Annotated in this window: 219 protein-coding genes and 4 tRNA genes (1 of these 223 only partly in view); 97 read left to right on the forward strand and 126 right to left on the reverse strand. The window is 64.4% G+C overall.

The genetic code is table 11. The features are described 5' to 3' along the window. Positions 1-484: 484 nt before the first annotated feature. On the reverse strand, positions 485-1,222 hold the full coding sequence (pssA, locus tag P0X85_RS02205; RefSeq protein ID WP_275807762.1) for a CDP-diacylglycerol--serine O-phosphatidyltransferase: 738 nt from the start codon (positions 1,220-1,222) through the stop codon (positions 485-487). A gap of 10 nt (positions 1,223-1,232) precedes the next feature. Beyond that, positions 1,233-1,931, reverse strand: a complete 699-nt coding sequence (locus P0X85_RS02210) for a phosphatidylserine decarboxylase (RefSeq protein WP_275807765.1) — start codon at positions 1,929-1,931, stop codon at positions 1,233-1,235. A gap of 254 nt (positions 1,932-2,185) precedes the next feature. Between P0X85_RS02210 and P0X85_RS02215 the strand changes: the two genes are divergently transcribed. Further along, positions 2,186-2,629 (forward strand): hypothetical protein, encoded by a 444-nt coding sequence (locus tag P0X85_RS02215; RefSeq protein ID WP_275807767.1) that lies wholly within the window; start codon positions 2,186-2,188, stop codon positions 2,627-2,629. Positions 2,630-2,749: 120 nt separating this feature from the next. Here P0X85_RS02215 and rpsI read toward each other — a convergent pair whose 3' ends face one another. Together rpsI and rplM are read right to left on the reverse strand one after the other, a co-directional pair. Further along, positions 2,750-3,241, reverse strand: a complete 492-nt coding sequence (rpsI, locus tag P0X85_RS02220; protein WP_275807770.1) for a 30S ribosomal protein S9 — start codon at positions 3,239-3,241, stop codon at positions 2,750-2,752. Between the two features lie 2 nt (positions 3,242-3,243). After that, positions 3,244-3,705, reverse strand: coding sequence for a 50S ribosomal protein L13 (gene rplM / locus P0X85_RS02225; protein WP_275807773.1), 462 nt, complete (start codon positions 3,703-3,705; stop codon positions 3,244-3,246). 233 nt (positions 3,706-3,938) lie between these two features. On the opposite strand from rplM, the gene P0X85_RS02230 reads away from it, so the two are divergent. Then, a complete protein-coding gene (locus P0X85_RS02230) occupies positions 3,939-4,436 on the forward strand; it encodes a hypothetical protein (protein ID WP_275807776.1) in 498 nt (165 codons plus the stop codon). A gap of 51 nt (positions 4,437-4,487) precedes the next feature. Here the strand turns inward: P0X85_RS02230 and P0X85_RS02235 are convergent, their stop codons facing one another. Both P0X85_RS02235 and P0X85_RS02240 read right to left on the reverse strand, forming a co-directional pair. Then, a complete protein-coding gene (locus P0X85_RS02235) occupies positions 4,488-4,994 on the reverse strand; it encodes a hypothetical protein (protein ID WP_275807779.1) in 507 nt (168 codons plus the stop codon). 78 nt (positions 4,995-5,072) lie between these two features. Then, a complete protein-coding gene (locus P0X85_RS02240) occupies positions 5,073-5,504 on the reverse strand; it encodes a PaaI family thioesterase (protein ID WP_275807781.1) in 432 nt (143 codons plus the stop codon). A gap of 55 nt (positions 5,505-5,559) precedes the next feature. Between P0X85_RS02240 and P0X85_RS02245 the strand changes: the two genes are divergently transcribed. Continuing rightward, on the forward strand, positions 5,560-6,348 hold the full coding sequence (locus tag P0X85_RS02245) for an enoyl-CoA hydratase (RefSeq protein WP_275807784.1): 789 nt from the start codon (positions 5,560-5,562) through the stop codon (positions 6,346-6,348). A gap of 144 nt (positions 6,349-6,492) precedes the next feature. On the opposite strand, the gene P0X85_RS02250 is transcribed toward P0X85_RS02245, so the two are convergent. Further along, positions 6,493-7,245: a cytochrome c biogenesis CcdA family protein gene (locus P0X85_RS02250; protein WP_275807787.1), complete on the reverse strand. Its 753-nt coding sequence runs from the start codon at positions 7,243-7,245 to the stop codon at positions 6,493-6,495. A gap of 93 nt (positions 7,246-7,338) precedes the next feature. Between P0X85_RS02250 and P0X85_RS02255 the strand changes: the two genes are divergently transcribed. Continuing rightward, a complete protein-coding gene (locus P0X85_RS02255; protein WP_275807790.1) occupies positions 7,339-7,581 on the forward strand; it encodes a sulfurtransferase TusA family protein in 243 nt (80 codons plus the stop codon). Between the two features lie 67 nt (positions 7,582-7,648). On the opposite strand, the gene P0X85_RS02260 is transcribed toward P0X85_RS02255, so the two are convergent. The 6 genes from P0X85_RS02260 to purC form a co-directional block, all read right to left on the reverse strand. After that, positions 7,649-10,474: an Rne/Rng family ribonuclease gene (locus P0X85_RS02260; RefSeq protein WP_275807793.1), complete on the reverse strand. Its 2,826-nt coding sequence runs from the start codon at positions 10,472-10,474 to the stop codon at positions 7,649-7,651. A 609-nt stretch (positions 10,475-11,083) separates the two neighbouring features. Then, the gene (locus tag P0X85_RS02265; protein WP_275807797.1) at positions 11,084-12,415 is read right to left on the reverse strand and encodes a sigma-54-dependent transcriptional regulator; all 1,332 of its coding nucleotides are present in this window, start codon (positions 12,413-12,415) and stop codon (positions 11,084-11,086) included. Between the two features lie 3 nt (positions 12,416-12,418). Further along, a complete protein-coding gene (locus P0X85_RS02270) occupies positions 12,419-14,221 on the reverse strand; it encodes a sensor histidine kinase (protein ID WP_420851765.1) in 1,803 nt (600 codons plus the stop codon). 45 nt (positions 14,222-14,266) lie between these two features. After that, positions 14,267-14,935 (reverse strand): phosphoribosylformylglycinamidine synthase subunit PurQ, encoded by a 669-nt coding sequence (purQ, locus tag P0X85_RS02275; protein WP_275807800.1) that lies wholly within the window; start codon positions 14,933-14,935, stop codon positions 14,267-14,269. A 68-nt stretch (positions 14,936-15,003) separates the two neighbouring features. Continuing rightward, a complete protein-coding gene (gene purS / locus P0X85_RS02280) occupies positions 15,004-15,243 on the reverse strand; it encodes a phosphoribosylformylglycinamidine synthase subunit PurS (protein ID WP_275807802.1) in 240 nt (79 codons plus the stop codon). Between the two features lie 13 nt (positions 15,244-15,256). After that, positions 15,257-16,018: a phosphoribosylaminoimidazolesuccinocarboxamide synthase gene (gene purC / locus P0X85_RS02285; protein WP_275807806.1), complete on the reverse strand. Its 762-nt coding sequence runs from the start codon at positions 16,016-16,018 to the stop codon at positions 15,257-15,259. 293 nt (positions 16,019-16,311) lie between these two features. Here purC and P0X85_RS02290 point away from each other — a divergent pair, with 293 nt between their 5' ends. The 3 genes from P0X85_RS02290 to bmt all read left to right on the forward strand — a co-directional run bounded on the left by P0X85_RS02290 (position 16,312) and on the right by bmt (position 19,967). After that, positions 16,312-16,623, forward strand: coding sequence for a DUF1476 domain-containing protein (locus P0X85_RS02290; RefSeq protein WP_275807809.1), 312 nt, complete (start codon positions 16,312-16,314; stop codon positions 16,621-16,623). A gap of 210 nt (positions 16,624-16,833) precedes the next feature. After that, complete coding sequence (locus tag P0X85_RS02295) at positions 16,834-18,846, forward strand: phosphatidylglycerol lysyltransferase domain-containing protein (RefSeq protein ID WP_275808784.1); 2,013 nt, start codon at positions 16,834-16,836, stop codon at positions 18,844-18,846. 104 nt (positions 18,847-18,950) lie between these two features. After that, entirely contained in the window at positions 18,951-19,967 is a 1,017-nt protein-coding gene (gene bmt / locus P0X85_RS02300) for a betaine--homocysteine S-methyltransferase (protein ID WP_275807812.1), read from the forward strand. Positions 19,968-19,992: 25 nt separating this feature from the next. Here bmt and P0X85_RS02305 read toward each other — a convergent pair whose 3' ends face one another. After that, positions 19,993-21,099: a PA0069 family radical SAM protein gene (locus tag P0X85_RS02305; protein WP_275807815.1), complete on the reverse strand. Its 1,107-nt coding sequence runs from the start codon at positions 21,097-21,099 to the stop codon at positions 19,993-19,995. 166 nt (positions 21,100-21,265) lie between these two features. On the opposite strand from P0X85_RS02305, the gene P0X85_RS02310 reads away from it, so the two are divergent. The 3 genes from P0X85_RS02310 to P0X85_RS02320 all read left to right on the forward strand — a co-directional run bounded on the left by P0X85_RS02310 (position 21,266) and on the right by P0X85_RS02320 (position 22,864). After that, entirely contained in the window at positions 21,266-21,961 is a 696-nt protein-coding gene (locus P0X85_RS02310) for a corrinoid protein (RefSeq protein WP_275807818.1), read from the forward strand. Positions 21,962-22,064: 103 nt separating this feature from the next. Then, positions 22,065-22,223, forward strand: a complete 159-nt coding sequence (locus P0X85_RS02315) for a hypothetical protein (RefSeq protein WP_275807821.1) — start codon at positions 22,065-22,067, stop codon at positions 22,221-22,223. Then, on the forward strand, positions 22,220-22,864 hold the full coding sequence (locus tag P0X85_RS02320) for a DUF1638 domain-containing protein (RefSeq protein ID WP_275807824.1): 645 nt from the start codon (positions 22,220-22,222) through the stop codon (positions 22,862-22,864). Before P0X85_RS02315 ends, P0X85_RS02320 begins: the two co-directional genes overlap by 4 nt. A 4-nt stretch (positions 22,865-22,868) precedes the next feature. Here the strand turns inward: P0X85_RS02320 and P0X85_RS02325 are convergent, their stop codons facing one another. From P0X85_RS02325 to P0X85_RS02335, 3 genes are all read right to left on the reverse strand, one after another. Then, positions 22,869-23,468, reverse strand: a complete 600-nt coding sequence (locus P0X85_RS02325) for an HNH endonuclease (protein ID WP_275807827.1) — start codon at positions 23,466-23,468, stop codon at positions 22,869-22,871. 208 nt (positions 23,469-23,676) lie between these two features. Further along, complete coding sequence (locus tag P0X85_RS02330; RefSeq protein ID WP_275807830.1) at positions 23,677-24,339, reverse strand: alpha/beta hydrolase; 663 nt, start codon at positions 24,337-24,339, stop codon at positions 23,677-23,679. Then, positions 24,336-24,968 (reverse strand): DNA-3-methyladenine glycosylase family protein, encoded by a 633-nt coding sequence (locus tag P0X85_RS02335; protein ID WP_275807834.1) that lies wholly within the window; start codon positions 24,966-24,968, stop codon positions 24,336-24,338. The genes P0X85_RS02330 and P0X85_RS02335 overlap by 4 nt, the downstream gene beginning before the upstream one ends. A gap of 65 nt (positions 24,969-25,033) precedes the next feature. Between P0X85_RS02335 and P0X85_RS02340 the strand changes: the two genes are divergently transcribed. Then, a complete protein-coding gene (locus P0X85_RS02340) occupies positions 25,034-26,266 on the forward strand; it encodes an MFS transporter (protein ID WP_275807838.1) in 1,233 nt (410 codons plus the stop codon). A 135-nt stretch (positions 26,267-26,401) separates the two neighbouring features. On the opposite strand, the gene pgi is transcribed toward P0X85_RS02340, so the two are convergent. From pgi to P0X85_RS02375, 7 genes are all read right to left on the reverse strand, one after another. Then, on the reverse strand, positions 26,402-28,015 hold the full coding sequence (gene pgi, locus P0X85_RS02345) for a glucose-6-phosphate isomerase (RefSeq protein WP_420851780.1): 1,614 nt from the start codon (positions 28,013-28,015) through the stop codon (positions 26,402-26,404). Continuing rightward, positions 28,012-28,683 (reverse strand): 6-phosphogluconolactonase, encoded by a 672-nt coding sequence (gene pgl / locus P0X85_RS02350; protein WP_275807844.1) that lies wholly within the window; start codon positions 28,681-28,683, stop codon positions 28,012-28,014. Before pgl ends, pgi begins: the two co-directional genes overlap by 4 nt. Continuing rightward, a complete protein-coding gene (gene zwf, locus P0X85_RS02355; protein ID WP_275807847.1) occupies positions 28,683-30,155 on the reverse strand; it encodes a glucose-6-phosphate dehydrogenase in 1,473 nt (490 codons plus the stop codon). Before zwf ends, pgl begins: the two co-directional genes overlap by 1 nt. 104 nt (positions 30,156-30,259) lie before the next feature. Further along, positions 30,260-30,769 (reverse strand): DUF2478 domain-containing protein, encoded by a 510-nt coding sequence (locus P0X85_RS02360; RefSeq protein WP_275807850.1) that lies wholly within the window; start codon positions 30,767-30,769, stop codon positions 30,260-30,262. A gap of 43 nt (positions 30,770-30,812) precedes the next feature. Continuing rightward, a complete protein-coding gene (locus P0X85_RS02365) occupies positions 30,813-31,355 on the reverse strand; it encodes an RSP_2648 family PIN domain-containing protein (protein ID WP_275807853.1) in 543 nt (180 codons plus the stop codon). After that, positions 31,355-32,557, reverse strand: a complete 1,203-nt coding sequence (locus P0X85_RS02370) for an RSP_2647 family RNA methyltransferase (protein ID WP_275807856.1) — start codon at positions 32,555-32,557, stop codon at positions 31,355-31,357. The genes P0X85_RS02365 and P0X85_RS02370 overlap by 1 nt, the downstream gene beginning before the upstream one ends. Before the next feature lie 66 nt (positions 32,558-32,623). Then, positions 32,624-33,295, reverse strand: a complete 672-nt coding sequence (locus P0X85_RS02375) for a DUF6778 family protein (RefSeq protein WP_275807859.1) — start codon at positions 33,293-33,295, stop codon at positions 32,624-32,626. A gap of 250 nt (positions 33,296-33,545) precedes the next feature. On the opposite strand from P0X85_RS02375, the gene edd reads away from it, so the two are divergent. Both edd and eda read left to right on the forward strand, forming a co-directional pair. Then, entirely contained in the window at positions 33,546-35,360 is a 1,815-nt protein-coding gene (gene edd / locus P0X85_RS02380) for a phosphogluconate dehydratase (protein WP_275807862.1), read from the forward strand. A gap of 89 nt (positions 35,361-35,449) precedes the next feature. Next, a complete protein-coding gene (eda, locus tag P0X85_RS02385) occupies positions 35,450-36,103 on the forward strand; it encodes a bifunctional 4-hydroxy-2-oxoglutarate aldolase/2-dehydro-3-deoxy-phosphogluconate aldolase (protein WP_275807865.1) in 654 nt (217 codons plus the stop codon). Between the two features lie 15 nt (positions 36,104-36,118). Here the strand turns inward: eda and P0X85_RS02390 are convergent, their stop codons facing one another. The 3 genes from P0X85_RS02390 to P0X85_RS02400 are packed head-to-tail and all read right to left on the reverse strand — an operon-like array spanning position 36,119 to position 39,918. Further along, on the reverse strand, positions 36,119-36,889 hold the full coding sequence (locus P0X85_RS02390) for a hypothetical protein (protein ID WP_275807868.1): 771 nt from the start codon (positions 36,887-36,889) through the stop codon (positions 36,119-36,121). Then, complete coding sequence (locus P0X85_RS02395; RefSeq protein ID WP_420851766.1) at positions 36,858-37,130, reverse strand: hypothetical protein; 273 nt, start codon at positions 37,128-37,130, stop codon at positions 36,858-36,860. Before P0X85_RS02395 ends, P0X85_RS02390 begins: the two co-directional genes overlap by 32 nt. 1 nt (position 37,131) lies before the next feature. Next, on the reverse strand, positions 37,132-39,918 hold the full coding sequence (locus P0X85_RS02400; protein WP_275807871.1) for a [protein-PII] uridylyltransferase family protein: 2,787 nt from the start codon (positions 39,916-39,918) through the stop codon (positions 37,132-37,134). 140 nt (positions 39,919-40,058) lie between these two features. Here P0X85_RS02400 and P0X85_RS02405 point away from each other — a divergent pair, with 140 nt between their 5' ends. From P0X85_RS02405 to P0X85_RS02425, 5 genes are all read left to right on the forward strand, one after another. Next, complete coding sequence (locus P0X85_RS02405) at positions 40,059-40,526, forward strand: YbaK/EbsC family protein (RefSeq protein ID WP_275807874.1); 468 nt, start codon at positions 40,059-40,061, stop codon at positions 40,524-40,526. A gap of 128 nt (positions 40,527-40,654) precedes the next feature. Then, positions 40,655-41,125 (forward strand): DUF2852 domain-containing protein, encoded by a 471-nt coding sequence (locus tag P0X85_RS02410; RefSeq protein WP_275807877.1) that lies wholly within the window; start codon positions 40,655-40,657, stop codon positions 41,123-41,125. 146 nt (positions 41,126-41,271) lie between these two features. After that, the gene (locus P0X85_RS02415) at positions 41,272-42,102 is read left to right on the forward strand and encodes an arginyltransferase (RefSeq protein WP_275807880.1); all 831 of its coding nucleotides are present in this window, start codon (positions 41,272-41,274) and stop codon (positions 42,100-42,102) included. Positions 42,103-42,317: 215 nt separating this feature from the next. Next, positions 42,318-43,421: a TRAP transporter substrate-binding protein gene (locus P0X85_RS02420; protein WP_275807883.1), complete on the forward strand. Its 1,104-nt coding sequence runs from the start codon at positions 42,318-42,320 to the stop codon at positions 43,419-43,421. Positions 43,422-43,787: 366 nt separating this feature from the next. Continuing rightward, positions 43,788-44,420: an imm11 family protein gene (locus tag P0X85_RS02425; RefSeq protein ID WP_275807886.1), complete on the forward strand. Its 633-nt coding sequence runs from the start codon at positions 43,788-43,790 to the stop codon at positions 44,418-44,420. 161 nt (positions 44,421-44,581) lie between these two features. Here P0X85_RS02425 and P0X85_RS02430 read toward each other — a convergent pair whose 3' ends face one another. Together P0X85_RS02430 and P0X85_RS02435 are read right to left on the reverse strand one after the other, a co-directional pair. Beyond that, complete coding sequence (locus P0X85_RS02430) at positions 44,582-46,330, reverse strand: TRAP transporter large permease (RefSeq protein WP_275807889.1); 1,749 nt, start codon at positions 46,328-46,330, stop codon at positions 44,582-44,584. Further along, a complete protein-coding gene (locus P0X85_RS02435) occupies positions 46,330-46,902 on the reverse strand; it encodes a TRAP transporter small permease subunit (protein ID WP_275807893.1) in 573 nt (190 codons plus the stop codon). Before P0X85_RS02435 ends, P0X85_RS02430 begins: the two co-directional genes overlap by 1 nt. 614 nt (positions 46,903-47,516) lie before the next feature. On the opposite strand from P0X85_RS02435, the gene P0X85_RS02440 reads away from it, so the two are divergent. Continuing rightward, positions 47,517-49,262, forward strand: a complete 1,746-nt coding sequence (locus P0X85_RS02440; RefSeq protein ID WP_275807896.1) for an acetolactate synthase 3 large subunit — start codon at positions 47,517-47,519, stop codon at positions 49,260-49,262. 70 nt (positions 49,263-49,332) lie between these two features. Further along, on the forward strand, positions 49,333-49,893 hold the full coding sequence (gene ilvN, locus P0X85_RS02445) for an acetolactate synthase small subunit (protein ID WP_275807901.1): 561 nt from the start codon (positions 49,333-49,335) through the stop codon (positions 49,891-49,893). 222 nt (positions 49,894-50,115) lie between these two features. Here the strand turns inward: ilvN and P0X85_RS02450 are convergent, their stop codons facing one another. From P0X85_RS02450 to pdxH, 5 genes are all read right to left on the reverse strand, one after another. Continuing rightward, a complete protein-coding gene (locus P0X85_RS02450) occupies positions 50,116-53,808 on the reverse strand; it encodes a vitamin B12-dependent ribonucleotide reductase (RefSeq protein ID WP_275807904.1) in 3,693 nt (1,230 codons plus the stop codon). A gap of 638 nt (positions 53,809-54,446) precedes the next feature. Beyond that, positions 54,447-54,523 (reverse strand) — tRNA-Pro (locus P0X85_RS02455). A gap of 48 nt (positions 54,524-54,571) precedes the next feature. Further along, on the reverse strand, positions 54,572-55,063 hold the full coding sequence (locus tag P0X85_RS02460; RefSeq protein ID WP_275807907.1) for a DUF192 domain-containing protein: 492 nt from the start codon (positions 55,061-55,063) through the stop codon (positions 54,572-54,574). Then, positions 55,036-55,566: a cold-shock protein gene (locus P0X85_RS02465; RefSeq protein ID WP_275807910.1), complete on the reverse strand. Its 531-nt coding sequence runs from the start codon at positions 55,564-55,566 to the stop codon at positions 55,036-55,038. The genes P0X85_RS02460 and P0X85_RS02465 overlap by 28 nt, the downstream gene beginning before the upstream one ends. Positions 55,567-55,706: 140 nt before the next feature. Further along, positions 55,707-56,330 (reverse strand): pyridoxamine 5'-phosphate oxidase, encoded by a 624-nt coding sequence (gene pdxH / locus P0X85_RS02470; protein ID WP_275807913.1) that lies wholly within the window; start codon positions 56,328-56,330, stop codon positions 55,707-55,709. Between the two features lie 166 nt (positions 56,331-56,496). On the opposite strand from pdxH, the gene fabI reads away from it, so the two are divergent. From fabI to trpE, 6 genes are all read left to right on the forward strand, one after another. Next, positions 56,497-57,315, forward strand: a complete 819-nt coding sequence (fabI, locus tag P0X85_RS02475; RefSeq protein ID WP_275807917.1) for an enoyl-ACP reductase FabI — start codon at positions 56,497-56,499, stop codon at positions 57,313-57,315. Between the two features lie 15 nt (positions 57,316-57,330). Next, positions 57,331-57,951: a LysE family translocator gene (locus P0X85_RS02480; protein ID WP_275807920.1), complete on the forward strand. Its 621-nt coding sequence runs from the start codon at positions 57,331-57,333 to the stop codon at positions 57,949-57,951. Positions 57,952-57,961: 10 nt separating this feature from the next. Beyond that, on the forward strand, positions 57,962-58,465 hold the full coding sequence (gpt, locus tag P0X85_RS02485) for a xanthine phosphoribosyltransferase (RefSeq protein WP_275807923.1): 504 nt from the start codon (positions 57,962-57,964) through the stop codon (positions 58,463-58,465). A gap of 119 nt (positions 58,466-58,584) precedes the next feature. Beyond that, positions 58,585-59,763 (forward strand): aminotransferase, encoded by a 1,179-nt coding sequence (locus P0X85_RS02490; protein WP_275807927.1) that lies wholly within the window; start codon positions 58,585-58,587, stop codon positions 59,761-59,763. A gap of 68 nt (positions 59,764-59,831) precedes the next feature. Next, positions 59,832-61,682, forward strand: coding sequence for a peptidyl-prolyl cis-trans isomerase (locus tag P0X85_RS02495; RefSeq protein ID WP_275807929.1), 1,851 nt, complete (start codon positions 59,832-59,834; stop codon positions 61,680-61,682). Positions 61,683-61,693: 11 nt separating this feature from the next. Next, positions 61,694-63,202, forward strand: coding sequence for an anthranilate synthase component I (trpE, locus tag P0X85_RS02500; RefSeq protein ID WP_275807932.1), 1,509 nt, complete (start codon positions 61,694-61,696; stop codon positions 63,200-63,202). A gap of 76 nt (positions 63,203-63,278) precedes the next feature. Here trpE and P0X85_RS02505 read toward each other — a convergent pair whose 3' ends face one another. After that, positions 63,279-64,847 carry a divergent polysaccharide deacetylase family protein gene (locus P0X85_RS02505; protein ID WP_275807935.1) on the reverse strand — a complete coding sequence of 523 codons (1,569 nt, stop codon included), beginning with the start codon at positions 64,845-64,847 and terminating at the stop codon, positions 63,279-63,281. Between the two features lie 172 nt (positions 64,848-65,019). Between P0X85_RS02505 and P0X85_RS02510 the strand changes: the two genes are divergently transcribed. The 6 genes from P0X85_RS02510 (at position 65,020) to lexA (ending at position 69,873) form a co-directional block, all read left to right on the forward strand. Next, positions 65,020-65,607 carry an anthranilate synthase component II gene (locus tag P0X85_RS02510; RefSeq protein ID WP_275807938.1) on the forward strand — a complete coding sequence of 196 codons (588 nt, stop codon included), beginning with the start codon at positions 65,020-65,022 and terminating at the stop codon, positions 65,605-65,607. Beyond that, entirely contained in the window at positions 65,604-66,626 is a 1,023-nt protein-coding gene (gene trpD / locus P0X85_RS02515; RefSeq protein WP_275807941.1) for an anthranilate phosphoribosyltransferase, read from the forward strand. The genes P0X85_RS02510 and trpD overlap by 4 nt, the downstream gene beginning before the upstream one ends. Next, positions 66,623-67,417 (forward strand): indole-3-glycerol phosphate synthase TrpC, encoded by a 795-nt coding sequence (trpC, locus tag P0X85_RS02520; protein WP_275807944.1) that lies wholly within the window; start codon positions 66,623-66,625, stop codon positions 67,415-67,417. The genes trpD and trpC overlap by 4 nt, the downstream gene beginning before the upstream one ends. After that, complete coding sequence (gene moaC / locus P0X85_RS02525) at positions 67,414-67,884, forward strand: cyclic pyranopterin monophosphate synthase MoaC (protein ID WP_275807947.1); 471 nt, start codon at positions 67,414-67,416, stop codon at positions 67,882-67,884. The genes trpC and moaC overlap by 4 nt, the downstream gene beginning before the upstream one ends. 18 nt (positions 67,885-67,902) lie before the next feature. After that, positions 67,903-69,090: a molybdopterin molybdotransferase MoeA gene (locus P0X85_RS02530; protein WP_275807950.1), complete on the forward strand. Its 1,188-nt coding sequence runs from the start codon at positions 67,903-67,905 to the stop codon at positions 69,088-69,090. Positions 69,091-69,183: 93 nt separating this feature from the next. Further along, complete coding sequence (gene lexA, locus P0X85_RS02535; RefSeq protein ID WP_275807953.1) at positions 69,184-69,873, forward strand: transcriptional repressor LexA; 690 nt, start codon at positions 69,184-69,186, stop codon at positions 69,871-69,873. A 58-nt stretch (positions 69,874-69,931) separates the two neighbouring features. Here the strand turns inward: lexA and P0X85_RS02540 are convergent, their stop codons facing one another. After that, the gene (locus P0X85_RS02540) at positions 69,932-72,046 is read right to left on the reverse strand and encodes a ComEC/Rec2 family competence protein (protein ID WP_275807956.1); all 2,115 of its coding nucleotides are present in this window, start codon (positions 72,044-72,046) and stop codon (positions 69,932-69,934) included. A 110-nt stretch (positions 72,047-72,156) separates the two neighbouring features. Between P0X85_RS02540 and gltX the strand changes: the two genes are divergently transcribed. From gltX to P0X85_RS02555, 3 genes are all read left to right on the forward strand, one after another. Next, positions 72,157-73,557, forward strand: a complete 1,401-nt coding sequence (gene gltX, locus P0X85_RS02545; protein WP_275807959.1) for a glutamate--tRNA ligase — start codon at positions 72,157-72,159, stop codon at positions 73,555-73,557. 80 nt (positions 73,558-73,637) lie between these two features. After that, the gene (gene gltA / locus P0X85_RS02550) at positions 73,638-74,933 is read left to right on the forward strand and encodes a citrate synthase (protein WP_275807962.1); all 1,296 of its coding nucleotides are present in this window, start codon (positions 73,638-73,640) and stop codon (positions 74,931-74,933) included. A gap of 122 nt (positions 74,934-75,055) precedes the next feature. Beyond that, a complete protein-coding gene (locus P0X85_RS02555) occupies positions 75,056-75,511 on the forward strand; it encodes a DUF1284 domain-containing protein (RefSeq protein WP_275807965.1) in 456 nt (151 codons plus the stop codon). An 18-nt stretch (positions 75,512-75,529) separates the two neighbouring features. Here P0X85_RS02555 and P0X85_RS02560 read toward each other — a convergent pair whose 3' ends face one another. Continuing rightward, entirely contained in the window at positions 75,530-76,081 is a 552-nt protein-coding gene (locus P0X85_RS02560) for a biotin transporter BioY (RefSeq protein ID WP_275807968.1), read from the reverse strand. A 235-nt stretch (positions 76,082-76,316) separates the two neighbouring features. Between P0X85_RS02560 and P0X85_RS02565 the strand changes: the two genes are divergently transcribed. From P0X85_RS02565 to P0X85_RS02580, 4 genes are all read left to right on the forward strand, one after another. Then, a complete protein-coding gene (locus P0X85_RS02565; RefSeq protein ID WP_275807971.1) occupies positions 76,317-76,961 on the forward strand; it encodes an SDR family NAD(P)-dependent oxidoreductase in 645 nt (214 codons plus the stop codon). A gap of 120 nt (positions 76,962-77,081) precedes the next feature. Next, the gene (gene surE / locus P0X85_RS02570; protein ID WP_275807974.1) at positions 77,082-77,867 is read left to right on the forward strand and encodes a 5'/3'-nucleotidase SurE; all 786 of its coding nucleotides are present in this window, start codon (positions 77,082-77,084) and stop codon (positions 77,865-77,867) included. 17 nt (positions 77,868-77,884) lie between these two features. After that, positions 77,885-78,544: a protein-L-isoaspartate(D-aspartate) O-methyltransferase gene (locus P0X85_RS02575; protein WP_275808791.1), complete on the forward strand. Its 660-nt coding sequence runs from the start codon at positions 77,885-77,887 to the stop codon at positions 78,542-78,544. A 54-nt stretch (positions 78,545-78,598) separates the two neighbouring features. Continuing rightward, positions 78,599-79,780 (forward strand): peptidoglycan DD-metalloendopeptidase family protein, encoded by a 1,182-nt coding sequence (locus tag P0X85_RS02580; RefSeq protein WP_275807977.1) that lies wholly within the window; start codon positions 78,599-78,601, stop codon positions 79,778-79,780. Positions 79,781-79,849: 69 nt separating this feature from the next. On the opposite strand, the gene P0X85_RS02585 is transcribed toward P0X85_RS02580, so the two are convergent. From P0X85_RS02585 to tatA, 4 genes are all read right to left on the reverse strand, one after another. Next, a complete protein-coding gene (locus tag P0X85_RS02585) occupies positions 79,850-80,692 on the reverse strand; it encodes an ATP-binding protein (protein ID WP_275807984.1) in 843 nt (280 codons plus the stop codon). Then, positions 80,689-81,564, reverse strand: a complete 876-nt coding sequence (gene tatC / locus P0X85_RS02590; RefSeq protein WP_275807987.1) for a twin-arginine translocase subunit TatC — start codon at positions 81,562-81,564, stop codon at positions 80,689-80,691. The genes P0X85_RS02585 and tatC overlap by 4 nt, the downstream gene beginning before the upstream one ends. Then, entirely contained in the window at positions 81,561-82,121 is a 561-nt protein-coding gene (tatB, locus tag P0X85_RS02595; RefSeq protein ID WP_275807990.1) for a Sec-independent protein translocase protein TatB, read from the reverse strand. The genes tatC and tatB overlap by 4 nt, the downstream gene beginning before the upstream one ends. Positions 82,122-82,206: 85 nt before the next feature. Next, a complete protein-coding gene (gene tatA, locus P0X85_RS02600; protein WP_275807993.1) occupies positions 82,207-82,422 on the reverse strand; it encodes a twin-arginine translocase TatA/TatE family subunit in 216 nt (71 codons plus the stop codon). Positions 82,423-82,602: 180 nt separating this feature from the next. Between tatA and P0X85_RS02605 the strand changes: the two genes are divergently transcribed. The 3 genes from P0X85_RS02605 to P0X85_RS02615 are packed head-to-tail and all read left to right on the forward strand — an operon-like array spanning position 82,603 to position 84,244. Beyond that, positions 82,603-82,953, forward strand: a complete 351-nt coding sequence (locus P0X85_RS02605) for a helix-turn-helix transcriptional regulator (protein WP_275807996.1) — start codon at positions 82,603-82,605, stop codon at positions 82,951-82,953. A 53-nt stretch (positions 82,954-83,006) separates the two neighbouring features. After that, the gene (locus P0X85_RS02610) at positions 83,007-83,627 is read left to right on the forward strand and encodes a MarC family protein (protein WP_275807999.1); all 621 of its coding nucleotides are present in this window, start codon (positions 83,007-83,009) and stop codon (positions 83,625-83,627) included. Positions 83,628-83,665: 38 nt separating this feature from the next. Next, positions 83,666-84,244, forward strand: coding sequence for a retropepsin-like aspartic protease family protein (locus P0X85_RS02615; protein WP_275808003.1), 579 nt, complete (start codon positions 83,666-83,668; stop codon positions 84,242-84,244). A 229-nt stretch (positions 84,245-84,473) separates the two neighbouring features. Here the strand turns inward: P0X85_RS02615 and P0X85_RS02620 are convergent, their stop codons facing one another. From P0X85_RS02620 to P0X85_RS02665, 10 genes are all read right to left on the reverse strand, one after another. Next, the gene (locus tag P0X85_RS02620; protein WP_275808006.1) at positions 84,474-85,724 is read right to left on the reverse strand and encodes a glycerate kinase type-2 family protein; all 1,251 of its coding nucleotides are present in this window, start codon (positions 85,722-85,724) and stop codon (positions 84,474-84,476) included. Between the two features lie 196 nt (positions 85,725-85,920). Beyond that, complete coding sequence (locus tag P0X85_RS02625; protein ID WP_275808009.1) at positions 85,921-86,994, reverse strand: c-type cytochrome; 1,074 nt, start codon at positions 86,992-86,994, stop codon at positions 85,921-85,923. Continuing rightward, positions 86,978-88,276 carry a sulfite dehydrogenase gene (gene soxC / locus P0X85_RS02630; RefSeq protein WP_275808013.1) on the reverse strand — a complete coding sequence of 433 codons (1,299 nt, stop codon included), beginning with the start codon at positions 88,274-88,276 and terminating at the stop codon, positions 86,978-86,980. The genes P0X85_RS02625 and soxC overlap by 17 nt, the downstream gene beginning before the upstream one ends. A gap of 55 nt (positions 88,277-88,331) precedes the next feature. After that, positions 88,332-90,023 (reverse strand): thiosulfohydrolase SoxB, encoded by a 1,692-nt coding sequence (soxB, locus tag P0X85_RS02635; RefSeq protein ID WP_275808016.1) that lies wholly within the window; start codon positions 90,021-90,023, stop codon positions 88,332-88,334. Positions 90,024-90,163: 140 nt separating this feature from the next. Then, complete coding sequence (soxA, locus tag P0X85_RS02640) at positions 90,164-91,024, reverse strand: sulfur oxidation c-type cytochrome SoxA (protein WP_275808019.1); 861 nt, start codon at positions 91,022-91,024, stop codon at positions 90,164-90,166. 107 nt (positions 91,025-91,131) lie between these two features. Continuing rightward, positions 91,132-91,461: a thiosulfate oxidation carrier complex protein SoxZ gene (gene soxZ / locus P0X85_RS02645; RefSeq protein ID WP_275808023.1), complete on the reverse strand. Its 330-nt coding sequence runs from the start codon at positions 91,459-91,461 to the stop codon at positions 91,132-91,134. Positions 91,462-91,485: 24 nt separating this feature from the next. Further along, positions 91,486-91,905, reverse strand: a complete 420-nt coding sequence (gene soxY / locus P0X85_RS02650) for a thiosulfate oxidation carrier protein SoxY (RefSeq protein ID WP_275808026.1) — start codon at positions 91,903-91,905, stop codon at positions 91,486-91,488. A gap of 33 nt (positions 91,906-91,938) precedes the next feature. Next, positions 91,939-92,406, reverse strand: a complete 468-nt coding sequence (gene soxX / locus P0X85_RS02655; protein WP_275808029.1) for a sulfur oxidation c-type cytochrome SoxX — start codon at positions 92,404-92,406, stop codon at positions 91,939-91,941. A 112-nt stretch (positions 92,407-92,518) separates the two neighbouring features. Next, positions 92,519-93,076 carry a thioredoxin family protein gene (locus P0X85_RS02660; protein WP_275808032.1) on the reverse strand — a complete coding sequence of 186 codons (558 nt, stop codon included), beginning with the start codon at positions 93,074-93,076 and terminating at the stop codon, positions 92,519-92,521. A gap of 28 nt (positions 93,077-93,104) precedes the next feature. Next, on the reverse strand, positions 93,105-93,845 hold the full coding sequence (locus tag P0X85_RS02665; protein ID WP_420851767.1) for a cytochrome c biogenesis CcdA family protein: 741 nt from the start codon (positions 93,843-93,845) through the stop codon (positions 93,105-93,107). A 93-nt stretch (positions 93,846-93,938) separates the two neighbouring features. Between P0X85_RS02665 and P0X85_RS02670 the strand changes: the two genes are divergently transcribed. The 3 genes from P0X85_RS02670 to P0X85_RS02680 all read left to right on the forward strand — a co-directional run bounded on the left by P0X85_RS02670 (position 93,939) and on the right by P0X85_RS02680 (position 95,967). Beyond that, positions 93,939-94,367 carry a thioredoxin family protein gene (locus P0X85_RS02670; protein WP_275808036.1) on the forward strand — a complete coding sequence of 143 codons (429 nt, stop codon included), beginning with the start codon at positions 93,939-93,941 and terminating at the stop codon, positions 94,365-94,367. A 174-nt stretch (positions 94,368-94,541) separates the two neighbouring features. Further along, positions 94,542-94,841 carry an ArsR/SmtB family transcription factor gene (locus tag P0X85_RS02675; RefSeq protein ID WP_275808798.1) on the forward strand — a complete coding sequence of 100 codons (300 nt, stop codon included), beginning with the start codon at positions 94,542-94,544 and terminating at the stop codon, positions 94,839-94,841. 79 nt (positions 94,842-94,920) lie between these two features. Further along, complete coding sequence (locus P0X85_RS02680; RefSeq protein WP_275808038.1) at positions 94,921-95,967, forward strand: YeeE/YedE family protein; 1,047 nt, start codon at positions 94,921-94,923, stop codon at positions 95,965-95,967. Positions 95,968-96,051: 84 nt separating this feature from the next. Here P0X85_RS02680 and P0X85_RS02685 read toward each other — a convergent pair whose 3' ends face one another. The 3 genes from P0X85_RS02685 to P0X85_RS02695 all read right to left on the reverse strand — a co-directional run bounded on the left by P0X85_RS02685 (position 96,052) and on the right by P0X85_RS02695 (position 101,742). After that, positions 96,052-97,353: a calcium-binding protein gene (locus P0X85_RS02685; protein ID WP_275808041.1), complete on the reverse strand. Its 1,302-nt coding sequence runs from the start codon at positions 97,351-97,353 to the stop codon at positions 96,052-96,054. A 191-nt stretch (positions 97,354-97,544) separates the two neighbouring features. Next, entirely contained in the window at positions 97,545-100,772 is a 3,228-nt protein-coding gene (locus P0X85_RS02690; RefSeq protein ID WP_275808044.1) for an efflux RND transporter permease subunit, read from the reverse strand. Next, positions 100,762-101,742 (reverse strand): efflux RND transporter periplasmic adaptor subunit, encoded by a 981-nt coding sequence (locus P0X85_RS02695; protein ID WP_275808048.1) that lies wholly within the window; start codon positions 101,740-101,742, stop codon positions 100,762-100,764. The genes P0X85_RS02690 and P0X85_RS02695 overlap by 11 nt, the downstream gene beginning before the upstream one ends. Positions 101,743-101,925: 183 nt before the next feature. Here P0X85_RS02695 and serS point away from each other — a divergent pair, with 183 nt between their 5' ends. From serS to P0X85_RS02710, 3 genes are all read left to right on the forward strand, one after another. After that, entirely contained in the window at positions 101,926-103,215 is a 1,290-nt protein-coding gene (gene serS, locus P0X85_RS02700) for a serine--tRNA ligase (RefSeq protein ID WP_275808050.1), read from the forward strand. A gap of 116 nt (positions 103,216-103,331) precedes the next feature. After that, positions 103,332-103,538 (forward strand): hypothetical protein, encoded by a 207-nt coding sequence (locus tag P0X85_RS02705; RefSeq protein ID WP_275808053.1) that lies wholly within the window; start codon positions 103,332-103,334, stop codon positions 103,536-103,538. A gap of 69 nt (positions 103,539-103,607) precedes the next feature. Next, positions 103,608-104,312, forward strand: coding sequence for a TspO/MBR family protein (locus P0X85_RS02710; RefSeq protein WP_275808056.1), 705 nt, complete (start codon positions 103,608-103,610; stop codon positions 104,310-104,312). A 68-nt stretch (positions 104,313-104,380) separates the two neighbouring features. Here the strand turns inward: P0X85_RS02710 and der are convergent, their stop codons facing one another. The 3 genes from der to P0X85_RS02725 all read right to left on the reverse strand — a co-directional run bounded on the left by der (position 104,381) and on the right by P0X85_RS02725 (position 107,993). Then, on the reverse strand, positions 104,381-105,895 hold the full coding sequence (der, locus tag P0X85_RS02715) for a ribosome biogenesis GTPase Der (RefSeq protein ID WP_275808059.1): 1,515 nt from the start codon (positions 105,893-105,895) through the stop codon (positions 104,381-104,383). Between the two features lie 58 nt (positions 105,896-105,953). Beyond that, positions 105,954-107,270, reverse strand: a complete 1,317-nt coding sequence (locus tag P0X85_RS02720; RefSeq protein WP_275808062.1) for an outer membrane protein assembly factor BamB family protein — start codon at positions 107,268-107,270, stop codon at positions 105,954-105,956. A 72-nt stretch (positions 107,271-107,342) separates the two neighbouring features. After that, on the reverse strand, positions 107,343-107,993 hold the full coding sequence (locus P0X85_RS02725) for a tetratricopeptide repeat protein (protein ID WP_275808065.1): 651 nt from the start codon (positions 107,991-107,993) through the stop codon (positions 107,343-107,345). Between the two features lie 230 nt (positions 107,994-108,223). On the opposite strand from P0X85_RS02725, the gene P0X85_RS02730 reads away from it, so the two are divergent. Both P0X85_RS02730 and P0X85_RS02735 read left to right on the forward strand, forming a co-directional pair. Then, entirely contained in the window at positions 108,224-109,330 is a 1,107-nt protein-coding gene (locus tag P0X85_RS02730; RefSeq protein WP_275808068.1) for an efflux RND transporter periplasmic adaptor subunit, read from the forward strand. Then, complete coding sequence (locus P0X85_RS02735; RefSeq protein ID WP_275808071.1) at positions 109,327-112,869, forward strand: efflux RND transporter permease subunit; 3,543 nt, start codon at positions 109,327-109,329, stop codon at positions 112,867-112,869. The genes P0X85_RS02730 and P0X85_RS02735 overlap by 4 nt, the downstream gene beginning before the upstream one ends. A gap of 3 nt (positions 112,870-112,872) precedes the next feature. Here P0X85_RS02735 and P0X85_RS02740 read toward each other — a convergent pair whose 3' ends face one another. Both P0X85_RS02740 and P0X85_RS02745 read right to left on the reverse strand, forming a co-directional pair. Then, entirely contained in the window at positions 112,873-114,714 is a 1,842-nt protein-coding gene (locus P0X85_RS02740; RefSeq protein ID WP_275808074.1) for an ABCB family ABC transporter ATP-binding protein/permease, read from the reverse strand. A gap of 90 nt (positions 114,715-114,804) precedes the next feature. Then, positions 114,805-116,025, reverse strand: a complete 1,221-nt coding sequence (locus P0X85_RS02745) for a LysM peptidoglycan-binding domain-containing protein (protein WP_275808077.1) — start codon at positions 116,023-116,025, stop codon at positions 114,805-114,807. Positions 116,026-116,127: 102 nt separating this feature from the next. Between P0X85_RS02745 and P0X85_RS02750 the strand changes: the two genes are divergently transcribed. Continuing rightward, entirely contained in the window at positions 116,128-116,685 is a 558-nt protein-coding gene (locus P0X85_RS02750) for an LOG family protein (RefSeq protein WP_275808080.1), read from the forward strand. On the opposite strand, the gene rarD is transcribed toward P0X85_RS02750, so the two are convergent. From rarD to P0X85_RS02785, 7 genes are all read right to left on the reverse strand, one after another. Then, the gene (gene rarD, locus P0X85_RS02755) at positions 116,649-117,578 is read right to left on the reverse strand and encodes an EamA family transporter RarD (RefSeq protein WP_275808082.1); all 930 of its coding nucleotides are present in this window, start codon (positions 117,576-117,578) and stop codon (positions 116,649-116,651) included. The two genes, P0X85_RS02750 and rarD, sit on opposite strands and share 37 nt — an antisense overlap. 63 nt (positions 117,579-117,641) lie before the next feature. Then, entirely contained in the window at positions 117,642-118,085 is a 444-nt protein-coding gene (locus tag P0X85_RS02760; protein WP_275808085.1) for a host attachment family protein, read from the reverse strand. A gap of 143 nt (positions 118,086-118,228) precedes the next feature. Further along, positions 118,229-118,828 carry a superoxide dismutase gene (locus P0X85_RS02765; RefSeq protein WP_275808088.1) on the reverse strand — a complete coding sequence of 200 codons (600 nt, stop codon included), beginning with the start codon at positions 118,826-118,828 and terminating at the stop codon, positions 118,229-118,231. A gap of 249 nt (positions 118,829-119,077) precedes the next feature. Next, positions 119,078-119,629: a sarcosine oxidase subunit gamma gene (locus tag P0X85_RS02770; RefSeq protein ID WP_275808093.1), complete on the reverse strand. Its 552-nt coding sequence runs from the start codon at positions 119,627-119,629 to the stop codon at positions 119,078-119,080. After that, positions 119,622-122,576, reverse strand: a complete 2,955-nt coding sequence (locus tag P0X85_RS02775) for a sarcosine oxidase subunit alpha family protein (protein ID WP_275808096.1) — start codon at positions 122,574-122,576, stop codon at positions 119,622-119,624. Before P0X85_RS02775 ends, P0X85_RS02770 begins: the two co-directional genes overlap by 8 nt. Beyond that, positions 122,573-122,896, reverse strand: a complete 324-nt coding sequence (locus tag P0X85_RS02780) for a sarcosine oxidase subunit delta (RefSeq protein ID WP_275808099.1) — start codon at positions 122,894-122,896, stop codon at positions 122,573-122,575. Before P0X85_RS02780 ends, P0X85_RS02775 begins: the two co-directional genes overlap by 4 nt. A gap of 127 nt (positions 122,897-123,023) precedes the next feature. Beyond that, positions 123,024-124,271 carry a sarcosine oxidase subunit beta family protein gene (locus tag P0X85_RS02785; protein WP_275808102.1) on the reverse strand — a complete coding sequence of 416 codons (1,248 nt, stop codon included), beginning with the start codon at positions 124,269-124,271 and terminating at the stop codon, positions 123,024-123,026. Between the two features lie 203 nt (positions 124,272-124,474). On the opposite strand from P0X85_RS02785, the gene ccmI reads away from it, so the two are divergent. From ccmI to P0X85_RS02800, 3 genes are read left to right on the forward strand one after another with little or no spacing between them, the layout of a single operon-like run. Then, positions 124,475-126,013 carry a c-type cytochrome biogenesis protein CcmI gene (gene ccmI / locus P0X85_RS02790; protein ID WP_275808105.1) on the forward strand — a complete coding sequence of 513 codons (1,539 nt, stop codon included), beginning with the start codon at positions 124,475-124,477 and terminating at the stop codon, positions 126,011-126,013. Beyond that, a complete protein-coding gene (ruvX, locus tag P0X85_RS02795) occupies positions 126,010-126,483 on the forward strand; it encodes a Holliday junction resolvase RuvX (protein WP_275808108.1) in 474 nt (157 codons plus the stop codon). Before ccmI ends, ruvX begins: the two co-directional genes overlap by 4 nt. After that, positions 126,480-126,710, forward strand: coding sequence for a DUF1289 domain-containing protein (locus tag P0X85_RS02800; RefSeq protein WP_275808111.1), 231 nt, complete (start codon positions 126,480-126,482; stop codon positions 126,708-126,710). The genes ruvX and P0X85_RS02800 overlap by 4 nt, the downstream gene beginning before the upstream one ends. Positions 126,711-126,716: 6 nt before the next feature. Here P0X85_RS02800 and P0X85_RS02805 read toward each other — a convergent pair whose 3' ends face one another. Beyond that, positions 126,717-127,739, reverse strand: a complete 1,023-nt coding sequence (locus P0X85_RS02805) for an ABC transporter ATP-binding protein (RefSeq protein WP_275808801.1) — start codon at positions 127,737-127,739, stop codon at positions 126,717-126,719. Between the two features lie 162 nt (positions 127,740-127,901). Further along, positions 127,902-128,681, reverse strand: a complete 780-nt coding sequence (locus tag P0X85_RS02810) for an SDR family oxidoreductase (protein ID WP_275808804.1) — start codon at positions 128,679-128,681, stop codon at positions 127,902-127,904. Positions 128,682-128,841: 160 nt separating this feature from the next. On the opposite strand from P0X85_RS02810, the gene P0X85_RS02815 reads away from it, so the two are divergent. Next, a complete protein-coding gene (locus P0X85_RS02815; RefSeq protein ID WP_275808114.1) occupies positions 128,842-129,843 on the forward strand; it encodes a Hint domain-containing protein in 1,002 nt (333 codons plus the stop codon). A 12-nt stretch (positions 129,844-129,855) separates the two neighbouring features. Here the strand turns inward: P0X85_RS02815 and xth are convergent, their stop codons facing one another. Both xth and P0X85_RS02825 read right to left on the reverse strand, forming a co-directional pair. Then, complete coding sequence (gene xth / locus P0X85_RS02820) at positions 129,856-130,635, reverse strand: exodeoxyribonuclease III (protein ID WP_275808117.1); 780 nt, start codon at positions 130,633-130,635, stop codon at positions 129,856-129,858. 139 nt (positions 130,636-130,774) lie between these two features. Continuing rightward, positions 130,775-131,110, reverse strand: a complete 336-nt coding sequence (locus P0X85_RS02825; protein ID WP_275808120.1) for a HesB/IscA family protein — start codon at positions 131,108-131,110, stop codon at positions 130,775-130,777. A gap of 89 nt (positions 131,111-131,199) precedes the next feature. Here P0X85_RS02825 and P0X85_RS02830 point away from each other — a divergent pair, with 89 nt between their 5' ends. Beyond that, on the forward strand, positions 131,200-132,375 hold the full coding sequence (locus tag P0X85_RS02830; protein WP_275808123.1) for a deoxyguanosinetriphosphate triphosphohydrolase: 1,176 nt from the start codon (positions 131,200-131,202) through the stop codon (positions 132,373-132,375). 73 nt (positions 132,376-132,448) lie between these two features. Here P0X85_RS02830 and P0X85_RS02835 read toward each other — a convergent pair whose 3' ends face one another. Beyond that, positions 132,449-133,255 (reverse strand): hypothetical protein, encoded by an 807-nt coding sequence (locus P0X85_RS02835; RefSeq protein WP_275808128.1) that lies wholly within the window; start codon positions 133,253-133,255, stop codon positions 132,449-132,451. Positions 133,256-133,418: 163 nt separating this feature from the next. Here P0X85_RS02835 and P0X85_RS02840 point away from each other — a divergent pair, with 163 nt between their 5' ends. Next, complete coding sequence (locus P0X85_RS02840) at positions 133,419-133,841, forward strand: OsmC family peroxiredoxin (protein ID WP_275808131.1); 423 nt, start codon at positions 133,419-133,421, stop codon at positions 133,839-133,841. Positions 133,842-133,844: 3 nt separating this feature from the next. Here the strand turns inward: P0X85_RS02840 and P0X85_RS02845 are convergent, their stop codons facing one another. The 3 genes from P0X85_RS02845 to P0X85_RS02855 all read right to left on the reverse strand — a co-directional run bounded on the left by P0X85_RS02845 (position 133,845) and on the right by P0X85_RS02855 (position 136,872). Next, entirely contained in the window at positions 133,845-134,312 is a 468-nt protein-coding gene (locus P0X85_RS02845) for a DUF6869 domain-containing protein (protein ID WP_275808134.1), read from the reverse strand. Further along, positions 134,309-135,904, reverse strand: a complete 1,596-nt coding sequence (locus tag P0X85_RS02850) for a peptide chain release factor 3 (protein WP_275808137.1) — start codon at positions 135,902-135,904, stop codon at positions 134,309-134,311. Before P0X85_RS02850 ends, P0X85_RS02845 begins: the two co-directional genes overlap by 4 nt. A gap of 125 nt (positions 135,905-136,029) precedes the next feature. Beyond that, positions 136,030-136,872 (reverse strand): AAA family ATPase, encoded by an 843-nt coding sequence (locus tag P0X85_RS02855; RefSeq protein ID WP_275808141.1) that lies wholly within the window; start codon positions 136,870-136,872, stop codon positions 136,030-136,032. Between the two features lie 222 nt (positions 136,873-137,094). Between P0X85_RS02855 and dksA the strand changes: the two genes are divergently transcribed. The 4 genes from dksA to P0X85_RS02875 all read left to right on the forward strand — a co-directional run bounded on the left by dksA (position 137,095) and on the right by P0X85_RS02875 (position 141,128). After that, on the forward strand, positions 137,095-137,517 hold the full coding sequence (gene dksA / locus P0X85_RS02860) for an RNA polymerase-binding protein DksA (RefSeq protein WP_275808144.1): 423 nt from the start codon (positions 137,095-137,097) through the stop codon (positions 137,515-137,517). Between the two features lie 100 nt (positions 137,518-137,617). Next, a complete protein-coding gene (locus P0X85_RS02865; RefSeq protein ID WP_275808146.1) occupies positions 137,618-138,793 on the forward strand; it encodes an FAD-dependent monooxygenase in 1,176 nt (391 codons plus the stop codon). 179 nt (positions 138,794-138,972) lie between these two features. Further along, positions 138,973-140,991: an ASKHA domain-containing protein gene (locus P0X85_RS02870; RefSeq protein WP_275808149.1), complete on the forward strand. Its 2,019-nt coding sequence runs from the start codon at positions 138,973-138,975 to the stop codon at positions 140,989-140,991. A 63-nt stretch (positions 140,992-141,054) separates the two neighbouring features. Next, positions 141,055-141,128 (forward strand) — tRNA-Gly (locus P0X85_RS02875). A 38-nt stretch (positions 141,129-141,166) separates the two neighbouring features. On the opposite strand, the gene P0X85_RS02880 is transcribed toward P0X85_RS02875, so the two are convergent. Together P0X85_RS02880 and P0X85_RS02885 are read right to left on the reverse strand one after the other, a co-directional pair. Further along, positions 141,167-142,261, reverse strand: a complete 1,095-nt coding sequence (locus tag P0X85_RS02880; protein ID WP_275808153.1) for a PQQ-dependent sugar dehydrogenase — start codon at positions 142,259-142,261, stop codon at positions 141,167-141,169. Between the two features lie 126 nt (positions 142,262-142,387). Further along, complete coding sequence (locus P0X85_RS02885) at positions 142,388-142,816, reverse strand: SufE family protein (RefSeq protein ID WP_275808156.1); 429 nt, start codon at positions 142,814-142,816, stop codon at positions 142,388-142,390. Positions 142,817-142,969: 153 nt separating this feature from the next. Here P0X85_RS02885 and P0X85_RS02890 point away from each other — a divergent pair, with 153 nt between their 5' ends. Then, positions 142,970-143,452, forward strand: a complete 483-nt coding sequence (locus P0X85_RS02890; protein WP_275808159.1) for a hypothetical protein — start codon at positions 142,970-142,972, stop codon at positions 143,450-143,452. A 77-nt stretch (positions 143,453-143,529) separates the two neighbouring features. Here the strand turns inward: P0X85_RS02890 and rnd are convergent, their stop codons facing one another. From rnd to purM, 3 genes are all read right to left on the reverse strand, one after another. Further along, positions 143,530-144,693, reverse strand: a complete 1,164-nt coding sequence (rnd, locus tag P0X85_RS02895) for a ribonuclease D (protein WP_275808162.1) — start codon at positions 144,691-144,693, stop codon at positions 143,530-143,532. A gap of 85 nt (positions 144,694-144,778) precedes the next feature. Continuing rightward, entirely contained in the window at positions 144,779-145,372 is a 594-nt protein-coding gene (purN, locus tag P0X85_RS02900) for a phosphoribosylglycinamide formyltransferase (protein ID WP_275808165.1), read from the reverse strand. Then, positions 145,369-146,415 carry a phosphoribosylformylglycinamidine cyclo-ligase gene (purM, locus tag P0X85_RS02905; RefSeq protein ID WP_275808168.1) on the reverse strand — a complete coding sequence of 349 codons (1,047 nt, stop codon included), beginning with the start codon at positions 146,413-146,415 and terminating at the stop codon, positions 145,369-145,371. The genes purN and purM overlap by 4 nt, the downstream gene beginning before the upstream one ends. Positions 146,416-146,557: 142 nt before the next feature. Between purM and P0X85_RS02910 the strand changes: the two genes are divergently transcribed. Then, a tRNA-Ile gene (locus tag P0X85_RS02910) sits at positions 146,558-146,634 on the forward strand. A 90-nt stretch (positions 146,635-146,724) separates the two neighbouring features. Here the strand turns inward: P0X85_RS02910 and P0X85_RS02915 are convergent. The 5 genes from P0X85_RS02915 to P0X85_RS02935 form a co-directional block, all read right to left on the reverse strand. After that, on the reverse strand, positions 146,725-148,017 hold the full coding sequence (locus P0X85_RS02915; RefSeq protein ID WP_275808171.1) for a DUF3422 family protein: 1,293 nt from the start codon (positions 148,015-148,017) through the stop codon (positions 146,725-146,727). Positions 148,018-148,199: 182 nt separating this feature from the next. Further along, positions 148,200-149,636: an NAD(P)(+) transhydrogenase (Re/Si-specific) subunit beta gene (locus P0X85_RS02920; protein WP_275808174.1), complete on the reverse strand. Its 1,437-nt coding sequence runs from the start codon at positions 149,634-149,636 to the stop codon at positions 148,200-148,202. Positions 149,637-149,651: 15 nt separating this feature from the next. Further along, complete coding sequence (locus tag P0X85_RS02925) at positions 149,652-151,226, reverse strand: Re/Si-specific NAD(P)(+) transhydrogenase subunit alpha (RefSeq protein ID WP_275808177.1); 1,575 nt, start codon at positions 151,224-151,226, stop codon at positions 149,652-149,654. Between the two features lie 300 nt (positions 151,227-151,526). Then, the gene (locus P0X85_RS02930; protein ID WP_420851771.1) at positions 151,527-151,958 is read right to left on the reverse strand and encodes a methyltransferase family protein; all 432 of its coding nucleotides are present in this window, start codon (positions 151,956-151,958) and stop codon (positions 151,527-151,529) included. Between the two features lie 19 nt (positions 151,959-151,977). After that, complete coding sequence (locus P0X85_RS02935; protein ID WP_275808180.1) at positions 151,978-152,454, reverse strand: D-galactarate dehydratase; 477 nt, start codon at positions 152,452-152,454, stop codon at positions 151,978-151,980. Between the two features lie 139 nt (positions 152,455-152,593). On the opposite strand from P0X85_RS02935, the gene moaA reads away from it, so the two are divergent. The 3 genes from moaA to P0X85_RS02950 all read left to right on the forward strand — a co-directional run bounded on the left by moaA (position 152,594) and on the right by P0X85_RS02950 (position 154,534). Further along, complete coding sequence (gene moaA, locus P0X85_RS02940) at positions 152,594-153,604, forward strand: GTP 3',8-cyclase MoaA (protein ID WP_275808184.1); 1,011 nt, start codon at positions 152,594-152,596, stop codon at positions 153,602-153,604. Between the two features lie 3 nt (positions 153,605-153,607). Then, positions 153,608-154,060 carry a hypothetical protein gene (locus tag P0X85_RS02945; RefSeq protein ID WP_275808187.1) on the forward strand — a complete coding sequence of 151 codons (453 nt, stop codon included), beginning with the start codon at positions 153,608-153,610 and terminating at the stop codon, positions 154,058-154,060. A 66-nt stretch (positions 154,061-154,126) separates the two neighbouring features. Then, positions 154,127-154,534 carry a universal stress protein gene (locus tag P0X85_RS02950; protein ID WP_275808191.1) on the forward strand — a complete coding sequence of 136 codons (408 nt, stop codon included), beginning with the start codon at positions 154,127-154,129 and terminating at the stop codon, positions 154,532-154,534. A gap of 31 nt (positions 154,535-154,565) precedes the next feature. On the opposite strand, the gene P0X85_RS02955 is transcribed toward P0X85_RS02950, so the two are convergent. Next, positions 154,566-155,738 (reverse strand): M20 aminoacylase family protein, encoded by a 1,173-nt coding sequence (locus P0X85_RS02955; protein WP_275808810.1) that lies wholly within the window; start codon positions 155,736-155,738, stop codon positions 154,566-154,568. A gap of 144 nt (positions 155,739-155,882) precedes the next feature. Here P0X85_RS02955 and P0X85_RS02960 point away from each other — a divergent pair, with 144 nt between their 5' ends. The 3 genes from P0X85_RS02960 to P0X85_RS02970 are packed head-to-tail and all read left to right on the forward strand — an operon-like array spanning position 155,883 to position 160,179. After that, complete coding sequence (locus tag P0X85_RS02960; protein WP_275808193.1) at positions 155,883-156,596, forward strand: ABC transporter ATP-binding protein; 714 nt, start codon at positions 155,883-155,885, stop codon at positions 156,594-156,596. After that, positions 156,590-158,956 (forward strand): ABC transporter permease, encoded by a 2,367-nt coding sequence (locus P0X85_RS02965; RefSeq protein WP_275808197.1) that lies wholly within the window; start codon positions 156,590-156,592, stop codon positions 158,954-158,956. The genes P0X85_RS02960 and P0X85_RS02965 overlap by 7 nt, the downstream gene beginning before the upstream one ends. An 11-nt stretch (positions 158,957-158,967) precedes the next feature. Further along, entirely contained in the window at positions 158,968-160,179 is a 1,212-nt protein-coding gene (locus P0X85_RS02970) for an efflux RND transporter periplasmic adaptor subunit (RefSeq protein ID WP_275808200.1), read from the forward strand. Here P0X85_RS02970 and P0X85_RS02975 read toward each other — a convergent pair. The 6 genes from P0X85_RS02975 to P0X85_RS03000 all read right to left on the reverse strand — a co-directional run bounded on the left by P0X85_RS02975 (position 160,176) and on the right by P0X85_RS03000 (position 164,295). Beyond that, a complete protein-coding gene (locus P0X85_RS02975) occupies positions 160,176-160,997 on the reverse strand; it encodes a TonB family protein (protein ID WP_275808203.1) in 822 nt (273 codons plus the stop codon). The two genes, P0X85_RS02970 and P0X85_RS02975, sit on opposite strands and share 4 nt — an antisense overlap. Beyond that, positions 160,994-161,395 (reverse strand): ExbD/TolR family protein, encoded by a 402-nt coding sequence (locus P0X85_RS02980; RefSeq protein WP_275808207.1) that lies wholly within the window; start codon positions 161,393-161,395, stop codon positions 160,994-160,996. Before P0X85_RS02980 ends, P0X85_RS02975 begins: the two co-directional genes overlap by 4 nt. Continuing rightward, the gene (locus tag P0X85_RS02985; protein WP_275808210.1) at positions 161,385-161,780 is read right to left on the reverse strand and encodes an ExbD/TolR family protein; all 396 of its coding nucleotides are present in this window, start codon (positions 161,778-161,780) and stop codon (positions 161,385-161,387) included. Before P0X85_RS02985 ends, P0X85_RS02980 begins: the two co-directional genes overlap by 11 nt. Further along, complete coding sequence (locus P0X85_RS02990; protein ID WP_275808213.1) at positions 161,780-162,454, reverse strand: MotA/TolQ/ExbB proton channel family protein; 675 nt, start codon at positions 162,452-162,454, stop codon at positions 161,780-161,782. The genes P0X85_RS02985 and P0X85_RS02990 overlap by 1 nt, the downstream gene beginning before the upstream one ends. 34 nt (positions 162,455-162,488) lie before the next feature. Beyond that, positions 162,489-162,564 (reverse strand) — tRNA-Thr (locus P0X85_RS02995). A gap of 48 nt (positions 162,565-162,612) precedes the next feature. Next, the gene (locus tag P0X85_RS03000) at positions 162,613-164,295 is read right to left on the reverse strand and encodes an ABC transporter permease (RefSeq protein ID WP_275808216.1); all 1,683 of its coding nucleotides are present in this window, start codon (positions 164,293-164,295) and stop codon (positions 162,613-162,615) included. A gap of 109 nt (positions 164,296-164,404) precedes the next feature. On the opposite strand from P0X85_RS03000, the gene P0X85_RS03005 reads away from it, so the two are divergent. After that, positions 164,405-165,280 carry a hypothetical protein gene (locus P0X85_RS03005; protein ID WP_275808220.1) on the forward strand — a complete coding sequence of 292 codons (876 nt, stop codon included), beginning with the start codon at positions 164,405-164,407 and terminating at the stop codon, positions 165,278-165,280. A gap of 87 nt (positions 165,281-165,367) precedes the next feature. Here P0X85_RS03005 and P0X85_RS03010 read toward each other — a convergent pair whose 3' ends face one another. Beyond that, on the reverse strand, positions 165,368-165,619 hold the full coding sequence (locus tag P0X85_RS03010; RefSeq protein WP_275808223.1) for a DUF2312 domain-containing protein: 252 nt from the start codon (positions 165,617-165,619) through the stop codon (positions 165,368-165,370). A gap of 174 nt (positions 165,620-165,793) precedes the next feature. On the opposite strand from P0X85_RS03010, the gene P0X85_RS03015 reads away from it, so the two are divergent. Next, a complete protein-coding gene (locus P0X85_RS03015; protein WP_275808225.1) occupies positions 165,794-166,009 on the forward strand; it encodes a hypothetical protein in 216 nt (71 codons plus the stop codon). A gap of 29 nt (positions 166,010-166,038) precedes the next feature. On the opposite strand, the gene P0X85_RS03020 is transcribed toward P0X85_RS03015, so the two are convergent. After that, positions 166,039-168,054, reverse strand: coding sequence for an enoyl-CoA hydratase-related protein (locus tag P0X85_RS03020; protein ID WP_275808228.1), 2,016 nt, complete (start codon positions 168,052-168,054; stop codon positions 166,039-166,041). Positions 168,055-168,152: 98 nt separating this feature from the next. Then, complete coding sequence (locus P0X85_RS03025) at positions 168,153-168,476, reverse strand: TraR/DksA family transcriptional regulator (RefSeq protein WP_275808231.1); 324 nt, start codon at positions 168,474-168,476, stop codon at positions 168,153-168,155. Positions 168,477-168,631: 155 nt separating this feature from the next. On the opposite strand from P0X85_RS03025, the gene P0X85_RS03030 reads away from it, so the two are divergent. Together P0X85_RS03030 and P0X85_RS03035 are read left to right on the forward strand one after the other, a co-directional pair. Beyond that, positions 168,632-169,057 (forward strand): YeeE/YedE family protein, encoded by a 426-nt coding sequence (locus tag P0X85_RS03030; RefSeq protein ID WP_275808234.1) that lies wholly within the window; start codon positions 168,632-168,634, stop codon positions 169,055-169,057. Beyond that, entirely contained in the window at positions 169,057-169,500 is a 444-nt protein-coding gene (locus P0X85_RS03035; RefSeq protein ID WP_275808237.1) for a DUF6691 family protein, read from the forward strand. The genes P0X85_RS03030 and P0X85_RS03035 overlap by 1 nt, the downstream gene beginning before the upstream one ends. Before the next feature lie 12 nt (positions 169,501-169,512). Here P0X85_RS03035 and P0X85_RS03040 read toward each other — a convergent pair whose 3' ends face one another. The 14 genes from P0X85_RS03040 to P0X85_RS03105 all read right to left on the reverse strand — a co-directional run bounded on the left by P0X85_RS03040 (position 169,513) and on the right by P0X85_RS03105 (position 183,397). Next, positions 169,513-170,772 carry a FliM/FliN family flagellar motor switch protein gene (locus P0X85_RS03040; RefSeq protein ID WP_275808240.1) on the reverse strand — a complete coding sequence of 420 codons (1,260 nt, stop codon included), beginning with the start codon at positions 170,770-170,772 and terminating at the stop codon, positions 169,513-169,515. Positions 170,773-170,845: 73 nt separating this feature from the next. Next, positions 170,846-173,545, reverse strand: coding sequence for an ATP-binding protein (locus tag P0X85_RS03045; RefSeq protein ID WP_275808243.1), 2,700 nt, complete (start codon positions 173,543-173,545; stop codon positions 170,846-170,848). A gap of 4 nt (positions 173,546-173,549) precedes the next feature. Continuing rightward, positions 173,550-173,882: a hypothetical protein gene (locus tag P0X85_RS03050; RefSeq protein WP_275808246.1), complete on the reverse strand. Its 333-nt coding sequence runs from the start codon at positions 173,880-173,882 to the stop codon at positions 173,550-173,552. Beyond that, positions 173,875-174,264, reverse strand: a complete 390-nt coding sequence (locus P0X85_RS03055) for a response regulator transcription factor (protein WP_275808249.1) — start codon at positions 174,262-174,264, stop codon at positions 173,875-173,877. Before P0X85_RS03055 ends, P0X85_RS03050 begins: the two co-directional genes overlap by 8 nt. Positions 174,265-174,332: 68 nt before the next feature. After that, the gene (locus P0X85_RS03060) at positions 174,333-175,664 is read right to left on the reverse strand and encodes a helix-turn-helix transcriptional regulator (protein WP_275808252.1); all 1,332 of its coding nucleotides are present in this window, start codon (positions 175,662-175,664) and stop codon (positions 174,333-174,335) included. A gap of 142 nt (positions 175,665-175,806) precedes the next feature. Continuing rightward, on the reverse strand, positions 175,807-175,959 hold the full coding sequence (locus P0X85_RS03065; RefSeq protein WP_275808255.1) for a hypothetical protein: 153 nt from the start codon (positions 175,957-175,959) through the stop codon (positions 175,807-175,809). A gap of 140 nt (positions 175,960-176,099) precedes the next feature. Beyond that, a complete protein-coding gene (locus P0X85_RS03070; protein ID WP_275808258.1) occupies positions 176,100-176,531 on the reverse strand; it encodes a hypothetical protein in 432 nt (143 codons plus the stop codon). Positions 176,532-176,649: 118 nt separating this feature from the next. Beyond that, positions 176,650-177,630, reverse strand: coding sequence for an ABC transporter substrate-binding protein (locus P0X85_RS03075; RefSeq protein ID WP_275808261.1), 981 nt, complete (start codon positions 177,628-177,630; stop codon positions 176,650-176,652). 48 nt (positions 177,631-177,678) lie between these two features. Then, entirely contained in the window at positions 177,679-178,530 is an 852-nt protein-coding gene (locus tag P0X85_RS03080; protein WP_275808264.1) for an ABC transporter permease, read from the reverse strand. Further along, a complete protein-coding gene (locus P0X85_RS03085) occupies positions 178,527-179,393 on the reverse strand; it encodes an ABC transporter permease (RefSeq protein WP_275808267.1) in 867 nt (288 codons plus the stop codon). The genes P0X85_RS03080 and P0X85_RS03085 overlap by 4 nt, the downstream gene beginning before the upstream one ends. 9 nt (positions 179,394-179,402) lie before the next feature. Further along, a complete protein-coding gene (locus P0X85_RS03090) occupies positions 179,403-180,188 on the reverse strand; it encodes an ABC transporter ATP-binding protein (RefSeq protein WP_275808270.1) in 786 nt (261 codons plus the stop codon). After that, positions 180,185-180,610 (reverse strand): VOC family protein, encoded by a 426-nt coding sequence (locus P0X85_RS03095; RefSeq protein WP_275808273.1) that lies wholly within the window; start codon positions 180,608-180,610, stop codon positions 180,185-180,187. The genes P0X85_RS03090 and P0X85_RS03095 overlap by 4 nt, the downstream gene beginning before the upstream one ends. A gap of 6 nt (positions 180,611-180,616) precedes the next feature. Beyond that, a complete protein-coding gene (gene hydA, locus P0X85_RS03100) occupies positions 180,617-182,068 on the reverse strand; it encodes a dihydropyrimidinase (protein ID WP_275808276.1) in 1,452 nt (483 codons plus the stop codon). 78 nt (positions 182,069-182,146) lie between these two features. Next, positions 182,147-183,397, reverse strand: a complete 1,251-nt coding sequence (locus P0X85_RS03105; protein WP_275808279.1) for a Zn-dependent hydrolase — start codon at positions 183,395-183,397, stop codon at positions 182,147-182,149. Positions 183,398-183,526: 129 nt separating this feature from the next. On the opposite strand from P0X85_RS03105, the gene P0X85_RS03110 reads away from it, so the two are divergent. Then, on the forward strand, positions 183,527-184,186 hold the full coding sequence (locus P0X85_RS03110) for a TetR/AcrR family transcriptional regulator (RefSeq protein WP_275808282.1): 660 nt from the start codon (positions 183,527-183,529) through the stop codon (positions 184,184-184,186). Positions 184,187-184,239: 53 nt separating this feature from the next. Here P0X85_RS03110 and aptA read toward each other — a convergent pair whose 3' ends face one another. Continuing rightward, complete coding sequence (gene aptA, locus P0X85_RS03115) at positions 184,240-185,565, reverse strand: omega-aminotransferase AptA (RefSeq protein WP_275808285.1); 1,326 nt, start codon at positions 185,563-185,565, stop codon at positions 184,240-184,242. Between the two features lie 194 nt (positions 185,566-185,759). Between aptA and P0X85_RS03120 the strand changes: the two genes are divergently transcribed. Next, positions 185,760-186,404, forward strand: coding sequence for a TetR family transcriptional regulator C-terminal domain-containing protein (locus P0X85_RS03120; RefSeq protein WP_275808288.1), 645 nt, complete (start codon positions 185,760-185,762; stop codon positions 186,402-186,404). Between the two features lie 105 nt (positions 186,405-186,509). Continuing rightward, on the forward strand, positions 186,510-187,043 hold the full coding sequence (locus P0X85_RS03125; RefSeq protein ID WP_275808291.1) for a hypothetical protein: 534 nt from the start codon (positions 186,510-186,512) through the stop codon (positions 187,041-187,043). Positions 187,044-187,058: 15 nt separating this feature from the next. On the opposite strand, the gene preA is transcribed toward P0X85_RS03125, so the two are convergent. Further along, positions 187,059-188,357 (reverse strand): NAD-dependent dihydropyrimidine dehydrogenase subunit PreA, encoded by a 1,299-nt coding sequence (gene preA / locus P0X85_RS03130; protein WP_275808294.1) that lies wholly within the window; start codon positions 188,355-188,357, stop codon positions 187,059-187,061. Positions 188,358-188,360: 3 nt separating this feature from the next. After that, entirely contained in the window at positions 188,361-189,704 is a 1,344-nt protein-coding gene (locus P0X85_RS03135; RefSeq protein WP_275808297.1) for an NAD(P)-dependent oxidoreductase, read from the reverse strand. 293 nt (positions 189,705-189,997) lie between these two features. Here P0X85_RS03135 and accB point away from each other — a divergent pair, with 293 nt between their 5' ends. Both accB and accC read left to right on the forward strand, forming a co-directional pair. Beyond that, positions 189,998-190,498, forward strand: a complete 501-nt coding sequence (gene accB, locus P0X85_RS03140) for an acetyl-CoA carboxylase biotin carboxyl carrier protein (protein WP_275808300.1) — start codon at positions 189,998-190,000, stop codon at positions 190,496-190,498. Positions 190,499-190,508: 10 nt separating this feature from the next. Continuing rightward, the gene (accC, locus tag P0X85_RS03145) at positions 190,509-191,855 is read left to right on the forward strand and encodes an acetyl-CoA carboxylase biotin carboxylase subunit (RefSeq protein WP_275808303.1); all 1,347 of its coding nucleotides are present in this window, start codon (positions 190,509-190,511) and stop codon (positions 191,853-191,855) included. A 40-nt stretch (positions 191,856-191,895) separates the two neighbouring features. On the opposite strand, the gene P0X85_RS03150 is transcribed toward accC, so the two are convergent. After that, entirely contained in the window at positions 191,896-192,600 is a 705-nt protein-coding gene (locus P0X85_RS03150; RefSeq protein WP_275808306.1) for a class I SAM-dependent methyltransferase, read from the reverse strand. A 66-nt stretch (positions 192,601-192,666) separates the two neighbouring features. Here P0X85_RS03150 and aat point away from each other — a divergent pair, with 66 nt between their 5' ends. Then, positions 192,667-193,305, forward strand: a complete 639-nt coding sequence (gene aat / locus P0X85_RS03155; RefSeq protein ID WP_275808310.1) for a leucyl/phenylalanyl-tRNA--protein transferase — start codon at positions 192,667-192,669, stop codon at positions 193,303-193,305. On the opposite strand, the gene P0X85_RS03160 is transcribed toward aat, so the two are convergent. The 5 genes from P0X85_RS03160 to P0X85_RS03180 all read right to left on the reverse strand — a co-directional run bounded on the left by P0X85_RS03160 (position 193,269) and on the right by P0X85_RS03180 (position 196,675). Further along, on the reverse strand, positions 193,269-193,637 hold the full coding sequence (locus P0X85_RS03160; protein ID WP_338030511.1) for a DUF2155 domain-containing protein: 369 nt from the start codon (positions 193,635-193,637) through the stop codon (positions 193,269-193,271). The genes aat and P0X85_RS03160 overlap by 37 nt on opposite strands. Then, positions 193,634-194,092, reverse strand: a complete 459-nt coding sequence (gene mlaD / locus P0X85_RS03165) for an outer membrane lipid asymmetry maintenance protein MlaD (RefSeq protein ID WP_275808313.1) — start codon at positions 194,090-194,092, stop codon at positions 193,634-193,636. The genes P0X85_RS03160 and mlaD overlap by 4 nt, the downstream gene beginning before the upstream one ends. A 24-nt stretch (positions 194,093-194,116) precedes the next feature. Then, positions 194,117-194,491, reverse strand: coding sequence for an NADH:ubiquinone oxidoreductase subunit NDUFA12 (locus P0X85_RS03170; protein ID WP_275808317.1), 375 nt, complete (start codon positions 194,489-194,491; stop codon positions 194,117-194,119). A gap of 171 nt (positions 194,492-194,662) precedes the next feature. After that, positions 194,663-195,928 carry an ATP-dependent Clp protease ATP-binding subunit ClpX gene (clpX, locus tag P0X85_RS03175; protein WP_275808319.1) on the reverse strand — a complete coding sequence of 422 codons (1,266 nt, stop codon included), beginning with the start codon at positions 195,926-195,928 and terminating at the stop codon, positions 194,663-194,665. Between the two features lie 123 nt (positions 195,929-196,051). Further along, on the reverse strand, positions 196,052-196,675 hold the full coding sequence (locus P0X85_RS03180) for an ATP-dependent Clp protease proteolytic subunit (protein WP_275808321.1): 624 nt from the start codon (positions 196,673-196,675) through the stop codon (positions 196,052-196,054). A gap of 199 nt (positions 196,676-196,874) precedes the next feature. On the opposite strand from P0X85_RS03180, the gene P0X85_RS03185 reads away from it, so the two are divergent. From P0X85_RS03185 to P0X85_RS03195, 3 genes are all read left to right on the forward strand, one after another. After that, positions 196,875-197,444: a hypothetical protein gene (locus P0X85_RS03185; RefSeq protein ID WP_275808324.1), complete on the forward strand. Its 570-nt coding sequence runs from the start codon at positions 196,875-196,877 to the stop codon at positions 197,442-197,444. 16 nt (positions 197,445-197,460) lie between these two features. Continuing rightward, positions 197,461-200,073 carry a methyl-accepting chemotaxis protein gene (locus tag P0X85_RS03190; RefSeq protein ID WP_275808327.1) on the forward strand — a complete coding sequence of 871 codons (2,613 nt, stop codon included), beginning with the start codon at positions 197,461-197,463 and terminating at the stop codon, positions 200,071-200,073. Positions 200,074-200,240: 167 nt separating this feature from the next. Beyond that, entirely contained in the window at positions 200,241-201,251 is a 1,011-nt protein-coding gene (locus P0X85_RS03195) for an NAD-dependent epimerase/dehydratase family protein (protein WP_275808330.1), read from the forward strand. A gap of 18 nt (positions 201,252-201,269) precedes the next feature. On the opposite strand, the gene P0X85_RS03200 is transcribed toward P0X85_RS03195, so the two are convergent. The 5 genes from P0X85_RS03200 to P0X85_RS03220 all read right to left on the reverse strand — a co-directional run bounded on the left by P0X85_RS03200 (position 201,270) and on the right by P0X85_RS03220 (position 207,875). Further along, complete coding sequence (locus P0X85_RS03200) at positions 201,270-202,583, reverse strand: sigma-54-dependent transcriptional regulator (protein ID WP_275808333.1); 1,314 nt, start codon at positions 202,581-202,583, stop codon at positions 201,270-201,272. Beyond that, entirely contained in the window at positions 202,580-204,370 is a 1,791-nt protein-coding gene (locus P0X85_RS03205) for an ATP-binding protein (protein WP_275808336.1), read from the reverse strand. Before P0X85_RS03205 ends, P0X85_RS03200 begins: the two co-directional genes overlap by 4 nt. 8 nt (positions 204,371-204,378) lie before the next feature. Beyond that, positions 204,379-204,759 carry a DUF1850 domain-containing protein gene (locus tag P0X85_RS03210; RefSeq protein WP_275808339.1) on the reverse strand — a complete coding sequence of 127 codons (381 nt, stop codon included), beginning with the start codon at positions 204,757-204,759 and terminating at the stop codon, positions 204,379-204,381. Continuing rightward, positions 204,756-206,849, reverse strand: a complete 2,094-nt coding sequence (locus P0X85_RS03215; RefSeq protein ID WP_275808342.1) for a TRAP transporter permease — start codon at positions 206,847-206,849, stop codon at positions 204,756-204,758. The genes P0X85_RS03210 and P0X85_RS03215 overlap by 4 nt, the downstream gene beginning before the upstream one ends. Before the next feature lie 78 nt (positions 206,850-206,927). Next, positions 206,928-207,875 (reverse strand): TAXI family TRAP transporter solute-binding subunit, encoded by a 948-nt coding sequence (locus tag P0X85_RS03220; protein ID WP_275808345.1) that lies wholly within the window; start codon positions 207,873-207,875, stop codon positions 206,928-206,930. 251 nt (positions 207,876-208,126) lie between these two features. Between P0X85_RS03220 and P0X85_RS03225 the strand changes: the two genes are divergently transcribed. Next, entirely contained in the window at positions 208,127-208,912 is a 786-nt protein-coding gene (locus P0X85_RS03225; RefSeq protein ID WP_275808348.1) for an SDR family oxidoreductase, read from the forward strand. Between the two features lie 47 nt (positions 208,913-208,959). Then, positions 208,960-209,691, forward strand: coding sequence for an NAD(P)-binding domain-containing protein (locus P0X85_RS03230; protein ID WP_275808352.1), 732 nt, complete (start codon positions 208,960-208,962; stop codon positions 209,689-209,691). Here the strand turns inward: P0X85_RS03230 and P0X85_RS03235 are convergent. Then, the gene (locus tag P0X85_RS03235; protein ID WP_275808355.1) at positions 209,688-210,317 is read right to left on the reverse strand and encodes a TetR/AcrR family transcriptional regulator; all 630 of its coding nucleotides are present in this window, start codon (positions 210,315-210,317) and stop codon (positions 209,688-209,690) included. The two genes, P0X85_RS03230 and P0X85_RS03235, sit on opposite strands and share 4 nt — an antisense overlap. A gap of 113 nt (positions 210,318-210,430) precedes the next feature. On the opposite strand from P0X85_RS03235, the gene hpbA reads away from it, so the two are divergent. The 5 genes from hpbA to P0X85_RS03260 all read left to right on the forward strand — a co-directional run bounded on the left by hpbA (position 210,431) and on the right by P0X85_RS03260 (position 216,327). After that, a complete protein-coding gene (gene hpbA / locus P0X85_RS03240) occupies positions 210,431-212,467 on the forward strand; it encodes an N-methyl-L-proline N-demethylase HpbA (RefSeq protein WP_275808358.1) in 2,037 nt (678 codons plus the stop codon). A gap of 161 nt (positions 212,468-212,628) precedes the next feature. Beyond that, the gene (locus P0X85_RS03245) at positions 212,629-213,567 is read left to right on the forward strand and encodes a LysR family transcriptional regulator (RefSeq protein ID WP_275808361.1); all 939 of its coding nucleotides are present in this window, start codon (positions 212,629-212,631) and stop codon (positions 213,565-213,567) included. Between the two features lie 112 nt (positions 213,568-213,679). After that, the gene (locus P0X85_RS03250) at positions 213,680-214,519 is read left to right on the forward strand and encodes a DUF481 domain-containing protein (protein WP_275808364.1); all 840 of its coding nucleotides are present in this window, start codon (positions 213,680-213,682) and stop codon (positions 214,517-214,519) included. Positions 214,520-214,607: 88 nt separating this feature from the next. Next, positions 214,608-214,973, forward strand: coding sequence for a hypothetical protein (locus P0X85_RS03255; protein ID WP_275808368.1), 366 nt, complete (start codon positions 214,608-214,610; stop codon positions 214,971-214,973). Between the two features lie 25 nt (positions 214,974-214,998). Then, positions 214,999-216,327 carry a mechanosensitive ion channel family protein gene (locus tag P0X85_RS03260; RefSeq protein ID WP_275808371.1) on the forward strand — a complete coding sequence of 443 codons (1,329 nt, stop codon included), beginning with the start codon at positions 214,999-215,001 and terminating at the stop codon, positions 216,325-216,327. A 27-nt stretch (positions 216,328-216,354) separates the two neighbouring features. Here P0X85_RS03260 and P0X85_RS03265 read toward each other — a convergent pair whose 3' ends face one another. Further along, entirely contained in the window at positions 216,355-217,284 is a 930-nt protein-coding gene (locus tag P0X85_RS03265; protein ID WP_275808374.1) for a LysR family transcriptional regulator, read from the reverse strand. Between the two features lie 109 nt (positions 217,285-217,393). On the opposite strand from P0X85_RS03265, the gene P0X85_RS03270 reads away from it, so the two are divergent. From P0X85_RS03270 to P0X85_RS03300, 7 genes are read left to right on the forward strand one after another with little or no spacing between them, the layout of a single operon-like run. Then, the gene (locus P0X85_RS03270; RefSeq protein WP_275808377.1) at positions 217,394-217,864 is read left to right on the forward strand and encodes a TRAP transporter small permease; all 471 of its coding nucleotides are present in this window, start codon (positions 217,394-217,396) and stop codon (positions 217,862-217,864) included. Continuing rightward, positions 217,861-219,171 carry a TRAP transporter large permease gene (locus P0X85_RS03275; RefSeq protein WP_275808380.1) on the forward strand — a complete coding sequence of 437 codons (1,311 nt, stop codon included), beginning with the start codon at positions 217,861-217,863 and terminating at the stop codon, positions 219,169-219,171. The genes P0X85_RS03270 and P0X85_RS03275 overlap by 4 nt, the downstream gene beginning before the upstream one ends. 38 nt (positions 219,172-219,209) lie before the next feature. Then, positions 219,210-220,208 carry a TRAP transporter substrate-binding protein DctP gene (gene dctP, locus P0X85_RS03280; RefSeq protein ID WP_275808383.1) on the forward strand — a complete coding sequence of 333 codons (999 nt, stop codon included), beginning with the start codon at positions 219,210-219,212 and terminating at the stop codon, positions 220,206-220,208. A gap of 60 nt (positions 220,209-220,268) precedes the next feature. Next, complete coding sequence (locus tag P0X85_RS03285) at positions 220,269-221,369, forward strand: NAD(P)/FAD-dependent oxidoreductase (RefSeq protein ID WP_275808386.1); 1,101 nt, start codon at positions 220,269-220,271, stop codon at positions 221,367-221,369. Then, positions 221,344-221,646, forward strand: a complete 303-nt coding sequence (locus tag P0X85_RS03290) for a 2Fe-2S iron-sulfur cluster-binding protein (protein ID WP_275808389.1) — start codon at positions 221,344-221,346, stop codon at positions 221,644-221,646. The genes P0X85_RS03285 and P0X85_RS03290 overlap by 26 nt, the downstream gene beginning before the upstream one ends. Further along, positions 221,633-223,027: an FAD/NAD(P)-dependent oxidoreductase gene (locus P0X85_RS03295; protein ID WP_275808392.1), complete on the forward strand. Its 1,395-nt coding sequence runs from the start codon at positions 221,633-221,635 to the stop codon at positions 223,025-223,027. The genes P0X85_RS03290 and P0X85_RS03295 overlap by 14 nt, the downstream gene beginning before the upstream one ends. Before the next feature lie 9 nt (positions 223,028-223,036). Further along, the gene (locus P0X85_RS03300) at positions 223,037-223,375 is read left to right on the forward strand and encodes a RidA family protein (protein WP_275808395.1); all 339 of its coding nucleotides are present in this window, start codon (positions 223,037-223,039) and stop codon (positions 223,373-223,375) included. A 206-nt stretch (positions 223,376-223,581) separates the two neighbouring features. Here the strand turns inward: P0X85_RS03300 and P0X85_RS03305 are convergent, their stop codons facing one another. Further along, a complete protein-coding gene (locus tag P0X85_RS03305; RefSeq protein WP_275808399.1) occupies positions 223,582-224,553 on the reverse strand; it encodes a sodium-dependent bicarbonate transport family permease in 972 nt (323 codons plus the stop codon). 93 nt (positions 224,554-224,646) lie between these two features. On the opposite strand from P0X85_RS03305, the gene P0X85_RS03310 reads away from it, so the two are divergent. Beyond that, positions 224,647-225,567 carry a hydrogen peroxide-inducible genes activator gene (locus P0X85_RS03310; RefSeq protein ID WP_275808402.1) on the forward strand — a complete coding sequence of 307 codons (921 nt, stop codon included), beginning with the start codon at positions 224,647-224,649 and terminating at the stop codon, positions 225,565-225,567. 18 nt (positions 225,568-225,585) lie between these two features. On the opposite strand, the gene pdxR is transcribed toward P0X85_RS03310, so the two are convergent. Beyond that, positions 225,586-225,843 carry the 3' portion of a MocR-like pyridoxine biosynthesis transcription factor PdxR gene (pdxR, locus tag P0X85_RS03315; RefSeq protein WP_275808405.1) on the reverse strand. Its footprint extends 1,239 nt past the window's final position, so the window shows 258 of its 1,497 coding nt (coding positions 1,240-1,497); the start codon falls outside the window, past its right edge; its stop codon occupies positions 225,586-225,588.

Consider the following 225,843-nt stretch of genomic DNA (forward strand, 5'->3'; position numbering starts at 1 on the left):
GATATGCGCTTGCTCGATCATCGAAACGACCAAACCGCCCACATATCTCTTCAGTAAATTATCAATGTCAAAGAGCGAGAGGCAAAAACAAACCGGAAGCGCTTAACTTAAGCGCGACCCGCCCGTTCAACCTCTGATATTCGTTACCGTCCGCTTAAGTCGTTTCCGTCTGGCCCGTCCGGCGCCCCGCTGCGGTGTGTGCCGCTTCGGTGAGGGGCGTTTTACGGATACTGACTGACCTCCGCAAGAGGATTTTTCGCAAAACCGTCACTTTTTTTGCGCGGGCCTGTAAATGCTGGGGAAATGGCCGGCAAAGCGTGGTTGGCCTCCCCTTCCCTGGCGGGTCTGAGACGCGAATCCGGGCGGAACTGAATCGCTTGGCTCACTGAATCGCCCCCAGCGCCCCAAAAGATCGCCCGAGTCGAACGCAAATCGGGCCCCGAAGGGCCCGACTCAATCCGTCTTTGTCATCTGAATCGCGCTTTCAGCGGAGGATTCGTCCGCGCACCCGCCAAATGGCCGGAATCAGCGTCATCGCGTAGATCAGATCGAGCAGCACCATCAGCGCCCAGACGCGCGTGAACATCAGACCCATACCGATCACGGTCGCCATCAGGAGCGGGCCGACCACCTTGCGCGGCACCCGGACGGCCTTGGGCGAAAAGGTGGGAATCCGCGAAATCATCAGAAGTCCCACGAGGCCGAGCCAGATCGCCACGAGGACCGGAACGTCACGCGTCTCCCAGAGTCCCGCGAAGGACAAGAACAGCGGCAAAAGCGCCAGCATCGCGCCCGCCGGCGCAGGCACGCCAGTGAAATGCCGCTTCGAGGCGCCATCATCGGCGCGCATCACGTTGAAGCGCGCAAGCCGAAGACAGCTCGAGGCCGCGAACATCAGCACGAAAATCCAGCCAAGCGAATTGGTCTCGCCGAGAGCGAACTGATAGACGATCACCCCCGGCGCCACGCCGAAGCACAGAAAGTCCGACAGGCTGTCGAGTTCCGCGCCGAATTCTGACGTCGCGTTGAGCCGGCGCGCCAGAAGCCCGTCCAGCCCGTCGATCAGCGCCGCCAGGATCAGCAGGATCACTGCAAGCTCGAACCGCCCCCCCATCGCGAACCGGATCGCGGTCAGCCCAAGGCACATCCCCGCAATCGTCACCAGATTCGGCAGCAACTGGAGAAAGGGCATCTGTTCCTGTTGATGCGGCTCTTGCGCCATCCTGGCCTCCTCAGCGAACGCCGCCGGTGCGGGCGGCCTCGGTGCCGGTCAGATCGGCCAGCACGGTTTCACCCGCGAGCATGGTCTGACCGATGCATACGAGCGGCTCCACGCCCTCGGGAAGATAGATATCCAGACGCGATCCGAACCGGATCAGCCCGAAACGCTCGCCGGTCTGCATCTGCTGGCCTTCCTTGGCCCAGCACAGGATGCGCCGCGCAACGAGGCCCGCGATCTGCACCACGCCATATTGGCGCCCGTCGGCCAGTTCCACCGCCATGCCGTTGCGCTCGTTGTCCGAGCTCGCCTTGTCGAGCGAGGCGTTCAGGAACTTGCCGGGGCGATAGGCGACCTTGGTGATGCGCCCCTCGCAGGGCAGACGGTTTACGTGGCAGTTGAACACCGACATGAACACCGAGATCCGCGTCATCGGCCGGTCGCCCAGGCCAAGCTCCGCGGGCGGCACAGCGGGTTCAAGCAGCGACACGACCCCATCGGCGGGCGAGATCATCAGCCCCGGACGCACCGGCGTCACGCGGATCGGGTCACGAAAGAAATAATAACACCAAACCGTCAGACCAACGCCGATCCAGCCGAGCGGGTCCCAGATCAGGAACAGAACCAAAGTCACCGCCGCGAAGATGGCGACGAATTTGCGCCCTTCGGGATGCATCGGCTTCACGAAGGTGGAGAGCATGGAAACGGACATCAGACGCCTTTTGCTTGTTTGGCCCCTTCTACTGCAAAGCCCGCCCCATGCAAACAGCCGTGCGTAGCGCCGCGTCACCAAATCGCCGTAATCCCCGACCACAATTTGGGAAGTGATTCATTGCAACTATTTGCCCGATGCCCCACCACCATATCCGCAAAGACGGCCCCCGCCTGATCCTGCGCTCGGGCAACCTGCCCCGCCCGGTCGGATGGGCCACCCTGATCTTCGCGCTCGCGCTTTTGATATGGGTCTTGGCCCAGCTGGCCCAGCTGATCGTCACCGGCCCCGGCCTCCGGGCCGTGATGCCCCTTGGCATTGCGACACTGCCCCTCGGCACCGTGGCAGCGGCCTTCGCATATCTTCCGCTCTGGGCAGAGCTGACCCTCGACCCAATGGAAAACCGCGCAGATCTGCGGAAGTGGGGCCTCATTCGACATCGGCGGGAAAGTTGGCCCCTCGCCACCCTTTCGGCGCCGCAGATCTCCTACGACAAAGGCTCAACCGACAGCCTGCCGTGCTGGAAGTTGCAGATCCCTCTGCCCGGCCCCCGCCCCAAAGCATTCGTGATGTCCTTCCATTTCAACGGCCAACCCTCGGTCGCGGCCCATCTTGCCCGCGAGAAGGCAACCGCCGAGGCCCTGCAAACACAGATCACCGCCCTGATCGCCGCGTCCCGGGCCCACCAGAAGAATTGAGTATTTGGACCCCCGAAGCCCATCCCGCTTTTTCTTGGCAGATATAAGCACAGCACCGCCGCACCAAAGGAAAAACGCGGCCCCGAAGGACCGCGTTTTCCAAAAGCAATATTGCGAAACTTAGCGCTTCGAGAACTGGAACGAACGGCGGGCTTTGGCCTTACCGTATTTCTTGCGCTCGACGACGCGCGAGTCGCGGGTCAGGAAGCCAGCGGCTTTGAGCGCGGGACGCAGCGAGGGGTCGAACAGTTGCAGCGCTTTCGAGATGCCGTGCTTGACCGCACCGGCCTGACCCGAGAGACCGCCACCGGTCACGGTCGCCATCACGTCGAATTGGCCTTCGACATTGGCGATCTGGAACGGCTGGTTCACGATCAGCTGGAGCACCGGGCGGGCGAAGTAGACGTTCATCTCTTTGCCGTTGACGGTGACCTTGCCCGAGCCGGGCTTGACCCAAACGCGGGCGACCGCGTCTTTACGCTTGCCGGTCGCGTAGGAACGGCCCAGCGAGTCACGCTGCGGTTCGCGCGAAACGGTTGCAGCAGCGGCAGGCGCTTCGGTGCCCGACACGGCCGACTTCAGATCGTCGAGGGATTTGAGTTCTTCGGCCATGATTAGCTCCGGGTGTTTTTCTTGTTCATCGACTTGACGTCGAGAACTTCGGGCTGCTGGGCTTCATGCGGATGCTCGGCGCCGGCGTAAACGCGCAGGTTCGACATCTGCTGACGGCCAAGGCGGTTGCGCGAGATCATGCGCTCGACGGCCTTGATGACCACACGCTCGGGGTGGTTGCCCTCGAGGATCTGGCGCGCCGTGCGCGACTTGATGCCGCCCGGGTGGTTGGTGTGCCAGTAATAGGTCTTGTCGTCACGCTTCGCGCCGGTCATCTGCACCTTGTCGGCGTTGATGACGATGACGTTGTCACCCATGTCCATGTGGGGGGTGAAGGTCGGCTTGTGCTTGCCACGCAGGCGCATGGCAACGATCGTGGCGAGGCGGCCCAGAACAACGCCCTCGGCGTCGATCAGGATCCACTTCTTTTCGATCTCCGCCGGTTTTGCGGTATAGGTTTTCATCTCAGATCGCCCTTTGAAGGGTTGTGGAATTCAGATTGCGGGCTTTTCCACGATCTGAAGGTGAAAAGCAACCGCCTTGATCAATATTTTACCAAGCAAAATCAATATCTTAAAAATTAGGTATTAAAATACCCCAATCTCGTCGATCCGCTGGGCTAGCGCTTGCGGCGATGATGGCCCGTTTTCTATTGCGGGCGAGATTCGCATCTCCGAATGTTTTTTACAGGTTCCCCATGAACATCAAACCCGTTCTCGTTCTCGCCGCGCTCTCCACCCTTGGCGCCTGCGCCAGCTATACCGAGATTACTACCCCGCCCGTCACTCCGAAGATCAAGCATGCCAGCGTCAATGAGCGCGTGCTCGGCTTCAGCGACTTCGATCTGCGCACGGTCGATGCGAAAGACAGCCAGAAGGAAATCGTCGGCGCGACCTGCACCCTCGACAGCGCAGAGCTGAGCGCGCGCGTGACCACGCCGGCGCGTATTCACATGCCACAACTCAAGGGCAAACCGACCGCGCTCAAGATCGCCTGCACCGCCGGCACCTCCAAAGGCGCGCTCTCGCTTGAACCGCATCTGACCGGCACCGCCGTGGGTGGCCCCTCCGCCGCCGGTCTCGTCGCCGCCATCGTCACCAGCGCCATCGTCGCCTCGCAGGATAAATGGTCCTATGGCGGGGGCGCAGGTATCCCCGCACTCGTGAAAATGACGGGTCCCGAAGCCGCGAAATAACCGCCTCGGCACATCACACGGATCAGGCCCGCCCTCCGGCGGGCCTTTTTATCAGCGCCCAGAACACCATGACCAGACAGCCAGCCCCAGCATCCCGCCAATCGCAGCCCCGATCCCGGCTTGAAGGATGAGGCTTGGAACCGTGATCGGCGCAAGGAAGAGCACCATACTCACGGCCTCGGCGAAGCCACCGGGCCCGCTATAGGTGAACAAACCGCCCAGAACGATCCCCATCAGCACACAGACGCCAAGCCACGAACCGGCAAGTATCGCGCGGGCCTTGGCCACCTCTTCGCGGTTCGCAGGGTCTATCTTTCGAAACCGCCAGCGCCCCAGCACCAGCAGCGCCAGATAGGGCGTCTCGGCCCAAAGCGCGATCGGGATGATCAACTGTATACCGCGCGCCCAAGGCACGGTCGGCACGCCCGCCGCCTCAAGTGAAACCTTGGCATAGACCCCGGCCACCCCTGTAATCACGAAGCCAGAAACCCAGATCGCGTGGGCCAACCACCCGATCCGGGCGCCCTTAGCCGGTTTTGGATTGGATGTGTCCGTCATGGCACCCCTCCCCTCCGGGCGATGCGGCCCGGCACGTGGAATGATGACACAATCGGCCAATGGAGCCCTTGATATGTATCAGACGCCTGCCCCGGCGCTTGGCGGGATCGAGTAGGTCATGCTCGAGCGCGCCACCGGACGCTCGTCACCCTCCGAAAAGATCAGCGCATCCCCCACGGCCAGCACCCGGCCTAGCTTTAAAATCCTTACCCGCGCGATCAGGTCGCGCCCGGCCTCAGGCTTGCGCATGAAGTCGATACTCGCATTCGTCGTGACCGCCAGCGCGACAGGTCCGATCCGCGCGAGGATCGCGAGATAGATCCCGACATCCGCCAGCGCGAACATATTCGGTCCGGACACGGTCCCACCCGGACGCAGATGCCGCTCCGCCACCTTGAGCCGCACGACAAGCTCCTCACCGACTGCCTCCACGGCGAAGTCCTCCTTCACCTGCGGAAAGGCTTCGGCGATGAATGCCTCAAGTGACGTGGCGTCCATTTTCAGTTGCATCTTGGCTCCCTTATCTCCCCTCCCCTAAGCTGCCCGGGAAATGGGAGGCTTTGCAATGACCGATCTCGTCGAACTCGAGCGCCGCGGCGCCGTCACTCACCTGACCATGAACGCGCCGGGATCGCTCAACGCGCTCTCGGACGCGATGCTCGCCGCGTTGAAGGCACGCTTCACGGACCTGGCGCGCGACAGCGCCACCAAGGTCGTCGTGCTGAAAGGCGCGGGCAAGGCCTTCTGTGCCGGGCATGATCTCAAGGAAATGCAGGCCGGGCGTCAGGCCGAAGATAAGGGCCGCGCTTATTTCGCCGACCTCTTCGCGCGCTGCGCGGAAGTGATGCAGATGATCCCCGCCCTGCCCCAGCCCGTGATCGCCGAAGCCCATGGCATCGCCACCGCCGCCGGCTGCCAGCTCGTCGCCTCTTGCGACATGGCGATCGCCGCCGAAGGCACGCGCTTTGGCGTGAACGGGGTGAATATCGGGCTGTTCTGCTCAACCCCGATGGTCGCACTCAGCCGCAACGTCCCGCGTAAAGTCGCCTTTGAAATGCTGACAACGGGTGAATTTATCGACGCCGCCCGCGCGCGCGAGGTGGGCCTTGTCAATCGCGTCGTGCCACACGACCAGCTCGATGCCGAAACCGCGCGGCTGGCCGATACGGTCGCAGGCAAACTCGGCGCCGCCGTGAAGATCGGCAAGCGTGCCTTCTATGACCAGATCACGCTCGAGCTCGCGTCCGCCTATGAACACACCGCAGCCGTGATGGTCGAAAACATGCTCTGGCGCGACACCGAAGAAGGGCTGCAGGCGTTCATCGAAAAGCGCAAACCCGATTGGGCCGAATGACGGGGCGCCGTCCCCTCCGGGCTACGCCCATTTCCCCCGGAATATTTCGGGCTTGAGATAAGGGCCGCCTTCTCAGTCTGCCCCAAATATCCTCGGGGGTGAATTTCCGAAGGAAAGAGGGGGCCGACGGCCCCCTGCCCCGGATCAGCCAAGCGTGGCGAGCGCCGGGAATGTCTCGAGCAGCCAGAAGCTGAAGGCCGAGAACTGGCCGGTCAGCATCATCAACCCGACCGTCCACAAGAGCAGGCCGGAGATTTTCTCGATCCGCCCCATGTTTCGCTTCATCCATGCCATGACACCGCCAAGGCGCGGAAAGAACGCCGCCACCAGCAGGAAGGGCACGCCAAGGCCGAAGGCGTAAGCGGCGAGCAACGCCGTGCCGCGTGCGGTATCGCCACCGCTCGCCGCGAGGCCCAGGATCGCGCCGAGCACCGGACCAAGGCAGGGCGTCCAGCCAAAGGCGAAAGCGAGGCCAAGCAGATATGCCCCAAAGACCGAACCGCCCGCATCACCCGCATCGATCCGCGCCTCACGATCCATGAAGCCGATCCGGTAAATGCCGATGAAATGCGCGCCGAAGACCATGATCAGAAGCGCCGCGCCCTTGGTCAGGTAGTCCTGATAAGCCAAAAGTGCCCTCCCCGCTGCCGAGGCCCCAAAGCCCAGCAACAGGAACACGGTCGAAAGGCCCAGCACGAAAAACAGGGCCGCCTGCAACACACGGCGCCGCGCCGAAGCCTGCGCCGAGAGGTCCGAGACCGACACGCCCCCCATATAGGCCAGATAGGGCGGCACGATGGGCAGCACGCAGGGACTCAGAAAGGACAAGAGCCCCGCCAAAAGCGCAATCAGCGCGGAGGGCAGGAAGGCGGCGTCTATGAGATCGATTCCGAACATCGTTCTCGCATAGCGCATCACACGCGCGCCGTCATCCGTTCTGCTCTCACAAGAGCGTGGACATATCCGCGCGGGCGGGCTAGCCCGTGGGACATGGAACCCGATACCGAGATCGACGCGCGCGGGCTTCTCTGCCCGCTACCGGTGCTGCGCCTGCGCAAGGTGCTCGATGCCCTGCCCCCCGGCGCGGTGGTGCGCCTGCATGCGACCGATGGGGCGAGCTGGGTAGATGTGCCGCATTTCTGCGCGCAGACCGGGCATGAGCTGATCTCTGCCGAGGATTGGGAAGGCGAGAAAGTCTATCAGGTCCGGCGCAGGTCGGAGGATCACGCCTAGACCGAGTTGAGCGAAAAAGGCCGGGCGTTGCGCCCGGCCTTTTCTATTGCATGCGGCGAAATGAGGCTTAGCGCCCCACCGACCACCAACCACGACGCCGGGGCTTGGACGCATCCTCCGCCGCCTCGGCCACGGTTTCAGCCAAGGTTTCGGTCGCCAACCCGGCATCCTGCTGCGGAAGTTCCTGCGGCACATCGACCGGAGCTTCGACGGGCGCTTCGACCGGGCTTTCCACCGGAGCCTCGACCGGGGTCTCGGCGGGCGGAGCGGTCGGCGCTTCGACCGGCGCCTCGGCGGGCAACTCCTCGGGGGTTTCGGGCGTGCCCTCGTCCACCGTCTCGACCTTCTTCTTGCGCGAGCGGGTCGTGCGTTTCTTGGGCGCGGCCTCTTCGGCGGCTTTCGGCTCTGCCCCCTCCGCCGGCGCATCGGTCTTCTTCCGACGCAACCGGGTCGAAGGTTTCTTGGCCGGAGCGTCCTCCGCCTCCGCTGTTTCGGGCGTAGCCCCTTCGGCCTCTCCCGCAGCCGCCTCGGCCTCGGGCGCCTCTGCGCTCACCGTGTCGGTTTTCTTCTTGCGCGAGCGGCTCGTGCGCTTCTTCTTGGGCGCCTCTTCGGCCGCGATATCGGCTTCGACGACCCGCGCCGCCTCAGCCGCAGCCTCTTCCTCGGCGCTTTCCTGTTCGGTGTCGTCACCCTCGGCCAGATCGTCCTCGGACCCGTCCTGCCCCTCGTCATCGCGCGGGCCGGATTTCCGACGGCGGCGGCGACGGCGCTTCTTCTTCTTGGGCTGATCGTCCTCCGAAGCGTCGGGCGCCTCCGCGACCTCTGCCTCTTCGATCTCCTCGACCTCGTCCTCTTCGTCGATCTCGGCCATCAGCGAGGCGCTGACCGAGACAACGGGGCTCTGCACCTCCGGCACGACACGGGTCGCGGTCTTGAACTTCTCAATCGAGAAATCCGGGCTGACCAGCGTCGGATCGGCCTCGATCCGAACCGACATACCGTAGCGCGCCTCGATCATCGCGACATGCTCGCGTTTGGCGTTCATCAGGTAGTTGGCAACCGCCACCGGGCATTTGACCAGCACCTCGCGCGAGCGTTTGCGCGTGCCCTCTTCCTCGATCGCGCGCAGCACTTGCAGCGCGAGGCTGTCATCCGAACGGATCAACCCGGTGCCGTGGCAATGCGGACAGGGCTGCGTGGTCGACTCGAGCATGCCCGGACGCAGACGCTGACGCGACATTTCCAAAAGCCCGAAGCCCGAGATGCGCCCAACCTGAATACGGGCGCGGTCGGTCTTGAGCTTGTCTTTCAGCTTCTTCTCGACGGCGGCGTTGTTCTTGCGCTCTTCCATGTCGATGAAGTCGATGACGATCAGACCGGCAAGGTCTCGCAGACGGAGTTGGCGGGCGACCTCTTCGGCGGCCTCGAGGTTCGTCTTGAGCGCGGTTTCCTCGATCGAGCCCTCCTTGGTGGCCCGGCCCGAGTTCACGTCGATCGCAACCAGCGCCTCGGTCACGCCGATAACGATGTAACCGCCCGACTTGAGCTGCACGGTCGGGTTGAACATCTGGCCCAGATAGCTCTCCACCTGGAAGCGCGCGAACAGCGGCAGCGCCTCGGCGTAATGCTTCACGTTCTTGGCGTGGGACGGCATGATCATCTTCATGAAGTCCTTGGCCGCGCGATACCCACGTTCGCCCTCGACCAGAACCTCATCGATATCGCGCGAATACAGATCGCGGATCGAGCGCTTGATCAGGTCACCCTCTTCATAGATCGGCGCAGGCGCGACGGATTCCATGGTGAGGTCGCGGATCTGCTCCCACAGGCGCATGAGATACTCGTAATCGCGCTTGATCTCGGTCTTGGTGCGCTGCGCGCCGGCGGTGCGGATAATCAGACCTGCGCCTTGCGGCACTTCCATCTCGCCCGCGATTTCCTTCAGTTTCTTACGATCAGCCGCGTTGGTGATCTTGCGGCTGATGCCGCCGCCCCGCGCGGTGTTGGGCATGAGCACGCAGTAGCGCCCAGCCAGCGACAGATAGGTGGTCAGCGCCGCGCCCTTGTTGCCGCGCTCTTCCTTGACGACCTGCACCAGCATGATCTGGCGCACCTTGATCACTTCCTGGATCTTGTAGCGACGCGGACGCGGCTTGCGCGGTGCGCGGATTTCCTCGGCCACATCCTCATCGGCCACCGACTCGATGCTGTCATCGGTCGGATGCGCGTGATGGTCGTGATCGTGGTTCTCTTCGTCCGCTTCGACCTCTTCGGTGACCTCAGCCACCTCGGACTCCGCCGCGAGTTCTGCAACCGCCGCATCTTCCGAACCCGTTTCAGCTTCGACCGTCAGATCTTCTTCAGCGATCTCCGCAGACGCTTCGACCGCACTACCCTCGGCAGGCATCAGCGCCGGGTCGGCCTCGACCGCCGCGGCACCTTCGATCGCCCCATCCTGATCCGCGTCGAGCACTTCCATGCCCGGAATTTCGTCGGACTTCACGACCGCATCGGTATCGGCTGCCTTCTCGGCCTTGGAGCCCCCGCGCGAACGGCGGCGACGCGAGCGCGTCGGCTTCTCGGCCTCACGCTCCTCGGCCTCAGCCAGCGCGCGCTCTTCCTCGAGCAGGGCCTGACGATCCGCAACCGGGATCTGATAATAATCCGGATGGATTTCCGCGAAAGCGAGGAAGCCGTGGCGGTTACCGCCGTAATCGACAAAAGCGGCCTGGAGCGAAGGCTCCACCCGCGTCACTTTTGCCAGATAGATATTGCCGGCGAGCTGCCGCTTGTTGATGGTCTCGAAATCAAATTCTTCGACCTTGTTCCCGTCCACCACGACAACGCGGGTCTCTTCCGCGTGCGTGGCATCGATAAGCATCTTCTTTGCCATTGATCCAATTTCTACACGCCAAACGCCGCCCACCCCCTGGGGGCCTGACGACAAGGACGTGGTTTTGTGTTGAGGCGAAGGCGGACGTGCTGCTGCGAGTGGCGGCGGCCAATGGCCCGCCCGACATCACCCATGCAATCGCGTCACGCGTCATCGCGGTTCTTCCCAAGCGCCCACAAAATCAAGGCAGGCGCCCATCTGATGACCTCTTTCCCCTTGGGGCCAGAGGCAAACTAACGGTCTTGCGACCAATCGGTTGACCCGGAACCAGCCCCTCCATCGCGCCATGACAGCTTCGGGAAACGACAGGTTCGGAAATCAGCGAATTCCGTGGGCAAGGCGCAATGCTGCACTTTGCCGACATGTTTGCGACAATAGCGGGAGTGCCGGACCAAATACAATCGGTTTTTCGTCACCCATTGGTTAACACGCCTGAAGGCACACATAGGGGGCGTTGCGCCCGACCGGCTGCGCCCATTCCCCACCGGAGGATTTCAGGTTTGATGAAAGCGGCTGAACTTCCAATCGCTTCAAATATCCTCGGGGGTGAATTTGCCAAAGGCAAAGAGGGGGCAGACAGCCCCCTGCCCGCTTTGTGTCATGCCACAGTCAGAGATAGTCGCCGCGGCTCAAACCGTATTTCGCCATCTTCTCGTTGAGCGTGCGGCGCGGCAGGCAAAGTTCTTCCATCACCGCCGAAATCGCGCCCTTGTGGCGGCGCATCGTGTTGTCGATCAGCATCTTCTCGAAGCTCTCGACATATTCCTTGAGCGGTTTGCCCTCGGTGGTGATCGCGGGGCCGGCCTCTTCGTTGTCGGCCATCAGCAGCGAGGCGATGGACCCCGTGCCGCGCCGCGCCTGAAGCACCGCGCGCTCGGCCACGTTGATCAGCTGACGCACATTGCCCGGCCAAGGCGCCTGCAAGAGCTGCGCGGCCTCCTGTGCGGTTACCTCGGGCACCTCACAGCCATATTCCTCAGCGAATTGCTCGGACATGCGGTTGAACAGGGTCAGAATATCCTCGCCCCGCGTGCGCAAGGGCGGCAGCGTGATCTTGAGCGCGGCGAGCCGGAAATAGAGATCCGGGCGCAGCGCGTCCTCGACGGTCCGGCCCTCGCCATGGGTGTTGCAGATCGCGACAATGCGCGTTTCGGCGGGCGTCCCCTGATCGTTGATGAATTGCAAAAGCCGCGCCTGAAGACCGGATGAAAGCGCCTCGACATCCTCGAGGCAGAGCGTGCCGCCCCGCGCTTCCTCGACGAGCGGAAGGGTGCCGCCCTCGTCAATCGGCCCAAACAGCTTGGCCGCAAGCGCCTCTTCCGTGAAGGCCGCACACGAGACGACCACAAATTTGCGCCCGGCGCGCGGCCCTGTCGCATGCAGCGCATGCGCGACCAGCGTCTTGCCCGTGCCCGTCTCGCCGTCGATCAGCACATGACCATCGGCCTGGCTCAGATCGAGAATATCCTCGCGCAGCCGCTCCATCGGAGCCGAAGTCCCGATCAGCTTGCCCATGACCTGCTCGCCCTCGGCCAGATCGCGGCGCAGCGCGCGGTTGTCGAGCGTGGTGCGCCGCGCCTGCGTCGCACGCTTGGCCAGTTCCGTCATACGGTCCGGATCGAAGGGCTTTTCCATGAAATCCATCGCGCCCAGCCGCATCGCCTCGACCGCCATCGGCACATCGCCATGCCCCGTGATCATGATGACCGGCAGCCCGCTATCGAAGCCCATCAGCCGCTTGAGAAACTGCATCCCGTCCATGCCGGGCATCCGGATGTCCGAAATCACGACCCCCGGCCAATCCGGCCCGATCGCCTTGAGCGCATCCTCCGCGGAGGCGAAAGTCTCGGTGTCAAAACCCGATAGCGCAAGCCACTGGCTCACGGATTGGCGCATATCTTCCTCGTCATCGACGATTGCAACCTTGATCATGCGTCCCATGTATTACTCCGCAGCTCTGTAGCCACCCTTGGGCGGCGCATTCATTCCTTCCGAGATCAAGGGCAGCTGTACTTCGAACACGGCGCCCCCACCTTCGGCATTATGCGCGGTCAGACGACCGCCAAAATCGCTCACGATCGAGGAGGAGATCGCAAGGCCGAGCCCCGTCCCCTCCCCCGGCTTCTTCGTGGTCCAAAACGGCTCGAAGAGCTTTTCCAGATCCGAGATGCCCGGCCCGTTGTCCCGCACCGACAAAACCGCAGTCTCCCCCGCCGTCAGCAAAAGCTCGATCTGCGGTTCGGCAGCGGGTTTGGTCGCATCGAGCGCGTTGCGCAACAGGTTGATGATCACTTGTTCGAGACGAATCCGGTCCGCCATCACCATCACCGGCGCGCGCGGCAGCGTCCGCGTGATCCGCACTGTGCGCGCCTTGAGCTGCGGCTCCATCATCGCCAGCGCCGAGCTGATCGCGGCGCGCAGGTCGACCGGCTCGAACGCCTCGCCGCCCTTGCGCGCATAGGATTTGAGTTGCCGCGTGATCGCCCCCATCCGCTCGATCAGATCGTCGATCCGCTGGAAGGAGGACAGCGCCTCCTCCCCCCGCGCACGCTGCAACAAAAGCCGCGCGCCGGCGAGATAGGTCTTCATCGCGGCCAGCGGCTGGTTCAACTCGTGGCTGACGGCGGCCGACATTTCGCCGAGTGCCGCCAGTTTCGAGCTTTGCGCCAGCGTCTGCTCGGCCACCGCAAGGTCTTTCTGGACCCGCTCACGCTCGGCGATCTCGCGCGAGAGGCGCGCGTTGAGCGCGCGCAACTCCGCCGACTCGCGCCGATAGGCAGCAGTCTGGACCCGCGCCCGGCGCGACAGAAGATAAAACGCCATCGCAAGAAAGATCGCGAAGCCCATGATTTCCAAAGCTAAAACCGCATTCACCTTCTCGCGCACGGAATCGTAGGAGGTGAACGCGATCATCCGCCAGCCCCGGAACGGGACCCGGCTTTCGGTGCGCATCACGGCCTTGCCCTGTAGGTAGGCATCAGGGGGTTCATTCGCCCAATCCGCCGTTGCCTGAAGCGCCCGCTGGATCGCTGTCGGGGCCGAGCGCGCCGCCAGAGCCTCCTTCATCGTCAGCCCGCGCCAGCGCGGCTCGGTGGTCAGAATGATGCGCCCTTCGGAGTCGACAACCGCAACCGCGTCGGAAATCCCGGCCCAAGAACGCTCGAATTTCGACAGTTCCGCCTCGACCACGATCACGCCGACCACGCGGCCATCCACCAGCATCGCGCGGGAATAGTTGAACCCGGTGCCCCCTGTCTCGGTTGGGGCGGCGGTGAAGATCGTCTCGCGCGAGCGCAGCGCATCGACGAAAAACGGCGCGGTGGAATAGTTGGTCCCCAGCAGATTGCGATTGGTCGCCGCCACCACACGCCCGCCGGTATCCAGCATCCGGATCGACGCCGCCGCGATCTCTTTGCGCGCCGAGATCAGCCGGGCCGAGGCCCCCGAGAAATCGCCCGTCTCCAGCGCCCGCGTCAGTTCCGGATCACGCGCCAGAAGCAGCGGCACCACGCTTGTGCGCTGCAGTTCTGAAATCACGTTCCCGGTATACAGCGCGAGGCGCAATTCGGTGCGCACCCGCGTTGTCTCGGTGAACCGTTCGGTCATCCACAGGTTGGTGACCCACATCGCCGCCACGGCCAGCACCAGGATACTGAGCACCGCCACACGCATGACGAAACGCCCCCGTGTGGGGGCGCGACCCGCCGGGCGGGCGCTTTCGTCACTGTGCAATTCCGTCTCCGGCATGGCCCAAATCTAGGCCAAGCGCCTCAGCCCAACAAGCGAAAGCGCTCAGGCCTCCACGCCCAGGGCCGCCAACGCGCGGAAAAGCGCCGCCCCATCGGCACCGCCCTGCGCATCCTCGATGGCGCGCTCCGGGTGGGGCATCATCCCCAGCACCCGACGATTGGCCGAAAGCACGCCCGCGATGTCATCGACCGAGCCGTTCGGGTTCTGTGCATAGCGGAACGCCACGCGATCTTCGCCCTGAAGCGCCTTCAACCCTTCGGGATCAATCGTGTAATTGCCGTCGTGGTGGGCAATCGGGAACACAACCTCGGCTCCCTTGCCATAAGGCGCGGTAAAGACCGAGTCCGAGGTCGCCACCTTGAGCGTCACCGGCTTGCAGATGTATTTCAGCGAGGCATTGCGCATCAGAGCGCCCGGCAGCAGCCCCATCTCGGTGAGGATCTGAAAGCCGTTGCAGATGCCGATCGCATAGCCGCCCCGGCCCGCGAAATCCGCAATCGCCTGCCCGATCGGCGAGCGCGACGCGATCGCCCCGCAGCGCAGGTAATCGCCATAGGAGAACCCGCCCGGCACGCCGACGATATCGACGCCCTTGGGCAGCTCCGTGTCCTTGTGCCAGACGCGGATGACCTCTGCCCCGGCTTTCTCGAAGCCCACGGCCAGATCACGGTCGCAATTCGATCCCGGGAAGGTGATAACGGCGGCCTTCATGACGGAACTCCTGCTTTCATCAAGCGTCAAATACTCTGGGGTCCGAGGGTGCCCCCCCGGTTTTTGGCTCAGGCGATCTCGATCGTGTATTTCTCGATCACGGTATTGGCGAGAAGCTTCTCGCACATGGCCACCACTTCCTTCTCGGCCGCAGCCTTGTCGGTCGCCGCCAGATCCAGCTCGATCACCTTGCCCTGACGCACGGCCTCGACGCCGCCAAAGCCCAGATGCCCCAGCGCGTGGCGCACGGCTTCGCCCTGCGGGTCCAGAACGCCATCCTTCAACATCACATGAACGCGGGCTTTCATCTCTCGGGGCTCCTCAGTTGATCAGGGTCGGCTTCACGGTGCCGGTATTGGCGGGCAGAACGCCCAGGCGTTTCGCAACTTCCGTATAGGCGTCGGTCAGGCTGCCGAGGTCACGACGGAACACGTCCTTGTCGAGCTTCTGGCCGGTTTTCACGTCCCACAGGCGGCAGCTGTCGGGGCTGATCTCGTCGGCCACGATCAGGCGCATGAAATCGCCATCCCAAACGCGGCCAATCTCGATCTTGAAATCGACCAGCTTGATCCCGACACCAAAGAAGATGCCCGACAGGAAGTCGTTCACCCGCAGCGCGAGGCTCACGATATCGTCGAGGTCCTGCTGGCTCGCCCAGCCGAACGCGATGATATATTCCTCGGGGACCAGCGGGTCGCCCAGCTCGTCGTTCTTGTAGCTGTATTCCACGATCGGGCGCGGCAGCGGCGTGCCCTCTTCGAGGCCCAGACGTTTGGCGATGGACCCGGCGGCGAAGTTGCGCACGATCACTTCGAGCGGCACGACCTCGACCTGACGGATCAACTGCTCACGCATGTTGAGGCGGCGGATGAAGTGGTTCGGCACACCGATATTGGTGAGGCCCGTCATGAAAAACTCGGACAGGCGGTTGTTCAGAACCCCCTTGCCCTCGATCGTCGCCTTCTTCTGCGCGTTGAAAGCGGTCGCATCATCCTTGAAATACTGCACAAGCGTGCCCGGCTCCGGGCCTTCATACAGGATTTTCGCCTTGCCTTCGTAGACTTTCTTGCGCCGAGGTGCCATGGGCCGCTCCGTTCGGATTATTGGACGCGCCCGTGCGGGCGATCCGGACAGCCGCGCCCGCCCCGGCCAGCCGAAACCGGACCATGCGCGCGCGTTTTCCGCCCCTATAGGGCAAGCGTATCCGCGCCGCAAGGCAAAGGGCAAGGCATGGCTCCGATTCAGCGCTTTGCGGCGCGCGTCCGCACGAGAATCGTATCCGCGCCCGCGTTTTCGGCGCTAACGGCCCTTGCCCCCGACCGCCGGGGCGGGCATATGGAACTTAAGAGTGAGGAAACCATTTAGGGGGGCCACCCATGACCACCTTCGACGACCGCGAAAGCGCCTTCGAGAACAAATTCGCCCATGATGCCGAGATGCAATTCAAGGCCGATGCCCGCGCCAACAAGCTGCTGGGGCAATGGGCGGCCGGGCTGCTGGGCAAAACCGGCGCCGAGGCAGAAGCCTATGTCAAGGAAGTCGTGACCTCGGATTTCGAGGAAGCCGGCCACGAAGACGTGTTCCGCAAGGTCTCGGGCGATCTGGGCGACAAGGCTGACGAGGCGACGATCCGCGCGAAAATGGCCGAATGTTCCGCCGAGGCCAAGCGCCAGCTTCTCGAAGAATAAGCGGCCGCGCCCCGCGGCGCGCCTTCTGATCCGATCCGAACCCCGCCGGGCCCGCATGGTCTGGCGGGGTTTTTGATGCGCTTCGAGCCCAATTCGGGGCCGGTATTAAGGGATGCTTAGCCACCCAGGCAGGAATCCGGCCGCAGTTAAGCCCCTGTGAACCGGTTTGCGTGACACTCCCCTCCAGATGGAGGAGAGCCGGGTTTGAACGTGTCGACGAAGAACAGCACATCAACCGCCCTCGCGGTGTCAGAGGGCTGGCCCACGGGTGCCCCGCATCGCAACCGCGCCCCAAGCTGGGCGCGCGCGCTGCGCCGACAGGGCAGCTTGCTCGCGCTTCTGGCGGGATTTGCCTGGCTTTTGCGCGATCGTCTCGCACATCTTGATATCGGGGCGATTCTGTCCGCCTTTGCACAGGTGACGCCCAGCCAATGGGTACTGGCGGCGCTGGCGACGATCCTGTCCTTCGCCGCGCTTGCCCGCTATGACGCGCTGCTCCATCGCACGCTGCGCACCGGCGCAGCCGAGCGAGAGGCGCGCCGCGCCGGCTGGGTCGCCATTGCGATCTCGCAGGTCGTGGGCTTCGGGCTGGTGTCCGGGGCGCTGATCCGCTGGCGGATGCTGCCCGGCCAAAGCCTGTTCGACACGTCGCGCCTGACGGCTGCGGTCGCGGCAAGCTTTCTGGCGGGCTGGGCGATGGTGCTTTCAGCGGCGCTCGTTTTCCTCCCTTACGAGATGCCCGGCCATGTCGGGCCGGGGCTGCGGGGCCTTGGCGCGGCGGGGCTGCTGACCGGCGGGGCGCTTACGGTGCTTGCCTTGCGCGGCCCGGCCTTGCGGATTGGACGGCGCAGCCTGCATTTACCCGCCCCGCCCGTGATGGGGCGCATTGTCCTGCTTGCGTTCCTGGATACGGCTGCGGCGGCATCTGCGCTCTGGGTTCTGTTGCCGCAAGGTGCAGCGATCGGCCCGCTCGATCTCTACCCCGCCTTCCTGATCGCCTTCGGGATTGGCATGACCTCTGGGACGCCGGCGGGTCTGGGCCCGTTCGAGGTGACGATTCTTCTCCTGCTGCCGCATGAAGACCCCGCCCCGCTTCTTGGGGCGATCCTCGCCTGGCGCACCGTCTATTATGGCCTGCCCGCCCTTGCGGCGATGGCCGTCTTGCTGCGCAGCCAGACGCGCAAGACCGCGCACACTGGACGGGTCACACCCGCCTCAGCCGCAACGGTCCCCGATTTCGACGCGCTGATCGCGCAGGCACCACAGGCCGAGTTCGGGCTGCTGCATCAGGGCGAGCACAGGGTGTTGACCTGCGCCACGGGCAAATCGGGCTGGCTGCTGGCGCGGACCGCGCATGCGCAGGTGGCGCTGCTCGACCCGTTCGGCCCCACCCCACGCTCCGAGCTTTTGCACCGGCTGCGCAGCACGGCGCGGGCGGATCGCCGGGTCAGCTGTCTCTACAAGATCAGCCCGCGGATCGCCGTCGATGCGCGCCGACAGGGATGGCACGTCGCACCGATCGCGCGGGAATGCGTGCTGGACCCGACCCGCTTCACCCTGGACACGCCGACCCGGGCCGGGCTGCGCCGCAAGTTGCGCAAGGCACTCAAAGCGGGTGTAACCTGTCGCAAGGCGCCCGACGAATTGCCAATAGCGGAACTCTCGCGTTTGGCGCAGGCGTGGCGTGCCGCGCGCGGGGGCGAGCGTGGATTTTCGATGGGGCGTTTCTGTCCGCGCTATCTGGCACGTCAACAGATCGTTTTGGCCCATGTCGAAGGCCAGCTCGTCGGCTTTGCCAGCTTTCACGCCAATGGGCGTGAATGGGTGCTCGACCTGATGCGGCCAGCCTGCGACGCACCCGATGGAACCATGCAGGCGCTGATCCTGTGCGCCCTCGAGACGGCCCGCGCGGCGGGCATCACGCGCCTCTCTCTGGCCGCGCTCCCCCCAGAGGCCCGCGAGATAGACGGACCCGCGCGGCTGATCTGGTCCCATACCGAGCGCGCCGCCGGGGTGGCGGGATTGCGGCAATTCAAGATGGGCTTCGCGCCCAGGCTGGAACCGCGCTACATCGCTGCCCCCTCGCGTGCCGCACTTGCGCTCGCCGCAGCCGATATCGCCCGCGCGATCTATGCCCCGCCCCCTCTCTCTGCGGTGGCAAGCCCGCCCCGTCAAACGACCCTAGCCGCCCCCAGAGTTGCGCGCGCTTCAAGATCATCTTGAACAGAAGGAATTTGCCAAAGCCGGGCAGCCGTGGCAGGAGAGGCGAACCTGTGCCCCACGCGTCCCGCGTGCGGCCTGCCCTGCTGTCAGACAAAGGCCCGACCATGACCAACGCCCTCAGCCGCCTCCTTGAAACCCGCGACTGGCTTCTGGCCGATGGCGCGACCGGGACCAACCTGTTCAACATGGGGCTTAGCTCGGGCGACGCGCCGGAACTCTGGAACGCGGACGAGCCGCAAAACATCAAGAAGCTCTATTCGCTCGCGGTTGGAGCCGGGTCTGACCTGTTCCTGACGAACTCCTTTGGCGGCAACGCCTCGCGCCTCAAACTGCACAATGCTGAAAAGCGCGTGCGTGAACTGAACCGCCTCGCAGCAGAAATCGGTCGTGACGTGGCCGATGCGGCGGGCCGCCCCGTGATTGTCGCGGGCTCGATAGGTCCGACCGGCGAGATCTTTGCGCCGATGGGCACCATGACGCATGAAATCGCGGTCGAGATGTTCCACGAACAGGCCGAGGGCCTGAAAGAAGGCGGCGCGGATGTACTTTGGGTCGAAACCATTTCGGCCCCTGAAGAATTCAAAGCCGCCGCCGAAGGTGCACGCCTCGCCGGCATGGCCTGGTGCGGCACGATGAGCTTTGACACCGCGGGACGCACCATGATGGGCGTCACCTCGGCGCAGCTCGCAGCACTCGTCGAAAAACTGCCGAACCCGCCGATCGCCTTTGGCGCGAATTGCGGCGTCGGCGCGTCGGATTTGATGCGCACCATCCTTGGCTTCGTCGCCTCCGGCACCGAACGCCCGATCATCGCCAAGGGCAATGCCGGCATTCCGAAATATGTCGATGGCCATATCCATTACGACGGCACGCCCGAACTGATGGGCGATTACGCCTGCCTTGCACGCGACGCGGGCGCGACGATCATCGGTGGCTGCTGCGGCACGATGCCCGAACACCTCAAGGCGATGCGCGCGGCACTGGAAAGCCGTCCTCGCGGCCCCCGCCCCACGCTCGAAGACATCTCGGCCAAGCTCGGCGGCTTCTCCTCGGCCTCGGACGGCACCGGCGACGATGACGCCGCGCCCACCCGTGAGCGCCGGGGCCGCCGCCGCGGCTGATCCCGACGGCCCCGCCATGACGCGCCTAGAACAAACTGAGTTGATCGCCCGGGCGCGGCGGAGCGCGAAAGCGCGACAGATCGAGCGCGGGCAGGCTCTGCCCGAGCTGGCAGCGCCGCAGCGCGAGGTGAAAGCGCCGACGCAACAGATCGGCCCAGAATCCTTCGCCTGTCATCCGCGTCCCAAAGCGCGGGTCGTTGAGCTGCCCGCCGCGCATCTCGCGCAGGCGCCCGAGCACCTTGTCGGCCCGGCCCGGCTCTTCGCGGCGCAGCCAGTCCTCGAACAGGGGCGCGACCTCGTGGGGCAGCCGCAAGAGCAGCATCGAGGCGGCCCGCGCCCCCGCCCCGGCACCCGCCTGCAAAATCGCGTCAAGCTCGTGATCCGTCAGGCCGGGGATCATCGGCGCGGCCATCACCCGCACGGGAACCCCTGCCTCGCTGAGCGCCCGGATCACCCGCAGTCGGGTCGCGGGCACGGGCGCGCGCGGCTCCATCCGGCGGGCCAGCCCCGCGTCGAGGGTCGTCACGCTGACCCCCACATGCACCAGCCCCCGCGCTGCCATCGGCCCCAAAATGTCCAGGTCTCGGGTGATGCCCGCCCCGCGCGTCACGATCCCTACCGGGTGATCGAAGGCCGCCAGCACTTCGAGCACACGCCGCATCACACCCATGCTCGCCTCAAGCGGCTGATAGGGGTCGGTATTGGTGCCGATCGCGATGACCTGCGGACGGTAACCCGGGCTTCGCAATTCACGTTCGAGCACCTCCGGCATCTCCGGGCGCGCAATCAGCTTGGTCTCAAAATCGAGCCCGGCCGAGAGCCCCAGATAGCCGTGAGACGGTCGCGCAAAGCAGTAGATGCAACCATGCTCGCAGCCCCGATAGGGGTTGATCGACTGGGCGAACGGCACATCGGGGGAGTCGTTGCGCGTAATCGCGCGGCGCGGGCGCTCGATCGCGACCTCGGTGCGCAAAGGACGGGTTTCCTCGGGGATGTCCCAGCCATCGTGCTCATGCGCCCGCGTATAGGGCTCAAACCGCCCCACGGGTGCCGAAAGAGTGCCGCGCGCCCGGATACGCAGCGCAGGGTCGGCAGGGGGCAAATCGGGATGGGCAGCCTTGATGCGATCCATCGGATCAATTTAGAACGAACTAAGAACATTTGCAATCCGGCGCGGTTTTTTCACCCTCCTCGCACATGCAGGTCGGGGAATGCGTCGCGCATGTCGCAAATCGCCAATCCAATCGGGGCGTCCTGCCCCATCACCTGTTAAAACGGCTTTCTGGAGACTGACGCACATGGCCGACGAAGACGATATCATCCTCTCGGAACTAAACGACGAGGAACTGGTCCAGCAGATGATGGACGACCTCTATGACGGTCTCAAGGAAGAGATCGAAGAGGCGGTCGAAATCCTGCTGGAGCGCGGCTGGACCCCCTACGACATCCTGACCAAGGCGCTCGTCGCCGGGATGACCATCGTCGGCGCCGACTTCCGCGATGGCATCCTGTTCGTGCCCGAAGTGCTTCTCGCGGCCAACGCGATGAAGGGCGGCATGGCGATCCTCAAGCCGCTGCTGGTCGAGACCGGCGCACCGCGCATGGGTAAAATGGTCATCGGCACCGTTAAGGGTGACATCCACGACATCGGCAAGAACCTCGTCGCGATGATGATGGAAGGCGCGGGCTTCGAAGTGGTCGACCTCGGCATCAACAACGCCGTCGAAGCCTATATGGAAGCGCTTGAAACCGAGCAGCCGGACATCCTCGGCATGTCGGCCCTGCTGACCACCACCATGCCCTACATGAAGACGGTGATCGACGCGCTCATCGAACAGGGCAAGCGCGATGACTACATCGTTCTGGTGGGCGGCGCGCCGCTGAACGAAGAATTCGGCAAGGCCATTGGCGCAGACGCCTATTGCCGCGACGCAGCCGTGGCGGTCGAAACCGCGAAAACCATGGTCGCGCGCAAGCACAACCAGATGGGCTAACGTCCCTCTCGACGATATGTGATGGGCCCCGGGCGGTAAATTCCGCACCGGGGCCTTTTCATTCGTGAGAAAGCGCCCATACTTAGCACAGGGGAGTTGAGAAATGACGCTGCCACAATTCTTGCTGTTGATCTGCGCCGTCGTGCTCGCGGGCGGGCTCACGATGTGGGCCGCGACGAGTGCTGGCGTGCCGCTGGCCGCGATCGGTCTGAGCGCGTTGATCGGCGCTGGCGTCCTCAGCCTCATGGCCCGCGTCGAATGATTTCCGATCAAAGCCTGTCTGAAACCGGTCTGAGCGCGTCGGGTGCTGGACGCGTGCTTGTGATCGCTTGCGGGGCGCTCGCGCGCGAGATTCTCGCGCTGAAGGCCGCCAATCGCTGGGATCATATCGACCTGACCTGCCTGCCCGCAAAGCTGCACCTCTACCCCGAGAAAATCTCGGATGCGGTGCGCGACGCGGTGGCCGAGCATCGCGACGCCTATGCTCAGATCCTGATCGCCTATGCCGATTGCGGCACGGGTGGCGGGCTGGAAGCGACCTGCAAGGAGTTGGGCGTGGAGATGATCGCCGGCCCCCATTGCTACGCGTTCTTCGATGGGAACGAGGCCTTCGCGGCCCGCGCCGAGACCGAGATCACCGCTTTCTATCTTACCGATTTTCTGGTCCGGCAGTTCGATGCCTTCGTCTGGCGCCCGATGGGCTTCGACCGTTACCCCGAGCTGATCCAGACCATGTTCGGCAATTACGACCGCCTGATTTATCTCGCGCAAACCGACGATGCGGCGCTGGATGCCAAGGCCGAAGACGCTGCCCGCCGTCTTGGCCTGCGCTATGAGCGCCGTGCCACGGGTTATGGCGATCTGGCGTCCGCGCTACGCGATTTCGCGACGCAAACCGCCTGAGGCCTCAAGCCTCCAGTTCCGCATCCCAATAGAGAAAATCCATCCAGCTTTCATGCAGGTGGCCGGGCGGGAAGCGCCGTCCGAGCGCGTGCATTTCCTCGGGCGAAGGCTGACGCGCGGGCTTACGCAACCGCAGCCCCGAGCGGTCCAGCTGCTTGTTCGCCTTGCGCAGGTTGCACGGCGCGCAGGCCGCGACCACGTTCTCCCAGCTTGTGATACCGCCCCGCGAGCGCGGGATCACATGGTCGAAGGTCAGATCTCCCTTCGAGCCGCAATACTGGCATTTGAATTCGTCCCGCAGAAAAAGATTGAAGCGCGTGAAGGCCACGCGCTTCTGGGGTCGGATGAATTCTTTGAGGACGACGACCGAGGGGATTTTGATGGCTTCCCGCTGGGAGCGCACCACCTCGTCATACTCGGCGAGGATCGTCACCCGGTCGAGGAAGACCGCCTTGATCGCCTCCTGCCAGGGCCAAAGCGACAAGGGGTAATAACTTAGTGGCCGGAAATCCGCGTTCAGCACCAACGCCGGGAAGCGTCTGAGCGCTGCCGGGTCGCGCACGAAATGCGTTCGGAAATCCGTCGTCTCATGGTGGTCCAGCATGCGTGACTCCGTCCTCACCCTCAGCCCGATCCGTGGGCCAGGGGCGGGGGAACCGCCCCTGCCATAGGTTAACTATATATGGCGTTTGCGCTCTGACAAGCCCCCCGATCTGGGAAATGCCGCCATGCAGCATATCTCGCACCGGCCCGCGACAGAGGCACGACCGGGACATGACGGTTCTGTGACGGATTTGACGCGCGGTGACGCCTTAGCCCGGCAGGCGTTCCTTGAGGAATTGCAGCGCCACTGAGAGCCCATCGGGCGCGATGCCATGGCCCGTGCCTTGCATGACATGGCCATAGGTTTCGAACCCTGCCGCGACCAGCGTATCACCCGCAAGCCCCATATCCGCGAAAGGCACGACCGGGTCGGCGTCGCCATGAACCAGCAGCACAGGGGGCTTCGAGACCGCCTCGGCAGCCAGCGCCTCGGGCCGCAGAAGCCGCCCGGAGAACGCCACCACGCCCGCCACCGGCTCAGCCCGGCGCGGGAGCACCTCAAGCGCCATCATCGTGCCTTGCGAGAAGCCGATCACCGCAAGCTGCGCGGGCGTCAGACCGTTATCGGCCAGCACCTCGTCAAGAAATGCATTGAGATCCACTGCCGCGCGCGCCATCCCTTCAGCCGCCGCCTCTTCGCTCGACCCGTCGAGCCACGGGATCGGGAACCACTGCCGCCCGAACGGGTTGCCCGCACAAGGCTCGGGCGCATCCGGCGCAAGAAAAAGCGTATCGGGCAGATGCGGGGCCAGCGGGTCGGCCAGCCCCAGAAGATCGGCCCCGTCCGCGCCATAGCCATGCAGGAACACAACCGCCGATTTCAGGTTTCCCGATTTCGGGCCCTTTTGCCCGGCCTCCAGCTTGCGTGTCATGGCGCGACCCCTTCCCTGTTTTTCCGATAGGCGTAATAGGCCCAAAGCCCGCGCGCCGCAACCGCCCGCCAAGGCGACCAGCTTGCGGACAAGGCGTTGAATTCCTTGCGTTTGGGGCGTTCTGGCAGGTCAAAAAGCATCCGCGCGCCCTCGGCCAGAGCGAGGTCATCGACCGCGAAGACGTCCGCGCGCCCCAGAGCGAAGATAAGATACATCTCGACCGTCCAGCGACCGATGCCGGGGATCGGCAGCAATTGCGCGATCACCTCTTCATCGGGCAGAGCGCGCAGCCCCTCGAAATCGACGCCCGAGACAGAGAGCGCCTGCAAGTAACGAATCTTCTGGCGCGACAGGCCGCAGGCCCGCAATGCCTCTTCCGGGGCGGCAGCAATCGGCTCCGGCCCTGCAAAGCCCGCCGCCAGCACCCGCCCCCGGATCGCATTGGCCGAGGCAACCGAGACCTGCTGGCCAATGATTGCATCCCGCAGCGCCGCGAATCCATCCTCGCGCCGGCGCAAAGGCCAAGGCCCGGTGCAGACGAGCGCCTCGGCAAAGCGCGGCTCTGCCCGTGCCAGCCAGTCGGCCCCTTCGGCGATATCCGCCTCACATGCGATGATCCGTCCCACCATTCGGCCACCCTGCCCCAATCGCGAGACGCTTGCCAGCCCCCGCGCGCGCGGTTAGGGGTTTGCCCATGAGTGAAACCATCGACCTCCCGCAAGAGCGCCCGCAATCGCCTTGGCGCAACGTGATCGTTCTCGTGCTGGCACAGGCGGTGCTGGGCGCACAGATGTCGATGATTTTCACCGTGGGCGGGCTGGCCGGCCAGTCGCTGGCCTCGAACCCGTGCTTCTCGACCCTGCCCTTGTCGCTCATCGTGCTGGGCTCGGTGCTCTCGGCACAGCCGCTCTCCGAATTCATGTCGGCTTATGGTCGGCGTGCGGGCTTCATTCTCGCCGTGGCGGCCGGGGCGATCGGCGCGGGCATCGCGGCGCGCGCGCTCTATGTCGGCTCTTTCGGGATGTTCATGGTGGGTTCGTTCCTGACCGGCATCTACATGTCTGCGCAAGGCTTCTACCGCTTCGCCGCGACCGACGGGGTCGCGCCAGAGTTCCAGCCAAAGGCGATCTCCTACGTCATGGCGGGCGGGCTCGCGGCGGCCATTATCGGCCCGCAACTGGTGAAACTCACCTCGCAGGCGATGGTCGTACCCTTCATGGCGACCTATCTGGCGATCATCGGGCTGAACCTGCTCGGCCCGATCCTGTTCGCTTTCCTGAAAATCCCGGCCCCCGGCCGCCGCGCCAAGGGCACTGCTCATCCGGGCCGCACCCGGCGTGAGCTCCTCAAAGACCCGGTGATCGCGGTGGCGATGATCTGCGGGATGGTGTCCTACGCGCTGATGAACCTCGTGATGACCTCGACGCCGCTTGCCGTCGTCGGATGCGGCTTCGACGAGGGCGACGCGGCCAATATCGTCTCGGCCCATGTGCTGGCGATGTATCTGCCCAGCTTCTTCACCGGCCACCTGATCGCGCGCTTCGGGCGTGAAGTCATCGTGGGCGTGGGCCTTGTGATCCTCGCGGCCTCTGGCGCGGTGGCGCTGACCGGGGTCGATCTCGAGCAATTCTACGTCGCGCTGATCTTGTTGGGTGTCGGCTGGAACTTCGGATTTATCGGCTCGACCGCGATGCTCGCCTCGGCCCATAGCCCGGACGAGCGCGGCCATGTGCAAGGCATGAACGACTTCGTGGTGTTCGGCGGCGTTTTCCTCGCATCGCTCTCTTCGGGCGGGTTGATGAACTGCTCCTCGGCAGGCACCGCCGAAGCTGGCTGGCAGGCGGTCAACCTCGCCATGCTGCCCTTCCTCGTGCTCGCGGGCGGCGCGCTGATCTGGCTGGTGATGCGACCGCGTGAGACCCGCTGAGGGGACGCCCCCCGCATTGATGCGCGCGCGCCGGAGTATTTCCGGTTCGGTGGAAAGTCAGGTTTTCATAAAACCCAAATACTCCAAGGGTGAAGTGTCGGCACGCAACGAGGGGGTAGCGCCCCCTGCCCGCCGTCACCCCCCTTGCGCGGCACGGAACCGCGCGGCCAGCCGCAGCGTGGACCCATCCTTGCCCGCACCATCCGAGCTTCCGTCGAGCACCGGCGCCAGCGCGAGCGCGAGTTCCTTGCCCAGTTCCACGCCCCACTGGTCGAAGCTGTTGATCCCAAGGATCACACCTTCGACAAAGACCCGGTGCTCGTAGAGCGCGACGATGGCCCCGAAGGTTTCGGGCGTCAGTTTGGGATAGAGGAGCGTGGTCGAAGGGCGCGAGCCGGGGAAGACCCGGTGACGCGCCTGACGTTCGAGCTCGGCGCCTTCGAGCCCCTTGGCACGCATGATCTCGCGCGCCTCATCGAGCGAACGGCCCCGCATCAGCGCCTCGGACTGCGCGAGGCAATTGGCGACGAGCAGCAGGTGCTGATGCGCCAGATCGGGCTCGTGCCCTTCGGCGCCGACCATGAATTCGCACGGGATCACCCGCGTCCCCTGATGGATCAACTGATAAAAGGCGTGCTGGCCATTCGTGCCGGGCTCTCCCCAGACAACCGGCCCGGAATGGTAGGACAGATCTGCGCCATCCATCGAGACCCGCTTGCCGTTCGATTCCATCTCGAGCTGTTGCAAATAGGCGGGGAGCCGTGCGAGGCGCTGCTCATAGGGCAGCACGGCGCGGGTCGCATAGCCGCAGAACTGATTGTGCCAGATGCCGACGAGCGCCAGCAGAACGGGCAGGTTCTGCGCGAAGGGGGCCGTGCGGAAATGGCGGTCCATCGCCGCGGCCCCGGCCAACATCCGGTCGAACGTCTCGGGACCCACCGCCAGCATCAGAGAGAGCCCGATCGGCCCCCACATCGAGTAGCGCCCGCCAACCCAATCCTCGAAACCGAAGACGCGCGAGGGGTCGATGCCAAAGGCCGCAGTCTTGTCGCCCGCCGTCGAAAGCGCCGCGAACTGCGCCGCCGGGTCGGAGACTTTCGTCGCCATCCAGCGCCGCGCGGTTTCCGCGTTGGTCATGGTCTCGATCGTGGTGAAGGTCTTGGACGCCACGATCACCAGCGTGGTCGCGGGGTTCAACCCGGCCAGAATGTCATGGATATGCGCCCCGTCCACATTCGAGACGAAATGGCAGCGCGGCCCGTCGTGATAGGGCGCGAGCGCAAGAACCGCCATCGCCGGGCCGAGATCGGAACCGCCGATGCCGATATTGACCACATCGGTAATCGCGCCGCCCTGCCCCGTGAAACGCCCAGCGCGCAGATCATGGGCGAAGGCCACCATCCGGGCGTGCGTCTCGCGCACCGCAGGCATCACATCTGCCCCGTCGACCAGCACCGAGCCGTCGAGATTGCGCAGCGCCGTATGCAAGACCGCGCGCCCCTCGGTCTCGTTGATCTTCGCGCCCGTGAACATCGCCTCGCGCCTGGCGGCAACACCGCGCTCTTCGGCCAGCGCGATCAGCAGATCTCGGGTTTCCGCATCGATATTGGTCTTCGAGTAGTCAAACAGCAGCCCCCCGGCCTCGGCGCTGAAGGACCCCGCCCGGGCTTCGATTTCAAAAAGCTCCAGCAGCGGGCGATTACGCACCGCCTCGGCCTGCGCCGACAGCTTGTTCCAGATCGTCATCAGTCAGCCCAGTGAATCGTTGCGGATTTGAGGAGCGCACGCACCGGCGCTTCGGTCTCGGGGAGGTGTTCGGCGCGTTCGAGTGCGGCGCGTTTTTCGCTTCCGGTAATCAGGATGTGAATGTTCATCGCATCGCGCAGGATCGGAGCCGAAAGCGTGATACGCGGCTCGCCCGCGGCCTCGGCCCGCATTGGCAACAGGATCGGGGCGTCGTCGGACAGGGCCTCTTCCAGCCGGTCGGCGCCGGGAAAGAGCGAGGCCGTGTGCATATCCGCGCCCATCCCCAGAAGCAGCACGTCGATCGGCAGATGCGGCGTGATGCCCTCGGCCAGCGCATCCATGCGATCCTCGGGGCGCGGCGCATCGGCGTAAAGTGGCACAAGGGTCGCCGCCGCCGCCTTGTCGCGCAGCAGCCGCTCACGCAGAAGGCGCGTGTTCGAACGCGGGCTGTCCTCGGGCACCCAGCGCTCGTCATTCAGCATGACCGCGACATTCGCCCAATCCAGATCAAGCCCCGAGAGAATATCGAAGATCGGCCCCGGCGTGGTTCCCCCCGGCACCGACAGCGTCGCCCGCCCGTTCTGCGCCAAAGCCGCGCGCAGCTCCGATGCGATCCGATCCGCCAGATCGATCATCAGCATCTCGCGGTCGGGATAGGTGCGAAACTCCATCAACGGATCTCCCGCCAGCGCCGCCCGTCCCGATGCATGAGCATCAGCGCGTCCTCCGGCCCCGAGGAGCCGCTGTCATAGCTCGCAGGCTTGTCGCCCCGCGCTTCCCAGCCCGCGATGATCGGATCGGTCCAGGCCCAGGCGGCCTCGACCTCGTCGCCACGCATGAAGAGCGTCTGGTTGCCCCGGATCACATCCATGATGAGCCGCTCGTAAGCGTCCGGAATATCGGCCCCATCCTCGCCCAGCGCTTCCGCGAAGGACATGTCGAGCGGCACCTGCACAAGGCGCATACCGCCCGGCCCCGGCTCCTTGATCATCACCTTGAGGTTCATCCCCTCATTCGGTTGCAGCCGGATCACCAGCACGTTCTCACGCCATTCGGACTCGTTCTCGTCAAAGATCGAATGCGGGGGCTGCTTGAAGGTTATCGCGATTTCCGAGGTCCGCGCGCGCAGCCGCTTGCCGGTGCGCAAATAGAACGGCGTCCCCTGCCAGCGCCAGTTGGCGACATGGGCCTTGAGCGCGATATAGCTCTCGGTTTTGGACTGCGGGTTCTCGGAATCCTCGATATAGCCGGGCAGCGGGGTATCGCAGTCACCGCGCGCTTGCGCCAGATATTGCCCGCGCACGATATCCGAGCTGTTCACCGGCTGGAGCGCGCGGATCACCTTGAGCTTTTCATCGCGCACCGCATCCGGGTCGAAGTGATAGGGCGGCTCCATCGCGATCAGGCAGAGAAGCTGCATCAGGTGGTTCTGGACCATGTCGCGCATCGCGCCCGACTTGTCATAATAGGACCCGCGACCGCCCACGCCCACCGTTTCAGCCACTGTGATTTGCACATGGTCGATATACTGGCTGTTCCAGAGCGGTTCGAACAGGATGTTGGCGAAACGCACCGCCATCAGGTTCTGGACCGTCTCCTTGCCCAGATAATGGTCGATCCGGTAAATCTGATGCTCGTCGAAATGCTCGGCCAGCGTCGCGTTGAGCGCCCGCGCCGAAGCCAAGTCGCGCCCAAACGGTTTCTCGACGACGATACGCGCCTCGGGCCCCGCCATCTTGTAGCTGTGCAGCCGCTCGGCCAAAGCCCCGAACAGCGAGGGCGCCACCGAGAAATAGAACGCATGCACGCGCCCATCGCGGAGCTTCTGCGCAAGCGCGGCCCAACCGTCATCGCCCATCGCATCCACAGCGACATAATCGACGATACTCAGGAACGCCTCGATCTGCGCGGGATCGCGCTTTGCCGCCCCCACGAACTCTTCGATCGCGGCACGGACCTGCGCGCGAAACGCATCGCTATCTTGCGCGGTGCGGGCCGCACCCACGATTTTCGAGCCTTCCGGGATTTGCCCCGCGAAGAACCGGCGATAGAGACCGGGCAGGATCTTGCGGGTCGCAAGATCACCGGTGGCTCCGAAAATCACCAGATCGAAAGGGTCAACGGGAATGACGCGCGAGACCATGGGATGCTCCGTTGTTAGCGCTAACGCTCAGCTTGACCGCCTTCTAGCCGCGCGCGGAACTAAAGTCTAGCATTCGATTGTGACAGGGCAAAGAGTGCGGGCGGTTATCCGACCGACACCGTCGCTTGCGTGGCAAAGGCGCGCAAAGTCCCGGCATCTGCGCGCAGTTCCTCGGCCATCTCGCCAGCAAAGGCGAGAAAATCGGCGCGCGTCTCGGGCGGCGCCGAGAGGACGACCCGCATCCCCGCCTCCAGTCCCTGCCCGATCAGCCCGCGAACGCCACGCCCGGCGGCTTCTTGCTTGCCGAACTTGTTGAGGATCAGAACGGCGCCCTCCGGGGCCTCCGAGATACGGGCCTCCGTCGCGGCCACGGCCATTTCCAGCGCGCCAGCATCAAGCGTGCAGGCGTCCGCGCCTGCGCCCAGCTCTTGCGAGATCGTGACCACCCGGTCGTCGGGCAAAAGGCGCAAATGCATCTCGCATTCAAACCGCGCGGGCACGTCGGCGCGCACCAGCGCCACGACCGGGCACCCATCGGCGCGCAGGGTTTCGGCCAGATCGGCCAAGAGCCGGTCCGCCACACCTTTCTCGCTGCACGTGATGAAGCCGATCATGCTACCCTCCGGATCGGAGCTATGGCGCGCCCGGCGCCCCGGGTCAACCGGCCAGCGCCTTGCCCAGCCGCGGCAGGCGGGCGCGTTTGAGAAGCGCGCGCATGGGCTGGGGCTGCCCGGAGAGCGCCTCGGCCTTGGCCCGCACCGCCTCGACCACCGGCGCGATGCGCTGGGGGTCGTCCGACCAGAGCTGCCACAGAAACCCGTCCGGGTCGCGCCGCTCCAGCCCCTCACCCGCGAGCACCCCGCGCGGGAAATCGGCGGCGTTCATCGTCACGATCGCATCCGCACCGCCCGCGATCGCCGCCGCGAGCACATGAATATCGTTCTCGTCGGGCAGGTGCAGCCGCGCCTCGAGCCCCGGACGCGGGGCCACGCTGGCCTTGGGGAATTCGGCCTGCAATAGCGCGATCTCCCCGCGCGCGATGGCCTCATCCGGGGGCGAGAGCCGTGCCGCCGCCCGCGCCCATTCTTCGAGGATGCGCTCGGACCAAAGCGGCGTGTAAGCCCCCGCGCGGGCCGCACCGATCAGGATCTCACGCAGCACGGTGGGATAGAGCACGCAGGCGTCGAGCAGAACCTTCATCAATCGAGCCGGAAGAAGAGCGACTTGAGATAGCCCGACTCGGCCAGTTGCGGCAGCGTCGGATGATCCGGCCCCGCATAGCCCGTGTGCAAAAGCTGCGAACGCCGCCCGCCACGCCCGATCCCGCGCGCCGAGGCATTGCGGAATTGCGTCAGGTCCGCCGCATGGCTGCATGAGCACAGAACCAGATACCCGCCGGGCGCGACCAGAGGGGCAGCGAGCCGCGCGACGCGCTCATAGGCACGCAGACCGGCCTGAAGCGCAGGCTTGGCGGGCGCGAAAGCGGGCGGATCGCAGATCACCAGATCGAACTGCGCGCCCTCCGCGCCCAGCGCCTCAAGCGTGGCAAAGGCATCGCCCTGCCGGGTCGAGAACCGCGCACCCGCGCCCATCGCCTCGGCCCCTTGGATCGCCAGATCGAGGGCCGCCGCCGACGCATCGACCGAAAGCGCGGTCTCCGCGCCCCCGGCCAGAGCGGCCAGCGCAAAGCCCCCGACATGCGAGAACACATCCAGCACCCGCGCACCCTTGGCCAGTCGCGCGGCAAAGGCGTGGTTCGGACGCTGATCGAAGAAGAGCCCGGTCTTCTGCCCGCCCAACACGTCCGCCATATACGTCGCGCCGTTCATCGGAACCGGGATCGGTCCATCGACCGCGCCTTGCATCAGCACAGTCTCTTCGGGCAGCCCCTCAAGACCTCGCGCCCGGCCAGAGCCGTTCTTGATGACGGTACCCACACCCGTCACGGCCACAAGCGCTGCCGCAAGGTCGTCGATCATCGCCTCGGCCCAAGCCGCGTTGGGCTGAATCACCGCCACATCGCCGAACCGGTCGATGATGACGCCGGGCAGCCCGTCGGCTTCGGCATGAACAAGACGATAGAACGGTTGATCAAAGAGACGTGCGCGCAGCTCCAGCGCACGGGCCAACCGGCATTCGAGCCAGTCACGGGTGATCTCGGCTTCGGGATTGCGGTCCAGAACGCGCGCGATGATCTTGGAATTCGAATTGACCGTGACCGTGGCCAGCGGACGACGCTCGCCATCCTCGAGCGTTGCAATCGCACCCGGCGCCATCCCTTTCGTGCGCCGGTCTGTCACCAGTTCATCGGCAAACACCCACGGAAACCCGTGACGGATCGCACGGGCCTCGGCCTTGGGGCGCAGTCGCACGACGGGGCGGCTCGAAAGAGGTTCAGACATCGGTTTTCCATGAAAAAAGGAGGCGTTACCGCCTCCTCTATCGTGATTTTCACTGGCGCGAAAGGCTCAGCGCACGACCGGCTTTTCTGGCTGAGCCTCTGCACCAACCATGACGGGCCGCACCAACTCGTCGCGCAAGAGCTGAAATGCCGCCTCGGTGACGGCCTTCTTCTCGGTGTAGCCCTTGGCCTCTTCCTCAATCGCATGTTTGCCCGTCGAGGCCGCCACGTCGCGGGCAATCTCGCGCGGGCCGTCAATCAGCGCCCCGGTCTTGGCATCACGCAGCGTGACAATCAGCCCGATCTCGAACTCGCCTCCGAACGGCAGCACATAGCGCGCCTTTTCGGTGAGCGCATGGAAGCGCGTAACCTCGAGGTCGAGCAAAGCCGCACGGCCTTTCCCCATGCGCGCCGTCGCCTGCCCGGCTGCGTCCGCAATGATCGCCTCGACCTGCGTGTAACGGTCGCCCTTGGGATCGCCACGCCAGACGATATCGGCCACCGGCTTGATGAGATTAGCCTCGGAGACTCTGAGCGTGCGCGGCGCAACCACCGAGATCGCCTTGATATTGTAGCGCGGAACAATCTTCACAGTCTCGACGCCGGGCGTCGCCTGTTCGGCATTTAACGCGCCCAGAGGCGCCTCGGGCGTCGCCGAACGCGAGGCCGGCATCGTGTCCGCACAACCGGCCAGCAGCACGGAGATTGCTGCAACAGCGATAAGGCGCAGGTATGTCATGGTAACACTCCAAATCCTTGGACGTGATGAATTTCGCGTTAAAATATCGTCGGCAATTGTGGCGAAAGCTGGTTAATCAATGTGCATTTTGAAGGAAATTGCCTTGCCGTACCATCTGCTTGAGGCGCAGTATTCATGTAAAAACCGCATACTGGCAGGATCGGAAGGCCTGTTGCATTGTTAGCGCTAACGCTCTATAGAACGCGCAAATCCGCATTGTCGCGCGCCGCGACGATCCGAAGGGGCCAAGATGACCGACCAACCGCTTCACGACACAATCGCCCGCGTGACCGAGCGTATCCGCACCCGGTCCAAGGGGCGCCGCGACGACTATCTCGCGCGGATGCGCGCCGCCGCTGACGCTGGCCCGGCCCGCGCGCATCTGTCTTGCGGAAACCAAGCCCACGCCTATGCCGCGATGGGCGCGGACAAGGCCAGCCTCGCAGAAGGGCGCGCGCCCAATATCGGGATCGTGACCGCCTATAACGACATGCTCTCTGCGCACCAGCCCTACGAGACCTACCCCCAGCAGATCAAGGCCGCGCTGCGCGATATCGGCGCCACGGCGCAGGTTGCGGGCGGGGTGCCTGCCATGTGCGATGGCGTGACCCAAGGCCAGGCCGGAATGGAACTGTCGCTCTTCTCGCGCGATGTGATCGCGCTGGCCGCCGGCGTCGCCATGAGTCACAACACCTTTGACGGCGCGCTTTATCTGGGCGTGTGCGACAAGATCGTGCCGGGGCTGATCATGGCGGCGGCGACCTTTGGCCATGTGCCCGCGATCTTCGTGCCCGCAGGGCCAATGACCTCGGGCCTGCCGAACGACGAGAAAGCCAAAGTGCGCCAGCAATTCGCCACCGGCGAGGTCGGGCGCGACAAGCTGATGGAGGCCGAGATGGCCTCTTATCACGGGCCGGGCACCTGCACCTTCTACGGCACGGCCAATACCAACCAGATGCTGATGGAGTTCATGGGTCTTCACCTTCCGGGGGCGAGCTTTGTCAATCCGGGCAGCGCGTTGCGCGATGCGCTCACTGTGCGCGCCGCAAAACGAGCCGCCGAGATCACCGCGCTTGGCAATGATTACCGCCCCGCGGGCGAGATCCTCGACGAGCGGGCCTTTGTGAACGGGCTTGTGGGCCTGATGGCGACCGGTGGCTCGACCAACCTCGTGCTGCACCTGCCCGCGATGGCCCGCGCGGCGGGGATCGAACTGGACCTCGCCGATTTCGACGAGATTTCTTCGGTCGTGCCGCTCATGGCAAAGGTCTATCCGAACGGTCTGGCCGATGTGAACCATTTCCACGCCGCAGGCGGGCTGCAATTCATGATCCGCCACCTGCTGCGCGCGGGGCTGCTTCATGCGGACGCCAAGACCGTGATGGGCGACGGTCTGACCGCCTATGCGCAGGAGCCGAAACTGATCGAGGGCGCGCTGACCTGGGTCGATGGACCGGAAGAGAGCCTCAACGACCGTATCCTGCGCCCCTGCACCGATGCCTTTGCACCGACCGGCGGGCTCAAGCAGCTCGACGGCTCGCTCGGGCGCGGCGTGATCAAGGTCTCGGCGGTCGCCCCCGAGCGCCATGTGATCGAGGCCCCGGCCCGCATCTTCCACGATCAGTCCGAGGTCAAGGCGGCCTTCCAGCGCGGCGAGTTCACCTCGGACACGGTGGTGATCGTGCGCTTCCAGGGACCCAAGGCGAACGGGATGCCGGAACTGCATTCGCTGACCCCCACCCTTTCGGTGCTGCAAGATCGCGGCCTCAAGGTCGCGCTGGTCACCGACGGGCGCATGTCCGGGGCGAGCGGCAAGGTGCCCGCCGCGATCCATGTCTGCCCCGAAGCCGCCGATGGCGGCCCGCTCGCGCTTCTGCAAGACGGCGACATCGTGCGGCTCGACGCCGTCAAGGGCACGCTCGACTGCCTGACGCCGGGCTTTGCGGAACGCACCCCGGTGACCGCCGATCTGAGCGCCAATAGTCACGGGATCGGGCGCGAGCTGTTCGAGACCTTCCGGCGCACGGTCGGCCCGGCGACCGAAGGGGCCTCGGTCGTGAATTGAGAAACTTGCCTCCGGCGGGGATATTTGGGGCAGACTGACAGGGCCAAGGCCCCGCCCCCCTCCGCGGCAGGCTATTCAGGAGAGAGCCAGTGACCCCCGCAGAACAATCCGCCGCCGCGCGTCAGATTTGCCAGCTCGCACCGGTCGTGCCGGTGATCGTCGTTAAGGATATCGCCCATGCGCGCCCGCTGGCCGAGGCGCTGGTGGCCGGGGGCCTGCCCGCGCTGGAGGTTACCCTGCGCAGCGACTGCGCGCTCGATGCGATCCGCGTCATGGCCGAGGTCGAGGGTGGCGTGGTCGGTGCTGGCACGCTTCTGACCCCCGAGGACGTCAAGGCGGCCAAGGCGGCGGGTGCGAAATTCGGCGTCTCGCCGGGCGCGACCCCGCGCCTGCTCGAAGCCTGCGCCGAAGCCGGGCTGCCCCTTCTGCCGGGGGCCGCGACGGCCTCCGAGGTGATGGCGCTCCTCGAACGCGGCTACACAGTGCAAAAGTTCTTCCCGGCAGAAACGAATGGCGGCGCGCCTGCGCTCAAATCGCTTGGAGGCCCGTTGCCGCAAGTCAGCTTTTGCCCCACCGGCGGGGTGAGCCTGAAGAACGCCCCCGATTACCTGAAGCTCGCCAATACGCTGTGCGTCGGCGGCTCGTGGGTCGCGCCAGATGCGATGGTCCAATCAGGCGACTGGGCGGGCATCACCCAACTGGCGCGCGAGGCGGTCGAGGCGCTGTCGGGCTTCAAGGGCTGAGGCGCGGCGCCAGTCTCAGAGTTGAAAATGAATGTGGTCGTCGTGCCGCGCGGCGCGGCATCCCTGAAACCGCAGCTTCGGGTCCGCAAGGCCGAGGCGCTCTTGCAGATGCGGCTCCAGAAAGACCTTGCCGACGCGCGGATCGTCCAGAAGCCATGCCACCTGCGCCGCGCTGCGCGGGGCATCGAGGACAAGATCACGCCAGAGCGGTTGCAGCCAGTCCAGATCCCAGCGCATGGTAAGCTGTCGAGGCGGGCAGTCGCTTGGTCCCGGTTCGAAAGCGAAATAGCCAAGCGGCGCGCGGGTCGCGCCGGGTAAAGCTGTCCCCGCCCTGTCGGCATAGGCCAGCGCAAGATCCGCCTTTTCGCCATCGTCATGCGACAGATGCGGCAGCAATGGAAACCCATCAAGAAACGGGAAGCCCGCGTCGAGCAAGACGATCCGGTCGCCCTCGGCCGCGCGGGCTTGGGCGAGATCCGCCAGCACCGAGGCCAGCACGGGCGTGCCGTAGCTTCGGTTGAGCGCGCAGAGCGTCGCCCGCGTCTCGATCAGGCTGCCGGGCCAGCACCCGATCATCTGACGCCCCCAGTGCGGCGCGACGACAACGGCGAGGCCCCCAAGCAGAGTATAAAAAACCATGAAGGCCAGTAAGCGCCGACGAAAGCGGAGTGCGGCCAGCCACGCGATCCCGCCAAGCTGCGTGAGCGCCGTCAGTGCGAGCACCAGCAGCCCGTGCCACAGGACCCGCAACCGGTTACGGCCCCAGTCGCGCGGCACGCCCGCCACGGCGGCTTGCGCCAGCGGCGCGGCGCGTCAGCCCTTCGGTCAGGATCACGCTCATCGGATGGGCCTCGTCCGTGCCATACTGCGCCAGCACCACGCGCATCGCCTCATGCGGGTCCGCGCCTGCGGGCAGGCTCAGCGCCCAATCCATGAAGATCGAACGGCATTCCGCCGGGGTGATCCCCTCGATCCGATAGCTCTCGCGGATGAGCCCTTTCGGGTCCGCCACGGTCAAATCCATCATCCTACGCCCCATCCCGAGCCTCCAGAGCCCGATCAACGATTTCGGCCACGTCCTGCGTAACCGCGGCCAGACGCGCCGCCAGAGCATCGAGATCAGGCGCATCGGCTTCACGCAAGAGGAAACTGCGCCCCCCCTCGCCGATCGCGTCCATATCCAGCGGTTTTTCCGTCAGGAGCCTGCCGCCCGCCTGCAAGCGCCACAGGAACCGGTAGGCCGAGGCCAAGCGCTCACCCTCGTCTTTCGTGATGAAACCGGCCTTTGGACCAAGGCGCAGTTGCGCCTCGACACGACGCGGCGGCTCTCCGGCGCGCAGCGCGAAACTCTGGGCAAGAAGCTCGATATCCTGAAGCCGACCGGGGCCGATCTTGGCCTCCCATGCCCCGTCGGGGGCCTTGGCGGCGAAGATGCGCGCGCGCATATCGGCAAGGTCCGGCATCACCTGCGCCGCCGCCCCCTTGGCACGCAACACATCAAGTCGCACGACCTCGACATCGGCGGCCAGATCGGGCGCCCCTGCCACCGCCCGCGCCCGCGTCAGCGCGAGATGCTCCCAGGTCCAGGCCTCCTCCATCTGATAGTTGCGGAAACTTTCGAGCGAAGTCGCAACCGGACCCTGACGCCCCGAGGGCCGCAGCCGCATATCGACCTCGTAAAGCCGCCCCTCGGGCATCTGTGCCGTCAGCGCCGTGATGAGCGCCTGCGTCAGCCGCGCGTAATAGGGCCGCGTGGCGAGCGGGCGACGCCCTTCCGAGGTCTCGATGCCTTGCGCGTCATAGATCACGATCAGATCGAGATCGGATGCAGCATTGAGCCGTTCGGCCCCAAGTGACCCCATCCCGAGCACCACGGCCCCGCGTCCGGGCGGCGCGCCATGCTTGGCTGCGAATTCCTCGACGACGACGGGCCAAAGCTCGGCCACCGCCGCCCCGGCGATATCGGCATAGTTTTTGGCCGCCTCCGATGCGTCGATCAGCCCACGGAGATGGTGGACACCCACACGGAACTTGAACTCTTTCGCCCAACGCCTTGCCGTTTCAAGCTTTTTCTCATAATCGCCCGCAGCCTCTAGCGCCTTTCGCAGACCGGCGGCAAGCACGTCTTTGCCCGGCCATGGCTCGAAGAACGACCCACCCAGAACCGCATCCAGAACGCCCGCATTGCGCGACAGATAGGCCGAGAGGCCGGGCGCGGTGGCGCAGATATCGACGATCAGGTCGATCAGCGTCGGGTTCGCCTCAAACAGCGAGAAAAGCTGCACGCCGGCGGGCAGGCGCTTGAGGAAGGCGTCGAAGTTCAGCAGCGCCTCATCGAAATTCGAGGCCCGGTGCAGCCGCCCGAGGATCTCGGGCTCCACACGGCGAAAGATCGTTTGCGCACGCTCCGAACGCAGCGCCGGATAGCTGCGCCAGCCATCGACGGTCGCCTGCGCGGTGTCGCTGAGGTCGGGGCGCTCGGCCGTTTCACCGGGGGCGAAGAAGGCGCCCGTCAGGTCTTCTACCCGCTCCAACCGCTCGCGCAACCGCCCGCGCCATGCAGCCACATCGCTCTCGCCCATCATCGCGGCGATCCGTGCGATCCCCTCGTCAGTATTGGGCAACAGATGCGTCTGCGCGTCATTCACCATCTGAATCCGGTGCTCGATGTCGCGGTGCTCGCGGTAATGATCGGTCAGCTCACGCGCCACATCTTTATCGACCCAGCCCTTCAGCGCGAGCTTGGCGAGCCCCCCAACCGTCGTTCGATCGCGCAGATCGGGATCGCGCCCGCCCGCGATGAGTTGCCGGGTCTGGGTGAAAAACTCGATCTCGCGGATCCCGCCCTGCCCCAGTTTCATATTATGGCCCGGCAGGCTGATCGGACCGTGCAACCCCTTATGCTCTCGGATACGCAGCCGCATGTCATGGGCATCCTGAATGGCGGCGAAATCGAGATGCTTGCGCCAGACGAAGGGGCGCAGCGTTTCGAGGAAACGGTCCCCGGCGGCAAGGTCGCCGGCGCACGGCCGCGCCTTGATATAGGCGGCGCGCTCCCAGGTGCGCCCCTCGGCCTCGTAATAAAGCTCGGCGGAGGCCATCGAGATACAGACCGGCGTCACGCTCGCATCAGGGCGCAGCCGCAGATCGGTGCGGAACACATAGCCCTCGGCGGTCAGGTCCGAAAGCATCGCCGCCATCTTACGGGTCACGCGAATAAAGGCCGTGCGCGCCTCCATCCGGTCATCCGGATCGAAGCGCGTCTCGTCGAACAGCACGATCAGGTCGATATCGGAGGAGTAGTTCAACTCTCCCGCGCCCATCTTGCCCATGGCAAGCGCCACCAGTCCGGCGGCGGTTTCGGCGTCATCGGGCGTGGCGCCGGGCAGCTTGTTGCGACGGATTTCTTCGGCCACGAGCCGCTTGAACGCGAGATCGACCGCAACATCGCCCAGGCGCGTGAGCGCGCCGGTCACCTGTTCAAGCGGCCAGACGCCCCCCAGATCGGCCAACGCGGCCAGCAATGCGACCCGGCGCTTGGCCACACGCAACTGATCCGGCAAAGCGTCGAGGTCAAGCGTTTGAAGGCGGCTGAATTCGGCTTCCAGCGCGGTCTCTGGCACCGATTGAAGGGCTGCCCGAATCCATTCGGCCTCTCGCGTGAGCAGCCCGGAAAGAAACGGGCTGCATCCGGCGGTCCCCTCGATCAACGCCCGCAGCTCGGGGGCGAGATCATCGAAATCGCGGACGATATCCGCGCCACGGTCAGCGTCGAAAGCGATGGGAGAGCGGGTCAGGCGTGATGCGAAATTCATGCGCGCAGACTATCGGGCAAAGCGTCCCCGTCAATGATGCAAATCACGCGATTGCGCCCGCATGTCCGGCCATGTTCTAAACATCGCGCGGGCCGGAGAGCACGACGCCTCCGGCGGGCGTATTTGGAGTTTGATGAAAGATGAGCAAATCCCTCAAACGCGTGCGCGCCGCCTTGGAGGCTGCGGGGCTGGAACCGGAGATCCGCGAAGTAGGTGAGGCGCGCACCGCACAGATGGCGGCGGAGGCAGCCGGGTGCGCGTTGGACCAGATCGCGAAATCCATCATCTTTCGGGGCGAGCAGAGCGGCCATGTCGTACTTTTCGTGACCGCAGGCGGGAACCGGGTTTGCGCCGAAAAGGCGAGCGCGGTGGCGGGGCAGCCGTTGGGCAAGGCGGATGCCGCGCTGATCCGCTCTGAGACCGGCTTTGCGATCGGGGGTGTGGCACCGCTCGGCCATCTGGGGCCGGTCGAGACCTATCTCGATCCAAGATTGCTCGACTTCGGGACAGTTTGGGCGGCAGCGGGCACACCGCGCCATATCTTCGCCATTGCCCCCGAAGCGCTGCACCGGATCACCGGGGCGCAGCTTGCGGATTTCACGCTGTGACGCGCGGACGCGAAGGCCTTGGACGGGCACGAATGTAAAAAAGTTTCACATCCGCCCTTGAACGCGACGGAACCGTCCCCATCTTGCGTTATGTGAAAACAATTCACATTCAGCTTTCGGAGGTTTCCATGTCTGCCTACGCCCCTTCCAGTTCCACCCCCGCACTCGGCGCGCCGGGTGTCGTGCGCCGGGCCCTCGACTGGCTCGACCAGCGCGGCCCGATGTCCTGGATCATCGTGATGATCGGCTCCTTTGTCTTCGGCGGGCCGCTTGGCCTTCTGGTGCTCGGCTTCATCCTGATGACCGGTCGCTTCTCGGGCGCGTGCCGCCGCAACAGCGAGCGGGCCTCGATGCGGTGCGGCATGCGGATGCATGTCTCGCGCCCGACCGGAAACATGGCCTTTGACAGCTACAAGGCAGACATGCTCGCCCGTCTTGAACGTGAGCAGGCCGAGTTCGAGGCGTTCCTTGGCCGCCTGCGTGAAGCCCGCGACAAGGCAGAGTTCGACCAATATATGGACGAGCGCGCGAAGGATGCCGCCCATCCGGCAAAGGATGAGACCGATGCGCCGGCCGAAGGGAAACCCGGCGCCTACTGATCCGGCACCGCACGATCAAAAGGTTCACGCCTCCCCGCCCCCGTCGCGCCTGTCGCGGCGGGGGTTTGCCATATCCGCAAGGAAAGGCTTGGCGGGCGCGACCGATCTTGCTAGCCTCTTGCCGGAAACACGCCCGAAACGAACCCATGCGCCATTCACTTCCGCTTGCTCCGCAGTTCTACGTGACCGCGCCGCAGCCCTGCCCCTATCTCGATGGGCGGGCCGAACGGAAATTGTTTACCGCGCTTCAGGGTGAGGGCGCTGACAAGCTTAACAATGCGTTGTCGCGCCAGGGATTTCGACGCTCGCAGAATGTGCTCTACCGCCCCTCTTGTGCGGATTGCTCGGCCTGTCTGTCTGCGCGCATCCGGGTTGCCGATTTCACCCCGTCCCGCAGTCAGAAACGCGTGCTGAGCCGGAACAGCGATCTGATGCGCACCGCGACAAGCCCTTGGGCGACCGAAGAACAATTCGCGCTGTTCCGGCGCTATCTCGACCACCGCCACGCGGATGGCGGGATGGCGGATATGGATATTTTCGAATTCGCCGCGATGATCGAAGAAACCCCGGTCAAGACCCGCGTCGTTGAATACCGCGAGACCGCCGCCAGCCCGAACTCGGTGCGCGCGCTGACCGCCGTGTGCCTCACCGATGTGCTCGATGACGGGCTGTCGATGGTCTATTCGTTTTATGATCCCGACCGGATCAAGGGCAGCCTCGGCACCTATCTGATCCTTGACCATATCGAGATCGCCCGGCGCGCGGGTCTGCCCTATGTCTATCTGGGCTATTGGGTGCCCGGCTCGCGCAAGATGGGCTACAAGGCGAATTTCTCCGCACTCGAGATTTTCAAGGGCGGTGAGTGGATCGACATCGGCAATCCCGACGACCACAAGGCCGAGACCCACCCGCTTTCCGTCGCCCCCATTGCCGAGCAAGTTGCGCGGATTCAGCTCCCTGACACGCGCGGCGGTTGAGCCGGGCCGCCCGCACGGCAGGCATTTGCCCAGCTCTTGGGCAGAGCTCCGGCCTGACCTTGCGGAACGACAAAAAAACGTCTTCCCGCGACAGAATCAGCCACACGAAACGGTAGACAGGCGAAACTGGACAGTTAAAGTGACCACAAGCCCCGGTAAGGCGCAGGAGGACTCTGCGCGACGCCGGGACTTGTAATATCAATGGGAGGAAATCCATGGATCGTCGTTCATTCATCCGCAAGGGTGCACTTGGTGGTGCCGCAGCAGCCGCCACCAGCCTCGCCGCGCCCGCCATCGCTCAGGAAGCGCCCAAGATCACCTGGCGCCTGACCTCGTCCTTCCCGAAATCGCTCGACACGATTTACGGGGCTGCCGAAACCATGGCGAACTACGTCAACGGTATGACCGATGGCAAATTCACCATTCAGGTCTTTGCCGGTGGCGAGATCGTTCCCGGCCTGCAAGCGATGGACGCCGTGTCGAACGGCACCGTCGAAGCGTGCCACACCGCGTCCTACTACTACTGGGGCAAGGACCCGACCTTCGCCTTCGCAACCGCTGTGCCCTTCGGCCTCAACATGCGGATGCAGAACGCCTGGTTCTACTATGGCGGCGGCAACGATCTGATGAACGAGTTCTACGCGACCCATGGCATCACGGCGTTCCCGTGCGGCAATACCGGCGCGCAGATGGGTGGCTGGTTCCGCAAGGAAATCAACACCGTCGAGGACATGAAGGGCGTGAAAATGCGCATCGGCGGCTTCGGTGGCAAGGTGGCAGAGCGTCTGGGCGTCGTCCCGCAGCAGATCGCTGGCGGCGATATCTACGCAGCGCTTGAAAAAGGCACCATCGACGCGACCGAATGGGTCGGCCCCTACGATGACGAGAAGCTCGGCTTCTACAAAGTGGCGCCCTACTACTACTATCCGGGCTGGTGGGAAGGCGGCGCATGCCTGCACGCCATGTTCAACAAGACCGCCTATGACGGCCTGCCCGAGGCCTACAAGGTCGCGCTGCAAGCCGCGACCCAAGCGGCGAACTCGGACATGATGGCGTCCTACGACTACAAGAACCCGCAGGCGCTCAAGTCGCTGCTGGCCAATGGCGCGCAACTGCGCCCGTTCAGCCCCGAGGTTCTGCAGGCCTGCTTCAACGCGGCCAACGAAGTCTATGCCGAGATGAACGCCTCGAACGAGTGGTTCAAGAAGGTCTATGATAGCCAGATGGCCTTCCGGAAGGACGCCTATGGCTGGGCACAGATCTCGGAGTTCAACTTCGACTACTTCATGATGAGCCAACAGGCCCAAGGCAAACTCTGATCCCCTCAGGATCAACCGCGAAGGCCCCGGATATCTCCGGGGCCTTTTGCGTTGGGGGGGGGCGAGAGGGGTGTGGCCGCTTTGCGGGACGGAGCTGCCGCTGTCTCCAAGTGATTCAAGGTCCGTTGTGGCGAGTTTTGCCGATTGTGTCGTCTTCTCATAAATCGTTCGCTGTTGCAGCCGATCAGCACATCGAAGTCAGCGTCCTGGCTTGTTTTTCGCTGAGCCTGGCGCGCGTGGCCATTGGTCTGCTCCCGGTTGGGGACAGTATAGAACTTGACCAGCGGACGAGTTCTCAAGACTCTGAGATCACGCCGTTCCCCAGTTGGGGAATGTCAGGAAAGTTTTGCAGGAGGTGCATTCGGCATGCGTTATTTCGCCATTCGCCCAGATTACGAGGATGACCGGGGTCTTCGCCCGAACCTGTCTGCCTCGGAAACAGAGATGACGGACTGGGACTCGAAGCAGTGGTCGCTGTTTCGGGACATCAAAACCGGGTTCACCGGCAAGCTGAAATCCTCTTCTGTCGAACTGCTTCAGTCGCAGACGGTTCATGTCAACAACGTCAAGAACAGGCCGCTGACAGTACTTGGCGCGCACGGCATGGCACCGGACGATATCGTCCTGATATCGGGCGCGATCAAATCCGTGATCGAAGAGCTGGACCCAAAGGCGTTCGAATTCGTACGTATGCCCAAGCTGATGGATCACGCAAATGGCCAGTTCACGGCCGATGCAGATCTGTATTTCGCGAGGGCGCTGCACGAGGTTAAGGCGGTCGATACGTCCGAGGCGCCGTTGAAAGAGTTGAAGGCCGTTTCACCCGGTTGGCGCAAATCGAAGTTCCGCGGGAAATACGCGCTCTTGCGCCATATGCTGCCCAAGGCGGAATATTTCCGCGAAGCCAAGACCGGAATCGGTTTCTGTACTGAAACCCTCAAGACACGACTCGAAGCAGCCGGGGCCACCGGTTGGGTATTCTTTAACTGCGAAGTCTAAGGCCGATAACGTGGTGTTTGTTCAATCTAGGTATAATTTCCGAAACCCGTAATTCGTCACATCGCGGAGATATGGTGAATGTGGACTCAAAGCAGCCCCTCATCCCCCCAACGAAAAACGGCGGCCCTTGGGCCGCCGTTTGTCTCTCCATCAGGCTGCGATCAGTTGCCTGCTCCGAAATTCGGAAGCGGCAGGCCGCCCGGCGCGGCGGGTGCTCCACCCGGTGCAGGGCCGCCCGGCGCGGCACCTCCGCCGAAGTTCGGCAAGGGCAGGCCACCAGCACCACTGCCACCAAGCCCCGGCATCTGCGGCAGCTTGATCTCGACGGTATCCGGATCGATCACCGGCCCGCGATAATGCAGCACGAGCTGCGGGAACAGCACGACGATGGCGATCATCACCGATTGCAGCACAATGAACGGGATTGCCCCCTTGTAGATGTCGCTCGTCTTGATGCCCTCGATATTGCGGCCGGTGATCCGGTCCAGATAGGGCACCCGCGCCGCCACGGATCGCAAGTAGAACAGTGCGAAGCCGAAGGGCGGCGTCAGGAACGAGGTCTGCATGTTCATGCCGATAATCACCCCAAGCCAGATCAGGTCGATGCCCAGAGTCTGCGCGGGCTGCGCGATCAGCGGGATCAGGATGAAGGCGATCTCGAAGAAATCGAGGAAGAAGCCCAGCACGAAGATGATCAGGTTGACCACCAGCAGGAAGCCGTATTCCCCACCCGGCACCGAAAGCAGCAGATGCTCGACCCAGATATGACCGTTCACACCGTAGAAGGTCAGCGCAAAGACGCGGGCACCGATCAGGATGAACAGCACGAAGGAGGACAACCGCGTCGTGGTTGCCAGCGCGTCGCTCACCACGCGGAAGTTGAGGCGCTTCTTGGAGCCGGCCAGGATCATCGCCCCCGCGGCCCCCATCGCACCGCCCTCGGTCGGGGTGGCAAGGCCGATGAAGATTGTCCCGAGCACAAGGAAGATCAGCGCCAGCGGCGGGATCAGCACCATGATCACCTGCTGCGCCAACCGCGAGAGCGTATTGATGCCCAGCACACGGTCGAGCAGCGCATAGGCATAGACCGCCGAGACACCGACCACCGCGCCCAGCACATCGGCATTCGCCCCCCAAGCGTCATAGGCCCAGACATGCACGCCATAGCCGAAGGCCACGGCCGCCGCGATCGCCACCAGAAGCGAGGTGACACCCCCCCCCAGCGTGCGCGCCTCGGGCGGCAATGCGGGCACCAGCTTGGGCCGGAAAATCGCCAGCATCGTGATATAGCCGAGATAGACTCCGGTCAGGATCAGGCCGGGGATCAGCGCCCCGCGATACATATCGCCCACCGAGCGACCAAGCTGGTCGGCCAGAATGATCAGCACGAGCGAAGGCGGAATGATCTGTGCCAATGTCCCCGACGCCGCAATGGCACCCGAGGCGACACGACGGTCATACCCGTAGCGCAGCATGATCGGCAGCGAGATGAGCCCCATGGCGATCACCGAGGCCGCCACCACACCCGTGGTCGCCGCGAGCAGCGCCCCCACCAGCACGACCGCATAGGCCAGACCCCCACGCACCGGGCCGAAAAGCTGACCCACCGTGTCCAGAAGATCCTCGGCCATGCCCGATTTCTCAAGCACGATCCCCATGAATGTGAAGAATGGAATGGCGAGCAATGTCTCGTTACTCAGGATGCCCCACAAGCGGTCCGGCATCGCGCCCAAAAGGGCCCAGTCGAGAAAGATCGTGCCATTCGACAAGGGTGCCAGCTCGACACCGATCACGAAAAAGATCAACCCGTTGGCAGCCAGCGAAAACGCCACCGGATAGCCAAGCAGCAGAAAGATGACGACCGAAACGAACATGATCGGCGCCATGTTCTGCGCGATCAACTCCAACATCAGCGGACCTCCCCTTCACCGAGAAGGTCGGCGGCATGTTCATGCCCGCCCTCGGCATGCGGATCGGGTAACTGCCCGCGCATCACGCCGATCTTCTTGATGATCTCGGACACGCCTTGGGTGAACAGAAGCACAAAACCTACCAGCAAGAGCGCCTTTGCAGGCCAGAGGATCAAGCCACCCGCATTGGTGGACATCTCACCCTGACGGAAGGACAGCTCGACATAGGGCACGAGGAAATAGATGGTCAGGATCACGAAGGGCATCAGGAACAGCAGATGCCCCAGCAGGTCGATCCAATGCTGCACCCGACGCGGCAAGGCACCGTAGAGAATGTCGATGCGGATATGCTCGTTCTTCTGGAGCGTATAGGCCGCTGCCCCAAGGAAAGCCGCGCCGAACAGATACCATTGCAGTTCGAGCCACGCATTCGACGATGTGTTGAAAACCTTGCGGATGGTCGCGTTAGTCGCACTGACCAGAACCGACACGAGGATCAGCCAGGACACCGCCTTGCCGATGGTCTCGTTCACCCGGTCGATCAGCCGCGACAGGGTTAGCAAACCTCCCATGTCCGTCCTCCCTTCCCCAGTTTTTGCCCGCATTTGCGGGGGATTTATTGTGATTGGCCGAGGCTGGCCCCAAGGTCAAGTAAATCTCACATTTTGGTCGTTTTTTCTGACCAGAATGCACAGGTTGTGCAACAAGACCACCCAAACCTCCGGGCCTCCGTCCCGGTTGGTGGCGCGAGATTAGGGCCTTGACCGCGCGAAAGAAAGCGAAAGCGCGCGCCAATTGACGCCATGTCACCGCTGATTTCGTGGTGATTTCAGGCCCGCTCGGCGGCTTGTCTGGAGCCCGCCCCCGTCACGGCGGCCTCAATTTTTGGAAAGTTGCGCACCAAATCCCGCCTCGCGCAATTTTCGGCAAGAAAAATCCACCCCCTGCGACATAAAATACAGCCATTTGCCGTTGACGCCCCCCTCTTGCCCCCATAATGTCCGCGCCAACGCAATGGAAAGGGACCGCAATGGATGCGATTCTTGTCGTCGTAGGGAGTTCGCGCATGGGCCGGTAACGGTTGACCATGATGGTTCCCATGCGCCCCCGCCAAAACGGGGGCTTTTTGTTGCGAAACGGTAAGTTGCGGGCCCGAAAGGTTCCGACCAAGTCGATGGAGAAAGACATGTCACGGCAGATGACCGGCGCGAAAATGGTGGTGCAGGCGCTCAAGGATCACGGGGTCGATACGATCTTCGGCTATCCGGGCGGCGCGGTTCTTCCGATCTATGACGAGATTTTCCAGCAAAACGACGTCAAGCACATCCTCGTGCGCCACGAACAGGCGGCGGTCCACATGGCCGAGGGCTATGCCCGTTCGACCGGCAAGCCGGGCTGCGTGCTCGTGACGTCTGGCCCCGGCGCGACCAACGCGGTGACCGGCCTGACCGATGCGCTGCTCGACTCGATCCCGCTGGTGGTGTTCTCGGGTCAGGTGCCGACCTTCATGATCGGCACGGACGGTTTCCAGGAGGCCGACACGATCGGCATCACCCGCCCCTGCACCAAGCATAACTGGCTGGTGAAGGACACCGAGAAGCTTGCCGAGACCATCCATCAGGCCTTCCACGTCGCCACCACCGGCCGCCCCGGCCCGGTGCTGATCGACCTGCCCAAGGACGTGCAATTCGCAACCGGCACCTATACCGAGCCGAAAACCGCGCGCGTGGACCACTACCAGCCCCGCGTGAAAGCCTCGATCGAGCAGATCAACGATCTGGTCGCGCTGATCGAGAAGGCCGAGCGCCCGATCTTCTATACGGGGGGCGGCGTGATCAATTCGGGCCCTGGGGCGAGCCAGCTCCTGCGCGAGCTGGTGGACGCGACCGGCTTCCCGATCACCTCGACGCTGATGGGCCTTGGTGCCTATCCGGCGAGCGGCAAGAACTGGCTCGGCATGCTGGGGATGCATGGTCTCTATGAGGCCAATCTCGCGATGCATGGCTGTGACCTGATGATCAACCTCGGCGCACGCTTCGACGACCGCATCACCGGGCGCATCTCGGACTTCTCGCCGGACTCGTTCAAGGTTCATGTCGATATCGACGCCTCCTCGATCAACAAGGTGATCACCGTCAACCTGCCGATCGTGGGCGATGTCGGCCATGTGCTCGAAGACGTGCTCAAGGTCTGGAAAGCGCGCGGGCGCAAGGTGAACAAGGAAGGTCTGGCCAAATGGTGGAAGCAGATCGCCGAATGGCAGGCCGTGAACTGCCTCGCCTATGAGCAGAAAGGCAAGTCGATCAAGCCGCAATATGCGCTGCAACGGCTCGAGGCGCTGACCAAGGGAATGGATCGCTACATCACCACCGAGGTGGGTCAGCACCAGATGTGGGCGGCGCAGTTCCTTGGCTTCGAAGCCCCGAACCGCTGGATGACGAGCGGTGGCCTCGGCACGATGGGCTATGGCTTCCCGGCCTCGATCGGCGTGCAGATGGCGCACCCGGACGCGCTTGTGATCAACGTCGCGGGCGAGGCCTCGTGGCTGATGAACATGCAGGAAATGGGCACTGCGACCCAGTTCCGCGCCCCGGTCAAACAGTTCATCCTGAACAACGAACGCCTCGGCATGGTTCGCCAGTGGCAGGAACTGCTCCATGGCGAGCGCTACTCGCATAGCTGGTCGGAAAGCCTGCCCGATTTCGTCAAACTCGCAGAAAGCTTTGGCTGGAAGGGTATTCGCTGCGAGAACCCCGATGACCTCGATGAGGCGATCAAGGAAATGCTCGCCTATGACGGCCCGGTTCTGTTCGACTGCCTCGTCGAGAAGCATGAGAACTGCTTCCCGATGATCCCGTCGGGCAAGCCGCACAATGAGATGCTGCTCGCGGCGGATGCAGAGGCCTTCAAGGAAGGCGCGACGCTGGTGTAACCGCCCGGACCGGGGGCTCTGCCCCCGGACCCCCGGGATATTTGATGCAGAATGAAAGAGGAGAGAGGCAATGGCCGCTCTGAACATCAAGCAAGGCTCTTCGAGCCATTCCGCCTACGACCTGCGCGATTTCCATTCCGAGGTCGAAAGCTCGCATACGCTGGCGGTGATCGTGGATAACGAGGCGGGCGTGCTGGCCCGTGTGATCGGCCTCTTTTCGGGGCGCGGCTATAACATCGACAGCCTCACCGTGGCCGAGATTGATCACAAGGGGCACCGCTCGCGCATTACCATCGTGACGCGCGGCACCATGGCGGTGATCGACCAGATCAAGGCGCAACTGGGGCGGATCGTGCCAGTCCATGAGGTGATCGACCTGACCATCGAATCGCAGCCGGTGGAGCGGGAACTCGCGCTGTTCAAGGTCGCCGGCACGGGTGACAAGCGTATCGAGGCGCTGCGTCTGGCCGAGATTTTCCGCGCCAATGTGGTCGACTCGACGCTGGAGAGCTTTGTCTTCGAGATGACCGGGACCTCCGAGAAGATCGACGCCTTTGCCGAGCTGATGCGCCCGCTGGGCCTCATCGATGTGGCGCGCACCGGCGTGGCGGCCCTGCCCCGCGGCCTCTGAACGACACGTGAACGGATGAATGAGGCCGGGCCGCGCGCCCGGCCTTTTGCATATCGGCGCGGCACAGAAAAAGGGGGGCCGAAGCCCCCCAGTTTCGCCAATCAGGCTCATCGTTCCACCGCCCGAGCTGGTTTGTTCTGCCTGGGCCTTCTTGGCGTCTGGGGCGAGCGCACCCGCCCCGGATGAAAAGGCCCCGCGCGGGTCGCGCAGGGCCGGTTTGTCTTAGCTGCACCCGCTCGTTGCGCCGCAGGTGTTGCACTTCATGCAGGTACCGTTGCGCACCAGCGTGTAGTTGCCGCAATCACCGCAGGCCTCGCCCTCGTAGCCCTGCATCTTGGCCTTGGTGCGCGCATCCATCGACACCGAGCCGGAGGCGAGCGCCGTCGTCGCCCCACCAGAAGCCGCGAGTTTAGAGGTCTCGGGCACCAGCGTGTTCAGCGCCGCGACCGGGTCCATCGCACCGGCGAGCGCGGTGGCGCCCATGCCGCCCTGAAGCACGACCAGCTCTTGCGGCAGACGCTTGCGCAGATAGCCGGTCGAGGAGATCTGACGCAGCACTTCGAGCGATTTCGACGCGGCCGCCTCGGAGGGCTCTTCGATATTCTGCTTGCCCTCGTCCTTGCCACCGCCGAGATCGTCGAACGACGCCCCTTGCGGTTTTACATGGGCCAGATCGGTGCGGTCGAGATAGGACACGGCCAGTTCGCGGAACACGTAGTCGAGGATCGAGGTCGCATTCTTGATCGAGTCGTTGCCCTGCACCATGCCGGCGGGTTCGAACTTGGTGAAGGTGAAGGCGTCCACGAACTCTTCGAGCGGCACACCGTATTGCAGGCCGACCGAGACCGCGATGGCGAAGTTGTTCATCATCGCCCGGAAGCCAGCGCCCTCCTTGTGCATGTCGATGAAGATCTCGCCCAGCGCACCGTCATCATATTCGCCGGTGCGCAGGTAGACCTTGTGGCCACCGACCACGGCTTTCTGGGTGTAGCCCTTGCGACGCGACGGCAGTTTCTCGCGGTGCGAGCGGACCACTTCCTTGACGACCACCTTCTCGACGATCTTCTCGGCCAGCACGCGGGCTTTTTCCTGCGCGGAACCGGAGGCGAGGATTTCCTCGGCCTCTTCGTCATCCTCGACCAGCGCGGCCGCCAGCGGCTGCGACAGTTTCGAGCCGTCACGATAGAGCGCGTTCGCCTTGATGCCGAGCGACCAGCTAAGTTCATAAGCCGCCAGCGTCTCCTCGATCGAGGCCGAGTTCGGCATGTTGATCGTTTTCGAAATCGCGCCCGAGATGAAGCTCTGCGCCGCCGCCATCATGGTGATGTGGCTGTTGACCGAGAGGTAGCGCTTGCCCTTCTTGCCACAGGGGTTGGCGCAATCGAAGACCGAGAGATGCTCGTCCTTCAGATGCGGCGCGCCCTCAAGGGTCATGGTCCCGCACACGTGGTCGTTCGCGGCGTCGATCTGCGTCTTGGTGAAGCCGAGGTGACGCAGCATGTCGAAGGTCGGATCGTTCAGCTTCTCAGCCGGGATGCCCAGCGTCTTGGTGCAGAACTCCTCGCCCAGCGTCCACTGGTTGAACACGAAGCGGATGTCGAAGGCGGTCGGCAGCGCGGCCTCGATCTTTTCAAGCTCACGCGCGCCAAAGCCGTGGCCGATCAGCGCGGTCGTGTTGATGTCGGGGCAGTTGCCAAGCGAGGCATGGCCCACCGCATAGGCGATGATTTCCTCGATCTCCGCCGAGCCATAGCCCAGCGTTTCCAGCGCCGCGGGCACCGAGCGGTTGATGATCTTAAAATAGCCGCCGCCTGCGAGCTTCTTGAACTTCACCAGCGCGAAGTCGGGCTCGATCCCGGTCGTGTCGCAGTCCATGACAAGGCCAATCGTGCCGGTCGGTGCGATCACCGAGACCTGCGCGTTGCGGTAGCCGTGCTGCTCACCCAGCGCCAGCGCCTCGTCCCACGACTGCTTGGCCAGATCGACCAGCGACGCATCCGGGCAATTGCCGTGGTCGAGCGCGACCGGCTTCACTTCCAGCGCCTCGTAGCCCTCGGTCTTGCCATAGGCCGCGTTACGGTGGTTGCGGATCACGCGGAGCATGTGCTTGGCGTTCTTGGCATAGCCCGGGAAGGCGCCCAGCTCACCGGCCATCTCGGCCGAGGTCGCATAGGACACACCGGTCATGATCGCGGTCAGCGCACCGCACAGCGCGCGGCCCTCGTCGCTGTCATAGCCATAGCCCATGTTCATCAGCAGGCCGCCGATATTGGCATAGCCAAGACCCAGCGTGCGGAAGTCATAAGAGCGCTGCGCGATCTCTTGCGACGGGAATTGCGCCATCAGCACCGAGATTTCCAGCGTCACGGTCCACAGGCGGGTGGCATGCATATAGGCTTCGGCGTCGAACTTGCCTTCCTTGTAGAAGGTCAGCAGGTTCATCGAGGCGAGGTTGCACGCCGTATCGTCGAGGAACATGTATTCCGAGCACGGGTTCGAGCCGCGGATCTGCCCGTCTTCGGGGCAGGTGTGCCACTCGTTCACGGTGTCATGGAACTGGATGCCCGGGTCCGCACAGGCCCAAGCCGCATGGCCCACCTGATCCCAGAGGTCGCGCGCCTTGACGGTCTTGGCGACCTTGCCGTCGGTGCGGCGGATCAGTTCCCAATCGGCATCGTCCTTGACCGCCTTCAGGAAGGCGTTGGTCACGCGCACAGAGTTGTTCGAGTTCTGGCCCGAGACCGAAACATAGGCCTCGCTGTCCCAGTCGGTGTCATAGGTCGGGAATTCGATGCTCGAATAGCCCTGCCGCGCATATTGCAGCACGCGGTTGATATAGGTTTCCGGGATCATCACGCGCTTGGCGGATTTGATCGCCTCTTTCAGGCTCTCGTTCTTGGCCGGATCAACCGAGTCCTCGCTGGAGCCATCCCAAAGACGGATCGCCTCGAAGATCTTGTTGAGTTCGCGCTCATGCAGCTTGGAGCCGGCGACGAGCGAGGCCACCTTCTGCTCCTCGATCACCTTCCAGTTGACGAATTCCTCGATGTCCGGGTGATCCATGTCGCAGATCACCATCTTGGCCGCGCGGCGCGTGGTGCCGCCCGACTTGATCGCGCCCGCCGCGCGATCGCCGATCTTGAGGAAGCCCATCAGGCCCGAGGATTTGCCGCCACCCGAGAGAGGCTCGTTTGCCGCGCGCAGCGACGAGAAGTTGGTGCCGGTGCCGGAGCCGTATTTGAACAGGCGTGCCTCGCGGACCCAGAGGTCCATGATCCCGCCGTCACCCACCAGATCGTCGCGCACCGACTGGATGAAGCAGGCATGCGGCTGCGGATGCTCATAGGCCGAGGCCGATTTGGTCAGCTTGCCGGTCTTGAAGTCGACATAGTAGTGGCCCTGGCTCGGACCGTCGATGCCATATGCCCAATGCAGGCCGGTGTTGAACCATTGCGGGCTGTTGGGCGCGGCCATCTGCTCGGCCAGCATGAAGCGCATCTCGTCATAATAGGCTTGGGCATCGGCCTCGGTGGTGAAATAGCCACCCTTCCAGCCCCAATAGCACCAAGCGCCCGCGAGACGATCAAACACCTGCTTGGCCGAAGACTCCCCGCCAAAGCGCGCCTCTTCGGGCAGCTGCGCAAGCGCCTCTTCGTCGGGCACCGAACGCCACAGGAATTCCGGAACGCCTTTTTCCTTCACCTTCTTCACAGCCGAGGGCACGCCGGCCTTGCGGAAGTATTTCTGCGCGAGAACGTCGGACGCCACCTGGCTCCAGCCCTCGGGGACTTCGACCGCCTCGTTGCGGAACACGATCTTGCCGTCGGGGTTGCGAATTTCGGACGCCGTGGTGGTGAAAGCGATATCGCCGTAAGCGCCGGATTTCTCGGTGGTGAACTTGCGTTCGATCTTCATCTGCCCTGTCCCATACCCTAATTTTTCAAAACGCGAAGCCGTTGGAACAGGGCAAGACGATTTCGGCCCCGCAACTGTCATGCGAGGTGGCCGTGTAACCACGTTCGGCCGATTGAGATTTGTCCCGCGCCCGCCCCGACCACTATATATGGTGGCTTACCGGCTGACAGGACACAAACTGGCGTAGCTCCGCCTTATGGTCAACAAAACTTTCACGGCTTTGCGAGCAAAATTCGGGTTGACTGGCGCAGGGCTCGAACCGGGCATGAACACCCGTTGATTCATCCACAATCCGTCTCCCCTCCGCAGGTGCCAGTCCGGACGCAGATTTTCCCTTGTTTTCAAGAATTTTATGACAGGAAGCTGACAATCTGGATGAATTTCATCCACAGACCACAATATCTTGTGGATATTAAGGTTATCACCTTGCGACAGCTTGTCCTCCAATGACAGCTATTCTGACCAAATTCGCCTAAATTCTGTGCAAAACAACCAAGACCTCCCCGCAGCCGCACCTCTTGCAGGGATGGCAAGCCTTGTTTTCAAGGGATTTCATTCAGATCGCCACCATGCCGGACCTGCGACTCGGGCGAGTGCCCGGCGCATTCACGATGACCACAATATCTAGGGGAGGCGGATGGTCGGGGCGGCGAGATTCGAACTCACGACCTTCTGTACCCAAAACAGACGCGCTACCAGGCTGCGCTACGCCCCGACGCGCCCTTCCTAGCCGCAGCCGCGAGAAAGGAAAAGAGCCAATGACTCACTCGCAGGGCAAACGCGCAAGCGAGGGCTCGACCGCCGGATGCGCCAACAGCGTCCCCGGCGCGATGCCGAGCTTCTGCGACAGCCCGCCATTGATTTCGAGAACGAAGCGCACAGGCCCACCCGAGTCGATCGGGGTGAGATCATGCGGGCGCGCATTGGCATGCACCGAAATCACCGCGCCGGACTCGTCGATGAAGATCATATCGAGCGGAATCAGCGTATTCTTCATCCAGAAACCGACCTCGACCGGCTCCTCATAGACGAACAGCATCCCGGCACTCCGCGCGAGGCTCTCGCGGTTCATGAGGCCCTGCGAACGCTCCGCTCCATCATCCGCAATCTCGACGTGGAATTGCACCCGCCCCTGCGGGGTCTCCAGAAGCGCAAGATCGGGGGAACAGACTGTGTCCGCCAGCGCGCCCGGCGCCATCAGCGTCAGCGCGGCAAACGCGGTCGCGCTCAGCCTTTGCGCAGCGCCGCGTCCCAAGACAACACCTGCGCCGCCATCCGACCGCGCTTGCCCTCGACCACTCGCAAACAAATCGCCTCTCCCGGCGCAAGATCCGCGAAACCGGACCGGCGCAGCACTTCCATGTGAATGAACACATCATCACCGCGCGCGAACACATTTGCAAAGCCAAAACCCTTGGCTTTCTCGAACCATTTCACGCGGGCCGGCTCCAGCGGGAGAGCCATGATCTCTTCCGGGTCGGTCTCGGCCAACGTGTCGATGGGTGCGATCTGATCGTGCTCTGGCAGTGTGATCGACAGCACTTCGATCGCCTGAACGCCGCGGGCGGTCGTCTGGGCCATCACTTCGATCTCGGCATTGTCAGCCACCGAGCTTTGACCGAAATTCCGAAGCACATTGGCATGCAAGAGAATATCGGACCCGCCCTCGGGATCGACGATGAAGCCGAATCCTTTGACCGGATCAAACCACTTGACCTTACCGGAGACCTTGCGGGCATCCATTTGTTTATCCTGCATTTCACTATCCGTCCTGAACGCCACCGGTGCCGCCCTCACCGGTCGCGCTTACGCCCCTCCCATCTGTCACAGCAATTCGACAAGGTTCAAGGGCAAAAAGTAAGGTTTTCCTTACCCTCTCAATTCACGAAGCGCGAAATTCAGGGGTTGAGCCGCTGAATTTGCCAGTCCGACTGCGCGCTTAGCCTGCGCCAGACAAAGCGATCATGCAGGCGGAACGCCCCATCCGCCCAGAACTCGATCTCCAGCGGGGTGATGCGAATACCACCCCAGAACGGGGGACGTTTGGGGCTCGGGCCATGCTGGGCCGTTACCTTCGCCACCTCGGCCATGAGCGCCCCGCGCGAAGAGAGCGGCTGGCTTTGATGCGAGGCCCAGGCCCCCAGCCGCGACTTGAGCGAGCGCGAGGCGAAATAGGCGTCGGCCTGCGGACCCTCGACACGTTCGCACAGCCCACGCACCCGGACCTGACGGCGCAGCGACTTCCAATGCATCACGAAAGCAGCCTTGCCCGCCAGCGCAATCTCTTGTCCCTTGGTCGAACCGTAATTCGTGTAGAACACAAACGCCCCATCGGCGGGCGTCGCCCCCTGCTCGATCTCCTTGAGCAACACCATGCGCACATTCGGCAAGCCATCGGCATCCACGCTCGCCAGTGCAATCGCGTTGGGATCGTTGATCTCCGTCTCGGTCGCGTCATCGAGCCATGTCTGAGCGATGACAAAGGGATTATCGCCTGCAAAAATACCGCTGCGGTCGCTCATGGCGCTCTCCTTGGGTTCCGCGTCAAGATAGGCGCTATCCGCGCGCGCTTCCAGTGCCATATCTGCCCCGTGCACAACAGCGCGGCTTGTTCACATGACCTTGAAGCGGCATTCTTTCTTCTCTAATGCTGTCGCACTTACCAAAGGGAAATGGGGAAGACCTGCGATGTCGAACAACCTGATGGCGGGAAAACGCGGCCTCATCATGGGGCTGGCCAATGACAAGTCGATTGCCTGGGGCATTGCGCAGCAACTCGCGGATGCGGGGGCGGAACTTGCCTTTTCGTATCAGGGCGATGCGCTGAAAAAACGCGTGGAGCCGCTAGCCGCGAGCGTTGGCTCGGATTTCCTCGTGGAATGCGATGTCTCGGATGGCGACTCGATCGACACGCTCTTCGCCGAGATCGAAAAGCGCTGGGGCAAGCTCGATTTCCTCGTCCATGCCATCGGCTTCTCGGACAAGGCCGAACTGCGCGGGCGCTATGTCGACACCTCCGCCGAGAACTTCCGCATGACGATGGATATCTCGGTCTATTCCTTTACCGCCGTGTGCCAGCGCGCGTCGAAAATGATGCCCGATGGCGGCTCGCTGCTGACGCTCACCTATTACGGCGCCGAGCAGGTGATGCCGCATTATAACGTGATGGGCGTCGCCAAGGCCGCGCTTGAAGCTTCGGTGAAATACATCGCCGAGGATCTGGGCAAGGTCGGCATCCGCTGCAACGCGATCTCGGCCGGCCCGATCAAGACGCTCGCCGCCAGCGGCATCGGGGATTTCCGCTACATCATGAAGTGGAACGAGCTGAACTCGCCGCTGCGCCGCAACGTCACGCAGGAAGAGGTCGGCAAGGCCGCGCTCTATCTGCTATCGGATCTGGGCACCGGCACCACGGGCGAAAACCTGCACGTGGACGCGGGCTACCACGTTGTCGGCATGAAGGCCGTCGATGCCCCCGATATCGACGCGGTCACGGGCCGCAAATAAGAAAGGAACCGGGCGATGAGCCTCGCCGCGTTTGTTGCGATCTATTTCGTGCATCTGGCGGCGGCAATCTCGCCCGGCCCCGCCGTTCTGCTGGCCGCCCGCACCAGCCTGCGCGAGGGCATGGCGCGCGGCGTCTGGCTTTCCGTCGGGATCGGGCTGGGGGCCTGCATCTGGGCGGTGGCCGCCCTCTTTGGCCTTGCGGTTCTGTTCAAGATCGCGCCCGCGCTGCTGACCGGCCTGAAATTCGTGGGCGCGGCTTACCTGATCTATCTGGCCTTCAAGATGTGGCGCCATGCGCCCGAACCGCTCGACACCGAGATCCCCGCCCTGCCCAAAGGTCAGCGCAGCAATCTCGGGATGGTGTGGCTCGGCATCCTGACTCAGCTTGCCAACCCTAAGCCGGCGGTGTTCTTCGGCACGATCTTCCTGACCTTCGTGCCGCCCGCCGCACCGCTCTGGGCCTATGCTGCGATCCTCGGGATCATCTTTTTCAACGATGCCGGCTGGAACGTGATCGTCAGCCGCATCTTTTCGCTCGAACGCACGCGGCGCGGCTATCTGAACCTGAAAACCGTGATCGACCGCATTTTCGGTGGGCTGCTGGCCACGCTTGGCCTCAAGCTCGCCCTGACCTGAGGAGTCCGCCATGACCGACCGTCTGCCCCATGAAAAAGGTTTCCATGTCAGCTGGGATCAGCTGCACCGCGACGCCCGCGCGCTGGCGTGGCGGCTCGACGGCAAGGGCCCGGACGATGGCGCATGGCGCGCGGTGGTCGGCATCACCCGTGGCGGCCTCGTGCCCGCGATGATCGTCTCGCGCGAGTTGGACATTCGCGTGGTGGACACGATCTCGGTCAAGTCCTACTCGCATCAGGACCAGCGCGAGGCCAAGGTCACGAAATTCCCGCAGGCCGAGCTGATGGGCGATGGCGAGGGCATCCTGATCGTCGACGATCTGGTCGATACCGGCAAGACGCTAGAGCTTGTGCGGCAAATGTATCCCAAGGCGCATTTTGCAACCGTCTATGCCAAGCCCAAAGGAAATCCGCTCGTCGACACCTACATCACCGAGGTGAGCCAGGACACCTGGATCTTCTTCCCGTGGGACATGGCGCTGCAATACGTCCAGCCCTATCGCGGGACCGACTAAGCCCGGAACGGCCGCAGGATGCCGCCCGGCTCGTCGGATGCCTCCGGCGGGCGTATTTCGGGCTTGATGAAAGCGCGGGCCAATGTCCTTATCGGGGCCTCACCAGATAGGGACACGCGATGCCATCTCCGCTCAATCCGAACCTTGCCGCCACCTTCGCCCCTCCGGTGATGGAGGCACGGCGCTGGCTTGACGGTGTCCAGTTCCCGCCGGAGCGCCCGCTCATCAATGTGAGCCAGGCGGCGCCCGTGGACCCGCCGCCAGAGGCCTTGCGTCAGGCCATTGCCGAAGCCGCGCTGAACGACCCGCAGGCGCATCTTTATGGCCCTGTTCTCGGTCTGCCTGCGCTGCGCGCAGAAATCGCGCAGCAATGGTCGGCGGATTACGGCGGCAGGATCCGCGATTCGCAGGTGGCGATCACGCAGGGCTGCAATCAGGCATTTTGCGCGGTACTGGCGACGCTGGCGGGGCCGGGGGACGCGGTGATCCTGCCGACACCTTGGTATTTCAATCACAAGATGTGGCTCGATATGGCTGGCGTGCGCACGGTACCGCTTTCGACCGGGGCGGGACTTCTGCCGGACCCCGAGGCCGCCGAGGCGCTGATTTCGCCCGCGACCCGCGCCATCGTTTTGGTTAGCCCGAATAATCCGGGCGGCGCGGAATATCCGGCGGACCTCGTGCGCGCGTTCTACGACCTCGCGCAGCGTCACAAGATCGCGCTCATCGTCGACGAAACGTACCGGGATTTCGATGCCCGCGAGGGCGCGCCGCATGATCTGTTCACAGACCCGGATTGGGCGGATACCTTCATCCATCTCTACAGTTTTTCAAAGGCTTACCGCCTGACCGGACACCGCGTCGGCGCGATCGTGGCAAGCGAAACCCGCTTGGCCGAGGTCGAGAAGTTCCTCGACACGGTCGCGATCTGCCCCGGTCAGCTCGGCCAGATCGCAGCACTTTGGGGGATGCGGAACCTCCGCCAATGGGTGGCAGGCGAGCGCGCCGAGATCCTCGCACGCCGCGCGGCGATGGTCGCGGGGTTGGGCGCGCTGGAGGGCTGGGAGACGCTCGGCTGCGGCGCCTATTTCGCCTATGTCGCCCACCCCGACCCGCGCCCGAGCCCCGACTTCGCCCGCGCGCTGGTGCGCGAGGCAGGTGTGCTCTTGCTGCCCGGCACCATGTTCATGCCCAAAGACGACCCCGCCGGTCAGCGCCAGTTGCGCATCGCTTTCGCCAATATCGACGCGGGCGGCATCGCAGAATTGATGCAACGTCTGGCAGGCTTGGCCCGCTGAGCCTTGCGGCCCCTAGATCAAAGCCCTAAACACCCCAAAACGGCCTGATAATTCCGGGAGGAACCCGCATGTCCAACAAGCTGCGCAGCCATGGCAAGAGCATGGTCGTCTGGGTGCTGCTCGCCCTGCTGATCCTCGGCCTTGGCGGCTTCGGGATGACGAACTTCTCGGGCCAGATCGACAGCATCGGCGCAGTGGGCGAAACCGAGATCCCGGTCAACGATTATGCCCGCGCGCTTCAGGATGAGATGAACCGCGCGACGCAGCAGATCGGGCGCCCCTTCACGCTCGCAGAGGCACGCACGATGGGTCTCGACAGCCAGGTGCAGGCCGTGCTCTTCGGGCGCGCGGCGCTGCGCGAAGCGGCACGGGAGATCGGTATTTCGGCGGGCGACGCGGCGCTGCACGAACAGATCACGCAGTCACCCGGCTTTCAGGGCATGGACGGCAAGTTTGACCGCGAAGCCTATCGTCTGACGCTGCGCCAACAGGGCCAGACCGAGGCAGAGTTTGAAACCCGTCTGCGCGCCGATCTGGGCAGCTCGATCCTGCAAACCGCTGTGGCGACGGGCATTCCGGCCTCCGAGGCCGCGATCGACGCCTATACCGCCTTCATCACCGAGACCCGCACGATCAGCTGGGCCGAGGTGACCGAGGCCGATCTGACCGAAGCCGTGGGCACCCCCGACGATGCCGCGCTGCAAGCCTATTACGAGGCCAATCCCGACCGTTTCACCCGCCCCGCCACGCGCGAGATTTCCTATGTCTGGCTGACCCCGGACATGCTGCGCGACAAGGTGGAGCTTGACGAAGAGATGATGCGCGCGGCTTATGAGGCCCGCATCGACGAATTCGTGCAGCCCGAGCGCCGCATGGTCGAGCGTTTGGTCTACCCCTCGCTTGAAGAGGCCGAGGCCGCCAAGGCCCGTTTCGATGCCGGTGAGGCAAGCTTTGCCGATCTCGCCGCGGAGCGCGGCCTGACGCTGGAGGATGCCGATCTGGGCGAGCCTTCGCAAGAAGATCTGGGCGCCGCGGGCGAGGCCGTCTTTGCGCTTGACGCGCCGGGCGTTGTCGGTCCGGTCGAGACCGATCTGGGCCCGGCCCTTTTCTCGATGAACGCGATCATCCTCGCGCAGGAAACCACCTTCGAAGAGGCCCGCGAGGAGCTGAGTGCCGAAGCCGCGCTTGACCGCGCCCGCCGTATGATCGGCGACATGACCACCGATCTGGAGGATCGTCTGGCCGGTGGCGCGACGCTCGAAGATATGGCCAATGAAACCGATATGGTGCTGGGCACGGTCTCGGTGGGTGGTGAGGCCGAGGACGATATCCTGGGCTACGAAGGCTTCCGTGAAGCGGCCAGCAAGGTCACCGCCGAAGACTTCCCGGAGCTTGCCAATCTCGAAGATGGCGGCGTGTTTGCGCTGCGCCTCGACGGTGAGACCCCGGCTTCGGTGATCCCCTTCGAGGAGGCGCGCGCCGATGTCGAAACCGCATGGCGTGCCGATGAGCTGCAACGGCTCAAACGCGTCCGCGCCGAGGAAATCGTCGCCACTGTCGATGCCGGAGCCGATCTGGCTGCCTCGGGCCTGATCGTGACCACCCAGCCGGATCTGCCCCGTCGCGGCTTCGTCGAGGGTGCGCCGCAGGGCTTTGCCGATGCGGCCTTCGAGGCGGAAAACGGCAAGGCCGCACTGGTCGAAGGGCCGGGTCAGGTGCTCGTGCTGCGCGTCGAAAGCATCAATGCCGCCGACACCGAGAGCGAAGCCGTTCAGCAGATGCGCGACACGGTCAAACGTCAGCTTTCGCAAACGCTCGCCAATGATGTTCTGAACTTCTACGCACGCGCTGCGCAGGACGAGGCCGGGCTGACCGTCGACAGCGCCGCGATCGCCGCGGTGCAGGCGCAAATGCAATAACGGAGGGCATCGTGGTCGCACTCTCTCCCAGTTTCGAGCAGTTCGAGCAGGCATGGACCAAGGGCCAGAACCAGCTCGTCTATGCCCGCATCGCCGCCGATCTGGACACCCCGGTGTCCCTGATGATGAAGCTCGCGGATGCCCAGAAGAACTCGTTCATGCTCGAATCCGTGACCGGTGGCGAGGTGCGCGGGCGCTACTCGATCATCGGGATGAAACCGGACGTGATCTGGGAATGCCGCGGTGAGGCCGCGCGGATCAACCGCAATGCGCGCTTCGATGAAACCTACGAGGATCTGCCCGGCCACCCGTTCGAGAGCCTGCGCGCGCTGATCGCCGAAAGCCGCATCGACATGCCCGAGGGGCTGCCCTCGGCCGCTGCGGGTCTCTTCGGTTATCTCGGTTACGACATGATCCGTCTGGTCGAGCACCTGCCTGATGTGAACCCCGATCCGATCGGCGTGCCTGACGCGGTGCTGATGCGCCCTTCGGTCGTCGCGGTGCTCGACGGCGTCAAGGGCGATGTGATCCTGTGCGCGCCCGCATGGGCGAGCTCGGGTCTCTCGGCGCGTGCCGCCTATGCGCAGGCCGCAGAGCGGGTGATGGATGCGCTGCGCGATCTCGACCGCGCACCCGCGCAAAGCCGCGATTTCGGCGAAGCCGCCAAGGTCGGGCCGCTCCGCTCCAACTTCACCAAAGAGGGCTATATGGCCGCGGTGGAGAAGGCCAAGGACTATATCCGTGCGGGCGATATCTTTCAGGTCGTGCCCGCCCAACGCTGGGCCGCGGATTTCCCGGTGCCGCCCTTCGCGCTCTATCGCTCGCTGCGGCGCACCAACCCCTCGCCCTTCATGTTTTTCCTTAATTTCGGCGGCTTCCAGATCGTCGGTGCCAGCCCCGAGATCCTCGTGCGGCTGCGCGAGAACGCGGTGACGATCCGTCCGATCGCCGGCACCCGTCCGCGTGGGGCGACGCCCGCTGAGGACAAAGCACTCGAAGAGGACCTGCTGGCCGACCGGAAAGAGTTGGCCGAGCACCTGATGCTGCTCGATCTTGGCCGCAACGATGTGGGCCGCGTGGCAAAGGTGGGCACGGTCCGCCCGACCGAGAAGTTCATCATCGAGCGCTACAGCCACGTGATGCATATCGTCTCGAACGTCGTGGGCGACTTGCGCGGGGACGAAGACGCCCTCTCGGCGCTGCTTGCCGGGCTTCCGGCGGGGACGGTGTCGGGTGCGCCCAAGGTCCGCGCGATGGAGATCATCGACGAGCTGGAACCCGAGAAGCGCGGCATTTATGGCGGCGGCATCGGCTATTTCGCGGCCAATGGCGAGATGGATATGTGTATCGCGCTGCGCACCGCTGTTGTGAAAGATGAGACGCTTTACATTCAGGCCGGGGGCGGCGTGGTCTATGACAGCGACCCGGAGGCCGAATTCCAGGAAACCGTCAACAAATCCAATGCGTTGCGTAAAGCCGCCGAGGATGCCGGCCTGTTCGCGGGCCATGGTAACAGCTAACGCCACGCAAGCGCAGACATGAGAACGGGCCGGAATTCCGGCCCGTTTTTAAATGCGACAGGCAAGCTGAGCCCGCCTACTCGACCGAGACCCCCTCGGCCCGCAGCGCCACAGCCGAGGCCGGAGCCAAGGCCACGGATTTCTCTGCAACCGGCACCCAGCCGCTCAGGCCCGCGATCGATTCCGGCCACGCGCTCAGCATGACCGTGACCGCCCCACCCTTTTGCGCCTCGAACGCCGCGCGCGACAGCATCCGCTCGATCACCGGGCCGCGCTCGCGCCCCTGATCAATGACGCGCCAGACCGCGCTCCGCGGCAGCTTGGCGCTTGCGGCAAGCTGATCGGCGGCGTTGAGGCCCTGATTCTGCGTGATGACACCCAGCCCTTCGCGGGCGAGAATGTCGATCATCGGCTGCACGAGGGCGCGCTTGTTCTGGAAAACGGGCTGCGGGGCTTCGACGACGGCCACCGCCTCGGGGATGGCCGCGCGCCAAGCCTCGACCGCCACTTCGATATCGGTCGCGCTGGCCTGTTCGGGGATCGCGCTGGCGAGGATCGCCACCTCGAACCCGTCCGCACGGAACGCCTCTGCCGCGGCGCGGGCATCGGGGCGCGTGGGGTCAATGGCAATGGTCATCGGAATGCCAAGCGCCTTGATCGTGTCGCGGTCGAGCCCCCCGGCTGCCACGCCGGGGTCGATCAGAACCACCGAATAAAGCGGCACATTTTCGGGGGCGGCAAAACTCTGGGCGAAGCGCCGGATCGGCGGCGCGTCAAGGTCGGGCGCAGCTGCCTCCTCGTCATCGGCGGCCGCCTCGGCCTCCTCCGCGCGACCTTTGCCGATGGTCGGCAAGCGACCCGTTGTCACCCCTTCGGCGTTGCGAAAGCCGGTCGCCGGCGTGCCGGGGGCCGCGCTCGGCTTGTTCAGGGTGATGACGCGCGGCTTGGCGGGGGCTTCGACGCTATCCGGCATGGCCTCCTCGGCGGGCAGAATGGGAACGGCATCCGCGCCAGCACCCGGCGGCTCGGGGCTGGGTTGCTCTGCCGGGGCATCCGGCGCAACGGCCAACGGAGGCTCTGGCTGCGGCACGGGTGGCGTCGCCTCCACCGGGGCGAGCGCAGGCGTCGTCACCTCGCCGGGCGGCGGCACCGGCACCGGGCTTTCGCCGCTCGGATAAGAGGACAGCGCATTCTCTGCGGGCGCTGGCACCAATTGCGGCTCGGGCGGCGCGTCGATTGCCTCCGGGCGGGCCGCGGGTTCGGTTCCGGCCAAGGCAAGCTGATCGGTGTCGGCCTCGGGTGCGGGCACGGCGGGGGCCTCGGCGGCGGGCAGCCCCGGCGTCTGGGCAGGGTCCGGTCGCTGTGGCAGGACATCCGAGGGGCCACGCGCGAATTCCGATTCCGCGGGAACCTCGATGACGGGCGGCGGCTCTGCCGCAGGGGCCGCCGCCGGTTTCTGGGCCGCCGCTTCGGGCACCTCCGGCGTCGGATCAAGGGCGGGCGTCGGCGTGGGGAGAGAAGCGAGCGCCGTATTGAGGTTGGCGCCGGGCGCGGCGGGCAAAGGCGTCACCAGCGATGTGACGCCAAGGCCCAACACCGCCACCAGTGCCCCAGACCCGATGCCCGCCATCATACCACGCGCCATACGCTCTGCCCTCTCGACCTTTTCTCATGCCCCGCGGCGGCGATTCTCGCCCTCGGGCCTTGACCCCGGCGCGGCGCTTTGAGCATGTATAGCGCGACGAATTCTCCGGTTCACCCCTGAATTCCGGAGCAAGCGGGAAATCCCGCAAAACCGCCGACAGAAAGCCGCCACCATGCTTTTGCTCATCGATAATTACGACAGTTTCACCTACAACCTCGTCCATTATTTCGGCGAGCTTGGCGCGGATGTGAAGGTCGTGCGCAATGATGCGCTGAATGTTCAGGACGCGATGGGCATGGGGGCCGAGGCCATCGTGCTCTCGCCCGGCCCCTGCGACCCGGCGCAGGCGGGCATCTGCCTGCCGCTGACGCTGGCCGCGGCCGAGGCTAAGCTGCCGCTCTTGGGCGTGTGTCTGGGCCATCAGACCATCGGAGAGGCCTTCGGTGGCAAGGTCGTGCGCGCGGGCGAGATCGTGCACGGCAAGATGGGCACGATCCATCACGCCGGCAAAGGCGTGTTCCGCGGCCTGCCCTCGCCCTTCGAGGCCACCCGCTACCACTCGCTCATCGTCGAGCGCGAGACCCTGCCCGATTGCCTTGAGGTCACTGCATGGCTCGAAGGCGGCATGATCATGGGGCTGCGACACCGTGAGCTGCTGATCGAGGGCGTGCAATTCCACCCCGAGTCCATCGCCTCCGAGCACGGCCACCAACTGATCCGCAACTTCCTCGACGAGGCCAAGGTGAAGGTGGCGGCATGAGCGACGCGATGAAACCGCTGATCTTCGCGGCCTCCGAAGGGCCGCTGAGCCGCGCACAGGCCGAGGCCGCGTTCGAAATCCTGTTCAACGGCGAGGCGACGCCCGCGCAAATCGGCGGGCTGCTGATGGCGCTGCGCGCACGCGGTGAATCGGTCGCGGAATATGCCGCCGCCGCCGCCGCGATGCGCGCAAAATGCGTCCCCGTCACCGCCCCTGAAGGCGCAATGGATATCGTCGGCACCGGTGGCGACGGGATGCACACGCTCAATATCTCTACCGCCACGGCCTTTGTCGTCGCGGGCGCGGGCGTCCCGGTCGCCAAGCACGGCAACCGCGCGGCAAGCTCGAAATCGGGCACGGCGGATGTGCAGACCGAACTGGGCGTCGATGTGATGGCGGGCCCCGCCGCGACAGAGCGCGGCCTGCGCGAGGCGGGTATCGGCTTCATGATGGCGCAAATTCACCACCCGGCGATGAAACATGTCATGCCGGTGCGGCTTGAGCTGGGCTGCAAGACGATTTTCAACATCCTTGGGCCGCTGACCAACCCGGCGGGCGTCAAGCGGCAACTGACCGGGGCCTTCGCGCCCGATCTGATCTTCCCGATGGCGGAAACGCTCGGGATGCTCGGCTCCGAAAAGGCATGGCTCGTACACGGGTCGGACGGCACCGACGAGATCACCATCACCGGCACGACCGAAGTCGCGGCGCTGGAGAACGGCAAGGTCAAGGGCCTCACGATCCACCCCGAGGATGCGGGCCTGCCGGTCCATCCGTTCAAGGATATCGTGGGCGGCACGCCCGCCGAGAATGCCGCCGCCATCCGCGCCCTCTTCGCAGGCGAGAAATCGGCCTATCGCGATGCCGTTTTGCTCAACGCAGCCGCCGCTCTGGTCGTCGCCGACAAGGCCTCTGACCTGAAATCGGGCGTTGAGATCGCCGCTCAGGCCATCGACAGCGGGGCCGCGCAGCGTGCGCTGGAAACGCTGGCCCGGATCACGCAAGAGGCGAGCGCATGAACATTCTCGACAAGATCAAAGCCTACAAGCTTGAGGAAGTCGCTGCTGCGAAAGCAGCCCGCCCGCTTGCAGAGGTAGAGGCGGCCGCGCGCGCGCAAGCCCCCACCCGTGGTTTCGCCAAGTCCCTGACCGCAAAGACGGAAACCGGATACGGGTTGATTGCCGAGATCAAGAAAGCCTCGCCATCGAAGGGCCTCATTCGCCCCGATTTCGACCCGCCCGCGCTCGCCCGCGCCTATGAGGCCGGGGGCGCTGCCTGCCTGTCGGTGCTCACCGATACGCCCTCGTTCCAGGGCGCGCCCGAGTTCCTGACCGCCGCGCGCGATGCGTGTTCGTTGCCGGCGCTGCGCAAGGATTTCCTCTATGACATCTATCAGGTGGCCGAGGCCCGCGCCTGGGGGGCTGATTGCATCCTGATCATCATGGCCTCGGTCGAGGACGCGCTCGCCGCCGAACTGGAGGCCGCCGCCTTCGACTGGGGCATGGATGTGCTGGTCGAGGTTCATGACGCCGAAGAACTCGACCGCGCGCTGAAAGTCACGCGCTCGCCGCTCTTGGGCGTGAACAACCGCAACCTCAAGACCTTTGAGGTAACGCTCGACGTGACCCGCCAGCTTGCGCCGACGATCCTTGGCGAAGGCCGCGATCTGGTCTGCGAGAGCGGCCTTTTCACCCCCGCCGATCTGGCCGATATGGCCGCCATCGGCGCGCGGCGCTTCCTGATCGGTGAAAGCCTGATGCGACAGGACGATGTCGCCGCCGCTACGAAAACGCTTCTGGAGGTCGCATGAGTCTCAGCCATTTCGACAAGGACGGCCAAGCCCATATGGTCGATGTCTCGGAGAAGGCCGTGACCGACCGTATCGCGGTGGCCGAAGGTGCGGTGCGCATGCGGCCCGAGACGCTGGACTATGTCCTCAAGGGGACCGCGAAGAAGGGCGATGTGCTGGGGATCGCGCGGATTGCCGGGATCATGGCGGCCAAGAAAACCGCCGATCTGATCCCGCTTTGCCACCCGCTGCCGATCACCAAGGTGACGCTCGATCTGACGCCCGACACCGATCTTCCGGGGGTTCGGATTTCGGCCACGGTCAAGACCTCGGGCCAGACCGGCGTCGAGATGGAGGCGCTGACGGCGGTCTCGGTCGCGGGGCTCACCGTCTATGACATGCTCAAGGCGGTCGAGAAATCCATGGTCATCGAAGTTATCCGCGTTACCCTAAAAGATGGCGGAAAATCAGGTCGTTACGAGGCTTAATTAAAGTAGGACGTGAAGATGATCCCGGTTCAGGATGCCCTGGAGAAAGTGCTGGCGCTGGTGGCGCCGCTCGAGGCCGAAACCGTGGCCCTGCGCGACGCGCTTGGGCGAGTCATGGCGGCACCCGCCATTGCGGGGCTGAACCAACCGCCCTTTTCGGCCTCTGCGATGGATGGCTATTGGCTGGCCGAAGCCGACCATCAGCCCGGCGCCCGGTTGAAGGTGGTCGAGGGTGAGGCCGCCGCCGGTCGCAGCTTTGGCGGCACGCTGGCTCGGGGTCAGGCGGTTCGCATCTTCACCGGCGCCCCCGTGCCCGCCGATACCGGCGTGGTCGTGCTACAGGAGAATGTCACGCGCAGCGGCGACACCATCACGCTGCCCGAAACGCTGGAAAGCAATCACAATATTCGTCCGCTTGGACAGGATTTCACCAAGGGTGAGTCCTTCCACCCCAAGCGGCGGCTGAGCGCCCGCGATCTCGGCTTGCTGGCGGCGATGAACGTGCCCGAGGTTGCCGTGCACCGCCGTCCGGTCGTGGCGATCATCGCCACCGGCGACGAGCTGGTCATGCCCGGCGAAAGCCCCGGCCCCGATCAGATCCTGTGTTCGAACAACTTCCTCATCGGCGCGATGGCCGAAGCCGCCGGGGCAGAGGTGCGGATGCTGCCGATCGCGCGCGACGATGCCGAAAGCCTGCGGACGGTCTTTGCGCTCGCCCAAGGGGCCGATCTTGTGGTGACCTCGGGCGGCGCCTCGGTGGGCGAGCATGATCTGGTCGGCACGGTCGCGGCAGAGCTTGGTCTGGAGCGCGCCTTCTGGAAGATCGCAATGCGTCCGGGTAAGCCCCTGATGGCCGGGCGTCTGGGCGATGCGGCAATGCTCGGTTTGCCCGGCAATCCGGTCTCCGCGACGGTCTGCGGGCACCTGTTCCTGCTGCCGATGCTGGAGCGGATGCAGGGGCTCGAGGCGGGGCACCGGCTGCAACAGGCCGTGCTGACCGATCCTGTCGGCCCCACCGGCCCGCGCACCCATTACATGCGTGCGAAACTGACCCCACAAGACGGCGCCCTGCCCGCGATCACGGCCTTCTCCAACCAGGATTCCGCGCTCTTGGGCGTGCTCTCCGAGGCAGACGCCCTGCTTGTGCGGCCCTTGGGGGACGGCCCGCGAGCCGCGGGTGACATCGTCGGGTATCTGCCGCTGTGATCCAGGGATCGGCGCGGCGGCGTTGACACGAAAGCCGAACAAGATTAGAACTTAAGGCGAACTCTGGGTGCTGTCTGTCACGAAGGGAAGCCGATGCTGACGCGCAAACAACTGGAATTGTTGGAATTTATCCAAAAACGGATGGCCCGCGATGGCGTTCCGCCTTCGTTCGACGAGATGAAAGACGCGCTCGATCTGCGCTCCAAATCGGGGATTCACCGGCTGATTACGGCGCTTGAGGAGCGCGGCTTCATTCGCCGCCTCGCCCATCGGGCGCGTGCCATCGAGATCGTGAAACTGCCCGACACGCTGGAGAAAAAGGGCGGGTTCTCGCCGCGTGTGATCGAGGGCGACAAGACCGATCCGCCCGCCGGCGCGATGCCGATCGACACCGTTCATGCGCTGGAGCTTCCGGTGATGGGCCGGATCGCCGCAGGTGTGCCGATCGAGGCGATTTCCGAGGTCTCGCACCATGTTGCGGTGCCCGGCTCGATGATCGGTGGGCGCGGCGAGCATTACGCTCTGGAGGTCAAAGGCGACTCGATGATCGAGGCCGGGATCAATGATGGCGACATCGTCGTGATCCGCGAACAGACCACCGCCGAGAATGGCGATATCGTGGTCGCGCTGGTCGAGGATCACGAGGCGACGCTCAAGCGCTTTTATCGCCGCAACGGGATGATCGCGCTCGAAGCGGCAAACCCCGCCTATGAAACACGGCTCCTGCGCGACGATCAGATCAAGGTGCAAGGCCGTCTGGTTGGGCTGATCCGCAGCTACTGAAGTTGATGTGACGGCATAAACGGCGCCCTCTCGGGGGCGCCTTCGTCACATCTGGTCGTTATTTGCGCGTCCAAAGCCGCGCACCGATATGGGCGAACGTCGTCGTCAATCGGCCCTCGGTATCGAACGAGACAGCGCCAGTTTCTGTCAGACGTGTCTGATCCCAAAGATCACACTCACGCCAATCGCCCTCGGGCGCGCGTGCGGCAAGCACCACCAGAGCGCCATCCCGACACAGCCGGGGCAATGCGTCCAATGCGCCCTTGCCCGTCAGGTGGATCAGCGGACGCCCCTGATACTCCGCAACGCGCGCGCCTTTTGGACCGCCGAACCCCGCACGCGATGCCGCCGCCTCCGGGGCCGCGTCATCCCCATCCGCCTCCAGCCAGCGAGAGGCGACGAATCCCGCACCCGATTTCGACAGCACACGCCCGGCGGGTGTCAGCAGGCCCAGCAACTCTCCCTCGGGCGCGATGAGCAAAGCCGGGCGAGGGGCTGTCGCCCAAAGCGCGATCGAAGCGATGCAGGCGATGCCGCCGAGGCTGCGCAACGCGCCCCGCCCGATCCCAAGCGCCACGGCCCCAGCCGCCATCAAGGGCAGCACGGCCCCGGGAGGATTGGCGACCGCAAATGTCGCGCCCTCGAGGCCAGAGACAAACTCCGCGACCCAGAGCATCCAGCGTGTCCCCTGCTCCATCACCCAAAGCGCCGGCGCCGCGAGACCGAGCGGTGCAAGAAGCGCGGCGATCACCCCGGCGGGCATCACGAACGTCCCCATCACCGGCACTGCCAGCAGGTTCGCCAGAAGCCCGTATTCCGACATCCGGTGGAAATGCGCCGCCGTGATCGGGGCCGTCGCAGCCCCCGCCACCGCCGAGGTCAGCACCAGCATCGCCACCGGACGCAAAAGCCGTGGGATATGCGGGCTGACCCGTCCCCATGGGCCAAAGGCGAGGATCAGCGCCACCGTCGCCGCAAAGGACATCTGAAAGCCCGGCTCGGTGAGGCTCTCGGGTTCCCACAGCAAAAGCAGCGTCGCCGCGAGCGCCACTGTCCGCAGGCTCAACGCACGCCGGTCCAGCATCACCGCGATCAGCATCACCGCCGCCATGATCCAGGCGCGCTGTGTGGCGATTTGCGGCCCGGCGACCCACAGGTAAAGCGTGGCGGCCATCAGCGCGACAAAGGCCGCAATCTTCTTGGCCGGCCAGCGTAACGCCGGACCGCCCAGCCCAGCAAAGCCGTAGCGCAGCGCGGCAAAGACGAAGCCAGCCACCATCCCCATATGCAGCCCCGAAATCGAGATGATATGATAGAGGTTCGAAGCGCGCATCGCCTCGTTCGTGGCAACTGAGATGCCCGAGCGGTCGCCGGTCAGCAGCGCCGCTGCGACCGCGCCCGCCTGGCCCTCGATCCGCCCCTGAATCGCTTGCGACAACCGCATCCGCAGCCTGTGCCCCGCAAGCGCGCGGTCATCGGGTTCGGGCGCGGAGACGACCATGACAGGCGCGCGAACGTAGCCAACGGCACCCAGCCCCTGAAACCACGCGTTGCGGCGGAAATCATAGGCTTCGGGCGCGGCGGGCGGCGATGGCGGCTGGAGATGCCCGGTGAGCATGACGCGCAGTCCCGGCACGGCATCGAGATGGTTTTGGTCGCCATGGAGCGACAGGCGGACGCGTGCTGGCGTGCGCTCGGGGGGTATGCGTTCGAGCACGACCTGATCAAGCAACAGGCGAATCCGATCCGTGCCGGAGCGGTCAACCTGCACGATGCGCCCCTCTACGGGACCGTAATAACGAAAGCCCAGAACCGGTGCAGAAACCTGATGCGCGCGCACGCCCGCCATAATGAAACCCAGAAGGACGAGGGTGATGCAGGCCGCGGGGAAGCGCAGGGCCTCTGCACCACGCACCCACAGAGTCAGGGCCGCCAACGCCACGACACCTGCGATCAGGAAATGCGACAGGCGCGGCTCGAAACTGAGCGCGAAATAGGCCCCGATCCCGCATGACAGCGCCACCGGCATCCACAGCACCAGATCCACCCGCGCGCGCGCCATCGCCCCCCAGGGATCACCGATCCCCGCCCAGAGCGCGCGCAGCCATGGCCAGCGCCGCCAGTCCGGCGATGCCGCGCCCTCTTCGATCCCGCGCTCGAACCCCGATCCCACGCTTGTTTCTCCGCCCAAGGCTGCTTATGCATCCGGTCGAGAAAGCCTAACGGCTTTATGGTTTCCGAAAGGTTAACGCGGCCCCGACCCGCGCGCAGAAAGGCTGATCCATGAGCGACCAGATCGTCACCCGCTTCGCCCCCTCCCCGACCGGCTATCTGCATATCGGCGGCGCACGCACGGCGCTGTTTAACTGGCTCTATGCGCGCGGACGGGGCGGCAAGTTCCTGCTACGGATCGAGGATACCGACCGGGCGCGCTCGACGCCCGAGGCAACGGCGGCGATCCTGAAGGGTCTGGAATGGCTCGGCCTCGACTACGACGGCGAGCCGATGAGCCAGTTCGCCCGCGCCGACCGCCATGCCGAGGTGGCCCATGAAATGCTCGCGCGTGGCGCGGCGTATAAGTGTTTCTCGACGCAGGATGAGATCGAGGCTTTCCGCGAAGCCGCGCGTGCCGAAGGCCGCTCGACCCTCTTCCAAAGCCCCTGGCGCGACGCAGACCCCTCCACGCATCCCGACACCCCCTATGTCGTGCGCGTGAAAGCGCCCCGCGAGGGCGCGACCGTGATCCGCGATGAGGTGCAGGGCGAGGTGACCATCCGCAACGATCAGCTCGATGACATGGTTTGTTTACGCTCCGATGGTACCCCGACCTACATGCTGGCCGTTGTCGTCGATGACCATGATATGGGCGTGACCCATGTGATCCGGGGGGATGACCACCTCACCAATGCCGCGCGGCAGGTGCAGGTCTACAATGCGATGGGCTGGGACGTGCCGGTCTTCGCGCATATCCCGCTGATCCATGGCCCGGACGGCAAGAAACTGTCGAAACGCCACGGCGCGGTCGGGCTCGAGGAATATCAGGTCATGGGCTACCCGGCGGCGGGCATGCGCAACTACCTGTGCCGCCTTGGCTGGAGCCACGGCGATGACGAGTTCTTCACCGATGCGCAGGCGCTGGAATGGTTCGACCTGAAGGGAATCGGGCGCTCTCCGGCGCGGCTGGATTTCAAGAAACTCGCCAATATTTGCGGCCAGCATATCGCCGCTGCCGAGGACGCCGCGCTGCTGCCCGAAATTGAGGCGTTTTTGGAAGCTTCGGGCCGCCCTGCGCTGACGCAGAACCAGCGTGCGCTGATGGAGGCAGGGCTTTTCTGCCTCAAGGATCGCGCGAAGACATTCCCGGAACTCCTTGAAAAGGCAGAGTTCATTCTGGCCTCCCGACCGATCGACATCGAAGAGAAAGCGGCGAAGGCACTCGACCCTGTATCCCGTGGTATACTGAATGAATTGACGGCAAAGCTGCAAAGTGCTAGCTGGACGCGTGACGAACTGGAAGCGGTCGCCACAAGCGTTGCCGAAGCCCATGAGATCGGGTTCGGCAAGCTCGCAGGTCCGCTGCGTGCGGCGCTCGCTGGGCGCGCGGCGACCCCCAGTGTCTTCGATATGATGCTTGTACTGGGCCGGGAGGAATCCCTGGCCCGAATCCAAGATCAAGCGGCCTGAGGCCTGGCCGCTTTCCCCCGGGGTGAACCCGGACGGACAATCCCGGCGCGGCCCCGCCGGACCACGAGAGAGGGACTGCCATGGCTGAATCCAAAACCGCGACGCTCACCTTTGAAGGGAAGACGATCGAGCTTCCGATCCTGTCGCCGACCGTCGGGCCCGACGTTATCGATATCCGCAAGCTCTATGCGCAAGGTGACGTGTTCACCTACGATCCGGGCTTCACCTCGACGGCCGCCTGCGATTCGTCGATCACCTATATCGATGGCGACAAGGGTGAGCTGCTGTATCGCGGTTATTCGATCGACGAACTGGCCGAGAAATCGCACTATCTCGAAGTGTGCTACCTGCTGCTGAACGGGGAACTCCCGAACCGCGAGCAAATGGAAGATTTCGAGTATCGCATCACCCGTCACACGATGCTGCACGAGCAGATCCACAATTTCTTCCGTGGGTTCCGCCGCGACAGCCACCCGATGGCGACCATGGTGGGCGTGGTCGGCGCGATGTCGGCCTTCTATCACGACAGCCTCGACATCAATGATCCGTGGCAGCGCGAAGTGGCCTCGATGCGCCTGATCGCGAAACTGCCGACGATCGCCGCGATGGCCTATAAATATTCGATCGGTCAGCCCTTCGTTTATCCGCGCAACGATCTCGATTACGCGTCGAACTTCCTGCACATGTGCTTCTCGGTGCCGGCAGAGCCCTACAAGGTCGAGCCCGCACTGGCCAAAGCCATGGACCGCATCTTCACGCTGCATGCCGATCACGAGCAGAACGCCTCGACCTCGACCGTGCGTCTGGCCGGTTCGTCGGGCGCGAACCCGTTTGCCTGTATCGCAGCCGGTATCGCCTGCCTCTGGGGCCCGGCACACGGTGGTGCGAACCAAGCTTGCCTCGAGATGCTACGTGAAATCGGTTCGGTGGATCGTATTCCGGAATTCGTGGCACGCGCCAAGGACAAGAACGATCCGTTCCGCCTGATGGGCTTTGGCCACCGCGTCTACAAGAACTTCGACCCGCGCGCGAAGGTCATGAAGGAGTCGGCAGACGAAGTGCTCGACCTGCTCGGCATCCACGACAACGAGACGCTTCAGGTCGCCAAGGAACTCGAGAAGATCGCGCTCGAAGATCCCTATTTCGTCGAGAAGAAACTCTACCCGAACGTGGACTTCTACTCGGGCATCATCCTCGAGGCGATGGGCTTCCCGACCTCGATGTTCACGCCCATCTTCGCGCTGTCGCGCACCGTGGGCTGGATCTCGCAGTGGAAAGAAATGATCGGCGACCCGCAAGGCAAGATCGGCCGCCCGCGTCAGCTCTACACCGGCTCGCCGCTGCGCTCCTATGTGGATGTGGACGACCGCGCATAAGTGCTGCGCAACGCTTGCGAAAGGCCGGGAGAAATCCCGGCCTTTTTTCATGCGTGTTCGGGAACAGGGGCGCTGGCCCTCCTGGCCTTGCGGCCAATTCGCCCCGGAGTATCTTGGGTTTGATGAAACACAGCTTGCCGCTTCGATATCGCCCCCATCATTTCCTTTGCTCGCTTGGCTTCGAGGGCAAGGGATATTCCACCGAGTTCACCGCGAACATGGCTGGGATCGTGGAGGGGCGTTTGCGGGCGCCCAACGGCCCGGACACGCTGATCGGCGTTACCTTTCAAGCCGATAGCATCTGCGCCCCCTGCCCGTCTCGGCGCGGGACGGGTTGTGAGAGTGCCGACAAGATCGCCGCGCTCGATCACGCCCATGCAGAGGCTTTGGGTCTGGCGGAGGGGGATGTCCTGCAATGGGGGGAGGCACTGGAGCGGATGCGGGCCTTGCCCACGGGCATCCTGAGCGAGATTTGCGCGCCCTGTCAGTGGCTCGCGCTTGGCATGTGCGAAGCCGCCCTGGCACGTTTGCAATCGGACGCTCCAAATGAAAACGCCGCCCCGAAGGACGGCGTTTGAAGTCGAGATCAGGTTCTCTTAGCGCTTGGCGAATGCTGCCCAGCCGCCCGACACGATCAGCGCGGCGAGGATCGCCTTGACCGCATCACCGATCAGGAAGGGCGCCATCCAGCCGGAGACCAGCTCGGGCATGGATTTGCCCATCACGGCGGCCGGATAGGCGAGACCCGGGATGTAGAGCACGACCGAAGCGATCAGCGCCACTACGGCGAGGCCGAGGAAGGATTTGATCCCGCGATCAGCGGCGTAGCCCGCGATGCCCGCCATGATGACGAAGCCAAACAGGAAACCCGCGGTCGGCCCGAAGAACGACGCGGTGGACCCGCCATTGGCCAGAACCGGCAGGCCCGCAAACGCTTCGCCGAGCCATGCGAGAACGGTCAGAACACCCATACGCAGGCCGAAGGTCATGCCGATAGCGAGCACCGCCAGCGTTTGCAGCGTCATCGGCACCGGGAACATCGGAACCGAGATTTGCGATGCCGCCGCCAGAAGAGCAGTACCGCCAAGCACCATCGCGGCGCGGGTTGCGAAGGAGGTGGAGGGCACGAGGGCCTTCGAAAGAGTCATGTGTCAGACCTGTAGTTTGGTGAATCCCTTGGCGCCATTTGCGCCGCCTGAGCGCACTATGTCAACGATGCGTGACGCTGTCACCCGCAATGTTGCAAAGTAACGCAGGGTTCCGATGGGGCAGTTTGCAAAGTTTTTTGGTCCGGATCGTCGCACGTCCCGGGTTTCACTTGCGCGATGCGGTCGGCTCTGCCAAAGACCCGCCATCAGCAACACAAGCCCGAGCACCGAGCCCATGCAGAAGAACCTCGCCCTGATCACCGGCGCCTCGCGCGGCCTTGGTGCCGCTTTGGCCGAAGAACTGGCCGCCGCTGGCTGGCATGTGATGGCCGTGGCGCGTACGCAAGGCGCGCTGGAGGAGCTGGACGACCGTATTCAGGCCGCCGGCGGCAGCGCGACGCTTGCACCGCTCGACGTGACCGATCCCGACCAGATGAAGCATCTGGCCGAGTCCGTGGCCGGGCGTTGGGGGGGCGTTCAGCTCTGGGCGCATGCCGCGATCCATGCCGCGCCGCTGGCGCCCGCCGGGCATATCGACGCGAAGGACATGCAGAAATCCGTGGCCACGAACATTACCGCAACGGCCACACTGATCCCGCTGATGGAGCCGCTGTTGCGTGCGGGCAATGGCCGCGCACTGTTCTTTGGCGACGACCACGCGGGCGAGAAATTCTTCGGCTGCTACGGCGCGACCAAGGCCGCCCAGATGGCTCTGGCGCAAAGCTGGCAGGCTGAGACCGCCAAGATCGGACCCGAAGTGCTGATCGCGACGCCCGCGCCGATGCCGACCGCGACGCGGGCCCGGTTCTTCCCCGGCGAGGATCGCGCGCCGCTCAGCCCGATCAAGACCGAAGCGGCCCGGATCGTCGCCACGCTCTGAGTCCCGACTGTGACGCGGGGGACTCGGCCGGGGTGCGAAACGCCGCGCCGGGCCAGCGCATGCTTTACGGCCCTGCCCCCGCGCGCTAAGCAGGGGCAAGAGCGGCTGCAAGGGGGCGACATGCGCATTCTCATCACCAATGACGATGGCATCAACGCTCCGGGGCTTCAGGTTCTGCACGAAATCGCGACCGATCTGGCCGGCCCCGAGGGCGAGGTCTGGACCGTGGCCCCGGCCTTCGAGCAATCGGGCGTCGGCCATTGCATCAGCTACACCCATCCGATGATGATCATGAAGCTCGACGAGCGCCGCTATGCCGCCGAGGGCAGTCCGGCGGATTGCGTGCTGGCCGGGCTTTATGACGTGCTCGAGGGGGGGCGCCCCGATCTGGTGCTTTCGGGTGTGAACCGTGGCAACAATTCCGCCGAGAACGCGCTTTATTCCGGCACGCTCGGCGGCGCGATGGAGGCCGCATTGCAGGGCATCCCGGCGATTGCGCTGTCGCAATTCCTTGGCCCGGATGTCATGCAGGCCCCCGACATGTTTGAGGCCGCCCGCGTCCATGGCCCCGCCCTGATCCGCAAGATATGGGAAAAGGGGATCTGGGACGACGGACATTACCGCGTCTTTTACAACGTGAACTTCCCGCCGGTTCTGGCCGCCGGGGTCAAGGGGCACAAGGTTGCCGCGCAGGGCTACCGCACCGACAGCTTCTTCGGCGTCGAGCCGCACCATTCGCCCACCGGCAAACGGTTCCTCTGGATCAAGGGCGGCCCGCAGCACACCGCCACCGCGCCCGGGACGGATGCGGCGGTGAATCTCGACGGTTATATCTCGGTGACGCCGATGCGGGCAGATCTGACCGCGCATGATGTGCTCAGCGATCTCGAGGCCCGGCTGGCATGAGCGACACGCCCGAGGAGATGCCCGCACCGCTCTCGGCCGAGGAACTCGCCGAGCGCAAGATGCGCTTCCTCTTCACGTTGCGCTCCAAGGGGATCACGGATGCCCGCACGCTCGGCGCGATGGAGCGGATCGACCGCGGGCTGTTCGTGCGTGGACTGTTCGCGGATCGCGCCTATGAGGACATGCCCCTGCCTATCGCTTGCGGGCAGACCATCTCGCAACCCTCGGTCGTGGGGCTGATGACGCAGGCGCTTGAGGTCGGCCCGCGCGACACCGTGCTCGAGATCGGCACCGGGTCGGGCTATCAGGCTGCGATCCTCGCTTGCCTCGCACGGCGGGTCTATACGGTGGACCGCCACCGCCGCCTTGCCCGCGAGGCCGAGGCCCTGTTCGCGCGGCTGCATCTCAACAATATCATCACGCTTTCCGGCGATGGCTCTCACGGGCTTCCCGATCAGGCGCCCTTCGATAGAATAATCGTGACCGCCGCCGCCGAAGACCCGCCTGGCCCGCTGTTGTCGCAGCTCAAGATCGGCGGTATCATGATTGTGCCCGTTGGCCAGTCGGATACCGTGCAAAGCCTGATCCGTGTGCGGCGTCTGGAGCAGGGCTTCGACTATGAGGAACTGCGCGCCGTGCGCTTCGTGCCGCTGGTCGAAGGAATGGCCAGCGATTGATTTCAAAGGGGCCGGCAACAGGCCCCATTCTATAACGTGACGAGGACAGAGCTGATGACCAAGCCCCTTCCCTCCCGCCTGCGTCTGGCCGTTCTGGCCGGAGGCGCGATCATGGCCCTTGCCGCCTGTGAGCCCGATGGCACCTTTGACCCGGACCTGCGCAATTTCGGGCGCATCGGGTTCGACACGACGGCCGCGGCGCGCACCGCGACCGCGAACCGCCCCGCGCCCGATGCGCGCGGGATCATTTCCTATCCGAACTATCAGGTTGCCGTCGCCCGCAAGGGCGACCGGGTCGCCGATGTCGCCAACCGGATCGGCGTCGATGCCGGGGCACTCGCGCGCTATAACGCGGTCTCGCCCGATGCGGTGCTGAACAAGGGGGAGGTTCTGGCCCTGCCGAACCGGGTCGCAGAGCCAACCGGCGCCGCCACCAATCCCGGCGCGATCCAGAGCGACAAGATCGACATCACCTCGCTCGCCTCCTCTGCGATTGACCGGGCCGAAGCCACGCAACCCGCGACACCTATCAGCGCGCCGAAACCGACAGGGCCAGAGCCGACCCGCCACAAGGTCGCACGGGGCGAGACCGCCTATTCAATCGCACGCTATTATGATGTGAGTGTACGCTCGCTGGCAGATTGGAACGGCCTGCCCGCCGATCTCGCCGTGCGCGAGGGGCAGTATCTTCTGATCCCGGTCGCCGCCGCCAAGGCGCCCGCCCGCGCATCCGACCCCGTCACGGAACCCGGTCAGGGATCGCAGACGCCAACCCCGCCCTCGGCCGCCAAGCCGCTCCCGGCGGAAACGCCCCCCAAGGCCAGCGCGCCGGTCGATACCTCTGCCGCGCCCGATCTCGGAAGCAGCCGGACCGCGGCCTCGGGCAACTCGAAATTCGCCATGCCCGTGACCGGCGCAATCATCCGGCCCTACAAGAAGGGCAAGAATGACGGGGTCGATATCGCCGCCGCCCCCGGCACAGCAGTCAAAGCCGCCGAAGCCGGGACCGTCGCCGCGATCACCAAGAATACCGAACAGGTGCCGATCGTCGTGCTGCGCCACGACGGCGGGCTACTGACCGTTTACGCCAATCTCGACGGCGTCACCGTCACCAAAGGCGCGAGCGTGAAGCGCGGTCAGACCATCGCCAAGGTCCGCGCGGGCGAGCCGTCCTTCCTGCATTTCGAGGTGCGGCAGGGCTTTGAGAGCGTCGATCCGATGCCCTACCTCCAGTAAGCGAGGCCAGGTCGCGAAATAAAAGAGGGGGCCACGCGGCCCCCTTTCTCATTGCACCTCTGGCACAGCTTACAGCGCGATCCCGCGCCGCCCCGCCAGATCGGTAAAATATTGCCACGCCACGCGCCCCGAGCGCGCGCCCCGCGTCGCCTGCCATTCAATGGCCTCGGCGCGCAGTTCCTCGGACGAAATCTCGACCCCATAGGCCGCGCAATAGCCCGCGATCATTGCGAGATACTCGTCCTGCCCGCAGGGGTGGAAACCCAGCCACAGACCGAAGCGATCCGACAAAGAGACCTTCTCTTCGACCGCCTCGGAGGGGTTGATCGCGGTGGAACGCTCATTCTCGATCATGTCGCGCGGCATCAGGTGACGCCGGTTCGAGGTCGCGTAGAAGATCACATTCGCCGGGCGCCCCTCGATCCCGCCATCGAGCACCGCCTTGAGCGATTTGTAATTCTGATCGTCGTGGCTAAAGCTGAGATCGTCGCAATAAAGCACAAAGCGCGTCTCCCGCGCGGCGCGCAGATGGGCAAGCAGACGCCCGACCGAGGGCAGGTCCTCACGCGCCAGTTCCACAAGCTTCAGCGCATGGCCCTGCGCCAGAACCTCGGCATGAACCGCCTTTACCAGCGAGGATTTCCCCATGCCGCGCGCGCCCCAGAGAAGCGCGTTATTCGCCGCCGCTCCGCGCGCGAATTGCAACGTGTTGGCCAGAAGCGTATCGCGCGCCCGGTCGATCCCGCGCAGAAGGCTCAGATCGACGCGGTTCACGCTCGCAACCGGGCTCAGCCGGTCGGGCGCCGTATGCCAGAGGAACGCATCCGCCTGATCGAAATGCGGCGCGGGCAGCGGCGCGGGCGCGAGCCGTTCCAACGCCTCCGCGATCCGGGTCAGCGCCTCATCGCTCATGCCTTGCCCCCGGCCTCACCCTCATCTTCGTCGAACTCGGCTTCGAGATCTTCGTCCTCGAACCAGGTCCCCTCGGCGATCATCCGTTTCTTGCGGGCGGCTTCAATGCGCGCGACAAGCTGGATCGAGACCTCGTAGAGCCCGTAAACGACGGTGAAGAGGATCACCTGACTGATGACATCGGGGGGCGTGGCAACCGCCGCGACCACAAGGATCGCCACCACCGCGTATTTGCGCATGCCCGCCAGACCCTTGGCCGAGACCAGCCCCGCCTTGCCCATCAGAGACAGCAAAACCGGAAGCTGGAAACAGATGCCAAAGGCCATCACGAACTTGATCGTCAGCGAGAGATATTCCTGCACGGAGCCTTGAAAGCCGATCGCCGCCATCTCATTGGCCGCATCCGCCGCATCGAGCCCGCCTTGCTGGAAGCCCAGGAAGAAGGTGAAGGCGAGCGGCAGGATGACGTAATAGGCGAAGGCCGCGCCGAGGAAGAACATCACCGGCGAGGCGATCAGGAAGGGCAGGAACGCGTTCTTCTCGGATTTATAAAGACCCGGCGCCACAAAGCGCCACATCTGATAGGCGATCACCGGGAAGGCGAGCGCGAAGCCCCCGAGGAAAGAAATGTTGATCGCAACGAAGAAGCCTTCTTGCAGCTTGATCAGGTAAAGCCCGCATTGCTGCCCGCGATCGGCCAGAGCCTCACAGATCGGGCCTGTGAGGAAGTTGAAGATCGGGTTCCAGACCGCATAGCAGATCACCATCGCGGTGATGAAAGCCGCCAGCGAATAGAGGATACGCGTGCGCAGTTCCGCCAGATGCTCGATCAGCGGGGCGGAGCTGTCTTCGATCTGATCCGGGGCGCTCATGCGTCACCTTTCTTGGCGGGGGCTTTCTTCGCCTTGGCGGCGGGTTTGGCCGGAGTCTTGGCGGCTTTCGCGGCCTTGGCAGCAGGGGGCGTCGCTGCTTTGGGCTTGGCGGCTTTCGGCTTGGCAGCGGGTTTCGGCGTTGCCGCCGGGGCCGCAGGCTTGGTCGTCGTCTTGGGTTTGGACAGCGCCGGATCACGCGGCGGATCGGGCAGATCCTCGGGATGCGGCACATCCGGGTCCGGCTGCGCGCCAGTCTTGGTCGTCGGGCGCTTGGGCTCCCATTTCTCGAACTTTTCGGTGGCTTTTTCCAGCGCATCGAGGCCAAGCGATTTCTTCGAAGCAAGCCCCTTGAGGTCTTTCAGATCGCCCGCCGCTTCCTTGAGTCCGCTTTCATCGGCGGCCTCTTCCATCGCGCGCGAGAACTCGCGGGCCATCGAGCGCGCCTTGGCCGTCAGCCGGCCCAGCGTGCGGAACATGCCCGGCAGATCCTTGGGCCCCACGACGATCAACGCCACGACGCCAATCAGCAGCAATTCGCTCCAACCGATATCAAACATGCGACCTCAGGCCCCCAGCCCGTAGCGCGGCGCGAACTGGCGCCGCAACCGTAGGACACGCCGGTTGGCGCGCCCCCAAAACGGATCAGACCTTGTCCTTGTCGCTCTCGGGCGTCACGTCGCGCGCGGCGTCGGCGCTGGCGTCCTCGATCTCTTGCGTGCCGTCTTTGACGCCTTTCTTGAAGGCGGTGATACCCTTGCCGACCTCGCCCATGAGCGAGGAAATCTTGCCGCGGCCGAACAGCACCAGCACCACGACGGCGATCAGCAGGAGGCCGGGAAGGCCGATATTGTTAAGCATTGTCTTCTCCTTCGCGCAGGGCCCGCCCCCGCGCCTTGTCTGTCGGCTTTCCATTTAAGTTCTTCCGCTGCGCGATCCTAGCGCAAACTGGCGCGCGGGTCGCGCGGCGCCCCAGATTACTGACAGTTAATTGTCAGTTGCTCCGTACTTCGCTACACTCACTCCGACCCCGGAGGCCCCATGACACGCGATGAACGCCTGCAACAGATCATTGCCATCCTGCGCGATGGCAAGATGCACCGCGCGCGCGATCTTTCGGCGCGGCTGGGCGTATCCGAGCGCACGATCTGGCGCGACATGGCGGAAATCTCAGCCTATGGCGTTCCGGTCGAGGGCGAGCGGGGCGTCGGCTATATCCTGCGCCGCGCGATGGGTCTCCCGCCGATGGTGCTCACCACAGAAGAACTGGCCGCGCTCGACCATCTCCTGACGCTGGCCGAGGGCAATACCGATCCGCGCATCGCCGCAGGCGCGGCAAGCCTTGCAACCAAGATCCGCCTCGCCCTGCCCCGCGCACCGGACGCGACGTAGGGAGTGGCCTTGGCCCGCGCGGCACGTTACGCTGCCCACGCCGAGGAGACCCAATGCCCGCCGCCGAATACCTGACAGCCTTCGTGACATTGTTCGTCGTGGTCGATCCGATCGGCCTCGCACCGCTTTTCGTTGCGCTCACCAGTGGCATGTCGAACCGCGAGCGGCGGCGGATGGGTCTGCGCGCCGTCACCATCGGGGCGATTCTGCTGACGCTTTTCGGATTGCTCGGCGACAAGGTGCTGGGCTTCATCGGCATCTCGATGCCCGCCTTCCGTATCGCCGGCGGCCTGTTGCTGTTCCTCACCGCGCTGGAAATGCTGTTCGAACGCCGCACCCAACGCCGCGAGGGCCATGAGCCGGAGCCAAGCCACGATCCGTCGGTCTTTCCCCTCGCCACACCGCTCATCGCGGGGCCGGGGGCGATGGCGGCGATGATCCTGCTGGCGGGCGCACCGGGGGCGGATGCGATGCATATCGCGCTGATCCACGGGGTGATGCTCGCGGTGCTGGCCTGTGTGCTGGGGATGTTCATGCTTGCGGGCCCGATCGAACGGGCGCTCGGGCGCACCGGCACAATGGTCGTCACGCGGCTTCTGGGGATGCTCCTCGCGGCACTTGCGGTGCAGTTCATCCTCGATGGGTTGCGCGGCGCGGGCGTTTTTGGCGGCTGACCCCTGACATTGCGCGCCGGCACGCCTACATAAGCGGCATGGACACCTTTGACAGCGCCCACCTGATTTACCTGTTGCTCCTGCTGCTTGCCATCGGCGGGTCAGTGATCTTGCAACTGCGCCACCGGCCGGGGCAGATCGTGCAGCAAGGCCTGATCTGGGGGCTGATCTTTGTCGGTGTCGCTGCGGCCGCTGGCTTCTGGCAAGATTTCCAGCGCAGCGCCCTGCCCCGTCAGACGGTGCTTGAGGACAACCGGATCGAGACCCCGCTCGCCCCCGATGGGCACTATTATCTCACCGCAGAGGTCAACGGCACGCCCGTGCGCTTCGTCGTGGATACCGGCGCGACCGATGTCGTGCTCACCCAACGCGACGCCGAGCGTGCGGGCATTAACACCGACGAGTTGGCCTATATCAGCATGGCACGCACCGCGAACGGTACGGTCGCCACCGCGCCTGTGCGGCTGGAAAGCCTGACCCTCGGCCCGATCCATGACAGCAATCTGCGCGCCGTCGTCAATCGGGGCGAGATGGACACTTCGCTGATGGGGATGGCCTATCTCACCCGTTTCGCGCGGGTCTCTTTTACTCAGGATCGGCTTACGCTCGAACGCTGAGAACGGCTCCCTGCGGGTGCGCACCCCGCAAAGATGCCCCGCCCTCGCCTTTTTTGTGCCCCAATTAGCCGGTTTTCTCCGACCAGTTCAGTCGAGGAGATCCGAACCAATGCTTGGCTTTGATACGCTTGCAGTCTCGATCATCGTCGTTGCCCTTTTGCGTGAAGCGGTGCTGCGCGCGATGGTTATCCACAAGGCCTCGACTGCCCTTCACGAAGGCTGACCCCCATCACGCCTTCCCACGGATCAGCACGGCAAGATCCGCGACATTGGTGCCTGTTTCCCCCACGGTCACCAAAGCCAACCCCGCAGCCAATGCGGGGTTGCTGTCATTTTGGGCCAAGGCTTCCTCGGGGCTGATCCCCGCCGCCCGCATCCGCGCGAGCGTGCCCGGCCCAACCAGCCCCCCGGCCGCATCCGTGGGTCCGTCGCGGCCATCGGTCCCCGCACAAAGGCAAACCCAATCACCGACCAGACCGCGGGTCTCCATCTCCAGCGCCACGCGGAGGGCGAGTTCCTGATTGCGCCCGCCGCGCCCCGAACCACTCAGATGCACCACCGTCTCGCCGCCATAGACCAAGGGCTGACCGGGCGGCGCGGCAGATAACGCATCCGCGAGACGCGGCGCCATCGCACGCACATCGCCCTCCAGCGCGAAGCCGCCCCGCCGGGCCCCGGCCTCTTCCATAGCCGCAAGACTAAGCGCGTTCGACCCGACCAGCCGGTTGCGAGCCTCGCCGGGTGCCTGCGGCCCCTCCGCAAAGGCCAGTGCCGCTTGGACCGATCCGGGCAGATGCTCCCAGATCCCAAGCCCGCGCGCCAGTTGCGCGGCCTCGGCCCGCGAGCCGATCGGCGCAACCGTCGGCCCGGAGGCAATCACGCGCAGATCATCGCCCGGCACATCCGAGAGCATCAGCCCGGTCACCGGCGCTTCCGAAAGCCTCAGCCAACCGCCGCCCTTGAGCGTGGAAAGCTGCTGCCTGATCAGGTTCATCTGCGTGATATCCGCCCCTGCACCAAGCAAAAGGCGGTTGACTTCGGCTTTGTCCTCCAGCGTCACACCCGGCACAGGGGCGACCGCAAGGGCAGACCCCCCGCCGGAAATCAACGCGAGGCAACGATCCTCGGTCCGCAACGCTTTGAGGCAGGCGGCGATCGCCGCGCCCGCGCGTAAACTCCCCGTTCCGGGCACAGGGTGCTCACCGATCCGCAGATCACAATCCTTGGCCCATGCGCCGCCCGCCCCCGCAACCCCGCTCGTCGTGACGATGAGCGCCTGTGTCCCGCGCGGAAGCCCGGCAAGCGCCGCCTCTGTCATGGCCTGCGCCGCCTTCCCCAAGGCAATCACCTGCCAACGCCCACCCGAACCGGGGGACTCCGCGCGCACCCACCCCATGGCCCGCGCCACGCAATCGGCCGGATCAGCCGCCGCGACCCCGATCCTGAAAAGCTCAAGCGCAGTTGCGTTCAGATCGTCCATCCCACCCCCTGTCAGTCTGCCCCAAATATCCTCGGGGGGAGGCCGTCCTGCAAGGGCGGCCAGGGGCAGACAGCTCCCCGGCCCGCGATCCCGCAAACAAAAACGCGTCCGCGGGGAGCGCGGACGCGTCGGATCGGCGAGCGGAAGGACCCCGCCAATCTGCTCGGGGGCGGTGGGACCCGCCCCCGGGAGAAGCTTATTGAGCGTTGGATTCGATATAGGCGATGACCGCCGCGATATCTTCATCCTTCTTCAGACCGGCAAACGACATCTTGTTCTTCGGGATGTAGCCTTTGGGGTCTTTCAGATACGCAGCAACGGTTTCCTCGGTCCAAACGAAGCCCTCGTCAGCCTTGGCCTTCATCGCGGGCGAATATTTGAACCCGTCGACCGAGGCGATCGAACGACCGATCAGACCGTTGAGCACCGGACCGACCTTGTTCTTGGCGTCGGGACCAACCTGGTGGCAGGCCTTGCACTTCTTGAACACGGTCTCACCCGCTGCGACGAGCGCCGGATTGAGCGCAGCCGCTGCTGCCGGAGCGGCCTCAGCCGCCGGTGCCTCTGCGGCCGGTGCCGCCTCTTCTGCAGCCGCGACCTCGGTCTCTGCCGGGGTTTCCGCCGCAGCTTCTTCGGCGCCCTCTTCTTCCGGAGTCACGTCCAGAACGGCCGCGCGCATCGTGATCTCCACGTTCTCCTTGCAGTTTTCCATGCAACGATTGGTGAAGTTCGGATACTCGGTCTCGGCGCGGTCGTCGATGATGAACCCATCCGCGTTCGGCATCTCGACTTCGAGGAAATTCTCGTTCGAGAGCACGAAATCATCGTCCACGAGGTTGTTCGAGTAGATGATGTAGGCGGTGATCGCATAGGTCTCGTCGACGGTCAGCGACTGCGCATCACCGAACGGCATCGAGCGGTGCGCGTAGTCCCAAACGGTCGAGAGATAGGGCCAGTAGGACCCCACGGTCTTGATCGGGTCCTTGCGCGCCAGCGTGTCCTCGCCACCGGCCAGTTTCGGCCAGTTGTCGACGCCCTCGGCGAATTCACCGTGGCAAACCGCGCATTTGTCCGAGAACAGATACTCGCCGTCCTCGACCGAACCCGAGCCGACCGGGAGGCCGGTGCCATCGGGCGAGACATCGAGGTTCCATGCCGCGATTTCCTCGGGCAGAGCCTCACGGCCCAGACCGAAGCCTTCGGCATAGGCCGGGGCGGCCAGCGGCGCGACGATCGCCGCACCGATCAGAAGATTACGAAACTTCGACATTCTCTGCCTCCCCGTTCTCCTTGACCCACCAGGTCTGGATGCAGTTGTTGTGATAGACCGAGTTCTCACCGCGCACGTCGCGCAGCTGCTTCTTGGTCGGCTGGACATAGCCGGTCTCATCGGTCGCGCGCGATTGCAGCAGCATCTCGGACCCGTCCCACTCGATATCGAGATAGAAGCGGGTGAGCGCCATTTTCTGCCCCGGTGCGGCCAGACGGGCCTCGGTCCAGGTCTTGCCGCCGTCGATCGAAACATCGACCGCGGTGATCGCGCCACGGCCCGACCATGCCAGACCGGTGATGACCAGCGGGCCTTTGCCGTGCTTGATCGGCGATTGCGGGCTGGGCGAGGTGACCACGGATTTCGCATCCATGACCCAGGTCCACTTCCGCGAGGTGCCATCGGCCAGCGTGTCGGTGTATTTCGAGGTTTCTTCGCGGCTCTCGACGGCTTGATCGGTCACTTCGACGCGACGCAGCCACTTGACCCACATGTTGCCTTCCCAGCCGGGAACGCACAGACGGACCGGGTAGCCGTGCTCCTTGCGAAGCGCTTCACCATTGGCCTTGAACGCCACGAGACAGTCGTCCAGCGCTTTCTCGATCGGGATCGAGCGGCCGTTCGAGGACGCATCCGCACCCTCGACGTAGATCCATTTGCCTTCCGGCTTCACGCCTGCTTCTTCGAGAAGCGTGCGCAGCGTGACGCCCGAATATTCCATGTTGTGGATCATGCCATGGGTGAACTGCGCGCCGTTCAGCTGCGCGCCCGCCCATTCCATGCCGGTATTGGCCGCACATTCGAGGAAGTAGGTGCGGTTCACACGCGGGAAGCGCTCCAGATCCTCGTAGGTGAAGACCAGCGGCTTGTCGACGAGGCCGTGGATCATCAGGCGGTAGTCTTCCTTGGCCAACTCGATCGCACCCGAGTGGTGACGCTCGAACGCGCAGCCCGCCGGGGTGATCGTGCCGTCCAGCGCGTGGATCGGCGTGAAGTTGATCGAGGAAATCACGTCCGCGGTCAGCCATTCCACGTTGCGGCGAATGACATCGCCCTCGAACCGGATCGGCAGGCCATAGGGCGTGGCGTCCACACCGTCACCCCAGCCGGTCGCCCAGGGCTGCTTTTCGGTGATCAGCGGGTCCGGCGTGCCTTCGGCCTTTGCCGCTGCCGCGCCCGCCACCAGAGCACCCGCCGCCGCACCGCCGCGCAGGAAATTGCGGCGGTTCAGCGCGAGGCCGGAGTCGGTCGCGGGCAGAGTTGCGCGTTCCTTCTCGTCCATCATCTTCTCCTTTAGTCTCAATCCCTTGCGGGACATTCCTGAATTCCCAACGACCTTAGAGGCCGCTGACAACAACCGAGTTATTGGGTTCAAGCTTCACGGTGCCGATCTTGCGGACATGGCTTTCGATCACGTCCCAGATCTGCGGCCCTTCGGTGCCCTCGTTGACCGAGGCCCAGCCGGCCACGACGTAAGACCGGTTTTCGTCGATTTCCGAACCGTCCTTGAGCAGCGTCATGTTCGAGATGCGCTCCCCGATCGGCTTGGACACGTCGATGTGGTAGCCCATACCGCCGATACGAACCATGTCACCGCCCTGCTGGTAATAGGGGTCGGTGTTGAAGATGTTGTCGGCCACGTCTTCAAGGATGGTGCGGATCGTCTGACCGGTCATCTCGGTGCGGTAGCACGCGCCATAGGTCATCGAGGTCACGTTGTGGATGTCCTCGCGGGTGATGTTGTCACCCGGCAGCAGCGTGGTGCCCCAGCGCACGCCCGGCGACATTGCGATCTCGGCGTCACGCTCCGACAGGATCGCGTCACAGATCAGGTCGTCCCAGGTGCCGTTGAAGTTGCCGCGACGATAGAGAAGGCTCTCGGTCTGGCCGACGACTTCTTCGAGTTCGGCTTTGAAGGGCTCGCGCTCGGCGTCGATCAGGGCGGCCATCTCGGCATCGGGCTCGATCACGTCCGAGAAGATCGGGATCAGCTTGTGGCGGAAGCCCATCATGCGGCCATCGCGCACGTCGAGATCGACGCGGCTGACGAATTTGCCGTTCGAGCCCGAAGCGATCAGGATGGTATCGCCGACCAGAACCGGCTCTGGCACCGCGTCGTGGGTGTGGCCGGTCAGGATCACGTCGATGCCCTTCACGCGGCTGACCATCTTGCGGTCGACGTCGAAGCCGTTATGCGACAGGCAGACGACCAGATCGACGCCCTCGGCGCGCACCTCGTCGACGACCTCTTGCATACGCTCCTCGCGGATGCCGAAGGAGTAGTTCGGGAACATCCATTTCGGGTTCGCGATCGGCATATAGGGGAAGGCCTGACCGATGACTGCAACGCGCACGCCGCCGGTTTCAAAGATCTTGTAGGGCTCGAAGGCGGGCTCGTCCCACTCGGCGTCGAAGATGTTCGCGCCAAGGAACGGGAAGGGCAGCGTTTCCACGATCTCGTTCACACGGTCCTGACCGAAGGTCCATTCCCAGTGCGAGGTCATCGCATCGACGCCCAGCTTGTTCATGATGTTGACCATGTCCTGACCCGCGGTCTTGAACGAGGTCATCGAGCCGTGCCACGTATCGCCGCCGTCAAGCAGCAGCGCGTCCGGGCGCTCCGACTTGATCGATTTGACGACGGTCGCAACGCGATCCATGCCGCCCATCTTGCCGTAAGCCTTGCCGAGATCGACGAAATTCTCGTAGGTCAGCGCGTAGGCATCGGGGCTTTCGGGCTTGATGTTGAACATGTTGAGGAAGTCCTTGCCCACGACATGCGGCGGGACGCCCTTGGCCTCACCCACCCCGATATTCACTTCCGGCTCGCGGAAATAGATCGGCTTGGCCTGCGCGTGAATGTCGGTGATGTGGATCAGCGTGACATTCCCGAAGGCGTCGAATTGCAGAAGCTGGTCCTGCGTCAGCGATTGCTGCGCCATCGCGCGCGACCAGCGCGAGAGGCCCGAAGTGCCAAGAATGGTCGAGGCCGCAAGGCTCGCCTGAAGAAATTCCCGCCGGGAAATCATGCTCTCTTCTCCTTCTTCGCCCCCGCGCCGGGGGCCCGATCGTTCACAAATTGCCTAACGAATTCAGACAGATAGTGATGTTTGAATATGTCTGAGCAGAAAAAAGCGGGGACCGGATACCCGGACCCCGCCCATTCAGATTAGGGGCGAACCGCCACGCCTTCGATGTCGAGGCCCATGCCGCGCGAAGCAACGTAGAGTTCCAGTTCGCGGAACTCCTGGCTGCCAGCCGCGAAGGTCTCGGCGCGGGTGTCACGCACACAACCCACGAAACGCTGGTGGATCGAAACGGCAGCGCCATCCTTCAGACGATAGAGCGGGAAGCCGTTGGTCTGGCCCTGGCTCAGGTGGTCGGCGCGGATGTTGTTGCCGTAGTTTTCTTCATGGCACGACGCGCAGGACATTTCGAGCTGGCCGAAGCGGGTGTAGTAGATCTCTTTGCCGCGCTCCCAGAACTCTGCGGCGGGGCCGTCGATTGCGACGTTGACCGGCATGCCGCGCGATTGCAGCGAGATTGCCGAGGTCATGTCTTTCATCTCGTTCGAGTTCCACTTGAGCGCTTCAGCGCCCATACGGTTCGTGCGGCAGTCGTTGATGTAGTCTTCCATCGACCAGAGCGCACCGGCGGCGTTCACCTTCGGCATCGCGGCGCGCACGCCCTTCATGCCTTCTTCGAGCGCACCGTGGCAATCGGCGCAAGCCTTGCCCTCAGTGCCTTCGGCGGTGGTCCATGCTTCCGCGCCACGCTCAACATAGATGAACATCGGGTTGTCGAAATCGTCCATCTGCATGGCACGGGTTTCGTCGGTGCGGAACAGCCAGCCCGAATAAACCTCGCTCATATGCCCGTCGAGATGGGGCGCCGCAGCGGCCTTGGTGGTGATGGTCAGTTCTTCATTGACGACCAGCTCGTCATCGACCGGCTCGGCGATGGCGGGGCCGAAACCGATGGCCAGAGCGGCCATGGCGGCGAAAGTGGTGCGGCTGAAACGCAGCGTCATTCCTTTGATCCTCCCTGGGTGGTTCCCGCGCCCACCGCTGTGGTGGGCGCGGAACAGTCCTTGGTCAGCGCGCTCCCTCACGCGCCCCCTGTCCGGGTCGAGTGGCCTTAGGCCACTTCGATCGACTTGCTGTCTTCGTAGACCGAGCCGTCGTCATCGTACCAGGTGAACTTGAAGTCACCCGATGCGTCGACAAGAGCTTCGAACTCGAAATAGGGGTTGGTCGAAACGGCCGGTTCCAGCGCGATGTCGATGACGTTCTCGCCATTGAAGTCGCAGGTCAGGCGGTTGATGATCGAACGCGGGATCAGGTTGCCATCCTTGTCCTTGCGCTGGCCCGATTCCATCGGGTGCGTGATCAGGCACTTGATGGTCACGGCTTCACCAGCCGAGGCCGATTTCGGCACTTTCACGCGCGGTTTGACGTTGTCTGCCATGATGTATCTCCTCGAAACTCTGGATTAGCCGCCGCAGCCGCCGATGGTGACTTTGACGGTGGCCGAAGCTTGCTTGAAGCTGCCGTCCGCCATTTTCGCAACTGCGACGACGTCTTGCGTCTTCGAGAGGCGAATGCGGGTCTCGGCGCGCTGAGCAGCGGCTTTCGGACCGAAGGTATAGGTGACGACACCCGGGGTCGGGTTGCCGGTGGCGTAGAGCGCGATGGCGACTGCGCCCGGCGCGTCGACGCCGATCGGAACGCCGTTGCCGTTTTCGGCGATTTCCGGCGCGGTCAGGGTGATGCCGTCGGTGCCGACTTCAGCGCCGCCGGTGAAGGCTGCGATTGCGTCTGCGCCGGCGTCTGCCATTGCACGGGCAGGCAGCAGCGAGGCGGCCACACCGCCCATTGCCAGTGCCAGCGCGTCACGTCTGGTAAGGGTCATGTCATTACTCCTCTCGGGGTTATCTCAGGGTCATCATTCCTTGAGGGTCATCAGGAATGCGACCACATCTTCGACCTGTTGTGCGGTCAGGATGGGCGGCAGGTCAGCGGGTGCCGCCTTGCCGGTATATGCGTCACCGGGACGGATGAACGGGCCGGTTTTATACATGCCCGGCATCACGGTGCCTTCGAAAGTGTGCTTCGCATCGATCACGATGCCGCGCAGCTGCGCTTCTTCCCAGCGATCGGCCGCGCCATTGAGCGACGGACCGACATTGCCCTGGAAGTCGGCGCTCAGCGCCGAGATTTCGTGGCAGGCCACACAGTTGCCCAGCGGACGGGTCGCCGCGACTTTCGCACCCTCTTCCGGATTGCCCGGAACGCCGGTGAGCGATTGTGCAACAGCACCTTCCTCGAACGTGACTTCGGTCGGCGCGGTTTCCGCAAAAGCGGCGCCGGCGGCGAAGATAACTGCAGTAGCCAGAACAACGTGGCGTTTCATCGAAGACCTCCCAATTCTTCTCCCGATTCCGTTCTACACGGCTGCGACCTTCTGGCGCAACCTGAAAATTCACATATCTGCATATGTTCGCCGCAGCGCAGCGTGAGCAAGATCATTGCGGATTCACCTGAGAGGCAAGAAACTTTTGAAAATTCTCGCCATTTTCATAGCCATGATCTTTCACCCAGGTCAAAAGCGCCTTGGTCGTCCCCTTACCGAAGGCCCCCGGCATCTGGGCAACCGTCACCTTGTTGGCGGACATGCCTCCGGGCACTTCCTCGGGGAAAAACATCATCGTGGGGGTGAACATGACCCCCCACTTCATCGCCATTTCCTTTTCCGAAAGAACCTCTCCGTCGAAATCGGTAATCTCGATGTCACCAAACAGATTCATCTGCACGACAAAGTAGTTATCCTCGATCAGCGCGGCGATTTCGGGGTCGGGAAACACCTCTTCGTGCATCTTCTTGCAATAGATGCAGCCGCGCTGTTCCCAGATCACCATGAGGCGTTTGCCCTCGGCATTGGCATCTGCCAGATCCTCGGACATGTCGCGGAATGTCTCGCGCATCCAGCCGGTTTTGTGGAGCCCGTCCTCCCCCATCTCGGCCGCGCCGAGTGGCAGGGCGAGCGCGATCGTGGTCAGTGCAGCAGTCAAAAAGTGGCGCATGGGTTTCTCCTCCCTGTGGTCCCGCGGTTTACCCGATGGAGGTAAACGAGGGGAAAACTCTGATCATCCAGTCGGCAATGTAGCTCAGCGTGTCGGTCGCAATCAGCACCGCGAACAGAATCAGCATCACCCCCATCACCTTCTCGACATAGGCCAACTTGGCGCGATGACGGTTCATCAAGGCGAGGAACGGGCGCGCAAAGAAGGCTGCGAGAATGAACGGCGCGGTCATGCCGATTCCATAGAAGAACAGCAGCGCCGTCCCGCGCGAGATATCCCCCATCCCCGAGGCGACCATCAGGATTGCCGCCAAGGCGGGCCCCACGCAGGGGGTCCAGCCGAAACCGAATGCCAGCCCCGTTACATAAGCGCCGAAGATCGTCGATGGATCGGCCTTGGATTCGAGCCGGGCCTCACGATAGAGGAAGGGAATGCGCAGGATGCCGAGGAAATGCAGCCCGAACAGGAACAGAATCGCCGCCGCAACATAGGATAGCGGCTCGAGCCAGGAGCGGAATGCCTGCCCCAGTGCGGTTGCGCCCATCCCCATCAGCATGAAAATCGTCGTAACACCCAGCGCAAAGGCCACGGCCGATACGACCAGACGCCGCTGCGCGCCGGGCGCGATTTGCCCGCCACCGCGCAGTTCCGACATGGAAATCCCCGCCATATAAGACAGGTAGAACGGCACCATCGGCAAGATACACGGCGTCAGAAAAGACAGAAGGCCCGCCAGAAGCGCGCCCCCGTAGGTGGGGTCCATCAACATAGTGCCTCCCTCAGGCTCCCTCGCGGTGGGTTTCCTTGAACCGCGCCCTGAAACATATTACGATCTTTATATGTAAAAGGGGGTGCGTCAATCATGCAACTTGCGCGGCACGCGTTTTTGATTCTGGTCACCCTCGGTTTGGCCTGCGGCGTCCCCTCTCGAGGGGCACAAGCCGAAACAGCGACACCCTCCGAAATGGAGCAGGCAGATACGCCATTCCGTCTGATCATGGTGGAACAGGCCGGCTGCGCCTATTGCAAGATGTGGAACGATGAGCTGGGGCCGATCTATCCCAAGACGCCCGAAGGGCAACTCGCGCCGCTCGAGCATGTCGATTTGCGCTCGGATTGGGCGGCGGACCTTGAAATCGGCCCCAAGCCGATCTTTACGCCGACCTTCATCCTCCTTGAAAACAGCACCGAGGTCGGGCGCATCGAGGGCTATCCGGGCGAGGATTTCTTCTGGGGATTGCTGGGCATGGCCTTGCGTGATGCAGGCGCGCCCCTCCCTGCGCCGGACTAAGACTTTCACATGGCTCGCCCTTTGCCTTTCTTTCGGGCCATGCTATTGCGAATAAAAGCGGCAAACCGTGCGCAGGCGCGCACCAGTTGAGGAGTCCTGAGGGCGATGGCACCTGATGGGCGGGACACACCTTATCGCGAGGCGGGCGGCACCGATGCCGAACGCTGCGCGACTATGGATGCCGAGGAACTTCTGGGCCGCGCCCGCGACGCCTCCAACCTGCTCAAGGCCCTCGCCCATGAGGGGCGCCTGATGATCATGTGTCATCTCAGTTCCGGCGAAAAATCGGTTACCGAACTCGAAAACCTGCTCGAGTCGCGGCAGGCCGCCGTCAGCCAGCAACTTGCGCGGTTGCGGCTTGAAGGTCTGGTGAGCTGCCGCCGCGAGGGTAAGGCCATCTACTATTCGCTCAGCGATCCGCGCGCCGCGCGCGTGGTGCAACTCGTCTACGACATGTTCTGCAACACCGCGTGACACAGGCTTTCTTATCATCATCGAAGACCGGCCGAACCGGCGCTTCCGAGCCGGGCCGCATTCTGCAAGGGGGGACGCGATGAACAACGTGCCGATGGACGTTCTGGCAGCCTTGGTTGGGCTGGTGGGCGGCTTGGTTCTGGGTCTCGCCGCGCGGCTGGGCGATTTCTGCACGCTGGGCGCGCTGGAAAGCGCCGCCTACGGCAAGGACCAGCGCCGCTTGCGGCTCTGGGGCGTCGTTCTGGCCGTGGCGATCAGCGGGGCGTTTCTGGCCGAGGCCGCCGGCTGGGCGGATCTTGGCGCGACCTTCTACCATTCGATCACCTGGGTGCCGGCGGCCTCGATCGTCGGCGGGCTGATTTTCGGCTATGGCATGGCGCTGGCAGGCAATTGCGGCTTCGGCGCGCTGGTACGCTTTGGCGGCGGCGATCTGCGTTCGCTGGTCGTGGTCGTGGTCATGGGGATTTTTGCCTTCGTGACCCTTTCCGGTCCGCTTGGCCCGCTGCGCACACTGCTGTTCGAGCAAACCCCTGCCACGGCCCCGCAAGGGATCGCGCATTGGCTCGCGGCGCGAACCGGCGTGGCACCGCTGTTGATCGCCCTGCCGGTCGCCGCCGGGTTCCTGATCTGGGGGCTGGCCTACGCGCCGCTGCGCGCCGACAAGCGCCGTATCCTTTGGGGTATCGCGGCAGGTCTCGCCATCGTCTGGTGCCTTGTCGCAACGAGTTCGCTCAACCGCGAGAGCTTTGGCGCCGTGGGCGTCGAGGCCCCCTCCTTCACCGCGCCGCTGGGCCGCACGATCCTTTATTTCATGACCTCCACGGCAGGCGGGATCACCTTCTCCGTCGGTCTTGTCGCGGGCGTGCTGGCCGGGTCGTTCAGCGGGTCGCTGATCCGCGGGCTGTTCCGCTGGGAGGCCTGCGAGGACCCGCGCGAGCTTGGACGGCAGGTCTCGGGCGCGGCGCTGATGGGGATCGGCGGGACGATCGCGCTTGGCTGCTCCATCGGTCAGGGCGTAAGCGCGATGTCGGTGCTCGCCTTCTCGGCGCCAGTTACACTGGCCGCCATCGTCATTGGCGGGCTGTTTGGGCTGCGCCAGATGATCCACGGCTTCCAGCCCGACTGACCACCCGCCGGAAAAGCCCGGACCCTATGGAAAACGGCGCGCCTTGCAGGGCGCGCCGTTTCGTTTCCACCACACCGTTCGGGATCAGCTCAGCATGAGATCAAGCGGCGGCAGCACCGGTTCGATATACCAAGCCGCGATTTCCGAGGCCGTCAGCCCTTCGAACAGGATCGTGTCATTCGTATCGAGCGACAGAAGCGCACCGCCCTCGACATCGGTCAGGGTCACCCCTGCATGACCAAGCATATAGGCACCGAGGTCCAGCCCCTCGATCGTCACGCTGTCGATCCCAAGCTCAAGGTCGGTGATAACGACATCACCCTGCTTGCGACTGGTCAGGTAGCGGAAATCGAAATGATCCGCCCCGTCTCCCCCGGTCAGAACGTGATCACCGCCCGATTTCATGCCGATCAGGATATGGTCATCCCCCTCCCCCGCATCGACCTCGGTCGCCTGATTGCCGGTGGTGATATAGTCATCGCCCGCGCCCCCGATGAGCAGGTTCGAGCCCTGATTGCCATGGATCGTGTCATTGCCCGCGCCGCCGTCAATCGTGTCATTGCCGCGATTGCCATTCAGGCTGTCATTGCCCTCCCCACCCAGCAGGAGATCATCACCCGAGCCGCCACCGATCAGGTCATCGCCCGCACCGCCGACAATCATGTCATCCGCGTCCCCCGCGATCACCCGCGCGCCGGCATCATCGAGATAGGTGACGTTCACAAAGCTCATCGAGCCATCCCGGAGAAGGTCGAGCGCATCGACCCCAAGGAGCACCGCCTCTCCGCCAGTGCCGTTGGCGACGATCGCCCCCTCCTCGCCCTGCGACAGGCTAAGGGTGCCCAGCGGCGGCAGCGGTCCGGGCAGCCCCGCCTCGCCCTCAACCGCGACCAGTTGCAGTTCGGGCGTGACGGGTAGCGTGGGCCCCTCGATCAGATCGACACCAAGTTCGAAATCGGTGATCCGCACGGTGTATTCAGTGTTCTCATACTCGGGGAAATGCTCGAGCACGAAGCGGTCGGCACCACTGCCGCCGGTGGCCTCGAAACTCGCGCCGCGCTCGGAAAAGAAATGGAGCACGTCGTCATCGGCCCCACCGTCGAGCGCGCCCCCCGCGCCCCCGGAATACAACGAGTCATTGCCTTCATTGCCGAACATATCGGCGGCGCTATCCCAATAGCCGCCCAACATGTCGTTGCCGGCGCCGCCGATCAAAGTGTCCTGACCGCTGGGCGAGACCAGCATGTCGTCGCCCTCATCCCCAGAGGCCAGATCGTCCCCCAAGCCGGTGAAAATCGAGTCATTCCCGCCCGCGCCCAGAATGACGTCGTTTTCATCCGTGCCCTGCAATTCCTCGCTTGCCGCGGTACCAAAGACAAAACCCATAATAATCCCCCCAAAAAACATGCCCGGCGCACCGAACGCCTCCATTAGACATGGTTAACTGTTGGCGAAGCAACTGATTTTGCCCAAGAATTGCCGCAATCGCGCGCGTATTGATCGGTGAAAAGGAAACGCGCCCCAAAAGGGGCGCGTATTGTTTTCAACTCCGGAACAGTTGCGCCTATGCGCCCCGCTCAGGTCTTGAAGATGCGGTAAATTGCGGGAATCACCAGCACCGTCAGCAGGGTCGAACTGAGCAACCCGAACAGCAGCGAAATCGCAAGGCCTTGGAAGATCGGGTCCGCGAGGATCACCACCGCGCCGATCATCGCCGCAATCGCCGTCAGAAGGATCGGCTTGAACCGGATCGCGCCCGCCTCGATCAGGATGTCGATATCCGATTTGCCGGTCGTATCGGCATGGCGGATGAAATCGACCAGCAGGATCGAGTTGCGCACGATGATGCCCGCCAGCGCGATGAAACCGATCATCGAGGTCGCCGAGAACGGCGCGCCAAAGATCAGGTGTCCGGCCATGATCCCAAGGAATGTGAGCGGGATCGGCGTCAGGATCACCAGCGGCAGGCGGAACGAGCCGAACTGCGCGACGACGAGGATATAGATCCCCAGAAGCGCCACACCAAAGGCCGCGCCCATGTCGCGGAACGTGACCCAGGTCACCTCCCATTCGCCGTCCCACAGAAGCGTGACTTTGCTCTCGTCCTCAGGCTGGCCATGAAGGCTGATTTCCGGGCGTTCGCCCTCGGCCCAGTCGATGCTGTCGAGCGCGTCCGACACCGCGATCATGCCGTAAAGTGGCGCCTCGAAGGTCCCGGCGAGTTCGGCTGTAACCATCTCGGCCTCGCGCCCGTTATGGCGAAAGATCGGGAAGCTCGCGCGCTCCTCGCGGATGGTGACAACATCGCCAAGTTCCACGACCCCTCGCGCGCCCGGCAGGACGTTTTGCGGGATCGGCGTCGACAAGGTCGCCTCGTCCATCACCTTGGCGCCCTTGGCGCGCTCCACCACGATCGGCAGCGGCGCACGCCCCTCGCCGCGATGCGAATAGCCGACCGTGGTCGAACCGTTCAGGAGGCCCAGCGTGTCGAACACATCGCTTTCCTGAACCTGGAAGAACTCCAGATCGTCGGAATTGACCGTCGCGCGCAGACGGCGGGCCTGCTCGCCAAAGCTGTCATCCACATCGACGATATAGGGCACGCTCTCGAAGGCCTGACGGATCTTGGCCGCAGCCGCACGGCGCGTCTCGGCATCGGGACCGTAGACTTCGGCCAGCAGCGTCGAGATCACCGGCGGGCCGGGCGGCGGCTCGACGGTTTTCAGGCTCGTGCCCTTGGGCACCGGAAGCTGCATGATCCGCTCACGAATATCGAGCGCGATTTCATGCGAGCTGCGGTCGCGCTCAGTCTTGTTGGTGAGGTTGATCTGCACATCGCCCTGCCACGGATAGGCGCGCAGGTAGTAGTGACGCACCAGCCCGTTGAAGTTGAACGGCGCGGCCGCCCCGGCATGGGTCTGCACCGAAAGCACCTCGGGCAGTTCGGTAACCACAGCCGCCACACGCTGCGCGACCATATCGGTATCCTCGACCGAGGCCCCTTCGGGCAGGTCGATCACCACCGACAGTTCCGACTTGTTGTCGAAGGGCAGAAGTTTCACCGTCACATGCTTGGTGTACAGCAGCCCCAGCGAGCCGAAGGACAAGACGACCGTGACCAGCAGGAACAGCCCCGAGGCCCTCTTCGTCGCAAGGATCGGCTTGGCCACGCGGGCATAAAGCGCGCCCAGCTTGCCGCCATGCTCGCCCTCGTGATGATGCAGCGGTGCCTTGCCCGCGATCTTCACCATCAGCCAGGGCGTGATGATCACCGCCACGAAGAACGAAAAGATCATCGCCGCCGAAGCATTCGACGGGATCGGTGACATGTAGGGCCCCATCAGACCCGACACGAAGAGCATCGGCAAAAGCGCCGCCACCACCGTCAGCGTCGCCACGATGGTCGGGTTCCCGACTTCGGCAACGGCACTGATCGCCTTTTGCACGCGGGTCCCCGGCGTCTTGAGGCCCCAGTGGCGGGCGATATTCTCGATCACCACGATGGCATCATCGACCAGAATCCCGATCGAGAAGATCAGCGCGAACAGCGAAACGCGGTTGAGCGTGTAGCCCATGATATTGGCCGCAAACAGCGTGAGCAGGATCGTCACCGGGATCACGATGGCGACCACGATGGACTCGCGCCAGCCAATCGCAAAGAGCACAAGCGCGATGATCGACACCGTCGCAAGGCCAAGGTGGAACAGCAGCTCGTTGGCCTTTTCATTGGCGGTTTCGCCATAGTCGCGGGTGATCTGAACCTCGATCTCCTCGGGGATCAGCTCGCCCTTCAGCTCTTCGACACGGTGCAGGATTTCCTCGGCCACGACCACGGCATTGGCGCCCGCGCGCTTGGCCACGGCAAGCGTCACCGCCGGGCGGCGCTGGATCGTGCCATCCTCGGCGCGGGTGACATTGGCCACCAGATGATCCGACGTGTCAGGGACAAAACTCACATCCGCCACGTCGGAGACATAGACCGGACGCCCATCGCGCGCCGTCAGCAACAGCCCCGCGATTTCGGCGGGCGCAGTCAGGGTCTCGCCCGCGACGAGGTCGATCTGCTCGCCGCCATCGCGCAGCTTGCCGGTATTGAAGGACCGGTTCGCCTGCTGCACCTTGTAGCTCAGCGATTGCAGCGTGATCCCATACAGCGCAAGCTTCTCCGGGTCGGGCGCGATGCGGATCGCCTCATGCGCCTCGCCCACGATATAGGACAGGCCCACATTCTCGATCTTGGTGACCTCGGTCTGCAATTCGCGGGTGATCCGCGTCAGCTCATTGGCGCTGACATCCGAACCGGGCTTGCCCGACAGTGTCAGCGAAACGATCGCCACATCGTCGATACCGCGCGCGACGATCATCGGCTCGGCAATGCCCACCGGGATACGGTCCATATTGGCGCGCACCTTCTCATGGACGCGCAGAATCGCGGAATCCGCGGAGGTTCCGACGATGAACCGCGCCATCACCAGCGCATAGTCATCCGAGGTTTGCGAGTAGACATGCTCGACCTCGTTGATGCCCTTGACGATGGTCTCCATCGGCTCGGTCACGAGCTTCATCGCGTCCTCGGCCTTGAGGCCCGGCGCCTGGATATGGATATCCACCATCGGCACCGAGATCTGCGGCTCTTCCTCGCGCGGGAGCGAGATCAGCGCGACAAAGCCCACGGCGAGCGCCGCGAGGATCATCAAGGGCGTGAGCGCGGATTCGATGAAAGCCTTGGTCAGCTTGCCAGCGATCCCAAGCTTTTCCTCTGGGACTTCAGCCCCTTCGGAGGCGTTGTTCAGATCAGTGCTCATGCGCCACCACCGTTTCGCCGCCTTGCAGACCGGTCAGGATCTCGACCATCTCGACACCATCCACCACGAAGCGGGTGCCCGGAACGATCGCGCGCTCGCTGAGCGTCTCGCCCTCTTGCACCACCACGAAATCCAGCCCCGCATGGGTTCGGATCAGGTCAGCAGGCACCGAAAGCGCCTCGCGCACGGCCATGGGAAGACGCACCAGCACCCGCGCGTTCACGAAGCCCGCGTCCAGATCGGGCACATCAACATCGGCCACGACGCGGCCATTCTCGATCGAGGGGTAAACCTTCGCCAGCACGCCCTCTTTGTCGCCGTCGGCGGTCTCGATGGTGATCGTGTCACCCTCGGTCAGCGCGCCAGCATGGCGCTCCGGCACAGCGAGCGTCAGGAAGAACCCGCCGCCGCCGATGGTGGCCACCGGCTCCCCGGCCATGACAACCGCGCCCTTGGCAACCGGCACCGTCAGCACGCGCCCCGAGATCGGTGCCAGAACTTCACCCTCGGTCTGCTGTTGCTCGACCACCCGGCGCTGCGCCTGTTGCGCGGCGATCTGACCTTCGAGCACATTGACCTGCGTGCGCAGGCTGTCGAGTTGCTGCGCCGTGGTCACGCCCCGGCTGAGCAGCGCCTCGCCGCGCGCAAGTTCGGCCTGCGCATTCTCAAGCTGCGCAGTCAGCGCGTTAAGCTGCGCATCGACCGCCCCCAGTTGAAACGCGATTTTCTCATCGACGATCCGCCCCAGCGGCTGCCCCGCCTGCACCTGATCGCCCTCGGACACCGAGAGATCAACCAGCGTGCCGCCGAGACGCGCCCGTGCCGGGATCATGTCCTTGGCCTCCACCTGCCCGTAAACCGCCTTCCAGTCGGTCATCGGCGCGGGCTGAACGGTATAGGGCCCTTCGGCGCGGGCCGCGAATGACAGGCTCAGCGCGACAAGCGCGAGCGGCAGGATCTTGGCGTTCATGGTTCTGGTCCTTCCCTTCCGGCGGCGCAGGGCCTTACATTCCGGTTTTTGAATGTGTCGTCTCTTACCGAAAATTCAACCCTCAAGCAAGAGTTTCCGCCTTGATTTGTATCAGGCCAGCGCGGGGCTTTCGCCTGTCAATTTCATGCGCTAAACGCTTAAGCGCCAGCAAAGAGGTGACCCATGCACGACATCCGCGCCATTCGTGAAAATCCCGAGCAGTTCGACGCAGCGCTTGCGCGCCGTGGGCTGAGCGCGCTGTCGCCCGGCATCCTCGCCCTCGACGAGGCCCGCCGCGCAGCGATCCTTGCGGCGGAAACCGCACAGGCCGAGCAGAACGCCGCCTCGAAACAGGTTGGCGCGGCCAAGGCAAAAGGGGACGAAGCCGAGTTCGAGCGCCTCCGTGCGTTGGTGGCCGAGAAGAAAACCGAAGTGGCCGCGATGCAGGCCGAAGCGTCCGCCAAGGACGCCGAACTGCGCGACATCCTTCTGACCATCCCGAACCTGCCGCTGGAGGAGGTGCCGCAGGGTGCGGATGAGGACGACAACGTCGAGATTTCGACCTGGGGGGAGCCGCGCAAGCTCGATTTCGCTCCGAAAGAGCATTTCGAACTGTCGGGTGTCGGTGCCAATATGGATTTCGGCACCGCCGCCAAGCTCTCCGGATCGCGTTTCGTCGTGCTCAAGGGCGGTGTGGCCCGCGTCCACCGGGCGCTGGCGCAATTCATGCTCGACCTGCATGTCGACGAGCATGACCTGAGCGAGAATATCACCCCCGTTCTGGTGCGCGACGAGGCGATGCTGGGCACCGGGCAGTTGCCGAAATTCTCGGAGGACAGCTATCAGACGACCAATGGCTGGTGGCTGATCCCGACCGCCGAGGTCACCCTGACCAATTACAGCGCCGGCGACGTGCTCGACGAGAACGCCCTGCCCCTGCGCATGGTCGCGCATACCAACTGCTTCCGCTCCGAGGCCGGGTCGGCGGGCAAGGACACGTCGGGCATGCTGCGCCAGCACCAGTTCGAGAAAGTCGAGATGGTCACGATCTGCCATCCTGAAACCGCCATCGCGGAACACGAGCGCATGACCCGCTGCGCCGAAACCGTGCTGGAACGCCTCGGCCTGCCCTATCGCAAGATCGTGCTTTGCACGGGCGACATGGGCTTTGGCGCGCAAAAGACCTATGACCTCGAGGTCTGGCTGCCCGGACAGGACAAATACCGCGAGATCAGCTCGGTCTCGACCTGTGGCCAGTTCCAGGCCCGCCGCATGAACGCGCGCTTCAAGCCCGCAGCGGGCGGCAAACCGGATTTCGTGGCGACGCTGAACGGCTCCGGCCTAGCGGTCGGGCGCTGCCTGATCGCGGTGCTCGAAAACGGGCAAGAGGCGGATGGTTCGGTCACACTGCCGGACGCGCTGCACCCCTATCTCGGCGGCAAAACGCGCCTCGTCGACGGGCACCTCGTTTAATTTTACGGCACGCACGGGGGCGATGCGGAGATATCCGGCAGCGCCATCCCGTCGCGCTGCGTAGGGCACTGTTTGGTGCTAAGGTGGGACGACTCATCCAGGCAGGAGTGTCCGCCATGACCCGCAGCCTCTCCGAAATCGACCGCGAGACCCGCAAAATCCTCGCCATTGACCGCGAACGGATGCCCGACCACGTGGCCGGGCTTCTCGCCCGGCGCGCGCTGTCGCGGGTCGTGCACGACCTCAACCGCGTCACACTGACCCAAAGTGGCCCGATACGCGACAGGGCGGAACGCGCCTTGCAGCGCATGGGCTTTCTCTGAACGATCCCGCGAGGAACCAAACGCCGCGCGGCGCGTTTCACGCGTGCAGGTGTTCTGAAAGGCGATCCTATGCGTATGAAGGCGATTTTGCTGCTGACGGCCACGCTGATTTTCGTGGTCTCCCCTTATTTCGCGCCGTCTTTCCGCGGCTATGAGCCCTCGGACTTCCCGATCCCACCGATAGACCCTGCGATCCAGCCCGCGGGCTGGGCCTTTGCGATCTGGGGTGTGATCTATGCCGCGCTTCTGGCCATGGCCGGTTGGGGGCTGTGGCGCGAGGCCGATAACCCCGTCTGGGATTGCCCACGTTGGGGGATGTTCATCTCGCTCGCCTTGGGGGCAAGCTGGCTTCAGGTCGCCACCGCACAGCCGGTTCTCGCCACGGTGCAAATCTGGGTCATGGCCGCTACCGCGATCTGGGCGATGACGCGGCTGGCGCACCGCCCGCCCGCACTTCTGGCCGCGCCGATTGGGCTTTATGCCGGCTGGCTTACCGCCGCGAGCGGGGTCGGCACGGGGGTCGTGCTGATCGGCTATGGCATCGGCTCCGAGCTTGCGGTCTCGCTCGTGCTACTGACACTGGTGGCCGCCGTTGCGCTCTGGGTCACAGCGCAGACGGACCCGCCGGTAAGCTACCCGCTCGGCGTGATCTGGGCGCTGTTCGGCATCTTCGTCGAGAACTGGGGCGATGCGGTTGTGATGCTCACCGCAGGGGTCTATGCGCTCGCACTTGGCGCCCTCACGGTGCGGCCCTGGTTGCCGCGACCCGCCTGATCCGCACGCGCGGCCAGAGGCAGGCTTGGCCTGCCTCCGGCGAGAATATCTGCCGCTTGATGAAAGGCTCAGTCGTCTTGCTTCTTGGCCGCGCGCTTGACGGCAGCCGCCGCCTTATGCGCCGCCTGCTTCTTCGCATCCACGTGCTTCTTGAGCCGTGACGGGATCGACTTTTTCCTGTCTTTATAGGGGTTTGCCTTACCCTGATCGCGGAAATAGATGCGGATCGGCGTGCCCGGCATGTCGAAATCGTCGCGCAACCCGTTGACCAGATAGCGCCCATAGCTTTCGGGAATCTTGTCGGTATGGGTCGCCTTGATGACAAAGGCCGGGGGCCGCGTCTTGGCCTGCGTGATGTAGCGCAGCTTGATGCGGCGGCCACCAGGTGCGGGCGGCGGGTGCGCCTCGGTCATTGCGACCAGCCAGTTGTTCAGCTTCGCGGTCGAGATCCGGCGGTTCCAGATTTCATGCGCCTTGAGGATCGCGTTATGCAGCCGGTCGAGCCCCTTGCCGGTCTTGGCCGACACGGTTACCAGCGGCGCGCCGCGCAACTGCGGCAACAGGCGCTCGAACGCCTCGCGCAGTTCCTTGAGCTTCTCGGGCTTGTCCTCTTCGAGGTCCCATTTGTTGGCCGCCACGACCACGGCCCGCCCTTCGGTCTCGGCGAAATCGGCGATCCGAAGGTCCTGCTGCTCGAAGGGGATATTCACGTCGAGCAGCACCACAACCACCTCGGCGAAACGCACGGCGCGCAGACCGTCCGCAACCGACAGCTTTTCGAGCTTGTCGTTCACCTTGGCCTTCTTGCGCATGCCCGCCGTGTCCCAGATCCGCATCGGCGTGCCCATGAAATCGGCGGTCACAGAGATCGCGTCGCGGGTGATCCCTGCCTCGGGTCCGGTCAGCAGACGGTCTTCGCCAAGGATCTTGTTGATCAGCGTCGATTTACCCGCATTCGGGCGCCCGATCACCGCGAGTTGCAGCGGTTTGGCGGCGCTCGGCGGCTGGTAGGCGGGTTCTTCGTCCTCATCACCCTCTTCGATCTCGACATCGGTTTCGGGCAGGTCGGCCGCGCGGGCGGCCGCGAATTCGTCCGCGAGCGGCTTCAGCACCGCATAGAGATCGTCGAGCCCCTCACCATGCTCGGCCGAAATCCGCAGCGGCTCGCCAAGGCCCAGCGACCAGGCCTCCATCGCGCCCGCATCACCGGCATGGCCCTCGGCCTTGTTGGCCGCGAGGATCACATGCGCGTTCTTGCGGCGCAGGATGTCGGCGAAAATCTCGTCCGCCGGGGTCACGCCCACGCGCGCATCGACGAGGAACAGGCAGATATCGGCCTCTTCCACGGCGCGCTCGGTCAGGCGGCGCATCCGACCCTGAAGGCTTTCGTCCTCGGCCAGTTCGAGACCCGCCGAGTCGATCACGATGAACTTGAGGTCTCCCAGACGGGCATCCCCCTCGCGCAGGTCGCGGGTCACGCCGGGCGTGTTATCGACCAGCGCCAGCCGCTTGCCGACCAGCCGGTTGAACAGCGTCGATTTGCCGACATTGGGGCGGCCGACGATCGCAAGGGTAAAGCTCATCTGTAGCCTCCACAGGGGCTTTGAGGGGGTAAAGCAGCCCCCTTACACCGCAATTGCGTCAACGGAAAGCCAGAAGCTTACCATCCGCATTCACGACATAGAGCGTGCCACCCGCGACGACCGGGTTGGTGGCGGCACCGCCCGGGATCTCGGCACTGGCGATCTGCGCGCCGGTGGCCGGATCGAAGACCCGCATCAGCCCGTCCGAGGAAGCAACATATAGCCGCCCGCCCGCCAGAACCGGGCCGTAATGGACGTGAATCGCCTTTTGCTTCTTGATTTTGTCCTTGATGAAATAGGGCAGCTCCACCGCCCAGATTTCGGACCCGTCCGCCGCATCGAGCCGCACAAGGCGACCCTCGTCGGTCACACTGAATACAGAGCCGCCAGCCACCTGAACCGGCGCGTTGGCACCCTCAGTCGCGGTCCAAAGACGCGTGCCAGAGCCAAGCTCGAACGCGGCCAGCTTACCCGCCGAAGAGCCCGCATAGACCGTCTCGCCCACGATGACCGGATCGCCTGTCAGGTCCGCGATCTTGGCATAGGCCCGGCCCGGACGCGCGCCCGGCACCGAGGATTGCCACAATTTCAGCCCGCCATTCTTGAGCGCGCCGATCATCTCGCCGCTGGCGAAGGGGAAGACGACCATGCGATCGTTCACAGCCGGTGCCGAGACCCCGGTCATGGCCGAGGCGCTCGGCGTGCCCGGAAGCTGCCATTTGACCTTGCCATCCGAGGTGCGGATCGCCCAAGCCGAGCTATCGCGCGCCACGACATAAACCATATCGCCCGAAACGGTGGGCGCGCCACCGACCGCCGCATCGAACTCTTGCCGCCAGGCAACGGCGCCGGTCGCCGCATCAAGCGCAACCAGCTCACCAAAGCCGGTGGTCACGAACAGCTTGCCGCCCGAGACCGCAAGACCGCCACCCGAGGCGTCGTCGGCATTGTCCGCGCTCGGCGTGAGATCCGCCTGCCAAAGCGTCGCGCCATTGGTCCCCGTCGCAACGACATGCGCGCGGCTGTCCATCGTATAGATACGCCCGCCCGAGACCACCGGATCGGCGGTGATGCGATGCTTGCGCCCCGCGCCTTGCCCGATCGGCGCCACCCATTGGAGCGCAGTGCCTGAGCCCAGCGCAGCATTGACCAGCGCATGGGTCGGGCTTCCGGCGCGGTGCGTCCACTCGGCGTTGGAAACTTGTGCGGGCAGCGCAATCGCGGTGTCACGGGTGACGGCCTCGTCGGCGGGAATTTCGTCGCGCAACACGTCGCGCGGGTCGATCCGCTCTCCTTCAAGGATGATCTCCTTGGGCGCACAGCCCGCCATGGCCGCAGCCACCCCGAACACTGCGAATGCGTGGATCAGCTTCACCGCGTCTTCCCCCTGCCCTCTTGTCGGACCGCCTGCGGCCCCGCCTTTCGGTGATCGAAGGGCGTTTCGTCTTTACTCGGCCGCCGGATCGGCCCCAAGCGCCACCATCAACTCTGTCGCGCGTTGTTGCAAGCCCGGCGTGGCGCCAGCTTCGTCAAGAATCTGTTTCGACAGCGAAATCGCGCCGTCCCGGTCGCCTGCGGCCAGCGCCGCCAGCGCCTGCTGCTCCATGGCGAGCGGGCGATAAGGCGCCCCCGGAGCCGCCAGTTGCTCAAGCGCAGCGGCACGCGCGAACGCATCCATCGCCGCGTCGCCCAGCATCACCGCCTTAAGCTGTGCCAGATCGCGCAGGCTGCGCGGCAGGCTTGCATCCTGCGCCACCGAAGCCAGAGCGGCGGCGGCCTCTGCGGGCTTGCCCGCCTTCTGCGCTTCACCTGCGATCATGATCTGCAACAGGGCCGCGCGCTGCGCACCCTCGACGCCCTCGATCGCCGCCAGAGCAGCGCCAGCATCGTCGCTTTCCATCGCCGCCAGAATCGAATCCCCAAACCCTTCGGAAGCCGCGCGCACCTTGGCCTTTTGCCATTCGTTGAAGGCCGCACCGCCGACGATGGCCAGCACCGCGACAATCCCGATCCAGCCATATTTGCGCATCAGCGCGAACAGCCGGTCACGGCGGACCTCTTCGGTGACTTCGTCAATGAAACTATCGGTTTCGCTCATGGGCTCGGAGCCTTTGTTACTTGGGACCCGCTTACGGGCCGGACCTGTTCAGACCCTCTTAAACACAAGGTCCGGGCTTGCCAAGGCCAGCCTTGGAAGCGGGCGCAAGAAGGGCCTTGAGCCGGCCCTCTCTCGGCCCTATTTTAAACCGTATCGTTCATTTACATCCGGACGGGCGCCGCGGATCGCAGCCGCGCAACGCCCATAGACGCCACCGAGGAGCCCGCCCGATGAAGATTGTGCCTATCGTCAATGCCGTTCTGGTCAGCGCGGCGCTCTATGCGCTGGTGTTTGAGCGGGACCGCCTGATGAGCTTTGCCGGTCAGGACCGGACCGAAGCCGAGGCGACCCAGCAGGCCGAAGCCGCCAAGACGGTTCCTGTGCAGGTGATCCACTCGGTCGCGGCATCGGTCGATCAGGGCGTTCTGACGCGCGGCCAGACCGAGGCCGCCCGGCGCGTCGAGGTGCGTGCGGAAACCACCGGGACCGTGATTTCCGATCCCCTGCGCCGGGGCGCCGAGGTGCAGACGGGCGACGTGCTTTGTCGCCTTGATCCGGGCACGCGCGCGGCCAGCCTCAAGGAAGCCGAAGCGAAACTGGCCGAGGCCCGGCTTGCCGCAACCGCCGCCGAAAAGCTGCAACAGGGCGGTTACCGCTCGGAGACCGCCGCCGCTGGCGCGCAGGCCAGCCTTCAGGCCGCGCAAGCCGGTGTCGAGGCCGCCCGCCGCGAGATCGAGCGCCTGACCATCACCGCCCCCTTCGCGGGCATCCTTGAAGAGGACAGCGCCGAACTGGGCGCGCTTTTGTCGGCAGGCGGGCTCTGCGCGACGGTCACCGCGCTCGATCCGATCAAGCTCGTGGGCTATGTCGCCGAGACCGAGATCGACCGGATCGAACCGGGCGCGATGGTGGGGGCGCGGCTCGCCACCGGGCGCGAGGTGACGGGCCGGATAAGCTATCTGTCGCGCTCGGCCGATACCGCCACCCGCACCTTCCGCATCGAGGCCGAGGTCGCCAATCCCGACCGCTCCATCCGCGAGGGCCAAACCGTCGAAATGATCATCTCCGCCCCCGGCACGCAGGCGCATTTGCTGCCCGCCTCGGTGCTGACGCTCGATGACAGCGGACGGCTGGGCGTGCGCCTCGCCGTTGACGGCGTGGCCCGTTTTGCGCCTGCGCAACTCTTGCGCGACACCCGCGAAGGGGTCTGGGTCACCGGGCTGCCGGAGGCGGCGGACGTGATCGTCGTCGGGCAGGATTACGTCACCGATGGCGCCGCCCTCGCCGTGACCATGGTCGAAGGCGCGCCGGGCTCCACCGCAGGAGCCACGCAATGATCGGGCTGGTCGATTGGGCCGCAGCCCGCGCGCGAATGGTGCTCGCCTTCGTGGCGATGACCATCATCGCGGGCCTCTTCGCCTATATCGGCCTGCCGAAGGAAGGCGAGCCGGATATCGAGATCCCGACGCTCTTTGTCTCGGTGCCTTTCCCCGGCATCTCGGCCGCCGACAGCGAAAAGCTGCTGGTCAAGATCATGGAGACCGAGCTGGCCGATCTCGACGGGCTCAAGACCATGTCGGGCACCGCGATGGAGAACTACGCCGGGCTGATGCTCGAATTCGACTTCGGCTGGGACAAGACCAAGATCATCGCTGACGTGCGCGACGCGATGAACACCGCCGAGGGCAAATTCCCCGACGGGTTCGAGAAATACTCGATCAACGAGATCAATTTTTCCGAGTTTCCGGTTGTCGTCGTGACCCTGTCGGGCGCCGCGCCAGAGCGGACTTTGCTACGCCTTGCCAAAGAGTTGCAGGACAAACTTGAGGGGCTGGAGCCGGTGCTGGAGGCCACGCTCGCCGGCCACCGCGACGAGATGCTCGAAGTGGTGATCGACCCGCTCAAGCTCGAGGCTTACAACGTCACCGCCGCGGAACTGATCGCCAATCTTCAAGCCAACAACCAGCTCATCGCGGCGGGTGAAGTCGAGACCGAAGGCGGCGCCTTCTCGGTCAAGATCCCCGGCTCTTTCGACGCCGTGCAGGATGTCTATGCCGTGCCGATCAAGACCAATGGCGAACGCGTCGTGACGCTGGGAGATCTGGCCGAAATCCGCCTCACCTTCGAAGATCGCACCGGCACGGCGCGGTTCAACGGCGAGACCACGGTCGCATTGCAGGTGGTGAAGCGCAAAGGCTTCAACATCATCGACACGGTTGCGCTCGTGCGCGAGACCGTCGCCGCCGAAGAGGCGCGCTGGCCCGAACCGCTGCAAGACGCGGTCGATGTCGGCATCTCGCTCGACCAGTCGAAGACCGTGGGCGCCATGGTCAGCCAGCTCGAAGGCTCGGTGCTGACCGCGATTGCGCTGGTGATGATCGTCGTGCTGGCGACGCTGGGCACCCGTTCGGCGCTGCTGGTCGGCTTCTCGATCCCGACCTCCTTCCTGCTGACCTTCCTGCTTTTGGGCGCCATGGGCGTGCCGATCTCGAATATCGTGATGTTCGGGCTGATCCTTGCGGTCGGGATGCTGGTCGACGGGGCCATCGTCATCGTCGAATATGCCGATATGCGGATCGGCCAGGGCGCGGGCCCCATGCGCGCCTATACCGAGGCCGCCAAGCGCATGTTCTGGCCCGTCGTCAGTTCCACCGCGACCACGCTCTGTGCCTTCTTGCCGATGCTCTTTTGGCCCGGCGTGCCCGGTGAGTTCATGGGCATGCTGCCGGTCACGATCATCTTCGTGCTGTCCGCAAGCCTCGTCGTCGCGCTGATCTATGTGCCCGTCGTGGGGGGCGTTTTCGGGCGGCTGTCGCGGCGGCTCGATCAGGGCGCGAAGGTGATCGAGCATTGGCCCTACTGGCTGCGGCTTGTGCTGGCGTTGGTCTCGATCGGCTTGGTGTTCCTCGGTGCGATGCTGACGCTGAACCCCGGCTACCTGTCCGGCACGCGGGTGCCCTCGGGCAGCTACATGGCGTCGGTGCCGGGGATGGTGCTGTTCCTGCTGGCGACGATGCTGTCCTCGATCACGCTCACCGCGGCCAAGCCGAAACGCGCGCCCAAACCCATCGAACCCGCCTATCGCCGCCGCCCCTTCGGCCATGTCATCGGCTTCATCGCGGGCAACCCGGTGATGCCGCTGGTGACCTTCGGCGCGGTGGTCGGCGCGGTCATGTTCATCTTCACCTATTATGGCCAGAACAATAACGGCACCCAGTTCTTCGTGGATTCAGAGGTCGAGCAGGGGATCGTCTATGTCCGCGCGCGGGGCAACCTGTCGCTGGCGGAGAAGGACGCGCTCTTGCGCATGGCCGAGACGCAGGTGATCGGCACGCCGGGTGTTGCGGCTGTCTTCTCCTTCGCGGGTGAAGGCGGGCTGAACCAGAATACCGGCGGCGCCGTCGCGCCCCGCGATACGATCGGCCAGATTCAGGTCGAGATGGACCGCTGGGAAGAGCGCAAGGACGACCCCGATCTGGATGGCGACCTGATCATGGAGCGGGTGATGGCGCGCATCACCGCCATCCCCGGGATCAAGGCCGAATTTCTCGCACAGGATCGGGGGCCGTCCTCGGGTAAACCGATCCAGCTTCGGCTCAAGGGCGACGATTTCGACACGCTGAGCGCGGCGGTCGATTACGTGTCCGCACATATGGCGACGATGACCGGCGTCACCGCGATCGAGGACACCCGCCCCCTGCCCGGCATCGACTGGGAGGTTGATGTCGACGTGACCCGTGCGGGCCGCTTTGGCGCCGATGTGGCGACGGTGGGCGGCATGGTGCAACTCGTGACGCGCGGCATCCTGCTTGACACGATGCGCGTCGAAAGCTCGGATGAAGAAATCGAGATCCGCGTCCGGCTGCCCGAGGAAGACCGCCTGCTTTCGACCCTCGACACGCTCAAGCTGCGCACCTCCGAAGGTCTGGTGCCGCTTGCGAATTTCATCACCCGTGAGCCGGTGCAGAAACTCGGCCGGATCGACCGCGTCGATCAGACGCGGTATTTCGACGTAAAGGCCGATGTGCTGCCGGGGCTGAGCAATGAGGACGGCGAGCCGATCAATGGCAACGAACGGATCACGGCGCTTGGGGAGTGGCTCGATACCGAGGCTGAATTGCCCCCCGGCGTGACCTATGAATGGGCGGGCGACATGGTCGATCAGTCCGAAAGTCAGGCCTTCCTGTCCAAGGCGTTCGCGGGCGCGCTGGCGCTCATGTTCGTGATCCTGCTGGCGCAGTTCAACAGCTTCTACAACTCGGTTCTGGTGCTGCTCGCGGTAATCCTGTCGACGGCGGGGGTGCTCTTGGGGATGCTGATCATGGGGCAACCCTTCTCGATCATCATGACCGGGGTCGGCATCGTCGCTTTGGCGGGGATCGTTGTGAACAACAACATCATCCTGATCGACACATTCCAGGAATTCCAGCGCTACATGCCGCCCATCGAGGCCGTGATCCGCACCGCCGAACAGCGGCTGCGCCCGGTGGCCCTCACCACGATCACGACGATGGCAGGGCTTGCGCCGATGATGTTCGGGCTTTCGCTCGACTTCATCAATGGCGGCTATTCGATCAACAGCCCAACCGCCTTGTGGTGGACACAGCTTGCCACGGCGGTCGTGTTCGGGCTGGGCACGGCGACGATCCTCACGCTGATCCTGACGCCCGCGCTGCTGGCGGCGCGGATCTGGTTCGGCGCGGGGGCCTATCGCTCGGTCAAGGCGCTCTCGGCGCTGATGCAGGGCACCGACAGTCAGGCATCGCGCGATCTCGCATTGGAGCGGGCGGCCCGCAAGATGCGCGGCACCGAGATCCTCTGGGACACGCCCGAGCCCCCGCCCCCCGCAGCCGTGATCGGACGGGCCGCCGAATAAGCCTTAGCTTGCGGCGGCCTCTTCCTCGGCCTCTTCGGCGGACTGGCGCGCCCACATCTGTGCATAGCGCCCGCGATGGGCGAGCAATTCGTCATGGCGCCCGCGCTCGACAATCTCGCCCTTTTCGAGCACCACGATCTGATCGGCATCGGCAATCGTCGAGAGCCGGTGGGCGATGGTTATAACCGTGCGCCCTTCGCCCATCGCCTTGAGGCTGGTCTGGATGTCACGCTCGGTCTGGGTGTCGAGCGCCGAGGTCGCCTCGTCCAAAAGCAGGATCGGCGGGTTCTTGAGAATGGTCCGCGCGATACCGACGCGCTGCTTCTCGCCGCCCGAGAGCTTGAGCCCCCGCTCCCCCACCGCCGTGTCGTAGCCCTCGGGCAGCGACACGATGAAATCGTGGATCTTCGCGGCCTTGGCGGCGGCGACAATCTCGTCCTCACTCGCGCCATCGCGGCCATAGGCGATGTTGTAGCGGATCGAGTCGTTGAAAAGCACGGTATCCTGCGGCACCACCCCGATCGCGGCATGCAGGCTGTCCTGCGTCACATCGCGCAGGTCCTGCCCGTCGATGCGCACCGCCCCCCCGGTCACGTCATAGAAACGGAACATGAGCCGCCCAATCGTCGACTTGCCCGACCCCGAGGGCCCGACCAGCGCCACCGTCTGCCCCGCCGGAACGCTCAGCGAAATTCCTTTGAGGATCGGCCGCGTCGGGTCATAGGCGAACTCCACCTTGTCGAATTCGACCGCCCCGCCCTGCACTTTCAGAACATCTGCACCGGGCTTATCCTCGATTTCAGCGGGTTGATGCAACAAATCGAACATTTCGCCCATATCGACCAGCGCCTGACGGATCTCGCGGTAAACCGTGCCCAGGAACCCGAGCGGCATCGTGATCTGGATCATATAGGCCTGCACCATGACGAAGTCGCCCACCGTCAGCTTGCCCTGCTGCACCCCCATCGCGGCCATCACCATGACCCCGATCAGACCCGCCGTGATGATGAGCGACTGTCCAAAGTTCAGGAAGGCGAGCGACTGGCCGGTCTTGACCGCCATCTTCTCATAGCCCTCCATCGACTCGTCATAGCGCCGCGCCTCGCGGGCCTCGGCCCCGAAATACTTGACCGTCTCGAAGTTCAGCAGGCTGTCGATGGCCTTCTGGTTGGCGGCGGTATCGGCCTCGTTCATCTGGCGGCGCACACGCACCCGCCATTCGGTCACCTTGAAGGTGAAAGTTACATAGGCCCAGATCGTCACCACCACGACCAGCGCATAGCGCCAGTCAAACAGGATGAAGAACAGCACCGCCACCATCGACAGTTCGAGGATCAGCGGCCCCACCGAGAACAGCATGAAGCGCAGAAGGAAGTCGACGCCCTTCACCCCGCGTTCGATGATCCGGCTCAGCCCCCCGGTCTTGCGCGTGATGTGATAGCGCATCGACAGGCGGTGAATATGGGTGAAGGTCTCCAGCGCGAGCTGGCGCAGGGCGCGTTGGCCAACGCGGACAAAGAGCGCATCGCGCAACTCGCCAAATCCGACCGTCATCAGCCGCGCCACGCCATAGGCCACGGTCAGCGCAATCGCCCCCAGCGTCACGAGCCAAGTGCCATTCCCTTCGCCCGCCAGCGCATCCACCGCCGCTTTATAAAGGAACGGCGTTGAGACCGAAACGATCTTGGCCAGCACCAGCGCGCCCAGCGCAAGCACGACCCGCTTCTTCACCCAAGGCGCATCCTCGGGCCACAGATAGGGCGTCACCTGCCGGATCGTGCGCAGCCCTTTGCCGCGCTCCTCGGCCGTGATCTTGCCGGAGGCGGTGATATGATGTTTCGGCATGCTAAGCGGTCCTGCTGGCGGATGGAATGCGGGCCGGGGGTTTACCGCCCGGCCCGCAGAACCTAAGTGTCCTGCCCGCGAAGTCCAGCCCTATTGCGGGATTTCAAAAACCTGACCCGGATAGATCAGGTCCGGGTCACGGATCTGACCTTTGTTCGCCTCGAAGACCCGGACATACATCAGCCCATCGCCGTAAACCTCGCGCGCAATGGCCCAAAGACTGTTGCCCTGCGTCACGGTGAGCCGCTGCACGGGCTTGGGTGTCGCGGGCATCGCTTGCGGCGCGACCGCTGCTGGCATCGCCTCCTCAACCGGAACGACCGCGGGCGCCGGCGCGGTCGCGGCAACCGCCTCGGTCTCACTCAGGGCCTCCGTCTCCAGCGCGACCGCCTCGACGGGCGCGGCCGGGGTCAACTCTGTCTCGGCTCGGGCGACCACCTTGCCACTCGCATCAATCGCGTCAATCCGCAGGAGTTGCGCGACGCCCGACAGCGCCGGGATCACCATCGACCAACTGCCATCCGGCGCGACCGAGGTCAGCCCGACCTCGGCATTGTCGAGATAGGCGCGCAGCACGCTTCCCACCGGTGCGCCCCGGCCCGAAATCACGCCGCCCTCGGCGACGCCCTGCTGTGCGAGCGTGTCGATCACCAATTGCTCAACCTCGCCCCCCAAGACGCGCGCACCCTCGGCATCGGCGACAATCGCGGGAACGGGGGCGGGTTCGGCGGCTTCTTCGGCTGCGGCCACCGCGACCGGCTGCACGACGAGCGTCTCCTCGGCCTCGCGGACAACCCCATCCGCGCCAGTCACCCGCAAGCTCAGAAGCCGCTCGCTTTCCGAAGGCGCTGCTTCAAGCACCGCCGCGAATTCCCCGCGCGCCGTAGCGGTCGCCGATCCGATCACCACGCCATCGAGCAGGAATTCCACCAGCGCCCCCGGCTCGGCCTGTCCGGCCAGCGTCATCATCCCATCCGGCGCAGCGCGGAACGCGTCAAATGCCGCTTGAGCCAGAACGGGTTCTGGTGCCGCCGCGCTCTCCGTCTCGGCCGCTTCAACGACAGGCTCCGCGTCGGTTGCATCGGCAACGGGCTCCGGAGAAGGCACTTCGACTTTGGCCTCGGCCGTGGCAGGGTCCGCCTGCGGCTCGACGGGACCTGTCAGCGCAACAGGCTCCGGCACCGTCTCGGTCGCGGGTTTCGTACGGTCGTACCAGTAGATCCCCGCCAGCGCCGCGATGACGACCAAGGCCACGGCACCGCCGAACAGCCCGGCCTGTGCCGATTTTCCCTCACCCGTCGGAGTGTCCATTTTCTTATCCTTATGGTCTTGCGCCGCGCGCCATTTCGGCCACAGTAGCAACCCGACACACGCCGCTCAAGCGGCACGCGCCAACGCGAAAGGACTGTCCCGATGAGCCTCGCCTCCCGTTCCGTCTGCGTCTATTGCGGTTCGCGTTCCGGGCGTCATCCCGCCTATGCCGAGGCCGCCCGCGCAACGGGTTCCATGCTGGCGGCGCGCGGCTGGCGGCTGGTCTATGGCGCAGGCGATGTGGGGCTTATGGGCGAGGTCGCGCGCGCCGCTCAAACCGCCGGCGCCGAGACCTTCGGCGTGATCCCCGAGCACCTGTTCAAATGGGAGGTCGGCAAGCGCGATCTCTCGACCTTCATCGTCACCGAGAACATGCATGAGCGCAAAAAGGTGATGTATATGAACTCGGACGCGATTGTGGTCCTGCCGGGGGGGGCTGGGTCGCTCGATGAGCTGTTCGAGGTGCTCACCTGGCGCCAGATCGGCCTGCACGAGAAACCGATCTTCCTGCTGAATACCGAGGGCTACTGGACGCCGCTCATCGCGCTTCTGGATCATGTCATCACCGAAGGATTCGCGGCTGAAACCTTGCGCGATTTCCTGACCACGGTCGAGACGGTCGATCAGCTCGAAGAGGTGCTGGCCAGCGCCTTGTCCTGAGGCACGCGTGCGGGCTTGCCCCGCCAACTCGACCACGAATAGAGCGCAAGCCCCGTCCAGATCAGCGCCAGCGCAATCCCGTGCCAGCGGGTGACCGGCTCAAGGAAAATCAGTGCTGCGACAGTGAATTGCAGTGTCGGGTTAATGTATTGCACAAGCCCCACCGTTGCCATCCGCACCCGCCGCGCCGCGTAGGAAAACAGCATCAGCGGCAGTGCCGTCATCAGCCCCGAGGCCGCCAGAAGCAGCGTCTCAAGCCAAACGCCACCGAAATGGCCCTCGGCCAGCGAGGGCGGCACGACGCCCAGATGACCGCCGACCACGAGGATCAGCGCGAAGGGTAGAAGCAGGGTGACCTCGCCCATCACCGACACCACCGGCCCGAGATCGAGCCGCTTCTTGATCAACCCGTAAGAGCCAAAACTCCCCGCAAGGATCAGTGCAACCCAAGGCGGCGTGCCCAGCCCCAGACCGAGGATCGTCACCGCCGTTGCGGCCAAACCGACGGCCACCCACTGTGCCCGCCCGAGTGCCTCCTTGGCCACCAGCCAGCCCAACAGCACCGCCACCAGCGGAAAGATGTAATAGCCAAGGCTCGCCTCGACCGCATGGCCGCTTTGCACCGACCAGATATAGATGAACCAGTTGAGCGAGATCACCAGCGCCGCCAAGGCCATGATCCGCACAGCCGGAGAGCGCATCGCCTGCGCCCAAACCCCGAGCCGCCCCTGAAAGACCAGCACAAGCGCGAACATCACCGTCGACCAGATCGTCCGATGCGCCAGCACCTCAAGCGGCGGAACCGCCTGAAGCGCCTTGAAAAACAGACCCGAGAGGCCCCAGATCACGCTGGCCGCAACCATCGCCCAGAAGCCCTTTGCCGCCTCGCTCATCTGACGCCCCACGCTCCGTCGGGCCACACCGCGCGGCGCCGTCCGCTATCCCTAGCGCGCCGCTCAGAGGCTGTCGATCTCGGCAGCGACGATTTCAGCGATTTTAGGGACCGGATGGCGTGTCAGGGTTTTGTCGATCTCGGCAACGACAACCTTGGCTAGCGACTCCGGCATCGCATCGCGCAACGCCCCGAGAACCTGCGGCGGCGCGGCGAGCACCAGCTTGTTCATCGCACCCGCCCCCGCGCGCGCGGCCAGAACCTCGACCAGATCACCGGCGAATGTCTCCGCGGTAAGGCGGTGGAAATCGGGCTGCTCCATCGCGCTGCGATGCCCCGGCCCCACATCGGCCATCCGTCCGGGACGGTCCGACGCTTCGATCACCTCAGGCGCCTCGGCACGGAACACGAGCGCAAGATCGGGCGCCCCGACCGTCCCTCTATTTTCCAGAACAAGCGCCTTCTCCCCATCCGCGACAACGATCCAGATCCCTTTGGCAAGCAACATGACTGTCTCCTTTCGTGGCGTGATACCTCTTCTTGAGATGGGGATGATCTGCCAAAGGTCCAGCCCCGGCGCGCATTGGCCGCAGCCGCATGAAAAAGGCCCGCCGAAGGGCGGGCCTGGGTTATTTCCGTGCGAAAGACTGATTACAGGCGCGAAGCCACGTTCTCCCAGTTGACCAGCTTGTCGAGGAAGTTCGACAGGTAAGCCGGACGCTTGTTGCGGAAATCGATGTAGTAGCTGTGCTCCCACACGTCGCAGCCCAGAAGCGCGGTCTGACCGAAGCAAAGCGGGTTCACGCCGTTCTCGGTCTTGGTGACCTTGAGCGAGCCGTCCGCATCCTTGACCAGCCAGCACCAGCCCGAACCGAACTGACCCGCGCCAGCGGCCGCGAAGTCTTCCTTGAACTTGTCGACCGAGCCGAAGCTCTCGGTGATCGCCTTTTCAAGCTCGCCCGGCATCGTCTTGCCGCCCGGCCCCATCATTTCCCAGAACTGCATGTGGTTCCAGTGCTGCGAGGCGTTGTTGAAAATGCCATTCTGCGCGACCGCGCCGGCCTGATAGGTGCCGCGCACGATATCCTCGAGAGACTTGCCCTCCCACTCGGTGCCGGCGATCAGCTTGTTGCCGTTGTCGACATAGGCTTTGTGGTGAAGGTCGTGGTGGTATTCCATCGTCTCCGCAGACATGCCGAGATCGGCCAGCGCATCATGTGCATAGGGAAGATCGGGAAGTTCGAAAGCCATTGTCTTGCGTCCTTTATGAGGAAAGTTCCTGTTCCAGAACCTATAGAAGCCCGCGCGGTTCCGAGGTCAAGGGCACGGAAGCTCCTAAAAGTACAGAAAAGGGGGCGCTGCCCCCTCGCGCGTGCCGCGCTCACCCCCGGGATATTTCGGGCGATTGGAACCGCGGATGGCCCCCTGCGTCCAATCGCGTCAAATATCCCGGGGGTGAATGGCCGCGAGGCCAGAGAAGGCAGCGCCCCCTCCACCAGTTCAGGCAATCTCGCCGCCTTGGCGGGCAGAGACTTCAAGCAGGCCCATCATGTAGCCAGCGACCGAGCGGAAGCAGATGATCGAGAGTTCTTCCGACCCCGACCGCCAGATCGCGGCTGCAACCTGTGCCGCGCGGGTGCGGCGCATCTCGCCTTCGGGAAGCGTTTCGAAATCGACCGGGCAGAGCTTCATCAGCACCTGATCCGCCTTCTCCCCCGAAACTCTGAAAAGCGCACGGGCATCCGACACATCGGTCACCAAAGCGTGCTCTTTGGCGAGCGCCTCTGCGAGTTGCGCAGTTACGCCCGAAGCATCGGCGTAATCGCACAGCAGCAGGAGTTCATCCGGGCTCATCCAGGCGAGAGCGCGCCCTTCCGCTGTCACAATCCGACGCTGTGCAGGCACAGAGAGTCCCATGCCTTTCACTACCTTGGCGAGCGATTTCGACTCAAGATCGCAGCGGATTGCGATCATGCCCTTGAGGCCCTGTTCGGCGACCTGGGCGAAGCCTTGGGCCTTGGCCCCGTTCAATGCGCTGACCGGTTCAGACATTCTGCTTCTCCCCGTCCTTGTCGTAGAAGCACGGATCGACGATCCGCGCCTGATGCACTGCGCCATTGTCGCCGGGGAAGTCGATCACTTCGCCCGTGCGCTCGGGGCCATGTTTCACCAGACCCATCGCAATCCCGCGCTTGAGCGTCGGCGAGTAATAGGTCGAGGTGACGCGACCCTGCACATTGCGCTGACCGTTTGCATTGTGCCCCTCGGCCACGGCGTAGACACCATCGGGCAGCACCGACCCATCCACGGTTTCAAGCCCGACGAGCTTCCAGCGCTCGGGGTCGGTCATATGCGAGCGCTCCATGGCGCGCTTGCCAAGGAAGTCCTCTTTCTTCTTCGAGATCGCCCAGTTCAGGTTGAGATCCTGCGGGATCACCGTGCCGTCGGTCTCGTCGCCGATCATGATGAAGCCCTTTTCGGCCCGCATCACGTGCAGCGCTTCGGTCCCGTAGGGCATCGCGCCAAAGGCCGCACCCTCAGAGTTCAGCGCCTCCCACAATGCCAAGCCGTAGCTTGCGGGCACCGCGATCTCGTAGCTGAGTTCCCCCGAGAAGGAGATCCGGAAGATGCGCGCGGGGATACCCGCCAGCGTGCCCTCGACGTATTGCATGAAGGGCAGCGCCTCTTTGGAGACATCCATCCCGCCCAGCTTCTCAAGCAGGTCACGCGCCTTCGGACCGACCACGGCCACTTGGGCATATTGCTCGGTCAGGTTGGCGGTATAGACCTTCCAGTCCCACCATTCGCATTGCAGCCAGTCCTCCATCCAGGCATGGATACGATCCGCCCCGCCCGAGGTGGTGTGGCACAGCCAGCTATCCTCGGAAAGGCGCACAACGACCCCGTCATCCATCAGGAAGCCGTTTTCGTTGCACATCAGCCCGTAGCGGCATTTGCCCACCGCCAGATTGGACATCATGTTGGTGTAGAGCATGTCGAGGAACTTGCCCGCATCCGGCCCTTTGACCACGATCTTGCCCAGCGTCGAGGCGTCGAGCAGACCGACATTCGTCCGGGTGTTCGTGATCTCGCGATTGACCGCATCGCGGTGGCTTTCGCCCGAGCGCGGGTAGCAATAGGGGCGGCGCCAGAGGCCGACCGGCTCCCAATGGGCGCCACGCGCTTCGTGCCATTCGTGCATCGGGGTGCGGCGCAGCGGCTGGAAGATTTCGCCGCGCGCCTCGCCGGTGACCGCACCAAAGCTGATCGGGGTGTAGGGCGGGCGGAAGGTGGTGGTGCCGGTCGCCGGGATCGGGCGGCCCAGCGCATCCGAAAGGATCGCCAAGCCATTGATATTCGAAAGTTTCCCCTGATCCGTCGCCATGCCGAGCGTGGTGTAGCGCTTGGTATGCTCGACCGACTCGTAGCCCTCACGGGCGGCGAGCTGGACGTCCGAGACCTTCACGTCGTTCTGATAGTCAAGAAACGCCTTGAAGCGCAGCGCATCCGGCGCGCCTGCGGGCATCAACCAGACCGGCGCCATCGGTCCCTCCTCGTCGGATGCCGCACCGATCCCGGCCTCGTCCATGATTTCCGACAGGCGCAGATGTCCATTCGCGGCCCCCACCGGCTGCGCGATCGGGCCGCCATCGGCCCCGGTTGGCGGACGGGTCGTGTCGGGGCGGAACATGGCATGCGCCTCGTCCCAGGTCAGCTTGCCGCCGCAATGCGACCACAGGTGCACGACCGGAGACCAGCCGCCCGACATCGCGACGCAATCGCAGTCGATCTGCTTGACGACCGAGCCCTCACCCGCCTGGCGGCAGATCTCGACCCCGGTCACATTGGTCTTGCCGAGGACACGGGTGATGCCGTGGCCCTCCATGACCTTGATCCCGCGACGGCGCGCCTCGTCGACCAGAGGTCCGGCGGGCATGTCGCGCGCGTCGATGATCGCCGGCACCGCAAGACCCGCGTCAAGCAGCGCGAGCGCCGTGCGATAGGCGTCGTCGTTATTGGTCACCACAACGGTGCGGTCGCCACAGCTCACCGCCCAGTTCACAAGGTAATCGCGCACGGCCGAGGCCAGCATCACGCCCGGAATATCGTTGCCCGCGAAGGAGAGCGGACGCTCGATCGCGCCGGTCGCGGTGATGGTCAGGCCAGCGCGGATACGCCAGAGGCGATGGCGCGGACGACCATCGCCCGGCGTCGTGTCGCCCACGCTCTGATAGCCGATGACATAGCCATGATCGTGCAGACCGGCCGCCATGGTGCGATTGCGGAGCGTCACATTCTCCATGCTTTCAAGCTTTTGCAGCGCGTCTTTCACCCAGGCCTCGGCGTCCAGACCGTCGATCTGGCCGCCATCGACAACGGCGCGGCCACCCCAGTGGGGCGTTTGTTCAAGCACGATGACGCGCTTGCCCGCGCGCCCGGCCTTGAGCGCCGCCGCGAGACCCGCGACACCGCCGCCCGCCACAAGCACGTCGCAATAGGCATAGGCCTGCTCGTAGCGATCGGGGTCGCGCTCTTTCGGCACGGCGCCAAGCCCCGCCGACTGGCGCACGATCGGCTCGAACACGTGTTTCCATGCAAAGCGCGGGAACATGAAGGTCTTGTAGTAGAAGCCCGCCGGGAACAGCCGGTAGAGCTTGTCGTTGATCGCGCCGACGTCAAACTTGAGGCTCGGCCAGTGGTTCTGACTGGTGGTCTCGGCACCTTCGAACAGCTCGGTCGTGGTGGTGCGCTGGTCCGGTTCGAACCGTGCGTTGCGGCCAAGGCCGACAAGCGCGTTCGGCTCTTCGGCCCCGCTCGCCACGATGCCGCGCGGGCGGTGATACTTGAAGCTGCGCCCGACCATCGTCTGGCCCGCGCCCAGAAGCGCGGAGGCCAGCGTATCCCCGGCGAAACCGCGCAGCGGCTGGCCGCTGAAGGTGAAGCTGAGCGATTTGGAACGGTCGATCAGGCGACCGCCTTTGGGCAGACGTGTGCTCATTTATAGCCCTCCCAACCGGGGCGTTTGGCCTTGATGGCGGCAATGATGTCGGCGGGCGGCTCTTTGGTCTGGGCGGAATAGGTGCCGAAGACCTCGAGCGTGGCGGTGCAGCGCGCGGCGAGGAACCACTTGCCGCAGCCATTGGCATGGCGCCAGCGCTCGAAATGCACGCCCTTGGGGTTCTTGCGCGCGAACATATAGCTCTCGAACTCTTCGTCGCTGGAGCCGGGGCCGAAGCGCTTGAGATGCGCCTCGCCGCCCGGGGCGAGTTCGGTTTCCTCGGCGGTCACGCCGCAATAGGGACAGGTGAGCGTCAGCATGTCGGCAGACCTTTCTGGGTGGTGAGGCCGGGGGCGCCGCCCCCGGACCCCCGGGATATTTCGGGCAGAATGACAGGAGAGAGGCCGCTTGGGCGCGACGATGCGGGGGGGATGTTCGGAGCGACCATCAATGCGCCACCCCGGCCGCGACGCTCTCGTCGATGAAGCGGCCTTCCTTGAAGCGGTTGAGACCGAATTCGGCCGCAAGCGGCCCCGGTTCGCCCTTGGCGACCAGTTCGGCCATCGCAAAGCCCGAGCCGGGGATCGATTTGAAGCCGCCGGTGCCCCAGCCACAGTTGACGAAGATATTGCCGACCGGGGTTTTCGACAGGATCGGCGAGCGGTCGCCGGTCATGTCCACGATGCCGCCCCATTGGCGCAGCATCTTGAGCCGCGAGATGATCGGGAAGGTCTCGACCAGCGCGCGGGTGGTTTCTTCGACATGGTGCCACGAGCCGCGCTGCGTGTAGTTGTTGAAGCCATCGGTGCCGCCGCCGATCACCATCTCGCCCTTGTCGGATTGCGACATGTAGCCGTGCACGGTGTTGGCCATGACGACCACATCCATGCAGGGCTTGATCGGCTCCGAGACCCAGGCTTGCAGCGCCGCCGACTCGATCGGCAGCCGGAAGCCCGCCATCTCTGCCAGGACCGAGCTATGGCCCGCGACGACGATCGCCAGCTTGCCGCAGTCAATCGAGCCTTTGGACGTATCGACGCCGACCACCTGACCGCCTTCAGTGCGGATGCCAGTGACTTCGCACTGCTGGATGATGTCCATGCCCATGTTCGAGCAGGCGCGTGCATAGCCCCAGGCCACCGCATCGTGGCGCGCGGTGCCGCCGCGTTCCTGATAGAGCGCCCCCAGAACCGGGTAGCGCGGGCCGTCGATATTGATGATCGGCACGAGGTCCTTGACCTCTTGCGGGCCGATCCAGCGGGTTTCGACGCCTTGCAGGTTGTTGGCATAGACGGTGCGCTTGTAGCCGCGCACCTCATGCTCGGTCTGGCCGAGCATCAGCAGGCCGCGCGGGCTGAACATCACGTTGTAGTTGAGATCCTGCGACAGGTCCTCATAGAGCGCACGGGCCTTTTCGTAGATCGCCGCCGAGGGGTCTTGCAGATAGTTCGAGCGAATAATGGTGGTGTTGCGCCCGGTATTCCCGCCGCCCAGCCAACCTTTTTCGATCACCGCCACATTGGTGATGCCGTGGACCTTGCCGAGATAATAGGCCGTGGCAAGCCCGTGGCCACCCGCCCCCACCACGATCACATCGTAGCGTTTCTTGGGTTCAGGGCTTTTCCACGCCTTCTCCCAGCCGGCGTGGAAGCGCAGCGCCTCGCGCGCGACCGCAAACATTGAATAGCGTCTCATGCCCGGCTCCTTGGCTACGCGGGGGCGAATCTTGCCCCGGTTCATCTTTTGATGGACCCGCGCACTGGGTTTTTTCTACCCCTAAGCGGCAAATGAGGGAAAAAACCGACATCGCCCTGCGACAAGGCGCACCACTCACGCGCTTGGGACTTTCGTGGGCGGCGCAACTCGCCTAAACGGGGGAGCAAGGAGTAGGAGACGCCATGCTGTTCTGGATCATGACCGCCGCCCTTGTGGCGCTTGTCGGGCTTTTGTTTGTTCTCGCGCTGATGCGCCGCAAGGCCGGGGACGAGATGTCGAGCGCCGCGTATGACGTGCAGGTCTATCGCGACCAGTTGCGCGAGGTGGAGAAGGATCTGGCCCGTGGCGTGATCCCCGCCGAAGAGGCGGAGCGCGCGCGGCTGGAAATCTCACGCCGGATGCTCGAGGCCGACCGCGCCGCGCAGCAGGAAACCGAGAGCGCCCGCGCACCCAAAGGGGCGACCGCTGCAATCCTCGTGCTGATTGCCGCCGTGATGAGCGGATCTTTCTATCTCTATCAACGGCTTGGTGCGGCGGGTTATCCCGATCAGCCCTTTGCCGAACGCATCGCCATGGCCGATGAAATCTATCAGAATCGTCCCTCGCAGGACGAGGCTGAAAAGACCGCCGCCGCGGAGCGCCCCGCCCAACCCGAACCCGATCCGCAGTTTCTGGAGCTGATGGAGCGGCTGCGTCAGGCGGTCGCGGACCGACCGAATGAGCGGCAGGGCCTGGAGCTTCTGGCGCGCAACGAGGCGGCGATCGGCAATTACCGGGCCGGCTGGGAAGCGCAGCGGCGGCTGATCGCGCTTGAGGGCGAAAACGCCACCGCCGATGACTATGCCGCACTTGGTGAGCTGATGGTGGTCGCGGCGGGGGGGCTGGTCACGCCCGAGGCGGAATCGGCGTTTTCGGGCGCGCTGGAACGCGATCCGCGCAATGGTCTGGCGCTCTATTACATCGGGCTGATGATGGCGCAGAACGCGCGCGGCGACCGCGCTTTCCGGATCTGGGACAGCGTGCTGCGGCAAGGGCCGGAAACGGCACCCTGGATCCCGATGATCCGCCAGAATATCGAAGAACTCGCATGGATCGCCGGCGAGCGGAATTATGAACAGCCCGCGCCCGTGGGTCTCGGCCCGACGCTGGACGACCTGCTCAAGGCCGCACAGGCACCGATGCCCGAAGCGCGCGAGATGATCCTGCGTGAGAAGCTGGAATCGCTGAACTCCAAGATGGCGCGGCAAGGCGGCTCGGCTGAAGATTGGGCGCTGCTGATCGCTGCGCTGAAGCTGGTGGGCGACGCAGAGCGCATGGACGCGCTTTGGGGTGAGGCGCAGACCGTCTTTGCCGAACGTCCGGCGATGCTCGATATCGTGCGCGCCGCCGCCGAGGGCGATCTGAACGATCTGGCAGCGGCGCTGGGGGATACCCGCGCACTTGGGGCCCCCGATGCCGAGCAGATGGAAGCCGCAGCCGACATGACCCCGGAAGAGCGTCAGGAGATGATCCTCGGCATGGTGGACGGGCTGGTCGAACGACTCGAGAGCGAGGGCGGGAATGCCGCGGAATGGTCGCGTGCCATCTCGTCGCTGGCCACGCTGGGAGAGACCGGGCGCGCCGCCGAAGTCTATGCCAAGGCGCAAGCGGCATTGGCTGGCAATGATGTGGCGCTTGGCGCCATCGACGAGGCCGCCGCCGCGGCAGGGATCGCCCAGTGATCTGCGAGGATATCGAGAGCTTCGCCGCCACCCTGCCCCGATTGGGCGCATTGGCGGGGCTGGACCTTGGCACCAAAACCATTGGCGTGGCGGTCTCTGACCGGATGCGTTCGGTCGCCACGCCGCTCTCGACCATCCGGCGCGAGAAGTTCACTCTCGACGCCGCGGCGCTGCTGAAAATCACGACGGAGCGCGAGATCGTCGGCCTGGTCCTTGGCCTGCCGCGCAACATGGACGGCTCCGAAGGTCCGCGCTGCCAATCGACACGCGCTTTCGCACGCAACCTTGAAAAACTGACACAGCTCCCCATAACGTTCTGGGACGAACGGCTCTCGACCGTGGCCGCGGAACGCGCCATGCTCGAAGCCGACCTGACGCGCAAGAAACGCGCCGAACGGATCGACCATGTCGCCGCCGGGTTCATCCTGCAAGGCGCGCTGGACCGGCTCGGCTATCTGGGAACGACATGAGCGACGATATCTGGAAACGCAAAGAGATCGAGAGCCCCTGCGTGAAGCTTTGCTCGATCCATCCGACCGAGAAAATCTGCGTTGGCTGCTATCGCACGCTCGAGGAGATCGGGAACTGGTCACGGATGATGCCGGAAACCCGTCAGGCGATCATGGCAAGCCTGCCCGAGCGCGCGCCCCGTCTGCGCCAGCGCCGCGGTGGCCATGGGGCCCGTGTGAACGAGTAAAACCGCCTATTTGCGCGGGAAGACGAAGCAGCGGTCACGCCGGATCATCAGCCACATCGCTGTGCCGGGTTTCGGCAGAAAGACATTGGGCACCGTCGCGCGCAGGATCGAGCCGTCAAAATCCATGCGGAATTCCACAAGGCTCTCGCGCCCCATGAAGCGCGCGCGTTCAACCACGCCGCGCGCGGGCACCCCGTCTTGCGGCGTCGGGTTCGGCCCGCGGCCCGCCCGGTCGAAATCAATCTTGAGATGCTGCGGCCGGATCACGATATCGACCTGTGTCCCGTCCGGATGCCCCGGCATCAGGAAATCCCCGAAAGGCGTCTGCGTCAGCGCCCCACGCACTTCGCTGGCCAGCACGTTCACATCCGAAAAGAAGGCCGCCGCCGCCCGGTCCACCGGCGCGTTGTAGAGGTTATAGGGCGCCCCGCGCTGCACGATCTTGCCGTTGCGCATCAACAGGATCTCATCCGCCATCCGCATCGCCTCATGCGGCTCATGGGTGACCAGAAGAACCGCTGTTCCCTCTTCCTTCAACAGCTCCAGCGTCTCGTCGCGGATACCATCGCGCAACCGTTCATCCAGCCCCGAGAAGGGCTCGTCCATCAAGAGGATACGGGGCCGTGGCGCAAGCGCGCGGGCCAGCGCCACACGCTGCTGCTCACCGCCTGAAAGCGCATGCGGGAAGCTGTCGATATGCTTGGACAGATGCACCCGCTCCAGCAACTCGGCGACCCTGGCACGTTTTTCCTCGCGGCTGCCCTTGAGGCCGAAGGCCACGTTATCGGCCACCGACAGATGGGGGAACAACGCGAAATCCTGAAACATGAGGCCAATCGCGCGCCGCTCTGGCGGGATGCGAAAGACCGTGTCGCAGACCAGATTGCCATCGACGAAGATCTTGCCCTCGTCCTGCATATCGACGCCCGCGATCATCCGCAGCGTCGTCGATTTTCCGCAGCCCGAGGGGCCAAGCAAACAGGTCACCTGACCGGATGGGATCGTGAAAGAGACATCGTCCACCACCATCTGCCCGTCGAAACGGCGACGAAGCCCCTGCACCTCAAGGCGCGGCGCTTCCGAAGCGGGGGCGGTCGGTGGAACAGGGCTGCTCAACGGCGGTATCCGATCAAATCACTCGGGGTTTTTGCGGGGATAGCAGGGCCATCCCCGCCGCGCAAGCCGAAGCGCCTAGATCGTCTGATTGGCCGCACCCCCATCGAGCAGGATATTCTGACCGACGATGAAACCGGCATGCTGCGAACACAGAAACGCACACATCGCCCCGAACTCCGCCGCCGTGCCATAGCGCCCCACTGGAATCGTCGCCATCCGCCGCGCTGAGGCCGCTTCGAGGCTGATCCCATCCGCTTCGGCCACCGGACCATCGAGCGCCTTGATCCGGTCCGTGGCATGGATGCCCGGCAACAGGTTGTTGATCGTTACCCCCTGACCCGCCACCTGCCGCGCGGTTCCGGCCACGAACCCCGTCAGACCCGTGCGGGCCGTATTCGACAGGCCAAGCTGCGCGATCGGCGCGCGCACCGCGGCCGAGGTAATATTGACCACCCGCCCCCAGCCCTGCCCCATCATCGCGGGCAGGACCGCCTGCATCATCGCCACCGGAGCCAGCAGATTCGCATCGAGTGCGGCGATGAAATCCTCGCGCGTCCAGTCGGCCCAGACTCCGGGCGGCGGCCCGCCCGCATTGTTGATCAGGATATCGACCTCTCCGGCCGCCTCGAGCACCGCGGCGCGCCCCTCGGATGTGGTAATATCTGCCGCAACCGGGGTCACGGATACGCCGTAGCGCGCCCTGATCTCATCGGCCGCGCGGGCCAACGCATCGGCGCCGCGTGCATTGAGCACAAGCTCCACCCCCGCCTCTGCGAGAGCCTCTGCGCACCCCCGGCCCAGCCCCTTCGATGCCGCGCAGACAATCGCGCGTTTGTCTCTCAGCCCCAGATCCATCTGTCTCTTCTCCATCCATTGACGCCCGATGGGCGACAGTCCACGTCCACGCGACCTATCGGCATCGATCCGCGCCTTGACGTTTGGGTAACGACTTGGTTAACCCGCGATCAGCTTTTTGTATCTAGTATCCCTACGTACCCACAGGAACCCCGGACCCATGCCGCAGACCACTTCTCCGCCGCCGCAGGCCGTCCACGTCTTTGACGCGGATGAGATTTGGGTCACATCGGGGGCCAATCACGGTGACGGTCTGGGTCTGGCGGACGAAACCGAGGCCGGCGATATCTACCAGCTTGAGCCGAACGCACGCCCGCGGCGGCTCAGCCTTATCTCGGCGCAAAACGGGCAGCACCAGATTGCTCCCGGCTCACGTATCGGCGCGCCCGGCGATGAAATCCGGCTCATCGCACGCCATGTGATGATGGCGCCGGACGGCGATATGGTCGATATCCTTCTGATCGAACATCTGGCCGCGCCCGCGATCTACGCGCTGCCACTTTCACCGATTGCCGCACGCACCGATTATACCCTGCTCGAAAGCCACGAAGATCCGGGCGAGGTGCAACTTTCAGACCTCGTCTGCGTCGCCTTCACGACCGGCACGATGATCACCATGGCCGGCGGCGCTCAGCGCCCGATCGAAGCGTTGCGCCCCGGCGACCGCATCCTGACCCGCGACAGCGGCCCACAGGCACTGCAACTGGTCGCCAAGGCCACTTTGCGCGCGATTGGCAGCTTCGCACCCGTCGTGATCTCGGCGGGCACGCTCGGCAATGATGGCGACCTCGTGGTGAGCCCGCATCACCGCATTTTCCTCTACCGACGCGGTGAAGATCGCCTGGGCGACGCCTCGGAAATCCTCGTGCAGGCGAAGCATCTCGTCGATGGCGAGAATGTCTGGCGGCGCGAGGGGGGCTATGTCGATTATTACGCGCTCGTCTTCTCCCGGCATGAAATCATCTATGCCGAAGGTATTCCCTGTGAAAGCCTGCTGATCTCGGAGGCGACGCTGCCGCTTCTACCACAGGACCTGCGCAGCGAGATCACCGCGCGCCTGCCGAACCTGCGCCATCGCCCGCATTTTTCGACAGAAGCGACGCGGGAGATCCTCGAACAATTCGGCCGCAAACGAATTTTCCGCAAGCACGATCAGGACTGAGCGCCGCACGCCTCAGGCATCGAGATCGATCCAGACCGGCACATGGTCCGAGGGTTTCTCGCGCCCGCGAATCTCCTTGTCGATCCCGACCTCGCGCAAGAGATCAGCAGCCTGCGGGCTCAGCAGCAAATGGTCGATCCGGATGCCGTTGTTGCGCTGCCATGCGCCCGCCTGATAATCCCAAAAGGAATAATGCCCCGCTTCAGGCACGCGGGTGCGGAACGCTTCGGTAAAGCCGAGATTGAGAATCCGGCGAAAGGCCGCGCGGCTCTCGGGGCGCGCCAAGGCATCCTCGCGCCACGCCTCGGGCTTGGCCGCATCCATATCCTGCGGGATGATATTGTAATCGCCCGCCATCACGACCGGCTCCTCGCCCGCCAGCAAGTCCAAGGCCCGCAGACGCATCCGCTCCATCCACGCCAGCTTGTAATCGTATTTCGGCCCCGGCACCGGGTTCCCGTTCGGTAAATACAGCCCGCAGACGCGCACCGCCCGATCCCCGATCACGGTCGCTTCGATCCAGCGCGCCTGCTCGTCGCGGTCATCCCCCGGCAGCCCGCGCGCGACATCCTCGAGCGGCAGACGCGAGAGGATCGCAACCCCGTTGAAACTCTTCTGGCCATGGGTCTCGACCCGGTAGCCCATATCCTCGAACAGCTCACGCGGAAACGCCTCGTCGACGGATTTGATCTCCTGCAACAGCGCCACATCCGGCTCCGCCTCGCGTAGCCACGCCTGCAACGCCTCGAACCGCGCCTTGATCCCGTTGATGTTGAATGTCGCGATCTTCATAAGGCCCCCGCTCGGCTATCCCCCCGTGATAGCCGGAAGCTCTGGGCGACCACAACCCAAAGCCCTCTCACGCTGCCCGAAATATCCCGGGGGTGAATGGCGCGCAGCGCCAGAGGGGGCAGCGCCCCCTGCAACCGTCTCACATCGAAAACGAAATCCCGCAGCCGCAGGACGAGGTCGCATTCGGATTCTCGACCACGAAGCGCGCGCCGATCAGCTCATCGGTGAAGTCGATCACGGCGTTTTCCAGAAACGGGAGCGAAACCGGGTCGATCAGCACGCGCTGGCCCGCCCCTTCGAGCACCAGATCATCCTCCGCGACCGCCTCGGCCAGCGTGATCTCATACTGAAAACCCGAGCAGCCGCCCCCCTCCACCGCAACCCGCAGCGCCTTGGGCGCGGATTGGGCGGCATTGATCTCGGCCAGTCGCGCAAACGCGCGCTCGGTCACTTTCGGCGGAAGCGTAAGGTCCATCACATCACCTGTTCATTGCGCGCCATCCTATATAAGCTCAGGAAAAGGCGCCACAAGAAGCGGCGCAAACTGTTGTGAGGACGAGCCGGATGCTCAAACCCTATGCCTGCCACCCCGAGGCCAGCCGCGGGCGGCTCCACCCCGAGAGCATTTCGACCTTTCGCTCGCCGTTTCAGCGCGACCGCGACCGGATCATCCACTCCTCGGCCTTTCGTCGCCTCAAGCACAAGACGCAGGTCTTCGTCGAACATGAGGGCGATTACTACCGCACCCGCCTGACCCACACGATAGAGGTGGCCCAGGTCGCACGCACCATCGCGAATGCGCTTGGCCTCAATACCGATCTGGCCGAGGCGGTGGCGCTCAGCCATGATCTCGGGCACCCGCCCTTTGGCCATACCGGCGAGGATGCGCTCCATGAGCTGATGGCACCTTACGGCGGCTTCGATCACAACGCGCAGGCGCTGCGGATCGTGACGCGGCTGGAGAAGCACTACGCGAATTTCGACGGGCTGAACCTCACATGGGAGACGCTCGAAGGGATGGCCAAGCATAACGGTCCGATCACCGGGCCGCTGAGCTATGCGCTGGCCGAGGTCAATGCCGAATGGGATCTGGAGCTGCACACAAACGCCTCCGCCGAGGCGCAGGTCGCCGCCGTGGCCGACGATTGCGCCTATAACCACCACGACTTGCATGACGGGTTGCGCGCGGGCCTTTTCACCGAGGATGACCTTTGTGAGTTGCCAGTGATTGGCGAGTGTTTCGCCGAAGTCGACCGCCTCCATCCCGGCCTCGAACCCATGCGCCGCCGCCATGAGGCGCTGCGCCGGGTCTTTGGCGTGATGGTCGAGGATGTGATCGCGGTCGCGCAGAACCGGCTGACCTCGCTCAACCCGCAATCGGTGGACGACATCCGCGCGATGGAGGGGCCGATCATCCGCTTCTCAAAGCCGCTCTACCAGAATATCAAGGCGATCAAGAGCTTCCTCTTCACCCGGATGTATCGCGCACCCAGCGTCGTGGTCGAGCGCAAGCGCGTGACCGGAATGGTCAATGCGCTCTTTCCGCTGTTCCTGGAGCAGCCGGAATTGCTGCCCGAGGACTGGCAGGACGACGTCGCCCGCGCCCGCATCCGGGGCGGCGACATCACCAGCGCCGAGGGCAAGACCGAGATGGCGCGGGTGGTCCTCGACTACGTGGCGGGCATGACCGACCGCTTCGCCATTCAGGAATATCACCGGCTGATTGGCCCGGAGGGCTAAACCCGCAGAGGGGGCGCTGCCCCCTCGGGCCTCCGGCCCTCACCCCCGGGATATTTGAGGCAGACTGACAGGCTCAGGCGCTCAGGTAGCTTGCGAATTCGGGATGGGCCTCGACCCAGCCCGCGACCTCATCGTAATTGCCGATCAGATCGGAGAGCGGCTTGTCCACCATCTTCTTGAGCTTGGGCGTCAGGTCGTGCTGCGTGACCCCGAGATAGTCCTGAATCCGGGCGAAGGTCGCCGGCTGGCTCTCGGGGGATTGCAGGTCGCGCTCATAATTCAGTTCGAGATAGTCGAGCCCGTTGAGCGCGGCGCGTTCTTCCTCACGCAGGCGCAGCCGGTTCGGAATTCCCTTTTCCAAACGGTCGAGCGGCAGCGGCATCTTGGCGGGCGCCCCCCCGCCCCCGTCTTTGGGCATGTGATACGCCCCGCTCGCCTCGGCAAAGACATTCGAGACGACATGGCGCAGCGCGTTCTCGCGCCAAAGGTAGAGGATCTTCCAGCCGTGATCCTGCATCTCGCGCAGGAAGCCCCCGACATCGGTGACCCGCTGCCACGCGGTGAGTTGGTAGATCTTGACATGGAAGCCATAGCAACGCGTCGGCGCGGCGCGGGCCATGTTCTCGGCGTAACGGCGGGTAAAAGCCTTGGGGCGGTCGAGGATCTCGTCGTCGCAGCGGATCTCGGGATGGCGGTTGAGCGTCGAGGTCAGAAGCGTGGACCCCGTGCGCCCTTGTGCGAAGATCAGGAATTTCTGCTCAGGCGTCGGCGCGCGGGCACGCAGCGCGGTCCCGACCTCATTGCGCAGGCCTTCCCACGCCAGACGGGCATAGGGGCGGCATTCGTAAGCTTCGGGCATCTCCTTGGGACGAAAGAACATCGCGCTCCCCTTGTGGGCCGGGCGAGGCGCCCTATCCTTTTGGGAAGCCTCGCAGGGGGCGCGCTGCGCTGTCAAGACCGGCGCCAGGCGGATCACGCCACGACGCGGGGAACCCGGCGCGCTGCCTGCACGTTGGGCAGTCCAAAGCAGAGGGGAGACCGAAATGATCAAGAAATCCGCATCCGCCCGTTGGGAAGGCCCGATCAAAGAGGGCAAAGGCACGATCTCGACGGAGAGCGGCGCGCTCGCAGACCAGCCCTACGGGTTTGGCATGCGCTTCGAGGGCATGCCCGGCACCAATCCCGAGGAGCTGATCGGCGCAGCCCATGCCGGTTGCTTCTCAATGGCGTTATCGAAGGAACTCGCCGAGGCGGGGGTCGAGAATATCGGCATCGACACCAAGGCCGTGATCTCGCTGGAGAAGCAGGAAGGCGGCTTCACCATCACTCGCTCGCAGTTGACGGTGCATATCACCGGCTCAGGCGATGAAGGTGCGATCCGTGCCGCAGCCGACGCCGCCAAAGCGGGCTGCCCGGTCTCGCGGGTACTCAATTGCGAGATCGGAATGGACCTTACGATCGGCTAAACGTCACTTCGCGGGCAATGGCCCACCGGCGTCGAGCCCGGACATCATCGCGTCGGCGCGGGCGCGCTCGATCCGCGCCCAGATGGCATTGTCCGCCTCGCCCTGCGGCCAGACACCCGTCAGCGCATAGGCGAAGCGCGGCGAATGGCGCGCCTCGCGCTCGATCCGGTCGATGAACTCCGCGCCGTGATCCGCGATCAGGTCCTCAAGAGGCCCGGCCGCCAGCATCACCACCTGCCAGATCGTGCTGGCCTGTGAAAGCGCCTGACGCACGAAGCTCCAGACCAGGTCCGGGTGATCGCGCAGCTCGAACAGGCAGGCCGCCGACCAAGGGAAATCGTCGTCGCTCTCAGGCTCGACCGCATTTTGGGCAAGCCAGAGCGACACCAATGCCTCCAGCGTGCGAATATCCTCGGGCGCCTCGGCGGCGTTGCAGAGCACTGTCACCAGTTCGGGCGGCAGCGGCGTCACTGCATCATTTCCTTGGTCGCCGAGAGCGTCACACCCTCATAGTCGCGCTCAACCCGGTCGATATCCCATTGCAGGCGCGTCAGGAACACGACATCGCCGTCATGGTCGGTGCTGATATGCTGCTTGTTGGCGTTGACCAGCTTTTCGACCTTATCCTTCGGCCCGAGCACCCAGCGCGCCGAGGTGAATTGCGAAGGCTCGAACCGCACGGGAATGCCGTATTCGATCTCGATCCGGCTCGCCAACACGTCGAATTGCAGCGCGCCGACCACGCCCACAATGAAGCCCGAGCCGATGGCGGGCTTGAACACCTTGGCCGCGCCCTCTTCGGCGAATTGCATCAGCGCCTTTTCGAGGTGCTTGCCCTTCATCGGATCGGTCGCCCGCACCGACTGAAGCAGTTCCGGCGCGAAAGACGGGATACCGGTAAAGCGCAGCTTTTCACCCTCGGTCAGCGCGTCGCCGATGCGCAGTTGCCCGTGGTTCGGGATACCGATGATGTCACCACCCCAGGCCTCTTCGGCCAGTTCACGGTCGGCCGCGAGGAACAGCACCGGGTTCGACACCGCCATCGGCTTGCCGGACCGCACATGCAAAAGCTTCATCCCGCGTTCGAAATGCCCCGAGACCAGCCGCACGAAAGCAACACGGTCGCGGTGCTTGGGGTCCATATTGGCCTGCACCTTGAAGACAAAGCCCGTGACCTTCTTCTCCTCGGGCGCAACCTCGCGTTCGAGCGAGCGGAACACCTCCGGTTCGGGACCGTATTCGCCGATCCCGTCCATGAGTTCCTTCACCCCGAACGAGTTGATCGCAGAGCCGAACCAGATCGGGGTCATATGGCCCTCGAGGAAGGACTGACGGTCGAAGGCGGGCAGCAACTCGCACGCCATCTCGATCTCTTCGCGCAGCTTCGCCAGCAGATCGGCGGGGACGTGCTCGGCCAGTTTCGGGTCATCGAGCCCGGCGATCTTGATGCTCTCGGCAACCTTGTTGCGGTCCGCACGGTCCATCAGTTCAAGCCGGTCATGCAACAGATCGTAGCACCCGAGGAAATCGCGCCCCATCCCGATCGGCCAGCTTGCCGGCGCCACGTCGATGGCGAGGTTTTCCTGAATTTCGTCGATGATTTCGAACGTGTCGCGGCTCTCACGGTCCATCTTGTTACAGAAGGTCAGGATCGGCAGGTCGCGCAGGCGGCACACCTCAAAGAGCTTCCGCGTCTGGCTTTCCACCCCCTTCGCCCCGTCGATCACCATGATCGCGGCATCGACCGCCGTCAGCGTACGATAGGTGTCCTCGGAGAAATCCGAGTGGCCGGGCGTGTCCACCAGATTATACCGATAGCCCGCATATTCAAAGCTCATCGCCGAGGCCGAGACCGAGATCCCACGATCCTGTTCGAGCTTCATAAAGTCCGACCGCGTACGCCGCGCCTCGCCTTTCGCGCGCACCTGCCCCGCCATCTGAATGGCGCCACCAAACAGAAGGAATTTCTCGGTCAGAGTCGTTTTACCGGCATCCGGGTGCGAGATGATCGCAAAGGTCCGGCGGCGGGCGATTTCGGGCGGAAGCGCGGGTCTGTTCGTCATGGTCGAGCCTTTAGCCTGCCCGCGCGAAACGGGCAATGGCAAAGGGGCTTTCAGGCTTTCATCAAACGGCAAATACGCCGGGGTGAATGGCCCGGAACGGGCCAGTGGGGCAGCGCCCCTCCCCCTTAGCGCCCCTGACGCCGGGCCATGAAGGCCAGCCGCTCGAACAGGTGCACATCCTGCTCGTTCTTCAAAAGCGCGCCGTGCAGCTTGGGCAACAGGCTCGCGCCTTCGCGTTGCAGATCATCGGGCGCGAGATCCTCGGCCAGAAGCAGCTTGAGCCAATCCAGAACCTCCGAGGTCGAGGGCTTCTTCTTCAGCCCCGGCGTCTCGCGGATTTCATAGAACTGAGTCAGCGCCGTGGTCAGCAGCGCCTCCTTGATATGGGGGAAGTGCACGCCCACGATCTGCTTCATCACATCGGCATCCGGGAAGCGGATGTAGTGGAAGAAACAGCGCCGCAGGAAGGCATCGGGCAGTTCTTTTTCGTTATTCGATGTGATGATGACCACGGGGCGATGGATCGCGCGGATCGTCTCGCCGGTCTCGTAGACATGGAACTCCATCTTGTCGAGTTCCTGCAAAAGGTCGTTCGGGAACTCGATATCCGCCTTGTCGATCTCGTCGATCAGCAGAACCACCTTGCCCGGTGCCTCGAAGGCCTGCCAGAGCTTGCCCTTGCGGATATAGTTCTTCACGTCGTTGACGCGCGCATCACCTAGCTGGCTGTCACGCAACCGGCTGACGGCGTCATATTCGTAAAGCCCCTGTTGCGCCTTGGTGGTGGATTTGATGTTCCACTCGACCATCGGCAGGCCAAGGCTCGCCGCGACCTGACGCGCAAGCTCGGTCTTGCCGGTGCCCGGCTCGCCCTTCACCAAGAGCGGACGCTCCAGCGCAACGGCGGCATTTACGGCCACCGTCAGGTCCTCGGGGGCGACATAGCTCTCGGTCGATTGGAAACGCATCGTCTCACTCCGGCTTCTCAGGTTCGGGCCGCGACAGTAGCCGCGCCCCAAAATTGCCGCAAGCGCAGTATAGCCTGATCGCACAGGCGGGTCCCAAGCGGCCCTCAGGTCAAATCGAGGGCGTGACATCCCCTGCTGCATGGGTTAATGGAGCGCCCGAGGAGTGCCGGTATGGTTTCTGACACAATCGATAATTTCAGGGGCACGAAGGAAAGGGCAGCCATGAAGGCCGAATCGTTTCTTCCCGATGATTACCGTCCCGCCGAGGACGAACCGTTCATGAACGAGCGCCAGCTCGAATATTTCCGCCGCAAATTGCTGACATGGAAAGCCGAACTGCTCGAGCAATCGGCAGAGACGCTTGAAGGTCTGGCAGAGTCGGCGCGTTCCGTTCCCGATCTGGCCGACCGCGCCAGCGAAGAGACCGACCGCGCGCTCGAACTTCGGACCCGCGATCGCCAGCGCAAACTCGTTTCCAAAATCGATTCCGCGCTGCGTCGCATCGACAATGGCGAATACGGCTATTGCGAAGTCACCGGCGAGCCGATCTCGCTGCGTCGTCTGGACGCACGTCCGATCGCCACGATGACGCTCGAAGCGCAGGAAAAGCACGAGCGCCGCGAGCGCGTCCACCGCGACGACTGATGGCGCGCAGACCCGTGCCCGCGCGGGTTTGACTTCGCTCAAAGACAATGCGCCACCGGCAACCGCAAGGTGCCGGTGGTTTCGTTTCAGGGGAGCCCCGATGCTGATTGGCAAGAAGATTTCCGTTCTGGGCGCCGGGGTTGCGGGGCTGGCTGTGGCGCGCGCTCTGGCGCTGCGCGGGGCCGAAGTGACGGTCTTTGAACAGGCTGACGCCATCCGCGAAGTGGGCGCCGGCTTGCAGATCTCCCCCAATGGCGCGCGGGTGCTGCATGCGCTGGGGCTGGGCGAGGCGCTGTCGGAGGCCGGGCCACGCGCCGAGGCGGTTCAGCTGATCGACGGCGAGACCGAAGCGCAGGTCGCGCGGCTGGAGCTTGCGCGCCTCAGGCCCGGTGCCGAATATCGCTTTATCCATCGTGCGCGCCTGATCGACTTTCTGGCCGAGGGTGCGCGCGAGGCGGGCGTTCAAGTGCGGCTGCTGCAACAGATCGACTCGGTCGAACTGGGCGATCACCCGCCGCGCATGATCACCTATCAGGGCGCCGAGATCGAGTCGGACCTGCTGATCGGCGCGGACGGGCTGCATTCGAAGGTGCGGCAGGCGCTCAACGGCACGATCGCGCCGTTCTTTACCCATCAGGTCGCCTGGCGCGCGCTGATCCCCTGCGGCGATGACGCCCCGAATATCGCGCAAGTGTTCATGGGCGCGGGCAAGCATGTGGTGAGCTACCCGCTCGGGCGCGGCCTGCGCAACATCGTCGCCATCGAAGAGCGCCGCCGCTGGGTCGAAGAAAGCTGGACCCTGCGCGACGATCCGATGACGCTGCGCGCCGCGTTCGAGGATTTTGGTCCGACCGTGCGCGGCTGGCTCGATGAGGTGCAATCGCCGTGGCTATGGGGGTTGTTCCGGCACCCGGTGGCGCGGGCCTGGCACGGGCCGGGCGCTGCGATCCTCGGCGATGCGGCCCATCCGACCCTGCCCTTCCTCGCCCAAGGCGCGGTCATGGCCATCGAGGACGCGTGGGTGCTCAGCGAGGCGCTTGCCACGCATGACACCTCCGAGGCCGCCTTTGCCGCCTATCAGACCGCGCGGCGCGCCCGTTGCGAGCGCATCGTCGAGGCCGCGAACAAGAACGCGCGCAATTATCACCTCTCGGGGCTGTCGCGCACGCTGGCCCATACCGGGCTGCGCAGCGTGTCGCGGTTCGCGCCCGCCCGGCTCTTGTCGCGGTTCGACTGGGTCTACGATCACGATGTCACGGCGGGCGCGCCCACCTGAACTGGCGCAAGGGGGCGCTGCCCCCTCTGGCGCTATGCGCCATTCACCCCCGGGATATTTCACGCGATTGGAAGCAGGCTCATCATCTGCATGACGATTTCGGGCATTTCCATGTCGCGGCGGGGCTTTGCCTTCCGCGCGGCTCGGCCTAGAACGAGGGCAGGAAACGGGAGAGCGACATGGTCGAGGACGCGCTGGTTATTTTCACGCCTTCGGGCAAACGCGGTCGGGTGGCAAAGGGCACGAGTGTGCTTGAAGCCGCACGCAAGCTTGGAGTCGATCTCGATTCGGTCTGCGGCGGGCGCGGCATTTGTTCGAAATGCCAGATCACGCCGGGCTATGGCGATTTCCCGAAACACGGGGTGAAGGTCGCGGAGGATGCGCTGTCGGCCTTCAACGCCGTCGAGGAGCGCTACGACCGCGTGCGCGGGCTCAAGCCCGGGCGGCGACTGGGCTGTCAGGCCTGCATTCAGGGCGATGTCGTGCTCGACGTGCCGCCCGAGAGCCAGGTCCACAAGCAGGTGATCCGCAAATCCGCCTCCGAGCGGGTGATGGAGATGGACGCCGCGGTGCGGCTCTGTCTCGTGGATGTGGCCGAACCCGATATGCATGTGCCCACGGGCGATTTCGAGCGACTGGCGGCGGCACTTGAAGAGGCTTTCGGGATCAAGGGCTTGCAGGTCGATATTGAAGTCCTGTCGAAACTTCAGTCGGTGCTGCGCAAAGGCAAATGGCAGGTCACCTGCGCGATTTGGCAAGATGGCGGGGCGCCGCGTCTTGTGGGCCTGTTCCCCGGTCTGCGCGAGACCCCGGTCTATGGGCTGGCGATTGATCTGGGATCGACCACCATCGCGGGGCACCTTGTCGAGCTTGGCGCAGGCGCCGTGCTCGCCTCGTCGGGCCTGATGAACCCGCAGATCCGCTTTGGCGAAGACCTGATGAGCCGCGTTTCCTACGCCATGATGAACAAGGGCGGTGACGTCGAAATGACGGCGGCTGTGCGCGCAGCGCTTGGCGATCTGACGCAGGCGCTGGCCGAAGAGGCGGGCGTGAGCGCCGACGAGATCGTCGAGACGGTGATCGTCTGTAATCCGGTCATGCATCATCTGGTGCTGGGCATCGACCCGGTGGAACTCGGCCAAGCCCCCTTCGCGCTCGCGCATTCCGGCTCGGTGACGGTGCCTGCACGCACGCTCGGGATGCCGATTGCCCCCGGCGCGATGACCTACCTTCTGCCGCTGATCGCGGGCCATGTGGGCGCGGATGCGGCGGCGGTGGCCCTCTCCGAGTCGCCCGAGACGCGCGACGACCTGTCGTTGATCGTCGATGTGGGCACCAATGCCGAGATCCTGCTCGGCAACAAGACCCGGGTCCTCGCCTGTTCGTCACCGACCGGCCCGGCCTTCGAGGGCGCGCAGATCAGTTCGGGACAGCGCGCGGCGCCGGGCGCCATCGAACGCATCGAGATCAACCCTGAAACGCGCGAGCCGCGCTTCCGCATCATTGGCAACGAGCATTGGTCGGACGAGCCGGACTTCGGCACGCCTCAGATCACGGGGATTTGCGGCTCGGGCATCATCGAAGCGGTGGCCGAGATGCGCATGGCCGGGATCCTGGACGCCTCGGGCCTCATCGGTTCGGCGGAACAGGTCGGGACACCGCGCTGTGTCGCAACCGGGCGGACGCATGAATATGTGATCTACGATGGCCGCCCGGACGGCCCGCGCATCACTGTGACCCAAGGCGATATCCGCGCCATTCAGCTTGCGAAATCGGCGCTCTACGCAGGCGCGCGTCTGTTGATGGACGAGATGGGCGTGGACCGGGTGGACCGCGTGGTCCTCGCCGGGGCCTTCGGTGCGCATATCTCGGCCAAACATGCGATGGTGCTGGGCATGATCCCGGACGCGCCGCTTTCGCAGGTGTCGAGCGCGGGCAACGCCGCAGGCACCGGCGCGCGCATGGCGCTTTGTTCGGTGGCGGCGCGCCGTGCGATCGAGGCGCAGGTGCGCCGCATCCACAAGGTCGAGACCGCGATCGAGCCCCGTTTCCAAGAGCATTTCGTGGCCGCCAACGCCATGCCCCATGCCAGCGACCCGTTCCCCGAACTCTCCAAGATCGTCACTCTGCCGGATGTTTCGTTCAACACCGGCGGCGACGAGGGCCGCGGCGCCCGGCGGCGGCGGACACGCGGATAAAAATCGCTGCATGCGCCCGCTTGACGACAGCGGGCGCATGACATACCTAGCGCGCAGCACCATGCGGGTATGATGTAATGGTAGCCTGTCAGCTTCCCAAGCTGAACGCGCGGGTTCGATTCCCGCTACCCGCTCCAAGCTTCCCCGGAATAGAAATCGAACGGACCTCAACGGGTCATTTCGGCATGAGCCGATAGAGACCACCCTCCTCCGAGTCCTCGATGATCCAGAGCGCGCCCGCCTCATCCTCGGCCACGTCGCGCACGCGCATCCCCAGATCCCAACGGTCGAGTTGCTGCGTCCCATCCGGCGAGACACGTACAAGCCCCTCGCCGCGCAGCCCGCCGATCAACAGGCTCCCGCGCCAGTCGGGCCAAGCCTCTCCCGACACCGCGATCATCCCCGATGGCGCAATCACCGGGTCCCACCAGAGCGTCGGCGCGGCGAATTCGGGCCGTGTGTCGTGATCAGGGATCGGAAGGCCAGAATATTGCCGCCCGTTCGAGACTTCGGGCCAGCCGTAATTCTCGCCCGGCTCAAGGCGGTTCAACTCATCGCCACCGCGCGGCCCCATCTCATGAAGCCAAAGCGCCCCGCCCGCGCCAAAGACCAGCCCATAGGGATTGCGATGCCCCGTCGTGTAGCTGAGCGCGCGCACGCCGCCCTGATCGGCCCAAGGGTTCCCCGGTGCGGGCGCCCCGTCCAGTGTCATCCGCAGCACCTTGCCACGCGGATTATCCGGGTCCTGCGCGGTGTCGGGCTGCATCCGGTCGCCCACCGTCAGGTAGAGCATCCCGTCCGCACCAAAAGCGATGATGCCGCCCGGCTGCCCACGACCGCCCGGCGTCTGGGACCAGATCGTCTCGGTCCCTTCCAGCCGCCCTTCGCCTAGCCGCGCGCGCGCCAGAACCAGCGCATTGCCGGGCGAGACATAGGTGAAATAGACCTGCGCGCTTTGGGCGAAATCGGGCGCGGGGACGATATCGAGGAACCCGTTCTGCCCGGAATACTGCACGTCGGGCACACCCGCGACCTGCTCGGCCGTCCCTGACGAAACCAACCAGAGTTCTCCGGGTTTGGTGCTGACCAGCAACCCATCGTCCGGCAGCGCTGCAACCGCCCATGGCGTGTCGAACTGCGCCACCTGCTCTAATCTGAATGGCGCCGCACTCAACGGCTCTGGCGCGATCCCGCCCGCATTTTGCGGGTCCTGCGCATCCGCGCAGCCCGGCACCACCAATCCCAAAGCCAAAACCCAAGATTTCCGCATGAACACAACCTCCTGCGCCCAAGGATAGGGCGCAGCGCTGGCGCGTCCATGCTTTCTTCAAACCGGAAATACGCCCGCCGGAGGCCTCCCGCGCAGGTCATCCGCGCTGAAGGCGAGAAAGCGCGCTCAGCCCGCTGCGGCCTCTGCCGCGTGCACGCGGATCCGCTCGACCATCGCGCGCAGCCCGTTCGAGCGCTGTGAAGAGAGATGCTCGTTAAGACCAAGGCGCCCAAGTTCGGCCACGGCATCGACGCGCCCGACCTCGGACACGCTCAGCCCCGAATAGAGGGCATGCAGAATGGCGATCAGCCCGCGCACGATCATCGCATCCGACTCGCCCTCGAAATCGAACCGCGCCCCCGGCCCGGTGCCCTCGATCCGCGGCATCAGCCAGACTTGGCTCGCACAGCCCTCAACCTTGGTCGCGGGCACTTTCAGCGCCTCGTCCATCGCGGGCATCGCCTTGCCCATCTCGATCACATGGCGGTAGCGATCCTCCCAATCGTCGAGGAAGTCGAAGGTCTCGGCAATCTCTTCGAAGGCTTCGGTGGCCATGCGCCTCTCCTTTGGCAGTTTTCCCCTGCCTAGCGCGCCCGTGCGCTCCGGTCCAGAGCCCGCACCCCATGCCACGCCCGAGGCGGCTTTTCAAAAGCCCCGCAATGGGCTAGGCAAGGGTCAGGCGCACCGCCCCAAGGACCCGAGGACCGCATGAGACTGCCGCTTATCGCCCTGCTCGCCCTCTCGATGACCGTATCGGGCTGCGGCTTCCGTGACAGCAAGCTGAACCCGTTCAACTGGTTCGGCAGCGACGAAGAGATGACCACGCTCGAACCCACCGAAGGCTATGCCGAGGCGCTTGGCGATTTCCGCGTTCCGGTCACTCAGGTCACCCGCCTCGAGGTGAAACAGACCACGAGCGGGGCCATCGTCTCCGCCGCTGGCCTGCCCCCGACGCAGGGCTGGTGGGATGCCGAACTTGTCGCTGAAAATGACGGCTACGCGGTGGACGGCGTGATGAGCTACCGGTTCGTCGTCGCCGAGCCGCAACCCGGCACCCCGGTCGCATCCCGCGTCTCGACCCCGCAATCGCGCGAAGTCACCGCCGCCGCCTATATCAACACGACCCGCCTGCAATCGGTGCGCAAAATCGTCGTAACCGGCGCCGGAAACGCCCGCTCGGTCAGCCGCTGAAACCAAAGCTGATGACAAAAGAAAACCCACCGTCGTGGCGGGTTTTCTTTGATATTAAGGGCGCTTGAGGGGCATTCTTAAACCGCCACCACCCGCACCGCGCCCCCCGAGGCTGTCAACGCAACCTCGCCGTGGGCGAGGCGCAGCGCGTCCCGGCCAAACACCTCAAGGCGCCAGCCTGTCAGCGCGGGAACGTCCCGTTTGCCCGCAGCGATCCGGTCCAGATCGGAAGAACTCGCAATCAGCTTGGCCGCCACCCCTGCCTCGGAGCTTTTCGCCTTGAGCAGCACACGCAAGAGATCGGCCAGAGCGGTGTTCACCTGAAGCTGTGCGCCATTGTCAGGCACGCGGGGCATATCCTCGGGCTTGACCGCCAGCCCCTCTTTCACCGCCTGCAAAATACCGTCCGCGATCTCACCCTTGCGGGCCTCGCGCAGAAGCAGACGCGACTTCGAGAGTTCCTCATGGCTTTGCGGCTTGGTCGAAGCCAGTTCGAGCAGCGCGTCATCCTTGAAGATACGCGAGCGCGGGATATTGCGGTTTTGCGCATATCCTTCGCGGAAACGCGCAAGCTCGCGCACGACGGCCATGAAGCGGCCCGAATTGGTGCGCGTCTTGACCCGCTGCCACGCATCCTCGGGGCGGGTGATATAGGTCTCGGGGTTCAGGAGGATCGCCTCCTCCTCTTCGACCCAAGCCTCACGGCCCGATTTCTTCAGCTCCGCCGACAGAAATTCGTAGATCACCCGCAGGTGGGTCACATCCGCCACCGCGTATTTCAACTGCGCATCGGTCAGCGGGCGGCGCGACCAGTCGGTAAAGCGCGAGGTCTTGTCGAGATTCTCGCGCGCGATCTTCTTGACCAGCGTCTCGTAGCCCACCTGCTCGCCGAAGCCGCAGACCATCGCCGCGATCTGCGTGTCGAAGAGCGGATCGGGGAACACGCCCGCCTCGGTGAAGAAAATCTCGAGATCCTGCCGCGCCGCGTGGAACACCTTCACCGTCTTCGTATGCCGGAAAAGATCGTAGATCGGTTCGAGCGAGATCCCATCGGCCAGCGGATCGACCAGCACCGCCTCCCCCTCTTGCTTGCCCTTGTTGGGCAACGCCATCTGCACGAGGCAGAGCTTGGACCAATAGGTCCGCTCACGGAGGAACTCGGTATCGACGGTGACGTAGGGCTCTGCCTTGGCCTTCTCACAGAACGCGGCAAGGGCTTCGGTGGTGGTGATCGTGTGCATTCACGCGCTTTCATCTGGTGCGGGGTCATCCCGCCGTCACATTTCCTTTAGGCGAGCGCGCCTGAAATGAAAACCCTTCTGGCGCTCAGAGCATGACGGGCGTGCGATCGCCTGCCACGAAGCGGCGCAGCACCGCCGGGTACAGCCTGTGCTCCTGCACGAGCACCCGCGCGGCAAGCGTTTCGGGCGTGTCACCCGGCTCCACCGGCACCCGCGCCTGCCCGAGGATCGGACCGTCATCAAGGATCGGTGTGACCTCATGGACAGTACAGCCCGCCTCGGGGTCCCCCGCCTCGATGGCGCGGGCATGGGTGTGAAGGCCCGGATATTTAGGTAGAAGCGAGGGGTGGATATTGAGCATCCGCCCCGCGAAATGACCGACGAAATCAGGTGTCAGCACCCGCATGAAACCGGCCAGACAGATCACATCCGGCTCGGCTGCGAGGATCGGCTTCAGAAGCTCGGCCTCGAATGCGGCGCGATCCTTGCCAAAGGGACGATGGTCGATGGCCGCCGTCGGAACTCCCATCCGTGCGGCCTTTTCAAGACCCGCAGCGGCGGCATCGTTCGAGGCGACCAGAACCGGTTCGGCATAGCCTTCGGCCTGCATATCCTCGACGAGGCGGACCATGTTCGACCCGCCCCCGGAAATCAGGATCGCGACGCGCTTGAGGCTCACAGAAGCTTGCCCTCATAGGCGACGCCCTGCCCCTCGGTCACGGTGCCGATGCGGGTCACACGTTCGCCCGCCTCGCTCAGCAAGGCCGCGATGGCGTCGGCGCGGTCGGCCGCGACCACGACGATCATGCCGATGCCCGAGTTGAAGGTCTTGAGCAGTTCCGCCTCTTCCATCCCTGCGGTCTCCGCCAGCCAGCGGAAGACCGGCGGCAGCTCCCAGGACGAAAGATCAATCTGCGCGCCCAGCCCCTCGGGGAGCACGCGCGGCAGGTTCTCGGTCAGACCGCCGCCGGTTATGTGGGCCAGCGCATGCACGCCGCCCGCGCGCACTGCGGCAAGGCATTGCGTCACATAAAGCCGCGTCGGCGCAAGCAACGCCTCGCCAAGCGTGCCCTCCGAGAAGGGCGAGGCCGCATCCCAGCCCAGACCCGACAGCTCGACCACTTTGCGCACAAAGCTGTAGCCGTTCGAATGGACCCCGTTCGAGCCGAGCCCGAGCAGCACGTCGCCCGCCTGAACACCCGCCGGAAGATCGGCCCCGCGCTCCATGGCGCCAACCGCAAAGCCCGCGAGGTCGAAATCGCCCTTGTGATACATACCCGGCATCTCGGCGGTCTCGCCCCCGATCAGCGCGCAGCCCGATTGCGCGCAGCCCTCGGCGATCCCTTCGATGATGCGGGTCGCCTGATCCACGTCGAGTTTGCCGGTTGCAAAGTAATCCAGGAAGAACAGCGGCTCCGCACCTTGGCACACCAGATCGTTCACGCACATCGCCACGAGGTCGATGCCGATCGTGTCCACCACACCCGTGTCGATCGCGATGCGCAGCTTGGTGCCCACGCCATCGGTCGCGCCGACGAGAATCGGATCGCTGTAACCCGCCGCCTTCAGATCGAACAGCGCGCCAAACCCGCCCAGCCCCGACATCGTGCCCGAGCGCTGTGTGCGCCTGGCCGCCGGCTTGATCCGCTCCACCAGCGCATTGCCCGCATCGATATCGACACCGGCATCGGCATAGGTCAGGCCGCTCTTCTTCTCGCTCATGGGCTTGCTCCGGGCTGAGGATTCCTTTGCGCAGAGCGTTATCGCAGGACGCCGCGCGGGGCAACGCCAACCGGGCTGCACGCGCAGGATTCTTGACGCCACCGCGCCCCGTGATATGGAAACGGCACGCGTGGCGTCAGGTGGGCCTGTAGCTCAATTGGTTAGAGCAGGGCGCTCATAACGCCTTGGTTGCGGGTTCAAGTCCTGCCGGGCCTACCAGCCACGCGGCTGTTGTCAGTCTGCCAGAAATATCCCGGGGGTGAGGGCCAACGGCCCGAAGGGGGCAGCGCCCCCTGGTGTCCCGACCGGTCAATGCCCGGTCATCCCCTTGCGGATGCGCCGCACCATCAGCCAGACGCCGAGGATCACCAGCGGCGTCGCGCCCGCCAGTACCAGCTCCTTGGACGCGCCGATCTGCTTGGCGAGCGGGTAGATCAGATACCCCACAAGGCTCACCGCATAATAGCTGATGGCCACGACCGAGAGTCCCTCGACCGTGTGCTGAAGCCGCAATTGCAGGTCCGAGCGGCGATCCATGCTTTCGAGCAGCTTCTGGTTCTGCGCAGAGCGGTCGACATCGACCCGTGTCCGCAGAAGTTCCGCCGTCCGCGTCGCGCGTTCCAACATCGCATTCAACCGGCTTTCGGCCGAATGCACCGTCCGCACCGCCGGATCGTAGCGGCGCGTCATGAATTCCTTGAGCAACTGCCGCCCCTCGAAGCGGCTCTCGCGCAGGACCGAAACCCGTTCGCGCAGGATCGCCTCATAGGCCCCGGTCGCGCCAAAGCGGAACGAGTGTTGGACCGCCAGCGCCTCCAGCTCCCCCGAGATGGTCAGAAGGTCGTTCAACATCCCCTCGGGATCGAGCGGCGCATGGGCCATCGCCTCGACCAGTTCCGAGAGCTGCGGCTCCAACTCGTTGAGGCGCTTCATCAGCGAGCGCGCCCGCATCAGGCCAAGCATCGACATCGCGCGGTAGGTCTCGATCTCGCAGATGCGCTGCACGATGCGCCCGATCCGCCCCGGCCCGGTGCCGGGTTGAACGAAGATCGCGAACCGCATCTGCCCCGCCGGGTCGATCCTGAAATCGCCCGCGATCACCGCCGCCCCATCCAGGATCCAAGCACAGACGAGGCTCTCGGGTACGAACCAATCGGCAAGTTGCGGGGCGATAGCCTCCGGGTCCTCGGGCAATTCCTCGATGCGGATCTGGATCGCCGCGATCCGCCCGCCGGGCGCCGCCTCGATCCAGTCAGCCGGCAAGATTGCCGTTTCCGCCGGATCATAGGGGCGCGAGGACACACCCGGCGCATGGGCGAGAAATGTCGTGAATTCGGTATGGCTTTCCCATTTGAGCGCATGCCGACCGATCTGCCCTGTGTAATGGGTGATCCCCTCCTGCGGCAGGTTCGGCGCCCCGTGGCGCGTCAGCAGCGAGGTCAGGTGGGTGAAGTCGCGGTGCCGGTCCCTGTTGGCCGCGTCGCGCGGCTCTTTGAAGGCGACGTAGACCGCATGGCCCGGCACGCTGATCTGCGGATAGGGCCGCGCGTGCAGCTCGTTCACCAGCGCGTAGCGCTGCGGATGATCGTCAATCGGTGCCATCGGTCGCCTTCACCAGGATGAACTGTCTGGATAGCGGAAAACCTCCGCAAGTAAACAGGAAAATCGAATGATAACAGGGGACTATCGGCATACCTTGGTGCACAATCGCGCCCTGCCCCTGCCATGCAAAAGCCCCGCCGGTTCGGGCGGGGCTTTCACTGTGTCGAGACATGCCGCGCGGCTTACATGCGCACGAGATGCAGCAGTTCCTCGAGCGACTTCTTGGCGTCGCCGTAGAACATGCGGGTATTGTCCTTGTAGAACAGCGGGTTCTCGATGCCCGAGTAGCCCGTGCCCTGACCGCGTTTGGACACGAAGACCTGCTTGGCCTTCCAGCATTCCAGCACCGGCATCCCGGCGATGGGGCTGTTCGGATCGTCCTGCGCGGCGGGGTTCACGATGTCGTTCGACCCGATCACGATGGCAACGTCCGTTTCGGGGAAGTCCTCGTTGATCTCGTCCATTTCCAGAACGATGTCGTAGGGCACTTTCGCCTCGGCCAGAAGCACGTTCATGTGCCCCGGCAGACGGCCCGCCACCGGGTGGATGGCGAAGCGCACGTTCTTGCCGCGCCCGCGCAGCATCGAGGTCAGCTCCGAGACCGCGTTCTGCGCCTGCGCAACGGCCATGCCGTAGCCCGGAATGATGATGATGCTGTCAGCCTCGTTCAGCGCATCGGCCACGCCCTGCGCGTCGATGGCGATCTGTTCGCCCTCGACTTCCATCGCCGGACCCGAAGCGCCGCCGAAGCCGCCGAGGATCACCGAGATGAACGAGCGGTTCATGGCCTTACACATGATGTAGGACAGGATCGCACCGGACGAACCGACCAGCGCACCGACCACGATCAGAAGGTCATTGCCCAGCGAGAAGCCGATCGCCGCAGCGGCCCAGCCCGAATAGCTGTTCAGCATCGACACCACGACCGGCATATCGGCGCCGCCGATACCCATGATCAGGTGGTACCCGATGAAGAAGGCCAGCAGCGTCATGGCGATCAGCGTCCAGGCCCCGGCCCCGTTCACGAACAGGATCAGCAAGAGCAGCGAGCCAAGGGCCGCGCCAGCGTTCAGGACATGGCCGCCCGGCAGCTTCTTGGCCGCGGAAGTGACCTTGCCCGCCAGCTTGCCGTAGGCAATGACTGAACCGGTGAAGGTCACGGCCCCGATGAACACGCCGAGGAACAGCTCGACCCGCAGGATCGACAGCTCGATCGGCGTCTTATGCGCGATCAGCGCGGCGAAACCGGTCAGCGCATGGCGCGCCTCTTCGGTCATGGCGCCCACGCGGGCCATCTCGATATAGGCGTTGTAGCCCACGAAGACCGCCGCCAGACCGACGAGCGAGTGCATCGCCGCCACAAGCTGCGGCATCTCGGTCATCTGGACCTTCTTGGCCACATACCAGCCGATGATGCCCCCCGCCGCGACGAGGATCACCGACAGGAGCCACAGGCCCGAGCCCGGACCAACCAGCGTCGCCGCCACGGCAAGCGCCATGCCGACGATGCCATACCAAACGGCGCGCTTCGCGCTCTCTTGTCCCGACAGGCCGCCGAGCGAGAGGATGAACAGCACAGCCGACACGACATAGGCGGCAGTGGTGAAACCGAATTCCATTGGACCCTCTCCCTCTTACGACTTCTGGAACATGGCGAGCATGCGCCGGGTGACCATGAAGCCACCGAAAATGTTGATCCCCGCCATGAAGACCGACAGGCCCGCCAGCACGATCACCAGCCACGAGCCCGAACCGATCTGCATCAGCGCGCCCAGAATGATGATCGACGAGATCGCGTTGGTGACAGCCATCAGCGGCGTGTGCAGCGAGTGCGACACGTTCCAGATGACCTGGAAGCCGACGAAGCAGCTCAGCACGAAGACGATGAAGTGCGCCATGAAGCTGGCCGGTGCCACGAGGCCTACGCCGAGCAGCAGCGCCGCGCCGACGGCCAGCAGCGTGACCTGATTGCGGGTCTGTGCCTTAAACGCCGCCGCCTCTTGCGCCTTGCGCTCTTCGGGGGTGAGTTCCTTGGCCTTTTCCTTGGGCTTCTGCGCCGCGATCGCCTTGATCTTGGGCGGCGGCGGCGGGAAGGTGATCTCGCCCGCATAGGCGATGGTCGCGCCGCGGATCACGTCGTCTTCCATGTTATGCTCGACGACGCCGTCCTTGTTCGGCGTGAGGTCGAACATCATGTGACGGATGTTGCTCGAATACAGGTTCGAGGACTGCGTGGCCATGCGCGACGGGAAGTCGGTATAGCCGACGATGGTCACGCCATTATCGGTGACGATCTTCTGTTCCGGCACGGTCAGTTCGCAGTTGCCGCCGCGCTCGGCGGCGAGGTCGACGATCACCGAGCCCGGCTTCATCATCTCGACCATGTCCTTGGTCCAGAGCACGGGCGCATCGCGGCCCGGGATCAGCGCGGTGGTGATGACGATGTCGATATCGGGGGCAAGCTCACGGAACTTGGCAAGCTGCGCTTCGCGGAACTCCGGGCTCGAAGGCTTGGCGTAGCCACCGGTCTCGGCGCCATCGGTCAGCTCTTCCTTGAAGTCGAGATAGACGAACTCGGCGCCCATCGATTCGATCTGCTCGGCCACTTCGGGACGCACGTCGAACGCATAGGTGATCGCGCCCAGCGAGGTCGAGGTGCCGATCGCCGCGAGACCCGCGACGCCTGCGCCGACCACCAGCACCTTGGCCGGCGGCACCTTGCCCGCAGCGGTCACCTGACCGGTGAAGAAGCGGCCAAAGTTGTTACCCGCTTCGATGACGGCACGGTAGCCCGCGATGTTCGCCATCGACGAGAGCGCATCCATCTTCTGCGCGCGCGAGATCCGCGGCACCATGTCCATGGCGATGAAATTCGCGCCCGAAGCCTTGGCCTTCTCCAGCAGGGCCTCGTTCTGGCCCGGATAGAAGAAGGAAATCAACGTCTGGCCCGCGCCAAGACGCTTGATCTCGGTCTCGGTCGGCGGGCGCACCTTGACGACGAAATCCACCTCTTTGAAGAGTGCGGGCGCGGTCTTGATGACCTTCACGCCGGCCTTTTCATAGGCGGCGTCGTCGAACCCGGCCAGCAGGCCAGCCCCGGATTCCACGTAACATTCATGGCCCAGCTTTTGCAGTTGCAGAGCCGAGTCGGGCGTCAGCGCAACACGCGCTTCACCCTCGAAAATCTCCTTAGGAGCGCCGATTTTCACGTTCCATTCCCCCTTGTCACGCCCCGCCCGGACAGAATTCACCCGTGGGGCCTAATGTGGCGAAGGTTTCAATAGCATCGCGCAATAAAGTTTCACAAGCACCTTGGTCCCGTAAAACCTTGTTAAAAGGTCGCATCCCGCGCCCGGCAGCGATGTATACCGTCATATACCATGGTATGCGGTATTTTTTCTTTTCTGTTACAATTGGTTACAATGCAAAAATCACGGCGGTGTGATCTGCGCCACAGGTCGATTTTTTTGCACATGCAGAAAAACGTTGCGGCAGTCGCAGCCTGTGCATCACAACCAGCGACGGGTTCGCGCGGTGTAGCGGGTGAATTCGGGGCCGAAACGGGCCGCGATGCGCGCTTCCTCACCCAGAATGAACCGCTTGGTGATGAACAGCATGAACAGCGGCACCAGCCAGATCATGTGCAGCGCCTCCCACCGCAGCGCCAGCCCCGCAAGCACCAGCGCATCACCCAGATAGATCGGATTGCGCGAGAGGGCAAAGACGCCCCCCGTGACCAGTGCGTCAGGGTTGCGGCGCGGGATGAACGAGGTCCGCGCCAGCACCATCTGTCCCGCCGCAAGCCCCATCAGCACCAACCCCGCCACGATCAGACCGATACCAGCGACCGGTCCGTAAGGCAGGCCAAGCTGAAACGGTTGCGCGCCAAGCCAGACCAGCGCCGCAAAGAGCGCAAGCCAGACCGGGGGAAGGTCGATCACCTCTCTCATCATGCAGCCTTCAAAGCCGGAACACGCTCAGTTCCGGCAGATCGGTCAGCGGCACGTCCAAAAGACGCAGCGCCGGGAGCGACACCTGCGATCCCGCGCCCGCATCGCCATCGAGCGGGATCAGATCGACCTGCACGGATTTGCCGTTGGCCGCCTCGATCCGCCCCTTGGCGGGCGCATTGACCAGCGGGGTCTTGATCCAGAAGCCGGGATCGGTCGGGTCGCCAAGGCTCGCAATGGTGGTCCCGAGCCGGGTCTCGGCACTGGCGGCTGGCTTCACGGCAGCGGCGGCGCGCTGCTCGGCCGTGGTCGTGTCGAGCGCGGCGGCGGTCTTGGCTTCGGGCTTGGGGATCGGCGCGACGGCAACAGGCTCGGGCGCGGCAATCACCGGCGCAGGGTCCGGAGCCTTGCCGATGCCAAGCTGCGCGCAGCCCGCAACCGCCATCAGCGCCACAAATCCTGCCGCATTCAAGCCCAGTCTCACCATCGCACCCTCCTGTCACGCACCGCTTCACCCTAGCGCGCGGCCCGTTGCCCGGCAATCGCACAATCCCGGCCCCTTTTGCCGCGCCCGAGGCGGTGCACGCCCCCTTGCCGCGCACGAGCGCAAGCCCTAGGTTCTGCGCATGGAACGCGCGCCCCTCATCGACCCTTTCGCCCGCCCGATCACCTACCTGCGGGTCTCGGTCACCGATCGCTGCGATTTTCGCTGCACCTATTGCATGGCCGAACACATGCAGTTCCTGCCCAAGAAGGAATTGCTGACGCTCGAGGAACTCGACCGGCTCTGCACGGCCTTTATTGATCTGGGCGTGCGCAAGCTGCGGATCACCGGCGGCGAACCGCTGGTGCGGCGCGATATCATGACCTTCTTCAAGGGCATCTCGCGGCATCTTGACAGCGGCGCGCTGAGTGAGTTGACGCTGACCACGAACGGCTCGCAACTCGCACGCTTTGCACCTGACCTTGCCGCGCTCGGGATGCGCCGGATCAATGTCTCGCTCGATACGCTGGTGCCCGAGAAATTCGCCGCCATCACCCGCTGGGGACGGCTCGATCAGGTGCTCGAGGGGATCGCCGCCGCCAAACGCGCGGGCCTGCGGGTCAAGATCAACGCGGTCGCGCTCAAAGGCTTCAACGAGGACGAGCTTTTCCCGCTGATCGAGTGGTGCGGCGCCGAAGGCCATGACCTGACCTTCATCGAAGTGATGCCGATGGGCGAAATGGGCGAGGAGATGCGCCTCGACCAATACTGGCCGCTCTCGGATGTGCGCGCCCGGATGCGCGAACGATTCACCCTGACCGAGCTCGACGAAAGCACCGGCGGTCCGGCGCGCTATGTCCGCCTTGAGGAGACCGGCCAGAAGATCGGCTTCATCACGCCGCTCACCCATAATTTCTGCGAAAGCTGCAACCGGGTGCGGGTGACCTGCACCGGCGAGTTGTTCATGTGTCTCGGCCAAGAGGACAATGCCGATCTGCGCGCGCCCTTGCGCGCCCATCCGGACAACAATGAGCCCCTGCGCGAGGCCATTCGGGCGGCAATCTCGCGCAAGCCCAAGGGCCATGATTTCGACTATTCGCGCCAGAAGGTCGCCGGGCAGATGTCACGCCACATGAGCCACACGGGCGGCTGAGCAATGAAGCGCACGATACGCGGCAACCCGCTCAATCCGATCTCACTGGGGCTGGATGCCACGGCGATCGCGCTGGTCACACTCGTCTGCGCATTGACGGTGATTGGGGCGAACAAAGATGAGATCCTGTCCGCCATAATCGCAATGGCGCTGCCCGCGGCGGGGTTGTGTGCCGCGCAGGCGGTGCTGGGCTGGCTGCGCGGGCCCTGGCCGATCCGGGTGGTCACGCTCGGCGTGCAGGTGGCGGGCTGGTATTGGCTGGCCGTCCATGCCGCGGCCCGGCTGGCCGAACTGCGCGCCCTGCCGCTGCTGCCCGACGAGGCTTTCGGCGCTTTGCTCTGGCACATGCCGATGACGCCGCTGCTCTGGGCGCTTGGCAGTCTTGGCTATGTGGCGATGGTACGTTTTCTCGAGCGCATCGAAGCCGCGGCCCGCGAAAAGAGACACCGCATCTGACTTGCGTCAAGGCGCGGGAAACCCGGCTCTGCAAGACTGCGCGCGAAGCAACAGGGAGAGTCCCCCATGTATTCCAATATTCTCGTGCCCCTCGCCCTTGACGAGGACCACAATCCCGACGCCGCGCTCAACGTCGCCCGCGCGCTCGCAGCACCCGGTGCGCGGATCACCATCATGCATGTCAAGGATGAGGTCCCCGGCTTTGCGATTTCCTACATGCCCGAAGGCTACGGTGCGGAACTCAAACGCGCGATTCAGGCCACGCTCGAAAAGCTGGCTGCCGAGTTCGAGAATGGTGTGGCCGTCGTCCGCGAAGGACAACCCTATCACGAGATCGTCGATTACGCGCGCGAAGCCGGGACGGATTGCATCGTCATCGCCTCGCACCGTCCGGGGTTGGGCGATTACCTGATCGGCTCGACCGCCGCGCGCGTGGTGCGCCATGCGCCCTGCGCCGTGATGGTGATGCGCTAGGACTCCGCCCGGAAAGGCGAGGCCCGCGCCTTCAGCGCGCGGGCATCCGCCCCTCGATCATCCCCGCAAGCCAGCTTGCGCCGTAAGGGATCGCGTGATCGTCAAAGACATATTCGGGGTGATGCAGCATCGCGGTGTCGCCATTTCCAAGGAAAATATACGCGCCCGGACGCTCGTTGAGCATATAGCTGAAATCCTCCGCCCCCATCATCGGCGCCACATCGCGCATGACCTGATCGGGGCCGACCACCGCTTCCGCAACTGCGATGGCATGGACGGTCGCTTCCGCGTCGTTGATCGTGACCGGATAGCCCCGGAAATAGGTCACCTCGGCATGGGCGCCATAGGCGCGCGCGGTCGCCTCCGCGAGTTCGGTGATCCGGGCTTCGACAAAGGCACGGATCTCGGGGTCCATGGCCCGCGCCGTGCCGCGCAGATGCACCCGCGCCGGGATCACGTTATGCGCCTCGCTTGAGGTTTTCACAGCGCAAACCGAGACCACCGCCTGTTTCAGCGGATCGACATTGCGCGACACGATGGATTGCAGCGCGACGATGACATGGGCCGAAACCAGCACCGGGTCGACCGTCGCATGCGGGGTCGCCGCATGCCCGCCCCGCCCCTCGATCACGATATCGAACTGATCGGCGGCAGCCATGATCGGACCCGGCCGAATGCCGAACTGACCGACCGGAATTCCCGGCATATTGTGCAGCGCGTAGACCTCCTGCACGCCGAAGCGCTCCATGACGCCGTCGCGCACCATCTCGCGCCCGCCGCCACCACCCTCCTCGGCGGGCTGAAAGATCAGCACCGCGCGCCCGTCAAAATTCCGCGTCTCGGCGAGGTATTGCGCGGCGCCCAGAAGCATCGCGGTATGCCCGTCATGGCCGCAGGCATGCATCTTGCCGGGCACGGTCGAGCGATAGGGCAGTTCCGTCGCCTCCTCGATCGGCAGCGCGTCCATATCGGCGCGCAGCGCGACGACCCGACCGGATACGTCCGAACGCCCGTGGATCACCCCGACGACCCCGGTCCGCCCGATCCCTTCGACAACCTCATCGCAGCCAAATGCGCGCAGCTTCTCGGCGACGATCCCAGCGGTGCGGGTCACGTCATACAAAAGCTCGGGATTGGCGTGGAAATCGTGCCGCCATGCGGTGATCTCGGGCAGCATCTGAGCGAAACGGTTCTTGATCGGCATCTTGGGCGGCTCTCCATCGAAGACCCCACCCTGCCCGAGCCGCCCTGCCCCCGCAAGGGCGGCCCCGGCAGGAATTTGCGGCATGTCATGGTGTTTTGCCGCAAAGCGCCTAGACTTGGCGCGACCCTGTGGATCGAGACCCCGATGACCCAAGCCAAGCCCGTTCTGCGCACCGAAGCCGTGACCCGTGTCTATCGCACCGGCTCGGTCGAAGTGCACGCGCTGCGCGGCGTCACGATGGGCCTCGACGAGGGCGAGATGGTCGTGCTGCTGGGCGCGTCGGGCTCGGGGAAATCGACGCTTCTGAACATCCTCGGCGCGCTCGATCTGCCCAGCACCGGACGTGTGTTCTTCCGCGATCGGGAACTCACCCGCGCCTCGGACCGGGAACTCACGCAGTTCCGGCGCGAGCATGTCGGCTTCGTCTTTCAGTTCTACAACCTGATGCCCGCCCTGACCGCGCGCGAGAACGTTGCCCTGGTGACCGAGATTTCCGAAAACCCGATGCGCCCCGAAGAGGCGCTCGAGCGCGTCGGGCTTGGCCATCGGCTCGACCACTTCCCGGCGGAGCTTTCTGGCGGCGAGCAGCAGCGCGTGGCCATCGCACGCGCCATCGCCAAGCGCCCGGAACTTCTGCTCTGCGACGAGCCGACCGGCGCGCTCGACAGCCAGACCGGCATCACCGTGCTTGAGGCGCTGCAACAGGTGAACCGCGACCTTGGCACGGCGACCGCCATCATCACCCACAACGCTGGTATCCGCAAAATCGCCCACCGCGTGATCTACCTCGCCGACGGTCAGATCGCGCGCGAGGAGATCAACGAAACCCCGATCCCGCCCTCGGAGGTCACATGGTAGCCGCGCTTGACCGCAAGCTCTTGCGCGACCTGCTGCGGCTGTGGGCGCAGGTGCTGGCGATTGCCATGGTGCTGGCCTGCGGGGTGATGGTGCTGGTGCTGGCCAACGGCACGCGCGCCTCGCTCGATCTGTCGCGCCAGAGCTACTACGAAGATCAGCGCTTCGCAGATATCTTTGCGACGCTGACCCGCGCGCCTGAAACACTCCTGCCCGAGATTGCCGCGATCCCCGGCGTCGCGCGCATCGCGCCGCGCATCGAGTCCGCCGCAATCGTCGACCTGCCCAAAATGGCAGAGCCGGTCTCGGCGCAGGTGATCTCCCTGCCCGCCTCCGGAGCCCCCGTGCTGAACGCGCCGCTCTTGCGGGCCGGGCGGATGCCCTCGCCGCTCAAGGCCGGCGAGGTCGCGCTTTACGCCCCCTTCGCCGAGACCCATGGCCTGATGCCCGGAGACCGGTTCGACGCGGTGATCGAGGGCCAGCGCCGGACGCTCACGGTGACCGGACACCTGCTCTCGCCCGAGCATATCTACACCATCGGCCCCGGCGCGATGATGCCGGACGACAGCCGTTTCGGCGTGATCTGGATGGGGCAAGAGGCGCTGGCTGCGGCGGCCGATATGGACGGGGCCTTCAACGCGATCTCGCTGTCGCTCACGCGGGGGGCGCGCGAAGAGGCAGTGATCGACGCGCTCGACCACCTGCTCGCCCCCTATGGCGGCGCGGGGGCTTCGGGGCGCGACGGGCAGATCAGCCACGCCTTCCTGCAATCCGAGCTGGAACAGTTGGGCGCGATGGCGCTGGTTATTCCGCCGATCTTCCTCGCGGTCTCGGCCTTTCTGGTGAACATGGTGCTGGGGCGCCTGATCGCGCTTGAACGCCAGCAGATCGGGCTTCTGAAGGCGGTGGGCTACACCACCCGCTCCATCGGCTGGCACTACCTGAAACTGAGCCTCGGGATCGGGGCCATCGGGATTGTCATCGGCTGGGTCGCGGGGATCGAGTTAGGCCGGGCGATGACGCGGCTCTACACCGATTTCTTCCGCCTGCCGGTGCTGATCTATGCGCCCTCGGCCTGGCCCTTCGTGCTTTCGGCGGCGCTCGCGATGCTTACCGTCGTCGCGGGCGCGTGGCGCGCGGTCGGCGCCTCGGTGCGGTTGCCCCCGGCAGTGGCGATGTCGCCCCCCGCACCGCCCAGCTTCCGGCGCGGGATGACCGACCGGATCGGCGCGGCCCTCGGGCTACGGCAAACCACAATGATGATCCTGCGGGGCGTGACCCGCTGGCCCGGACGCGCGGCGATCACGCTTTTCGGCGTTGCCGCCTCGATCTCGGTGCTGATCGCAAGCTATTTCACCTTCGACGCGATGGCGCTCATGGTGGATGAGATTTTCTTCCGTGCGAACCGCCAGCACGTCACACTGATCCTGTCGCAATCGCAGACCGAGGCCGTGCTTGAAGATGCCGCCCATCTGCCGGGCGTCCTTATGGCCGAGGGCACCTATTCGCTGCCCGTGCGGCTCATCGCGGGGCCGAAGGAAGAACTGACCTCCCTCACGGCGCACAAACCCGATGCCACGCTTTCGCGCCTGATCGACTCCGATAGCCAGCCGGTGACGATGCCCGCGCATGGGGTCGTTCTGCCCGAAGGGCTGGCCGCGAAGCTCGGCCTCAGCCCCGGCGACATGCTGCGGGTCGAGGCGCTGGCCCCGCCGCGCGAGACCTGGGACCTGCCTCTCTCCGCGACGATCCGCCAGACGGTGGGCCAGGAAGCCTATATGTCCGCGCCAGCGCTCTACGCGCTGATGCGCCGCGCGCCGCAGGTCAACCGCATCCACCTGCGCGTCGATGCCGCACAATACCCTGCCCTCTTCGAAGCTGCAAAATCGACACCCCAGATCGCGGGCATCACCGTCTGGACCGCCATCCGCACCCAGTTCGAAGCCACCATCAACGAGAACCTGACGATCTCCACCGTGATCTATGCGGCGCTCGGTATGCTCATCACCCTTGGCGTCATCTACAACGCCGCGCGCATACAGCTTTCGGAACGTGCGCATGAACTGGCCTCGCTGCGTGTATTGGGCTTTCGCCGCTCCGAGGTGGGCTATGTGCTGATCGGTGAGCTGATCGGCCTGACCTTCCTCGCAATCCCGCTGGGCTGGCTCGCGGGCTATGGTTTCGCGGCTCTCGTGACGCAGGCCTTCACCACCGATATCGTGTCACTGCCCCTCGTGGTCAGCCGCGCGACCTATACCAAGGCAAGCCTGATCGTACTCGCCACCGCCATTGGCGCAGCGCTTCTGGTGCGCCGCCGCCTCGACCATATCGACATCGTTCAGGCGCTCAAGGCGCGCGACTGAAAGGACCGAAGATGCAGATCAAACGTTTCGCCACCGCTGGCCTGAGCCTCGCTGTTCTGGGCGGACTCGCCGTCTGGGGGCTCTGGCCAGAACCCGTCGCCATCGACCTCGAGGAACTGACGCGCGGACCGATGGCGATCACCGTCGAGGCCGAAGGCATCACCCGCGTGCGCGATCCCTATCTGGTGACCGCGCCCATCGCGGGCACCGTGCTGCGCGCGCCGGTCCATATCGGCGATGCGGTCACACGCGGCACGACCGTTCTGGCCGAAATCCGCCCCGCCGAGCCCGCCTTCCTCGACGCCCGCGCCCGCGCCTCGGCGCAGGCCGCCGTGACCGAGGCCGAAGCTGCCGTGCGACTGGCCGAGGCGAACCTTGCGCGTTCCGAGAGCGCCCTGACCTTCACCCGCTCGGAACATGCCCGCAATGTCGAGCTTGCAGGACGCGGGATCGTCTCGTCGCGCGCGCTCGAGACCTCGCAGCAGGCGCTGGATACCGCCGAAGCCACCGCCCGCGCCGCGCGCTCCGAGCTTGATCTGGCCAAAGCCACTCTGGCCAAGGCGCAGGCGCAGTTGCTCACGCCAACAGCCCCGACCGGAGAACCTGCGGGCGATTGCTGCATCCGGATCACGGCGCCCGTGACCGGGACCGTTCTGACCATCGAGGACGAATCCGCCCGGCTCGTGCAGGCGGGGGCGGCGCTGATGACGCTGGGCGACCTGCATGACCTTGAGATCGAAGTCGATCTGCTTTCCTCGGATGCCGTCAAGGTCCAGCCCGGCGCGCGTGCCTCGATCGAACGCTGGGGCGGAGAGCCGCCGCTCGAAGCACGCGTCCGCCGGATCGACCCGGCCGCCTTCACCGATGTCTCCGCGCTTGGCATCGAGGAACAGCGCGTGCGGCTCAAACTCGACATCGTGACCCCGCCCGAGAACCGCCCCGGCCTTGGCGACCGGTTCCGGGTTTTTGCCAAGATCACCACTTGGGAGGCAGAGGACGTGCTCCACGTCCCGCAATCAGCGCTGTTCCGCGATGGCGACAGCTGGGCGGTGTTCCGGGCCGAGGCGGGGCGCGCCGTTCTGACGCCGGTCGAGATCGGCCAGATGAATGCCATGAGCGCCGAAGTGGCTTCGGGGCTTGGGGCGGGCGATCTCGTGGTGACATATCCGGGCAGCCAGATCGAAGACGGCACGCGCATTGTCGACCGAAAGACGCTGAACTAGCGGGAAAAACTCATCGGCAGGGCGAAGCTGTAGCTCGCATCGCTCAGCCCCTTGGGGGCCGCCGGAAAGGTGCCCGCGCGCTTCACCGCGTCGAGGGCCGCCTGATCGAGCGCCGCATTGCCAGAGCTTTGCGCGATCCCGAGTCCCCGCAAACTGCCATCGCGCCCGACGCTCAGTTGCACCGTCACGCGGCCCTTTGCACCGCCTGCCCCGGTCGGGTAGCGCTTCTTGCGCTCGATCCGGGCACGGATACGCGCACCCCATTCGGCGCGAAGCGACTGGACCTGTCCCTTGGATAACGTGGCCGCCTTGGCTGCGCCGGATTGCCCGGCACTTGCCCCGCCCCCCGACCCTTTCGCCGCCTGCGCGGGCGCGGCGGGGGCCGCTTTGGCTGCCGGTTTCTCCGCCTTCGGCGCAGGCTTCGCCTTGGCCGGTTTCGGCGCGGGCTTGGGTTTCGGGGGGGTGACCGGCGCGGTCCGGATCGCCGGGGCCTCTGGTGCGGAGGGCGCTGGCAGGGCAAGCGCAGGAAGATCTGGCCGCGCGGAAAGATCAGGCATCGCCTGCGCGACAGGCGGGGCCTCGACCGGTTCCGGCTGCACCATTTCCGGGGCTGCGGCGGTCTCGGGCGGGCGCTCCCACGCGGCGATCAGCTCGGTCATTTGCGCCGAGGCCCCTGCGAGCGAGACCAGCGCGGCCCCCTCGGCACCCGCCGCCTCTGCCCCGCCCGCAGGCGTCTGCGGCCAAAGCGCGAAGGCCAGAAGATGCGCCCCACCGGCGATACCCACCGCCACCAGATATCCAAGCCCCCGCCCGCTCATCGCGCGCGGCTCACAAGGCTGATCCGGTCCACGCCAATCTGGCGCAAGCGGGCCATCGCAGCAGCGAGGTCCGCGCCCGCAAGCCCCGCGTCGGCACGCACGACAAGGGCGGCGTCGCAGTCTGTGGCACAGCCAGCCCGCGTTGTAGCCAGGGCGTCCCAAGCAGCCTCGCCCCGCGCTTCCCCCCAACCGACCAAACCGCCCGGCGCGAGGTAGAGCACGCCCTCGGGCAGCTCTGCGACAGGAGCACCCGCCGCCTCTGGCGGGGTGAGCTCAAAGGGCTCCGGTGGCGCAAGCTTGGCGGCAATCAGGAAGAAGATCAGCAGCAGAAACACCACGTTGATCATCGGCAAAAGGTTCTCGGAGACCGCGCGGCGCGGGGCAGGATCAAAGCGCATCGCCGCCCTCCACCAGCACAAGCTGCGTGATCCCCGCGCCTTGCAGCGCCTCCATCACGTCGATCACGCGTTGCAGATCGCCACCCTGCGCGCGCAGGATCACCGGCGCGTCCGAGGTGGGCAAGAGCGGTCCCAAATCCTCGGGCAGCGTGTCCAGCGCGACGGGCACGCCATTGAGCCGCAGCTCATCCGGCCCAATATCGACGAGGCGCGGCGCACCCTGCCACGCTGCGCCGCCTGCGCCACCGCCGAGCGACAAATCCAGCACCACCTCGGAGCCAAAGCGCGAGGCGAGCATGAAGAACACCAGAAGCAGAAAGACCACGTCGATCATCGGCGTGAGCGAGGGGCGACGGCGCGCCCGGGTCTCGCCAAAGGCGAACATCACTCGGCTGCGGCGCGCCGGGGCACCGCAAGGCTGTCGGGAACACGCGCGAAGATCCGCGTCGCGGCGTCTTCCATGTCGTGACGCAGACGGTCCACCACCGCCTCAAAACCCGACAGCGCGATCTGCGCCGGGATCGCGACGGCCATCCCGGCGGCCGTAGTCAAAAGCGCCTCCCAGATGCCACCGGCAAGCGTCGCGGGGTCCGCCTGCGAACCCGCCTCCTGCAGCGCCTGAAAGGCGCCGATCATGCCCATGACAGTTCCCAAAAGGCCCAGCAGCGGCCCGATGGTCACCGCAAGTTCCAGCCCGCGCAAGCCCGCCCGCGCCCGCGCCAGAAGATCACGCGCGACACGTTCGGTCTCGGCCTCGGCGCTCTTGCGATCGAGATCGGGATCGCGCAAGGCGCCCATCGCGGCCCGTGCCAGCCGCGCGCGAAGGGATTTGCGCCCGCTCAACTCGGCCTCGGCCGTCGCAAGATCGCCCCTGCCCCAAGCCGCGATCGCCGCGCGCGTATGCGCACCGCCCGACCACGCGCCCGCCGCCAGAAGATCGGCCAGTTTCCACAAGATCAAAGCGAGCGTCAGCACCGAAAGCACCGCGATGGCCCACATTGCCGGACCGCCCAGCGCCAGCGCGCTGCCCATCCGCTCGGCCAGAATCGGCGTCTCCATCGCAAACTCTCCCCATTCGTGTTTGCGTTCGGGCTGGTGCCGGCGGAGGGACTTGAACCCCCGACCTTCTGATTACAAATCAGCTGCTCTACCAACTGAGCTACGCCGGCGCACCGGTGACGAGATACAGGTCCGCGCGGCGGCGTGCAAGCGCCCTGCTACCGGCGTTTGCCAAGATTTGCCCGCGCCAGAACCCCGGTCGCCACCAGCCCCACCGCCATCACCAGAAGCGCGGCAGGGGCGGCATCACCCAGATTCTCAAGGCTGGCCTTTTCATGCACACGCGTCGCCAGCGTCTCGTAGTTGAAGGGCCGCAGCAGCATCGTGGCAGGCAGCTCTTTCACGCAATCGACAAAGACCAGCAGCAGCGCGGACCCGACAGAACCACGCATCAGCGGCAGGTAAACCTCGCGCAGCGCCCCCCCCGCCGAACGCCCCAGCGAGCGCGCAGCCATGGGCAGGCTGGGTGAAATCCGCCCGAAGGCACTGTCGGCGGCGCCCTGCGCGATCGCAAAGAAGCGCACGATATAGGCCAGCACAATGGCCAGCGCCGATCCGGTCAGCAACAGGCCCGGATCATAGCCGGTGAGCGCCAGCACCGTATCGGCCAGCCGGTGATCGAGCGCGGCCAGCGGCATCAGGATGCCGACCGCCAACACCGCCCCCGGCGCGGCATAACCCAAGGTCGTGAAGGGCAGCACCACGCGGGGCAGCTTGCGCCCCGTCATCCGTACCCCATAGACCATGAACAGCGAGGCCAGAACCGTCAGCACCGCCGCGATCCCCCCCACGGTCACCGTGTGCCAAAGCGCGCGGATCAGGCCGGGGCCAAACCACGCCTCGGGATTTTGCAACGCATAGAGCGTAATGACCGAAACCGGCAGGCCAAAGCCCATCGCAAAGGGCGCGGCGCAGAGACCAAAGGCGATCCAACCCGCGGCCCCCTTGATCGGCATCCGTGCAATCGGGCGCGGCTGGCGGGCGGATTGGTAATAGCGCGAATGGCGGCGCGAAATCTTTTCCAGCGCCAGCAACGCAAAAACGATCCCAAGGATCACCACCGCGATCTGCGCCGCACCCCCGGCGTTACCCGCCTCCAGCCAAGTCGTGAAAATGCCCGTGGTCAGGGTCTGGACGCCGAAATAATCGACCACCCCGAAGTCCGCGACCGTTTCCATCATCGCAATCGCCGCGCCCGCCGCGATGGCGGGGCGCGCCAGCGGCAGGCCCACCCGCCAGAACAGCCCGAAAGGCCCCGCACCAAGCGCACGCGCGACCTCGAAACTGCCGCCCGATTGCTCGCGGAAGGCCGCGCGCGAGAGCAAGTAAACATAGGGGTAAAGCGACGCCGAAAGCACGATCACCGCCGCCCAGCGCGAGCGCACCTGCGGGAACCAGTAGTCGCGCGCCGTCGTCCAGCCAAAGGCCTCGCGCATCGCGCCCTGAACCGGGCCGGAATAATCGAGGAAATCCACCAGCGCATAGGCGCCTACATAAGCCGGAATCGCCAGTGGCAACAGCAGCAGCCATTCCAGCCAGGCCGAGCCCGGAAAGCGATACATCGAGATCAGCCACGCCGAGCCCGCCCCGATCGCCGCCGACAAAAGCCCGACCCCGCCCGCCAGAATCGCCGTATTGCCCAGATAGCGCGGCAGCGTCGTCGAGATCAGATGCGGCCAGATATTCTCGGTCGGGTTGAGGGCAATCCAGATCACCGCCAGAATCGGCGCAACGACCAGAAGCGCGATCACCACCGCTCCCGCCGACCAAAGCCCGCTGCCCGACTGGCGCAGACCCGTCGATCCGGCACTGATGGCGGCGCTGTTGGACGGGTTTGACATTGCCTGACTCTTCCTATCGGATTCCACCACCCCGCTTAACCCGAAAGCGGTTTGCCTGTCCAGAAAAGCCCATATACTGTGCGACAAAACAAAACAGGACAGAGATCCGATGCAGGTGGTTTACCATTTGGGGGCGCATTCCACGGATGAGGATGGCATCGTCCGTGCCCTCGCAGCCAATCGTGCGGCTCTGGCCGAACGCAATATCATCGTGCCCCACCCGAAACGCTATCGGCTTGTGTTGCGCGATGCGTTGCTGGCGCTGCGAGGCGGCCCGGCCGATATGGCCACGCAAGATACCGTTCTCGCCGCATGTTCCGACAGCGATCACGTGGATCGGCTGATCTTCAGCCATGAATTCTTTCTTTGCGTACCCGAACGCGTCATCACCGAGCAGGGCTTTTATGTGATGGTGCCGGACAAGCTTCAGCCGCTGGCGAATATCTTCCCCGAGGCCGAGACCGAATTTCACATGGCGCTCATCAATCCGGCCACGCTGGTGCATGCGCTGGTCCGCCGCCAGCCCGATCGCAGCTATGAGGACGTGATGCAGGGGCAGGACCCACTCCGCCTGCGTTGGGCGCCGATAGTGCGGCAAATGGTCGAGAAAGCCGGCGGCCGCAAGCTCGTGCTGTGGTGCAACGAGGACCTGCCAATGATCTGGCCCGAGGTGATCCGCCGTGTCGGCGGTGTCCCGCCCGATATGCCGATGGCGGGAGAGGATGCGATTCTCGAACGGATCATGACGCCCGAGGGGCTCAAGCGGCTGCGCAGCTATCTCGCCTCGCACCCGCCGCAATCGGTCACCCAGCGGCGCAAGATCGCGTCGGCCTTTCTCGACAAGTTCGTCAAACCCGAGGAGGTCGAGGTCGAACTTCCCCTGCCCGGCTGGACCGACGAGCTGGTCGATGACATCTCGGCGCTTTACGACCTGGACGTGGCCGAGATCATGGAGATGCCGGGCGTGGAGTTCATCGCGCCCTGATCCCGCAATGAAAAACGCCCCGCTGCGTGTCGCAGAGGGGCGTTGCATCCGGCGGCCCAAGCATGCGCGGGCCGAGGCGCGGTCCGATCACTCCATCCCGAGTGCGGCCTTGTAGGTCTCGAGGATCGCTTCCTCCTCGGCCACGTCGTTCTTGTCGCGCTTGCGCAGTGCCACGATCTTCTTGATGACCTTGGTGTCATAGCCACGCGCCTTGGCTTCGGACATGATGTCCTTTTGCTGCTCGGCGATATCCTTCTTCTCGGCCTCGAGGCTTTCAAATTGCTCGATGAACTGGCGCAGCTCGTCGGCGGCCACGGCGTAGACGGCGTCATTGGGCATGGGGCTCTCCTCGGTTCCGGTGTTGTGCTTGTGACTAAGGCTTTGCGCGGCGGGCTTCAAGCACCCATCGCGCCGAACGTGGGGCATCGCGCAGGGGCGCGGCAAAGCCTTGCCAGCGCCGCGCCAAACCGCTAGGCCCCCAACGACGAAGACGCGCAGCGCGGGAGACTGAACATGGAGCTTCTGATCTGGATCGGGGCGGCGGTGACGCTGATCGGCATCGGCGCGATCCTGTGGTCGATCCTGCAAGTGGCCAAGGCCAAACGCGCTGGCCTCGATGACGAGGCCCTGCGCGGTCAGCTTCAGCGCATGGTCACCATCAATCTGGGCGCGTTCCTGCTTTCGGCGCTCGGGCTGATCATGGTGGTCGCCGGCATCTTCCTGTCCTGAGCCACGTCAGCCACGTCGCGCCCGCGGGCTTAGCCGGTGATATCGGCGAAATGCTTGCCGTTGCGGATCAGCACATCCCAAAGCGTAACCGGCGGCGGCGCGCCCTCATCGGCCAAGGCGCGCAGCCGCTTGCGCACCTGCAACAGCCCGGCCTCATCCGCCCAGAACAACGGCCCCCCGCGATAGCGCCCGAGGCCGAGAACGATCAGGGCCGCCAGATCGACATCCGAGGCCCGGTGCGCGCCCTCCGACTGAATGAGCGCCGCACCTTCCGCAGCCAACTCGGACATCATGCGCGCCACTATTTCGGGGGCGCCAAGGCGACGCGGCGCGATCCCCGCCTCCTCGCGCAGCACCGACAGGGTCTCGGCCAGATCCGGCGCCGGGCCGAGATTGGTCTCCCCCGACCAGACATAGCTGCCCAACTCCGTCGCACGCCCTGACTGCCCGGCAAGGAGCAGATAGTTCAGATAAGGGCCCACAGCACGATGCGCGGCTTCGAGCCCCGCCACGACGCGCGGCACACCGATCTCGTCGATCCGCCGCATCGGTCCAACCGCAAAGCCATAGGCCTCAAGCGCCTTATCCACGGCTTCGGGCGTGGCCCCCGCCATCACGCAGCGTTCGGCGGCATCGAAAAACGCGGCCTCCAGCCGGTCTGAAATACCTGGCCGCGCCCCGCCCCGGATCGACACGACACCGGTGCGCGCCATGATCTGCCGCAGCCGATGGACATCGGCCGCCGCCATCTCAGCCCCCGGCAAGATCTCACGCAGGCTGCCCCGGCGGATAAAACCGAGCTCATTCGCCCCGACCTCGACCCCGTCGAGCGCCAGGAGCGCGCCGGGCGCCCGCGCCGCGCGCAGTTCCGACGCAAGCGCCTCCGCTGTCTCCGTTTCGGCGGGCAGAACCGCCAGGATTGCCCCCGCCCCGGCCAAAGCCCCCGGCTCGGTGGCAAGGCTCAGACGGCCCATGATCTCGGCGAGCTGCGCCTCGGGCAGTGCCTCGCCCAGCCGCGCGGCAATCCGCTTGCGCGCCAGCTCCAGCCGGGTCTGCGCCTCGCCCGCATAAATCACCCGGTAGCCCGCGCGGATCAATGTCAGCGCCAGCATGTCACCCATATTCCAAAGCCCGACCGTCCCGCGCCAGCGCAGCGCCTCGGCATCGGGCACACCATAGCCCGGCACCACAGCCAACGCCCGCACGCCCGCATCGGCGTGCCGGAGCGCCCGCGTGCGCGGCTCGGCCAGCAGGTCCTCAAACGCAACCGCCTCGAAATCGAGCGCTTCTTCGAGCGGCAACAGCGCCGCCGCCTCCAGCACCTCGGCCACGCGTGCGGCAACCGGGGCCAGAACCGGGTCCGCCCCCGGCCCGGCGCGCGCCGCCGCCATCTCGGCAAGATATTTGCCCGTATCGGCCAGCGCCGCCTGTGGGTCCGGCCCCACGCCATCGCCATTCGTCATCGCCTCAAGCGCCGTCGCGATCGCGGCGGTCTCTACGGTGCCGCCTCCCACCACCGCATCGCACAGCCCGCGCGCCATCGCGCCCTTCGCTTCGAGCACCCGCCCCTCGGTCACACAGGCGAACATCCGCGCCCCGCCGACACGCCGTGCGAGCCGCACCAGCGTGCCCGCTGCCGGAAATACGCCCAAGCCGAATTCCCGCATCACGAAGCGCGTTCCCGGAAGCGCAAGCCGCAGACGCGCGGCGGCCGCGAGGGCGAGCCCCCCGCCTGCAATCTGGCCCGCCAAAAGCGCCAGAACCGGCACCGGCAACCGTGCAAGCAGGTCCGCAATCTGCGCCAGCGGCACACCGGCACTCTCGGTGAAATCAGTGACCGGGTCCTCAGAGACAGGCCAGCCTTCAGGCCCCGCCCGCAAGATCACGGCTCGCGTCCCCGGCTCCTGCCCCACCAGTTCGATTGCCTTGGCCAGCCCGGCGCGAAGCTCCGCATCGAACCCGGCACGCGCACCATCGCGCCCCAGCGCCGAAAGCGTGATCGTGGCGACACCATCGCGCCGCTGAAGCTTCACCCGTCTTGTCATTCCGTATCCGCTCTTGCGGGCCGCGCCCGGTTCTCGGCGCTTGGCCTAGACCCGAGTTTACGGCCCCCGCGCGCACAGGCAACGCCCAATTGCAGCGCTCAGGCCCCCGGCGCGTGATCGCGGCAGAAAGGCGTCGCCGGCAACAGATCGAGCCGATCTTCGCTGATCTGCTCGCCACAGGTGACGCAATAGCCATATTCGCCCTCTTCCATCCGGGCGAAGGCTGCTTCGATCATGCGCAATTCCTGCCGCGCGGCGTCGCCAAGGTCATGGAGCACCTCGTCGCCCTCGCGCTCGGTCGCCATTTCTTCCCAATCCTTGGCCTCATGGCTCTCGAATTCGTCTTCGATCTGGTCGATCCGTTCGAGCAATTGCGCCTTGCGTTGCTCCAGCTCCTGACGCCGTTCTGCTTCGGATTTCATGGCTTCCTCCTCGCGATACCTCATCTAGAACCCTCGCGCGGAAATCCTCCTTGATGCAAGTCAAACATCTTGCCGCGCGCACCGACGTGACGCTACCTTCGCGCGACGAGCCCGCGTCAAAGGGAGCGGCGCGGCCTCGCAGAGTGGGAGATGACATGGAACAGGACTGGATCTGGGGCCTCGTCGGAGGCCTGATGATCGGCGCGGGTGCGGCGGTCTATCTGCTCATCAACGGGCGGATCATGGGAGCGAGCGGCATTCTGGGCGGGCTCATAGACGGCAGCGGGCGCGACAGCACCTCGGAGCGCGTGGCTTTTCTGGGAGGTCTGGTGGCAATCCCGCCGCTGATCGTGCCGCTTTATCAGGTTGTGGATACGCAGGTCAGTTCCAACATCGCGGTGCTGGTGATCGCCGGGCTTCTGGTCGGAATCGGCACCCGGATCGCCAATGGCTGCACCTCGGGGCACGGGGTCTGCGGCATCTCGCGCTTCTCGCTGCGCGGCATCACGGCGACCGCCTTCTACCTGTTGGGCGGCGGGCTGGCGCTGGCCATCGGGCGACACGTGCTGGGAGTGATCTGATGCGAAATTTCTTTGCCTTTCTGTCTGGTGGCCTGTTCGGCGCGGGCCTTCTCGTCGCGGGGATGGTGGACACCAAAAAGGTACAGGGCTGGCTCGACGTGTTCGGCGCATGGGACCCGACGCTGGCCTTCGTGCTCGCAGGGGCGGTGGGCGTGATGATGGTGGTCTGGCCGTTCGCCAATCGCCGCGAGCGGACCCTTATCGGCCTGCCGATGCCGGAAAAGCCGCCGCGGCTCGTGGACCGCAATCTGGTGCTCGGTTCGCTGCTTTTCGGGGCGGGCTGGGGCATTGCCGGGCTCTGCCCCGGTCCGGCGCTCGGCTCCCTGTCCTTTGGTGGCTGGCAAGGCTGGCTCTTTGTGATCGCGATGGGCATGGGCATGGCCGTGGCCCCCGCCATTCGCGCACAGCTCGACAGGCTCGACCCTGCCCCGGAAGATGGTTGAGGCCGGGCAATCCTATCCCCCCGCCCCGCGCAGGGGCGCGGGGGGTTCCCCTTCCTCCTCGGCGCCGAACCCGTCAAGCGCAAGGCCAAGCGGGGGCAATCCCCCATCCTCGTCCGAGAACCCATCCAACCCGCCAAATCCCATCTCCAGACCCGAAGCATCGCCGCCCAGCTCATCGCCCGGCAGCGGGTCATAAGCTGACGAATTCGGGTCCCCCATGCCGCCAAGCTGACCGAGATCGGGCATCATCTCGGGGTCGATCGTGGGGAAAGGGGAACGGCCCGGCTCCATCTCGCGCGGGTCGCGCTTGCGTGGCGCAAGATCGGGCAACAAGGTTCCCTCCTCCTGCCGGTCGATCAACCGCACAGCCCGCATACCGCCATGCTGGCCCAGACGCGCCCGCACGAGGAGCCGCCGTCCGACCCCTTCGATCCGCAAATCCTCAAGCGCCTGAAGCGAGATCGGGATCTTCTCCCCCGCCTTGAACGCCATCACGGCGGCAAGGGGCAACGTCACCCGGTGCAGCACCGCCTCAATCGTCGCGGGCGCATTCAGCACCGCCTGTTCAAGCTGATCGTGCCACTCGGCCTCTGCCGCGCGCGCGGCCTCTTCGAGCGCGGCGGCGCCGCCTTCCACGACGCCCGTCCCGGCCCGTGCCGGACGCGGCCGCGCGCCCCGCCCGGTTGCAGGCACCACCCAAAGCAGCGTGCCCTCCCGTTCCCCGCCCGGGCCAAAGCCAAGCTCCGCCGTCCAGACGCGATAGGAAATATCCTCGAACATGAGACCCAGCGGGCGCGGATCATCGAGATAAGAGCCGTAGCGAAAGCCCCCCGCCCAAACCAACGCCTCATGGCTGGCCAGCGCCTCCTCCACCGAGATCAGGACCCCGTCGACAAACTCCGCGACCATGGCCGCATCGATCCGGGTCGGACGGCGCGGCGCGGGCGCGGCCTTGGCCAACCGTCCCATTGTCTGCATTTCGATCAGTGCCGAGAGCGTGGCGGGCGGGATCACCATCAGCCCCAGCCCCTCCTGCGGGCCCTCGATCACGGCGAGCATCGAGAGGTCCTCAAGCACCTCGGGCAAATCGGCCAGGGTCATCCGGGCCTCGCGCAGCGCGCGCACCTGAAGTGGCAGGCCCATCTGCTCTTGCGCGACTTTGGCCAAGGCCTGCCCCAACGCGCGTTCGGCGGATACAGGCGGGCTGTCCGCGGCGGATTTCCCCGCCTCGGCCTTCTTGCGCAACAATGTCTTGTCCTGCGCTGCTGCCATCCCGTCCATCCCGGCCCGATGGGGCCTGTTGAGACAGGAATCGCAGATCAAGGTTTACAAAACGTTGAGACTCTCAGGAAACCGGGTCGGCGGCGCTGTCACGGTGGCGCAGGGGCAAGGTGACCCGGAACGCGGCGCCGCCCTGACCGGGCAGATAATCGATCGTCCCGCCCAGATTGGCCATGATCTCGCGGCAGATCGCAAGGCCCAGCCCCGCACCGCCCGCACGGCTCGTATCGGTCAAACGCGCGAACTTCTCAAAGATGAGCGCCTGCGCCTTTTTCGGAATGCCGGAGCCGTTGTCGATGAAGTCGATCTGCACGCGCTTGCCCCGCTTCTTCACCTCGATCCGTAGCTTCGGCAACTCCGCATCGCAATATTTGCGCGCGTTCGAGACGAGATTGATAAAGACCTGCAACAGCCGGTCGGTATCGGTGAAGACGGGCATATGCTCAGAGGGAAAATCACGCTCAATCCGGAAGCGACGCTCGGGGCGGGTCGAACTCGCCGTTCCGACCGCCTTGGAGATCAGGTCATGCAGGTTGGCCACCCCGATATTGAGCTGCACCTTGCGGTTTTCGAGCACCGAGAGATCCAGCAGATCGTCAAGCAGCCGGGTCAGGCGGCGGGCCTCTTCATGGATGATCTCGGCGTATTTCGCACGCATCTCCTCGGGGAGGTCCGGTTCCATCAGGATTTCCGAAAAGGCCCGGATCGAGGTCATCGGCGTGCGCAATTCATGGCTGATCTGACCAAGGAACGCATCCTTCTGAATCGATAATTCGGTCAGCTTGTCATTGGCCTCACGCAAGGCCCGTGCGGTGCGGGCCAGTTCCTCGGACTTGGCTTCGAGCTGGGCGGAATATTCCTTGATCTCGGCGGCCTCGCCCGCCACCGCGATCAGGTCCTGCACCGAAACCGAGCTGCCGCCCGAAAGCTGCGCGATCATCGCATGCGCGGTCGCAGCCCCCACCGAGCCGGCCAGTTGCCGCTCCAGCCGGGCGATGAATTCGGGCGTGGTATCTGGCAGGATGCCGCTCTTGCCCTGCCCCGCCGCCTGAGCCTGAAAGAAGCGCTGTGCCTCATCGACGCCCAAGATTCGCTGCGACATCGACAGCAGGTCCTCGGCCTCGGCCCGCCCGCGCGTCCAGCCACGGGTTCCCGGCGACTGATCGAAGACATTGACGAAGGCCACGCCTTGCAACCGCTCCATCGGCGGCGGGAAGGACGCCATCGAGAAGATCAGGAAACACAGCGTGTTGAGCAAAAGCGACCAGAACAGCGCATGCAGAAGCGGGTCGAGCCCCTCGATCCCGAAGAGCGCGCGCGGGCGCAGCCAGTCGATCCCGAACGGCCCGTGCGCCAGCACCGAGGCCGAGATCAGCCCGCTCTCGCCCACCGAGGGCAGGAACAGGCAATAAAGCCAGATCGCGAACCCCACGAGCAGCCCGGCCATCGCGCCAACATGGGTCGCGCCACGCCAAAAGATGCCGCCCATCAGCGCGGGCAAGACCTGCGCCGCCCCGACAAAGGCGATGAGCCCGATCGCCGCCAGCGCCTCGGACCCGCCAGAGAGCGAGTAATAGGTGTAGCCCATCGCCAGAACGCCCGCGATGGAGATGCGCCGCGACATCAGGATCACACCCCGAATATCGCCCGGCTCACGCGCGGGGCTTTTGCGCAGCGTCAGCCAAAGCGGCGTAACGATATGGTTCGACACCATCGTCGCCAGCGCAATGGCCGCGACGATCACCATCGAGGTGGCGCTTGAAAATCCGCCGAGAAACGCCAGCAGTGCAAGTTTGCCCTGCCCCTCGGCCAAAGGCAGCGTGAGCACGAAAAGGTCCGGGTTCGACCCCTCGGGCATCCGTTCCAGACCCATGACCGCGATCGGTATGACGAAGAGGCTCATCCCCATCAGATAGGCGGGAAAGGCCCAGCTTGCGGTGGCCAGATGGCGCTCGTCCACGTTCTCGACGACCAGCACCTGAAACATCCGCGGCAGCGTCAGGATCGCCGCCGCCGAGACGAACAACAGCCCTGCGAAACGCCCGGGCTTCAGATCCCAATCAGCAATCGGCGAGGCGTCGATCCGCGCGAGCACCTCGGAGACACCGCCCGCCAGCCCCCAGACGACAAACACCCCGACCGCCATCAGCGCGACGAGCTTCACCACCGCCTCGAGCGCAATCGCCATCACCACCCCGTGGTGGCGCTCATTCGCGTCGAGATTGCGTGTGCCGAAAAGGATGGTGAAGACCGTCAGCCCCACCGCGATCCACATCGCCGTCGAGCCCTGCCCCGAGAGCGCCCAGAACTCGGGCGCATCATCGGCGAACACGCCGAAGCTCAGTGTCACCGACTGCAATTGCAGCGCGATGTAGGGCGTGGCCGAGGCGACCGACATCAATGTCACGACCACGCCCAGCGTGTTCGACTTGCCGAAACGGCTGGAGATCAGGTCAGCGATGGAGGTCACCCGTTGCGCACGACCGATCCGCACCAGTTTGCGCAATATCCACCACCATCCGATGAAGACCAGCGTCGGTCCCAGATAGATCGTAACGAATTCCAGCCCAGAGCGCGCCGCATAGCCGACCGCCCCGTAAAAGGTCCAGGCCGTGCAATAGATCGAGAGCGAGAGCGTGTAGACGATGGGGCGGTGCAGGAATTTCAACCGCCCCTGCGCCGCGCGGCGCTCGGCCACGAAGGCGACCGAGAACAGCACCACGACATAGCTGAGACACACCGCGACAAGAATATTGAAGGGCACCCGCTTATCCCTCCGCCCGGTCGTCGGCAGGTGGACGCGGGGGCTCGTAAAGCAGAGCCGCCGGATCGTTCGTGCCCTCGGCCGCGTCGTCTTCGTCGAGTGCTGGGCCAAGACCGCGTGCGATCAGCGCCGCCGCCGCGATCAGCAATGCCCAGGAGGCAAAAAGGTAAACCGTGCCGCGCCCGGTATCGGGGGCCTCGGTCTCACCCGGCGCCCAAAGCACCGGCAGCATCAGGATCACCGCCCCCGCAACCGGCAGCAGCCGCGCGGCATCCATCATCCGGCGACGGCGATAAGAGCGGCGCGCCAGAAAGAGCGGCTGGGAGGATTTAGGCATTCCGGGCGGACTCCGTCGCGGTGATCCGTTGCAGACAGTCCAACACGTCGCCATTGGCGAAAGGTTTGGCCAGAAACGCACTCGCCCCGGCGCGCTCGGCCGCCTCGCGGTCACGCCCTTGCCCGCGCGCGGTCAGCATCAGCACCGGCAGGCGTGCGGTCCGGGCCTGCGCCCGCAGATGCGTCAGAATTTCAAGGCCCGACATTCCCGGCAACATCAGGTCAAGAATGACGGCATCGGGCTGCTCGGCCTCGATCCGCGCCAGTGCCTCGCTGCCATTCGCCAAGCTCGACACACGCCACCCCGCGCGCGTCAGGATGAAGCGGATCGCCTCGGTGATATTGGGTTCGTCCTCTATGAGAAGCACATGCGGTTCTGCCATGATTGCCTCCCCCTTCCCTCGGTTCGACTATTACGGCGCGCGCGGGCGGTGTCAAATCCTTGCGCGGCTCAGCGCTCTGCAAGGATCGAGGGTTCGCGGCGCCCGGCGCAATCGGCGCGCGGGCAGATGCGGCAACTCGAGCCGATCCGCCGGATGCTGGTCACGGCACGTTCAGCCTCGGCGTCATCCCCATGGCGCGGCGCGGGCAGGATCAGCATCATTGCCTCCATCAAGACCGGGCCGTCGAAACCGGCGGGATGGCTGGGCTGACAAAAGGCATAGGTCAGGAAGCGTTGCGGCAAACGCCCGGCCATATCGACCAGAGACCGGATCGGCTGCATCGGGCGGCTGAGCGCCTCGTAGAGGGGCCAGAGCGGGCAGGCCGCACCGAAGCGGGGCAAGGCGAAACCGGGCGCAGGGCGACGCAGGGTCAGAGTGCCGGACGCATCACACACGACCAGCCCCATGCGCGGCACCCCATCGAGATCAGGGGGGAGCGTGGCCAGACGGCGAAACACAGCCCCCATGGGCACGCCGAACCGCGCGGCCAACGCGGCCGGGTCCGGCCCCAGCGCGGCCAGCGCCTCGATCATCGCGGGCAAAGGGAGCGCGCGCGCATCCGCCTGCGCCCGCGCGATATGGGCCAGCGCAAGCGCCCGCGCCGCCCCAGAGGCCAGCTCCGGCACCCCGTCAATCAGGCTCTCATGCACCGGGCGGGTCGCGGATTCGAGCTCGGGCAGATGCCAGTTGCACGCCTCGAGCCACGCCTCAACCTGCTCCTGCGGCGAAGACAGACCGGTTTCAGCCTCCTCAACCTCGTCGAGATACCCCACCAGCGCCTCGGCTGTGTCAGAGAGCCGGACGCTTTCCTGCTGAATCGTCGCCAGAAACCGGGCTCGCCAGACAGGTTCGATATCGTCCGCCTCGACAAGGATCGCCGCGGTCGAGCGCAGGCTGGTCACGGCGGAAATCACCTCATGCAGACTGTCGAGAACGAACGGGTCCTGCGCCATCCTTTCAGCATAGCTCTCGACCACGCGCTCCAAGGCACCGACCCGCGCCTGACGCCCCGCCACGACCGCAGCCCAGCCGGGAAACCGCCCGACGAACTCCTCGATCCGCTCCAACTCCGAGGCACTGACCGCTGCCTCTGCGGCCGCAGCCTCGCGCAGCCCGTCGAACAGCGCCCCCTCCGCCCCCTCGGAGAGCGCCACCACATCCACGCCGAGCGCTGCCGCAAGTTTTTCAAGCAGCGGATCACCGACGCGGCGGCGGTTATGCTCGATCAGATTGAGATAGGCCGGCGAAATGCCAACGGCGCGCGCAAGATCGGCCTGCTTGAGCCGCAGGGCCGTGCGCCGCTCGCGCACGCGGGTGCCGGTCAGGGCGGAACGTGCCAAGAACTGTCCTCCTGCGCACGAATTTACCGCCAAAGCCTTTTGAACAAAAGCTCTTTACAAGGCATGTCAGAATTTTGAAAGGCACGGAAACGATACCGGGGGCGTGCGTCCCTTCACGCCCCCGGTATCTGTGCCGACGATCTCAGCATTCCGACGGCACGACTGCCGCCATATCGCTGATTTCGGCAACACCGGGCTCACATTCACCGACCGCAGTCTCGACCGGCGCGCAACCTGCGAGGACAACCCCGCCAGCTGCCAAAAGCATCAGAACCATCATCCGAAGCCATGTCATCGCGAACCTCCTGACAGCCCGCTTTGTCGGGCCATAAAAGAACTATCGCATGAAAACGCGCGCGCCGCCCTGATCCGTGTCAAAGCGCGCCGGATCGGCGGTGTCGCAGCAAGCCGGGCCAGCCCGACATTGCCCGCCCCTCAGTCAAAGACACGGAACCGTGCACCGTAATTCACCGCGCGGGTCGAGCACCCATCCATCGCATCTCGCAACCATTGCAGATCAGCGCCCGTAAAGGCGGACAGATCCCGGCCAAGATGCGCCCGGCCTTGGGCAACCGCCCCGCCGATATCGCCGCCATAGCTACGCAGACGCTTGACCCAGAATTGCGCGGCCTCATCGAAATAGCTGCCGCTGAGCGCACCGCCCGGAACCACGTCCTGCGCGACCGCAAGACAATAACCCGACTCAACCGCCTGTGTTGGCGTGCCGAACAGATAGCCCGGCGGCGCGGCGAACTGACTTTTCCACGTCAGCCAGAACAGCCCGCCGACCACGACGAAGCCGACGATCATCGCCGCCCAAAGCCCCGCACGCGGCGCACCGTCCTCATTGGTCAAGACCTGTTGCATCGTCAGCACCTCCGCCACCGATCCAAGCAGATCCGGGTTAAGAAAACGTCGAGAATGCCCCGTCCATGCAAAAAGGCGCGAGGAGACCCCGCGCCTTACGATCTCTGCCCGGCAAGGCTTATTGCAGCGCCTTATCCGAGATTGCGTGGGTCCATGCCCCGGTCGGCTCCGAGGAAATCACCGGATCGGACCCACCCGCCATCAGGATCTTGACGGTGCGGGCATAGTCCGCCTCGTCGAGCGCACCGTTCGAACCGGCGGTGAGCTTGGCGATTTCGCCCATCATGCGCTTCTGGTGGGTCTCGGTCTGCGCGCCGGTCTCGTCATTTTCGAGAACGATCATCGCGGCCTCGTCAGGGTTCTCCTCGGCGTATTTCCAGCCCTTCATCGAGGCGCGGACGAACTTGACCATCTTCGCTTCGAAGGCCGGATCGGCGAGGTTCTGTTCAAGAACGTAAAGCCCGTCCTCGAGCGTTGCGACGCCTTCATCCTCATACTTGAAGGTGATCAACTCATCCGGCGAAATACCCGCGTCGATGACCTGCCAGTATTCGTTATAGGTCATGGTCGAGATGCAGGCCGCCTGCTTTTGCAGGAGCGGATCGACGTTGAAGCCCTGCTTGAGAACCTCGACACCGCCCTCGGAGCCATCGGTCGCAATGCCGAGCGTGCTCATCCAGCTGAGGAACGGGTATTCGTTGCCGCCGAACCAGACGCCAAGCGTCTTGCCCTTGAAGTCCTCGGGGCTGGTCACGCCCGATTCCTTGAGGCAGGTCAGCATCATGCCGGACGACTTGAACGGCTGTGCGATGTTCACGAGCGGCAGGCCCTTCTCACGAGCGGCCAGCGCCGACGGCATCCAGTCGACGGTCACATCCGCGCCGCCGCCCGCCATGACCTGCGTCGGCGAGATATCGGGGCCACCCGGCAGGATCGTGACATTCAGCCCTTCCTCGCCGTAGAAGCCTTTTTCTTGCGCCACGTAATAGCCCGCAAACTGGGCCTGCGTGACCCATTTGAGCTGCAACGTGACATCTTCAGCGAGCGCACCGCCCGCCGAAAGCGCGGACAACGCCGCACCAAGCATCAGTTTCTTCATCTTCTCTCTCCTGTTGTGACCCGGATGTAGCCCCGGTTTTTGAAACTCTTAATGTCCGCCGGCTCGCTGCGAGGGGTGCCAGAACGTCACCGCCTTTTCGATCAGCGCGACCAGACCATAGAACCCCGTTCCCGCCAATGCCGCCACAGCAATCTCGGACCAGACCAGCGGCATGTCCAGTTGCCCGACCGCGGTCGATATCCGAAATCCCATGCCGCGCGTGGGCGAGCCGAAAAATTCGGCAACGATCGCACCAATAAGCGCCAGCGTCGTCGCGATCTTGAGTCCGTTGAACAGGAACGGCATTGCCGCAGGAAGCCGCAGCTTCACAAGGCTTTGCAGATAGCTCGCCGAATAGGTCGCCATCAGGTCGCGTTGCAGGTGATCGGTAGCCTTCAGGCCCGCCACCATGTTGACCAGCACGGGGAAGAACACCATGACCACGACCACCGCCGCTTTCGAGTGCCAGTCAAACCCGAACCACATCACGAGGATCGGCGCGATACCGACGATAGGCAGGGCGGCGACGAAATTGCCCACGGGCAAAAGCCCGCGCTGCAAAAAGGGCGAACGGTCGATCAGCACCGCGACGAGCACGGCGGCACCGCACCCGATCAGATAGCCCGAGAGCGCCCCCTTGAGGATCGTCTGCGCGAAATCCTCCCAAAGCACACCCGTCGCCTCGGCGAACCGGACGGCGATCATCGAGGGCGCGGGCAGGATTACCGGGCTCACCTCAAGCCCGCGTACGATGCCCTCCCAAAGGATCAGCAGTGTAATCCCGAAGAGAGCTGGCACGAAGAACCGCGCCCAGCGCGCACGCGGCCAGCGTTTCGCGACAAAATGGTTCGCGGCCCAGGCCAGCAGCCAGAAGACGATTGCACCCCAAGCCCAACTCATCGCGCGATCCCCATCCGTTTGAGCGAAACACGCTCGATCAGGCCCACGAGAGCGACCAGAACCGCCGCTAGGAGCGCCGCCGCGAAGAGCGCGGCCCAGATCTGGATCGTTTGCCCGTAATAGCTGCCCGAGAGCAGCCGCGCGCCGAGCCCAGCACTCGCGCCTGCGGGCAGTTCCGCGACGATCGCGCCCACCAGCGAGGCCGCGATACCGACCTTCAGGCTCGCAAACAGATAGGGCATCGAACTCGGCAGGCGCAGCTTCCAGAACGTGTCCGAACCGCTGGCGTTATAGGTGCTGAGCAGGTCGAGCTGCATCGCATCGGGCGCGCGCAACCCTTTCACCATGCCCACCAGCACCGGGAAGAAGCTCAGATATGCGGCGATGATCGCCTTGGGCAAAAGCCCCTTCACGCCGATACTTGCCAGCACCACGATCACCATCGGTGCAATCGCAAGGATCGGCACGGTCTGGCTTGCGATGGCCCAGGGCATCACGCTCATATCCATAGCGCGGCTATGCACGATGCCGACCGCAAGCAGCAGCCCCGCCGCCGTCCCCAGCGCAAAGCCCGACAGCGTTGCCGAGAGCGTGATCCAGCCATGCCAGACCAGCGAGCGCTTGGAGGTCACCTTCTGACCCGCAAGCCCGTCCCAGAGCCCCGCCGCCACCTGATGCGGCGCGGGTAGAACCGGGCGTTCCTGCGCCATGGTCTGCGCGACCATTTCGGAGAAACCAACCTCGGTTCCGGCGCGCGCGGCCTGATCGTAGACCCACTGACTGTTGAGCCAGACCGCCGCCAGATACCAGACCGCGACAATCGCGGCGAGCACGGTCAGCACGGGGAGGATCGACTTGGTCATCGGCGCGCCTCACTCATCATAGGCATGCCCCGCGCGCAGCCCCTCGCGGACGCGATGGGCGATTTCGAGGAATTCGGGCGTGTCGCGGATATCGAGCGGGCGCTCTTTCGGCAGCGTGCTTTCGATCACATCGGTGATCCGCCCCGGACGCGGCGACATCACCACGATCTTGGTGCTGAGATAGACCGCTTCTGGGATCGAATGGGTCACGAAACCGATGGTCTTCTCGGTGCGCGCCCAAAGCTTCAGCAGTTCCTCATTCAGGTGGTCGCGCACGATTTCATCCAGCGCACCGAAGGGCTCATCCATCAGCAGGATATCCGCATCGAATGCCAGCGCCCGCGCGATGGAGGCACGCTGCTGCATCCCCCCCGAAAGCTGCCACGGGAACTTCTTGCCAAACCCCGCGAGGTCCACGAGTTCGAGCACTTTTTCAACACGCGCATTCATTTCAGCGCGTGGATAGCCCATGATTTCCAGTGGAAGTTTCACATTTCCCGCAATCGTGCGCCACGGATAGAGCCCCGCCGCCTGGAACACATAGCCATAGGACCGCGCCTGTCGCGCCTCGTCCGGGGTCATGCCATTGACGCGCAGCGTGCCGCCGGTCGGGTGCTCCAGCGCCGCGATACAGCGCAGGAACGTGGTCTTCCCACAGCCCGAGGGGCCAATGAACGACACGAACTCGCCCTTGCCGATGGTCAGGTTGACATCCTTGAGCGCATGAATCGGCCCGTCATTGGTCTGGAAGGTCAGATCGAGCGCCTCGGCCTCGATCACCGGTATTGCCGTCATCCGCGCCTCCACAAGGTCCGGTCCGCGATCTCGACGCTATTGCCCGCCGGATCGCGCAGATAGATCGAACGTGCCCCGTTCGGCCAGTGGAAGTCGGCTTCGATCTTCAGCCCATTGTCTTTCAAGTGTTTTTCCCAGTCGTTCAAAGTGTTGCTCTCGGCCCCGATACAGACATGCCCCGCGCCAGTAGCCCCATGCGGCGGCACCGGCAAGGCCGCATCCGGTGCCGGGGGCCGCAGAGTCTCTTGCGCGATGAAGGCGAGGATAACGCCCTCGCCACAGCGGAAAAAGACATGCCGCCCCTCGACCCGGACGATTTTCTTCAACCCCAGCACCGCCCCGTAAAACCGCTCGGCCGCGTCGAGGTCATCGACATATATCGCGGCCTCGAGGATACCGGCATGCGGCGGGGCGTCACTCATCTCCGCTCAGACCCCGCTCGCCGGAATACCCGAACGTTGCACGGGCCGCGGCGCGGTCAGCTCTTTCCAGGTGGAGAGCGCCTTGTTCACCGCCTGCCCCGGCGGGCGGGCGACGAATTCACCATGCCCTTCGCGCCCCTTGAAGGCGCCTTCCTCGACCGTCACCACCCCACGAGACAGCGTGTAGCGCGGCAGACCCGTCACTTCCTTGCCCTCGAAGACGTTGTAGTCAATCGCCGATTGCTGCGTCTTGGCCGAGATCACCTTGGACGCCGCCGGGTCCCAGACCACAAGGTCGGCATCCGCCCCCACCAGAACCGCGCCCTTCTTCGGATACATGTTCATGATCTTGGCGATATTGGTCGAGGTCACCGCGACAAACTCGTTCATCGTGATCCGCCCCGTGCGCACGCCATAGGTCCAGAGCATCGGCATCCGGTCCTCAAGCCCGCCTGTCCCGTTCGGGATCTTGGTGAAATCGCCGACGCCGTAGCGCTTTTGATCGGTGGTGAAGGCGCAGTGATCCGTCGCGACGACCGACAGCGTGCCGCCCGAAAGCCCGGCCCAAAGACTGTCCTGATGCAGCTTGTTGCGGAAGGGCGGCGACATCACGCGCCGCGCGGCATGGTCCCAATCCGCGTTGAAATACTCGCTCTCATCCAGCGTCAGGTGCTGGATCAGCGGCTCGCCATAGACCCGCTTGCCCAGCATCCGCGCACGGCGGATCGCCTCATGGGCATCCTCGCAAGAGGTGTGCACCACATAGAGCGGCACGCCGGCCATATCGGCAATCATGATCGCGCGGTTGGTGGCCTCCCCCTCGACCTGCGGCGGGCGCGAATAGGCATGAGCCTCGGGGCCGACATTGCCCTCGGCCAGAAACTTGGCGGACAGCTCCGCTACCACGTCACCGTTTTCGGCATGCACCAGCGGGATCGCCCCCAGCTCGGCACAGCGCTTGAAGGAGGCGTAAAGCTCATCGTCATTGACCATGAGCGCGCCCTTATAGGCCATGAAATGCTTGAACGAGTTGATGCCGCGATCCACGACCTCCTTCATCTCGTCAAAGACCTGCTCCCCCCACCATGTCACCGCCATGTGGAAGCTGTAATCGCAATGCGCGCGGGTCGATTTGTTGTCCCACATCTTGAGCGCGTCCATCAGGCCCTGACCGGGCGACGGCAGCGCGAAGTCGATCACCATCGTGGTGCCGCCCGCCAGCGCCGCGCGGGTGCCGCTTTCGAAATCGTCCGCCGAGTAGGTCCCCATGAAGGGCATCTCGAGATGGGTATGCGGGTCGATCCCCCCCGGCATCACATAGCAGCCGGTGGCGTCGAGCACCTCGTCGCCCTTCAACCCCTGCCCGATCTCGATGATCTGTCCGCCCTCGATCAGCACATCCGCCTTGTAGGTCAGATCCGCGGTCACGATGGTTCCGTTCTTGATGACTGTGCGCATGAGGGCTCTCCTCCAGTTCGTCTTTCACCAGGCTGAAAATACTCCGGGGTCCGGGGACAGCGCCCCGGACCTGCCGGATCAGCTCACGATTTCCGCCGTTTCCAGCACCGCATGGAACAGCACATCCGTCCCGGCTGCGGCCCATTCCGGGCTGATCTCCTCGGCCTCGTTATGGCTGAGGCCGCCGACGCAGGGGCACATGACCATGGTCGCGGGCGCGACCTTGGCGGCCCAGCAGGCATCGTGCCCCGCCCCCGAGATCAGGTCGCGATGGGTATAGCCCAGCCGCTCTGCGGCCGCCCGCACGTTGGAGACAAGCTCCGGCGCGAAGGTGACCGGATCGAAATGCCCGACCGGTTCGACCGCACAGCCGACGCCCAAAGGCGCGCAAATCTCGGCCGCCTTCGCCTCGATCACCGCGCGCATCCCGTCGAGCTTGGCCTGATCGGGGGAACGGATATCGACCGTGAACACCACCTTGCCCGGCAGCACGTTGCGCGAATTGGGCGTGAAGGTCACCTGCCCCACGCCGCCCACGGCATCGGGCTGGTTTTCCATCGCAACCTCTTGCACCATCTCGAAAATCCGCGCCATGGCGAGGCCCGCATTGGTCCGCATCGGCATCGGCGTGGAGCCGGTATGCGCCTCTTTGCCCGTCAGCGTGAATTCGAGCCACCACAGCCCCTGGCAATGGGTGACCACGCCGATCTCTTTCTCCTCGGCCTCAAGGATCGGGCCCTGCTCGATATGCAGCTCGTAATAGGCATGCATCTTGCGCGCGCCGACCTCTTCATCGCCTTTCCAGCCGATGCGGGCCAGCTCGTCGCCAAAGCGCTTGCCCTCCAGATCCTCACGCCCATAGGCGTAATCGAGCGAATGCACCCCGGCGAACACACCCGAGGCCAGCATCGCGGGCGCAAAGCGCGCGCCCTCTTCGTTGGTCCAGTTCACCACCACGATCGGGTGCCTGGTCCTGATCCCAAGGTCGTTCATCGAGCGCACGCATTCCAGCGCGCCGAGCACGCCCAGAACGCCGTCGTATTTGCCGCCCGTCGGTTGCGTGTCGAGATGTGAGCCGACATAGACCGGCAGCGCATCGGGGTCGCTGCCCTCTCGGCGCATGAACATATTGCCCATCTGATCGACACCCATGCTCAGGCCCGCATCGTCGCACCATCGCTTGAACAATGCGCGCCCCTCGGCATCTGCATCGGTGAGCGTCTGGCGGTTGTTCCCGCCCGCGACGCCCGGACCGATCTTGGCCATTTCCATGAGACTGTCCCACAGGCGCGCGGAATTGATACGGAGGTTTTCTCCGGGTGCTGGCATCTGGCTTACTCCCTGTCGGCTACGGGGCTTCGGCCCTCTTGCGACGAATCCTTATCTGACCGTATGGTCAAGGTAAGGGGGCCATGATCTGACCATCCGGTCAACAAAAAATCCGACCCGCGAGGTTGAATGAAAGATACACCCGAGGGCGACCGCCCAAAAAATAGGCGACAGTCTTCCGCTACCCGTGCCGAGACCCGGCGCGCGACCGAGGCCGCGATCCTTCAGGCTGCGGAGACGGTCTTTGCCGAAGCCGGTTTCGGGGGCGCGACGATGCAGCTCATCGCGGATATGGCCGGGCTGCCAAAAGCCAATCTGCATTACTATTTCGCCACCAAAGAGGCACTTTACCGCGCCGTCGTGGAGCGCATCTTTCAGATCTGGTTACAGGCGGCGGATGTGTTCGACGCGGCCAGCGGTCCGGCCGAGGGTCTGGGTGCCTATATCGACGCCAAAATGGAAATCTCGCGCCGCTATCCGAACGGCTCCAAGGTCTGGGCCTCCGAGGTGATGCACGGCGCGCCGGTCATTCAGGACTACCTTGAGACCACCTTGCGCGACTGGACGCGCGGACGCGCCGCCGTGATCCGCCGCTGGATCGCAGAAGGCAAGATGGCCGATGTGAACCCCGAGCACCTGCTCTATATGCTGTGGGCCAGCACCCAGCATTACGCCGATTTCGGCCACCAGATCGAGGTTCTGAACGGTCAACCGCTCAGCGATGCAGATTGGGAAGCAGCCAAACGCAGCGTCAAGGACATCGTTCTGCGCGGGATTGGCGTGCACTGAGGCACCGCCTTGGCCAGTGAAAAGGCCCCGGCGTTGCCACCGGGGCCGATCTGTCAGTCGAGCGTGTCGAGCACTTCTTTGAGCGTGCCGATCAATTGATCGATATGCTCTTTTTCGATGATGAGCGGCGGGCTCATCGCAATGATATCGCCCGTGGTGCGGATCAGGATGCCCTTCTCATAAGCCTTGAGGAAGGCCGAGAAGGCGCGCTTGGTCGGCTCGCCCGCGATCGGCTCCAACTCGACCGCGCCGATCAGGCCCTCGTTGCGAATGTCGATCACATGGCGCGTGCCCTTGAGCGAGTGCAGCGCCTCCTGCCAATAGGGCGCCATCTCGGCAGCGCGCTCGAAGAGGCCCTCTTCGCGGTAGGTGTCGAGCGTCGCAATCCCTGCCGCCGAAGCGATCGGGTTGCCCGAATAGGTATAGCCGTGGAACAGCTCGATCATGTGCTCCGGTCCGTTCATGAACGCGTCATGCACGTCTTTGGTGCACATCACCGCGCCCATCGGAATCACGCCGTTGGTCAGACCCTTGGCGGTGGTCATCAGGTCGGGCGTCACGCCGTAATGCTGCCCCGCAAAGGCCGAACCCAAGCGCCCGAAGCCGGTGATGACCTCGTCGAAGATCAACAGGATGCCGTGCTTCTTGGTGATCTCGCGCAGCTTTTGCAGGTAACCCTTGGGCGGCAGCAGAACCCCGGTCGAACCGGCCATCGGCTCCACGATGACGGCGGCGATGGTTTCGGCGCCATGCAGCGCGACGATGCGCTCAAGGTCGTCAGCCAGATGCGCGCCATGTTCCGGCTGGCCCTTCGAGAACGCGTTCTGCGCGGGCAGGTGCGTGTGCGGCAGGTGATCGACCCCCGCCAACATCGGCCCGAAAACCTTGCGGTTTGTGACGATGCCGCCGACGGAGATGCCGCCGAAGTTCACGCCGTGATAACCGCGTTCACGCCCGATCAGTCGGGTCCGCGCCCCATCCCCGCGCGCGCGGTGATAGGCAATGGCGAGTTTGAGCGCGGTCTCGACCGACTCCGAGCCGGAATTGGTATAGAACACATGCTCCATCCCCTCGGGAGCGATGTCGATCAGCCGGTTCGCCAGTTCGAAGGCGATCGGATGGCCCATCTGGAAGGCAGGCGCATAGTCAAGCTCGGCGGCCTGCTTCTGAATGGCTTCGGTGATTTTCGGGCGGCAATGGCCCGCGTTGCAGCACCACAGCCCCGCCGTGCCATCGAGCACCTGACGCCCGTCGGACGTGGTGTAGTGCATATCCTTGGCCGCGACGAACATGCGCGGCGATTTCTTGAACTGCCGGTTCGCCGTGAACGGCATCCAGAATGCATTCAGATCATTCGGCGTTTTGCGATCCAGTGCCATCGCACTCTCCCTTCAGACTGGCCCGCGCCACTGCCGGGACCGATTTTGTTTGACCGACCGGTCAGGTTTTATCACGCTACCACAGGGCGGCCCCCAGTCAAGCGAGCCGCCGCACTTGTCGTGCCGGATGGGAACGCCCAAGATTGATTGCTGTCAAGCGCTGCGCTATAGGCTGCCGAAACGGGAGTGGGACTTTGCAAGAAAACGACATCAAGAACGCCGAAAACGGCACGGATGAGCGCCCCCTGACCCGCATTCAGAAACGCAACAGAGAGGCGATCCTCGACGCCGCGCTGGAAGTCTTTTCGGCGCAGGGTTTCCGGGGCGCGACGCTCGACCAGATCGCGGCTCAGGCGGGCCTGTCGAAACCGAACCTGCTCTATTATTTCCCTTCCAAGGAGGCGATCCATACCGCGCTGCTCAGCGGTCTCATGGATATCTGGCTTGCGCCTCTGCATGCGATGAACCCGGATGGCGACCCGCGCGACGAGATCATGACCTATATGCGCCGCAAGCTCGAAATGAGCCGCGAGATGCCGCGCGAAAGCCGGCTCTTCGCCAATGAGATCTTGCAGGGCGCGCCGCGCATGATCGAGGGGATCGAGGGCGATCTGAAGACGCTTGTCGACACCAAGGCTGCCGTGATCCAGCACTGGGTCGATGCCGGGCGATTGGCCCCGGTCGATCCCTATCACCTGATCTTCTCGATCTGGGCCCTCACCCAACATTACGCCGATTTCGACGTGCAGGTGCGCGCTGTGCTCGGTCCGGGCCATGACCCCTTCGCCGAGGCAGGCAATTTCCTTGAAATGCTGTTCGGGCGGTTGCTCGCGCCCTGAACGCGGCGTTAACCCAGACTTTGGAAAGCCGGCGATCTTCACCTTTGATTCACCCCTCAGCGGCAGAATCGCTGACGTGGGGGTGTTTTGTGCAAGGAGTAGGGGATGGACCGGATTGCTGGGCTGATGCCCCAGATCGGTTGGTCGCCGCTGACACTACCGGCGACACCGAAGAAAGCGCCTGCCAGTACGGTGGAGCCTGCGGGACAATCCGCGAAAAATCAGGCCGGGCTGGGGGCTGAAATCGACACGCGGACGCCGCAGGATCACGCGCAGGCCGCGCGGGAGGTGGCGGCGCGCCTTGGGTCCGGAGCGGGCGGGCAAGCGGACGCAAAGTCCCCCGCGCCCGACCCGGATGCACCGACCGGGCCGCCGCCGACCTTCGAGATGACGCAGCTTCAAGCGGAGGCGGCGCGCCGCAAGGCTGGACCGGTCGCAGCAGAGCCGCGCGTCAAGGATGAAGCGAACGATACGGCGCCACAGGCGGATAAGACGACCGAAGGCGCTGACACGGACCCGATCACAGAGGCGCGTATCGAGGCAAGGGCAGAGACATTGCCTGCGCCCAAGCCAGCCCCCGGCAGGGACTGGCCCGCGCTCGACGCGCCCGAACCACATCAGGTGGATGTGACGCGCTAGCCGCGCGTCACACCGTCATTCCGCCGCCTGAACGCTCGGATTGTTCGGATGCGTGGTCCAGTTGGCATAGGGCCCGACCTTGCGCCCGGTGCGCGGGTCGGTCTCGCCCTGCGCCAACTCGCGCATCGAGATGCAATCGACCGGGCAGACATCAATACAGAGGTTGCAAGCCACGCATTCCTCGTCCTTGACGGTAAAGGTGCGATCTTCGGACATCGCGATTGCCTGATGCGAGGTGTCCTCGCAAGCTGCGTAGCAGCGCCCGCACTTGATGCAATCGTCCTGATCGATCACCGCCTTGGTGACGTAGTTCAGGTTTAGATATTGCCAGTCGGTCACGTTCGGCACGGCACGCCCCACCAGATCGGCGGTCGAGGCAAAGCCCTTGCGATCCATGTAATCCGACAGGCCCGAGATCATCTCTTGCACGACCTTGAACCCGTAGGTCATGGCCGCCGTGCAGACCTGCACATTGCCCGCGCCCAGCGCCATGAACTCTGCCGCGTCGCGCCATGTCGTCACGCCGCCGATCCCGGAAATCGGCAGACCCGCCGTCTCGGAGGAACGGGCGATCTCGGCCACCATATTAAGCGCGATCGGCTTCACCGCCGGCCCACAATAGCCGCCATGCGTGCCCTTGCCGTCAATCGTCGGCTCCGGCGCGAAATCGTCCAGATCGACCGAAGTGATCGAGTTGATCGTGTTGATGAGGCTGACCGCGTCCGCCCCGCCACGCTTGGCAGCCTCGGCGGGCTTGCGGATATCGGTGATATTGGGCGTCAGTTTCACGATGCAGGGCATGCGGCTATGCTGCTTCACCCAGCGCGTGACCATCTCGATATATTCGGGCACTTGCCCGACCGCAGACCCCATCCCGCGCTCGGCCATGCCATGCGGGCAACCGAAGTTGAGTTCGACCCCATCGGCTTCGGTCTCTTCGACCCGCGCGAGGATCGCCTTCCACGAGTCCTCATCGCAGGGCACCATCAGCGACACGATCAACGCCCGGTCCGGATAGTCGCGTTTGACCGACTTGATCTCTTGCAGGTTGATCTCGAGCGGGCGGTCGGTGATCAGCTCGATATTGTTGATCCCCAGCACGCGCCGGTCGGCACCGTGAATGACGCCGTAACGCGGCCCGTTCACGTTAACGACGGGCGGTCCCTCGGAGCCGAGCGTCTTCCAGACGACACCGCCCCAACCGGCCTCGAAGGCGCGGCGGACATTGTATTCCTTGTCCGTGGGCGGCGCCGAGGCGAGCCAGAACGGGTTCGGAGATTTGATACCGATGAATTCGGAACGCAGGTCAGCCATGGCTCAGGCCCCCATCAGGAAAAGGTGGATGTCTTCGGCGGCGTCGCGGCCCTCGGCCACTGCCGTCACGGTCAGGTCTTCGCCGCCGACGGCGCAATCGCCCCCGGCCCAGACCCGCGAGACAGAGGTGCGCCCGGCCCCATCGACGGCAATCTTGCCACCCGCGAGCTTGATCGCCTCGGGCGTCGCACCCAAAGACTGACCAATCGCCTTAAAGCATTGATCGGCCTTGAGGCGGAAGGTTTCTTCCATCTTTTCAAGACCATCCGGTCCGTTCTTTGTGTAGGCAAACTCGACCTCGCGCACGGCACCATTGCCATGCACCGCCACAGGCGCGGCATGCTCGATAATCCGCACACCTGCATCAAGCGCATGGTGCTGCTCATGGTCGGAGGCCGGCATCTCGGCGCGCGAACGGCGATAAACGATCGTGACGTTTTCCGCACCCAGCAGCTTCGATTGCACGGCTGCATCGACGGCGGTCATACCGCCCCCGATCACCACCACGTCGCGCCCAATCGGCAAAGTGGCCAAATCGCTGGCCTGACGCAGCTCGGCAATGAACTCAGTCGCGGGGGTGACGTTGTCCCGCGCCTCGCCCTCGATGCGCAGCGCATTCACCCCTGACAGACCCATGCCGAGGAAGACTGCGTCATACTCACCCAGAAGGCCTTCAAGATCGCCATCGCCCTCGCGGCCCAGCATCCAGTTCTCGACGAGGGTGATGCCCCCGATCTGCATCAGCCAGCCCACCTCGGCCTGCGCGAAATTGCCCGGCGCCTTGTAAGAGGCGATGCCATATTCGTTCAGCCCGCCGGGCTTCGCATGGGCGTCATAAATGGTGACCGTATGGCCCTTCATCGCCAGACGGTGCGCGCAGGCAAGCCCCGCAGGCCCCGCCCCCACGACCGCAACCGATTTCCCGGTCTGCGCGGCACGGGTGAAAGGATGGCTTTGCCTGGCCATCAGCGTATCCGTGGCAAAGCGCTGGAGCGCGCCGATCTGCACCGGATTGCCTTCACTCTCCATACGCACGCAAGCCCCTTCGCAAAGGGTCTCGGTCGGACAAACGCGGGCGCACATGCCGCCAAGGATGTTACGGCTCAGAATGGTCTTCGCCGCCGCCTCGGGCGTCCCGGTCGAGATTTGCCGGATGAAGAGCGGAATGTCGATTTCGGTCGGGCATGCCTCGGTGCATGGCGCATCGTGGCAAAAGAAACACCGATCCGCCGCGATCCGCGCCTCTTGCGCGTCGAGCGGCGGGGCGTGATCCGCGAAATTCTCGCAATAGCTTTCCGACGAAAGCCGCCCCGGCACGATGCCTGGGGTGAGCTGGCTGTTGGTCACGAGCGACCTCCCTGCTTGCTGATCTTTTGTTATTGACCCTAGGCTGCCACAGGTTGATTTTTTATCAAGTGGTAAATTTTGAAACGAGGCCGCGGCACCAGATCCGCGCCCGTTCCGGCGGCGTTTCACGCGCGCACGCCCAAAATCCGGGCAAAACCGGCGCCGGCACAGTTTCCGCCGGGTCAGTCGTTCTCGCTTTCCTCTGCCCGTCGGCTGGCGTATAACCCCGCAAGATACCAAGCGCCCGCATCCGACGGGCCGATCAGAAGCGCAAAGCACCTTTCGAGGATGGCATGACCAAAAACTCCCGTGACAATGATGTGGCATTCATTCAGGCACTCGCCGAATTGCTCAATCAAAACGAACTGACCGAGCTTTCGGTCGTGCGCGAATATGGCGAGGATGACAGCCTTGAAGTGCGTGTGGTGAAACAGGCGACCGTGGTCCAAGCCGCGCCCGTGACCTACGCAGCCCCCGCCGCCGCTCCGGCCCCTGCCGCGTCCGCAGCCGCCGCTGCACCGACCGCGCCCGCCGCCGACGCGGCCGATCCGTCGAGCCATCCGGGCGCCGTGCCCTCGCCGATGGTGGGCACCGCCTACATGGCCGCCGAGCCGGGTGCCGACCCCTTCGTCACCATCGGCGCGCAGGTCAAGGAAGGCCAGACGCTGATGATCGTCGAGGCGATGAAAACCATGAACCACATCCCCGCGCCGAAATCGGGCACGGTGAAGCGCATCCTCGTCGAGGACGGCACCCCCGTCGAATTCGGCACCACCCTGATGATCGTCGAGTGAGGTCAGCCGCATGTTCGACAAGATCCTGATCGCCAACCGGGGCGAGATCGCGCTGCGCGTGATCCGGGCCTGCCGCGAGATGGGGATCGCCTCGGTCGCGGTCCACTCGGTGGCGGATTCGGACGCGATGCATGTGCGCATGGCCGATGAATCGGTCTGCATCGGTCCGAACCCCTCGTCGCAGAGCTATCTCTCGGTTCCGGCCATCGTCGCCGCCTGCGAGATCACCGGCGCGCAAGCGATCCACCCGGGCTACGGCTTCCTCTCCGAGAACGCGAATTTCGTGCAGGTTCTCGAGGACCACGGCATCACCTTCATCGGCCCGACCGCGGAGCATATCCGCATCATGGGCGACAAGATCACCGCCAAGGAAACCGCCAAGCAACTCGGCATCCCGGTCGTGCCGGGCTCCGATGGTGGCGTGCCGGATGTCGCCACCGCCAAGAAAGTCGCGGCCGAGATCGGCTATCCGGTCATCATCAAGGCCACCGCCGGCGGTGGCGGGCGCGGCATGAAGGTCGCCCGCGACGAAAGCGAGCTTGAGGTCGCCTTCCGCACTGCCCGCTCCGAGTCCAAGGCCGCTTTCGGCAATGACGAATGCTACATGGAGAAATACCTCCAAAGGCCGCGTCACATAGAAATTCAGGTCTTTGGCGACGGCAAAGGGCGCGGCGTCCATCTGGGTGAGCGCGACTGCTCGCTCCAGCGCCGCCACCAGAAGGTCTTTGAAGAGGCCCCCGGCCCCTGCATCACCCCTGAAGAGCGCGCCCGCATCGGCAAGATCTGCGCCGACGCCATCGGCAAACTCAACTATATCGGCGCGGGCACGATCGAGTTTCTCTATGAGGATGGAGAGTTCTATTTCATCGAGATGAACACCCGCCTTCAGGTCGAACACCCGGTCACCGAGGCGATCTTCGACGTGGACCTCGTACGCGAGCAGATCCGCGTCGCCGCAGGCGAAGAGATGGAACTGCGCCAAGAGGATCTGAAGATCCGCGGCCACGCCATCGAAGTGCGGATCAACGCAGAGCGTCTGCCGAACTTCGCACCCTGCCCCGGCAAGATCACCCAGTATCACGCGCCGGGCGGCCTTGGTGTGCGGATGGATAGCGCGCTCTATGACGGCTACTCGATCCCGCCCTATTACGACAGCCTGATCGGCAAGCTCATCGTGCATGGGCGCGACCGCCCGGAGGCTCTGGCGCGTCTGTCGCGCGCTCTGGGCGAGTTGATCGTGGATGGCGTCGATACGACCGTGCCGCTCTTCCACCAGCTTCTGGCCGAGCCCGACATCCAGTCCGGGAACTACTCGATTCACTGGCTGGAAAAATGGCTGGCAAAGAACTTCGGCTAAGACAAACGCCCCCGCACTCCGGGGGCGTTTTCATCTTCGCCTAGCGCGGGCGCAGAAGGCACGTGCCCCGGCGCTTGTTCTCGGGGCGGTAATAGTCGCCCACGAATTTGCGCTTACCCGCGGGCAAGGTCTCCCAGTCGACCCACGTGATATCGTAGTCGAGCACATCCGCCATCGCCTCCATCGCCGAGAAGGACGGGATGCCGATCAGCGCCTTTTCCTGCCCCTCGATCTGCGGAATGGAGTTCAGCTCGTTATCCGTGCGCTCGCGCACCAGCATGATGACCTGTCCGGGCCGCAAGGCGAACTCGCTATCCACGATGACCAGCTTGGGCTTCAGCTTGCGAACCAGCTGGAACAGCCGGAAATGGTCCATCACGTGATAGAGGATGCCCAGCACCCCCACGACATCAAAGCTCTCGCCCGCGTCGATCTGCTTTTGCATGCCATCGAAAATATCGTCGCAAATCAATGTGATTTTCTTGCGCAGATCGCCGCGCGGAAACTCGGGAAAGCGGTCGATCAATTCCTGCCGCCCCTCGATGCCGACGACTTCGCTCGCACCTGCGGCGGCGAACGCATAGGCCCAACGCCCGTCATGCGCGGCAAGATCGAGCACCCGACGGCCCTGTATTTCATGCTCCAGCGGCTTGATGATCATCTTGTGCCGTGCATTCATGCGATCCACGGTTCCCGGATCGTCGCTGTAGCGCGCGATCTCGGGCAGGAAATCGTAAAAACCCATATTTGCCCCTCGCCTCAAACTCGGTCATCTTGCGGGCGGAGTGTAGCAAAGAATACGGGCAGAACCATGGCCGAGAGACTCAGCCCCGAGCTGTTGCTGAGCGGATACGCCCAGGGCGTTTTTCCGATGGCACAGAGCCGCGCTGACCCGCGGCTCTACTGGTTCGACCCCGAGTTACGTGGGATCATCCCCTTGGATAATTTCCACATTTCCCGTTCACTCGCGCGGGTCATACGCCGCAGAACTTTCACTATTTCAACAAACACAGCTTTCAGCGCTGTGGTCGAGGGCTGCGCTGCGCGTGAGGACACGTGGATCAACGGCCAGCTCTTCGCACTCTATGACGTGCTCCATCGCGCGGGCTTTGCCCACTCGCTTGAGGTCTGGCAGGACGGCATGCTTGCAGGGGGTGTATTCGGGATCGCCTTGGGGGGCGCGTTCTTCGGAGAAAGCATGTTCTCCGCCCGAACCAACGCCTCCAAAGTCGCGCTGACCTATCTGGTGGATCGGCTGCGGCAGGCAGGCTTTACGCTCTGCGACACGCAGTACCTCACGCCCCATCTCGCAAGCCTTGGCGGCATCGAAATCCCGCGCGCCGACTATCGTGCGCGACTGGCTGAAGCCCTGACTGTCAATGCGGATTTCAACGCGCCCGAAACGCCGTCGCCTCAGTCGATCTTGCAGCGCATGACCCAGACGTCATAGCGCTGATGATCCAGCGCCGAAAGCGCCGGACTGGCCGCGATCATCCAACCCGCGAATACCGGTGCTTCAAGGTTGCCGTCGGTCACCGTCACAAAGGCGTAGGCGTTCGACGAGGGATCATCCGGCGGGTAGCGGCAATCGTTCAACGTCACCGTAATATGCCCGAACGCGACACTTTGCCCGACCGACAGTTCGATATCCGAGGCAGTCCCCGCGACCTTGTCCAGACCGCGCAGAATCGCGCCAGACGCTTCGGCCAAACCCGCCGGCGCCTCCTGAGCGGTGGCAGTTCCAGCGACCAGAGCCGCCGCGATACAGAGGGCTCGCATCATTCCGCCGTCTCCTCCGAGCCACCGCCCGCGAATTTCATCATGAGCGACAGGACCGACACCGCGCTCTGCGTGTCGAGAATCTCATCGCCCGCAGCGAGGTTGTCGAGACTCCCGCCGGGGATCAACTCGATGAACGCACCTCCCAAGAGCCCTTCGGAGGCTACCATGATCACCGAATCCTCGGGCAGGACCACATCCTCTCGCAGCATGATCGTCGTATCGGCGAAGAAGGTCTGCGGGTTCAGTTCCAGATCCGTGACGGTGCCAATTTTGACACCGGCAAGACGCACATCGGTGCCAACGGTGATCCCTTCCGCCGAACGGAACGAGGCACGCAGCGGATATAGGTCCCCGCCAGTGGCAAAATCGGTCCCCTGCCCGGCCCAAGCCAGAAAGCCGATTGCCGCCGCAAGAACGGCAGCCCCGGTCAGTATCTCAGTGCGGTTTTCGCTCATCGGCTCTCCGATCGGGCGCGGGCCTTACTCGGGCTGCCACGCCTCGTAATCGCGGCGCTCCACCGGCGCTGCGCGACGCAGCGAACCGCTCGGAACATAGGCATCGGCAAGGCCGGTGCGGTTTTCCTTGTGCGGCAGTTCCCACGACTTGTGCGCCAGCGGCGCCTCGCTGGGCGGCTGATCCCAAGTGAAGTGAATCCAACCATGCCAATCGGGGGAAATCCGGCTCGCTTCACATTCGCCGTTATAGATAACCCAGCGGCGCTTGTCGTCGCGGGTGCGGTAATAGACATTCCCCTGCTCGTCTTCGCCAACCTTAATGCCCTTGCGCGCGGTGAAGATCTGGGTGCCGAGCGTCTGGCTATTCCACCAGGTCAGAAGGCGAAGCAGGAATTTCATGGCTATCCTCCGCAGGAATTTGCATCTCCTTATAGCGAAGATGGAGCGGGCGTCCAGTGGGCCAAGCCCGCAGAGCGCCCCTATCAGAGAGAAACAGCGGTCAGGGCGGCCCGATAAACGCAGAAGGCGGACCCTTGGGCCCGCCCTCTTCACATCTTCACGATCACAGGCTTAGCCCGCCGATTTGCCCTCTTTCTTGGAGTCGGCATAAATCAGCAGTGGCTTGGCCTCGGACGAATCAACGGCTTCGTCATTGACCACGACCTCTTCAACCCCTTCGAGCCCCGGAAGTTCGAACATCGTGTCGAGCAGGATATCCTCCATGATCGAGCGAAGCCCGCGCGCGCCTGTTTTGCGCGCAATCGCACGCTTGGCAATCGCCTTGAGCGCATCCTCGGTGAAAGTCAGCTTCACGCCTTCAATATCGAACAGGCGCTGATACTGTTTGACGAGCGCGTTCTTCGGCTCGGTCAGGATGGTAACCAACGCCTCGGCATCGAGATCGGTCAGCGTCGCAATGACCGGCAGACGACCGACAAATTCCGGGATCAGGCCGAATTTCAAAAGATCTTCGGGTTCAAGCTCCTTGAAGAGTTCGCCCACGCCGCGCGCATCCGGGTCCTTCACATCGGCGCCAAAGCCAATCGCCGTGCCCTTGCCACGTTGCGCAATGATCCGGTCGAGACCGGCAAAAGCACCGCCGCAGATGAACAGGATATTCGTCGTGTCCACCTGCAGGAACTCCTGCTGCGGATGTTTGCGCCCGCCCTGCGGCGGCACGGAGGCGACGGTCCCTTCCATGATCTTCAACAGCGCCTGCTGCACGCCCTCACCCGAAACATCCCGCGTTATCGAGGGGTTATCGGATTTGCGGGTAATCTTGTCGACCTCGTCGATATAGACGATGCCGCGCTGCGCGCGTTCCACGTTATACTCCGAAGCCTGCAACAGCTTGAGAATGATATTCTCCACATCCTCGCCGACATAGCCCGCCTCGGTCAGCGTCGTCGCATCGGCCATGGTGAAAGGCACGTCAAGGATTCGCGCCAAAGTCTGCGCCAGCAGCGTCTTGCCGCAGCCCGTCGGACCGATCAGCAGGATGTTCGATTTGGCCAGCTCGATATCGGTCTTGGAGCCGTGGTTGAGCCGTTTGTAGTGGTTGTGCACCGCGACCGAAAGCACGCGTTTCGCATGCTCTTGCCCGATCACGTAATCGTCGAGAACCTTGCAGATATCGCGCGGAGTCGGCACCCCGTCGGTCGCTTTCAGCCCGGTGGATTTGGTCTCCTCGCGGATGATGTCCATGCACAGTTCGACGCATTCGTCGCAGATGAACACGGTCGGCCCAGCGATGAGCTTGCGCACCTCATGCTGGCTCTTGCCGCAGAACGAGCAATAGAGCGTGTTCTTGCTGTCGGAGCCGGAATTATTCGCCATCGTCGTCCTCTGGGCCTGCCCGGTCCTTACCGGGGCTTTGAATGGGCTGCCCAAAGTCTAGGACAGCCCCCAAGTCATCACAATGTCAAAATGCCCGCCCGGTTAAACCGGGAGAGCGCCCGCTCAGGCGCCTTCGCCCGGGCGGCTTTCGAGAATCTCGTCGATCAGGCCCCAGTCCTTGGCCTGCTCGGCGGACATGAAATTATCGCGTTCCAACGCCGCCTCGACAGTGTCGTAATCATTGCCGGTATGCTTCACGTAGATCTCGTTCAGGCGCCGCTTGAGCTTTTGCGTTTCCTGCGCGTGAATCATGATATCGGTCGCCTGACCCTGGTAGCCGCCCGAGGGCTGGTGGACCATCACCCGGCTGTTGGGCAGCGAGAAGCGCATGCCCTTTTCACCCGCCGTCAGCAGCAGCGAGCCCATCGAGGCCGCCTGCCCGATCACCAGCGTCGAGACCTTCGGCTTGATGTATTGCATCGTGTCGTAGATCGACAGGCCCGACGTCACCACGCCACCGGGGCTGTTGATATACATGGCGATTTCCTTGGTCGGGTTTTCCGCCTCAAGGAACAGAAGCTGCGCGCAGATCAGCGTCGACATCCCGTCATGCACCGGCCCCGAGAGAAAGATGATCCGCTCCTTGAGCAGGCGCGAAAAGATGTCATAGGCACGCTCGCCGCGAGAGGTCTGCTCGACCACCATCGGTACCAGCGTGTTCATGTAGAGGTCCATCGGATCTTTCATCGCCTGCCCTTTCCGAAACAATAGTGTGACGATCCATAGTCACAGAACTTTACTCAAGTCTTAGTGGCGCGGGCCGGGGGCCGCAAGGGCACGAAAAAAAGGAACAGATCGGGAATTAATCACCCGGAAAGGGTTGGGTCTTAGCGTTGACGCAGAAAAAGCGGGCAGATCGCCCGATTCTGTATCAGCGGAGACATGAATGAATCCTGTGACCACGCTCGCCACCTGCCTCTTGCTTGCCTCCGCCACCGCGTCTGCGGCTTCCGAGATCGAGGGTAAGCTTACCGCCATGCTCGAGGGCGATCTCGCCGCCTGGGCGCAAGACCAGATCGTGCTCGATGCGATCCAGGCACAAAATCAACGCCACGCACAGATTTCTCAGGCGGAGATTGACGCGCTCGACGCGCAATGGCGCGCAGAAATCGACGCCGCCGACCGCCCCACGATCACTCCCATTCTTGAAAACGCAGCTTCTGATGCCCTGCGCGCGCGCATCGCGGCCTCGGGTGGCCTCGTGACCGAGGCGTTCGTTATGGACGCCCATGGGCTGAATGCCGCAACCGCGGGGCTGACATCGGACTATTGGCAAGGGGATGAGGCTAAATTCACCGAGACCTTCCCGCACGGTGCGGACGGGGTGCATATCGGAGAGGTGGAGTTCGACGAGTCGACCCAGACCTTTCAGGTGCAACTCTCTTTCACCCTTCAAGATCCCAGCGGCACCCCGGTCGGCGCGATGACCATCGCTGTCAATGCTGAAGCCCTCTGAAACCCGGAGAGACAGGATGACTCTGAACGGCACAACCACCGAACGTCACCGCTTTGGGTTGACTTCGGTTCTTGCAAAAATCTCGTTCATTCTGGGCGCAGCGGGCTTGCTCCTGATCGCATTGATGGCCGGGCTTTACTATCAGTCCAGTCGCGATCAGCTAACGGAAAGTCTGCGCCAGCAAGCACATATCGTCACACCCATGGTCGCTCGTCAGGTCCAGGGCGCGCTTCGGTTCGGCAAGCCAGAACCCGCTATCGATGTGCTGAAATCAGTCGTGGCAGGTTCTGAGGGAGAAGCCCAAGGACTTCTCGTTCTTGCGGCAGACGGTACGCATTTCGCTAGCGAACTTGTCGATGCCGATACCGATTTACTGACGCGCCTCGCAAAAGAGGCGCTTGCGGGCAAGCAAACTGTCACCGCGCAATCCGGTCTCTATATCGCCCAACCGATCTTTCTCGCAGCTGGTGATGCTCCGATCGGCGCGATCGCCACGGGATGGACCACAGCAGCGCGACGGGCGGCAGCAGACGCTCAAATGGTTCAGAAAATGCTCATTCTGGTTGGTGCATGCGGCCTTATCGTCTTTGCAATCGGTCGCGCGATCAGCCGCTTGGTTACGCGTCCGTTAGCGCGCGTCAATGAGGCGGTGTCCCGTGTCGCAAGCGAAGACTACAGCGGCGAAATCCTGGATCGAGACCGCCGCGACGAAATTGGCGCCATCGCCGACTCGCTCGAACACTTCCGCAAGAAACTTGCAACCTCCGAAGCCTTACAGCGGAATGCGCGCGTCAGGTCATCGGCTCTGGATGCGTCGACCTCAGCTTTGATCCTCACCGACACGGAAAACCGGATTACCTTCGCGAACGCGGCCGCCATCGAACTCCTGCGGGCTCACGAGTCCTCGATTCGGGCCGCTCATCCCACTTTCAACGCTGAGAACCTAATTGGCTACGACGCCACGAAAATTCTACCGGACAGCGCGACTCTAGCAGCTGTTAAATCGGGCGGTCACGACGATCGCATCACACTGGAACAGCGCCTGCCGACCGGGTACCTCCATGTGAGCATAAATCCGGTTTTCGACGCGAACGGCGACAAGATTGCCCACGTATCTGAATGGCGCGATCGCACAGAGTCTCAGCGAAATGCGGCAGTGCTCGAAGCAATCGATCGCAACCAGATTCGCGTGGACCTGACACCAGAGGTAAAGATCGACCTTGCCAATGAAGGCTTTGCAACCTTCTTCGAGGAAACGCCACAGGCACTTCGCGGGCGAAGCATGAAAGGACAAATTCTGCTCGATGGCGTACCTGTTTGTACATTGCTCAGCAGTGGAACGCAGGTTCAGGGCATGATGGTTATGCCCCGGCCTGAGGGCGACATTCTCATGGAGGGCGTCGTTAACCCGATCCTCGATGCCGCAGGCGAAATGATCATGTTCACCATCCTCGCGAATGACGTAACCGCACGCGAGAAAGAGCGTGTTGCCGCTAGTACCGCGCGCCAAGCCATGGCCGACGCACAAAGACAGGTGGTCGATGCCCTTCGCCAAGCTTTAGCTCGCCTTTCGACCGGCGACATGACCGCGCGGATCGACACGCTTTTTCCTGACGAATACGAGACTCTCCGCGCCGATTACAACGCGACCGTTGATAACCTGCTACAGGCCATCCAGAGGGTTCTGGAAAACGCGGACAACATCCGCAGCGAGGTCGCACAGATTACCTCCGCAGCCGAAGACATGTCCCGGCGCACGGAACAGCAGGCCGCCACACTCGAGGAAACCGCTGCCGCGCTGAACCAACTGACAGCCTCAGTCAAATCGGCTGCGGACGGCGCCGAGCGGGCCAATGAGATGGTCTCTGGCGCGAAACGAGATGCCGAGACAAGTGGAGAAGTTGTCCAAGAGGCCGTATTAGCGATGGGCGAAATTGAGGAAAGCTCCAACAAGATTTCCAAGATCACCAGCGTGATTGACGAAATCGCGTTTCAGACCAATCTTCTCGCGCTCAATGCCGGCGTCGAAGCCGCCCGCGCCGGAGAAGCCGGGCGCGGATTCGCCGTCGTCGCCTCAGAGGTCCGCGCACTCGCCCAGCGGTCTTCGGATGCGGCGCGGGAAATCGCAGGCCTCATCTCGAACTCGTCGAACCAAGTAAAACGCGGCGTCGATCTCGTGGGGCAAGCCGGGAATGCCTTGCAAGGCATTCAGGCTTCTGTCGCCGATATTTTCACTTTCATGACCGATATCACGTCCTCGACACGCGAGCAGTCGACCGGCCTGTCGGAAATCAACACCGCGATGCACCAACTGGATCAGGTGACCCAGCACAATGCAGCAATGTTCGAAGAAACGTCCGCGGCCAGCCAATCCCTGTCACGCGAAACCGAAGGGCTTGTCCAAACCATGGGGCAGTTCAAGCTTGGGGCGACCAACGTCATCTCTCCTGCGCAAATCGCGCCAGAGCGCACAGAGCGAGTCTCCGCGAACGCGCCTGCCTTTATGAGCCGGCGGAGTACAAACGGGCCAATGGCCTCCCTTCCCCCGCCGATAGCGACAGCGGCAGTGCGCGGCGGCGCCGCCAGCGCAGCACAACGACACATCGAGGAGGACTGGGAAGACTTCTGACGGATCGGAACGGCTCGCGCGGTCACATGAGAGCCAGCACCCGCACCGGAACAGTCCCTCTTGGATCAAAGAGAAGAGCAAATAACAAGCCCTTGCGAACCCGAAGATCGCAGGGGCTTGCCCTCCCCCCAAGAGGCGCTAAGGATGATCCGCAAAAGGAGATCATGATGCGCACTGCCCTCGTCACCGGATCGGCCGGTTTCATCGGCTTCCATCTGTGCCAAAGGCTCTTGGGCACTGGCTACAAGGTTATCGGGCTTGACGCGCTCACCGATTATTATGATGTCGCGCTCAAAGCTCGCCGCCAGGGAATCCTCTCCAAATCCGAACATTTTAGCGCAATCAATGAACGGATCGAGATACCCGGGCATCTCACCGCGCTAATGGCAGAGCATCGACCCGATATTATCGTCCACCTCGCAGCGCAAGCAGGCGTGCGGTATTCCATCGACAACCCGCGCTCTTATCTCGACAGCAACATCGCCGGGACGTTTGAGTTACTTGAAGCGGCACGCAAAACGCCCCCGCAACACCTCCTGATCGCCTCGACCTCCTCGGTCTTCGGTGCGAATACCGCGCTGCCTTATGCGGAAACGGATAAAGCCGACCTGCAAATGTCCTTTTATGCCGCGACGAAGAAGGCGACAGAAGCGATGGCGCATAGCTATGCGCATCTTTACGACATCCCGACAACGATGTTCCGCTTCTTCACGGTTTACGGCCCATGGGGGCGCCCGGATATGGCGCTGTTCAAATTCACCCGCGCCATTCTCGAAGGGCGACCGATCGACGTTTATAACCACGGCGATATGCGGCGCGACTTCACCTATATCGACGATCTCGTCGAAGGTATTTGCCTGCTGATAGACGCCGTGCCGAAACGTCCCAACGACGGTCAGGTCGAACCGGGCGACAGCCTCTCGCCTGTTGCGCCTTGGCGTGTGGTCAATATCGGCAATTCCAACGCCGTGCAGCTCACTGACTTTATCGACGCGATCGAAGCCGCCATCGGCAAGCCCGCACAGCGGAATCTGCTGCCGATGCAACCCGGTGATGTCCCCGCGACCTGGGCCGATGCGAGCCTGCTGAACCGGCTGACCGGCTATCAGCCAAGAACGGATATTCGGCATGGCGTTGCAAAATTCGTCGCGTGGTACCGCGACTATTACGGCGTGTGACACCGCCTCGCCGCCACATCAGAGCCGGATCTTGTACCGTGCGATCTTATCGTTGAGCGTGCGCCGGGCAATTCCAAGATGTTGCGCCGCGCGCTCCGTATTCCCCCGCGCCCGCTCGAGAGCTGCGCTAATCTCGCGCGCCTCGTAGGCGGCGACCTTGTCCGCAAGCGTGCCCGGCTCGGAGACAAGGGCGACCGGCGCGTCGGGATGCTCCAATCCCAGGGCGAAACGCTCTGCCAAGGCCTTCAACTCGCGTACATTGCCGGGCCAAGGGCGGCGCATCAACTGTTGCCGTAGTCCATAACCAATCTCTCCGAGAGATCGCCCATAGCGCCGCGCCGCAAGCTCCGCGAAATGACTGAAAAGCAAGGGGATATCGCCGCCCAAGCTACGCAGCGGATCAAGCCCGACCTCCGCCCCGGCCAGCCGGTAGAACAGGTCCGCGCGAAAACTGCCATCGAGCGCGCGCGAACGCAGATCAGTCTTGGACAATGCCACGACCCGCAAATCGAGCGGCCGGAGCATGTTCTCCCCAAGGCGCTCGACCGCACGCTCCTGCAACGCGCGCAGCAACTTGGGCTGGGCGGCGGGCGGCAACGCCTCAACCTCGTCGAGCACCAGCGTCCCCCCCGACGCCGCCTCAAGCTTGCCCGCCTTTTCCGGCGCCCCCGGAAATGCGCCCGCAGCATGGCCAAACATCTCGGTCTCGAACAACGCCTCCGGCAGCGCCGCGCAATTCACCGCGATGAACGGCCCCGCCGCCCGGGGGCTCGCCGCATGCAGCGCGCGCGCCACCAACTCCTTGCCGGTGCCCGTCTCCCCGGTCACGATCACGTCGATATCAAGCGGTCCAAGCGCCGCGATGCGCGCGCGCAGTGTCTCGATCGCATGCGACTGCCCCAGAATGTCCGCCCCGTCGCGCCGGTTGATCTCGGCCTGCAAGCGACCAAGCTCACGCCGCGTCCCTCCGGCACGCAAGGCGCGCTCCACAACAGCGAGGAAATGCGTCGCGTCATAGGGTTTTTCGAGAAAATCCTCCGCCCCCAAGCGCATGGCACGCACCGCGTGGGGTACATCCCCATGCCCCGTGATGAGCACGACCGGCAACTCCGGACAGCGCTCGCGCAGCGCCTCGAGAAGGGCAAACCCATCAATCCCCGGCATCCGCAGGTCGCTGATCATGAGATCGGGTTCCGGCCCGCCCTCCAGCGCGGCCAGCGCCGCATCCCCAGAGGCAAAATCCCGCGCGCGATAGCCGCCAGCATCCAAGAGATCGAGCAGAGCCGCGCGATGATCGGCGTCGTCGTCGACGAGATGAATAAGCGCGCTCATGCCGAAACCTCCCGAACCATTTCCGTGACGGCGCGCGGCATGATCGCCGCCATCACAGTGCCCTCACCGGGGCGCGAGGCGATCTCCAGACGTCCGCCGAATTCAGACAGGATGGCCTGCGAAATGGCAAGACCAAGCCCCAGACCCTCGCTCTGGGTCTTGGTCGAAAAGAACGGCTCGACGACGCGGGGCAGGTCCTCGGGCAGGATACCCGGCCCGGTGTCGCACACTTCAATCCGCGCCACCCCCTCCGCCTCGGAGAGCCGCAGCGTGATCTCGGCCTGCGGCTGCGCCTCGACGGCATCCAGCGCGTTGAGCAAAAGGTTCACAAGAACCTGCTCAAGCCGCACCCGCCCCGCGCGCACCATCAACGCCGCGCCCGGTTCGAGCCTGGGCAGCACGCCCACTGCGCGCGCGCGCGGCTGCACCAGTTCCAGCGCGCTCTCGGCCACCGTCCGCGCGTCGATCTCTTCCAGCGTGCCGCTTTCCTTACGGGCAAAACTCTTGAGATGCTTGGTCGTGCGCTGCATCCGGCGGATCAGGCTGCGCGCGGTCTCGATCCGGGTCGCAGCCTTTTCGGGGGGCGCGCCTGCATCAATGGAAATCCCCGCCGCAGCCAGAACCGCCTCCATGGCGGCGAGCGGCTGGCTCAGCTCATGCACGATTGCCGCCGACATCCGGCCGAGCGCGGCCATCTTCTCGGAATGGACCAGACCCTCCTGGGCCGCGCGCAACTCGGCCTCGGCCTCTCGGCGTGCCTCGATTTCCTGGGCGAGCTGCCGGGTTCGGATTTCCACCTGTCCCTCGAGCATCTCGGATTGCCGCAACCGCAGCGCCACGAGCTGCCGGCGCTGGCGCTGAATCTTGGCAAGGCCAAGCCCAAGCGCCGTGGCCAGTGCCGCGGCACCAGCCCATCCAAGTGCAGCCATCAGGGCGGGCCGCAGCGGCGCCGCTGCCACCAGTTGCCAATCGGTTTCAAAGCCGACCCGGCCCGCACGCATCCGCCGCCCCGCGCCATCGCGCATCCAGCCCCCCGCAGCGTCGAGCAGCGGCACCGCACCCGCCAGATCCGCCTCAAGATAGGTGCGCTGCGCCGCAAGCCGCGCCAGCGCATCCGACCCCAGCGGCGACAGCGGGCGATAGAGCCAATCGGCCACCCCCGACAGGAACACCACCCCATCCGCATCCGCCACCGCCGTGGCCTGCCCCGCCGCCTCCCATGCGCGTTGCAGGGGGACCAGATCGACCTTGACCACCACGACCCCGACCACGCCCCCCGGCGCCTCGATCCGCGCCGAGAGGAAATAGCCCGGCGTCTTGGTCGTCACCCCGATCGCATAAAACCCACCCGCCCCGGCCTCGAGAGCCTGCCGGAAATAGGGCCGGAAACTGTAGTTGCGCCCGACAAAGCTCTCCTCAAGCTGCCAGTTCGAAGCCGCGAGCGTCCGTCCCTCGGCATCCATCAGATAAAGATGGCTCGCCCCCGCCAGTTCAGTGACCCGCTCAAGGTAGCGGTTCGCCGCCGCAATCGCCGCGGGGTCATAGGGTTGTCGGATCGCGGTGCGAATGCGGGCATCCTCGCCGGTGACCTTGGGCAGATAGCGGAAGCGGTCGATCTCGGTTTCGAGCGAGCGCAGCGTCAGGATCAGGTTCTGGTCGAGCCGCGCGTCGATTTCGGAGAGCGCCGCGCGCCAGGCCAGCGCCCCCGCCGCCAGCGCGACACAGAGCACCACGGCCACCCAGAGCGCCGCGCCGCGATTCCGCCTGAGCCGTGCCGTGCCCCGCATGATCCTCCTCACCCTCCGGGCGCGGACTGATCCACGCATGGGCGCAACACTAGCGGCTCTGCCGGGGTCGCGCCAAGGGTGATGCAGTCCGTCGCGCAAAGCTGCCAGCCGGAGGGTGTCGCCCCCGAGGCCGCCAGCACCAGTTCCCGCACCGGGGGGGCCTGTGGTTCCCAGACCCACCAGCCCTCCTCGAACCGGCCATCGGGGCCGGGCTCCATCCCCGCCCCCGATCCTTTCACCGCCGCGCGGCGCAGGATCATCCGGCCCTCGGCCACCTGCCACGCCTCGCGCCAGCTTTGCTTCTCGACCGAATGGGTCCATTCGAGCGTGAAGTCCCCCTCCGCGCCCAGCGCAATCGCAACCGCGCCCGCCAGCAGGCAACCGCTCACGCGACCGCCCCCGCCCGGCCCCGCCGCAGCCAGATCAGCACACCGAAGGCCAGCGACAAGGCAAAGCCGATCTCGTCGGTGATCGCCAGCGCCGCCACCAACGAAAACGCCGCCGCCATCGCCAAGGCGCGTTCCCACAGCGCCAGCGGACGACCGAGCCAGCCGATCACCGCCACCCCCCAGAGACCGAGCGCCATCACCGCCTTGAGCACGACATAGGCGACCGCCGGCACATAGCCGATCGTCTCGGCCAGCGGGCCGCCATCTTGCAGCATCAGCGCAGGCGTATAGACCGCCATGAACGGCACCACGAAGCCCGCCGCCGCGACCTTTACCGCCTCGAAACTGATCCGCAGCCCGCGTTCCTTGGCAATCGGCGCGGCGGCGAAACACGCAAGCGCCACTGGCGGCGTCAGGTCCGCCAGAATGCCGAAATAGAACACGAACATATGGCTCACGATGAGCGGCACGCCAAGCGCCAGAAGCGCCGGCCCCGCGATCGAGGAGGTGATGATATAGTTCGGGATCGTGGGAATCCCCATGCCCAGAACGATGCAGGTCACCATCGTCAGTACCAGCGACAGGAACAGGCTCTTTTCGCCCACCCCCACGATATACTGCCCGAATGTATTGGCTGCGCCGGTCAGCGTCATCACACCGATGATCACCCCCACCAGCGCGCAGGCGATACCCACCGGCAGCGCGGTTTTCGCGCCTTCCGCGAGGCTGTCGCGGCACAGCGCCAAGGTCTCGCGCCCGCCCTTGCTGAAAAGGTTGACCGCGATCAGCGCTGCGAGCGCGATCAGCACGATATTCAGCCCGAACTTGAAGAACGCCCCCGCGATCAGCCCGAGGAAGACCCAGAAAATCACCCGCAGCGCCCCCGCGGGCAGGCCCAGCGCCACGGACCCGCCAAGGATGAGAAGGCCCGTCAAGGCCAGCCCGACGGTGCCCGCGAACAAGGGCGTATAACCGGAAAACAACAGCCAGATCAGCACGCCCAGAGGCAGGATCAGGAACCAGCCCTCCTTGAGCGCAGCCTTGGCAGAGGGCAGCTCCTCACGTGAGAGCCCGCGCAGGTTGCGCTTGCCCGCCTCAAGGTGAACCATCCAGAACACGCCAAAGAAATACAGGATCGCCGGGATCAGTGCGGCTTTCACCACCTCGACATATTCCACGCCCAGCGTCTCGGCCATGACGAAGGCCACAGCGCCCATCACCGGCGGCATGATCTGCCCGCCCATCGACGCCGTGGCCTCGACGCCGCCCGCAAAGGCCGGGCGATAGCCGAAACTTTTCATCAGCGGGATCGTGAACTGCCCGGTCGTCACCACATTGGCCACGCCCGAGCCGGAAATCGTGCCCATCAGCCCCGAGGACAGCACCGAAACCTTCGCCGCGCCCCCCATCCGGTGACCCACAAGCCCAAGCGAGACATCGGTAAACAGCTTGATCATCCCGGCCTTTTCGAGGAAGGCGCCGAACAGGATGAACAGGAAGATATAGGTCGCCGAGACATAGGTCGGGATGCCGTAAATGCCTTCGGTGCCATAGGTCAGATGCTCGATCACCTGCGCGAAGTCATAGCCGCGATGATCAAGCGGCGCAGGCAGATGGTTGCCCCAAAGCGCATAGGCCAGAAACAGCCCCGAGATGATCGGCAGCGCCGGCCCCATCAGCGCCCAGGCCGCGAAAAAGATCGTGACCAGCGCCAGCACGCCCATCACAATGTCGCGCGGCAACGGGTCACCCGCACGCATCAGAAGATCGGTGAACTCGACCCATTGGTAGGCCGCGATCGCCACGCCGCCCGCCGCCAACCCGTAGGCGAGCATCCGGCCAAGCGGTCCCCAGCGCTTGGCAATCGACAACAGCGGCAGGCCGAGCGCCATCAGGAAGCCCACATGCACCGCGCGCACAACCTGACTGGGCAGGTCGATCAGATGCGCGGCCACCGCGATCTGAAAGCCGGAAAAGGTCACCGCCAGCCAGAACAGCGCGCGCCCCTCGGCACCGCCCGGAAAGCTCTCGGCCAGTGGATCGTGCAGGCCCAGATCAGCCTCGGGCAATTCATGCGTTTCGCTTTTCATCCCATCCCTCCCGGATGTGCAGAACCGGCCGGTCCGGGGTGTCCGAACCGGCCGAACCGGGCCCGAAGGCCCTTGGCCTTACATCAGGCCCTGCTCCTTGTAGTAGCGCTCTGCGCCCGGATGCATCGGAATGGGCGAACCCTTCACCGCACCTTCGAGCGAGATCCCGCCCGCTGCCGAATGCGCGGCCTTGAGCGTGTCGAGATTCTCGAAGAGCAGCTTCGTCATCTGATAGGCGGTCTCCTCCGAGACATCCTCATGGGTCACGAGGAAGTTCACCACCGCGACGGTCGGCACATCCTCGGTCTGGCCCTCGTAGGTGCCAGCGGGAATGGTGCTCGTGATATAGGGCGCGCCAAGGCTCTCGGCGACATCGGCGGGCACCGACAGGAACCGGATCGGCTGCGAGGTCGACAGGTCCTTGAGCGCCGCATTGCCCAGACCCGAGCTTTGCAGCGTTGCGTCGAGTTGGCGGTTCTTCATGAGTTCGACCGATTCCGCAAAGGGCAGATATTCAAGCTTGCCCAGATCCTCGTAGCTCATGCCGGAGGCGCCAAAGATCGCCCGCGCGTTCAACTCGGTGCCCGATTTGGCGGCCCCGACCGACAGGCTTTTGCCTTTGAGATCGGCCACGGTGGTCGCGCCGGTATCCTCCAGCGCCGCGATCTGGATCACGTTCGGATAGATCGCCGCGATCGCGCGCAGCTTGCCCAGAGGCGCCTTGAAGCCGACCTCTTCATTGCCATCCCAAGCGTATTTGACCGAGTCGCCCAGCGCGAAGGCCAGCTCGCCCTTGCCCTGTTCCAGCAGGTTCAGGTTCTCAACCGAGGCCTTGGTCGATTGCACCTGCGTGCGCGCGCCCTCGATGCCCTTGGCGTAGATATCCGAAAGCGCGACGCCCAGCGGATAGTAAACGCCCGAAGTGCCCCCGGTCAGAATGTTGATAAATTCGCTGCCCTGCGCGACCGGCGCGGACAGTGCGATGACGCCGGCAGCCACAGCGCCGAGCTTGATGTTGTGAAACATCTGTCTCCTCCCAGTTAGGCCCGCCTCCTCGCGGGATACCCAAGCCTCGCCGGATCGCGGCGCCGATCAACGGTTTTCACCAAAACAGGTGCAGAAAGCTGGCAGAACCCCGCCCCGACCGTGGCCGAATTTTGCCAGCCTTATGAAAATCAATGACTTGCCGCACCTGCAGCGCCGCGCAGCAGCGATCTGAGAACTGGACAGATCGCACGGCCCGGCGGAATGCTGTCCCGCGAAAGGGAGGACGGATCATGGATTTGGGGATCACGGGACGGGTCGCACTGGTTCTTGGGGCCAGCGGCGGGTTGGGCGGGGCCATCGCCCGCACCTTGGCGGCAGAGGGCGCGCGCGTGGCCCTTGCCGGGCGCAATACCGAGCGGCTGCGCGCCTGTGCCGACGAGATCATGGCCGCTGGCGGGCAGGCGCTTGTCGTAGTGTGGGACCTGGCCGATCCGGCCCGCATTTCCTCCGCTATCGCCGAGATCGAGACCGGACTCGGCCCCATCGACATCCTGATCGCCAATACGGGCGGCCCCGCCCCCGGCCCTGCCGCGGGGCAATCGCCCGGCAACTGGCGCGCCGGGTTCGAGACGATGGTGCTCTCGGTGATTGCGATCACCGACGCGCTCCTGCCGGGGATGCGCGCGCGTGGCTGGGGCCGGATCGTCACCTCGACCTCGGCGGGCGTGATCGCGCCGATCCCCAACCTCGCGCTCTCGAACGCGCTCCGCGCAAGCCTTGTCGGCTGGTCCAAGACACTGGCCAGCGAAGTCGGGCGCGACGGCATCACGGCGAATATCGTCGTGCCGGGCCGTATCACCACCGAGCGCGTGGCCTTTCTCGACGCGAAGAAAGCCGAGGCCAGCGGCCGCAGCGTCGAAGAGATCAGCGCCGAGAGCCGCGCTACGATCCCGCTCGGGCGCTACGGTCGTCCGTCGGAATATGCAGATATGGTGTGTTTTCTCGCCTCCGAGCGCGCCTCCTATGTCAATGGCGCGGTGATCCGCGTCGATGGCGGGATGATCCCGAGCCTCTGACCGCCCGCAAACTGTGCTAGGAAGGTCCAAACAGACAGGAGCACACCATGCGGATTGGCATCATCGGCACCGGAACCATTGCCAGCGCGGTCGTGCGCGGGATTGCCGCGGACGGGCATGACATCACCGTCTCCGAGCGCAGCGCAGAGAATGCCGCCGCGCTCGCCGGGACCTTCGCGAACGTGCGCGTGGCCGATAACCCGACGGTGATCGCGCGCAGCGATGTGATCGTCCTCGGCCTCATCGCCGAGGTCGCGCCCGACATCCTGCGCGCGCTCCGGTTTCGGCCCGATCAGCAGGTGATCTCGCTGATGGCAGGGATCGCCCTGTCCGATCTCGCCCCGCTCGTCGCCCCCGCCCGCGCACTCGCCGTCATGCTGCCCTTCCCCGGCATCGCCGAGGGCGGCTCGCCGATCCTCGCACAGGGGGATACGGCATTGCTCGAGACCCTGTTCGGCGCGCGCAACCGTATCTTTGCGCTGCGCGACGCCGACGAGCTCTCTGCCTATCTGTGCGCGCAGGCCGTGCTTTCGCCGGTTGCGCAGATGGTCGAGACGGCGGGCGACTGGCTGGGCAGCCGAACGGGCGACCCGGCCCAAGGAGAGGCGTTCCTGCGGATGCTGATCGCGTCAAGCCTGCACAACACGCCCGCCGCCGCGCTGATCGAGGCGCTCAACACCGAGGGTGGCTACAACCAGCGCCTGCGGCAGCATATGGAGCGCGCGGGCACCGAAGACGCCTTGCGCGCGGGGCTGGACCGGCTGGCCCGCGACCGCTAAGTCCCGCCGCCTCGCAGCCGCGCCTCGAAGCGCGCAAGCTCTGACGCGGTCGGGCGGCGTCCGGTATAAATCTCGACATAGTTGGGAATCCGTGCGAGCCGGGTTTCCAGCGCCTCTTCGGTCTGCATCGAGATATAGCCGATCTGCACCAGATAAATCGTGCGGGCCCGCACATCGGCATCGCCCGCCTCATGCCCCCAGCGCCGCAGCAAACCGCCCAGCGCCTCAAGCCGCGCCGCGTCGGCGGCATGCAGCGCCTCTGCCATCGCCGGATCGGCCAGCCCCCAGCTGCGCATCGCAAATTCCAGCCGCGCATCGAAACGCCCCGACAGGAAACAGGCGAGCAGGTTCAGCATCGCCTCGGTCTCGGTCTCGGCATAGGCTTCGGCGGCCTGCATCAGCGGCTCGGTCGTGGCCGTGTGCCACAGCGCCCGCAACCCCGCCAAAAGCGCCTCCCGATCCTTGAAGAACCAGTAAAACGACGTGCGTGACAGTTTCAAACGGTTTGCGAGCGGCAGGATCTTGACCGCATCGGGCCCGCCCTCGATCAACGCGTCATAGGCGGCCTGAAGCCATCCCTCGCGCGATCCGCGCCAGCCGCTCTCCTTGTCCACCGTCTGATCCATGGCGCAACGCTACCCTTTCAGCGGGCGCCGCACAAGCAATGTTCATAAGTGAACTTAAACTTTACACATATGAACATTTATGGAATCTTCCCGCATCAGCCCAAAGGTGCACCATGTCCAAAGACCCGCTTTTGCAGCCCTATCAGCTCAAGCATCTCACGCTTCGCAACCGCATCATGATCACCAGCCACGAGCCGGCCTATGCCGAGGATGGTATGCCAAAGGCCCGCTACCGCGCCTATCACGCCGAGCGGGCGAAGGCAGGTGTCGCACTGACGATGACGGCCGGTTCGGCGAGCGTGTCGCGCGACAGCCCGCCGGTGTTCAACAATATCCTCGTCTGGAAGGATGAGGTGGTCGGATGGATGCGCGAGCTTGCCGACGAATGTCACGAGCATGGCGCCGCCGTCATGATCCAGCTCACGCATCTCGGGCGCCGCACCCGCTGGGACAAGGCGGACTGGCTGCCCGTGGTCTCTCCCGGTCATGCCCGCGAGGCAGCCCACCTTGCCTTTCCCAAAAAGGCCGAGGATTGGGACATCGCGCGGATCATTCAGGATTATGCCGATGCTGCCGAACGGATGCAGGCGGCGGGGCTCGACGGGATCGAGTTGCAGGCCTACGGGCACCTGATGGATCAGTTCTGGTCACCGCTCACCAATGACCTTGAGGCCCCCTATGGCGGCTCGCTCGACAACCGGCTGCGTTTCACCTTCGACACGCTGGCCGCGATCCGCGAACGGGTGGGGCCGGATTTCATCGTGGGCGTGCGCTATACCGGGGACGAGGACCTGCCCGGCGGCCTCAGCGCCGAAGATGGGCTGGAAATCTCGCGCCGCCTGAAAGACAGCGGCATGGTGGATTTTCTGAACGTGGTGCGGGGCCATATCGACACCGATCCCGGCCTGACCGATCTGATCCCGATCCAGGGCATGCGCAATGCGCCGCATCTCGACTTCGCGGGGCAGGTCCGGGCCGCGACCGGGTTTCCCACCTTCCACGCGGCCAAGATCCCCGATATCGCCACCGCCCGCCACGCCATCGCCAGCGGCAAGCTCGACATGGTGGGGATGACGCGGGCGCACATGGCCGACCCGCATCTGGTGCGCAAGGTGATCGAGGGCCGCGAGGACGACATCCGGCCCTGCGTGGGGGCGAATTACTGCCTCGACCGGATCTATCAGGGCGGCATGGCGCTGTGCCTGCACAATCCGGCGACGGGACGCGAGCTGACGGAACCCCAGACCATCCTCCCGGCCTCCGAACGCAAACGCGTCACCATCATCGGCGCGGGTCCGGGCGGTCTGGAGTCCGCCCGCGTCGCCGCCGAACGCGGCCATGCGGTGACCGTCTTCGAGGCCGCGGACCAGCCCGGCGGGCAGATCCGCCTGACCGCGCAGGACCCGCGCCGCCGCGAGATGATCTCGATCACCGACTGGCGCTATGAGCAGGCGCTCAAGCGCGGTGCGCAGTTCCACTTCAACACCTATGCCGAGACCGAAGACGTGCTGGCGACCGCGCCCGATGTGGTTGTAGTCGCCACGGGCGGCCTGCCGCATACCGAGGTGCTCGCAGAGGGCAACGATCTGGTCGTCTCGGCCTGGGATATCCTCTCGGGTGATGTGAAGCCGGGGCGCGAGGTGCTGGTCTTCGACGATGCCGGAGACCACGCCGGGCTGATGGCGGCCGATCGCATCTCGGCTAGCGGTGCCAAGGTCGAGATCGTGACCCCCGACCGCAGCTTCGCCCCCGAGGTGATGGCGATGAACCTCGTGCCCTACATGCGCGCGCTGCAAGGGCGGGACGCCACCTTCACCGTCACATGGCGGCTGCTCTCGGTCACGCGTGAGGCCAACCGGCTGCGGGCTATTCTGGGCAGCGATTACGGTCCCGTCACACGGGAACGGGTGGTCGATCAGGTCGTCGTCAATCACGGCACGCGCCCGCTCGATACGCTGTATTTCGAGCTCAAACCGCTCTCCCTGAACTCCGGCGCGGTCGATTACGACGCGTTGGCAACGGGTCGCCCGCAAACGCTGAACCGCAACCCCGAAGGCCGCTTCCGCCTGCTGCGGATCGGCGACGCGGTGGCCGCGCGCAACACCCATGCGGCAATCTATGACGCATTACGGCTGCTCAAGGACATCTGACACCGGCGCGGGCCGCGCGGCGGCCCTCCGCACCATTTGATCATCCCCCGCGCGGACGCGTATACAGGCACAAACGCCGCGCCAGCCCAGAGGGCTTGCACCCCGACATTCCCCGGCTCTTGGGCACATTCAGACGGGGCATAACACGCAAGGGCCCGCCAGTGGATCTGACCCTGATCAAAACCTTCGTCGAAGTCGCCGCCTGCGGCTCGCTGCAATCGGCCTCCGAGAAGCTGCTGGTCACCCAGTCGGCTGTCTCGCTGCGCATCCAGCGGCTTGAGGACCAGCTCGGCAAATCGCTGTTCACCCGCTCCAAGTCCGGGACCGAGCTGACCAGTGCCGGGCGCGAATTCGAGCATTACGCGCTCTCACTCCTGAGGCTCTGGGAAGAGGCGCGCCAACAGGTCGCGGTCCCGGCGGGCTTTACCGACTCGCTGGTCATGGGCGCGCAATATTCGCTCTGGCCACGCCTTGGCTTCCGCATCATCGACCGCCTGCACGAAACCATGCCACAGCTCAGCATCCGCGGCGAACTCGGCATGCCCGAGCGCCTGACCCGAATGCTGATCGAAGGAACCCTCCATTCCGCCCTGTTCTACACCCCGCAACTGCGCCCGGGTCTTGTCGCGGAGAAGATCATGGAGGAGGAGCTGATCCTCGTTGCATCCTGGCCCGACCCGCAGCTTCCGCTCGACGAGAAGTATGTGCTGGTCGACTGGGGGCCAGAGTTCATTCGCGCCCATGGCATCGAATTCCCCGATTTCCGCTTTTCCGGGGTGACGCTCGCGATCGGGGCGCTGGCGGCTGACTTCATCCGACGGCGCCAAGGATCGGCCTATCTGCCCGCGCGCTACGTGAAGCGTTATATCGACGAAGGCACGCTGCATCTGGTGCCCGACGCGCCTGCCTTCCCCTACCCCGTCTGGATGGTCTGGCGGGATGATGCTGATCCGGCGGTGATTCAGGCAACCCGCGAAGCCGTCCGCCACGTCGTCACCCAGCTCGACGCCGAACTCGAAGAAGTCCTGACCGAGTTGCGCGATCTCAACGAGGATCACACCTTGCATGAACTGGGCTCGCCGGACAACATCATCAAGTAATTCTCAATTCATTGCTAAATATTATGAATTATACTTCTGCATAAGGGTGACATACGGTCTGCGCAACGCTGCGAGTCTTTGGTCGCGGCGCCAATGTGAAAGGACGTATGACATGACGCAAAATGCACTTCTGGTTGCGGCACTCGGCCTCGGCCTCGCCGCAACGTCCGCCTATGCCGAAGGCGAACTGGTCGGCACCAAAGCCCTGAGCGACCGCCTCGACGATATCGAAACGGCCGTCGAGGACGATTTCGAGCGCTCGCAGGATGCCGCGCGCTTCTCCAACCCGGAATTCAAGCAAGGCCTGAGCGGCAGCGCCTCGCTGAGCTATGTCGGCAAGACCGGCAACTCCGACGAGCAGGATTTCGCACTGGGTCTGCGCCTGCGCCACGCCGAGGGCGCCTTTGTTCAGACCCTGGGCATGGCGATCGACTTCTCGGAAACCGAGGGGGCGGCGACCAAGAAGGACGTGTTCGGCATCTACGATGCGAACTACTACTTCAATGACAATGTCTACGGGTTCGCGCTTGCGCGCTTCAAGAAAGACGGGCTTGCGGTCGATGCCGCCATCCCCGGCGAGGCCTTTGCAAAGGACGCCTATCTCGGCTTCGGTCCGGGCTACCGCGTGATCAACACGCCCGATATGACCTGGCGTGTTCAGGCCGGTATCGGCGTGAGCTACCTCGAGGACGGTCTGGGCAACTCGACCACCGAGACCGGCTACCTCGCAGCGTCGCGCTTCTTCTACAAGATCAACGACAACGTCTTCGTGTCGAACGATACCGACCTGCTCAAGTCGGACACCGCCCTGCGGATCGACAACGACCTCGGTGTGAGCGTGAAGATGACCGACACGCTCTCGACCCGCATCAGCTACCTGTCGGAATACAACGACAGCCGTGCCATCCGCACCGACAACAAGGTCGGCCTGGCGCTGGTGCTTGGCTTCTGAGGCCATACTGCCCCTCAGAGAACCTCAACTGGGGGCGGAGCGATCCGCCCCTTTTTTCAAGCCGGATATCCCCGCCCCGGAGAGCACCATGACAAGGCCCGCCGCCGCGCCCGAGACCGACATCGTGATCCATGGCGGGATGCGTCCCGGCCCGACCTTGCTCGTGCTCATGGCGCCCGAACTCTTCGCGGTGCTCGCCGCACGGTTTGCCGAAGTGCCCAGCATGCCCTGGATTCGCGGGCGTATCGTGCTGGCCAATCTGGACCGCATCGCCAGCGCCCCCGCAAGCACCCTTAACCGCCTCGGTCCGATCGACGCGACCGTCAAGCTCCCCTTTGCGGCCACGGGGACCGCGGACCGTGACGGGTGCCGGCACGTCCTGAGCCACGCAGCTTCGCTCGGCATCATCGCCGGACGCGGCATTCCCTATTGCACCGCCCCCCACGACTCCTGACCAGCCCAGCCCAAAGGACCGCCCCATGGATCAGCTTGAACAGACCTTCCTCTCGCCGCTCTACGATTTCGCGCTCGGGTTGGGCGAACATCTGTGGACCTTCGCAACGCGCCTGTTCACCCCCTATCAGTTCGTCGCGGTCTTCGTGGCCTTCGGTCTGGCGCTGGCGCTGCGTCGGCTCGTGCGGCGCCTTATCAAGACGATCGAGGCACGGGCCGAGGGCCGCATGACCAAGCGCGCGCTTCATACCGCCGCCTCCATCAGCCTGCCGATCGGCTGGGTGATCGGACTCTGGATCTCGCTCGGCGTGCTGACGGCGTTTGCCGAACCCACCGCGATGGTGCGGCTGTTCGCAAGCCTTATCAACGCCTGGGTCATGATCCGCATCCTGACCACCCTGCTGCCCTCCGCCTCGGCGGCAAATGTGGTTTCCTGGACAATCTGGTCTTTCGCCGCGCTGAACGCGGTCGGTCTGCTGGAGCCCGCGATCCGGTGGCTCGACAGCGTGAAATTCGCCTCGGATGACATCAAGATCTCGCTCTGGACCGCGATTCAGGGGGTTATCAGCTCCTCGGCGCTGCTGTGGGTCGCCTATCACTCCTCGGGGTTTATCAGCCGCCGGCTGGAGCGCTCGACCTCGCTGTCGCCGACCATGCGGGTGCTGATGTCCAAACTGCTCGGCATGGTGCTCATGGTGCTGGCGGTGCTGATCGGAATGCAGGTCGTCGGCATCGACCTGACCGCCTTTGCCTTCTTCTCCGGGGCCTTGGGTCTGGGCGTGGGTCTGGGGATGCAGCGCACCGTCGCCAACCTTGTCGCGGGCTTCAGCATGCTCGCCGACCGCTCGATCAAACCCGGCGATGTCATCGAGATCCAGACTGGCGAGGGGCCGACCTATGGCGTCGTGAAGTCGCTCGCCGCCCGCTATGTCTCGGTGCGCACCCGTTCTGGCACGGAAACCCTGATCCCGAACGAAATCCTGATTTCCAACCCGGTGACGAACTGGTCCTTTTCGGATCGCAAGGTGCGCCGCGCGGTCGCCGTGGGCATCGCCTATGGCTCTGACCTCGAGACCGCGCAGACGCTTTGCATCGAGGCAGCGCGCGCCTGCCCGCGGGTTCTTGCGACACCCGCGCCAGTCTGTCTGGTTCGCGGTTTTGGGGAGTCGAGCGTCGATATGGAACTGCGCTTCTGGATCGCCGACCCCGAAGGCGGCGTCGCCAATATCAGCAGCGAAATCTACGTGCAGATATGGAAGCGTTTCCGCGAAAGCGGGATCGAAATCCCCTTCCCGCAGCGCGAGGTCACCCTGCGTCACGCAGCGCCCGAACACCCCGCGCCCCAGAGCGCATAAGCCGCGGACCCGGACAGCAGCGTGCCCTTAGCGCAGGGCCTCGAAAACCTCCACCTGCATCTGCTGCACGGCAGCGTGGATCACAGCGATGAACGCCTGGCTCGCCATGGATTGCGTCGCGTAGCCGGGGGTCAGGATGGACACGCTGCTGGAAATTCTCGGACTGAACCGCCGGATCACGAGGCGGTCCTTGTCCGGGGCCTGCAACAGTTGGCTATAGGCGGTGATCATGTCGCAGACCATCACGCAAATGCCCGCCGCTACGAATTGCAAGCCCGGCAGAAAAGTGCGCAATTCTAGACGTTTATTGAAATGGCACCCGGCCGCGCGAAACGCCGCCTCGGTCTGAACCGCGGTGATATGCTCATCGAACAGCACCGCCAATGGCCGCCCGTCGAGGTCTTGGGGCGTCACCACATCCGCAGTGGACAGCGGGTCACCGGCAGGCAGCACACAGACGCATTCCAGATCGTAATCCGTTTGCCGGATAGACGCCCGCGGCGCAGGTGTTTCGGCAAAACCCAGATCGTATTGCTGCGAGGCGATCAGGTCTTCGATCACATCCGATGAGCGCATGATCAGCGCCACGTCGAGATCGCGCCGATCCTTGAGGAACCCGGTCAGAAGGCGCGGCAGAAACACGCTGGAGGCCGCCGGGTGGCATGCGATCTTGAGCTTGCCCGATTGCAGAGAGCTGATCCGCTCCAGCGTGCGTTCGGCCCGCTCCACACGCCCCAGAATGTCTTCGCATTCCTCAAGGAAAAAATAGGCCTCAGGTGTTGGGGTCAGCTTGCCATGCGAGCGCAAGAACAGGGCAAAGCCGAGATGATCTTCGAGGGTCTGGATCATCGTGGAAACGGCCGGCTGGGTCCGCCCCACGGCGCGCGCCGCCTGGCTGATCGAACCGGAGCGCATAACCTCACGAAAGGTGGCGAGTTGTCGAAGGGAGAGATGCAAGGGCTATAAACCGAATTTATGAACTTAGATATATTATGAAATTGATTTTATGTCGTCTGTCCAGTGTTCTGATGAAACACCCGCCGTTACAGGCGGGACTGGGGGACATATGGACACCTTCGCCAAATATCTTTTGACGGCGCTGATTTGCATCGTGGCCCTGGGCCAGTTCGTGCAGGTCATCACGCGCTATGTCTTGCAGGTTCCGGTCATGGGGCTGGAGGAGACGATGCTCTACCCGACCTTGTGGCTCTATATTCTCGGCTCGATCAACGCATCGCGTGAGAATACCCATATCCGCGCCAATGTGCTGGAGATCGTGATCAAGACCGAACGCGGCCACACGATCCTTGCCATCATCGGTGAGATCATCAGCCTCGTGGTCGGCCTTTGGCTGCTGAGCTGGGCATGGGATTTCACCCAATATGCGTGGCGGGTCTGGCGTGAGAGCCCGACCCTCTACATCCCGACATTCTATTCCGACATCGCGCTGCTGACCGGTCTGGCCCTGATGATGGTCTACACCGCCCTGCATCTTCTGCGCCACATCCGCGCATTGCGCACAGGAGAACCGGCATGATCGAGATCGCGCTTATCGCCATTGCCGTTCTGGTTGTCATGCTGACCCTGGGGGTGCCGCTGCCCTACTGTTTCGGAGCAGCCCTGATGGTGATGTATTTCATCGGCGACGTGACGATGAAAGGCATGATGCTCTGGGGGTTCCAGCAACTTGGCAATCCCGTGCTGCTGGCGATCCCGCTCTTTGTGCTGGCCGGAACGATCATGTCCGAAAGCGGGATCGCGGCGTCGCTTCTGCGGCTCGTCAATGCGTTCATCGGCCATGTGCGCGGGGGGTTGGGCGTCGTGGCGGCGGTCTCCTGCGCGGTGATCGGCGCGATCTCGGGGTCCGGCCTGACCGGCATTGCGGCGATCGGTCCGCTGCTGATCCCCGAAATGGAAAAACGCGGCTACCCGCGCGAATACGCCACTGCGCTCATCGCCAACTCGTCGATCCTCGGGCTGCTGATCCCCCCCTCGGTCACGATGATCGTCTACGGCTGGGTAACCGATACCTCGATCCTCGCCTGCTTTCTTGCCACGCTTGGCCCCGGCCTGCTGATCATGACCGCCTTCTCGGCGATCAACCTCTCGATGTCGCGCAAATTCAACCTTGTACTGGACGAGAAACCGACCTTTTCCGCGCTTACGGGCGAGGTCGCCCGGCGCGGCGTTCACGCATTCCCGGCCCTGCTGATGCCGGTGATCATTCTGGGCGGCATCTATGGTGGCGTCATGACCCCGACCGAAGCCGCGGCAGTGGCGGTGATCTACGCCATTCCGGTCGGCTTTCTGATCTATCGGGGTCTGAAATGGAGCAATTTCCTCTCCGCGGGCAAAGAAGCCGCGACCGCCGTGGCCGCGATCATGATGATGATCCTGTTCTCGATGATCCTGAGCCAGATGTTCGTCTATGAGAGCATCCCGCAGCAATTGGTGCAGGGTATTTTCTCGATCACCGAGGACAAGGTCCTGCTGCTGATCATGATCAACATCTTGCTGTTTCTGGTCGGCATGGTGGTCAACGACGTGACCGCGATCATCCTGATCGCCCCGCTGCTTTTGCCGCTGATGCAGGCCATCGGGGTCAGCCCGGTGCAATTTGCGGCGATCATGGGCGTCAACACCGCGATGGGCGGCGTGACCCCACCCTATGCGTCGATCCTCTACCTTGGCGCGCGGATCGGTAATGTGAAGGTCACCAAGGTGATCCCGCCAGCGATGAAACTCATCCTGTTTGGCTATGTGCCCGTGGTCTTCCTGACCTCGTTCTGGCCAGACCTGTCGCTCTTTCTGCCCCGTTTCTTCGGATACGACGTGGCGCCCTGATCACAAGAAACCAATCAACTCAACACGGAGGACACTCAATGAAACATGCATTCCTGACCACGGCCACGGCGGCGCTCATGGCGTTCGGCAGCTACGCGGCAGCGGCGGACCTCAAGATGAGCCATGTGCGCCCGCAAGACGCCACCATCGACGTCGAACTGCGCGCCTTCTCGGCGGCGGTTGAGCAAGCCACCGGCGGTGACGTGAAGATCAACATCTTCCCGGCTTCGGCGCTTGGCGATTACACTACGGTGCAGGAACGCATCAGCGTCGGCGCCATCGACATGGCGACGCAGCCCGCCGCGACGGCTGCCGACCGCCGCATGCAGATCAGCTCCTTCCCCTATCTCGCCGGCAACTGGGAACAGGCCCGTGCGGTTTATGGGCCGGGCGGTGTGGTGCGCGAGACCATGGCCGGGCTCTACGCCGAGCAGGACATCACCATGCTCGCCGCCTACCCCGTCTATTTCGGCGGCATCGCCCTCAACGTCGAGAACCCGAACCCCGGCTCGATCGAACCCAACGGCATCAAGGTCCGCGTGCCCGGCATCAAGAGCTTCCAGCTGACCGGGGAGGCCCTGGGCTATATTCCTTCGCCGATCCCCTTCTCCGAAGCCTTCACCGCCGTTCAGACCGGCGTCGTGGATGGCGTCATCGGCTCGGGTGCCGAGGGGTATTACGCTTCGTTCCGCGACGTGACCAAGACTTACATCCCGGCCAATACCCATTTCGAAGTCTGGTACATGATCATTTCGAATGGCAGCCTCGCCGAATTGTCCGCCAAGCAGCAGGCCGCCCTCAAGGAGCAGGCCGCTGCGTTCGAGGCGATCCGCTGGGACGTGGCCGAGGCAGACCAGAAGAAAAACGAGCAGCGCCTCGTTGACGATCTCGGCACGACCGTCGTCGAACTGAGCGCCGATGAGCTGGCCGCGATGGCAGCGGTTGCCCGCGAAAAAATCTGGCCGGCGGTGCTCGAAGATGTCGGCGTCGAGTGGGGTCAGGCGATCCTCGACAAAGTCGCCGAAGCCGGCAAGTGAGCCCAGACCGTCAGGGGGGCACGCCGCCCTGACGGCACCATTCACCGACGGAGCGAACGCATGGAAACCGATTATGCCATCATCGGCGGCGGGGTTGTCGGCCTGTCGGTCGCCTGGGGCTTGCTCAGGCGCGGCCTGACCGTCACCGTTCTGGATGGCGATGACGGTGCCTTCCGTGCCAGCCGTGGGAATTTCGGCCTCGTCTGGGTGCAATCCAAGGGGATGAACCAGCCCCGCTATGCACAGTGGTCGCAGCAATCCGCCGCGCTCTGGGGCGATTTCGCAGCAGAGCTGAGCGCGGCGACCGGTCAGCGTGTTCCACTCGAACAGCGCGGCGGTTACGATCTGCATTTCTCAGAAGAAACCCTGCAAGCGACCGTCGAGAAATATCTGGCCCTCAAGGAAAAGCTGGGCGGGGATTACCCGTTCGAAGTGCTCGGCCATAACGCATTGCGCAAGGAGGAGCCGCATATCGGACCGAAGGTCGTCGGCGCCATTCTTCACCATCAGGATGGCCACGCGAACCCGCTCAAGTTGCTGAAGGCGCTCGCTGGCGATGTGCGGCGCATGGGGGGGCGGGTGTTGACGGGCAAGACGGTGACGGAGGTGACCAAGCCCGACAGCTTCGTGCTGTCCTGCGCCGATGGAACGAGCGTAGGCGCCGGGAAGGTGATCCTCGCGGCGGGTCTGGGCGCGGCTGTGCTGGGGCCCAAGCTGGGGTTCAAGGCCCCGGTGCGACCGCAGCGCGGTCAGGTCCTGATTACCGAGAAACTGCCCAAGCTGATCAATCGCCCCTCCCTGATCGCGCGCCAAGTGGACGAGGGTGGAATTCAGATCGGGGCCACGAATGAAGAGGTGGGCCATGACGACCGCGTCACGCAGCCCGGATTGTCGGGTCTCGCGGCCGAGGCCATCGCAGCCTTTCCCGCCCTCGCCAAAGCACAACTCGTCCGGTCATGGGGCGCGCTGCGTGTGCTCTCTCCCGATGGCCTGCCGATCTATCAGGAAAGCACGTCCCTGCCCGGTGCATTTCTCGTGACCTGCCACAGCGGCATCACGCTGGCCGCCTGTCATGCGCATCTGTTGCCAGACTGGCTGGAAGGGGCTGCGTCCAAACCCGATCTGGAGGTGTTCAGTGAATCCCGTTTCGCCGTTTCTTGAACTGGACCAAACCCCGAGGGTGGAGGTGGTTTTCGACGGCACGCCGCTGAGCCTGCCGGCCGGGGCGAACCTTGCTGCCGCTTTGCTCGCGGCGGGTATCGGAGAGTTTCGTCGGACCCCCGTTTCGGGTGCGCCGCGTGCGCCCTTCTGCATGATGGGGGCATGCTTCGACTGCCTCGTAGAGATCGACGGCGTGGTACGTCAGGCCTGCATGCTCGACGTGCGCGAAGGGCTGAGCATCTCCAAACCAAAGGGGGGCAGCCATGCAACGCCATGACCTCGTGATCATCGGGGCTGGCCCCGCAGGCATGGCCGCCGCTGCGACGGCGGCGGAGCTTGGCCTCAGCGTCACGCTGCTCGACGAACAGTCCCGGCCGGGCGGACAGATTTACCGCGACGTGGATCGCGTGGCGGCTCTGCGCGGCGACATCCTCGGAGCCGACTATATCCACGGCAGATCCCTGACGGCGGGCCTGCACCACGGCGCGATCACGCATCTCGAAGGCGCGACGGTCTGGGCGATCGAAGACGGGTTTCGGATTTCCTACACCAAAGACGGGCGCGGCGCGCAGATCGGGGCGGAACGGGTGCTGCTGGCCACCGGGGCCCTCGAAAGACCCATGCCGGTTCCCGGCTGGACGCTGCCGGGCGTGATGACCGCCGGTGCCGGGCAGATCCTGCTCAAGCAATCCGGCCTCGTTGCGCGGCAAGCGGTTCTGGTGGGCGCGGGGCCGCTGCTCTATCTGATCGCCGCGCAAATGGTGCGGGCGGGCACCCCGCCGCTGGCGATGGTCGAGACCCAGACGCGCAGCGATCTCTTCAGAGCCCTGCGCCATCTGGACGGCGCGCTGCGCGGCTGGCGCTATCTGGCGAAGGGCCTTGCGATGCTCGCCGAGATCAAACGCGCCGGCGTGGCACGCTACACCGGCGCGACCGGCCTCCGGATCGAAGGCACGGACAAAGCTGAGGCTCTTCGGTTTACCCATCGCGGCCGGACCCACCGTATCGCCTGCACCACGGTGTTCCTGCACCACGGCGTCGTCCCGAACACGCAAGCCGCGCGGTCGCTGGGCGTGACACATCGCTGGGACACGCGGCAGGCTTGCTTCAATCCGGTGCTCGACGGATGGGGACAAAGCGATGTGCCCGGCATTTTCATGGCCGGGGATGGGACCGGTATCGGTGGGGCCAAGGCGGCCGAGATCGCGGGCCGGCTGGCGGCCTTGAAGCTCGCCGAGGCGTTGGGCCATATCTCTGCGGCAGAGCGTGATCGCCGGGCGGCCCCGCTCCACTCCGCCAAAGCGCGAGAACGCGCGGCGCGCCCCTTCCTCGATCTCGCCTATCCGCCCTGTGCCGAAGCAATGGCGCCGGAGGACGCCACGACGATCTGCCGCTGCGAGGAGGTCACCGCCGGGGATATTCGCCGCTATGCCGCACTCGGTTGTCTGGGCCCGAACCAGACCAAAGCCTTCGGGCGTGCCGGCATGGGGCCGTGTCAGGGCCGCTATTGCGGGCTGACGGTGACGGCTCTCCTGGCCGAGGCAAACGGGCAAACGCCAGATGAAACAGGGTATTACCGCATCCGTCCGCCGCTCAAACCGGTGACACTCGGCGAGCTGGCGGCTATGGATCACGGGTCGCAGGACGCGGCCGAGTAGGAGAATGACATGATCGAACGTATCGAAACCGGCGCACGGATGAGCAAGATCGTCAAGCATAACGGCGTCGCCTATCTCTGTGGGCAGGTCGGCGAGGGCGCGACCGTGGCCGAGCAAACGCGCGACTGCCTGTCGCGTGTCGATGCCTTGCTGGCCAAAGCGGGCTCGTCGCGGGACCAGATGTTGCAGGCGATCATCTGGCTCGCCGACATGGCGGATTTCGCCGAAATGAATGCCGTCTGGGATAATTGGGTGCCCGAGGGACATGCCCCGGCCCGCGCCTGCGGCGAGGCGAAACTCGCCCGACCCGAGCTCAGGGTCGAGATCATCGTGACCGCAGCCTGCTGACACGCATCAACAATCCGCCGCCAATCGGGTCGTCAAAGCGCGCCAAGCACCAGAACCGAGGATCAGGTGAACCCAGCGGCGGCCAGGATCAATATCTCACGCCCGACCGCTATGCTCTGGCCTTCGCGGCGGCATGACAGCGTGGAAGGACACAGCGCGACCGCCCCCGCCACGCCGCGCAGGGGGCGGCATGTGCCGCGTCCGGGTCAGCCCCCAAGCCCCGCCAGCCAAAGATAAAGCGGCAATCCCACCGTGATATTGAAGGGAAACGTCACGCCCAAAGACAGCGTGAGATAGATCCCGGACTCCGCCTTTGGCAGGGCGATCCGCATCGCGGCAGGCACGGCGATATACGACGCCGATGCGGACAGAACCATGAGCAAGAACAGGCTCCCGGTCTGCAACCCGATCACCGAGCCGACGCTCCAGCCCATCAGCGCGCCTATCACCGGCATGAGCAGGCCGAAGGAGAACAGTCCGGGGTTGAGCATATGGCGGTTGTTCAACAGACTCCGCCCAGCCGACAGCCCCATATCCAGCAGAAACAGACATAAGATGCCGGTAAAGGGCGTGACGACGAAGGGGGCGATCATCTCCATGCCCTTGTCCTGCGTGACCGCACCGATCACGAAAGCCCCTGCAAGCAGCACCACGGAGCCGTTCGCAAACAACTCCCGCGCGGGAACATGGCCGTTGGCACGTTCCGGAGAGAAGCGATGCGCGATCCACAGTGCCGAGAGGATCGCCGGCACCTCCATGCTCGCGGCAACGGCGACCATGTAGCCGTCGAAACTCATGCCAGACAAATCCAGCAGGCTCGATGCGGCGACGAAGGTCACGATCGAGATCGACCCGTAATGCCCCGCAACGGCCGCCGCGTTCATGGCATCGAGCCGCGTCATCAGCCGCAACAGGAAGAAGGCCAGAAACGGGATCAGGAAGGACAGCAGCAGGCCGGCCAGAATGGCCACAACCAGATCCCCGCGCAGGCCGTGCTCCGCGAGACTATGGCCGCCTTTGAACCCGATCGCGAGCAGCAGGTAGAGCGACATGAACTTCGCCGCGCCCTCGGGAATGGACAGGTCGCTTCTCACGACCGCGGCCACAAGGCCAAGCACAAAGAACAGAATGGTTGGCACCATGAGGTTACCGAACAAGGTGTCGAAGACAGCAGGCATCAGAGAACTCCGTTTGGTTCCGTGCCCATTGCCGCAGAAATTCGGATAGGTTAAATACTTTCCATTCTCAAATAAAATAGCTTGAGACTATGGATGAGACCGACACTGCGCCAACTGGAATATATCGTCACCGTGCATCAGCTCGGCGGGTTCGGTCTTGCTGCGGAGACCCTCCATGTGAGCCAGCCAAGCCTGTCGAGCCAGATCGCGACGGTGGAGGCCGAACTGGGTGTCAGGTTGTTCACGCGCGGGCGTGGTGGCACGCAGGCAACCGCCAAGGGGCTCGAGTTCGTCCGTCGCGCGCGGCGCATTCTGGCCGAGGTGGAAAACCTGCGCAGCGTCATGACCTCCGATCTGCCTTTCGGCGGTCGCCTGCGGCTTGGCGTGCTACCCTCGATCGGCCCCTACCTGTTGCCGCAGGTGATGCGGGCGCTGCACCGCGATCAACCGGACCTGCGTGTCATCGTGCGCGAGGAAAACACGCTGAGCCTTGATGAGGGCATTCGAAACGGACGTTTCGACGCGATCATCTCGACGCCGGAGGATCACCCGAACACCTGGCAACGCCCGCTGTTCACGGAACCGCTCTGGGTGGCGCTTGCGACCGATCATCCGCTGGCGGCGCTGGCGCGGATCGGAGCCAAAGACCTGACCGGCCAGCGCTTGCTCACGCTCGATACCGGGCACCGGCTGGCCCGAATCGTCTATGGTCTCGCCGGGCTGAGCGGCGGCATCGTCTCCGACGATTACGAAGGCACCAGCCTCGATTCGATCGTTCTGATGGCGGCCACCGGCGCGGGAATCGCAGTCCTGCCCGACCTGTTTGCGCGCCGCCAGGCGATCCACCGCGAAGAGGTCGTCGTGCGACCGCTTGCGATGCCGGACGCCCACCGGGGGATCAGCCTGATGCTGCCGGTCGAGCAGCCTGTCGATGAGGGCCGGGATCGCCTTGTCGTGGCGATCAGAAATGCCGCGAAGTCGCTCCATCTCGACCTCACCGAAGCGCCAGCCTAGGAACGGCGGTCTGGTTTTTCAGGCGCGTGCCCCGGTCATTTCGCGCAGCACGCCTTGCATGATCTGAACCCCTTCCGCGATCCGTCCCTCGGGGATTGCAGAGAACCCCATACGGAACAGCGGACACGGCTCGGGCGGTCGCGCGAAGAACGGATGCCCCTCCTCGATCAGAACGCTGTGTTCGGCGAGGCGATGACCAAGCGCGCGACTGTCCAGATTCTGGGGACCGGCGACCCACAGGCTCGACCCGCCATGACGCGCCGCCCCCGCGATGGT

The organism is Pseudothioclava nitratireducens, assembly GCF_029210495.1.
In the GTDB taxonomy this organism is placed as follows: Bacteria; Pseudomonadota; Alphaproteobacteria; order Rhodobacterales; family Rhodobacteraceae; genus Pseudothioclava; species Pseudothioclava nitratireducens.

Bases quoted from the DNA above. Each gene is read 5' to 3' on its own strand.
- pssA (WP_275807762.1), bottom strand. From the start codon at position 1,222: ATGGCGCAAGAGCCGCATCAACAGGAACAGATGCCCTTTCTCCAGTTG.
- P0X85_RS02210 (WP_275807765.1), bottom strand. From the start codon at position 1,931: ATGTCCGTTTCCATGCTCTCCACCTTCGTGAAGCCGATGCATCCCGAA.
- rpsI (WP_275807770.1), bottom strand. From the start codon at position 3,241: ATGGCCGAAGAACTCAAATCCCTCGACGATCTGAAGTCGGCCGTGTCG.
- rplM (WP_275807773.1), bottom strand. From the start codon at position 3,705: ATGAAAACCTATACCGCAAAACCGGCGGAGATCGAAAAGAAGTGGATC.
- P0X85_RS02230 (WP_275807776.1), top strand. From the start codon at position 3,939: ATGAACATCAAACCCGTTCTCGTTCTCGCCGCGCTCTCCACCCTTGGC.
- P0X85_RS02235 (WP_275807779.1), bottom strand. From the start codon at position 4,994: ATGACGGACACATCCAATCCAAAACCGGCTAAGGGCGCCCGGATCGGG.
- P0X85_RS02240 (WP_275807781.1), bottom strand. From the start codon at position 5,504: ATGCAACTGAAAATGGACGCCACGTCACTTGAGGCATTCATCGCCGAA.
- P0X85_RS02245 (WP_275807784.1), top strand. From the start codon at position 5,560: ATGACCGATCTCGTCGAACTCGAGCGCCGCGGCGCCGTCACTCACCTG.
- P0X85_RS02250 (WP_275807787.1), bottom strand. From the start codon at position 7,245: ATGTTCGGAATCGATCTCATAGACGCCGCCTTCCTGCCCTCCGCGCTG.
- P0X85_RS02255 (WP_275807790.1), top strand. From the start codon at position 7,339: ATGGAACCCGATACCGAGATCGACGCGCGCGGGCTTCTCTGCCCGCTA.
- P0X85_RS02260 (WP_275807793.1), bottom strand. From the start codon at position 10,474: ATGGCAAAGAAGATGCTTATCGATGCCACGCACGCGGAAGAGACCCGC.
- P0X85_RS02265 (WP_275807797.1), bottom strand. From the start codon at position 12,415: ATGGGACGCATGATCAAGGTTGCAATCGTCGATGACGAGGAAGATATG.
- P0X85_RS02270 (WP_420851765.1), bottom strand. From the start codon at position 14,221: ATGCCGGAGACGGAATTGCACAGTGACGAAAGCGCCCGCCCGGCGGGT.
- purQ (WP_275807800.1), bottom strand. From the start codon at position 14,935: ATGAAGGCCGCCGTTATCACCTTCCCGGGATCGAATTGCGACCGTGAT.
- purS (WP_275807802.1), bottom strand. From the start codon at position 15,243: ATGAAAGCCCGCGTTCATGTGATGTTGAAGGATGGCGTTCTGGACCCG.
- purC (WP_275807806.1), bottom strand. From the start codon at position 16,018: ATGGCACCTCGGCGCAAGAAAGTCTACGAAGGCAAGGCGAAAATCCTG.
- P0X85_RS02290 (WP_275807809.1), top strand. From the start codon at position 16,312: ATGACCACCTTCGACGACCGCGAAAGCGCCTTCGAGAACAAATTCGCC.
- bmt (WP_275807812.1), top strand. From the start codon at position 18,951: ATGACCAACGCCCTCAGCCGCCTCCTTGAAACCCGCGACTGGCTTCTG.
- P0X85_RS02305 (WP_275807815.1), bottom strand. From the start codon at position 21,099: ATGGATCGCATCAAGGCTGCCCATCCCGATTTGCCCCCTGCCGACCCT.
- P0X85_RS02310 (WP_275807818.1), top strand. From the start codon at position 21,266: ATGGCCGACGAAGACGATATCATCCTCTCGGAACTAAACGACGAGGAA.
- P0X85_RS02315 (WP_275807821.1), top strand. From the start codon at position 22,065: ATGACGCTGCCACAATTCTTGCTGTTGATCTGCGCCGTCGTGCTCGCG.
- P0X85_RS02320 (WP_275807824.1), top strand. From the start codon at position 22,220: ATGATTTCCGATCAAAGCCTGTCTGAAACCGGTCTGAGCGCGTCGGGT.
- P0X85_RS02325 (WP_275807827.1), bottom strand. From the start codon at position 23,468: ATGCTGGACCACCATGAGACGACGGATTTCCGAACGCATTTCGTGCGC.
- P0X85_RS02330 (WP_275807830.1), bottom strand. From the start codon at position 24,339: ATGACACGCAAGCTGGAGGCCGGGCAAAAGGGCCCGAAATCGGGAAAC.
- P0X85_RS02335 (WP_275807834.1), bottom strand. From the start codon at position 24,968: ATGGTGGGACGGATCATCGCATGTGAGGCGGATATCGCCGAAGGGGCC.
- P0X85_RS02340 (WP_275807838.1), top strand. From the start codon at position 25,034: ATGAGTGAAACCATCGACCTCCCGCAAGAGCGCCCGCAATCGCCTTGG.
- pgl (WP_275807844.1), bottom strand. From the start codon at position 28,683: ATGGAGTTTCGCACCTATCCCGACCGCGAGATGCTGATGATCGATCTG.
- zwf (WP_275807847.1), bottom strand. From the start codon at position 30,155: ATGGTCTCGCGCGTCATTCCCGTTGACCCTTTCGATCTGGTGATTTTC.
- P0X85_RS02360 (WP_275807850.1), bottom strand. From the start codon at position 30,769: ATGATCGGCTTCATCACGTGCAGCGAGAAAGGTGTGGCGGACCGGCTC.
- P0X85_RS02365 (WP_275807853.1), bottom strand. From the start codon at position 31,355: ATGAAGGTTCTGCTCGACGCCTGCGTGCTCTATCCCACCGTGCTGCGT.
- P0X85_RS02370 (WP_275807856.1), bottom strand. From the start codon at position 32,557: ATGTCTGAACCTCTTTCGAGCCGCCCCGTCGTGCGACTGCGCCCCAAG.
- P0X85_RS02375 (WP_275807859.1), bottom strand. From the start codon at position 33,295: ATGACATACCTGCGCCTTATCGCTGTTGCAGCAATCTCCGTGCTGCTG.
- edd (WP_275807862.1), top strand. From the start codon at position 33,546: ATGACCGACCAACCGCTTCACGACACAATCGCCCGCGTGACCGAGCGT.
- P0X85_RS02395 (WP_420851766.1), bottom strand. From the start codon at position 37,130: ATGATGGATTTGACCGTGGCGGACCCGAAAGGGCTCATCCGCGAGAGC.
- P0X85_RS02400 (WP_275807871.1), bottom strand. From the start codon at position 39,918: ATGAATTTCGCATCACGCCTGACCCGCTCTCCCATCGCTTTCGACGCT.
- P0X85_RS02405 (WP_275807874.1), top strand. From the start codon at position 40,059: ATGAGCAAATCCCTCAAACGCGTGCGCGCCGCCTTGGAGGCTGCGGGG.
- P0X85_RS02410 (WP_275807877.1), top strand. From the start codon at position 40,655: ATGTCTGCCTACGCCCCTTCCAGTTCCACCCCCGCACTCGGCGCGCCG.
- P0X85_RS02415 (WP_275807880.1), top strand. From the start codon at position 41,272: ATGCGCCATTCACTTCCGCTTGCTCCGCAGTTCTACGTGACCGCGCCG.
- P0X85_RS02420 (WP_275807883.1), top strand. From the start codon at position 42,318: ATGGATCGTCGTTCATTCATCCGCAAGGGTGCACTTGGTGGTGCCGCA.
- P0X85_RS02425 (WP_275807886.1), top strand. From the start codon at position 43,788: ATGCGTTATTTCGCCATTCGCCCAGATTACGAGGATGACCGGGGTCTT.
- P0X85_RS02430 (WP_275807889.1), bottom strand. From the start codon at position 46,330: ATGTTGGAGTTGATCGCGCAGAACATGGCGCCGATCATGTTCGTTTCG.
- P0X85_RS02435 (WP_275807893.1), bottom strand. From the start codon at position 46,902: ATGGGAGGTTTGCTAACCCTGTCGCGGCTGATCGACCGGGTGAACGAG.
- P0X85_RS02440 (WP_275807896.1), top strand. From the start codon at position 47,517: ATGTCACGGCAGATGACCGGCGCGAAAATGGTGGTGCAGGCGCTCAAG.
- ilvN (WP_275807901.1), top strand. From the start codon at position 49,333: ATGGCCGCTCTGAACATCAAGCAAGGCTCTTCGAGCCATTCCGCCTAC.
- P0X85_RS02450 (WP_275807904.1), bottom strand. From the start codon at position 53,808: ATGAAGATCGAACGCAAGTTCACCACCGAGAAATCCGGCGCTTACGGC.
- P0X85_RS02465 (WP_275807910.1), bottom strand. From the start codon at position 55,566: ATGCAGGATAAACAAATGGATGCCCGCAAGGTCTCCGGTAAGGTCAAG.
- pdxH (WP_275807913.1), bottom strand. From the start codon at position 56,330: ATGAGCGACCGCAGCGGTATTTTTGCAGGCGATAATCCCTTTGTCATC.
- fabI (WP_275807917.1), top strand. From the start codon at position 56,497: ATGTCGAACAACCTGATGGCGGGAAAACGCGGCCTCATCATGGGGCTG.
- P0X85_RS02480 (WP_275807920.1), top strand. From the start codon at position 57,331: ATGAGCCTCGCCGCGTTTGTTGCGATCTATTTCGTGCATCTGGCGGCG.
- gpt (WP_275807923.1), top strand. From the start codon at position 57,962: ATGACCGACCGTCTGCCCCATGAAAAAGGTTTCCATGTCAGCTGGGAT.
- P0X85_RS02490 (WP_275807927.1), top strand. From the start codon at position 58,585: ATGCCATCTCCGCTCAATCCGAACCTTGCCGCCACCTTCGCCCCTCCG.
- P0X85_RS02495 (WP_275807929.1), top strand. From the start codon at position 59,832: ATGTCCAACAAGCTGCGCAGCCATGGCAAGAGCATGGTCGTCTGGGTG.
- P0X85_RS02505 (WP_275807935.1), bottom strand. From the start codon at position 64,847: ATGGCGCGTGGTATGATGGCGGGCATCGGGTCTGGGGCACTGGTGGCG.
- P0X85_RS02510 (WP_275807938.1), top strand. From the start codon at position 65,020: ATGCTTTTGCTCATCGATAATTACGACAGTTTCACCTACAACCTCGTC.
- trpD (WP_275807941.1), top strand. From the start codon at position 65,604: ATGAGCGACGCGATGAAACCGCTGATCTTCGCGGCCTCCGAAGGGCCG.
- trpC (WP_275807944.1), top strand. From the start codon at position 66,623: ATGAACATTCTCGACAAGATCAAAGCCTACAAGCTTGAGGAAGTCGCT.
- moaC (WP_275807947.1), top strand. From the start codon at position 67,414: ATGAGTCTCAGCCATTTCGACAAGGACGGCCAAGCCCATATGGTCGAT.
- P0X85_RS02530 (WP_275807950.1), top strand. From the start codon at position 67,903: ATGATCCCGGTTCAGGATGCCCTGGAGAAAGTGCTGGCGCTGGTGGCG.
- lexA (WP_275807953.1), top strand. From the start codon at position 69,184: ATGCTGACGCGCAAACAACTGGAATTGTTGGAATTTATCCAAAAACGG.
- gltX (WP_275807959.1), top strand. From the start codon at position 72,157: ATGAGCGACCAGATCGTCACCCGCTTCGCCCCCTCCCCGACCGGCTAT.
- gltA (WP_275807962.1), top strand. From the start codon at position 73,638: ATGGCTGAATCCAAAACCGCGACGCTCACCTTTGAAGGGAAGACGATC.
- P0X85_RS02555 (WP_275807965.1), top strand. From the start codon at position 75,056: ATGAAACACAGCTTGCCGCTTCGATATCGCCCCCATCATTTCCTTTGC.
- P0X85_RS02560 (WP_275807968.1), bottom strand. From the start codon at position 76,081: ATGACTCTTTCGAAGGCCCTCGTGCCCTCCACCTCCTTCGCAACCCGC.
- P0X85_RS02565 (WP_275807971.1), top strand. From the start codon at position 76,317: ATGCAGAAGAACCTCGCCCTGATCACCGGCGCCTCGCGCGGCCTTGGT.
- surE (WP_275807974.1), top strand. From the start codon at position 77,082: ATGCGCATTCTCATCACCAATGACGATGGCATCAACGCTCCGGGGCTT.
- P0X85_RS02575 (WP_275808791.1), top strand. From the start codon at position 77,885: ATGCCCGCACCGCTCTCGGCCGAGGAACTCGCCGAGCGCAAGATGCGC.
- P0X85_RS02580 (WP_275807977.1), top strand. From the start codon at position 78,599: ATGACCAAGCCCCTTCCCTCCCGCCTGCGTCTGGCCGTTCTGGCCGGA.
- P0X85_RS02585 (WP_275807984.1), bottom strand. From the start codon at position 80,692: ATGAGCGATGAGGCGCTGACCCGGATCGCGGAGGCGTTGGAACGGCTC.
- tatC (WP_275807987.1), bottom strand. From the start codon at position 81,564: ATGAGCGCCCCGGATCAGATCGAAGACAGCTCCGCCCCGCTGATCGAG.
- tatB (WP_275807990.1), bottom strand. From the start codon at position 82,121: ATGTTTGATATCGGTTGGAGCGAATTGCTGCTGATTGGCGTCGTGGCG.
- tatA (WP_275807993.1), bottom strand. From the start codon at position 82,422: ATGCTTAACAATATCGGCCTTCCCGGCCTCCTGCTGATCGCCGTCGTG.
- P0X85_RS02605 (WP_275807996.1), top strand. From the start codon at position 82,603: ATGACACGCGATGAACGCCTGCAACAGATCATTGCCATCCTGCGCGAT.
- P0X85_RS02610 (WP_275807999.1), top strand. From the start codon at position 83,007: ATGCCCGCCGCCGAATACCTGACAGCCTTCGTGACATTGTTCGTCGTG.
- P0X85_RS02615 (WP_275808003.1), top strand. From the start codon at position 83,666: ATGGACACCTTTGACAGCGCCCACCTGATTTACCTGTTGCTCCTGCTG.
- P0X85_RS02620 (WP_275808006.1), bottom strand. From the start codon at position 85,724: ATGGACGATCTGAACGCAACTGCGCTTGAGCTTTTCAGGATCGGGGTC.
- P0X85_RS02625 (WP_275808009.1), bottom strand. From the start codon at position 86,994: ATGTCGAAGTTTCGTAATCTTCTGATCGGTGCGGCGATCGTCGCGCCG.
- soxC (WP_275808013.1), bottom strand. From the start codon at position 88,276: ATGGACGAGAAGGAACGCGCAACTCTGCCCGCGACCGACTCCGGCCTC.
- soxB (WP_275808016.1), bottom strand. From the start codon at position 90,023: ATGATTTCCCGGCGGGAATTTCTTCAGGCGAGCCTTGCGGCCTCGACC.
- soxA (WP_275808019.1), bottom strand. From the start codon at position 91,024: ATGACGCTGCGTTTCAGCCGCACCACTTTCGCCGCCATGGCCGCTCTG.
- soxZ (WP_275808023.1), bottom strand. From the start codon at position 91,461: ATGGCAGACAACGTCAAACCGCGCGTGAAAGTGCCGAAATCGGCCTCG.
- soxY (WP_275808026.1), bottom strand. From the start codon at position 91,905: ATGACCCTTACCAGACGTGACGCGCTGGCACTGGCAATGGGCGGTGTG.
- soxX (WP_275808029.1), bottom strand. From the start codon at position 92,406: ATGAAACGCCACGTTGTTCTGGCTACTGCAGTTATCTTCGCCGCCGGC.
- P0X85_RS02660 (WP_275808032.1), bottom strand. From the start codon at position 93,076: ATGCGCCACTTTTTGACTGCTGCACTGACCACGATCGCGCTCGCCCTG.
- P0X85_RS02665 (WP_420851767.1), bottom strand. From the start codon at position 93,845: ATGTTGATGGACCCCACCTACGGGGGCGCGCTTCTGGCGGGCCTTCTG.
- P0X85_RS02670 (WP_275808036.1), top strand. From the start codon at position 93,939: ATGCAACTTGCGCGGCACGCGTTTTTGATTCTGGTCACCCTCGGTTTG.
- P0X85_RS02675 (WP_275808798.1), top strand. From the start codon at position 94,542: ATGGATGCCGAGGAACTTCTGGGCCGCGCCCGCGACGCCTCCAACCTG.
- P0X85_RS02680 (WP_275808038.1), top strand. From the start codon at position 94,921: ATGAACAACGTGCCGATGGACGTTCTGGCAGCCTTGGTTGGGCTGGTG.
- P0X85_RS02685 (WP_275808041.1), bottom strand. From the start codon at position 97,353: ATGGGTTTTGTCTTTGGTACCGCGGCAAGCGAGGAATTGCAGGGCACG.
- P0X85_RS02690 (WP_275808044.1), bottom strand. From the start codon at position 100,772: ATGAGCACTGATCTGAACAACGCCTCCGAAGGGGCTGAAGTCCCAGAG.
- P0X85_RS02695 (WP_275808048.1), bottom strand. From the start codon at position 101,742: ATGAACGCCAAGATCCTGCCGCTCGCGCTTGTCGCGCTGAGCCTGTCA.
- serS (WP_275808050.1), top strand. From the start codon at position 101,926: ATGCACGACATCCGCGCCATTCGTGAAAATCCCGAGCAGTTCGACGCA.
- P0X85_RS02705 (WP_275808053.1), top strand. From the start codon at position 103,332: ATGACCCGCAGCCTCTCCGAAATCGACCGCGAGACCCGCAAAATCCTC.
- P0X85_RS02710 (WP_275808056.1), top strand. From the start codon at position 103,608: ATGCGTATGAAGGCGATTTTGCTGCTGACGGCCACGCTGATTTTCGTG.
- der (WP_275808059.1), bottom strand. From the start codon at position 105,895: ATGAGCTTTACCCTTGCGATCGTCGGCCGCCCCAATGTCGGCAAATCG.
- P0X85_RS02725 (WP_275808065.1), bottom strand. From the start codon at position 107,993: ATGAGCGAAACCGATAGTTTCATTGACGAAGTCACCGAAGAGGTCCGC.
- P0X85_RS02730 (WP_275808068.1), top strand. From the start codon at position 108,224: ATGAAGATTGTGCCTATCGTCAATGCCGTTCTGGTCAGCGCGGCGCTC.
- P0X85_RS02735 (WP_275808071.1), top strand. From the start codon at position 109,327: ATGATCGGGCTGGTCGATTGGGCCGCAGCCCGCGCGCGAATGGTGCTC.
- P0X85_RS02740 (WP_275808074.1), bottom strand. From the start codon at position 114,714: ATGCCGAAACATCATATCACCGCCTCCGGCAAGATCACGGCCGAGGAG.
- P0X85_RS02745 (WP_275808077.1), bottom strand. From the start codon at position 116,025: ATGGACACTCCGACGGGTGAGGGAAAATCGGCACAGGCCGGGCTGTTC.
- P0X85_RS02750 (WP_275808080.1), top strand. From the start codon at position 116,128: ATGAGCCTCGCCTCCCGTTCCGTCTGCGTCTATTGCGGTTCGCGTTCC.
- rarD (WP_275808082.1), bottom strand. From the start codon at position 117,578: ATGAGCGAGGCGGCAAAGGGCTTCTGGGCGATGGTTGCGGCCAGCGTG.
- P0X85_RS02760 (WP_275808085.1), bottom strand. From the start codon at position 118,085: ATGTTGCTTGCCAAAGGGATCTGGATCGTTGTCGCGGATGGGGAGAAG.
- P0X85_RS02765 (WP_275808088.1), bottom strand. From the start codon at position 118,828: ATGGCTTTCGAACTTCCCGATCTTCCCTATGCACATGATGCGCTGGCC.
- P0X85_RS02770 (WP_275808093.1), bottom strand. From the start codon at position 119,629: ATGTCTGAACCGGTCAGCGCATTGAACGGGGCCAAGGCCCAAGGCTTC.
- P0X85_RS02775 (WP_275808096.1), bottom strand. From the start codon at position 122,576: ATGAGCACACGTCTGCCCAAAGGCGGTCGCCTGATCGACCGTTCCAAA.
- P0X85_RS02780 (WP_275808099.1), bottom strand. From the start codon at position 122,896: ATGCTGACGCTCACCTGTCCCTATTGCGGCGTGACCGCCGAGGAAACC.
- P0X85_RS02785 (WP_275808102.1), bottom strand. From the start codon at position 124,271: ATGAGACGCTATTCAATGTTTGCGGTCGCGCGCGAGGCGCTGCGCTTC.
- ccmI (WP_275808105.1), top strand. From the start codon at position 124,475: ATGCTGTTCTGGATCATGACCGCCGCCCTTGTGGCGCTTGTCGGGCTT.
- P0X85_RS02800 (WP_275808111.1), top strand. From the start codon at position 126,480: ATGAGCGACGATATCTGGAAACGCAAAGAGATCGAGAGCCCCTGCGTG.
- P0X85_RS02805 (WP_275808801.1), bottom strand. From the start codon at position 127,739: ATGGTGGTGGACGATGTCTCTTTCACGATCCCATCCGGTCAGGTGACC.
- P0X85_RS02810 (WP_275808804.1), bottom strand. From the start codon at position 128,681: ATGGATCTGGGGCTGAGAGACAAACGCGCGATTGTCTGCGCGGCATCG.
- P0X85_RS02815 (WP_275808114.1), top strand. From the start codon at position 128,842: ATGCCGCAGACCACTTCTCCGCCGCCGCAGGCCGTCCACGTCTTTGAC.
- xth (WP_275808117.1), bottom strand. From the start codon at position 130,635: ATGAAGATCGCGACATTCAACATCAACGGGATCAAGGCGCGGTTCGAG.
- P0X85_RS02825 (WP_275808120.1), bottom strand. From the start codon at position 131,110: ATGGACCTTACGCTTCCGCCGAAAGTGACCGAGCGCGCGTTTGCGCGA.
- P0X85_RS02830 (WP_275808123.1), top strand. From the start codon at position 131,200: ATGCTCAAACCCTATGCCTGCCACCCCGAGGCCAGCCGCGGGCGGCTC.
- P0X85_RS02835 (WP_275808128.1), bottom strand. From the start codon at position 133,255: ATGTTCTTTCGTCCCAAGGAGATGCCCGAAGCTTACGAATGCCGCCCC.
- P0X85_RS02840 (WP_275808131.1), top strand. From the start codon at position 133,419: ATGATCAAGAAATCCGCATCCGCCCGTTGGGAAGGCCCGATCAAAGAG.
- P0X85_RS02850 (WP_275808137.1), bottom strand. From the start codon at position 135,904: ATGACGAACAGACCCGCGCTTCCGCCCGAAATCGCCCGCCGCCGGACC.
- P0X85_RS02855 (WP_275808141.1), bottom strand. From the start codon at position 136,872: ATGCGTTTCCAATCGACCGAGAGCTATGTCGCCCCCGAGGACCTGACG.
- dksA (WP_275808144.1), top strand. From the start codon at position 137,095: ATGAAGGCCGAATCGTTTCTTCCCGATGATTACCGTCCCGCCGAGGAC.
- P0X85_RS02865 (WP_275808146.1), top strand. From the start codon at position 137,618: ATGCTGATTGGCAAGAAGATTTCCGTTCTGGGCGCCGGGGTTGCGGGG.
- P0X85_RS02870 (WP_275808149.1), top strand. From the start codon at position 138,973: ATGGTCGAGGACGCGCTGGTTATTTTCACGCCTTCGGGCAAACGCGGT.
- P0X85_RS02880 (WP_275808153.1), bottom strand. From the start codon at position 142,261: ATGCGGAAATCTTGGGTTTTGGCTTTGGGATTGGTGGTGCCGGGCTGC.
- P0X85_RS02885 (WP_275808156.1), bottom strand. From the start codon at position 142,816: ATGGCCACCGAAGCCTTCGAAGAGATTGCCGAGACCTTCGACTTCCTC.
- P0X85_RS02890 (WP_275808159.1), top strand. From the start codon at position 142,970: ATGAGACTGCCGCTTATCGCCCTGCTCGCCCTCTCGATGACCGTATCG.
- rnd (WP_275808162.1), bottom strand. From the start codon at position 144,693: ATGCACACGATCACCACCACCGAAGCCCTTGCCGCGTTCTGTGAGAAG.
- purM (WP_275808168.1), bottom strand. From the start codon at position 146,415: ATGAGCGAGAAGAAGAGCGGCCTGACCTATGCCGATGCCGGTGTCGAT.
- P0X85_RS02915 (WP_275808171.1), bottom strand. From the start codon at position 148,017: ATGGCACCGATTGACGATCATCCGCAGCGCTACGCGCTGGTGAACGAG.
- P0X85_RS02920 (WP_275808174.1), bottom strand. From the start codon at position 149,636: ATGGAATTCGGTTTCACCACTGCCGCCTATGTCGTGTCGGCTGTGCTG.
- P0X85_RS02935 (WP_275808180.1), bottom strand. From the start codon at position 152,454: ATGGTGAGACTGGGCTTGAATGCGGCAGGATTTGTGGCGCTGATGGCG.
- moaA (WP_275808184.1), top strand. From the start codon at position 152,594: ATGGAACGCGCGCCCCTCATCGACCCTTTCGCCCGCCCGATCACCTAC.
- P0X85_RS02945 (WP_275808187.1), top strand. From the start codon at position 153,608: ATGAAGCGCACGATACGCGGCAACCCGCTCAATCCGATCTCACTGGGG.
- P0X85_RS02950 (WP_275808191.1), top strand. From the start codon at position 154,127: ATGTATTCCAATATTCTCGTGCCCCTCGCCCTTGACGAGGACCACAAT.
- P0X85_RS02955 (WP_275808810.1), bottom strand. From the start codon at position 155,738: ATGCCGATCAAGAACCGTTTCGCTCAGATGCTGCCCGAGATCACCGCA.
- P0X85_RS02960 (WP_275808193.1), top strand. From the start codon at position 155,883: ATGACCCAAGCCAAGCCCGTTCTGCGCACCGAAGCCGTGACCCGTGTC.
- P0X85_RS02965 (WP_275808197.1), top strand. From the start codon at position 156,590: ATGGTAGCCGCGCTTGACCGCAAGCTCTTGCGCGACCTGCTGCGGCTG.
- P0X85_RS02970 (WP_275808200.1), top strand. From the start codon at position 158,968: ATGCAGATCAAACGTTTCGCCACCGCTGGCCTGAGCCTCGCTGTTCTG.
- P0X85_RS02975 (WP_275808203.1), bottom strand. From the start codon at position 160,997: ATGAGCGGGCGGGGGCTTGGATATCTGGTGGCGGTGGGTATCGCCGGT.
- P0X85_RS02980 (WP_275808207.1), bottom strand. From the start codon at position 161,395: ATGCGCTTTGATCCTGCCCCGCGCCGCGCGGTCTCCGAGAACCTTTTG.
- P0X85_RS02985 (WP_275808210.1), bottom strand. From the start codon at position 161,780: ATGTTCGCCTTTGGCGAGACCCGGGCGCGCCGTCGCCCCTCGCTCACG.
- P0X85_RS02990 (WP_275808213.1), bottom strand. From the start codon at position 162,454: ATGGAGACGCCGATTCTGGCCGAGCGGATGGGCAGCGCGCTGGCGCTG.
- P0X85_RS03000 (WP_275808216.1), bottom strand. From the start codon at position 164,295: ATGTCAAACCCGTCCAACAGCGCCGCCATCAGTGCCGGATCGACGGGT.
- P0X85_RS03005 (WP_275808220.1), top strand. From the start codon at position 164,405: ATGCAGGTGGTTTACCATTTGGGGGCGCATTCCACGGATGAGGATGGC.
- P0X85_RS03010 (WP_275808223.1), bottom strand. From the start codon at position 165,619: ATGCCCAATGACGCCGTCTACGCCGTGGCCGCCGACGAGCTGCGCCAG.
- P0X85_RS03015 (WP_275808225.1), top strand. From the start codon at position 165,794: ATGGAGCTTCTGATCTGGATCGGGGCGGCGGTGACGCTGATCGGCATC.
- P0X85_RS03020 (WP_275808228.1), bottom strand. From the start codon at position 168,054: ATGACAAGACGGGTGAAGCTTCAGCGGCGCGATGGTGTCGCCACGATC.
- P0X85_RS03025 (WP_275808231.1), bottom strand. From the start codon at position 168,476: ATGAAATCCGAAGCAGAACGGCGTCAGGAGCTGGAGCAACGCAAGGCG.
- P0X85_RS03030 (WP_275808234.1), top strand. From the start codon at position 168,632: ATGGAACAGGACTGGATCTGGGGCCTCGTCGGAGGCCTGATGATCGGC.
- P0X85_RS03035 (WP_275808237.1), top strand. From the start codon at position 169,057: ATGCGAAATTTCTTTGCCTTTCTGTCTGGTGGCCTGTTCGGCGCGGGC.
- P0X85_RS03040 (WP_275808240.1), bottom strand. From the start codon at position 170,772: ATGGCAGCAGCGCAGGACAAGACATTGTTGCGCAAGAAGGCCGAGGCG.
- P0X85_RS03050 (WP_275808246.1), bottom strand. From the start codon at position 173,882: ATGCCTAAATCCTCCCAGCCGCTCTTTCTGGCGCGCCGCTCTTATCGC.
- P0X85_RS03055 (WP_275808249.1), bottom strand. From the start codon at position 174,264: ATGGCAGAACCGCATGTGCTTCTCATAGAGGACGAACCCAATATCACC.
- P0X85_RS03065 (WP_275808255.1), bottom strand. From the start codon at position 175,959: ATGACATGGCTTCGGATGATGGTTCTGATGCTTTTGGCAGCTGGCGGG.
- P0X85_RS03070 (WP_275808258.1), bottom strand. From the start codon at position 176,531: ATGCAACAGGTCTTGACCAATGAGGACGGTGCGCCGCGTGCGGGGCTT.
- P0X85_RS03075 (WP_275808261.1), bottom strand. From the start codon at position 177,630: ATGAAGAAACTGATGCTTGGTGCGGCGTTGTCCGCGCTTTCGGCGGGC.
- P0X85_RS03080 (WP_275808264.1), bottom strand. From the start codon at position 178,530: ATGAGTTGGGCTTGGGGTGCAATCGTCTTCTGGCTGCTGGCCTGGGCC.
- P0X85_RS03085 (WP_275808267.1), bottom strand. From the start codon at position 179,393: ATGACCAAGTCGATCCTCCCCGTGCTGACCGTGCTCGCCGCGATTGTC.
- P0X85_RS03090 (WP_275808270.1), bottom strand. From the start codon at position 180,188: ATGACGGCAATACCGGTGATCGAGGCCGAGGCGCTCGATCTGACCTTC.
- P0X85_RS03095 (WP_275808273.1), bottom strand. From the start codon at position 180,610: ATGAGTGACGCCCCGCCGCATGCCGGTATCCTCGAGGCCGCGATATAT.
- hydA (WP_275808276.1), bottom strand. From the start codon at position 182,068: ATGCGCACAGTCATCAAGAACGGAACCATCGTGACCGCGGATCTGACC.
- P0X85_RS03105 (WP_275808279.1), bottom strand. From the start codon at position 183,397: ATGCCAGCACCCGGAGAAAACCTCCGTATCAATTCCGCGCGCCTGTGG.
- P0X85_RS03110 (WP_275808282.1), top strand. From the start codon at position 183,527: ATGAAAGATACACCCGAGGGCGACCGCCCAAAAAATAGGCGACAGTCT.
- aptA (WP_275808285.1), bottom strand. From the start codon at position 185,565: ATGGCACTGGATCGCAAAACGCCGAATGATCTGAATGCATTCTGGATG.
- P0X85_RS03125 (WP_275808291.1), top strand. From the start codon at position 186,510: ATGGACCGGATTGCTGGGCTGATGCCCCAGATCGGTTGGTCGCCGCTG.
- preA (WP_275808294.1), bottom strand. From the start codon at position 188,357: ATGGCTGACCTGCGTTCCGAATTCATCGGTATCAAATCTCCGAACCCG.
- accB (WP_275808300.1), top strand. From the start codon at position 189,998: ATGACCAAAAACTCCCGTGACAATGATGTGGCATTCATTCAGGCACTC.
- accC (WP_275808303.1), top strand. From the start codon at position 190,509: ATGTTCGACAAGATCCTGATCGCCAACCGGGGCGAGATCGCGCTGCGC.
- P0X85_RS03150 (WP_275808306.1), bottom strand. From the start codon at position 192,600: ATGGGTTTTTACGATTTCCTGCCCGAGATCGCGCGCTACAGCGACGAT.
- aat (WP_275808310.1), top strand. From the start codon at position 192,667: ATGGCCGAGAGACTCAGCCCCGAGCTGTTGCTGAGCGGATACGCCCAG.
- P0X85_RS03160 (WP_338030511.1), bottom strand. From the start codon at position 193,637: ATGATGCGAGCCCTCTGTATCGCGGCGGCTCTGGTCGCTGGAACTGCC.
- mlaD (WP_275808313.1), bottom strand. From the start codon at position 194,092: ATGAGCGAAAACCGCACTGAGATACTGACCGGGGCTGCCGTTCTTGCG.
- P0X85_RS03170 (WP_275808317.1), bottom strand. From the start codon at position 194,491: ATGAAATTCCTGCTTCGCCTTCTGACCTGGTGGAATAGCCAGACGCTC.
- clpX (WP_275808319.1), bottom strand. From the start codon at position 195,928: ATGGCGAATAATTCCGGCTCCGACAGCAAGAACACGCTCTATTGCTCG.
- P0X85_RS03180 (WP_275808321.1), bottom strand. From the start codon at position 196,675: ATGAAAGATCCGATGGACCTCTACATGAACACGCTGGTACCGATGGTG.
- P0X85_RS03185 (WP_275808324.1), top strand. From the start codon at position 196,875: ATGAATCCTGTGACCACGCTCGCCACCTGCCTCTTGCTTGCCTCCGCC.
- P0X85_RS03190 (WP_275808327.1), top strand. From the start codon at position 197,461: ATGACTCTGAACGGCACAACCACCGAACGTCACCGCTTTGGGTTGACT.
- P0X85_RS03195 (WP_275808330.1), top strand. From the start codon at position 200,241: ATGCGCACTGCCCTCGTCACCGGATCGGCCGGTTTCATCGGCTTCCAT.
- P0X85_RS03200 (WP_275808333.1), bottom strand. From the start codon at position 202,583: ATGAGCGCGCTTATTCATCTCGTCGACGACGACGCCGATCATCGCGCG.
- P0X85_RS03205 (WP_275808336.1), bottom strand. From the start codon at position 204,370: ATGCGGGGCACGGCACGGCTCAGGCGGAATCGCGGCGCGGCGCTCTGG.
- P0X85_RS03215 (WP_275808342.1), bottom strand. From the start codon at position 206,849: ATGAAAAGCGAAACGCATGAATTGCCCGAGGCTGATCTGGGCCTGCAC.
- P0X85_RS03220 (WP_275808345.1), bottom strand. From the start codon at position 207,875: ATGTTTCACAACATCAAGCTCGGCGCTGTGGCTGCCGGCGTCATCGCA.
- P0X85_RS03225 (WP_275808348.1), top strand. From the start codon at position 208,127: ATGGATTTGGGGATCACGGGACGGGTCGCACTGGTTCTTGGGGCCAGC.
- P0X85_RS03230 (WP_275808352.1), top strand. From the start codon at position 208,960: ATGCGGATTGGCATCATCGGCACCGGAACCATTGCCAGCGCGGTCGTG.
- P0X85_RS03235 (WP_275808355.1), bottom strand. From the start codon at position 210,317: ATGGATCAGACGGTGGACAAGGAGAGCGGCTGGCGCGGATCGCGCGAG.
- hpbA (WP_275808358.1), top strand. From the start codon at position 210,431: ATGTCCAAAGACCCGCTTTTGCAGCCCTATCAGCTCAAGCATCTCACG.
- P0X85_RS03250 (WP_275808364.1), top strand. From the start codon at position 213,680: ATGACGCAAAATGCACTTCTGGTTGCGGCACTCGGCCTCGGCCTCGCC.
- P0X85_RS03255 (WP_275808368.1), top strand. From the start codon at position 214,608: ATGACAAGGCCCGCCGCCGCGCCCGAGACCGACATCGTGATCCATGGC.
- P0X85_RS03260 (WP_275808371.1), top strand. From the start codon at position 214,999: ATGGATCAGCTTGAACAGACCTTCCTCTCGCCGCTCTACGATTTCGCG.
- P0X85_RS03270 (WP_275808377.1), top strand. From the start codon at position 217,394: ATGGACACCTTCGCCAAATATCTTTTGACGGCGCTGATTTGCATCGTG.
- P0X85_RS03275 (WP_275808380.1), top strand. From the start codon at position 217,861: ATGATCGAGATCGCGCTTATCGCCATTGCCGTTCTGGTTGTCATGCTG.
- dctP (WP_275808383.1), top strand. From the start codon at position 219,210: ATGAAACATGCATTCCTGACCACGGCCACGGCGGCGCTCATGGCGTTC.
- P0X85_RS03285 (WP_275808386.1), top strand. From the start codon at position 220,269: ATGGAAACCGATTATGCCATCATCGGCGGCGGGGTTGTCGGCCTGTCG.
- P0X85_RS03295 (WP_275808392.1), top strand. From the start codon at position 221,633: ATGCAACGCCATGACCTCGTGATCATCGGGGCTGGCCCCGCAGGCATG.
- P0X85_RS03300 (WP_275808395.1), top strand. From the start codon at position 223,037: ATGATCGAACGTATCGAAACCGGCGCACGGATGAGCAAGATCGTCAAG.
- P0X85_RS03305 (WP_275808399.1), bottom strand. From the start codon at position 224,553: ATGCCTGCTGTCTTCGACACCTTGTTCGGTAACCTCATGGTGCCAACC.
- P0X85_RS03310 (WP_275808402.1), top strand. From the start codon at position 224,647: ATGAGACCGACACTGCGCCAACTGGAATATATCGTCACCGTGCATCAG.